The 230,686-nt window shown below is 63.4% G+C and carries 161 protein-coding genes and 19 tRNA genes (1 of these 180 cut by a window edge); 49 read left to right on the top strand and 131 right to left on the bottom strand.

The annotated features are described in order from the left end of the window. Both GJ700_RS09785 and GJ700_RS09780 read left to right on the top strand, forming a co-directional pair. Nucleotides 1–837: the end of a penicillin acylase family protein gene (locus GJ700_RS09785; protein WP_154373121.1), read on the top strand. It extends 1,617 nt beyond the left edge of the window; 837 of the gene's 2,454 nt are visible here — the last part of the coding sequence; its start codon lies beyond the left edge, outside the window; it ends in the stop codon at nucleotides 835–837. Nucleotides 838–841: 4 nt separating this feature from the next. Further along, nucleotides 842–2,521 carry a cyclic peptide export ABC transporter gene (locus GJ700_RS09780; RefSeq protein ID WP_154373119.1) on the top strand — a complete coding sequence of 560 codons (1,680 nt, stop codon included), beginning with the start codon at nucleotides 842–844 and terminating at the stop codon, nucleotides 2,519–2,521. A gap of 22 nt (nucleotides 2,522–2,543) precedes the next feature. On the opposite strand, the gene GJ700_RS09775 is transcribed toward GJ700_RS09780, so the two are convergent. Then, nucleotides 2,544–3,311, bottom strand: a complete 768-nt coding sequence (locus tag GJ700_RS09775; RefSeq protein WP_154373117.1) for a thioesterase II family protein — start codon at nucleotides 3,309–3,311, stop codon at nucleotides 2,544–2,546. Nucleotides 3,312–3,599: 288 nt separating this feature from the next. Here GJ700_RS09775 and GJ700_RS09770 point away from each other — a divergent pair, with 288 nt between their 5' ends. The 5 genes from GJ700_RS09770 to GJ700_RS09750 all read left to right on the top strand — a co-directional run bounded on the left by GJ700_RS09770 (nucleotide 3,600) and on the right by GJ700_RS09750 (nucleotide 27,009). Beyond that, nucleotides 3,600–3,782 (top strand): MbtH family protein, encoded by a 183-nt coding sequence (locus GJ700_RS09770; RefSeq protein WP_154373116.1) that lies wholly within the window; start codon nucleotides 3,600–3,602, stop codon nucleotides 3,780–3,782. A gap of 163 nt (nucleotides 3,783–3,945) precedes the next feature. Continuing rightward, entirely contained in the window at nucleotides 3,946–8,949 is a 5,004-nt protein-coding gene (locus GJ700_RS09765; protein WP_154373113.1) for a non-ribosomal peptide synthetase, read from the top strand. After that, nucleotides 8,946–18,494 (top strand): non-ribosomal peptide synthetase, encoded by a 9,549-nt coding sequence (locus tag GJ700_RS09760; protein WP_154373111.1) that lies wholly within the window; start codon nucleotides 8,946–8,948, stop codon nucleotides 18,492–18,494. The genes GJ700_RS09765 and GJ700_RS09760 overlap by 4 nt, the downstream gene beginning before the upstream one ends. A gap of 2 nt (nucleotides 18,495–18,496) precedes the next feature. Then, nucleotides 18,497–25,585: a MupA/Atu3671 family FMN-dependent luciferase-like monooxygenase gene (locus GJ700_RS09755; RefSeq protein WP_154373109.1), complete on the top strand. Its 7,089-nt coding sequence runs from the start codon at nucleotides 18,497–18,499 to the stop codon at nucleotides 25,583–25,585. Nucleotides 25,586–25,599: 14 nt separating this feature from the next. Further along, nucleotides 25,600–27,009: a hypothetical protein gene (locus GJ700_RS09750; protein ID WP_154373107.1), complete on the top strand. Its 1,410-nt coding sequence runs from the start codon at nucleotides 25,600–25,602 to the stop codon at nucleotides 27,007–27,009. Nucleotides 27,010–27,048: 39 nt separating this feature from the next. Here the strand turns inward: GJ700_RS09750 and GJ700_RS09745 are convergent, their stop codons facing one another. The 9 genes from GJ700_RS09745 to GJ700_RS09705 are packed head-to-tail and all read right to left on the bottom strand — an operon-like array spanning nucleotide 27,049 to nucleotide 61,987. Further along, a complete protein-coding gene (locus GJ700_RS09745) occupies nucleotides 27,049–27,981 on the bottom strand; it encodes a cupin-like domain-containing protein (protein ID WP_154373105.1) in 933 nt (310 codons plus the stop codon). A gap of 26 nt (nucleotides 27,982–28,007) precedes the next feature. Continuing rightward, nucleotides 28,008–28,760 (bottom strand): aspartyl/asparaginyl beta-hydroxylase domain-containing protein, encoded by a 753-nt coding sequence (locus tag GJ700_RS09740; RefSeq protein WP_195763844.1) that lies wholly within the window; start codon nucleotides 28,758–28,760, stop codon nucleotides 28,008–28,010. Nucleotides 28,761–28,789: 29 nt separating this feature from the next. Next, nucleotides 28,790–29,509, bottom strand: coding sequence for an aspartyl/asparaginyl beta-hydroxylase domain-containing protein (locus tag GJ700_RS09735; protein WP_154373101.1), 720 nt, complete (start codon nucleotides 29,507–29,509; stop codon nucleotides 28,790–28,792). Nucleotides 29,510–29,550: 41 nt separating this feature from the next. Further along, nucleotides 29,551–35,148 carry a type I polyketide synthase gene (locus GJ700_RS09730; protein WP_154373099.1) on the bottom strand — a complete coding sequence of 1,866 codons (5,598 nt, stop codon included), beginning with the start codon at nucleotides 35,146–35,148 and terminating at the stop codon, nucleotides 29,551–29,553. Then, nucleotides 35,141–39,838: an SDR family NAD(P)-dependent oxidoreductase gene (locus GJ700_RS09725; RefSeq protein WP_154373097.1), complete on the bottom strand. Its 4,698-nt coding sequence runs from the start codon at nucleotides 39,836–39,838 to the stop codon at nucleotides 35,141–35,143. Before GJ700_RS09725 ends, GJ700_RS09730 begins: the two co-directional genes overlap by 8 nt. Nucleotides 39,839–39,851: 13 nt before the next feature. Then, nucleotides 39,852–44,501: a non-ribosomal peptide synthetase gene (locus tag GJ700_RS09720; RefSeq protein ID WP_154373095.1), complete on the bottom strand. Its 4,650-nt coding sequence runs from the start codon at nucleotides 44,499–44,501 to the stop codon at nucleotides 39,852–39,854. Continuing rightward, nucleotides 44,492–52,366 (bottom strand): non-ribosomal peptide synthetase, encoded by a 7,875-nt coding sequence (locus GJ700_RS09715; protein WP_154373093.1) that lies wholly within the window; start codon nucleotides 52,364–52,366, stop codon nucleotides 44,492–44,494. The genes GJ700_RS09720 and GJ700_RS09715 overlap by 10 nt, the downstream gene beginning before the upstream one ends. 43 nt (nucleotides 52,367–52,409) lie before the next feature. Further along, the gene (locus GJ700_RS09710) at nucleotides 52,410–55,811 is read right to left on the bottom strand and encodes a non-ribosomal peptide synthetase (protein WP_154373090.1); all 3,402 of its coding nucleotides are present in this window, start codon (nucleotides 55,809–55,811) and stop codon (nucleotides 52,410–52,412) included. Between the two features lie 2 nt (nucleotides 55,812–55,813). After that, the gene (locus GJ700_RS09705; protein ID WP_154373088.1) at nucleotides 55,814–61,987 is read right to left on the bottom strand and encodes a non-ribosomal peptide synthetase; all 6,174 of its coding nucleotides are present in this window, start codon (nucleotides 61,985–61,987) and stop codon (nucleotides 55,814–55,816) included. 357 nt (nucleotides 61,988–62,344) lie between these two features. On the opposite strand from GJ700_RS09705, the gene GJ700_RS09700 reads away from it, so the two are divergent. After that, on the top strand, nucleotides 62,345–64,468 hold the full coding sequence (locus GJ700_RS09700) for a TonB-dependent receptor plug domain-containing protein (RefSeq protein ID WP_154373086.1): 2,124 nt from the start codon (nucleotides 62,345–62,347) through the stop codon (nucleotides 64,466–64,468). Between the two features lie 34 nt (nucleotides 64,469–64,502). Here the strand turns inward: GJ700_RS09700 and GJ700_RS09695 are convergent, their stop codons facing one another. From GJ700_RS09695 to leuC, 5 genes are all read right to left on the bottom strand, one after another. Beyond that, nucleotides 64,503–65,471, bottom strand: a complete 969-nt coding sequence (locus GJ700_RS09695; RefSeq protein ID WP_154373084.1) for an IS1595 family transposase — start codon at nucleotides 65,469–65,471, stop codon at nucleotides 64,503–64,505. A 363-nt stretch (nucleotides 65,472–65,834) separates the two neighbouring features. Next, entirely contained in the window at nucleotides 65,835–68,477 is a 2,643-nt protein-coding gene (locus tag GJ700_RS36255; RefSeq protein WP_154373082.1) for an ATP-binding protein, read from the bottom strand. A 1-nt stretch (nucleotide 68,478) separates the two neighbouring features. After that, on the bottom strand, nucleotides 68,479–70,071 hold the full coding sequence (locus tag GJ700_RS09685) for an ABC transporter substrate-binding protein (protein ID WP_229506902.1): 1,593 nt from the start codon (nucleotides 70,069–70,071) through the stop codon (nucleotides 68,479–68,481). A gap of 666 nt (nucleotides 70,072–70,737) precedes the next feature. Further along, nucleotides 70,738–71,406: a 3-isopropylmalate dehydratase small subunit gene (leuD, locus tag GJ700_RS09675; protein WP_154373080.1), complete on the bottom strand. Its 669-nt coding sequence runs from the start codon at nucleotides 71,404–71,406 to the stop codon at nucleotides 70,738–70,740. Further along, the gene (gene leuC / locus GJ700_RS09670) at nucleotides 71,399–72,814 is read right to left on the bottom strand and encodes a 3-isopropylmalate dehydratase large subunit (protein ID WP_154373078.1); all 1,416 of its coding nucleotides are present in this window, start codon (nucleotides 72,812–72,814) and stop codon (nucleotides 71,399–71,401) included. Before leuC ends, leuD begins: the two co-directional genes overlap by 8 nt. Nucleotides 72,815–72,932: 118 nt before the next feature. Between leuC and GJ700_RS09665 the strand changes: the two genes are divergently transcribed. After that, a complete protein-coding gene (locus GJ700_RS09665; protein ID WP_154373076.1) occupies nucleotides 72,933–73,838 on the top strand; it encodes a LysR family transcriptional regulator in 906 nt (301 codons plus the stop codon). Nucleotides 73,839–73,842: 4 nt separating this feature from the next. On the opposite strand, the gene GJ700_RS09660 is transcribed toward GJ700_RS09665, so the two are convergent. After that, on the bottom strand, nucleotides 73,843–74,805 hold the full coding sequence (locus tag GJ700_RS09660; protein ID WP_154373074.1) for a LysR family transcriptional regulator: 963 nt from the start codon (nucleotides 74,803–74,805) through the stop codon (nucleotides 73,843–73,845). 119 nt (nucleotides 74,806–74,924) lie between these two features. Here GJ700_RS09660 and GJ700_RS09655 point away from each other — a divergent pair, with 119 nt between their 5' ends. The 5 genes from GJ700_RS09655 to GJ700_RS09635 all read left to right on the top strand — a co-directional run bounded on the left by GJ700_RS09655 (nucleotide 74,925) and on the right by GJ700_RS09635 (nucleotide 81,545). Next, entirely contained in the window at nucleotides 74,925–76,091 is a 1,167-nt protein-coding gene (locus tag GJ700_RS09655; protein ID WP_371867896.1) for a mandelate racemase/muconate lactonizing enzyme family protein, read from the top strand. Between the two features lie 158 nt (nucleotides 76,092–76,249). Continuing rightward, nucleotides 76,250–77,602, top strand: coding sequence for a C4-dicarboxylate transporter DctA (gene dctA, locus GJ700_RS09650; protein ID WP_154373072.1), 1,353 nt, complete (start codon nucleotides 76,250–76,252; stop codon nucleotides 77,600–77,602). Nucleotides 77,603–77,788: 186 nt separating this feature from the next. Continuing rightward, nucleotides 77,789–80,092, top strand: a complete 2,304-nt coding sequence (locus GJ700_RS09645; protein ID WP_154373070.1) for an NADP-dependent malic enzyme — start codon at nucleotides 77,789–77,791, stop codon at nucleotides 80,090–80,092. A gap of 151 nt (nucleotides 80,093–80,243) precedes the next feature. Beyond that, on the top strand, nucleotides 80,244–80,432 hold the full coding sequence (locus GJ700_RS09640; protein WP_154373068.1) for a hypothetical protein: 189 nt from the start codon (nucleotides 80,244–80,246) through the stop codon (nucleotides 80,430–80,432). A 147-nt stretch (nucleotides 80,433–80,579) separates the two neighbouring features. Further along, on the top strand, nucleotides 80,580–81,545 hold the full coding sequence (locus tag GJ700_RS09635) for a 2-hydroxyacid dehydrogenase (RefSeq protein ID WP_154373065.1): 966 nt from the start codon (nucleotides 80,580–80,582) through the stop codon (nucleotides 81,543–81,545). Between the two features lie 474 nt (nucleotides 81,546–82,019). Here the strand turns inward: GJ700_RS09635 and GJ700_RS09630 are convergent. From GJ700_RS09630 to GJ700_RS09535, 20 genes are all read right to left on the bottom strand, one after another. Beyond that, nucleotides 82,020–82,120: transfer RNA gene (locus tag GJ700_RS09630), tRNA-Ser, on the bottom strand. Between the two features lie 237 nt (nucleotides 82,121–82,357). Then, nucleotides 82,358–84,025, bottom strand: a complete 1,668-nt coding sequence (locus GJ700_RS36055) for a methyl-accepting chemotaxis protein (RefSeq protein WP_308700663.1) — start codon at nucleotides 84,023–84,025, stop codon at nucleotides 82,358–82,360. An 80-nt stretch (nucleotides 84,026–84,105) separates the two neighbouring features. Further along, nucleotides 84,106–84,426: a hypothetical protein gene (locus GJ700_RS09620; protein ID WP_195763843.1), complete on the bottom strand. Its 321-nt coding sequence runs from the start codon at nucleotides 84,424–84,426 to the stop codon at nucleotides 84,106–84,108. After that, nucleotides 84,423–85,781, bottom strand: coding sequence for an NAD(P)/FAD-dependent oxidoreductase (locus tag GJ700_RS09615; RefSeq protein ID WP_195763842.1), 1,359 nt, complete (start codon nucleotides 85,779–85,781; stop codon nucleotides 84,423–84,425). The genes GJ700_RS09620 and GJ700_RS09615 overlap by 4 nt, the downstream gene beginning before the upstream one ends. A gap of 19 nt (nucleotides 85,782–85,800) precedes the next feature. After that, entirely contained in the window at nucleotides 85,801–87,042 is a 1,242-nt protein-coding gene (locus GJ700_RS09610; protein WP_154373061.1) for a thiolase family protein, read from the bottom strand. A 65-nt stretch (nucleotides 87,043–87,107) separates the two neighbouring features. Beyond that, nucleotides 87,108–88,661, bottom strand: a complete 1,554-nt coding sequence (locus GJ700_RS09605) for a class I adenylate-forming enzyme family protein (RefSeq protein WP_154373059.1) — start codon at nucleotides 88,659–88,661, stop codon at nucleotides 87,108–87,110. A gap of 11 nt (nucleotides 88,662–88,672) precedes the next feature. Next, a complete protein-coding gene (locus GJ700_RS09600; RefSeq protein WP_154373056.1) occupies nucleotides 88,673–89,803 on the bottom strand; it encodes a saccharopine dehydrogenase family protein in 1,131 nt (376 codons plus the stop codon). Between the two features lie 104 nt (nucleotides 89,804–89,907). Further along, on the bottom strand, nucleotides 89,908–90,582 hold the full coding sequence (locus GJ700_RS09595) for a c-type cytochrome (protein ID WP_154373055.1): 675 nt from the start codon (nucleotides 90,580–90,582) through the stop codon (nucleotides 89,908–89,910). Next, nucleotides 90,582–92,090, bottom strand: a complete 1,509-nt coding sequence (locus tag GJ700_RS09590; RefSeq protein ID WP_154373436.1) for a flavin monoamine oxidase family protein — start codon at nucleotides 92,088–92,090, stop codon at nucleotides 90,582–90,584. The genes GJ700_RS09595 and GJ700_RS09590 overlap by 1 nt, the downstream gene beginning before the upstream one ends. Before the next feature lie 44 nt (nucleotides 92,091–92,134). Further along, nucleotides 92,135–92,818, bottom strand: coding sequence for a c-type cytochrome (locus GJ700_RS09585; protein ID WP_154373053.1), 684 nt, complete (start codon nucleotides 92,816–92,818; stop codon nucleotides 92,135–92,137). After that, a complete protein-coding gene (locus tag GJ700_RS09580) occupies nucleotides 92,815–94,293 on the bottom strand; it encodes a flavin monoamine oxidase family protein (protein WP_229506901.1) in 1,479 nt (492 codons plus the stop codon). Before GJ700_RS09580 ends, GJ700_RS09585 begins: the two co-directional genes overlap by 4 nt. Before the next feature lie 10 nt (nucleotides 94,294–94,303). Further along, entirely contained in the window at nucleotides 94,304–95,317 is a 1,014-nt protein-coding gene (locus tag GJ700_RS09575) for a WD40/YVTN/BNR-like repeat-containing protein (protein ID WP_229506900.1), read from the bottom strand. Nucleotides 95,318–95,328: 11 nt separating this feature from the next. Continuing rightward, nucleotides 95,329–97,707, bottom strand: coding sequence for an efflux RND transporter permease subunit (locus GJ700_RS09570; protein WP_154373050.1), 2,379 nt, complete (start codon nucleotides 97,705–97,707; stop codon nucleotides 95,329–95,331). After that, nucleotides 97,707–99,614 (bottom strand): DUF1302 domain-containing protein, encoded by a 1,908-nt coding sequence (locus GJ700_RS09565; protein ID WP_229506899.1) that lies wholly within the window; start codon nucleotides 99,612–99,614, stop codon nucleotides 97,707–97,709. Before GJ700_RS09565 ends, GJ700_RS09570 begins: the two co-directional genes overlap by 1 nt. Before the next feature lie 28 nt (nucleotides 99,615–99,642). Beyond that, nucleotides 99,643–101,019, bottom strand: coding sequence for a DUF1329 domain-containing protein (locus GJ700_RS09560; RefSeq protein ID WP_371867895.1), 1,377 nt, complete (start codon nucleotides 101,017–101,019; stop codon nucleotides 99,643–99,645). An 88-nt stretch (nucleotides 101,020–101,107) separates the two neighbouring features. Continuing rightward, nucleotides 101,108–101,521, bottom strand: coding sequence for a RidA family protein (locus GJ700_RS09555; RefSeq protein ID WP_154373048.1), 414 nt, complete (start codon nucleotides 101,519–101,521; stop codon nucleotides 101,108–101,110). Between the two features lie 21 nt (nucleotides 101,522–101,542). Beyond that, on the bottom strand, nucleotides 101,543–102,211 hold the full coding sequence (locus GJ700_RS09550) for a hypothetical protein (RefSeq protein WP_154373046.1): 669 nt from the start codon (nucleotides 102,209–102,211) through the stop codon (nucleotides 101,543–101,545). A 60-nt stretch (nucleotides 102,212–102,271) separates the two neighbouring features. Next, entirely contained in the window at nucleotides 102,272–103,561 is a 1,290-nt protein-coding gene (locus GJ700_RS09545) for an acyl-CoA dehydrogenase family protein (RefSeq protein WP_371867894.1), read from the bottom strand. Between the two features lie 183 nt (nucleotides 103,562–103,744). Then, nucleotides 103,745–104,422, bottom strand: coding sequence for a TetR/AcrR family transcriptional regulator (locus GJ700_RS09540; protein WP_154373045.1), 678 nt, complete (start codon nucleotides 104,420–104,422; stop codon nucleotides 103,745–103,747). Between the two features lie 77 nt (nucleotides 104,423–104,499). Further along, the gene (locus GJ700_RS09535; RefSeq protein WP_154373043.1) at nucleotides 104,500–105,564 is read right to left on the bottom strand and encodes an AraC family transcriptional regulator; all 1,065 of its coding nucleotides are present in this window, start codon (nucleotides 105,562–105,564) and stop codon (nucleotides 104,500–104,502) included. A gap of 168 nt (nucleotides 105,565–105,732) precedes the next feature. On the opposite strand from GJ700_RS09535, the gene GJ700_RS09530 reads away from it, so the two are divergent. The 4 genes from GJ700_RS09530 (at nucleotide 105,733) to GJ700_RS09515 (ending at nucleotide 112,637) form a co-directional block, all read left to right on the top strand. Further along, nucleotides 105,733–106,899 carry an efflux RND transporter periplasmic adaptor subunit gene (locus GJ700_RS09530; RefSeq protein ID WP_154373041.1) on the top strand — a complete coding sequence of 389 codons (1,167 nt, stop codon included), beginning with the start codon at nucleotides 105,733–105,735 and terminating at the stop codon, nucleotides 106,897–106,899. Next, the gene (locus GJ700_RS09525; protein WP_154373039.1) at nucleotides 106,896–109,970 is read left to right on the top strand and encodes an efflux RND transporter permease subunit; all 3,075 of its coding nucleotides are present in this window, start codon (nucleotides 106,896–106,898) and stop codon (nucleotides 109,968–109,970) included. Before GJ700_RS09530 ends, GJ700_RS09525 begins: the two co-directional genes overlap by 4 nt. A gap of 2 nt (nucleotides 109,971–109,972) precedes the next feature. After that, complete coding sequence (locus tag GJ700_RS09520; RefSeq protein WP_154373037.1) at nucleotides 109,973–111,430, top strand: TolC family protein; 1,458 nt, start codon at nucleotides 109,973–109,975, stop codon at nucleotides 111,428–111,430. Nucleotides 111,431–111,521: 91 nt separating this feature from the next. Then, a complete protein-coding gene (locus tag GJ700_RS09515; protein ID WP_154373035.1) occupies nucleotides 111,522–112,637 on the top strand; it encodes a GGDEF domain-containing protein in 1,116 nt (371 codons plus the stop codon). Between the two features lie 334 nt (nucleotides 112,638–112,971). On the opposite strand, the gene GJ700_RS09510 is transcribed toward GJ700_RS09515, so the two are convergent. The 28 genes from GJ700_RS09510 to GJ700_RS09375 all read right to left on the bottom strand — a co-directional run bounded on the left by GJ700_RS09510 (nucleotide 112,972) and on the right by GJ700_RS09375 (nucleotide 133,326). After that, nucleotides 112,972–113,045, bottom strand: a tRNA-Cys gene (locus tag GJ700_RS09510). Between the two features lie 51 nt (nucleotides 113,046–113,096). Continuing rightward, a tRNA-Gly gene (locus GJ700_RS09505) sits at nucleotides 113,097–113,172 on the bottom strand. 26 nt (nucleotides 113,173–113,198) lie between these two features. Then, nucleotides 113,199–113,274: transfer RNA gene (locus GJ700_RS09500), tRNA-Gly, on the bottom strand. Nucleotides 113,275–113,312: 38 nt separating this feature from the next. Then, nucleotides 113,313–113,388, bottom strand: a tRNA-Gly gene (locus GJ700_RS09495). Between the two features lie 47 nt (nucleotides 113,389–113,435). After that, nucleotides 113,436–113,511, bottom strand: a tRNA-Gly gene (locus GJ700_RS09490). An 84-nt stretch (nucleotides 113,512–113,595) separates the two neighbouring features. Beyond that, a tRNA-Gly gene (locus tag GJ700_RS09485) sits at nucleotides 113,596–113,671 on the bottom strand. A gap of 95 nt (nucleotides 113,672–113,766) precedes the next feature. After that, nucleotides 113,767–114,348, bottom strand: coding sequence for a CDP-diacylglycerol--glycerol-3-phosphate 3-phosphatidyltransferase (gene pgsA / locus GJ700_RS09480; RefSeq protein WP_154373033.1), 582 nt, complete (start codon nucleotides 114,346–114,348; stop codon nucleotides 113,767–113,769). Between the two features lie 103 nt (nucleotides 114,349–114,451). Further along, nucleotides 114,452–116,326, bottom strand: a complete 1,875-nt coding sequence (uvrC, locus tag GJ700_RS09475; RefSeq protein ID WP_154373031.1) for an excinuclease ABC subunit UvrC — start codon at nucleotides 116,324–116,326, stop codon at nucleotides 114,452–114,454. A gap of 5 nt (nucleotides 116,327–116,331) precedes the next feature. Further along, nucleotides 116,332–116,727 (bottom strand): holo-ACP synthase, encoded by a 396-nt coding sequence (gene acpS, locus GJ700_RS09470; protein WP_154373029.1) that lies wholly within the window; start codon nucleotides 116,725–116,727, stop codon nucleotides 116,332–116,334. Further along, nucleotides 116,724–117,482 (bottom strand): pyridoxine 5'-phosphate synthase, encoded by a 759-nt coding sequence (gene pdxJ, locus GJ700_RS09465; RefSeq protein ID WP_154373026.1) that lies wholly within the window; start codon nucleotides 117,480–117,482, stop codon nucleotides 116,724–116,726. The genes acpS and pdxJ overlap by 4 nt, the downstream gene beginning before the upstream one ends. Nucleotides 117,483–117,486: 4 nt before the next feature. Next, entirely contained in the window at nucleotides 117,487–118,314 is an 828-nt protein-coding gene (gene recO / locus GJ700_RS09460; protein WP_371867893.1) for a DNA repair protein RecO, read from the bottom strand. A gap of 37 nt (nucleotides 118,315–118,351) precedes the next feature. After that, a complete protein-coding gene (era, locus tag GJ700_RS09455) occupies nucleotides 118,352–119,254 on the bottom strand; it encodes a GTPase Era (protein ID WP_154373022.1) in 903 nt (300 codons plus the stop codon). A gap of 12 nt (nucleotides 119,255–119,266) precedes the next feature. Further along, nucleotides 119,267–120,085, bottom strand: coding sequence for a ribonuclease III (gene rnc, locus GJ700_RS09450; protein WP_154373020.1), 819 nt, complete (start codon nucleotides 120,083–120,085; stop codon nucleotides 119,267–119,269). Between the two features lie 6 nt (nucleotides 120,086–120,091). Continuing rightward, the gene (locus GJ700_RS09445) at nucleotides 120,092–120,478 is read right to left on the bottom strand and encodes a DUF4845 domain-containing protein (RefSeq protein ID WP_154373018.1); all 387 of its coding nucleotides are present in this window, start codon (nucleotides 120,476–120,478) and stop codon (nucleotides 120,092–120,094) included. 12 nt (nucleotides 120,479–120,490) lie between these two features. Then, nucleotides 120,491–121,411, bottom strand: coding sequence for a signal peptidase I (gene lepB / locus GJ700_RS09440; RefSeq protein WP_154373016.1), 921 nt, complete (start codon nucleotides 121,409–121,411; stop codon nucleotides 120,491–120,493). Continuing rightward, a complete protein-coding gene (gene lepA / locus GJ700_RS09435; protein WP_154373014.1) occupies nucleotides 121,408–123,201 on the bottom strand; it encodes a translation elongation factor 4 in 1,794 nt (597 codons plus the stop codon). The genes lepB and lepA overlap by 4 nt, the downstream gene beginning before the upstream one ends. A gap of 226 nt (nucleotides 123,202–123,427) precedes the next feature. Beyond that, entirely contained in the window at nucleotides 123,428–123,676 is a 249-nt protein-coding gene (locus tag GJ700_RS09430; protein ID WP_154373012.1) for a glutaredoxin family protein, read from the bottom strand. A gap of 65 nt (nucleotides 123,677–123,741) precedes the next feature. After that, on the bottom strand, nucleotides 123,742–125,244 hold the full coding sequence (locus GJ700_RS09425; protein ID WP_154373010.1) for a DegQ family serine endoprotease: 1,503 nt from the start codon (nucleotides 125,242–125,244) through the stop codon (nucleotides 123,742–123,744). A 228-nt stretch (nucleotides 125,245–125,472) separates the two neighbouring features. Then, nucleotides 125,473–126,069, bottom strand: a complete 597-nt coding sequence (gene rpoE / locus GJ700_RS09420; RefSeq protein ID WP_371867892.1) for an RNA polymerase sigma factor RpoE — start codon at nucleotides 126,067–126,069, stop codon at nucleotides 125,473–125,475. Nucleotides 126,070–126,087: 18 nt separating this feature from the next. Beyond that, nucleotides 126,088–126,585 (bottom strand): protein YgfX, encoded by a 498-nt coding sequence (locus tag GJ700_RS09415; RefSeq protein WP_154373008.1) that lies wholly within the window; start codon nucleotides 126,583–126,585, stop codon nucleotides 126,088–126,090. Between the two features lie 61 nt (nucleotides 126,586–126,646). Beyond that, a complete protein-coding gene (gene fabF / locus GJ700_RS09410) occupies nucleotides 126,647–127,891 on the bottom strand; it encodes a beta-ketoacyl-ACP synthase II (protein WP_154373006.1) in 1,245 nt (414 codons plus the stop codon). Nucleotides 127,892–127,919: 28 nt separating this feature from the next. Beyond that, nucleotides 127,920–128,162 (bottom strand): acyl carrier protein, encoded by a 243-nt coding sequence (gene acpP, locus GJ700_RS09405; protein ID WP_154373004.1) that lies wholly within the window; start codon nucleotides 128,160–128,162, stop codon nucleotides 127,920–127,922. A 143-nt stretch (nucleotides 128,163–128,305) separates the two neighbouring features. Then, the gene (gene fabG / locus GJ700_RS09400) at nucleotides 128,306–129,052 is read right to left on the bottom strand and encodes a 3-oxoacyl-ACP reductase FabG (RefSeq protein ID WP_154373002.1); all 747 of its coding nucleotides are present in this window, start codon (nucleotides 129,050–129,052) and stop codon (nucleotides 128,306–128,308) included. 9 nt (nucleotides 129,053–129,061) lie between these two features. Next, nucleotides 129,062–129,994, bottom strand: a complete 933-nt coding sequence (gene fabD, locus GJ700_RS09395; protein ID WP_154373000.1) for an ACP S-malonyltransferase — start codon at nucleotides 129,992–129,994, stop codon at nucleotides 129,062–129,064. Nucleotides 129,995–130,121: 127 nt separating this feature from the next. Next, nucleotides 130,122–131,108, bottom strand: a complete 987-nt coding sequence (locus tag GJ700_RS09390; RefSeq protein WP_154372998.1) for a beta-ketoacyl-ACP synthase III — start codon at nucleotides 131,106–131,108, stop codon at nucleotides 130,122–130,124. A 138-nt stretch (nucleotides 131,109–131,246) separates the two neighbouring features. After that, on the bottom strand, nucleotides 131,247–132,299 hold the full coding sequence (gene plsX, locus GJ700_RS09385; RefSeq protein ID WP_154372996.1) for a phosphate acyltransferase PlsX: 1,053 nt from the start codon (nucleotides 132,297–132,299) through the stop codon (nucleotides 131,247–131,249). Between the two features lie 148 nt (nucleotides 132,300–132,447). Beyond that, nucleotides 132,448–132,630 (bottom strand): 50S ribosomal protein L32, encoded by a 183-nt coding sequence (rpmF, locus tag GJ700_RS09380; protein WP_028104096.1) that lies wholly within the window; start codon nucleotides 132,628–132,630, stop codon nucleotides 132,448–132,450. Nucleotides 132,631–132,831: 201 nt separating this feature from the next. Further along, nucleotides 132,832–133,326, bottom strand: a complete 495-nt coding sequence (locus tag GJ700_RS09375; protein WP_154372994.1) for a YceD family protein — start codon at nucleotides 133,324–133,326, stop codon at nucleotides 132,832–132,834. Between the two features lie 147 nt (nucleotides 133,327–133,473). Between GJ700_RS09375 and GJ700_RS09370 the strand changes: the two genes are divergently transcribed. Both GJ700_RS09370 and GJ700_RS09365 read left to right on the top strand, forming a co-directional pair. Then, nucleotides 133,474–134,109: a Maf-like protein gene (locus tag GJ700_RS09370; protein WP_154372992.1), complete on the top strand. Its 636-nt coding sequence runs from the start codon at nucleotides 133,474–133,476 to the stop codon at nucleotides 134,107–134,109. Nucleotides 134,110–134,113: 4 nt separating this feature from the next. Next, the gene (locus GJ700_RS09365) at nucleotides 134,114–134,851 is read left to right on the top strand and encodes an SAM-dependent methyltransferase (RefSeq protein ID WP_154372990.1); all 738 of its coding nucleotides are present in this window, start codon (nucleotides 134,114–134,116) and stop codon (nucleotides 134,849–134,851) included. A 43-nt stretch (nucleotides 134,852–134,894) separates the two neighbouring features. On the opposite strand, the gene GJ700_RS09360 is transcribed toward GJ700_RS09365, so the two are convergent. The 6 genes from GJ700_RS09360 to GJ700_RS09335 form a co-directional block, all read right to left on the bottom strand. Further along, nucleotides 134,895–135,299, bottom strand: a complete 405-nt coding sequence (locus GJ700_RS09360) for a hypothetical protein (RefSeq protein ID WP_154372988.1) — start codon at nucleotides 135,297–135,299, stop codon at nucleotides 134,895–134,897. A gap of 126 nt (nucleotides 135,300–135,425) precedes the next feature. Further along, a complete protein-coding gene (locus tag GJ700_RS09355; RefSeq protein ID WP_154372986.1) occupies nucleotides 135,426–136,691 on the bottom strand; it encodes an EAL and HDOD domain-containing protein in 1,266 nt (421 codons plus the stop codon). A gap of 148 nt (nucleotides 136,692–136,839) precedes the next feature. Further along, nucleotides 136,840–138,186, bottom strand: a complete 1,347-nt coding sequence (locus GJ700_RS09350; protein WP_154372983.1) for a 23S rRNA (adenine(2030)-N(6))-methyltransferase RlmJ — start codon at nucleotides 138,184–138,186, stop codon at nucleotides 136,840–136,842. Between the two features lie 150 nt (nucleotides 138,187–138,336). Further along, nucleotides 138,337–139,638: an isocitrate lyase gene (gene aceA, locus GJ700_RS09345; protein ID WP_154372981.1), complete on the bottom strand. Its 1,302-nt coding sequence runs from the start codon at nucleotides 139,636–139,638 to the stop codon at nucleotides 138,337–138,339. Nucleotides 139,639–140,185: 547 nt separating this feature from the next. Next, nucleotides 140,186–140,680 (bottom strand): ribonuclease E activity regulator RraA, encoded by a 495-nt coding sequence (rraA, locus tag GJ700_RS09340; protein ID WP_154372978.1) that lies wholly within the window; start codon nucleotides 140,678–140,680, stop codon nucleotides 140,186–140,188. Between the two features lie 66 nt (nucleotides 140,681–140,746). Continuing rightward, nucleotides 140,747–141,961 (bottom strand): MFS transporter, encoded by a 1,215-nt coding sequence (locus GJ700_RS09335; RefSeq protein WP_154372975.1) that lies wholly within the window; start codon nucleotides 141,959–141,961, stop codon nucleotides 140,747–140,749. 112 nt (nucleotides 141,962–142,073) lie between these two features. Here GJ700_RS09335 and GJ700_RS09330 point away from each other — a divergent pair, with 112 nt between their 5' ends. Next, nucleotides 142,074–142,868: an AraC family transcriptional regulator gene (locus GJ700_RS09330; protein ID WP_154372972.1), complete on the top strand. Its 795-nt coding sequence runs from the start codon at nucleotides 142,074–142,076 to the stop codon at nucleotides 142,866–142,868. A 9-nt stretch (nucleotides 142,869–142,877) separates the two neighbouring features. Here GJ700_RS09330 and GJ700_RS09325 read toward each other — a convergent pair whose 3' ends face one another. Further along, entirely contained in the window at nucleotides 142,878–145,712 is a 2,835-nt protein-coding gene (locus GJ700_RS09325; protein WP_154372970.1) for an ATP-binding protein, read from the bottom strand. Between the two features lie 115 nt (nucleotides 145,713–145,827). On the opposite strand from GJ700_RS09325, the gene GJ700_RS09320 reads away from it, so the two are divergent. Then, nucleotides 145,828–147,240, top strand: a complete 1,413-nt coding sequence (locus GJ700_RS09320) for an aldehyde dehydrogenase family protein (RefSeq protein ID WP_195763840.1) — start codon at nucleotides 145,828–145,830, stop codon at nucleotides 147,238–147,240. Nucleotides 147,241–147,269: 29 nt separating this feature from the next. Next, nucleotides 147,270–147,650 (top strand): hypothetical protein, encoded by a 381-nt coding sequence (locus GJ700_RS09315; RefSeq protein ID WP_154372966.1) that lies wholly within the window; start codon nucleotides 147,270–147,272, stop codon nucleotides 147,648–147,650. Between the two features lie 30 nt (nucleotides 147,651–147,680). On the opposite strand, the gene clpB is transcribed toward GJ700_RS09315, so the two are convergent. The 7 genes from clpB to GJ700_RS09280 form a co-directional block, all read right to left on the bottom strand. Continuing rightward, nucleotides 147,681–150,266: an ATP-dependent chaperone ClpB gene (clpB, locus tag GJ700_RS09310; protein ID WP_154372965.1), complete on the bottom strand. Its 2,586-nt coding sequence runs from the start codon at nucleotides 150,264–150,266 to the stop codon at nucleotides 147,681–147,683. 82 nt (nucleotides 150,267–150,348) lie between these two features. Next, complete coding sequence (gene moaE, locus GJ700_RS09305; RefSeq protein WP_154372963.1) at nucleotides 150,349–150,816, bottom strand: molybdopterin synthase catalytic subunit MoaE; 468 nt, start codon at nucleotides 150,814–150,816, stop codon at nucleotides 150,349–150,351. Next, on the bottom strand, nucleotides 150,813–153,458 hold the full coding sequence (locus tag GJ700_RS09300; protein ID WP_154372961.1) for a DUF349 domain-containing protein: 2,646 nt from the start codon (nucleotides 153,456–153,458) through the stop codon (nucleotides 150,813–150,815). Before GJ700_RS09300 ends, moaE begins: the two co-directional genes overlap by 4 nt. Nucleotides 153,459–153,566: 108 nt before the next feature. Further along, on the bottom strand, nucleotides 153,567–154,157 hold the full coding sequence (locus GJ700_RS09295) for a hemerythrin domain-containing protein (RefSeq protein ID WP_195763839.1): 591 nt from the start codon (nucleotides 154,155–154,157) through the stop codon (nucleotides 153,567–153,569). A gap of 208 nt (nucleotides 154,158–154,365) precedes the next feature. Continuing rightward, nucleotides 154,366–156,762, bottom strand: coding sequence for a bifunctional acetate--CoA ligase family protein/GNAT family N-acetyltransferase (locus GJ700_RS09290; protein WP_154372957.1), 2,397 nt, complete (start codon nucleotides 156,760–156,762; stop codon nucleotides 154,366–154,368). A gap of 12 nt (nucleotides 156,763–156,774) precedes the next feature. Beyond that, the gene (locus GJ700_RS09285; RefSeq protein WP_154372955.1) at nucleotides 156,775–157,764 is read right to left on the bottom strand and encodes a DUF2804 domain-containing protein; all 990 of its coding nucleotides are present in this window, start codon (nucleotides 157,762–157,764) and stop codon (nucleotides 156,775–156,777) included. Continuing rightward, the gene (locus tag GJ700_RS09280; protein ID WP_154372953.1) at nucleotides 157,761–158,999 is read right to left on the bottom strand and encodes a winged helix-turn-helix domain-containing protein; all 1,239 of its coding nucleotides are present in this window, start codon (nucleotides 158,997–158,999) and stop codon (nucleotides 157,761–157,763) included. The genes GJ700_RS09285 and GJ700_RS09280 overlap by 4 nt, the downstream gene beginning before the upstream one ends. A 241-nt stretch (nucleotides 159,000–159,240) precedes the next feature. On the opposite strand from GJ700_RS09280, the gene GJ700_RS09275 reads away from it, so the two are divergent. The 3 genes from GJ700_RS09275 (at nucleotide 159,241) to GJ700_RS09265 (ending at nucleotide 167,219) form a co-directional block, all read left to right on the top strand. Next, nucleotides 159,241–161,838: a sensor domain-containing diguanylate cyclase gene (locus GJ700_RS09275; protein WP_154372951.1), complete on the top strand. Its 2,598-nt coding sequence runs from the start codon at nucleotides 159,241–159,243 to the stop codon at nucleotides 161,836–161,838. 240 nt (nucleotides 161,839–162,078) lie between these two features. After that, nucleotides 162,079–163,317, top strand: coding sequence for an exonuclease SbcCD subunit D C-terminal domain-containing protein (locus GJ700_RS09270; RefSeq protein ID WP_154372949.1), 1,239 nt, complete (start codon nucleotides 162,079–162,081; stop codon nucleotides 163,315–163,317). Nucleotides 163,318–163,319: 2 nt separating this feature from the next. Next, nucleotides 163,320–167,219 carry an AAA family ATPase gene (locus GJ700_RS09265; RefSeq protein WP_154372947.1) on the top strand — a complete coding sequence of 1,300 codons (3,900 nt, stop codon included), beginning with the start codon at nucleotides 163,320–163,322 and terminating at the stop codon, nucleotides 167,217–167,219. 13 nt (nucleotides 167,220–167,232) lie between these two features. Here the strand turns inward: GJ700_RS09265 and GJ700_RS09260 are convergent, their stop codons facing one another. After that, on the bottom strand, nucleotides 167,233–167,415 hold the full coding sequence (locus GJ700_RS09260; RefSeq protein ID WP_154372945.1) for a hypothetical protein: 183 nt from the start codon (nucleotides 167,413–167,415) through the stop codon (nucleotides 167,233–167,235). 104 nt (nucleotides 167,416–167,519) lie between these two features. On the opposite strand from GJ700_RS09260, the gene GJ700_RS09255 reads away from it, so the two are divergent. From GJ700_RS09255 to GJ700_RS09225, 7 genes are all read left to right on the top strand, one after another. Continuing rightward, nucleotides 167,520–167,990, top strand: a complete 471-nt coding sequence (locus GJ700_RS09255) for a putative metalloprotease CJM1_0395 family protein (protein WP_154372943.1) — start codon at nucleotides 167,520–167,522, stop codon at nucleotides 167,988–167,990. 43 nt (nucleotides 167,991–168,033) lie between these two features. After that, a complete protein-coding gene (locus tag GJ700_RS09250; protein ID WP_154372941.1) occupies nucleotides 168,034–168,249 on the top strand; it encodes a hypothetical protein in 216 nt (71 codons plus the stop codon). Nucleotides 168,250–168,338: 89 nt separating this feature from the next. Next, nucleotides 168,339–169,277 (top strand): hypothetical protein, encoded by a 939-nt coding sequence (locus GJ700_RS09245; RefSeq protein ID WP_154372938.1) that lies wholly within the window; start codon nucleotides 168,339–168,341, stop codon nucleotides 169,275–169,277. A gap of 96 nt (nucleotides 169,278–169,373) precedes the next feature. Then, nucleotides 169,374–170,534 (top strand): methyltransferase, encoded by a 1,161-nt coding sequence (locus GJ700_RS09240; RefSeq protein ID WP_154372936.1) that lies wholly within the window; start codon nucleotides 169,374–169,376, stop codon nucleotides 170,532–170,534. 65 nt (nucleotides 170,535–170,599) lie between these two features. Then, nucleotides 170,600–170,676: transfer RNA gene (locus GJ700_RS09235), tRNA-Met, on the top strand. A 121-nt stretch (nucleotides 170,677–170,797) separates the two neighbouring features. Beyond that, nucleotides 170,798–170,874: transfer RNA gene (locus GJ700_RS09230), tRNA-Met, on the top strand. Between the two features lie 56 nt (nucleotides 170,875–170,930). Next, on the top strand, nucleotides 170,931–171,623 hold the full coding sequence (locus GJ700_RS09225; protein ID WP_154372935.1) for a hypothetical protein: 693 nt from the start codon (nucleotides 170,931–170,933) through the stop codon (nucleotides 171,621–171,623). Nucleotides 171,624–171,680: 57 nt separating this feature from the next. Here the strand turns inward: GJ700_RS09225 and GJ700_RS09220 are convergent, their stop codons facing one another. Beyond that, nucleotides 171,681–172,562: a cupin domain-containing protein gene (locus GJ700_RS09220; protein ID WP_154372933.1), complete on the bottom strand. Its 882-nt coding sequence runs from the start codon at nucleotides 172,560–172,562 to the stop codon at nucleotides 171,681–171,683. Then, nucleotides 172,555–174,321, bottom strand: coding sequence for a GMC oxidoreductase (locus GJ700_RS09215; RefSeq protein ID WP_229506898.1), 1,767 nt, complete (start codon nucleotides 174,319–174,321; stop codon nucleotides 172,555–172,557). The genes GJ700_RS09220 and GJ700_RS09215 overlap by 8 nt, the downstream gene beginning before the upstream one ends. 339 nt (nucleotides 174,322–174,660) lie before the next feature. Here GJ700_RS09215 and GJ700_RS09210 point away from each other — a divergent pair, with 339 nt between their 5' ends. From GJ700_RS09210 to GJ700_RS09185, 6 genes are all read left to right on the top strand, one after another. After that, nucleotides 174,661–176,292: an acid phosphatase gene (locus GJ700_RS09210; protein WP_371867890.1), complete on the top strand. Its 1,632-nt coding sequence runs from the start codon at nucleotides 174,661–174,663 to the stop codon at nucleotides 176,290–176,292. Nucleotides 176,293–176,377: 85 nt separating this feature from the next. Next, nucleotides 176,378–176,602 (top strand): hypothetical protein, encoded by a 225-nt coding sequence (locus tag GJ700_RS09205; protein WP_154372929.1) that lies wholly within the window; start codon nucleotides 176,378–176,380, stop codon nucleotides 176,600–176,602. Between the two features lie 132 nt (nucleotides 176,603–176,734). Then, the gene (dbpA, locus tag GJ700_RS09200; RefSeq protein ID WP_154372927.1) at nucleotides 176,735–178,144 is read left to right on the top strand and encodes an ATP-dependent RNA helicase DbpA; all 1,410 of its coding nucleotides are present in this window, start codon (nucleotides 176,735–176,737) and stop codon (nucleotides 178,142–178,144) included. Nucleotides 178,145–178,185: 41 nt separating this feature from the next. After that, complete coding sequence (locus GJ700_RS09195) at nucleotides 178,186–178,572, top strand: VOC family protein (RefSeq protein WP_154372925.1); 387 nt, start codon at nucleotides 178,186–178,188, stop codon at nucleotides 178,570–178,572. A gap of 321 nt (nucleotides 178,573–178,893) precedes the next feature. After that, complete coding sequence (locus GJ700_RS09190) at nucleotides 178,894–179,175, top strand: hypothetical protein (RefSeq protein ID WP_154372923.1); 282 nt, start codon at nucleotides 178,894–178,896, stop codon at nucleotides 179,173–179,175. Continuing rightward, nucleotides 179,159–180,154 (top strand): hypothetical protein, encoded by a 996-nt coding sequence (locus GJ700_RS09185; protein ID WP_154372921.1) that lies wholly within the window; start codon nucleotides 179,159–179,161, stop codon nucleotides 180,152–180,154. The genes GJ700_RS09190 and GJ700_RS09185 overlap by 17 nt, the downstream gene beginning before the upstream one ends. A 58-nt stretch (nucleotides 180,155–180,212) precedes the next feature. On the opposite strand, the gene GJ700_RS09180 is transcribed toward GJ700_RS09185, so the two are convergent. The 3 genes from GJ700_RS09180 to GJ700_RS09170 form a co-directional block, all read right to left on the bottom strand. Beyond that, nucleotides 180,213–180,611 carry a hypothetical protein gene (locus tag GJ700_RS09180; RefSeq protein ID WP_154372919.1) on the bottom strand — a complete coding sequence of 133 codons (399 nt, stop codon included), beginning with the start codon at nucleotides 180,609–180,611 and terminating at the stop codon, nucleotides 180,213–180,215. Nucleotides 180,612–180,629: 18 nt separating this feature from the next. Then, nucleotides 180,630–181,616 (bottom strand): threo-3-hydroxy-L-aspartate ammonia-lyase, encoded by a 987-nt coding sequence (locus tag GJ700_RS09175; protein WP_154372917.1) that lies wholly within the window; start codon nucleotides 181,614–181,616, stop codon nucleotides 180,630–180,632. Between the two features lie 69 nt (nucleotides 181,617–181,685). Further along, the gene (locus GJ700_RS09170) at nucleotides 181,686–183,344 is read right to left on the bottom strand and encodes an amidase (RefSeq protein WP_154372915.1); all 1,659 of its coding nucleotides are present in this window, start codon (nucleotides 183,342–183,344) and stop codon (nucleotides 181,686–181,688) included. A 178-nt stretch (nucleotides 183,345–183,522) separates the two neighbouring features. Between GJ700_RS09170 and GJ700_RS09165 the strand changes: the two genes are divergently transcribed. Next, nucleotides 183,523–185,367 (top strand): DUF4214 domain-containing protein, encoded by a 1,845-nt coding sequence (locus GJ700_RS09165; protein WP_154372913.1) that lies wholly within the window; start codon nucleotides 183,523–183,525, stop codon nucleotides 185,365–185,367. A gap of 69 nt (nucleotides 185,368–185,436) precedes the next feature. Here the strand turns inward: GJ700_RS09165 and GJ700_RS09160 are convergent, their stop codons facing one another. The 22 genes from GJ700_RS09160 to apbC all read right to left on the bottom strand — a co-directional run bounded on the left by GJ700_RS09160 (nucleotide 185,437) and on the right by apbC (nucleotide 197,853). Beyond that, nucleotides 185,437–186,012, bottom strand: a complete 576-nt coding sequence (locus GJ700_RS09160; RefSeq protein WP_154372911.1) for an elongation factor P — start codon at nucleotides 186,010–186,012, stop codon at nucleotides 185,437–185,439. Between the two features lie 132 nt (nucleotides 186,013–186,144). Then, the gene (gene earP, locus GJ700_RS09155) at nucleotides 186,145–187,299 is read right to left on the bottom strand and encodes an elongation factor P maturation arginine rhamnosyltransferase EarP (RefSeq protein WP_154372908.1); all 1,155 of its coding nucleotides are present in this window, start codon (nucleotides 187,297–187,299) and stop codon (nucleotides 186,145–186,147) included. A 65-nt stretch (nucleotides 187,300–187,364) separates the two neighbouring features. After that, nucleotides 187,365–187,440: transfer RNA gene (locus GJ700_RS09150), tRNA-Glu, on the bottom strand. Nucleotides 187,441–187,502: 62 nt separating this feature from the next. Then, a tRNA-Glu gene (locus tag GJ700_RS09145) sits at nucleotides 187,503–187,578 on the bottom strand. Nucleotides 187,579–187,636: 58 nt separating this feature from the next. Then, entirely contained in the window at nucleotides 187,637–187,978 is a 342-nt protein-coding gene (locus GJ700_RS09140; protein ID WP_154372905.1) for a cytochrome C oxidase subunit IV family protein, read from the bottom strand. A gap of 8 nt (nucleotides 187,979–187,986) precedes the next feature. Next, a complete protein-coding gene (locus tag GJ700_RS09135) occupies nucleotides 187,987–188,667 on the bottom strand; it encodes a heme-copper oxidase subunit III family protein (RefSeq protein WP_154372903.1) in 681 nt (226 codons plus the stop codon). Between the two features lie 11 nt (nucleotides 188,668–188,678). Next, entirely contained in the window at nucleotides 188,679–189,332 is a 654-nt protein-coding gene (locus tag GJ700_RS09130; protein ID WP_154372901.1) for a cytochrome c oxidase subunit 3, read from the bottom strand. Further along, nucleotides 189,329–191,116, bottom strand: a complete 1,788-nt coding sequence (locus GJ700_RS09125; protein ID WP_154372899.1) for a cytochrome c oxidase subunit I — start codon at nucleotides 191,114–191,116, stop codon at nucleotides 189,329–189,331. Before GJ700_RS09125 ends, GJ700_RS09130 begins: the two co-directional genes overlap by 4 nt. Before the next feature lie 11 nt (nucleotides 191,117–191,127). After that, on the bottom strand, nucleotides 191,128–192,285 hold the full coding sequence (locus GJ700_RS09120; RefSeq protein ID WP_195763851.1) for a cytochrome c oxidase subunit II: 1,158 nt from the start codon (nucleotides 192,283–192,285) through the stop codon (nucleotides 191,128–191,130). Nucleotides 192,286–192,406: 121 nt separating this feature from the next. Next, complete coding sequence (locus GJ700_RS09115) at nucleotides 192,407–192,898, bottom strand: hypothetical protein (protein WP_154372895.1); 492 nt, start codon at nucleotides 192,896–192,898, stop codon at nucleotides 192,407–192,409. 175 nt (nucleotides 192,899–193,073) lie between these two features. Then, a tRNA-Glu gene (locus GJ700_RS09110) sits at nucleotides 193,074–193,149 on the bottom strand. Between the two features lie 34 nt (nucleotides 193,150–193,183). Then, nucleotides 193,184–193,259: transfer RNA gene (locus GJ700_RS09105), tRNA-Ala, on the bottom strand. A 30-nt stretch (nucleotides 193,260–193,289) separates the two neighbouring features. Then, nucleotides 193,290–193,365: transfer RNA gene (locus tag GJ700_RS09100), tRNA-Glu, on the bottom strand. Between the two features lie 34 nt (nucleotides 193,366–193,399). Then, nucleotides 193,400–193,475 (bottom strand) — tRNA-Ala (locus tag GJ700_RS09095). Nucleotides 193,476–193,525: 50 nt separating this feature from the next. Further along, a tRNA-Glu gene (locus GJ700_RS09090) sits at nucleotides 193,526–193,601 on the bottom strand. A gap of 36 nt (nucleotides 193,602–193,637) precedes the next feature. Continuing rightward, nucleotides 193,638–193,713 (bottom strand) — tRNA-Ala (locus tag GJ700_RS09085). 103 nt (nucleotides 193,714–193,816) lie between these two features. After that, nucleotides 193,817–193,892, bottom strand: a tRNA-Glu gene (locus GJ700_RS09080). A gap of 47 nt (nucleotides 193,893–193,939) precedes the next feature. Further along, a tRNA-Ala gene (locus tag GJ700_RS09075) sits at nucleotides 193,940–194,015 on the bottom strand. Between the two features lie 73 nt (nucleotides 194,016–194,088). Beyond that, nucleotides 194,089–195,492 (bottom strand): glutamate--tRNA ligase, encoded by a 1,404-nt coding sequence (gltX, locus tag GJ700_RS09070; RefSeq protein ID WP_154372893.1) that lies wholly within the window; start codon nucleotides 195,490–195,492, stop codon nucleotides 194,089–194,091. Between the two features lie 97 nt (nucleotides 195,493–195,589). Beyond that, the gene (locus tag GJ700_RS09065) at nucleotides 195,590–196,213 is read right to left on the bottom strand and encodes a DUF2799 domain-containing protein (RefSeq protein ID WP_154372891.1); all 624 of its coding nucleotides are present in this window, start codon (nucleotides 196,211–196,213) and stop codon (nucleotides 195,590–195,592) included. Between the two features lie 108 nt (nucleotides 196,214–196,321). Further along, the gene (locus tag GJ700_RS09060; protein WP_154372888.1) at nucleotides 196,322–196,720 is read right to left on the bottom strand and encodes a DUF4399 domain-containing protein; all 399 of its coding nucleotides are present in this window, start codon (nucleotides 196,718–196,720) and stop codon (nucleotides 196,322–196,324) included. Nucleotides 196,721–196,764: 44 nt separating this feature from the next. Continuing rightward, a complete protein-coding gene (gene apbC, locus GJ700_RS09055; protein ID WP_154372885.1) occupies nucleotides 196,765–197,853 on the bottom strand; it encodes an iron-sulfur cluster carrier protein ApbC in 1,089 nt (362 codons plus the stop codon). A gap of 134 nt (nucleotides 197,854–197,987) precedes the next feature. Here apbC and metG point away from each other — a divergent pair, with 134 nt between their 5' ends. Together metG and GJ700_RS09045 are read left to right on the top strand one after the other, a co-directional pair. Continuing rightward, complete coding sequence (metG, locus tag GJ700_RS09050) at nucleotides 197,988–200,159, top strand: methionine--tRNA ligase (protein ID WP_154372883.1); 2,172 nt, start codon at nucleotides 197,988–197,990, stop codon at nucleotides 200,157–200,159. Continuing rightward, the gene (locus GJ700_RS09045; RefSeq protein ID WP_154372881.1) at nucleotides 200,159–200,638 is read left to right on the top strand and encodes a GNAT family N-acetyltransferase; all 480 of its coding nucleotides are present in this window, start codon (nucleotides 200,159–200,161) and stop codon (nucleotides 200,636–200,638) included. Before metG ends, GJ700_RS09045 begins: the two co-directional genes overlap by 1 nt. Before the next feature lie 288 nt (nucleotides 200,639–200,926). Here the strand turns inward: GJ700_RS09045 and GJ700_RS09040 are convergent, their stop codons facing one another. Further along, entirely contained in the window at nucleotides 200,927–201,829 is a 903-nt protein-coding gene (locus GJ700_RS09040; RefSeq protein WP_154372879.1) for a DMT family transporter, read from the bottom strand. Nucleotides 201,830–202,237: 408 nt separating this feature from the next. Between GJ700_RS09040 and GJ700_RS09035 the strand changes: the two genes are divergently transcribed. From GJ700_RS09035 to panC, 4 genes are all read left to right on the top strand, one after another. After that, a complete protein-coding gene (locus GJ700_RS09035; protein WP_154372877.1) occupies nucleotides 202,238–203,260 on the top strand; it encodes a porin in 1,023 nt (340 codons plus the stop codon). A 95-nt stretch (nucleotides 203,261–203,355) separates the two neighbouring features. Next, on the top strand, nucleotides 203,356–203,565 hold the full coding sequence (locus GJ700_RS09030) for a DUF3460 family protein (RefSeq protein WP_154372875.1): 210 nt from the start codon (nucleotides 203,356–203,358) through the stop codon (nucleotides 203,563–203,565). 15 nt (nucleotides 203,566–203,580) lie between these two features. Then, nucleotides 203,581–204,495 carry a segregation and condensation protein A gene (locus GJ700_RS09025; protein WP_154372873.1) on the top strand — a complete coding sequence of 305 codons (915 nt, stop codon included), beginning with the start codon at nucleotides 203,581–203,583 and terminating at the stop codon, nucleotides 204,493–204,495. A 15-nt stretch (nucleotides 204,496–204,510) separates the two neighbouring features. After that, on the top strand, nucleotides 204,511–205,350 hold the full coding sequence (gene panC, locus GJ700_RS09020) for a pantoate--beta-alanine ligase (RefSeq protein ID WP_154372871.1): 840 nt from the start codon (nucleotides 204,511–204,513) through the stop codon (nucleotides 205,348–205,350). A 150-nt stretch (nucleotides 205,351–205,500) separates the two neighbouring features. On the opposite strand, the gene GJ700_RS09015 is transcribed toward panC, so the two are convergent. The 15 genes from GJ700_RS09015 to flhD all read right to left on the bottom strand — a co-directional run bounded on the left by GJ700_RS09015 (nucleotide 205,501) and on the right by flhD (nucleotide 219,502). Then, a complete protein-coding gene (locus tag GJ700_RS09015; protein ID WP_154372868.1) occupies nucleotides 205,501–206,712 on the bottom strand; it encodes an EAL and HDOD domain-containing protein in 1,212 nt (403 codons plus the stop codon). A 193-nt stretch (nucleotides 206,713–206,905) separates the two neighbouring features. Then, entirely contained in the window at nucleotides 206,906–207,295 is a 390-nt protein-coding gene (gene cheY / locus GJ700_RS09010; protein WP_154372866.1) for a chemotaxis response regulator CheY, read from the bottom strand. A 162-nt stretch (nucleotides 207,296–207,457) separates the two neighbouring features. After that, nucleotides 207,458–208,528 (bottom strand): protein-glutamate methylesterase/protein-glutamine glutaminase, encoded by a 1,071-nt coding sequence (locus GJ700_RS09005; RefSeq protein WP_154372864.1) that lies wholly within the window; start codon nucleotides 208,526–208,528, stop codon nucleotides 207,458–207,460. A gap of 46 nt (nucleotides 208,529–208,574) precedes the next feature. Further along, nucleotides 208,575–209,171, bottom strand: coding sequence for a chemoreceptor glutamine deamidase CheD (gene cheD, locus GJ700_RS09000; protein WP_154372862.1), 597 nt, complete (start codon nucleotides 209,169–209,171; stop codon nucleotides 208,575–208,577). A gap of 17 nt (nucleotides 209,172–209,188) precedes the next feature. After that, complete coding sequence (locus GJ700_RS08995) at nucleotides 209,189–210,046, bottom strand: CheR family methyltransferase (protein ID WP_154372860.1); 858 nt, start codon at nucleotides 210,044–210,046, stop codon at nucleotides 209,189–209,191. Between the two features lie 100 nt (nucleotides 210,047–210,146). Next, the gene (locus GJ700_RS08990; RefSeq protein WP_154373419.1) at nucleotides 210,147–211,856 is read right to left on the bottom strand and encodes a methyl-accepting chemotaxis protein; all 1,710 of its coding nucleotides are present in this window, start codon (nucleotides 211,854–211,856) and stop codon (nucleotides 210,147–210,149) included. 135 nt (nucleotides 211,857–211,991) lie between these two features. Beyond that, nucleotides 211,992–212,483, bottom strand: a complete 492-nt coding sequence (locus GJ700_RS08985; protein WP_154372858.1) for a chemotaxis protein CheW — start codon at nucleotides 212,481–212,483, stop codon at nucleotides 211,992–211,994. 18 nt (nucleotides 212,484–212,501) lie between these two features. Continuing rightward, nucleotides 212,502–214,712, bottom strand: a complete 2,211-nt coding sequence (gene cheA, locus GJ700_RS08980; RefSeq protein ID WP_154372855.1) for a chemotaxis protein CheA — start codon at nucleotides 214,710–214,712, stop codon at nucleotides 212,502–212,504. Nucleotides 214,713–214,750: 38 nt separating this feature from the next. After that, complete coding sequence (locus GJ700_RS08975) at nucleotides 214,751–215,116, bottom strand: response regulator (protein ID WP_154372853.1); 366 nt, start codon at nucleotides 215,114–215,116, stop codon at nucleotides 214,751–214,753. A 69-nt stretch (nucleotides 215,117–215,185) separates the two neighbouring features. Continuing rightward, entirely contained in the window at nucleotides 215,186–215,734 is a 549-nt protein-coding gene (locus GJ700_RS08970; RefSeq protein WP_154372851.1) for a chemotaxis protein, read from the bottom strand. 75 nt (nucleotides 215,735–215,809) lie between these two features. Beyond that, nucleotides 215,810–216,754, bottom strand: coding sequence for a flagellar motor protein MotB (gene motB / locus GJ700_RS08965; RefSeq protein WP_154372849.1), 945 nt, complete (start codon nucleotides 216,752–216,754; stop codon nucleotides 215,810–215,812). Nucleotides 216,755–216,802: 48 nt separating this feature from the next. After that, nucleotides 216,803–217,663 (bottom strand): flagellar motor stator protein MotA, encoded by an 861-nt coding sequence (motA, locus tag GJ700_RS08960; protein ID WP_154372847.1) that lies wholly within the window; start codon nucleotides 217,661–217,663, stop codon nucleotides 216,803–216,805. Nucleotides 217,664–217,753: 90 nt separating this feature from the next. After that, nucleotides 217,754–218,518, bottom strand: coding sequence for an SAM-dependent methyltransferase (locus tag GJ700_RS08955; protein ID WP_154372845.1), 765 nt, complete (start codon nucleotides 218,516–218,518; stop codon nucleotides 217,754–217,756). A gap of 79 nt (nucleotides 218,519–218,597) precedes the next feature. Further along, nucleotides 218,598–219,143 carry a flagellar transcriptional regulator FlhC gene (flhC, locus tag GJ700_RS08950; protein WP_154372843.1) on the bottom strand — a complete coding sequence of 182 codons (546 nt, stop codon included), beginning with the start codon at nucleotides 219,141–219,143 and terminating at the stop codon, nucleotides 218,598–218,600. Between the two features lie 41 nt (nucleotides 219,144–219,184). Further along, nucleotides 219,185–219,502 carry a flagellar transcriptional regulator FlhD gene (flhD, locus tag GJ700_RS08945; protein ID WP_154372841.1) on the bottom strand — a complete coding sequence of 106 codons (318 nt, stop codon included), beginning with the start codon at nucleotides 219,500–219,502 and terminating at the stop codon, nucleotides 219,185–219,187. A 609-nt stretch (nucleotides 219,503–220,111) separates the two neighbouring features. Between flhD and kynU the strand changes: the two genes are divergently transcribed. Then, nucleotides 220,112–221,362, top strand: a complete 1,251-nt coding sequence (gene kynU, locus GJ700_RS08940) for a kynureninase (protein WP_154372839.1) — start codon at nucleotides 220,112–220,114, stop codon at nucleotides 221,360–221,362. Nucleotides 221,363–221,371: 9 nt separating this feature from the next. After that, nucleotides 221,372–222,265, top strand: a complete 894-nt coding sequence (gene kynA / locus GJ700_RS08935; protein WP_154372837.1) for a tryptophan 2,3-dioxygenase — start codon at nucleotides 221,372–221,374, stop codon at nucleotides 222,263–222,265. Nucleotides 222,266–222,313: 48 nt separating this feature from the next. Here the strand turns inward: kynA and GJ700_RS08930 are convergent, their stop codons facing one another. Next, complete coding sequence (locus GJ700_RS08930; RefSeq protein WP_195763838.1) at nucleotides 222,314–223,651, bottom strand: gluzincin family metallopeptidase; 1,338 nt, start codon at nucleotides 223,649–223,651, stop codon at nucleotides 222,314–222,316. A gap of 40 nt (nucleotides 223,652–223,691) precedes the next feature. Then, nucleotides 223,692–224,111, bottom strand: a complete 420-nt coding sequence (locus GJ700_RS08925) for an HAD family hydrolase (protein WP_154372835.1) — start codon at nucleotides 224,109–224,111, stop codon at nucleotides 223,692–223,694. A 236-nt stretch (nucleotides 224,112–224,347) separates the two neighbouring features. Here GJ700_RS08925 and GJ700_RS08920 point away from each other — a divergent pair, with 236 nt between their 5' ends. Next, on the top strand, nucleotides 224,348–224,965 hold the full coding sequence (locus tag GJ700_RS08920; protein WP_154372833.1) for a CHRD domain-containing protein: 618 nt from the start codon (nucleotides 224,348–224,350) through the stop codon (nucleotides 224,963–224,965). Between the two features lie 9 nt (nucleotides 224,966–224,974). Here the strand turns inward: GJ700_RS08920 and GJ700_RS08915 are convergent, their stop codons facing one another. The 7 genes from GJ700_RS08915 to GJ700_RS08885 form a co-directional block, all read right to left on the bottom strand. After that, nucleotides 224,975–227,080, bottom strand: coding sequence for a putative bifunctional diguanylate cyclase/phosphodiesterase (locus GJ700_RS08915; RefSeq protein ID WP_154372831.1), 2,106 nt, complete (start codon nucleotides 227,078–227,080; stop codon nucleotides 224,975–224,977). 115 nt (nucleotides 227,081–227,195) lie between these two features. Continuing rightward, nucleotides 227,196–227,726, bottom strand: coding sequence for a hypothetical protein (locus tag GJ700_RS08910; RefSeq protein ID WP_229506897.1), 531 nt, complete (start codon nucleotides 227,724–227,726; stop codon nucleotides 227,196–227,198). Further along, nucleotides 227,723–228,202 (bottom strand): VOC family protein, encoded by a 480-nt coding sequence (locus GJ700_RS08905; RefSeq protein ID WP_154372829.1) that lies wholly within the window; start codon nucleotides 228,200–228,202, stop codon nucleotides 227,723–227,725. Before GJ700_RS08905 ends, GJ700_RS08910 begins: the two co-directional genes overlap by 4 nt. 10 nt (nucleotides 228,203–228,212) lie before the next feature. Beyond that, a complete protein-coding gene (locus GJ700_RS08900; protein WP_229506896.1) occupies nucleotides 228,213–228,890 on the bottom strand; it encodes an SEL1-like repeat protein in 678 nt (225 codons plus the stop codon). Nucleotides 228,891–228,982: 92 nt separating this feature from the next. Continuing rightward, nucleotides 228,983–229,414 (bottom strand): DUF7878 domain-containing protein, encoded by a 432-nt coding sequence (locus tag GJ700_RS08895; RefSeq protein WP_154372827.1) that lies wholly within the window; start codon nucleotides 229,412–229,414, stop codon nucleotides 228,983–228,985. 142 nt (nucleotides 229,415–229,556) lie between these two features. Further along, the gene (locus tag GJ700_RS08890) at nucleotides 229,557–230,120 is read right to left on the bottom strand and encodes a DUF2199 domain-containing protein (RefSeq protein ID WP_260117361.1); all 564 of its coding nucleotides are present in this window, start codon (nucleotides 230,118–230,120) and stop codon (nucleotides 229,557–229,559) included. 15 nt (nucleotides 230,121–230,135) lie between these two features. After that, entirely contained in the window at nucleotides 230,136–230,549 is a 414-nt protein-coding gene (locus tag GJ700_RS08885) for a hypothetical protein (RefSeq protein ID WP_154372825.1), read from the bottom strand. Nucleotides 230,550–230,686 lie beyond the last annotated feature (137 nt).

The following is a 230,686-nucleotide window of genomic DNA, read 5'->3' as shown; positions in this document are numbered from 1 at the left end:
AAGCCGCTCACCCAACGTGACCTGGAATCGATGCAGATCGATACGGTCAGCTTCGACGCGGCGCGCCTGGTCGCCATTCTGCGCTCGACACCGATGGCAACCGAACGCCAACGGCAGGCGCAGGCGCATGTGGCGCGATGGGATGGCAACATGGCCGCCGGCAGCCCGGCCGCGTCGATCTTCATGACCTGGTCGCGCCGGCTGCGCACGGAGCTGTATGGTGAATTGTTCAAGGCGCCGCTGGGACGCGAACGCGAAACGGACTTGCTCAAAGGCGCCTACATGGGCATCAGCCATGGCCGGCTGGCCGATGCACTGGCACCCGGCAATGCCGTGTGGTGTACGCATGACCGTACCGGGCCGCGCTCCTGCGATGCCATCGTGCGCCGGGCGCTGGACACGGCGATCGCCGACCTGGACAAACTGGCCGGATCGGATATGGATGGCTGGGCATGGGGCAAGATCCACCACGCCGTCTATGCGCACCGGCCGTTCAGCGACGTCAAGTTCGCCAAATGGCTGTTCGAAAAACGCGTCGCACGAGGTGGCGGACCGGATACCGTGGACGTATCGAACACCGCCTTCAGGGAAGCCGAGGGCTACGAGCAGACGTTTGGCGCCAGTTTCCGGCAAATTATCGGATTCAGCGCGCGCGACGTGGTGCACCGTTACATCAATCCGACCGGCCAGTCCGGCAATGTATTCAGCACCCACTACGACGACATGGTGCAGTCATTCCATGCCGGCCAGTATCTGGATGAAACGCGCCGCGCCACGGTCGATGAACTGGTGCTGACGCCAGCGCGTCCGGGTTCCGCCCAATCACCGCGGGAGTAATGCCTTGAGTCTGTTCGAATTATTCAGCCGGCAAGCGCCGAACAAAGTGTTCCTGTCCATCCTGCTGGGCATCGTTTCCGGCATCGCCTATGCGTTGCTGATACCGCTGGTCACCAGTGCGATCGGCGGCCCGCCGGACATGCTCGAAGAATTGCATTCCAGCACGCGCACCCTGCTGGGGCTGGAGGTGCGCCAGTTTAAATTCGCGCAGCTGTTCCTGTTCCTGTGCCTATTCATCATGTGCACCAAAGGCTTGTCGCAGGTCATGCTGGCGCACGTCTCGCTCGACCTGACGACCAGCATCCGCAGCAGTTTTTACCAGCGCATCACCGACACCTCGGTCGATGCGCTGGAAAAGGTCGGCATGTCCCGCGTCAACACCGCGATCACCACGGACATTGCCCGCATCGTCGACGGGGTCAGGGTCATTCCCGAACTGCTGGTGGCCAGCGTGACGATCCTGGGCTTGCTGGGCTTTCTCGCCTACCTGAACGCCAGCTTCCTGAAATTCATCATCGAAGCCATGGTGTTCGGCGTGGTGGTATATCAATCGCTGATGCGTATCAGCCGCCGGCACTTCGAGCATTCGCGGAAAAAGATGGACGAATTGCAGGAATCGATCCGGGGCCTGATTTTCGGCGCCAAGGATTTGAAACTCAACGCACGGAAAAGCCGTGTGTTCCACGACGATCTCCTGCTGGTCAACGAAGATGCGGTGCGCCGCTCCGACAAGAAGGCGGCCAGCGTCATCCGCCTGGCCACCAGCTTTGGCGACATGATCAGCTTCCTCGTCATCGGCAGCGTCACCTTCGTGCTGGCCAATTACGTCAAGGCTACCAGGGAACAGCTGGTCGGCACGGTCATGGTGCTGCTCTACCTGGCAGGACCACTCGGCGTGGTGATGAATGCCATCTCAATGATCACGGTATCGCGCGTGTCGCTGCGTAAATTCAATGCCGTGTTCGATGCCCTGCCGCCGGAGGACATCAACCACGCCGTCACCGAACCAGCCCCCTGGAACGACATATCATTCAACCGGGTGGCATACCGGCACCAGGCGGCCGATGCAAGCGAAGGCTTCCAGATCGGCCCGGTCGATTTCACGATACCCAAAGCCAGCATCACCTTTATCGTGGGTGGCAACGGTTCCGGCAAATCCACGCTCGCCAAGCTGCTGACCCTGCATCAGTTGCCGGACACGGGCGATATCCGCTTCGGTGGCGTACGCATCGACAAATCGAACATCAAGAGCTACCGCCAGGCCATTTCCGCCATTTATTCGGACTATTTCCTGTTCGACCGCCTGCTGATCGAACAGCATGAAGAAAGGCGGCAAGAGATCGGGCGCTACCTCGATGAACTCAAGTTAGCCAGCAAGGTCAGCATCATGGATGGGCGCTTTTCCACCACCAAATTGTCGGACGGACAAAAGCGCCGCCTCGCCCTGCTGGTTGCCTTCCTCGACGACAAGGATATCTACCTGTTCGACGAATGGGCGGCCGACCAGGACCCCGCGTTCAAGGATGTGTTCTACCGCTCGGTGCTGCCGGACTTGAAAGCCAGGGGCAAGACCGTGATCGTGATCAGCCACGACGACCGGTATTTCAATGTCGCCGACCAGATCCTGGTCATGGAAAGCGGCACGCTAACCACCTGCGCCGTACCAGCACAACGCCGGGCCTGACGCTAACGCGGCCGTGCGCCGCTCAAACCGCCAGCGCGTGCGTTGCGCCAAGCACTTGAATCACGTCGGACTGGCGGCTGAACAAAAAGAAATGGTCGCCATCGAATCCATGGCTGGCATAGCCGGCCGTGGTCAGGTCTTGCCAGCGCGCGACATCCGCTTGCGGTGCACAGTGGTCCTGCTTGCCATACAACACCGTGAACGGCAAGGGCAACGGCGCCTCGCCCGCGAACGCGTAATCGTGGTTCATCTGCAAGTCGGCGCGCAGGATGGGCGCCACCAGCTGCTTGAGTTCCGGTGACGACAAGAGCGCGTCCGGCATGCCGCCCAGCGACCTGACCTCTTCCCAGAACTGCGCATCCGGCAAGTCGTGAATTGCGCTCAGGCGGCCCTGGGCATGGGGCGCGCCGCGCCCGGACAGGAAGACATGCCGCAGCGTGAAAGACGCCTGCGCGGCTTCGCAATAGCGCCGGGCGACTTCATACGCCATCAGCGCCCCCAGGCTGTGCCCGAACAGCAGCACCTCGCGATGGCCGGCAAGGCAACGATTGAGTTCGGCCAGGATCGTACCGGCACAGGCGCGCAGATCCGTCATCAGCGGAGCATTCATCCGGTTTTCCCGCCCCGGCAGTTGCACGATGAGCGGGCGCGCTGTGGTGATTTGTTGCGCAAAGCGGAAATACGAAGACGCTCCGGCCCCCGCATGGGGCAACAGCACGATGACAGGTTCATCGTCACGCAATTCGCTAAGCGAAATCAGCCATGGCGACAGCATTTTGGGAGAGGCCAAACGAAACTCCTTGCAATGGAATACCGCCGCGCGGTACGGCAGCCGGCCGAATTGTAGGCCTGTCTATGGCACTTGGCAATTCGACATACTTGCCAATTTTTAATGTCTCATCTTTTTGATAACTATACGCAACACTTACATTTTTTTTAAAAGAATTCCCTTATGGAACCTTGACGAATAGACATCAACTCGCTGAAGATAAGCCGCCACGCCGATTTGGAAAGATTTCAATTTTATAAAAAAAGCATATGCCGCGTGCGCCCGGAATATGCAACCTGGAGAATTGCGATGGATGGATTTATTCAGTTTCAAGTGGTGCACAACCACGAACTTCAATATTCAATCTGGCCCTGCGATCGCGAGGTGCCGCCTGGCTGGCTGGCCGAAGGCTACTCCGGCACCAAGGATGCCTGTTTGTCGCATATCGCCATGATCTGGAAAGACATTCGTCCCCAGTCCCTGATCGGCTGAGTCCAGCGCTCCGCCGCGAACGTCCCAGCCCAGCCGCAGTCCCTGGCCGTTGATGTCCTGCGCCACGGCGGTATGACCGCCGCCGCGGGTGGACCCGGCCGTCCGTACCCGGCAACGCTATTACGCCGCACTCCCCGCTCACCATCCAGACCGCGTGCACGCTATGCTCACATTTATCGACATTATCCAGCGCAACGCTGCCGTACAGCCCGAGAAGGCGGCGTACATCTTTCTCGCCGACGGCGAACGGGAAGAAGCCAGGCTGACTTTCAGACAACTGCAGCAACAGTGCGAGCAAATGGCCGGACAGTTACTGCGGCGCGTCGCCCCAGGCGCAAGAGTTTTACTGGTTATGCCACAAGGCAAAGACTATGTGCTCGCGTTTTATGCGTGCCTGCGCGCCGGACTGGTTGCCGTGCCGGCCTATCCGCCACGCGCCGGCCGCCATGCGCTGGAGCGGCTCGAGCGCATGGTCGCCGATTGCATGCCCGACCTGTTGCTGACTTCGCAGCAATTGCTCGACCGTCTCGGCGACAACCTGTTCGCGCCCCTCACCGAGCGCTTCGCCTGCCCGGTGCTGGCGTTGGAAGCGCTGGCCGGGGAAACGACCGGCGGCCCGCTGCCGGACAGGATCGACGGCAGGCAGATCGCGTTCCTGCAGTATACGTCCGGTTCCTCCGGCGACCCGAAAGGCGTCATGGTCAGCCACGCCAACCTGCTTGCCAACCAGCGCCTGATCCAGCGTGCGTTCGGCCACACCAGCGACAGTGTGGTGGTTGGCTGGTTGCCGCTATTCCATGACATGGGCCTGATCGGCAACCTGCTGCAACCGTTCTTTGTGGGCGGCACCAGCGTGCTGATGACGCCCGCCGCCTTCGTGCAGCAACCGGTCCGCTGGCTGCGCGCAATAGCGGCCTATCGCGCGCATTCAAGCGGCGGCCCCAATTTCGCCTACCGCTTGTGCGCCGAGAAGATCAGCGAAGAACAATTGCAAGGCCTGGACTTGTCCTCCTGGAAAGTGGCCTTCAATGGCGCCGAGAAGGTCCAGGCCGATACGCTGAAGGCATTCGCACGGCGCACCGCGCCCTGTGGATTCCGCTTCGACAGCTTCTTCCCCTGCTACGGCATGGCCGAAACAACGCTGTTCGTCAGCGGCGCGACCGGACAGGTGCGGTTATTCCCGGCCGATACCGAAGCGCTGGCCAACGACCGCTACGTGCCGCGAGCGGGCGCGCCTGAACTGGTCGGCGTCGGCGGTCCCGAAGACCCCGGCATGGTCGCTATCGTTGATGCGCATGGGCATCGTTTACCGCCGGACCATGTCGGCGAACTCTGGGTTCGCCACCCGTCCGTGGCCTTGGGGTACTGGGGCCGGGAGGACTTGAGCGCCACCACGTTCCATGCCAGCCTGGAAGCCGAGCACGGCCGCTGGCTGCGCACCGGGGACCGCGGCTTCCTGCACGACGGTGAACTGGTGATCACCGGCCGTATCAAGGAAATGATTATTTTGCGGGGCCGTAACTACTATCCGCAGGACATCGAAGAAACCGTGCGCCTCGCATCGCCTGAATTGCAGGCCGATTCCGGCGCCGTCTTTTCCATCGAACAGGATGGCGAAGAGCAGTTGGTCGTGGTGCAGGAAGTGCGCCGCGGCGCGGTGCGCGGCCTCGATGTGCCGGCACTGACCGCGCGCATCCGGCAACGTATCGCCCAGGCACATGAGCTTGCCGTGTTCGACGTTGTGCTGATCCAGCCGCTGTCGATGCTCAAGACCAGCAGCGGCAAGAACCAGCGCCTGGCGATGAAAGCCGCGTACCTGGCCAATCAGTTGAAAGTCGTCACCAGCGCGGCGCCCGGCCGTGTACCGCACCCGGCCGCGCAACCTGGCGGACTGGCGGCCCAACTGGCAGTGCTGCTTGAACAAATCGCCGGCCACGGCGCCGGACACGATGTGCAACAGTTTGCCCTCGATTCAATCCGGATGCTGGAATTGCAGCACCAGATAGAACGGCGGTTCGGCGCGCGCCTGGACCTGGTCGACATGCTGGCGGCCGACAGCGTACCGGCGCTGGCCGCATTGCTGGAGGCACGCCTGGCCAGCGCGCCGGCGCCAGGCGGGCATGGTCCGGCGGCCGCGGAGGAAGGCGCGCACGACGATGCGCCGCCGGTGCTGGCCGCCAACCAGCAGGGTATCTGGATCGACCAGCTGGCCCACCCCGGCAGCACCCGGCACCTGCTGGCCGCGGCTTTCCGTCTCGACCACGGTCCGGACGCGGCCGCCATCGCCGGCATCGTCGCGCAACAGTTGCAGCGGCATGCCCAACTGCGCGTGCGCTTTGCGCTGCAGGCAGGGGCGATTGTACCCACGTATGGCAGCGGGGCCGGGGCCTTTACATGCCATCCGGAGACCGCGCCGGAAGCAGTGGACGCGGCCTTGCACGCACTGCTGTCCCGCCCCATGGCGTCCAGCGACGAATCCCTGTACCAGGTCCACTGCTGGCCCAGCGCTCCGGCACAGGTGACCGTGCTGCTGCTGGTACACCATGCCCTCGCCGACGCCGCCAGCGTGCAACAACTTGCCCTGGAGCTGGCCGGTGCGCCGGTACGGAGCAGCGCCCCGTACCGGCAATTTGCGCTCGCTCATGTCGCCCGGCCGGAAGTCCGCACGGCCCAGGCGGAGCCTGAGCCGTTGAACCTGCCAAGGGAACTGGGGCTCGATGCGGCCTGCTCCGGGCATGCCGCCAGCCACGCCTTCCCGCTCGATGCCGCGGCCGGAAGCGCCGTCGCCATGCTGGCGGCGCGCTGCAAGACCACCGTCCACCATGTATTGCAGGCGGCGTTTGCCATCGTCCTGAGCCGCTACGCGCAACAGGACACGGTCCATGTGGGCATGCCGGTTTCGCTCAGGCGCAACGCGGACTTCGCGCAGACGGTCGGCTATTTCATTGCGCCACAGGGGCTGGACTACAACGTGGCGGGCGCGGACTCGTTCGCCGGACTGCTGGACGCATCGCGCCCGGCCTTCTATCGCAAGCTGGAGCAGGCCGTCCCCGCCGGCAAGCCATACCAGGCCATGTTCACGTACTTAAAGGCGGCGGCCGGTGTGGCGCCAGGCTGGCTGTGCGGCGCCGGCGGGGAAACCCTGGCGCTGCACGATGCGGTATTGACCAGTGTGCCGTTACCAGCCCCCGGCCTGCAAAGTGAGCTGGACCTCACGATCGCCGATGGCGCCGGCGTCATGGCAGGGCGCCTGGTTTACCCGGCCGATACTTGGCCGCCCGAGACCGCCGCCCAGTTCGCCGCCGACTGGGTGCGCTTGCTGGCGGTCCTGTGCGATGCGCCGGATGCCCCGCTGTGGCAATGCCGGACGTCCGCACCGCCGGCCTGCGCGGTGCGGCAAGCAGCGCCGGACGCCGCCCCCGGTCTGCTTGACGCCATTGCCGCCCATGCGCACTCGGACCTGGTTGCCGTACGTTGCCGCGCCCACCAGTTGAGCTACCGCCAGCTGTGGCGCCGCAGCGGCACCCTGGCCGCCGCGCTGCGACGCCACGGCGCCGGGCCGGAGGTCACCATCGCCATTGATATGCAGGCCTCGGTCTTCCGCCTGGTGGCGATCCTGGCCGTGCTGCGCGCGGGCGCGGCCTACGTGCCACTCGACTTGCGTTATCCCGCCGAGCGCAAGCGCTTCATCCTGCACGCATCGGGCGCGCGCCTGCTGCTGACCGACACCATGCAGCCGGAACTGGCTGGCGCCGCCGAACAATGGGACCAGGGCGCCATGGACGCCCTGCCCCCGGCCGATTTCCCCGCCATGCAGTATCCCGCGCAGCGGCTGGCGTATGTCATCTTCACGTCGGGCAGCACCGGCCAGCCCAAGGGTGTGGCCGTCACCTGGGCCAATATCGAGCAGCTCTATCGATGGACACGGCGCGTCTATGCGCCGGCCGATTTCGCGCACGTGCTGGCCGCCACGTCGCCATGTTTCGACATTTCCGTGTTTGAACTGCTGATGCCGCTGGCCGTGGGCGGCTGTGTTTCCGTCCTCGATTCCGTGCTCGACATCGGGGATTTACCGGAAGCTGCCACGATCAGCCTGCTGAACAGCGTGCCGTCGGCCGTCGAAGCGCTGCTGGACAATGACTTGCTGCCCCCCGCGCTGGCGGTCGCCAACCTGGCCGGCGAACCATTGTCGCGGCACCTGGTGGCGCGCCTGCGCGCGCGCGGCGTAGGCCGCATCCATAACCTGTACGGTCCTTCGGAAGATACCGTGTATTCGACCTGGGCGGAAGTTGGCGCGAGCGCCGGCAAACCGTTGATCGGTCAACCTATCGACGATACGCAGGCCTACCTCCTCGACCGCTGGCTCAATCCCGTCCCGCATGGGGCGATCGGCGAACTGTACCTGGGCGGTCCGGGCGTCAGCCGCGGCTACCTGACCAGCAGCAGCCAGAGCGCCGAACGCTTCCTGCCCGATCCGTTCACGGACAGTCCCGGCCAGCGCATGTACCGCACCGGCGACCTGGTGCGCCAGCAGCGCGATGGTGCGCTGGAATTCATCGGCCGCGCCGATACCCAAACCAAGCTGCGCGGACAACGTATCGAGCTGGAGGAAATCGAATCGCACCTCGCCGCGCTGCCGGACGTGGAACAGGCGGTGGTGGCAGTCCAGGGAGCACAGATAAGCGCCTGCGTGGTGGCGCGCGGGGGCCGGTTCGACCCGGCCGCCGCGCACGATGCGCTGGCCCGCCAGTTGCCGCCCTATATGCTGCCGGCCCGTTACACGGTCCTGGCTGAACTGCCGCGCCTGCTCAATGGCAAAGTAGACCGCAAAGCGTTACCCGTTTCGATCGATACCGGCGCATTTCAGGCGCCCCGGCCCGGCATCGAACAGCGCCTGGCGGACATCTGGCGCACGGTGCTGCAATGCGGCCCTGTCAGCCGCGATGCCGGCTTTTTCGAGCTGGGCGGGCACTCGCTGCTGATGCTGAAAGTCAAACACGCCGTTGAAACGGAATGGCAAGTGCAAATTACCGTGTCGGACCTGATGTCGATCCGTACTGTCGCCGACCTGGCGCAATTGATCGCCGACCAACAAGCCGCGGCGCGCACACTTGGCGCCCTTATCGATGACAACACTGCCACTGCGCAGGATGAGTTCGTACTATGACTGTCAATGAACTGCTCGCCAAATTGGCCGAAGCCCGTGTTACCTTGTCGCTGACCGACGGCGAGCTGCGCGTCAAGGCGCCGCCCGGAACCATGACGCCAGCGCTGCTGGCCGAACTGAAGGCCCACAAGCCGGCCCTGCTGAACTTGCTGGACCGCCAGGATGCCGCCGGCCTGGCGCTGGCCGACAAGCGTGCCGTCCCGGCCACCCGCACGCAGCTGGGGATATGGATGGCCGAACAGGCTGGCGCCGGCAGCGCGTACCTGATGCCGGCCGCGCTGCAACTCGATGGCGCACTCGACACCCGCGCTCTGCTGGCAGCGCTGACGGCACTGACACGGCGCCATCCTGTGCTGCTCAGCCACTTCGCTTGGCAGGATGAGCGCCTGATGCTGGTGCGCAGCAACAGCGCATGGCAATGCGCGCCGGTGCAAAGCGTCGCCGCGCAGGATGCCGACCATGCCATGGCCGCGTTTTACGCGCAGCCGTTCGACCTGGCGGCCGGACCGTTATTCCGCGCCGCGGTGCTCAACCTGGCGCCGGATCGCCACCTGTTGTTGTTGGCCCTGCACCATGCGGTAGCGGACGGCCATTCCGTGAATGTGCTCAAGCGTGAACTGGCGGCACTGTATTCCCGCTTGAGCGGGCAGGAAGCGATGCCGGCTCCGGAAGAGGACGCGATCGGTTTTGAAAATTTTGCCCATTGGGCCGGGCAGCAGGATACCGGGCCCAAGCTGCAATACTGGCTGAACCAGCTGGCCAGCATCCCGGCGCCGCTGCGCTTGCCGCTGGCCCATGCCGGGCACACGGCGAGCCCGGCCGCCAATCCGCGCCTGATCCTCGACGCCGCCGCCAGCGCGGCCGTGCGCCGGCTCGCCGCACGGCTCGACTGCACGCCGAACATGGTGATGCTGGCGGCGTTCCAGTTGCTGCTGGGGCGCCTGAGCGGCGCCGCCACGGTCGTCACCGGCATCCCGGGAGTGCAGCGGCCGTTTGCCGCGCTGGCCGACACGGTGGGCCTGTTCCTTGACGTGTTGCCGATCAAAACCACCTGGCAACCCGACATGACGGGCGATGCGCTGCTGGCCCAGGTGCGCGGCAGCATGATCCAGGCGCTGGCCAATGACGGCGTTGCATTCCACGACATCGTCGCCGGACTGGACCAGCCACGCACGGCGCGGCACCCGGTGTTCCAGACCTTCTTCAATTTCATGTCGCAGGGCGAGCAGGAGTGGCGGCTCACCGGTCTGCAATGCAGCGCACTGGCCCCGCCGGCGATCGCCAGCAAATTCGACTTGACCCTGTATGTACATGACCGGCCCTGCTTCGAACTGGAAGCGCACGCTGATACGCGGCGCTACAGCGGCGCCACGGTGGCGCTGTGGCTCGATCAATACCGGCACCTCCTGGCGCGCCTGTGCGCCGACAGCGGCCAATCCGTCGGCGCCGTGGCGCTGCCGGGACCGCGGCCGGGACTTGCCTGGCCGCCGCGGGTCGACGACTTGCCGCGCCCGGAAGCACAACTACGCCATTGGGCCGAACAAACCCCTGGCATGCCTGCCGTCAGCGCGGCAGGCCGCACCCGCACCTACGCGGAGCTGCAGCATGACGTCGCCGCCATGGCCCATGCCCTGGCGCCGCGCTTGACGGCTTGCGGGCGTCCGCTGGCATTGGTCTCGGACCGGCGCTACGAACTGGTAACGGCCATGTACGCCGCGCTGCACCTGGCCATTCCGTTCGTGGTCATCAACGCCGCTTATCCTGCGGCACGCATCAACGCCATTCTCTCCGCCTGCGACGCGCAATGCGTGCTGGACCTGACCGGCACGGCGTGGCCTGGCGCCACCCGTCTTGCGGACCTCGCATTGCCGGCCGCATTTTCCGGCCTGCCGCCCCCCGGCCGGCCGGACCAGCTGGCCTACCTCGCCGTCACATCGGGCAGCAGCGGGGAACCGAAGCTGGTCCAAGGCCAGGCGGCACCGTTAAGCCACTATGCGCGCTGGGCGCGCGACGAATTGGGTATGGGGACGCAAGTGCGGTGTGCGATGCTGTCCAATGTCGGCCACGATCCGCTGCTGCGCGACGTGTTCGGCTGCCTTGGCAACGGCGGCCACCTGCTGGTGCCCGACATGGAAATGACGGCGACGGCACTGGCTGGCTGGCTGGAGCGGGAACGGCCGGCCGTGGTGGGACTGTCACCGGCACTGGGCAGGATCTTGACGCTGCATCCGGACCTGGCCAGGTTGACCGCGTTGCGCAAACTGTGGTTCGTGGGAGAGCGGCTGCCGGCGTCCCTCGTGCGCCAGTTGCGGGCCGCGTTGCCCCATCTGCATCTATATAATTTCTACGGTGCGACCGAGACCCAGCAAATGCTGGCCGTGCACCGTGCCGACGATGACCTGCCTTATGACATCGTCCCTGTCGGCCAGGCGATGCCCGGCGGATACTGCCTGGTGTTGAATGCCGCCGGCGAGCAGGCTGGAACGGGGGAAATGGGCGAGGTGCTGTTCGTCAGCCCGTTACTTTCGCCGGGCTATGCGGGTGGCGGTGACTGTGGCGGATTCACACGCCACCAGGGTCTGCCCGCTTATCGCACCGGTGACCGCGGCTTTTATGATGAAGCGGGCCGGCTGCACATTGCCGGCCGCGCCGACCGCCAGGTGCAGATCCGCGGCTACCGCGTCGCGCCGGAAGAAGTGGAGCGGGTGTTGCTGGCATGGCCAGGCGTGGCGGAGGTTGCCGTGCACGTGCATGGCGACGCCGGCGAGCAGGTTGACGCGCAACTGATTGCCTACGTGGGCGCCGCGCCCGGCTGCACACTCGCGCCGGACCAGCTGGCCGAGTTCTGCCGGCAGCACCTGCCCGCGCCCATGCTGCCTTCAGCATTCGAAATCCTGCCGCAACTGCCGCGCAACGCACACGGCAAGATCAACTATGCGGCCTTGCCCCGTCCCCGCCCGGACGCCGACCACGACACGCCTCCGGCCAACCCACTGGAGGCGCAGCTGGCTGCCATCTGGCGCTCCGTGCTCGGCCGCGAGAGCATCTGCTGCCGGCGCAGCCTGTTTGCCCAGGGAGGACATTCGCTGGCCGCGGCGCACATCGTCCATGCCGTCGCGCGCGAACTGGGCAAGGAATTATCCCTGGCCCAGCTATTCGCCCATCCCACCATTGCAGCGCTGGCCGGGCTGCTGGCCACCGCACCGGACGCCATGCGGCGCGACGATGCGCTCCCGGCTGCCGACGTGGGCCAGCGCCATGCCCCTTATCCGATGTCCACGCTGCAACGCGCCCTGTATGCCGCCCGCCACGCCCACGACGGCGCCCGGGCGGTGGCCGATACCGGCTGCGTCGAACTGGACATCAGTGATTTCGACCTTCCGCGCCTGAGCACGGCGATACAGGCCGTCATTGCCCGCCACGACATCTTGCGCACGGTGATCGTACCGGGCATGGCGTTGCGGGTTGTGCCGGAAATCCCGCCTTATGTGCCACAGGTGCACGAGCTCGGCGCCTGCGGCGAGGCGGACGTGGAAGCGCAACTGGCCATCCTGCGCGCCCGAATGACAGCACTGTCTTTCAACCACGAAACCTGGCCCAATTTCGCCATCCACTATGTGCGACTGCCGCACGGCAGGCAGCGCATGCTGCTGGCGCTGGACATTCTATTCCTCGACTACCCCAGCAGCCAGATCCTGCTGCGCGACCTGATGCAAGCCTATGAACACGGCGCCGCCGCCCTGGGGACGCTGCCGCTGAGCTTGCGCGACCTGATGCTGCATGCGCAGTCGCCGGCCATGCAGCAGGCGCGTGCACGCGACCAGGCGTACTGGCTGGCGCGCGTGCCAGGCCTGCCGCCGGCGCCGCGCCTGCCATTGGCCGATGCGGCGGAAAACACTTATCGCCACGCCAACCACCACCATCGCCATTGGCTGTCCCCCGGGTTGTGGCGCGGCCTGCAGGCACAGGCCGGGCGCCTGGACTGCACGCCCACCGCATTGCTGCTGGCCTGCTTTGCCACCGTGCTGGAACGCTGGTCCGAAACATCGGATTTCACGGTCAGCCTGCTACTCAACGAGCGCCCCGCCTGGCATCCGGCCATCGCCGCCATGGCCGGAAATTTTTCTTCCACGCTGATCTATACCCACCGCCGCGCCCGGGAATCCACGCTGGCCGCCATGGCCACCCAGTGCCAGCACACCTTGCTCGAAGCCCTCTCCCATCGGCAATTCGACGGCGCGGAAGTCATGCAGGCGGCGACACGCCATCACGGCCGCGTGATCGACCAGCCGGTGATTTTCAACAGCCAACTGGTGCACGATGCCGCCAGTACGGACGCGGCCCTGCCTTGCCTCTACAAGCACATCGAAGGGCAGGCGCGGCTGTGGATCGAAGCCATCGTCTGCGAGACCGCCGGTGGCCTGGAGCTGCGCTGGCTGAGCAAAGATTCCCTGTTCCCGCCGGGAATGGTTGCCGCCATGTTCGAGTGTTTCTGCCAGCTGGCCGAATCCGCGGCAACGCCCGCCGCCATGGCGGGCGCGCTGCTGCCGCTGCCATTGCCGGCCGCGCAGGCGGCCCGCCGGCAGCGCCTGAACGCCACCGCCATGGCACTGCCGACGGGCCTGCTGCACCAGCCGGTGATCGAGCAAGCCTTGCGCCGGCCGCATGCGACAGCCGTGGTCCAGGGCGACACCCGCATCAGCTATGGGCAATTGCTGGCACTGGCCGACGAGCTGGCGGCGCGCCTGCGCGCGCACGGGGTGGCCAATAACGAGCTGGTGGCGGTGCACATGGAGAAGTCGTGGCGCCAGGTGGTCGCCGTGCTGGCGACCGGGCTTGCGGGCGCGGCGTATTTACCGGTCGATGCCGGCCTGCCGCTGGCGCGCCGCCGGCAATTGCTGGAACTCGGCCAGGTGCGGGTCGTGCTGGTGGAACAAGCCGACGCCGCGCTCGGCTCCCAGGCACAGTTGGCGGTGGCGCCATTGCCGGCCGCCACCGGCGCCGGCGCCAGCGCGCATCCTCCCCTGCAAAGCCCGGTGAGCCCGGACTGCCTGGCCTATGTGATCTTCACCTCCGGTTCCACGGGCGAACCGAAAGGCGTCATGATACGCCACAGCGCCGCGCGCAACACCGTGGAAGACATCAACCAGCGCTATGCGGTCGGTCCCGCGGACGCGGTGCTGGGCCTGTCGTCGCTCAGCTTCGATTTATCCGTGTACGACCTGTTCGGCGTGCTGGGCGCGGGCGGCAAGCTGGTGCTGGCGGAACCGCGCCACAGCCGCGACCCTGCCGTCTGGCGTCGCCTGGTCGAACGCGAAAACGTTACCCTATGGAACAGCGTTCCGGCGCTGATACAAATACTGAGCGATTATTGCGGCGATGACGGCATCCCGCGCACGTTGCGCTGCTGCCTGCTCAGCGGCGACTGGATACCGGTCAAACTGGCGGCCCGCCTGCGCCAGTCACGGCCGTCCATGCGGCTGATCAGCCTGGGCGGCGCAACGGAAGCGTCCATCTGGTCGATTTATTATCCGGTCACCGACGTACAGCCCGACTGGTCGAGCATCCCGTATGGCCGGCCGCTGGCCAACCAGGGCTACCTGGTGCTGGACGACACCCTCGCCGATTGCCCGGATGGCGTGACCGGCGACCTGTACATCACAGGCGTGGGCCTGGCCGACGGCTATTGGCGCGCGCCGGAAAAAACAGCGGCGAGTTTCCTGTACTGCCCGCGTCGCCGAACGGCCATCTACAAGACCGGCGACAAGGGGCGCTACCTGGCCGACGGCGATATCGAATTCCTGGGACGGGAAGACAGCCAGGTCAAACTGCGCGGCTACCGTATCGAACTGGGCGAAATCGAACATGTCCTGGGCCGGCATGAAGGCATCGCCCAGGCGGTGGTCCATCTGGTGCGCGGCACGGCGCTCGGCGATATGCTGGCGGCCTACCTGGTCGCGGCTACTGATGGGCTGGACACCGCCGCCTGCGTGCACGACCTGCGCGCCGATTGCGAAGCCAGCCTGCCATCGTACATGCGCCCCGCCAGCTATCAATGGCTGCCGGCCCTGCCGTTGAGCGCGAACGGCAAAGTCGACCGCGCCGCGCTGCCGGCGCCCCACATCGACCTGGCGCCCCCCGCGCCGTCGGATCAGGCGCGCGGACCCGGCGCCGTCCTCATGGAGCTGGCCGCCCGCCTGCTGGGAACGGCGGTGGACGAAGAGGCGAATTTCTTTGCCCTGGGCGGCGACTCGATCAGCGCCATGCGGCTGTCGGCCGAACTGCGGCAGCACGGGTTGCAACTGGACGTGAGCGCGATTTTCGGCGCGCCGACCATTGGCGCGCTGATCGGCCTGTGCCAACCCGCCATGCCAGCGCCGCAGGCCGGCTGCGCACCGGCCCCGGTCGATCTGCGGGATCTCGACGCACCGCACGATTACGTCGACGCCTTCCGCGTCACGCCCATGCAGCGCGCCATGCTGCTGATGTCGCAGGTCGATGCCGCAGCCTACGTGAACCAGGTGCGCATCGTGGTGCGCGCCGGCTTCGATGCGCAGCGCTTCGTCCACGCATGGCGCCGGCTGTGCGAGCGCCACGCCATCCTCGGCGCGCACTTCGCCAACCTGCCCGATTGCGGCTGGGTCCAACTGCAGCCCGCCAACCCCGGGGTGCCGCTCAGCGAACATCGCGGCGTCGACGACCTCGATGCGCTGGCGGAACGCCGCCGGCGCTTCGATGACGGCCTGGAGCGGCGGCCGCTGAGCCGCTTCGACGCGGTCCATGGCGCCGAAGGCCGGGTCTGCCTGTTATGGACATTCCATCACGCCCTGCTCGATGGCTGGTCGCTGCCCTTGCTGTTCGCGGAATTGAGCGCCGTGTTCGACGCGCCAGCCGCCATCGAACCGGCTTCGGCCCCACAATTCCGGCAATTCGCCGGCTGGCTGGAACAGCAGGACGGCGCCGCGGCGCAGCGCTACTGGCGTCAATACCTGGCCGGGATCGAGCATCCGACCCGCGTCATCCATGGCGCCGACGAGTCCGTCGCGGCCGGCGCCATCGTGGAACAGGTCCAGCATCTGAGTGCGGAACTGAGCGCCGCGCTGGCCACGGTGGCGCAGCGCGCACGCGTCACCCTGAGTACGCTGGTACGCCTGGCATGGGGCCGGACCTTGCAAATTCTCAGCGGCGACGCGCCGGTGCTGTTTGGCGCCGTCGATAACGGCCGGCCGCAAGCCGTACCGGACGCGGAGCGCATGCTGGGCCTGTTCCTGAATACACTGCCGGTACGCCTGGCCTGCGCGCCGGAGACCGCCGTCGATACCTGCCTGGCGCAGCTGTGGCAAGACCAGCAGCAGGCGCTTGCGCATGGCTGGATGCCGCTGGCCGACATCCAGCAGGAAAGCGGCGTGGCGCCCGGCACGGCGCTGTTTGAAAGCATAGTGATCGTCGAAAATTATCCGGCCGACGGCTTGTCCGCCGGCTTGCGCGGCCTCGAAATCGACAGCATCACCGTCGACAGCAAGACGCATTTCGACCTGGCGCTGGTGGTGTCGCCAGGCGAGCGCATCGCCGTCAACCTGCAATACCAGGGGCGGCTGGTCGGTCCCGCCTATGCCAAGCAGGTCCACCAGCTATGTCTGCGGGTATTGGAAGGCATCGCGGCCAGCCGGGCGGATACGCCGCTGGCGCTGCTGCACAGCGCCAGTCCCGCCGACCTGCTGGCCTGGGAGCGCTGGCGCGGCGGTTCCGGCCCGCATCCGGCGCTCGACATCCTGGAGCGCCTTGACCACCTTGGCCGCGCCACGCCAGAGGCGCCGGCCGTCGCCTGTGGCGCGGACAGCCTTACCTATGGCGCCCTGCACGGCGCGGTCGCGGCGCTGGCGCAGCGGCTGCAGGAGCGGCAGGTGACCGAAGGCGACGCGGTGCTGGTCTGCCTGCCGGCCGGCGCCAGCCTGGTGGTGGCCATGCTGGCCATCTGGCGCTGCGGGGCCGTGTATGTTCCGGTCGACATCACCCAGCCGGCCGCACGCATCGCCAATATCGCGCTACAGGCGCGCCCCCGGCTGGCGCTGGTGCATGGCGCCGGTCCCGCCGTGGCGCCGGCCGGCGTGACACAATTGGCGGTCGACGCCCCCGCGCCAGCGATGGCGGCGCCGCCCGGCGCGCCGTGGCGCTGCCGTGGCGCGGCCTACCTGCTGTTCACCTCGGGGACCACCGGCCAGCCCAAGGGCGTGCTCATCGAGCATGCCGCGCTGCAGGCATTCCTGGCCGCCGCCAGCGCGCGCCTGGATGCCGGCCGCCAATTGGCGGTCCTGTCGGTGACCTCGGCCACCTTCGATATCTCGCTGCTCGAATACCTGCTGCCGCTGGCCGTCGGCGGCCGCCTGCTGATCGCCGGCGAAACACAGCGCAAGGATGGCCATGCACTGGCTCGCATGCTGGAGCAGCACGCCATCAACTGCCTGCAAATGACGCCCACTGGCTGGAACATCCTGTTGGCCGGCGGCTGGCGCGGCACCCCGGGACTGACGGCCTTGTGCGGTGGCGAACCGCTGACCGCGCCGCTGGCGCGCCAGTTGCTAAGCCGCTGCGCCCGCCTGTTCAACTGCTATGGGCCGACCGAGGCAACCATCTGGAGCATGATCGGCGAGGTACGCGACAACGACCTGCGGGACGGCATCACGCTGAGCGGCCCGCTGGCGCAGAGCGGCCACCTGGTACTGGACACCCAGCGGCGCCCTGTTCCATTGGGCGCCTGCGGGGAGCTGTGGATTTGCGGCCCCTCGCTGGCGCTGGGCTACCTGGATAATCCAGAGCAGACCGCCGAGCGTTTCCAGATGCTGCCCGACGGAAAGGGCGGCGCGGTGCGCGCCTACCGCACCGGCGACCGTGTCCAGCTCAGGGATGGCGCCGGCCTGGTCTTCCTGGGCCGCACCGACCAGCAAATCAAGCTGCACGGCTACCGCATCGAACTGGCTGAAATCGAGCACGCCATTGCGGCCGTGCCCGGCGTTGCCGGCGTCGCCTGCAGCGTGTTACGGGTTACCGGCCAGCCCGACCGGCTGGTCGCCTACGTGGTCGTCGACGGGCCGGACAGTCTGGAACTGGCCCAGGTCGCGGTGCGCGACACCCTGCCGGCACACATGTATCCGCACCTCTGGCAACGTCTGGATGTCCTGCCGACCCATGTGAGCGGCAAAATCAACCGCTCGGCGCTGCCGGCGCCGCACTGCGAAGAAATGGAACCCGGCGTGCCAGCCACGGAGCTGCAGGCACGGCTGCAAGAGCTTTGGCAGCAGGTGTTCGGGCGCTCGCCGATCCCGCTGACAGCGGGCTTCTATGCGCTGGGCGGCAATTCGCTGCTGGCCACCCGACTGGCAGTGCATTTCAAGCAACAGATGCCTGGGCTCGAACTGGATATCCGGCTCCTGCTCGGGGGCGCCAGCATTGCGGCGATCGCACAGTCGCTGGAACAGGCATATTTGATCAATAAAAACATGTCCGCGCTGGCCGGCGACGACGCCATGGACGAAATGGAGTGGTAAGGATGACGCAAGTACCGATGCAAGCGGTGGTAACACAGTTGAACGAAGACGGTATCTACCTGTTCGTCAACGAGGGCAAGCTGAAAACCAAAGCGCTGCCGGGCGCCCTGACTGCCGCGCATGCGGAGCTGATCAGGCGGCACCGCGACGCGCTGGTCGCGTTCCTGTCGCCCCAGGAGCCGGAGCGCGTCCCGGAACTGGCCAGCATCGACAAGAGCGCTGGCTGTGCGCTGTCGTATTCCCAGCAGCGCTTGTGGTTCCTCGACCAGTTCGAACAGGGCAATAGCGCCTACAATATTCCGCTCGCGTTGCAATTGACGGGCGAGCTGGACCACGCCGCGGTGGCAACGGCATTGACCAGCATACTGGAACGCCACGAGAGTCTGCGCACCTGCTTCCGCCAGGTGGAGGGCCAGGTCCTCCAGTTCATCCTTCCGCCACAAGCGGTAACCGTCCCGATTACCGAGCTCGACCAACCCGATCCGGCGCTGCGCGACACCGCGTTGCGGCGCCTGATGGGCGAAGAAGCGCGCCGCCGCTTTGTTTTGAGCGAAGGGCCAATGTTGCGTGCCGGGCTGATACGCTGTTCGCCCCGGCATCACGTCTTGCTGTTGACAATGCATCACATCGCCAGCGACGGCTGGTCGCTGAACCTGGTCGTGCAAGAGTTCAGCCATTTCTACAACTGCGCCACACGCGGCCACGCGCCGGAGTTGCCACCGTTGCGCTACCAGTACGCCGACTACGCCCATTGGCAAAACGCCGCCCTGGCCGGCTCCCGCGTGGCCGAAGCCGTGGCAACGTACCGGCACCGGCTTGCCGCCGCGCCGGCCCTGCACAGCCTGCCAACCGACCAGGCGCGTCCCGGCGAGATGACCTACAACGGCGACTTTTACCGGCGCCGCCTGCCGCCGGACGCCAGCGCCACGCTGCGCAGCCTGGCCATCGCGCAAGGCGTGTCGCTGTTCGCGCTGCTCGAAGCGGCGTATGCCGTCTTGCTGGCCCGCTTCAGTGGCGCCGACGATATCGTGATCGGCACGCCCGCGGCCAACCGCACGCTGCGCGACGTCGAACCCATGATCGGATTCTTCGTCAACACGCTGGTGCTGCGCCATCGCATCACGCGCGGCATGGCGTTTACCGAAGTGCTGCAACAGGCTGCCGCCGGCATCGCGGACGCATACAGCCTGCAGGAAATTCCGTTTGAAATGATGCTCAATGAAGTCAATCCGGAACGCAGCACCAGCCATCATCCGCTGTTCCAGACCTTCATTGCTTTCGACAGCCGCGGCCGCAGCCGCCCCAGCCTGCATGGCCTGGAAGTCGAAGAACTGGAACACTATCACCAGTTTGCCAAGTTCGACCTCAGCCTCTATTTGCAGGACGACGACGACGGCTTGCGCCTGGGGTGGGAATACAACACCGACCTGTTCCGGCCAGCCACCATACACCGCCTGGCCGACAGCTTCGCCGTGCTGCTGGCTGCCATCGCCGCCGCGCCCGGCTGCGCGGTCGGCGCCCTGCCGTTGCTGAGCGAGGAGCAGGCCGCGCAACTGACCGATATTGCCGGGCAACAGGCGCTGACGCCGCTGCCTCCACACACCGTGGTGCGCCAGATATTCGACCAAGCCGGCGCCGGCGCCGGCAACGGCGCCCTGGTCCATGGCGCACGGGAATTGTGCTTTGCCGAGCTGGCGGCCAAGGTGCGCAGCCTGAGCGCCTGGCTGGGCCGCGAAGGCATCCAGCCGGGCGACCGCGTCGCCGTCCATATGACGCGCGGGATCGACATGGTGCTGGCCTTGCTGGCGGTGATGGCGCGCGGCGCGGCCTATGTGCCGCTCGATCCGGAGTATCCGCGCGAACGCCTGGCGTATATTGCCGACGATGCCGATGTCGCGGCCATCCTGGTCGACAGCGATGCGGCTGCCGGCCATTTCCCGGCGACGCGCCGCCGCCTGCTGGTTCAGCACGGCCTGAGCGCCGCCGATGCACCAGGAGAAGCCGATTTGTCGCGCCTCGAAGGCGCGGCCTACCTGATCTATACGTCCGGCTCGACCGGCGTACCGAAAGGCGTCGTGATCAGCCATGCCAATGTCGCCAACCTGTTGCTCGGCCTGGATCAGCGCCTGCAGGAACCGGCCGGCACGGCGCCGGTCACCATGCTGGCCGTGACCAGCATGTCGTTCGACATTTCGGTGCTGGAGCTGTTCTGGACCCTGTCGCGCGGGCACCGCGTGGTGCTGGCAGACGCCCAGGCCCAGCACCGCCCACCGGCGCCTGCGGACGAACTGCCGCGGCGCCAGAGCGGTAACGGGCTGGCCTTCAGCCTGTATTATTTCGCCTCCGATCCGGAACGCCAGGGCCATGGCAAATACGATCTCCTGATGGCCGGCGCGCAATTTGCGGACCAGAACGGCTTTGACGCGGTCTGGATGCCGGAGCGCCATTTCCATGCCTTCGGCGGCCAGTTCCCCAACCCCTGCATTACCGCCGCCGCCCTGTCGCAAGTCACCAAGCGACTGCAGTTGCGCGCCGGCAGCGTGGTGCTGCCGTTGCACAATCCGATCCAGGTGGCGGAAGACTGGTCCATGGTGGATAACCTGTCCGGCGGACGCGCCGGCGTCTCGGTAACCTGCGGCTGGCATTTCAACGATTTTGTATTCGCGCCGGAAAATTACAACAACCGCTACGAACATATGTTCGAGGGCATCGAGGTGCTGCGCAAGCTGTGGCGCGGCGAAGCGCATCAGGCCGTCGCCGGTAATGGCGATCAGGTGGAGGTCCGTATCCGCCCCCTGCCGCTGCAGGCCCAGATGCCGATATGGCTGACCACGGCCGGCAATCCGGAAACGTTCCGCCGCGCCGGCCGCCTGGGCCTGCACCTGCTGACCCATATCCTGGGACAGACTCCCGCCCAGCTGGCAGCCAACATCGCCATCTACCGCGAAGCGCGGGCGCAGGCCGGCTTCGCCCCGCAGACCGGCAAGGTCTCTGTCATGGTCCACACCTTCGTGTGTGGCGACATGGAGACGGCGCACCGGCTGGCCCAGGCGCCATTCAAGGAATACCTGCGCAGTTCGGCCGGCTTGCTGCGTCCCTTTGCGGAAGCGCAAGGCTGGGGTACCGATGTCGACCCCGAGGTGCTGCTGGAAGCGGGTTGCCAGCGTTATTTCCGCACCAACGCCCTGTTTGGCACGGTCGAGCATTGCGCCCGCATCGCCCACAGCCTGTACGATGCCGGCGTGGACGAAATCGCCAGCCTGATCGATTTCGGCGTCGACCAGGCGCAGGTGGTCGAACACCTGCGCTACCTGGGGCAGTTGCGGCAACTGATGCAGCATCGCACGGAACAACCCGCCACGCCTTCCACCCTGTCCGAGCTGATCGAGGCGCATGGCGTCAATATCATGCAAAGTACCCCCTCGCTGATGCACCTGATGCTCAACGAGCCGGGCGCGGCGCAGGCAATCGGCCGCCTGGACCGCCTGTTGCTGGGTGGGGAACACCTGTCGCCGGCAGTGCTGCAGGCGCTGCGGCCGCATTTCCGCGGCCGCCTGCACAATATGTACGGCCCGACGGAAACCACGGTCTGGTCCGGCACCGCGCGCCTGGATGGCCTCGACAGCTACCTTGGCCATCCGATCGCCAACACCCAGTTTTACGTGCTTGACGAAGCCGGCCAGCTGGTCCCGCCAGGCGTGATCGGTGAACTGTATATCGGTGGCCTCGGCGTGGCCATGGGCTACCATGGCCAACCGGCGCTGACCGCCGAACGATTCCTGCCCGACCCGTATTCGAGGCAGCCCGGACGGCGCATGTACCGCACCGGCGACCTGGTTCGCCTGCGCCATGACGGCTATTGGGATTTCCATGGACGGGGCGACTTCCAGGTCAAGCTGAACGGCTTCCGCATCGAACCCGGCGACATTGAAAAAGCGCTGCTGCACGAAGCGGACGTGACGCACGCCGTGGTCGCCGTGAAAAAAGACCAAGCCGGCAATGACCGGCTGGTGGCCTATGTGATGGCGCGCGCCGACGCGGCGCAATCGACGTCGATGGGAAACGAGCGGGTCAACAGTTGGCAGGCGCTGTATGACGAAACGTTTGCCGCCCCGGCGGCGTCAGCCGGAGCCGACCCCCGCTTCAATTTCGCCAGTTGGGTCAGCAGCTATGACCAGCGCGCTTACCCGCGCGAACTGATGCAGGAGTGGATCGACGACACGGTCGCCAGGATTCCGGCGCCGGCCCATGCCGACGTGCTGGAAATCGGCGTGGGCACCGGCCTGGTCTTGTTCCGCTTGGCGCCGCGCGTGGCCAGTTATACCGGCATCGACTTCGCCCAGAACGGTCTGGATTATATCGCCGCCCACCTCGGCTATCTGGGCGAGGCGGCACAGCAGGTGCGCCTGCGCCGCTGCGCCGCCCATGAATTCGCGGCCCAGGCCGGGGGCCGTTACGATACCGCCGTCCTCAATTCCGTGGTGCAGTACTTCCCCTCGGAAGCCTACCTGACCCAGGTGCTTGGCGATGTCCTGGCCAACCTGAAACCGGGCGGCAGCATTTTCGTCGGCGACGTGCGCCACCTGGCGCTGTTGGAAGCCTTCGCCACCTCGGTCGAGTATGCGCGGGCGCGGCCCGACGACAAGCTGATCCAGCTGCGTCACCGCATCAGCCAGCGCGTCGCGCATGAACGCGAATTGTTGCTGGCGCCGGCCTATTTCGCCAATCTGCCAACGCATTTCCCGCAAATCAAACGGGTGCAAATCCTGCCCAAGCCCAGCCATGGGCACACGGAAATGAGCAAGTACCGCTATGACGTGATTTTGCACACGGCGCCGGCGCTGCATGCCAGCAGGGAGCTGGTTTTGCAGTGGCAGCAAGACCTGTACAGCGGCGACCAGGTGCGCCAGTTGCTGCGCACCCAGGCGCCCGACCTGTGCATCATCGACGGCTTGCCCCACCCGCTGCTGGGTAACGACATGGACCTGGGCGCCTGCGTCGCCCGCCGCGATCCGCAGCAAACCGTTGGCCAGTTGGCCGCCACCCGGCCAACGCCGGTGGCCGACGCTTCGCTGGCGCTGTTGCGCGCCGTGGCGCACGACTGTGGCTATGAAACCAGCCTGTGCTGGCACGCCGGCGGCGCCGCCGCATCGGTCAGCCTGGTGCTGCGCAGCGCGGCCCAATTGGCCAGCGCGCGCGAAACGGCCGGCGCGGCCGACTCGTCTGCGCCGATGAGCAATAACCCGCTCAAGGAAGACCACAGCCATGCGCTGCTTCCCCGCCTGCAACGCAATCTGCGCCAGCGCCTGCCCGGTTTTATGCAGCCCGACACCTACATCCTTGTCGAGCAGTGGCCTTACACACCCAACGGCAAGATCGACCTGCAGGGCTTGCCGGTGCCGGAAGCCCAGGTGGCGAAGCCGCGCGATTACACGGCGCCGCAACATGAACTGGAAAGCGAACTGGCGCTGATGTGGGCGGAGGTGCTGAATGTGGAACGCGTCGGTATCCACGACAACTTCTTCGACCTGGGCGGCCGTTCATTGCTTGCAGCCCAGCTGCTCAACCGCATTGCGCGCCGCTGGGGACTGGAATTGCCGGTGCGCGTCCTGTTCGAGGGACCGACCATCGCCGAACTGGCACGCCACCTGGCGCAGGGCGGCCCGGCCCGTGCGGTTCCCCTGCTGCCACAGGGACGGCGCCGCGGCGTTCCCGCCACGCTGCTGCAGCAAAGCCTGTGGTTTTCCAGCCTGCATGGCCACAATGCCAGTCTCTACAATATGTCCACCAGCCTGGAAATCAACGGGCCGCTGGACCCGTCCCGCCTGTCGCAGGCACTGGCCGCCTTGCAGCAGCGCCATGACCTGCTCAATGCGCGCTTTTACGTCAGCGACGGCCACCTGTGCTATGACATCGAAGACCGGGCCCCGGTCGGGCTTGAAGTGCGGCATCTGGCGGGGGTTGGGCAGGTCCGGCATCCGAACGTGACCAGCCACTTGCGCGCTTTCGGCGACACGCCGTTCGACCTCGCAACGGGTCCGCTGTTCCGCCTCGGGCTGCTCGTGCTCGGTCCGGACCATGCCGTGCTGATGTTCGCGATCCACCATATCATCTCCGACGGCTGGTCGAACCGGCTATTGATCAGGGAATTGTTCGACCTGTATGAAGCGCTGGCCACGCCGCAGGCGCCGGCGCTGCCGCCGTTACCCATCCAGTACGCCGACTATGCGCTGTGGCTCGACCAGCAATATGGACAGGACGGCTTCAAGTCCGGCCTCGACTATTGGGCCGCGACGCTGGCCGGCATGCCGGACTTGTTGCAGTTACCCTGGGATAAGCCCCGGCCGGCCGTGCTGGGTGCGGAGGGAGGCGAACACCTGTTCCGGCTCGATGCCGACGTCTCGCACCTGGTGCGCCAGTTGTCCAGCCGGCTCGGCATCACGCCGTATATTTTCATGCTGACGGCATGGCAATTGTTCCTCAGCGACTGGTCCAGCCAGTACGACATCGCCGTCGGCACGTCCGTACAAAACCGCAGCCGGGTCGAACTGGAAGCAGTGGTCGGCTATTTCGTCAATACCGTGGTGGTGCGCCAGCAATTCGACTGGACGCATAGCCTGGAACAAGTCCTGGCCAAAGCCAGGGCCACCATCGTGGAAGCCTTCGACCACCAACACGTTCCCTTCAGCCTGGTGGTGCAGCGCCTTAATCCGCCACGCAGCAGCAGCTATGCCCCGGTCTACCAGGTGCGTTTCTCGTATGAGGTGCTGGGCAATGTGGAACTGGGGCGTGGCGGCATGGCCATCCAGCCGGTCCGCGCCGACGTCGCCGCCGCCAAATTCGACCTCGCGTTGCTGATGAATGAAACCGACTGCGGCTTCGAAGCGGCGCTCGGCTACAACCGCCAGCTGTTCGGCGACACCGCCATCGCCGCCGTGTGCGACCGTTTTGCCGCGCTGATCGGCGCGCTGGTCCGGCACGCGCCCGACGCGCCGCTGGCCTCCCTGCGCCACACGGGCGCCGCCGCAGACAACCGCCAGGAACGCCTGTCCCGCCTCGCGGCGCGCAAGCGCACCGGCGCAATAGAATGAAAGGAAGCATCACCATGCGCGAGTCCTCCTCCGTGGACGAAATCATCGCCACGTCGTACGCCCCGCTGGGCATCGTGCCGGAGCGGTTTGCCCGCTTTGCCCTCAACGAACCGGCGCTGCACCGCCCGGCCGACTATCTGCTGCAGGATGATTTGCCTGACCTGATGCGGCACTATCAGTTTCCCGTGCAGCGCTGGCCCTTCTTTGTCGACAGCGCCAACTTTCGCGCGGTCGAGGTGCCGGCCACGGTACTGCCCGCGCTGATCAACAAAATACCGCGGCTGTTTTTCGACAACGACGTGGACGCGATTTGTAATTACTTCGGCATCGAAAACAAACTGCTGTTCTCGATGTTGTTCACGCACAAATGGCATGGCCAGTCGGTGGTGGCGCGTGGTGACTTCATCAATACCAGCGACGGTCTGATGTGCCTGGAACAAAATATGGGTAGCCAGATCGGTGGCTGGCAAACTGAAGCCATCAGCGCCGCTTACCTGCGCTGTCCCGCCATGCAGCGCTTTATGCAGGAAACGCCATTCCGCTATACCCCGACCAATGTGTTGCTGGCCTGGTTCAATTATTCGATCGGCCTGGCGCGGCGCAATACCGGCCTGGCCGATGGCGGTGTGCATAACCTGTTCATCGCCGCACCCCATGAATACGCGACAGGCAGCACCAGCGCCTACTTCGCCGCGGTTTATCAGCAGGCCCTGGAGCAACACGGCTTGCACGGCACATTGTTCATGAATAATTTCGACGCGCTCAGCGCCGGCAGGGACGGCGTGCATGTCCAGGGTCAGCGCATCCATTCCCTGCTCAATCCATCGGGACTGACTTTGCCCCTGCCGGTGCTGCGTGCCTATATGGCGTGCACCGTGTATATCGTCGATGAAACCCTGCCGGTCGTGTACAGCGACAAGCGCATGCTGGCCCTGCTGTCCACCCATGCCGGCGACCCGCGCCGCTTTACGGAACAGGAACGCGGCGTGATCGAACGCCACGTGCCATGGACCCGTGCCTTCGACCAGGAACACGTCGATTACCGGGGCGGGCGCCACCAGCTGGCGACGCTGGCGGTCGAGCAGCAGCACGAATTCGTGATCAAGCATGCCAAGGGTTGCCAGGGCAACGACTTGTATATTGGCGGCAAGACCCCGGCCAGCGAGTGGCGCCAGGTGGTGGAACGGGCCGTGCGGGAAAAATGCTGGGTGATCCAGCAATATTATGCATCGCTGACCTACCTGGGCCAGCAGGGCGAACAGGGCATCGGCCGCTTTCACGGCATCTGGGGCACGTTCTGCTTCGGCGAGCGGCTGGGCCGGATCTGGCTGCGCATCCAGCCGGCCAGCGGCGGCAGCGGCATCATCAATTCCCACCAGGGGGCGGCTGAAACCATCGCCTATGTGGTGGATCCGCTGGAATGAAGGCAGGCGGCCCGGCGGCAGCCTGCCATCCGGGCCAGCCTACTGTATCCCGTCGTGCCGCCGCTGGCTGAGACGGAACCACAGGCGCGCAGCCAGTGCCGGCGCGCCGTGGCGCAGCACCAGGCGCGCCGACCGCCGGTGCCCCAGCAGCGCGCCGATCCAGGTGCGGCGCACGATCGGCACCTGGAACGCGGCCAGCTTATGCCGCGGCGAGCCCCAGCACTGCGCCAGCGTGATGCCGAAGCGCGTATCGGTCGGTTCCACGCCATGCCACCAGTACGGCGGAATGTACAGGCAATCCCCCTCTTCCACCACCACCTCGCAGGGCTGCACGTGTTCCCGGTACGCGTCGAAGCAGGCGCCGCTTTCCAGGTACCGATAGCGCATCAGGTCCGGTTCCAGGCGGTCGAACGCCGGGTTGAGCGGCGCCAGCAAGCCGACCCGCTTGCTGCCTTTAATCTGGCACATCAGCGTCTCGTCCGCCTCATGGTAGTGCCAGGCGGTACCCGCGCCGCTGTACAGGAAAACACGATGGCGCGGCGAAATCAGCGGATCGGGCAACTGGCGCAGAAAGGGAAATTCATCCAGGTCGTCAAGCAGCGGCGCGAACGGTCCCCCGGCCGTGAAAAAGATCGAGGGCACGCTGACCACGCCGTCGCGGTTGGCCTGCAATTGCAGCACGGCGTCGTCCAGCGCGACCTGCTGCTCGCTTTTTGCCATCAATTCCTGGTGCAGATAGTTCGAGTGGCGGTAGAGCGCCACGGCAGGCCGGCCTACCCGCGACGCCAGGTAGCCGGGCTCGTGCCAGAAGCGCGCCGCGCGCCAGGCGCGGACGGCGCCCTTGATCAGGCAAGGTTTGTTCAACAGCACGTGCCGCTGGTAAAACACGTCCTCGGGCAACGCCGCGGCGTCGTAGACCGCGGGCGCGGCAGCCGCGAGCCGGTTTGGTAGATTTCCTAGGATATTCATCATCAGTTTCCTGTGGCCGCCACAACCGCTCAATGCGCCGGCGCCGGCGCCGCCGCCCGCGCCGCGAGCGCCTTGCCGACAGCCTGGTCGTGCTGGCGCATGATCTGCGCGACCGGGGCTTTGCGCGTGGTGTAGCGGAAAACCGCACGCGAAATCCCGCGCAGCCAGAACGGCACCGGCCGGAACGTGTCGATCAATACCACCAGGCGCTCCTCTTTCGATTCCTTTTGCACCGAATGCAGCGCTGAAGCATCGAAAGCGAAGCACTTGCCCACTGTCCAGGGCTGGCGCCGGCCGGCAATGGTGATCGAACATTCGCCCTCGGGCACGATCAGCGGCAAATGGCAAATGATGGACTGGCAATGGCCGTCGCGGTGCGGCGTGATCTCCTTGCGGTCGCCGCCGAGCAGCGAGAAGCGTACGCTGAACAGTTCCGGAACGTGGGTTTCCAGTAGCGCCAGGGTGCGCGGAAAATGCGGCGCCAGCATGGCGTTCCCGGTGCCGTTAAGGCGCAGATACAAAAAACCCCAGGAGCCGCCGCCAAAGTCCGCAACATTGTTGGACGTGCGCAAGTCTTCCAGGTCTGGCAGACGGTCCAACCGGGCACGGAAGCGCTCGAACTCATCCAGCACCACGGGCCAGTTTTCCTCCAGTGCGCGCATCCATTGCATGCGGTCCGCATACCAGATCGGCCCGGGCCCCGCTTTGCCCAGGCGCCAGTTCAAAATTTCAGTCATCCGGTACAACGGGACGATGACCGCCGCATCAAATACTTTCCGCATTATGTTTTTCAAGATTGCCTCGGAAACGTTTATCGAACCTCGAGCACACGCTGGTAGCGCTTGCTCAACGCGGCCCCCTCGAAGGCGCCCCTGACTTTGACGAACATGTCGTAATTGAGCCATTCGAAGAAACGGCCGGCCGGGCGGGGGAAGTCCACCAGCAGCACGATGCGCTCTTCGGTTGACGGCTTGACGACGGCGTGGGCGCGGGTCTGGTCAATCACGAAAGCCTTGCCTTCCGCCCAGTTCAGCTTGATATCGTCGAAGACCAGAAAATCGTTGACCGGGTCCGGCACTTTCAAGCCCAGGTGCACGCGCAAGGTGCCCGTCTTGAAATCCTCGTGGCGCGGAATGTTGGTCACCCCGGGCATGCACGAAACCATGACGCTGCATGCGTTTGGCAATACGTCCTTGACCAGCGCCAGCGTCTTCGGGAAGTGCGCCGCGACCGGCTCTATCCTCTGGCAATACACCATGGAGTGAAAATATTCCCACTTGTCCAGGCCATGGTGGCGCGTCATGCCTGGATACAGATCCTCCTTATCCAGGTGACGCCCGATATGCCGCTTGAAAGCCATGGTTTCCTCCAGCACCACCTGGTAATTCTCTTCCAGTTCATGCAGCCAGGGCACTTCGTCGCCGCGCCAGCAGGTTTTGCCGGCCATCGTTGAGTTCCTCACCAACAGCGCGTGAGCCAGCTTGAAGTAATTCTGGTAACCCCAGTTGATCAGCTTTTCTTTCAGTCTCATTTTTTATGTCTTGTATGCAATGGAAATGCTGCCTTGTTGTTTCATCGACCGATGCATGCCAGCACGGTCGCCAGGTTGGTTTGCTCGCTCAATAGTTCTTCGTGTTTTCCTCCAAGTCGGTGGACCTCCAGGTTGATCAGGTAGCGTCCCCAATCCAGGTCCGGCACATCGTTGTTTGCGCAATGGAACTCCGGGTCATCGATCCGGCACAACACCGCCGGCAGCGTCAACTTGTGCACGGGACGGTAAGCCATGCGGGCGCGGTTCGACAACAGCACTTCCTCGATACTGCGCTGAAGCATGCGGATGCGCTCGGGCGCGCGCGTGTGCCCCATCCGTTCAACGAATGCATCGGCAATGGCCGCCGCATCCCACTGCGACATGCGCGCCAGTTCGTCCGGCGTCAGCGCCACCTCGGCACGGCGCGCCAGCTTGCCCAGGAAGCGCGGGAAATCGGCATTGCCGTCATCGATGGCCGGCGCGTGGCCGTCAACCAGCACCAGCTTGTCGAGGCGTTGCGGATCATGCTGCGCGAACAGGTGTGCCAGTTCAAAACCAACCAGGCAACCAAAACAGTACGCCACCAGCGTCACCCTGGCCCGCCCCAGCTGCGCACGCAACTGTCCGTAATAGGCTTGCGCCATCTGTTCGATGGCCGCATGCAACGGGACATCGGGCGCGGCGGCGAGATTGGACTGCAAACCCAGTACCCGCACATGCGGCCCGATCGCTTTGACCAGTTCGGCATAGGCGCCCAGGCTGCCCCCTCCCGGGTGGATGCAGAGCACCACGTGGTCCGTATCGCCGCCCGGCTGCAGTACCACCAGGTTGCGCACCGCCGCCGGCGCGGCGGCGCCGGCGATGGCGCTCTGCAACGCCCCCAAGGTAGGCTGCTGAACGAAATCAGCCAGGTTGAGCGTCACGTTCAAGCGCTTTTTAACCATCGCCAGCAATTGAATGGCGACCAGCGAATCGCCGCCACATTGGAAGAAGTGGCTGTCCGGCGTCAGGTTTTCGTCATTGCCCAGCAGGAATTGCCAAATCCCGCGCAGTGTGGCCAGCCGGTCCGTCCCGGCGCCCGGGGCCGCGCTGGCGCTGGCGACGCCGCGCCCCTCGACCCAGTCGGCCACGCGTTCGTCGAGCGCCTGGCGCGAGACGACCAGCTGGGTTCCGGCAAACTCATCCAACCCGCTGCGGAACACCCGCACCCCTTCGGCCGGGCTCAGCGCGTTGGCCGCCATCGATGCGCCGTCCGCATGGTTGGCGCCCCAGCCGTCCCAGTTCATGCTGACCCAATGCTGGCCGGGACGGCTTTGACGGCGGCAAAACGCGTCCTGGAATGCGTTGGCCGCCGCATAGGAACTGTGACCGATACCGCCCAGCACAGCGGACATGGACGACATCACCGCCACGAACGCGCTGCGTGTCCGGTTCGCCAGGCTGGCCAGCCGGTCCAGGCTATCGGCCTTGACGGAAAATTCCTGTCCGGCGGCGCCCTCGCTCAGCGCGGTATGCAAACCCAGCGCGCTGTTGAAGGAGGTCACCGAATAGACGATGCCGTCGTACTGGAGCGCCGCCGATGCGCAGTGCCGCTCCAGCAATGCCCAGTGTGCGGGATCGCCTACATCCATGACCACGTAGGACAGCGCCGCGCCGGCCGGCCCCTGGCCGGTGCGGCGCCGCAAATAAGCGCTCTGCGCCGTCGCCCGGGCATACAGGCCGTCGGGCACCCCTTGCGCAAACAGCAGCGGCGGGAACCCGGCGCCGGCCGCCGGCAAGCCCTGGAAACCGGCTTCCGCCAACGCCCCGCGCCAGCCTTCCGTCGGGCCGAAGATGGCCAATCCGCCATCGGGTCTGAGCAATGCCGCCAGCCGCACCAGCAAGGCGCCATGATCACCGCCCGGCGCATCCAGCCCGCACACCACGGCCAGGTCGAACTCCTGGTAAGCGAAGCCCTGTTCGAAGGGATCGCCGGCCGGGTCCAGGCGGCGCAATTCGACGCGCGCGGCGCCGAGCCGGTCACGGCACGCGGCTGGCTCGGCCTGCGTAAAGACCCAATGCACCCCGTCCGCCGCGACCTGGCCGCACATGTCCGCTATCGGATCGCCATCGCCGATGGCCAACACCCGCAACGGCGGCCCGCCGGCCGCGCGCCGGGCGCGCATCAACCGGGCCAGCCCGGCCACATCGCGCACCGCCACCGGCGCCATGTCCGGCCGTCCGGCCTCACCACCCAGGCGGTACAAGTCGGTCACGTGGCGCGGGTCGACGCCCGGCACGGGATTGCGGCTCACCACCGTCACTTCCGCCGCATACTCGTCGGCCAGCATGGCGCTGAGCCGGGCCCCGACCCGTCCCATGCCGCCAAACACCAGATAGCGTCCGTTCAGGCGCAGGCGCGGCCGGGCAGGCATCGCCAGTTCCCCCAGCGGCCGGTAAGCCAGCGTGCTCAGGCCGTCCGGCCCGGCGCGCAACACCCGGTGCCGGGCCGGGCCGCAAAGGTATGGCCAGCAGCGCCGCAGCTGGCCGGATTCCGGCAACAGCAGCAGGCGCGTGCTCAAATTGGGCACCTCCTGTGCATACACGTTCAGCGCCGCCGCCACCGCCTGCACCGCCGGCGCCGCCTGGCCATCGGCGTCCGGCGCGCAAACCAGCGTCAGCACAATGCGCTCGCAAGCGCTCCAATGACGCGTCAGGGCCATCACCAATTGCCTGATTTCACGCCACAGGGGAAACAACTGTTCGGCCTGGGCCGCGTCGACCAGCACGCATACGGACTGCATGGACGCCGCCGGCAACGGCGCGGCGGCGCTTGCGGCCAACTCGGACAAGGTGGCGCAGGCATCGAATTCCGCCGCCAGGCCGGCCGCCGGCGCCGCGCCGCACAGCACCAGCAGCTTGCCGTGCGCGGGCACGCCGCTGTCGGCCTCCGCCGGCAATGCTTCCCACACCGGCGCATGGCGCCAGGCGCGGTGCGGCTCGGCGGCCGGATCGGCGACCGGCGGGGCGGCGGCGCGGCCGCCGGCCTGCAATGGCGACGGCAGCAGATACTCGCTCTCATCGAACTGATAGCCGGGTAAATGGATGCACCGCCCGCCCTGCTCCGGCCAAGGCACGTCATAACCCGCCGTCCACAGCCCGGCCATGACGTGGCTGATGCCGGCGTCGGCACAACCATCGCCCTTTCCGCCCAGCGCCAGCGCGGCCGCCCCGTTCTGGCGCAGCAGGTTGAGCAGGACCGCCTGCGGGCCCAGGTCCAGCAGCACATCGCAGCCGGCGGCCATCGCCTGCACGCCATCGCCAAACCGCACCGGCGCCAGCATGTGGTCCAGCCAGTAGCACGGGTCAACCGCCTGTGCCGCCGTGATCGGGCGGCCGGTCAGGTTCGAAATAAATGACATTTGCGGCGCCTGCAGGCGCACGCCGGCCAATGCCGCCTCGAATGCCGGGCGCGCCGCCGCCATCAGCGGGCTGTGATAGGCGTGTGACGTGGCCAGCGCGCGCGCCGCAATGCCATGCTGTTCCAGCACGGCCAACTGCGCGCCAATGTCCGGCGCCGCTCCTGCCAGCGTGGTATTGGCGCCGCTGTTGATGGCGGCCACCGCCACGCCGGGCAGGCGCAGGGCCTCGACCGTTTCCAGTCCGGCATGCGCCACCAGCATGGCCCCACCGGGCGCGGCCTGCATGGCCAGGCCGCGCGCCATCACCAGCTCCAGCGCCGTCTCGAATGACATGACACCGGCCACGGCGGCCGCCACATATTCCCCCAGCGAATGGCCGATCATTTGCGCCGGACGCAATCCCAGGTCCAGCAACACCTGGGCAAGGGCGTACTGGGTAATGAACAGGGCCGGCTGGGTCAGTTTGGTTTCCGACAGCAGGGCCTCGGCCTGTGCCGCGGTGTATGCGCCCAGTTCAGGGTAAATCAAATGGCGGATATCCAGGCCCAGGCGCGGCGCGGCGCAGGCCGCGCCGCGGTCCACCAGGCGCCGGAACGGCGCGTGGTCCTGGTACAACCGGCGATACATGCCGACCCGCTGGCTGCCCTGGCCGGCGAAGGCCCAGCCCTGGCGGTTGCCAGCCGGCTTGCGCTGCGCGGATGAAGCGCCCACCTGCCGCAGTCCGTGCAACAGCGTGTCGCGGTCGTGACAGGCAAACGCCACCCGGCAATCGAAGTGATCGCGGCGGTGCTGCAGCGTGTAGCAGAAATCGGCAAGATCCAGTTGCGCCGCGTCCTGGACGTGCCGCGCCAGCGCCCGCGCCATGCGCACCAGCGCCGCCGGTGTCTTGGCCGACAGCGGCACGACATGGTCCAGCCTCCCGCTCCCGGCCGAGGCGGTGCGGCCGCCGGCGGGCGCCGGCGCCACCACCAGGTGCGCATTGGTGCCGCCTATGCCGAAACTGCTCACGCCGGCATAGCGCTCGCCATCCTGGCCGGGCCATGGCTGCCGCGCCTCGCTGATATAAAACGGCGAGCCCTCCAGCCTGATGAGCGGATTCAAGCGCTGGAAGTTGCCAGCAGCCGGCAACTCGCCACGGCCAACGGCCGCCAATGCCCGGATCAGCCCGGTGACCCCGGCGGCCGCGTTCAAATGGCCGACCGAGGCTTTGGCGCTGGCCAGCGCACAGCGCCCGCCGGGGCCGAACGCCTGGACCAGGGCCTTGATTTCGACTGGGTCGCCCATGCGCGTGCCGGTGCCGTGCGCCTCCACGTAACCGATGCAGGCGCTGTCCACGTCCGCCATGGCGTGGGCCGCCTGGATCACGCGCGCCTGGCCATCCACACCGGGGGCGGCAAAGCCCACCCGCGCGTTGCCGTCATTGTTGACGGCGCCGCCCAGTATCACGCCGTGCACAGGGTCGCCGTCGGCCAGCGCATCTTCCAGGCGTTTCAGCAGCAACACGGCCCCGCCGTTGCCCGGCACCGTGCCGTTGGCGTCCTGATCAAAGGGACGGCAATGGCCATCGGTCGATTCTATACTGCCGGGCGCACTCACGTAGCCGCTGTCCTGGTGGATGCCGACATTGGCGCCGCCGGCCAAGGCCAGGTCGCATTCGTAATTGAGCAGTGCGCTGCAAGCCTGGTGCACCGCCACCAGCGAACTCGAGCAGCCGGTGTTGATGTTGATGCCGGGACCGCCCAGGTTGAGGCGATATGCCACGTTTTGCGCCGCGAAGTCTTGCCCGTTGCCCAGCAGCAGTCCAAGAAAGTCGGGCGAACTGTGCGCCAGGCCGGCCTCGTAAATATGCTTGAACCAGTACTGGCTGGCGCTGGTGGACAGGAATGCGGCGCACCGCGCCAAGTCCCGCCGCAGGCCGTAGCCACCATTGCACAATGCCTGGTATGACCATTGCAACAGCAACCGTTGCTGCGGATCCATGGTGGCCGCCTCGCCGGCGCGGATACCGAAGAAGCCCGCGTCGAAGTGATACGGCTGGCCGATCGCGCCATACGCCGCCACCCAGCCATCGATCGCGCGGGCCGGGTCGCCGCCCTGCGCCTGCAACTGGGCGGCCGTGAAATGGCTGATCATGACTTCGCCGGCGAAACTTTTGTCGATAAATTCCTCCACGCTATCCGCCCCCGGAAAGCGTCCGGCCCAGCCGATCACGGCGATCTGGTTCGCTCGCTCAGTCATGCTGTCGATTCCTTTGCTGTCGTTGTTTCAATTGCGCGCGGCGCCGTTCAGCCTGCGCGTCGAGCGCCTGGCGCGCGGCGCCGGCCGGCGCCGACGCGGCCGTACCGGCGGCGCGCGTGGCGTCGATGAACGCCGCCAGGGTCTGGATCGTCGGGTATTGGAACAGGTCCGTCAGCTCCACGCCGAAGCCCGCGCCGGACGCCAGCCGTTCACGCAATTGCACCATGCGCATCGAATTGCCGCCAACCGCGAAATAGTTATCGTCCAGTCCGAAGTCGTCATGTTGCAGCGACGCCCGCCACGCTTCGGCCACCAGTTGCTCGGTCGCGGAAACCTGCGGCCCGGCGCGCCAGGATGCGCTCTGCCGGGGGCGCAGGAATTTGTACGGCAACCCGCTTTCGTCCGCCACCTCGCCGCCGTTCTCCGGGCCGGACTGGCGCACGGCATAGTGCGGCATGGCCTCCAGTCCGGCATCCGCGGCCAGTGCAGGATGCGCCAGGTTGACGCCGACCAGCCATTCGCCGGGTTGCTGCGACAGGCACCACAGCATGGAACGCAGCGCCATTTCCGGGTCCATGACATAAAAGCCGTTGGCCGCGCTGGCCGCCAGCGAACTGACGCGCAGGCTCATGCCGGTGTCGCGCCACGCACTGAACATCAGGCAATAGGATGGATGCCTGGCGCGCCGGTTCAGCTCGCGGCTCAGGCCCAGCTGGAAGCTGTTGGCCATCGCATACGCCGCGACGCCCGCGCCGCCGAAGTAGCCATTGACGGAAGCCAGGTGGATGATCGGCGCACCGTCCGGCAAATAAGGCTCGAGCGCGTCCAATACGGTAACGGTGCCGTCCACTTTGGCCGTCGTCAGCCGCCGCCAGTGGGCCTCGTCGATGTCGCCGGCGGCGCGCTCTTCGTAGACGCCGGCCGCATGGATCACGCCGTGCAGCGCATCGCGCCAGCTGTCCGGCAACGCCGCCATGGCGGCGCGCATGGCCGCCGCGTCGGCGATGTCCACTTGCACGTAATGCACCCGCTCCGGGTTGGACAGGTGCGCCAGTCCGGCCTGCACTTGCTCGGCGGGACGCCTGCCGCACAGGATCAGGCGAACGTGCAGATAGTGAAGCAGGAAGTCCAGCAGCGGACGCGCCAGTTCGCTCAATCCGCCACACACCAGATAGGTGGCATGGGCCCGGAATGGCAAGGCGCCTGGCGCGGCTTCCGCGGCGGGACGCGGCCGCGGTTGTCGCCGCTGGCCCTGCTCGTAATGCAAGTGCGGCAACCAGCGCGCGGCACCCGTTTCCGTCGTATAGATCGCCTGCCAGTCCGGCGCGGCATCGGCCACGCTGACCAAGCCGGTCTGCCAGGCCGGATATTCCTGGCTGATACTGCGCAGGAATCCCGGCAAGCCATGTGGCGCCGCCCCGCAAAATACCTGACAACGGACATGCAGCCCGGGATGGGCCTCGCTGGTGCGCCGCACCAGCTCCAGCAGCTGGCGGTAAGCCAGGCTGGCGCCGGCTTGTTGCGCCGGCCACCAGACAGCCAGCCGGGCCTGCCCGGCGGCGGCCAGCCTGTCAGCCAGCCGTTCCAGGTCGGCAGGTTGCCACCCGTGGGCCGGACCCGCGCCCGCCAGCGGCACCGGCGGCGTTCCCAGCAGCAGCGGCGGCGGCGCACCGCGCACCGCGCCAGGCGGCTCGCTTGGCAGATAGCGCACCTGGGCGATCCAGCGCGGCGGCTTGTCATCCTCGTCCTGCGCCGCGAAGCTGATGGTCGATGCCGCATACGCCTGTTCGGCAAAGCGCTGTTGCAAGGCGCTGCGCAGGATCTTGCCGATATTCGACTTGGGGACGTCTTCCGGCGCCAGGAAGACCACGAAATCCAGCGCCAGTTGGGTTTGCTCGAAAATCAGCTTGCGCAAGCGGCCGGCCAGCTGGCGCCGCCCGTCCGCGCCGTCCGGCGCCACCACGAACAGCGCCGACGCTTCCTGCCGGTTGCCCAAGGTCACCGGACAGGCCGCGCTGTAATTCACCTGCACCAGGCCGGAATGTTCGGCCGCCGCTTCGATTTCCTGGCAGGCGTAGTTGACGCCATTGATAATGATTAATTCCTTCTTGCGCCCCGTGATCACCAGGCCCTGCGGGCCGATTTTGCCCAGGTCGCCGGTATCGAACCAACCGTCCGCGGTAAACGACCGCTGGTTCTGCTCGTCATTGCGGTAATAGCCGGCCAGCACATTCGCGCCCCGGACTTGCAGGCAGCCGATTTCCCCTTGCCGCCTGAGCATGCCCTCGTCATCGACGATGCGCACCGAGACGCCCGGCACCGGGAATCCCACCGGCATGAAGGCCAGCGCCGCATCGGACGGCCGGGACTGATAATCGGCGTTGTACGTGACGCCGGAACAGGTTTCGGACATGCCCCAGCATGGCTTCATTGCGGTACGCGCCAGGCCATGCGGCGCCAGGTTATCCATGAAGCGCTGCACGGTCCGGGGCTGGATCGCTTCGCCGGCATTCAGTATGAAGCGCACGGCGCTCAAGTCCCAGCGCCGTCCCGGCGCGTTCATCAAGCGCTCGTTGAGCAGTTGGTAGGCAAAGTTGGGCGCCCAGGTGATCGTGACGCGATGACGCTCCATGGCGTCCAGCCAGTACAGGGGATCCTGCAGCACCAGCGACGTCTGGGCATGCAGCTGCGTAATCCCCAGGAAGGTGTCGCAAACATGGAACATCACGATGCCGCCCACATGATCCAGCGGCATCCAGTTAAAGCTGATATCGTCGCATCCGCCGCCATTGTTTTGCCATGCGGCGCGCGTACGCGCCAGGATGGCGGCGTGGGTCTGGGGCACCAGTTTGGCGTTACCGGTACTGCCCGAGGTCAGCAGCAACACCGCATTGTCTGCGGCGGCGAGCGCCGGCAGGACTGCCAGCGGCGCGTGTGCGGCCAGCCCGGCAAAGTCCAGTATGGCGCCCGCCGTCTGGCCGGCCACCTGCGCGGTGATGGCGGCGCTGCTGACGGTGCGGGCCGGCGCCAGCACTTGCTGGGCATGCAACAACTTGTTCAGTGCGCCGGCCTGCCGTTCGCGGCCATCCGGCCATTCGCAAAACACGGGTACCGCGCCGATCAGCTGGCATGCCCAAAACAACTGGCAAAACGACACGTTATCCTGCAGCAGGAAGATCACCGCATCGCCGCGGCCGATACCATGGGCCATCAGGCCGCTTGCCACGCGGGCGCTGGCCTGGTAAAACTCGCGGTAGCTGAACCGTTGCTCGCCGTCGGCGCCAAAGAAATGCAGGTAGCGCTGTTCGCGTTGTTCGGCCGCCTCCAGCAGGCAATCCCGCAGCAGCGCGATGTGCGGCTGCCGCGCCTGCAACGGCGCACCGCTCAGCATGGCGGGGCCGGCCTGCGCTTCACGCTCCGGTACAAAGGCGCTCAATGGCGGCAACGTCCAGCGCGCGTGCCGCACCGGCGCCGGGACGGTTTCCAGCCCGGACCAGCCCTGGCTGTGCCATAACCCCACTTGCCGCACCGACACCAGCGGCACGGCTTGCAGGGCTTTGCGGTCGGTGCGTCCCGCTTCATCGACGGGCAGCGCGGCCAGTTCGACCAGGTGATGCCCGCGCAAATGGGCCGGCAAACCAGCCAGTAGCGCGGCCTGCAGCCGCGGCTCCGGCGGCGCCACCAGGAACAGCACGGCGCACAGGCCCTGGCTGCCCGGACGGAAGCACAGCTCGGCCGCCTGCACCGGCAAATGCGCCTGCACAAAAGCGGCAATCACGCGCGCATCGGTCGCATGCCCCGCGATGTCGGCGACCATGCTGGCGCAGGTATCGATGCGCACCATACCGTCCAGGGTCAATTGCCCGGTCAGGCCGAGTTCCACGCTGTCGCCGCCCTGCCCGTCCAGCAGCGCAATCTGCGGCACACCCGGCGCGTGCAGCACCAGCCGGCCGATGGCGCCCGGTGGCAACGCGGCGCCTTGCGCATCGAGCGCGTGCAAGCGGTCGGCAGCGACCGCCTGCACGCGACCTTGCAGGGCCCAGACGCCGCAGGCGGGATGGTAGGAGTAGGTGGTGCCCGGCGTGAAGGCTGCCTCGCCCGCCGCCCCGGTAAAACGCCGGTCGAGCGCCCCGGCTTCGATGGTGGTGACGGTAGCGCCGGCCTCCAACGCGGCCAGCACCACGACCAGCGTGGAACCGAGCGCCAGCGCGGGATCGATGCCGACCCGCTGTGCGGGACCGATCGCAAACAAGGTACGGCATTGCTGCGTTTGCTGCGCCAGTCGGCGTTCGTCGAGTCCCCACCAGCGGTCGCCATGCGGCAGCCACAGCAACGCCGGATGCGGCTGCGCCGCGCGGCACGCCATTGGCGCGCGCATGAAATCGCGGTATGCCGGGCTCCAGCCAGGTTCCGCCACCTGCACGCTGCCGGTGCGCCACCATGCGCGCAGCGTCTCCAGGTAGGGTTGCAGGCAGGCGCCCAACTGCGGCGCAGTTGCCGCTTCGCCGTCCAGGCAGGCCAGCAGGTCCGCGTAGCTCAACGCGGCGCCATCACACAGCGCGGCCTGCCGCGGCTGGCGCGCAGCCTGTGCCCGCAGGCTGTCCTTGAAGGCCGGCAGGCGCCCCTGCCGGTTCAGCAGCAGTTGTTTGAGTTTGTCCTTCTGGGTTGGCTCGGAATCGAATTCTGACATGCTGGTCACCTCACTATGCTTCAAGCCGGGCCAGCAATTGGGCCGCCTGCTCTTCCGGTAATTGATCTATGTATTGCAGCAATTGCTGTTCCGGCAGGCGCAGCAGGCTCTGCCAGTCCGCCAGGACCGGCGGGCGCGCGGCGCTGAACAGTTCGGCCGCGCTCAAGTCGCTTTGTTGCGCCAGCCGCAGCAACGCATCGCGGTACAGCGCCAGCCATTGCTCCATGCGCTCGGCCGAGAACAGGTCGCTTTTGTATTCCAGATGCACGTGCAAGCCGTGCGCATCCGGATTAATCGATATGGTCAGGTCGAATTTCGCCTGGCCGTATTGCCAGGTCACCGGGCGCACGTCCAGCTCGCGGAATCCGGCGCCGCTACCCTTGCTTTGCTGCGCGTTTTGCAATACGAACATGACCTGGACCAGGGCCGGCGCGTCCACCGGACGTTCGCGGCACACCGCATCGACCACCTGGTCGAACGGCACGTCCTGGTTGTCGTAGGCCGCCAGCAGAGTTTGGCGGGTCTGCCGCAGCGTCTGGCAAAAAGGGACATGGGTCTGCACGGTATCGCGGATCACCAGCGTATTGGTGAAGAAACCCACGACCTCTTCCAGCTCCTGGCGCTGGCGGTTGGCCACCACGGTGCCCAGCACAATATCGGACGTGCCGCAAAAACGCGCCAGCAGCGACTGGAACGCACCCAGCAGCACCATGAACAGCGTCGCCTGGTTGGCAGCCGCCAGCGCTTCGAGTCCCGCCACGGCGGCGGCATCGATACTGACCACCTTGTTTTCGCCACGGAACTGGCCCGGCGCACGCGCAAAATCCAGCGGCAGCGGCAACACCGGGGCCGCGTCGCGCAATTGGCGGCGCCAGTAATCGAGCTGGGCGGCGTGGCCATGGTCCTGTTTCGGTTCGCGCTGCCAGACGGCATAGTCGAAATACTGTACCGGTAACGGCGGCAGGGTCAGCGCGCCGCCATGCGCATGGTGGTCGTACAGGCGGGACAGATCGCGCAGGATGATGCCATTCGACCAGCCGTCGGTGACGATATGGTGCAATACCAGCAGCAGCACATGCTGATCGGCGGCGCGGCGGAATACCGTGATCCGAACCAGCGCATCCGTCGCCAGCGAGAACGGCTCGCGGCAGCGTGCATCGATGGCCTGCTGCAGCGCGCTGTCACTCCAGCCATCGGCATCGATCCAGCACGGCGGATCAAGGGATTCCCGGATGAACTGGGTGAGCTCGCCGTCGGCCATGGCAAACCCGGCGCGCAAGCCTTCGTGCCGCTGCAGCAGCGCAGCGAGGGCCTGTTCCAGCGCCGGCCGCTGCAGCGCCCCCCGCACCGCCAGCGGCATGGCCAGGTTATACGATGCCCCGGCCCCGGGCAACTGGCACAGGAACCACAGGCGTTGCTGGGAAAACGACAGCGGACCGCGTTCGCGCCGCGCGGCGCGCGCAATGGCGCCCGGCAACTCCTGGCGCGACAGGCCGGCCACATGGCGCGCCAGCGCGCCCAGTTGGCGGTACTCGAAAATAGCCTGGACCGGAATGGCCACCTGGTGCCGCTTTTTATACGCATAAATCAATTGCGTGGCCAGCAGCGAATGGCCGCCAAGCTCGAAGAAATCGGCATCGGCGCGCGTCACCGGACACTTGAGCACCTCTTCCCAGACCGCCGCCAACGCCGCTTCCTCCGGGTCCAGGCCGGCGGCATCGGGCTGTGAGCCATGGGCCGTCCGGGCGTCCTGCTCCAGCAGGGCGCGCTTGTCGACCTTGCCATTGACGGTCATCGGCAGCGCCGGCAACACCATGATGCGGTTGGGCACCATGTAGTGCGGCAGCGTTTTCGCCAGCAGGGCCGTCAATTGTGCCGGCGTCCGTTGCAGCCCGTCCGCGACAAAGGCGACCAGGATGTCGTCGCCGCTGGCACTGGGGACCGCCGCCACCAGGCATTGCTCGATCCGGTCGAGCATGCTCAGCGCATGCTCGACCTCGCCCAATTCCACGCGGAAGCCGCGGATCTGTACCTGCTTGTCCATCCGCGCCACATACACCAGCAAGCCCTGCTCGAGATATGCCAGGTCGCCGGACCGATAATAGCGCCGGCCATCGCGCTCGACAAACCGCTCGGCCGTCAACTCGGCGCGGTTCCAGTAGCCGGGGCTGACGCCCGGTCCCGCCACCCAGATTTCGCCGACGCAGCCCGGCGGCACATCCAGTCCGCGTTTGCCCAGCAGGCGCATCTCCAGGTCGGCCAGCGGGCGTCCGATCACGCTGGCGCCGCTACCGATATCCTGCCACGTCAATTCGTGGTAGCTGCCATGCACGGTGATTTCCGTGATCCCGTACATGTTGACCAGCTTGACCCGTTCCAGCGGGTAGCGCGCCACCCAATCCTTCAGCAAGCCCGGGCTGAGCTTTTCCCCGGCAAAGACCACCGTGCGCAGGGCGCTCAGCGGTTCGCGGTGGGCCGCCGCCGCGGCAGCCAGCTGGTAGAAGGCCGACGGCGTCTGGTTCAGGACCGTGATGCCCTGTTCGCGCAACACCGCGTACAGGCGGTGGAAATCACGCGTGGCCGCCGCTTCCGGCAAATACAGCCGTGCCCCGTACAGCAATGCGCCCCAAATCTCCCACACCGACACGTCAAAGGCGAAGGAGTGCAGCATGATCCAACGGTCCGCGGCGCTGAAGCGATACGCAGACTGGGTGGTTTCGAACAGCCGCACCACATGCCGGTGTTCGATCATGACACCCTTGGGCTGGCCCGTGGTGCCGGAGGTGTAAATCAGGTAAGCCAGTGACGCCGCCAGGTCATGCCGGGGCAGTTGTATGGCACGACCGTGATCCGGCGCGTCCGGCGCGACCAGGCGCAACCCTTGCGCCAATTCAGCCGCCGACGGTTCAGCGACCAGGCATTGCACGGCGGCGTCGCGCAGGATAAAGCGGTTGCGGCTGTCGGGGTTGTTGATGTCCAGCGGCACGTAGCACGCCCCCGCTTTCAGTACGGCCAGCATGGCAATCACTTGCCGCTCATCCGGCGGCAACATGATGCCGACCCGGTCGCCCGGGCGGACCTGTTGCGCCAATAACTGTTCCGCCAGCAAGTCGGTGACGCGATCGAGCTGGCCATAACTAAGCTCGCGTGCCCCGCACACCAGCGCCGGCTGTTGCGCGGCGCCTTGCGCGGCGTGCGCGAAAGCGGCCACCAGGTCGCGCGCCGGCAGGCGCACCTGTGGATGAACGGCACTGATGGCCGGCGCATCGGTGCGGCGCAATTGCGCCAGTTCCTGCGCCGCCCCCCCTTCAAGCAGGCTGGTCAGCAGCCCCTGGAAATCCGCAAAAAAGCGCGTCAGGAACGCCACATCGAACAACGCCGGATGGGCGGCAATCCGCACCAGCGTACGTTCACCCGGCGCCACGATAAACGAGAACGGTACGCTGTTGGCTTCATGGGTTGCCAGTGGCCGGAACTGGAAGGCATCGCCCTGCACGCCCGGCGCGCCATCCAGCGCCACCGTGCGCGGATAATTTTCGTAGACGTACAGGCAATTGAACAGGTGACGCAGCCGTCCCGGAAGCTGGGCACCGATCTGTTGCAAGCTCAGGTACTCATGCGGCAGCCGGCGCGCCTGCCCGGCCATCACTTCGCTCAGCCAGGCGCCCACACGTAATCCGCCGGCGCAGCGCATCCGCACCGGTACCGTGTTCAGGCATGGTCCGACCAGCTTGTCGACATGGGCAAGGTCGGCATTGCGGCCCGACGTAATGCTGCCGAACACCACCTCGTCGCGGTCCAGGTAGTGGCTCAGGCACAGTCCGAACAAAGCCGACATCAGCACGTTCGGCGTGGCGCCCTGGCGCTGGCAAAAAGCCTCGATACGGGCCGTCAGCCCGGCATCGAGCACATGGTCCACCACGATCGGCAGCGCCGGCGCCAGGTCCGGATCGACGGTGCCGGCGCCTTGCAGCAAATGGCAGCCTTCTTCCAGGCCGTCCAGGTGCGTACGCCAGAACGACAGCGAGGCCTGCTCGTCCTGCCTGCCGATCCAGCGCATCATCGACTGAAAATCCGCCCTCGGCCCCAGCGCGGCGGGCGGCCCGCCGGCCGCGGCCAGGTAAAGGCGCATCACGTCATTGATCACGACCGGCAGCGACCAGCCATCGGAAATGGCATGGTGGTGGCACCAGACGAAACGGTAATGCGCCGGGCCCAGCGTCAACATCACCAGGCGCATCAGGGAGGGGCGCCCGAGATCGAAGTCGCGCCGGCGGTCGGCCGCCACCCACTGCGCATAGCCGGCTTCGGGATCGGCGCAGGCGCTCAAGTCGACCGCGACCCAAGGCAGCGGCACGCGTTTGCACACCACCTGCATGGGTTTATCCGTATCCAGCCGGGTGAACAAGGTACGCAATACCGGATGGCGTTCCATCGCCTGCTCCCAGGCCCGCTGGAAACATGCCGTGTCGAGCGGGCCGCGGATTTCAAAGCCGGCCTGGATCACGTACATGCCTTGCCCCGGCGATTGCAGGCTCTTGCTGATCATGGCCAGTTGCAGCGGCGACGCCGGATAGAACGTTTCGATATTGTTTTTTTCCAGCGTAAACGGCGGCAACGCGTAGGGCGCGCCGCCAGCGCCGGCGGCAGTATTCAATTGCATAGGTCATCCAGGAAGTCGTTGATCTGGTCCGCATCCATGCCGGCTTCCGGCACGTCCGACGGGGTGAAGCGGGGTCCGTCCAGCGCCCCGCACAAGTCCGCCAGCTGTTGCAGATGCTGCTCCACCGCGGCCAGCAGCCGCGCGATCTCGGCTTCGGAATGGATGGCGGGATCATGGCGGCAATTGAGCGCCAGGCGCTCGCCGCTGACCATGGCATTGATTTCAAGCAGGTACGGGCGGGCCAGTCCTGGCGCGATATCCGCCCCGGCCGATTCGTCCGCCCCGTGCAGGTAGCCGTCGCGCACCAGGGCGCCGTCCACCCGGCCCAGGTAGTTGAACAGCAGCGGCGGTGCCGGCTGCGCCGCCAGCGCCGCAACCACGGCAGGGTCCCGGCTCAGATAGCGCAGCAAGCCATAGGCGCGGCCATGGTCCGGCACCTGGCGCAGCGTTTCCTTGACGCGCACCAGCACATCCAGCACCGGCGCCGCGCCCAGATCCAGCTGCAGCGGATACAGTTGTGTGAACCAGCCGACCGTGCGGCTCAGGTCCAGCTCCGCGGACTGCCTGCCGTGATTTTCCAACATCAGGCTCAAGCGTCCCGGCGGCATGCCGCGCAAGGCGCAATCGCTGCATGCCAGGCCCAGCGCAGTCAGCAACAAATCTTGCGCATCGGTGCGGAAGGCATGGTTGGCCTCGCCCAGAAGGCGCTGCGTCAGCGCCGCATCGAGGCGGCGGGTTTGGTTCCGGCTGTCGCCATAACGGGATACGGCGGCCGCTGGCGCGGCCACCGACGCCTGTGCCAGCCAGTAATCGAACTGGGCGCGCACGGCCGGCTGATCGGCCTGGGCCGCCAAATGCGCCGCCCACTGGCCGAAGCCCACGGCGGGACGCTCCAGCCGCGGGTCACGGCCGGCTGCCAACGCGCCATACGCGTGGTTGAAATTGTCCAGCAGGATGCGCCAGGAAACCCCGTCGATCACCATGTGGTGGCAGACCACCAGCAAGCGCTGCTCCTGGCCCGCCGTGACCAGCGCGAAGCGGATCAGGGGCCCATGCCGCAAATGCAGGCCTGACTGCAAGCTGTGCGCCACCTCGCCGGTCAGCGCGGCCAGGGTCTGGCCCGGACCGGCGCTGTGCCGGCTCACAATCCGTTCCACCATGGCCGCCGACGGCGCCAGGGTCTGTCCTTGCAATGTGGCACTCAGCAAGGGATGGACTTGCAGCAATTGTGCGATGGCCGCGCACAATGTGTCCCATTGCAAAGCGCCGGCACGGAAGACGAACGCCTGGTTGAAATGGTGCGCCTGATCGCCAAACTGCGCCAGGAACCAGTGCTGTACCGGCAGCAACGCGCTGTTGCCCCCATCACCTCCGCCCTCCGCCGCCGTGTGCCGGCGCGCCACGGCGGCCAGTTCACGCACCGAGGGATGGACGAATACCGCCTGCACGTCAACCGCGATGCCGGCCCGCTTGGCCTGGGCAACCAGCTGGATGGCGCCGATCGAATCCATGCCCTGCATGAAAAAGTTGTCGTCGGTCGACAAGGCCGACCGGTTCAACAGGCGCAGCACGATTTCCAGCAATGCCTGTTCGGTTGCATTGGCGGGCGGGCGCAAGCCCGCGTCCGGCGCGTGCGCGCCGAAATCGGGTACCGGCAGCGCCTTGCGGTCGACCTTGCCATTCTCCGACAACGGCCAACTCTGCAACGCGCAGTAATGGTGCGGCACCATGTAGTGCGGCAAGCGTTCGGCCAATAGCGCCCGCCACTGTCCGGCCGCGGCGGGTGTGCCGGCCTCGACCTGCACATACGCCACCAGATGCGGCCGCTGCTGTCCGTCCTTGTGCAGGGCCGCCAGGCTGGCCTTGACACCGGGAATCTGGTTCAGCGCACTTTCGATCTCGCCCAGCTCGACGCGGAAACCATGGATCTTGACCTGGAAATCGGCCCGGCCGAGGAACTCGATATCGCCTTCCGGCAAGAATCGCCCCAGGTCGCCGGTCTTGTATAAGCGTTCGCCGCTGACCGGGTGCTCGAGGAAGCTGGCCGCGGTCCGCTCCGGATCGCGCCAATAGCCGTCCGCCAGCCCCAGTCCGCCGATATACAGCTGGCCCGGCGTGCCAATCGGGCAGGTGCGCATCGCCTCGTCCAGCACATGGAATGATTGCTGGTGCATGGCCTTGCCGTAGGGAATGCTGACCCAGTGCGGATCGATGCCGGTGACCGGATACGTGATCGACCAGATTGCCGCTTCGGTGGCCCCGCCCAAACTGTGGACCCGCGCCTGCGGCAACAGGCGGCTGGCCTGGGGCTGCAGGCCCAGGGGCAGCCAGTCACCGGACAACAGCACGTGGCGGATCGACGCCGCCAGCGGCGCTTCGCCGCCAACCTCGGCGACATCCATCCACAGCTGGAAGATGGCCGGCACGCTATTCCACAGGGTGATGCCATGCTCGCGCACCAGGCGCCCCCAGTGCGCGGGATCCTGGCGCTTGTCGCGGTCGGGCAAGACCACGGTGCCGCCCGACTGCAACAGCCCGAAGACGTCGAACACCGACAGGTCGAACGCGACTGAGGACAAGCCCAGTACGGCATCGTGCTCGTGCAGGCCATAGCGGATACGCATGTCGTTCAGCGTGTTTTGCACGGCGCTGTGGCGCAGCATCACGCCTTTCGGTTCGCCGGTGGAGCCGGACGTGAAGATCACGTAAGCCAGGTCGTCCGGATTCGCCCGCCCGGCAGGCGTGTCGGCCGGTTCAGCCCACAGGGCGCTGCCGGCGCCGATATCGAGCCGGCGCACGCCCTGCGGCAGCGTGGCGCCGCAGGGCGCCTCCAGCAGCAGGCGCACGTCGCCACGCGCCATGACCCTGGCCTTGCGCGCTTCCGGCCAGCCGGGGTCGAGCGGCAAATAGGCAACGCCAGCCACACTGCACGCCAGCATGGCGGTGACCTGGGCTATGCCGTCGGCGCAATCGATGGCGACCAGCTGGTTCGGTGCAATGCCCGCGGCCTGGATATGCCAGGCCAATTGCAGGGCGCGCGCTTTCAATTCCCCGTAGCCCATGCGCCGCCCTTCGAAGATGACGGCCGGCCTGGCGTCATGCCGGGGCGGCAGCGCCATGACCGCGGTGTGCAGGCAAGACAGGTGAGCATCATCGGCGGCCCGCACCGGCGCGGCGCGGGTCAGGCACAGTTCATCGGCGCCCGTCAAGCTCTGGCACCGGTAGGGATGCGCCGTTTGCTCCAGCATGGAGTCGAGCGCCTGCCGGTAATAGCCCGCGTAGCGCGCGACCTGCCCCGCCTGCAACTGTCCCAGGTCGAAGCTCAGGTTCCAGGTCAGCCGCACATTGAGCGGGTCATGGACACAGTTGACCAGCAGCGGATAGTTGATCACGCCCGACGTATGCGGCGCATGCTCGCGCCCGCCGTCCCCGCACAAGCCGTCGTAAGCGATGTAATTGAACACCACCTCGAATAATTCCTGGTGCTGGTTGTTCCTGATCAGCTCAGCAAGCGGGAAGCGCGCATACGGCAGCAGTTCGGCCTCCTGCCGCGCGATCCGGGCGATGCTGTCCGCCCAGCTGTGGCGCTCGTCATGGCACTGGCGCCAGACCATCGTGTTCAGGTACAGCCCGAGCACCGCAGTGGCGTCGCGGTGCTCGGGACGGCCGTTGCAGACCAGCCCGGTCACCGTTTCCCGCTCGCCCGTGATATGGCTGATCACGCGCAGGTGGGCCGCCAGCATCAGCGTTTTCATCCCGACCCCATGCGCCCTGGCCAGCGCCACCAGGCGTGCCGTGACGCCGCTGTCCACGTGTACCTGCAGCACCTGATGCCGCCCCGCGCAAAGCGGCCCCGGAAGGCGGGGCAAGCGGGTGAACCGGACCTGGTCCAGCGCGCTCCGCCAGAAGCGCTGCTGCTCCGGATCGGCCGCAACGGCCCTTTCCTCGGCCACATAATCGGCAAAACGGAACTCGAACCGGGCCCCGGCGGGTTCCTCGCCCGCCAACAGGCGGCGGTAATAGTCCACCAGGCGCTCGAGCATTTGCGCCAGGCTCCAGCCGTCCAGGATGGCGTGATGGCCGCTATAACCAAGCTGGAAATCCTGCCCGCTCAACTTGAACAGAACCAGCTTGAACAAGGGGTGCGACCGCAGATCCAGGTCGGCCGCGCTTTCCCCGCGCTGCCAGTCCGCCAGCGCGCGCCGCGGATCGGGCTCGCCGGACAAATCCCGCCACTCGACCTTGCCCCGCGCCTGGCGGTACACCAGTTGCAAGGGCTCGTCGCACAGGTCGAAATCGAACTGTGTGCGCAGCACATCGTGTTCCGCGATCACCTGGTCGACCGCCCGTTGCAGGCAGGCCAGATCCGGCCGGTATGGCATATGGATGCTGCAGACGTTGTGGTAGGTTTCCTTGTTGCGGCTGATCTGGTGGTGCAGCAGCATACCGAGCTGCAAGCGGGTGGCGGGGTAGGCATCGACCACATCCGCCGGCAAGCGCACGCGCACGGCCGGCGCCACCAGGGCAAACGGCGCGCAGCGGCGCCGGCTGGCGGCCTCGTCCTTCAGCAAGGGCGCCAGCGCACCGACTGTCTGCGCAACGAATAAATCCTGCACGCTGAAATGCAACCCGGCCTGGGCGGCCGCGGCGACCAATTGCAGCGAAACGATGGAATCTCCGCCCAGCGCAAAGAAATTGTCCGCCAGGCCCACCCGCTCCACGCCCAGGACGCGCTGCCACACCGCGCACAACGCGGTTTGGGCGGCCGTTACCGGAGCGGCGTAGGAAGCGCCACCCGTGCCGAATTCGACCGCCGGCAAGGCTTGCTGGTCCACCTTGCCGTTGAGGGTCAGCGGGATCGTCTCCAGGAAATGGAACGCGGCCGGCACCATATAGGCCGGCAGCCTGGCCGCCAGCGCCGCGCTCAATGCCGCCGCATCGCGCGGGTTGCCCGGCGCCGCCACCACATAAGCGACCAGGCTGGCGTGGCCATGCTTGTCGGCCGTGCGCACCAGCGCTTGCTGAACCTGCGGCATGTCCGTCAGCGCCGCCTCGATTTCGCCCAGTTCGATCCGGTAGCCGCGCACCTTGACCTGATGATCGTTACGGCCCAGGTATTCAAGCTCCGGCCCGCCATCCAGCGGCGAAGGCACCCAGCGCGCCAGGTCGCCGCTGCGGTACATCCGGCCATATCCGGCGGCCCGCTCGGCGGGCGTCGCGAACGGATTGTCGATAAAACGGTCTGCGGTCAGGTCCGGCCGGCGGTGATAACCGCGCGCCAGGCCGGCGCCGCCGACATACAGTTCACCCGCCGTCCCCGGCGGCACCGGTTCGAGCCGCTCATCCAACAGATAGACGCGCATATCGGCCAGCGGCCGGCCGATCGGCGACGTGGCGCCCGCCTCCTCTTGCCGCAGTGGCCGGCAGGTGGTGTGCACGGTGGTTTCCGTGATGCCGTACATGTTCACCAGGCGTGGATGGGTATCGCCGTACGCCTGCCACCAGGGCCGCAGTTGCGCCAGGTTGACCGCGTCGCCGCCAAAAATCACGTACCGCAGCGCCGGCAATGCGGCCCGCTGCGCCAGCGCCTGTTCGCTGAAGGCGTAAAAGGCGGCCGGGGTCTGGTTCAATACCGTCACCCCATGCTCGGCGCACCAGCGCACAAAGTGCGCAAAGTCGCGGATGCAGGCTTCGTCAGGCAGCATCAGGCGGCCGCCGTACAGCAGCGCCCCCCACATTTCCCATACGCTGAAATCGAACGAGACCGCGTGGTACAGCACCCAGACATCATCCTGGCCGAAACCGTAATCGGCCTCGGTGGCAAGGAACAGCCGGTCCACGCTGGCATGCGTCTGCAGCACGCCTTTGGGCTGGCCGGTGGTGCCTGAGGTATAAATCATGTACGCCAGGTGCTGCGGCCCGCTCCCCGCTTCGGGATTGCACGATGGCTGGCGCGCCAGCGCCGGCGTGTCATCCAGCGCCACCACCGGCACGCCGGCGCCCACCAGCGTGCGCAGGCCGGCGGCGGCGGCGCCGTCGCACAGCACCATCGCCATGCCACTGTCGGCGGCGATAAAGGCGGTCCGTTCCGCCGGGTTGCGGGTCGACATCGGGACATAGGCGGCGCCAGCCTTGAGGATGGCAAGCACGCCGGCCACTTGCGCCACGCCGCGCTCCACATGCAAGCCGATCAGCGTATCGGGCGCCAGCGCGCGGCCGTGGACGGCGGCATGCTGTTCGCGCAAGGCATGGGCCAGGCGGTTGGCCTGGGCATTGAGCTGCGCGTAGCTGGTCCGGCGCACGCCGTCGTCCAGCGCGATCCGTTCCGGATACAGTGCCGCCTGCCGCTCAAACAGCGCATGCAGCGTGCCGCGCGGCGGGAACGGCGCGTGGCACGGATTCCAATCGTACAGCATGGCCTGGCGCTGCGCGGCCGGAACCAGCGTCATGCCGGCCAGCGTCTGCGCCGGATCGTTCAGCAGGCTGCGCAGCATATCGAGGAACATGCCGGCGATGCGTTCAATGGTGTCGGGGCGGAACAGCTCCGTATCGAACTGCCATTCAAAGGCGAAATACTGCTTGACGTCGAATACAAACAGGCTCAGGTCGAACTGTGCGATCTTCGACGCGTACGGTTCGCGCGTGATCGTGATCCCGCCCAGTTGCTGCTCGATGAGTTCGCCACGCTGCAAAGCAAAGGCCAGCTGGAACACCGGCGTACGGGACAAATCACGCTGGTGGCCCAAGCGGTCGGCCAGGCGGCCGAATGGCATGGCTTGGTGAGCCTGGCAATCAAGCACGGTTTGGCGTTGAATCCGCAGCAATTCCGCAAAGGTGCGCTGGCGGTCTATGCGGTGGCGCAATACCATGACATTGGCCAGGAAGCCTTGCATCCGCGCCGATTCCGCCGTGGTGCGGCCGGACACCGGGCTGCCCAGGAGCACGTCGTCGGTACCCGCGTACAGGCTGATAAAGCAGGCCCAGGCCGATTGCAGCAGCATGAACGGTGTGCAACGGTGCTGCGCCGCCACCGCCGCAATCTGCTGCGCCAATGCGCTGTCCGTGGTACGGCGCAGCACGGCGCCATGGCCACGGCGCACCGCGGGTCGTGGAAAGTCGGTCGGAATGCTGTTGAGCGGCGCGACACCGTCCAGCAATTGCAGCCAGAAAGCATCGAGCCTGGCCAGGTTATCGCCCTGGTAGTGGGCGCGCTGCCAGGCCGCGTAATCGAGATAGTCGAGCGCCGGCGGCGGCGCCGTGACCGCCTCCCCGTTCACCAGGCGCAGGTACAGGCCGCTGAATTCCTCGATCAGCAAATCCAGCGACAGGCCGTCCGTAATGATGTGGTGGATGTTATACAGGGCCACGCTCGATTGCGGCCCCAGCCGGACCAGATGGATATGGAACAGCGGGCCCCGCTCCAGCGCAAACTCCCGCGCACGGCCGGCCTGCAACAGCGCCGCCAGGCTGGCTTCCTGTTCAGCCTCCGGCGCCCCGCTCAGATCCGTCACCGTCAACGGCAGCGCCAGCTCGGCGAGCACGCGCTGGCACGGCGCCCCGTCCCGCATGCCGATATGGACGCGCAAGATGCTGTGGCGCCGTACCAGCAGCCGCCAGGCTTGCTCGAAGGCGGCCTGGTCGAGCGGACCGCGCAAGCGCACGGCCGTGCCCAGGTTATATTCACGGCTGTCGGGGCTGAGCTGGGCCAGGAACCATAGTTGCTGCTGGGCGAAACTGAGCGGCGCCCAGTCCGCGTCGGCGCGCCGCGGGATTGCCGCGCCCGCCCCATCCAGGCGCACCCCCTGCTGTTGCATCAGCTTTTGCAACAGAGCCCGTTTTTGCTGGTTACTTTCGTGATTCGACATCAGATTTCCAATTCGGCTAGGAAGAGCGGCGCAGGAACACCGCTCACATCGCTTCCAGTGCGGCCAGTTCCTCCGGGCTCATGCTCTGCAGGAGCAGATACTGTTCGCACACGGCGTCAAACGCGGCGGCGCCGCCGATCTGCGTCCCCAGGTGCGTCACCAGTTCGCGGACGGTGGCATATTCAAATATGGCTTGCAGCGGCATATCGATGGCCAGGTGTTCATTGACGATGTTGACCAATTGGGTCGCCAGCAGCGAATGGCCGCCGACCATGAAAAAGTCATCGTCGAGGCCGACGTTGGCGTGCCCCAGCAAGCCGCGCCACAACTGCAACATGACGGTTTCAGCCGGCCCTGCCGCGACCTCGTCGCGCACCGCGGCGGCCGGCACTTCCATGGCCAGCAACCGTTCGCGGTCGACCTTGCCATTGGGGGTCAACGGCATGGCGCCGAGAATAAAGATATGGCCAGGCACCATGTATGGCGGCAGCGACGCCTGCAGCGCCTGCTTGAGTACCAGGCCGGTCAGGTGGGTTTCAGCGGTCACCACGTAGGCGCGCAATTCCCCGTCCCCGGCCGCCCCGGCGGCCAGGCAGACCATCGCCTGCTGCACACCGGCAACCGCCAGCAGTTGCTGCTCGATCTCCTCCGGTTCGATGCGGAAGCCGCGCAGCTTGATCAGGTGATCGTTGCGGCCCATATATTTGATCTCGCCGTTCGGCAACCGCCTGGCCAGGTCACCCGTCCGGTACAGGCGCTCGCCCGGCGTGGCGCTGAACGGGTGGGGAATGAATTTCGCGGCGGTCAGCGCCGGCGCGCCCAGGTAACCATGCGCCAGCGCCTGGCCGCCGATATACAGCTCGCCCACCACCCCATCCGGCACCGGCGCCAGGAACGGATCCAGTATCCAGCAGTTGGTTTGCCGGCCGGGATGGCCCAGGCTGGGTTCGGCGGACCATGCGCCGCGCCGCTCGTAGGACTTGCACGTGGCCACATGGGTTTCGGCCGGGCCATACATGTCATGCAGGCGGCAATGCGGCAAGGCATCCATCATCGTCACCAGCGGTTGCGTGAATTGCAGCGCCTGGGCCGTGGAAATGATGTGCCGCACGCCTTGCAGGAGATCATGGTATTTCGGATAGACCATGCCCCACTGCTCCAGCACGGGGGCCGGCAGCATGACCGTGTCGACCTGATGCCTTTTAATGTGGTGCAAAGTCTCCGCCACATTGCGGACCTGGTCGGCACTGATCATCTCCAGCCGCTTGCCCTGGTACCACGTCATGAACATTTCCTGGCAATGCACGTCAAAGCTGGACGACGAGAACTGCAGCATGCCGCGCTCGATCGGCACCGCCTCGCTGGCCCAGCGCACCAGGTTGACCAGACTGGCATGCGGCATGGCGATCGCCTTCGGCACGCCGGTCGAGCCGGAGGTGAAGACACAGTAGGCGGCGGTGCGCGGGTCCACCGGCACGCCCGGGTTGGGCGCGCCGGGGCGGCCGGCGGCAACAATCGCCGCCGCATCGAGTTGCACAATGCCGGCCGGGATCAGGTCTGGCGCCAGCGCCTGCTCGCCGTCACGAATCACGGCGGCGATCGCGCTGGTTTCCGCCATCTGGCGCAGGCGCGCGGCAGGATATTGCAAATCCAGCGGCACATAGGTGGCGCCGATTTTCAGCACGGCCAGGATTGCGGCCGGCAATTGCGGCGTGCGGAGCAGCGCAATGCCGATTCGGCTGTGCGGCCCCAAGTTGTGCTCCCGCAGCGCCGCCGCCAGTTGATTGGCGCGCTCATTGAGCTGGCCATAGCTGAGGCTGGCATGGCCCAGCGCCACTGCCGTCGCCTCAGGCGTGGCGGCAGCTTGCGCCTCGAACAGCCCGTGCAGCGTGGCGTCGCCCGCCTCGGCGCGGGTATCCAGGACGGCGGTGCCGCAGGCATGGCTGTACAGCGGCGCGTCCGGCCGCGCACAGGCCGATTCCAGCATGGCGCCTAAATCGTCCAGCATCGCTTGCGCGGACGGTTCCCGGTAAAGGCCGGTGTCGAATTCAAGTTCGCACAGCATGGTGCCGGCGGCCGTCCTGCGTATGGTCAGCGACAACTCGAATTTGGCCAGGCCGCCTTGCCGTTCGACCGGCTCGACGGTCAAACCGGGCAACACCAACTCCCCCTTCAGCGCATTCATGTAAGAGAAGTTAATCTGCGTCAGTGGCAAATGATGCAGGCTGCGCGGCAACTGCAAGTCTTCCACCATCTGTTCGAACGCCAGGTCCTGGTGGGCAAAGGCGCGCAAGGTACGGTCACGGGTCGTCACCAGTTGTTCGGCAAAGCTGGCGGCACGGTCGACCCTGCCGCGCAGCACCAGGTAATTGAGGAATAGGCCGATCAGGTTTTCCAGACGTGCGTCCGGCCGGTTGGCCACCGCCGTGCCGACCGCCACGTCATCCTGCCCGCTATAGCGCGCCAGCAACCAATGGAAGGCGGTCAACAGCACCATGTACGGCGTAGCCTGGTGCTGGCGCGCCAGCGCATCGATACGCCCGGACAATCCCGCGCTCCACTCCGCCCGGACCGTGCGTCCGTCACGGCCTCCGCCCTGGGCGCGCGGGAAATCGCGCGCCAGCGGCAGAACCGGCGCCAGGCCGTCCAGTTCCTGCCGCCAGAAGGCCAACTGGCCGGCACGGCTGCCGGTCCGGTCCGGGTGCCGGCTCCAGGCCACGTAATCGCGGTATTGCAACGGCAGCGGCGTCAGCGCCGGCGGGCGGCCGTGGCACAAGTCGCCGTAGCACTGCATGAACTCCCGGTTCAGCACCGACAGCGACCAGGCATCGGCGACAATATGGTGCAGCACCATGATCAGCACATGCCCGCCATCCCGCAACTTCAGCAATGTCACCGCCAGCAACGGCGGCGTCGCCAGGTCAAACTGGCGGCGCTGTGCCGCGCGCATGGCGGCAGCCACTTCCGCTTCCGGCTCGGCCAGCGCGCTCAGGTCCCGGCGTTCGATCACGCACGGCATGGCCGCATGCAGGCGCGCGGCAGGTTTGCCGTCGTCGTTATAAAAGCCGGTGCGCAGCGATTCATGGCGCGCGATGATATGGTCGAACGCCGCCGCCAGCGCTGTTTCATCGAGGGCGCCACGCAGGCGCAGCGCGCTGACGATGTGGTAAGCGCTCAAGTCTTCCTGCAGCTGCGCCATGAACCAGAAGCGCACCTGGGCCGGTGACAATGCGACCGGATGATCCGGGTTGGCGCACAGCCCCTGTTCCGCGCCCCCGAGCGCGAGCCATGCCAGCAGTGCATCCCTGTGGGCGCGGATGGCGTCCTGGCGTTCCGGCGTCAGCACGCCCTTCCCGGCTGACACGCTCAGCTTGCCGTTTTTATGTTCCAGCGTAACGCCCGCCTGCCGGAGTTCGTCGATCAAGGTTTGAACAGTATTGTGCATAGTCAGAATTCCATAACTTCCCGGTCAGCCGAACCGGTATCGGCGGGATTGCCTTGCCGGCACAGCACGGCGGTGAGCTCGCTGGCGATGGCGACGATGTTGGGACGCGCGAACAAATGCGCGATCGGCACCTCCACGCCAAACCGTTGCCGCATGCGCACAAGCATCTGGGTGATCATCAGGGAGTCGGCGCCCAGCTGGAACAGGTTATCCATGGCCCCGATCTGGCCGCGTCCCAGCAGTTCACAGCACAGGTCGTGCACTTCGCGCACATGAACGTCGTCCAGCGCCAGGTGCTCGGCCGGATCGGCGTCCAGCCGCAGGGCGGGCAGGCGCGCCACGTCCACCTTGCCGTTGGCGGTCAACGGAATCGCCTCGACGCGCTGGAAGCGGCTGGGCACCATGTATTCGGGCAAAGCCGCAGACAGGTACTCCCGCAACGCCGGTTCCGGCGCATCGTCGGCATCGGCCCCATTCGCCAGCCAGTAAGCCACCAGGTGGGGCTGTCCGCGCTCGTCATGCAGCACCGCCGCCTTGCACTGCGCCACGCGGTCATGCCGGCCGAGCTGGTACTCGATTTCCTCCAGCTCGATACGGTGGCCGCGTACCTTGACCTGGCTGTCGCGCCGTCCCATGAACTGGATATTTCCGTCGGGCAGGTAGCGTCCGATATCACCGGTCTTGTACAGCACCTGGCCGTGGCGCGGGCTGAAGATAAAGCTGGCCGCCGTCTTGACGGGGTCTTCCCAATAGCCTTGGGCCAGCCCTTGGCCGCCGATATACAAGTCGCCCGCCACCCAGTCCGGGCTATCGTCCAGCACCGCGTCCAGCACGTGCCATTGCTGGTTGCCTAACGGCCGGCCATACGGCACGCTGCCGAGGTGGGCCTGCTTTTCAAACTCGGCGATCGGATAATAGATGGACCAGATCGCCGCCTCGGTTGCGCCCCCCAGGCTGATTTGTTGCAGGTAAGGATAGTGCACGGCCAGTTGCCTGGTCATGGCCACGCTGATCCAGTCACCGCTCATCATGCACAGCCGCAGCGACGGGTCGATGCGGCGCCCGGTGCCTTCGCAATACGTCAACAGTATCTGCATCAGGGCCGGCACCGTGTTCCACAGGGTAATCTGTTCCTGCCCGATCAATTGCAGCCAGCGTGCGGGGTCCTTCAGGGCTGCCGGTTCCGGCAGCACCAGACGGCCGCCCTGCCCCAGCACGCCGAAGACGTCATACACCGACAGGTCGAAACTGAGTGATGACAGTCCCAGCACGGCGTCGCTTTCGCTGACGCTGAAACGCTGGTTGATGTCGTCCAGCGTATTGCAAACAGCGCCGTGCTGCATGACCACCCCCTTGGGCACGCCGGTCGAGCCGGACGTGAAGATCACGTAAGCAATGTTGTCCGGCGCAATCGCCGCACGGTACAGCGGTACCCAATCCGGATCGGCATCGAGCTGCAGTACATGCAAGTCGGAAAAGTCCGCGCCGGGCGGCTGGTCGCTCACCATCACGCGCACTTGCGCACTGTCGAGCAGCTGGCGCTTGCGCGCCATCGGCAATTGCCGGTCCAGCGGCAGGTAGGCGGCGCCGGCAATGGTAATGGCCAGCGCGGCCACCACCTGGCGCCACCCTTTGTCCATATGGATCGCGACCAGCCGGTTGCTGGCCACGCCGGCAGCCGCCAGCTTTACGCTGAGCGCGCACACATGACGGTGCAATTCCCGGTAAGTGAAGCGGCGCTCGCCACACACCAGGGCCACGCGCTCGCCATGCTTGTCCACCGACGCCAGGTAGCCGGAATAAATCAGCTGGTGCGTCCCCCCGGCCTGCGTGGCGTTGACGCTGGCGCGCACTGCCAGCTGGCCGGCAGGCAAGCCGCCCAGGCGTCGCGCCTGCCAACTGGCGGCATCTTCCTGCAATTGCCGCAGTTGCCGCACATGGCAGTCAAACATCTGGTCGGCCACGCCGTCCGCGAACAGGCCGTCGACATAGCTCCAGATCAGGTGCAGGTCGCCGTCCACCTCGGTCACCGAGTGGTCCAGCCATACCTGGGAAGTGCGGGTCAGCGTGTACTTTTCCTCCCCTCTGCTGCGCCCCCCTTCGATGCCCAGCGTGCTGGTGAAGACGACCGGCATCAGCGCTTCCTCGACATTGCCGCGCGCAACGACCAGCTCGCGGATCACTTCCACACCGTTGAAGTATTTGTGGTCCAGGTCTTGCCACAGCCGCGCCTGCAGGTTGCGGGCGCGTTCGGCAAAGCCCAGCGACAGGTCGGTTTCCACTTCCAGCAGGTTGACGGTGGTGAAATCGCCAACGACGTCATTGATCCCGGGATGCAGCGGCAAGCGGTTGAACAGCGTCAGGTTGATCATGAAGCGGTCGTCGCCGCTCCAGCGCGCCAGCACGTCCGTATAACTGCGCAGCAGCACGTTCGATGCCGACAATTGCAGCGAGGCGGCGATCTCCTTGATACGGTCCCATTGCGGGCGCGGCAGCACGACCTTGCGGGTCACGAATGACGGCTGCCCGATGGCGCCCGGATCGCGCGCGAGCGGCAGCGACGGACGGGATGGCAATGTGGCGATCCGTTCACGCCAATACCGGCGGCTCTCGTGGTACAGCGCACTTTGTTTTAAGCCTTGCAGCGCCAGCACGTAATCGCGGAAAGCCAGTCCCAATGCCGGCAGGCTGTCGCCGCGCCCGTGATAGCAGGCATCGAAGTCGCGCGTCAATATCATGACGCTCCAGGCATCGACCACCATCGAATGCCGCAGCAAATGGACCCGGACCTTGCCCTCCTCCAGCAGCGACAAGCGCACGTCGAACAAGGGCCAGCGGTACAGATCGATATCCGCGGCAATCATCTCGCCGCGGGTTGCCGCCAACTGCGCCTGCCGTTCGTCCGCGCCGCAATCGCGCAGGTCACGCACGCATACGGTAAACGGAGGGGTCTCCGGCAGCACGTGCTGGCCGCCATCGGCCAGCAGCACGACCCTCAACATGTCGTGGCGCGCGATGAGCGCATTGAACGCCTGCTCGAAGCGCGCCACGTCCAGCCCCGCCATGTCGATTTCGGTATAGCTGCCGGTGGCCACCTCGCCCAGCGACAAGGCCTTGCGGCTGCCGATCCAGTAAGCCTGCTGGATGTCAGTCAGGGGGAATGGCTGGTGGCGCTGTTCCGGTGCCGGCGTGAGCACGGGCAAGGCCGGCGGCGCGCCGGTCGCGGCGCCTTCGATCAGGCGCGCCAGCCCTGCCACCGTCGGATTGGCCAGCAAGTCCTGCAGCAGAATCCTGTGCCCGCAAGTGCGCTCGATCCGGTCGATCAGCATCGCGGCCAGGAAAGAATGGCCGCCCAGTTCAAAGAAATTCTCGTCGGCGCCAACTTGCTCGCGCCGCAGGATGTCACACCATAGCCGGGACAGTTGCGCAGTGACGGAGCCGTCGTCCGGCAGCGCCGTTTGCACCGGATGCAACAAGTCCTGCAATGCGCGCACATCGGTCTTGCCATTGGCCGTCACCGGCAGGAACGCGATTTCCCGAATCAGCTCCGGCACCATGTAGGCGGGCAGCCGGCCGGCCAGCCGCGCCCGCAGCTCCGAGGCGGCCGGCGCGCCGCCCTGCGCCACATAAAACAGCGCCAGCCCGGTCGCCGCTTCGCCACCGATTGGCAGCACCGCCGCCTGGGCCGCCCCCAGCGCCAGCGCCATGTGGCGCACGGCCGCCAGGTCGACGCGAAAGCCGCGGATCTTGAGCTGCTCATCCATCCGGCCGCAATACAGCAGCGCACCGTCGGCACGCCGAACGAACGCATCGGACGTGCGGTACCAGCGCCGCGAACCGGTGCCCGGCAAATCCCGTACCTCGAAACGTTCCGCAGTCAGTTCGGGCTGGCCAACATAGCCCGCCGCCAGCGCCGGCCCGCCGATCAGCAACTCTCCCACGCACCCGTCGCGCACCGGGCGCCCCTGCCGATCGACGATGGCCACGCTATAACCCGGCAGCGGACCACCCAGGCCGACCGCCCGGCCATCGGCTTCCGCCGCGATCTCCATCATCAAGGCGCCCACGGTGGCTTCGGTCGGGCCGTAATGGTTGTACACCGCCAATCCGGGAGCAAGGCGCCGTACCGTGGCCAGCAACGCCGGCGGCACCGCCTCACCGCCAAATACCAGGCATTGGCGCGGCAGGATACGCTCCGCCTCGCCCCCCGCGATCAGCAGGGCCAGGTGGGAGGGCACGATTTTCAGGCAATCGACCGGATATTGCGCCATGTGCGCCGCCAGCAATGCGGCATCGAGCTTGGCGGCTTCGGGGAACAGGCGCAGACATTGGCCGCTGGCCAGGCTGCCGTAAACCGCGGTATAGCCGAGGTCGGCCACCACGGTCGACAGGCTGGCATACGTGGCCGGCGCATGCGGCGCCAGCGCGCCGCTAACGGCGGCGCCGTAATGGCAAATGGCGCCATGGGATATCGCCACCCCTTTCGGTTCGCCGGTGGAGCCGGACGTGAAGATCACGTACGCCTCCGCCGACGACGCCGGGGCGGGAAGGCTGGCGTGCGTGGCGCCATGCCGGGCCGCCTGCTCCAGGTCCTGCCAGGTGCGCCGCGCCGGTGCACCGGCGGCGGCGCCATCGTCCGCGGCAATGGTCAGCACGGCTGCCGCGCAGCGGGCGATATCCTGTTTGCGTTGCGCCGGATAGGCCGGATCGAGCGGGACATACGCGGCGCCCGCCTTCATGACCGCCAACGCAGCCAGCAGTTGCGCGCAGCCGCCCTCCATTTCCAGCAGTACCCGGTCGCCGGCTTGGACGCCGTGCCGCTGCAACTGAAGCGCGACACGCTCGGTTAAATTGTCCAGTTCGGCATAGCTATACCGCGTCACCCCGTCCGCCAGGGCCTGCGCGCCGGGAGTATGCCGCGCCCAGTGACGCAGGCACGACACCACGTCGCCAAACGGGGCTGGCGCGGCTGGTCCGTGCAGAACAGGCGTGATCGATGCTCCCGCGCACGTGGCCAGCGGCACATCGGCGATACAGGAGGCAATCAGGGTTTGCAGCCGTTGCTGCAGCCATGCGGCCTCCGCGTCACCCTGGCTGCGCCCGGCGACCAGCAGGTGCAGGCGCAATCCGCCACCGGCCTCTTCCGCCATCAATTCCATCGAAAATCCGGTACCGCGCCAGTCCACCGCCAGCGCGCCCGCGGCCAGGCGTACGTCAGACGCCGGCAAATAGCGGAAACCGCATGTCATGTCCACGACATCGGCCCATGGCATGAACATCTGCCGCTCGTCCAGCGCCGGCTCGGGCGCGGCGGCTTGCAGCATCAGGTCGCGCCAGCTGGCGGCGTCCCCGGCCTGGAACAATTGCGGCACGTAGCCGTCCATCGCCCCCACCACGTCCGCCAGGTCCGCCGCGCCGCGGCCGGGCTGATGGCGATAGACCGTCATTGCGCCATCGGCCTGAAGCTGGCATTGCAGATAACCCCACAGCGCCAGCAGCAATTGCCGGCTGTCGCCCCCGAGCGCGGCGGCGGCAGCCCCGAACCGGGCGGCGCTGTCGGCGTCCAGTTCAAATGCACGGCGCGCCGCAACGGCGCCAGGCTGCCCGGCCTGGCCAAACAGCGCGGCCGCTGCCTGGAACCCACGCGTCTGGGCTGCCCAGAACGTCCGGTTGTCCGGCGGCGCGAATGCCTGCTCGCCATGCATCCATTCGATCACGTCCAGCAGTCCCAGCGCGGGGGCGTGCGCCGCGGCATCCTGCCAGCCGCTATCGAGCCATGTGCGGACCGTCGGCACATCCAGCAGCAAGGGGCTGGCGCTCACCGTCAAGCGCAGGGTCCGGGTATCCGGCGCGTACCAGTGCACCACCCGGATCGGCGCATGCGGGTGCGCGTCCCGTGCGGCCTCGGCAAGATTCAGGTACGCGGCCTCGTCGCCGGCCGCCAGCCATTCGACACAGGGCTCGCCGGTTTGCCGCATGGTTGCGCCGTCCAGCTCCAGCGCCAACGAAAAAGCGTCGTGACGGGCGGCGAACCGGCGCAGGCGCGCGAGAAAGGCGGCGCCATCGTCAACCGTCTCAATGGTGGCCGAGCAGGCCAGGCGGGCAGCGGTACCGCCAAGGGAAAACAGATGGCACCACCCTGCCTGGAGTGGCGATATAGGCAACGTATTGTTCATTCTTCACCATTCATCGAATCACCGGTCGGTCGATACGGCTGTGGTGAACGATGCCCTGGCTTGTGGCCTGGCGCCGCAGACCAAGTCTCCCCCTGGTGTTGCGTAATTGATAGTATTTTCGCGGCGATCTTACAGGAACTTAAGTTTTATGCAATTAGCAAATATGCCTTGTTGCAATATTGAAACACCTTGCATGTTCGCACCGGGCTGAGGAACAGGCATACGGGCCGCCAGCACAGGGATGTGCCGGCCACGCGCCTGTTTGAGGCGGCTGTATTTGTATAGGCATCCTGTTCAGCTTTTGAAATTATTTCTATTCTGCTAGAGTGGCACTTTTTACAACTTGGATGGACCATCTTGAAATCGAGTCAATTCGTGCTTGCAGCCTCCACTTTTGCCTGCGCTGCGGCATATGCCCATGGCGAAGGTGCGGAGCAAACCGCGCCGGCGATCGTGGAGATTACGGGCAGTGCGGCAAATCGTGACGCGCGCCGCGATGACACCGCCGGCAAGATCGTCATCAACCGCGAAGAAATCGTCCGCTATGGCGACACGAATGTACTCGACACCCTCAAGCGACTGCCCGGCGTCACCGTCAACGGCGGTGTGGCGCAGTTGCGCGGCCTGGGCGCGGGGTACACGCAGATCCTGCTCAACGGGGAACGCGCCCCGGCCGGTTTCAGCCTGGACAGCCTGTCGCCTGAATCCATCGAACGCATTGAAATCGCGCGCGCGGCAACCGCCGACAGCAGCACGAATGCCATTGCCGGCACCATCAACATCATCTTGAAGCGCGCAACGCCGCAGGGACAGCGCGAGTGGAAAGCTGGCCTGGGCCATTCAAGCGGCATGGCGGAAGGCAAAGCCAGCCTGAATATGTCTGACCGCGATGGCAAATTTTCCTATTCGCTGTCGGCCAATGCTTCGCGCAACACGTTCCGCCGCCCCGTCACCACCACCGAATCGGGGCGCGACCGCACCGGCGCCTCGCTGTTCATGCATGCGTTGCGCGGTGGCGACTTTGGCAGCTTCAATGCCTTCAATCTCGGCCCGCGCCTGAATTGGCAACTGGACAACGGGGACATGCTGAGCTGGCAATCGTTCATTTATGCCAATCGCCTGCACTATGGCTCTCCCTACGTGACCGACTATCTGTCCGGCGCGCATGTGATCGATCCGCTCAACGACAGCACCACCTATTCGACCCGCCTGAACGGGCGCACCGACTTGAACTGGATCCGCAAGCTGGGCAACAGCGCCAAGCTCGATGCCCGCATCGGCCTGGACGCCGCCAATTACGCCACGGAACTGGGGCAGCGTTCCACCAGCGCCGCCGGCGCCGCCAGCCAGGACCGCTTCGTCGACGGCCTGTCGCGCGACCGTGCCATACGCAGCACCGGCAAATACACCGGCCAGTCGGATGGTGGCCATGCATTCGGCCTCGGCTGGGAAGCAAGCGTTGGGCGCAATACCAGCGACCGCAACCAGTTCGACTTCAGCGCTCCCGCCACGCCGGAACGCTACCACGCCGACCTGTCCCGTCTCGCCCTGTATGCCCAGGATGAATGGGCGATCGACTCCCAGTGGTCGATTTACCTGGGTGGGCGCTGGGAGGGAATCCACACCACCATCGGCGGCTCCAGTCTCGCCGATATCGCCAACCGCAGCAGTGTTTTCAGTCCCATCATGCATGGCCTGTACAAGTTCCCGGGCAACAGCGGCAGCCAGCTGCGCCTGGCGCTGACGCGCACCTACAAGGCGCCGGATGCGACCCAGCTGGTGCCGCGGCGTGTAACGACCATCAATAACAGCGCCTCCAATCCCGACACGATCGGCAATCCCGGCTTGCGGCCGGAGCTGGCAACCGGCCTCGATGCCGCGTATGAATACTACTGGGCCAAGGGGGCCTTGCTGTCGATGTCGGTGGCGGTGCGGCATATCGACAACGTGACGGTGCAACAATTGAGCGAGTCGGCCGGACGCTGGCTGATCCGCCCGGAAAACGCCGGGCGCGCCGACGTGCGCAACATCGAGCTGGAATCGCGCTTTCCGCTGCAAACGGTATGGGCGCAAGGGCCCGCCATGGATGTACGGCTTTCGCTCAGCCGCAACTGGTCGACCGTGCGGGCCGTGCCGGGACCGGATAACCGCTTGGCCGAACAGATCCCGCTGTCCGGGACCGCCGGCGTCGATTACAAGTTCAGCACCTGGACCATGGGCGGCACCTACACCTTCAACAGCGCGCGCCGGGTACAGGTCAGCAGTACGCAGTCAAGCTATGCTTCGGTGCGGCGCGACATGGAACTGTATGGCTTATGGAAGGTCAACCAGACCAGCCAGTTGCGCCTGAGCGTGTGGAATTTCCTGCATCAGGACTGGGTAACGGACCGCACGTATACCAGTGCGCAGGGCACCCGCAACACCCATTCCGTGCAACCCGGCAAAGTTTGGGTGCGTGCCATGTGGGAGGCGCGCTTTTAAGCGCGGCCGTACGGACGACGTTCAATAATTTTGGCTATGTCCCCGCAAACCGTGGAAAGTGTCCAATTGCCGCTTTAAGCAGACATTCCGGCGTATCGATGCGATGTGCATCAAGGATGCAGCGCCAGCCCAGGTAGTTCGGCAGGTAGCGCGTGGCGACGCCGTGGAAACGGTGCAGCCACGCGCGGAAACGGCTGTGGTAGGCGTTGACGTTTTGCAAATGCAGCGCGCCGCGCGTGCGCGCACCGGCGCGCAGGTTGACCGCTTCATGGGTGATCCCGCTCTCGCGGGCAAAGGCGCGGTAGGCGGCGTTGGCATCGGTCACCAGCAGGATGTCGGGATCGAGCGCGGGCCGCAGGCACTGGTGCAAGGCGGTGCGGGTGAGCGCGCCGCACCCGGTGACGAAGTCGAGCGTGCGGCCATTGCGGTCGCGCGCCACCAGGATGCACACCTGCTCATGTGAAATGCCGCGCCGGCGTGCGTGCCCGCCCCGGCGGCGCGGCGGCCGGTCCAGGTGGCGCGATCCTTTCTGCGATTCCAGCAAGAACATTTCGTCGGCCTCGGCAATGCCATGCAGCAGCGGTGCGCGGTCGGTGCGGGGCAGCGCCAGGAAGCGGTGGCGCCAGCGGAACGTGGTATTGCGGTGCACGCCGAGGCGGCTGGCGGCATGGCGCAGCGAGTGCGACGCCAGCATGCCGTCGAGGTAGGCCAGCCAGCGTTCCTTATAGTGGAGCCGGGCCAGCGGCGTGCCGGTCAGCGTATTGAAGGTTTTACCACACGTGCGGCAGCGGTAGCGCTGCAGGCCGCTTTCGCGGCCATGCCGGTACCAGCGGGTGCCGGCGCAGCGCGGACAGCACAGTTTTTCCTGCGCCGCCTGGTCCAGCAGCCGGCCCACGTGCTGCCTGGCGTCGGCCTGCCCCAGCCGCACCTGCAGCTGGGTGCATTGCCGCGAAGTCAGTAACGCCAGTTGCGCCAGCAGCGATGCGAATGCCTGCGTTTCCATGATCTGTCTCCAGTCCCGGGATGATATTGCTTGGACCGGGAGCGGAAAGCAGAGTTCCACGAAGTTTGCAGACAGCGCCATAATTTTCGTACTAATTGAGGGAAGCGGGTCAATGCCAACGGCCAGGCCCGTCGCATGGCAGGCGCGCCTCCCAAAAGGTTCTGCAGGCTGCCCCAACCATTCGCATATGACTTGATCGGCATCAAATCGCTTCTGTAACCCAATGTATTCAGGTTTCCGATGGCATCGGAACCATCAAAATCGAAAACGCCATGCCATTATGGCTAACAAAATCACAACACAAAATACCATATGCTGCGCGCCGTGCGCCCTTGGGCCGCGTTGATGCCGCATCGCGCCATCTCACGACACGTCCTTGCGGTCGACGTAACGCTTGACGAAATTGAGGATGGCTTTCGATTGATATCCTTTTGCCAATACACGCACGTGCTCGGCAAACGGCCGATAGTGCTCGTCGAGATCGTCCAGTCGGTTGGCCCAGTTCAGAAGGTCCCCCATGTTGCCCAGCCGCGCCAGTCGATACAAGACCTCGATCTGTTCGGCCGGCGGCGGCACCAGATCGCCAGCTTCCAGCTTGTCCGGCGCCGCATTCGCGCGAATCGTTTCGTAGGTCAGGGTCAATTGCAACAGGGAAGCGATCTGCGCCACCAGGCGGTCGAATTCGATCGGCTTGGGTAGAAACGCATTCACGCCTGCGATCATGCTGCTGTCCTCGTCTTGGCGCATCGCACTGGCGGAAATCGCAATGATCGGCACCGTCCTGAAACCCGGCAGCTCGCGCAAGCGGCTGGTGACTTCCAGCCCCCCCATCACCGGCATGACGATGTCCATCAGGATCAGGTCCAGCCGCAGGGCCTTTGCCATTTCCAGACACTCCGCCCCGTTTGACGCCTCGATCGTCTCGAAGCCGAGCGAACTCAGCATCTCTCTGGCGACAGCCCGATTCTCCGCAACATCATCCACCACCAGGATTCTTCTGCGCGGCCCCTCATAACCCGACACGCGCGGGGCCTGTGACATGTCGGGTCGCGCGGCGGCCACCGGCAGCTCCAATTCGAACCAGAACGTGCTGCCCTGGCCTGGGCGGCTGTCAACGTGAATGTCGCCGCCCATCAAGCGCACTAACTGCTGGCTGATCGACAGTCCCAGGCCAGTCCCGCCAAGCCGCCGCAAGGATTCGCCGGCCTGTTCGAACGGCATGAAAATGGCCGCCATCTGATGCTCGGCAATGCCGATGCCTGTGTCCTGCACCTCGAAACGGAACTGGCCCGCGCTCGACATCTTCACGCTCAGCAACACCTTGCCCCGGTCGGTAAACTTGACCGCGTTGGAGAGGAGATTGAGCAGCACCTGGCGCAATCGCCTCTCGTCGGCCTGCACCCACACGGGCAGGTCCGGCGCGATCTGACAGCTGAACGCCAATCCCTTCTGCACTGCCCGGACGTCGATGATCTCGGCGATGACTTGCAGGAAGCGGATGAACTGCATGTCCATCATGTACAGTTCCAGCTTGCCAGCTTCGATCTTGGCGCAATCGAGAATATCGTTAATCAGCGTCAGCAGGTGTTCACCGCTTTGCTGGATCACGGTCAGTCCGGTCAATTCATGTTCACTCAAGGCCTTGTTTTGCAACAGGACCTGCGCGTAACCGAGAATGCCGTTCAAGGGTGTGCGCAACTCATGGCTCATGTTGGCGAGAAACTCGCTCTTGGCACGGTTGGCGGCCTCGGCGGCATCCCTGGCACGCTGCGCTTCCGCAAACACCGCTTCGAGATGCTCGATGGTTTCGACCAGGCGCTTGGTCATGATGTTGATGCTGATTCCGAGCACGCCGATCTCGTCGCGTGACTCGACCTCGGCGCGCGTGGAAAGATTGCCGGCTGCGACCTGCTGGGCCACCTCGGTCAGCCGGTGTACCGGATCGACAATGCTGTGCCGGAACAGATAGGCCAGCGCGACGCTGAAAACAACGGCAAGCATCCCGCCGGCCGCCGTTTGCAGGCGCGCATCCGATAGGCTGTTGCGCGCCCGTGCGAGATCGGTTTGCAATTGCACCTGTTGGCGCTGGGTGATCTTATTGAGCAGGCCGAGCAGAATTTCCGCCTGCGGCGTGACCTGGGTACGGAACAGATACAGATCCTCATAGGCATGCTCGCCGTGGAGTATGCCTATGATTTGCAAGGCCAGCTCCGTGACTTTCGCCCGATCGCGGGAAATTATGTCGAGCTTGCTCCGCTGTTCGTCCGACAGCAGCGCGCGCTTGCCGGACAGGGTATTCCAGAGCGCTGAATTGGTCCCCAATTGCGGTCCGTAGGCCAGCTCGAAATTGAGTTCTCCCGACGCGCCGTAGGCCATCAGGTTGGTCGCCATCGCATCGAACGAGGTCTGGAATCCCAGTAGGTCGGCCAGCAATTCCCGGCTCTCGGGCTGCATGCCGCGCGCTTTCTGGATGCTGATCATGGAATCGATCTCATCGAGAATCCGTATCCGTATTTCCTGGATGTCAACCCTGGCAATGCGCAAGGCCGGCCGGTTCTTGAGCGGATTGTCGTGCAATTCGAACAGATGGGGCGGCAGCTTGGCCCAGCGTGCATAGCTGGTAGTGAGTTCGACGACCCACTTCGCCTCTTCCTCGGGCCAGTTGCGGGACATCGCCTGCAAGGACGCCAGGCGCTCTTCGAAGGCATGCCGGGCCACTTGGAATTCCTCGATGTCGACCGGGTCGGACAACACCAGATAGCCGCGCAGATGCAGCTGCATTCTCAGCAGGCCAGCCTGTGCCTGCGCCGACGTCAGTGACGCCGGCGCGCGCACCGCTTCGACAAGATTGATGTCTTCGGTGGCGTTGCGCCCCGCAACGAAGACGAGTGTCGCAACCAGCAGCGTGACGATGGCCAGCGCACCGAATCCGAACGTCAGCTTGCGGCCGATACTGAACGACTTCAGATAGAGAATGAGCGGAGTGAAGAATTCCCCGGCTCGCACGCTACTGTCCCAGCGATGCACGATAGGATTGCCGCTGCCGCTCGCGTCCGCGGCGGATCGTGATCTCTTCGAAATCGACGGCGGTTGCCTTCAGTGCCGCCTCCGGACTTAATTGGCCGGCGACCGCTTCCGCCAGGTGCAGGTCGAGCGCCTGCCAGTAGCTGTAGGCGCCGGGAATGCGCAGATAGGGAAACTGAAGCTTGTTGGTGAACGTTGCGAAATACGCCTTCGAATAGTCGCGTACGTCGGCCTCGTCCCAGCCGGCTTTCAGATAGGTTTCCATCTGTCCGGTGCCCTCGGGCGGCAGGAAATGAAAAGTTCTCCCGGCATCAATACCGTCCCAGCCGCGCGCCGCATACACCTGCGATTTTTCCCGGGTCGCCATCAGGGCGAACAGGTAATAGGTCGCCGCCGGCACTTTCGATTGCTTCGAGATGACGCCAGCCCACGAGCCGCCGGTGGTATTGCCGATCAGGTTGGGCTGCGCCGTCTTGACCCACTTGTGCTGCGCGATGCTGTAGTACTCGCGCGTACCGGGCAGCACCGCGGAACCGATCTTGCCCTTGACCTTGCTGCCGCCTTCCTGCGCCAGCGCGCCAAGATCGCCCCAAGTGAAAGCAAGCGCCGCGCGGCCGGCCAGAAAGTGGTCCCAGCTCTTTCCCAGATCCCAGTTGAGCATCTCTTTGGGTCCGAACTGGACCAGATCGACCAGCGCCGTGAGAGCCCGCACATGGCCCGGACTCTCGATCAGCGGCTTCATCGTCTGTGGATCGAACCAGTACAGCCGAGGATTGTCCGGCCCGATCACGAAGGGCGCCGAGAACGACATGAAATGAAACATGCCCTGCGCTCCCACCTTCAGATGCATGCTCAGCCCATGATCCGGCACGCCGTCGCCATTGAGATCCTTGCCGTTGAAATACGCGGCCACATCCCGGAACTGCGCCCAGGTCTTCGGCACATCGAGCGCGTAGCCGTACTTTTGGCGGAACGCCGCCTGATGCTGTGCATCGGCCAGCAGATCGCGCCGGTAATACATGACCTGGCCGTCGTGATCGTTGGCCACCATGTATTTCTTGCCGCCATACGACAGCAGGCTGCGCGGCGCCGGCAATACGTCGTCGATGTTCCATTTCGGAAAGCGCGGATCGCCGTAGTACTTGTCGTAGGAAAGCAGAAAGCCCCCGTCCGCCAGCTCGCCCAGCCACCAGGCGGCGGCGTATGCCGCATCGTACTTGCCGCCGAGGTTGGTCAGATCGGAAATGAAATTCGGATACAGCTCTTCGTGCGCAAGTTGAACCAGGTTGAGCTTGGCGCCGGTGGCCGCCTCGAATTCCTCCTTCAACTCGTCGATCGCGCCGCCTTTCTGCCTCTTTCCCTGCAGCACCGTGACGGTCTGGCCGGCGAATGGACAGTGGCCGGGTTTGCATGGCTGCAAGACCCGGGGCGGAGCGATTTCCCCGGTCTTCACGGCCGTTGCTTCATACAGTTGCCGTTTCTGCTTCGCTTCCTCGGCCGCAAACGTCATCGAAACCGAGCATAGCGCAATCAGGATTGCCAGTCGCCTTAGCTTCCTATTCATGTTCCGGTCCATAGTTCATGTCCCAGCCGCGCGGACCACGCTCGCACTGCATTTTATTTTGGAAGGTGAAACGGGCCGCAGGTCTTTGCATCGATACAGGGAGCGGCTGGGCCATTCAGCGCTGCAAGGATCTCCCTGCGCCGTTAAGGATTTCTCTAAAAAAGCACTGCCTCGCCTGACGGTACATTCAAAATACCCGGATGGCAATACCTTGGTCGCTTGCGGATACTGTCTTCATACCCCACCGGCGTCGGAAGCAACAAACGACGTAATGACGGTTCAGGGTTTTACGGGGTGTTGACCTTGGCCTCAACGAATGATCTGCAGGAGATGACAAAATATCAATGCATTCTATTACGGAAATCGGTGACCCCGACGGGAATGTTTCAACCACGCCTTCGCATTATTCCACCATCCTGACCAGCAGCCTGCCATAAAGCCGGCAGTTGCCGTAACAGGTCTGGAAACGCCAACTGCACGGTATCCCATACAACGTCGAGGTTGATGCCAAAAAAGCCGTGGGCGATGCGGTCGCATCCCGCGCATGCCGCGCCACGGTACTTCCGGGTGCGCAAGTGTAAATTCTTTCGAAGGCAAATCTGCCGGCGTCAGCAGGTCAACGTGGATGCCAAGCAAGGATTCCAGTTCATCTTGCAATCCAGCAAGTGGAGGCATGACTCACATAAATGGGCTTCTCAGAAACCAGGGCCGTTTCAGCCGCGCTTTGGTCGCGTAGGCGACCTCTTTCAGCCACGGACGCTGTTCCCAGTGGCGCTGCCGGAATGCCGTGATCTGGCTGGCCATCGCCAAGGTGGCGCCAATCTGGTCCAGCTCTTCCATAAACATGTGGCGGTGACGTTCCGACATGGAAAACGGGGCCGACACGCTGTGGCTGGTCACAGTCATGGTTTGCACATCGATCGTGACCTTGCTGGTCTGCGGGTTGCCAACATCGGCCATGATTTGCTGTACCACCTCTTCCGGCAGCATCACCAGCAACAGGCGATTATTCATCGCGTTACTGTAGAAAATCTCGCCATAGCTCGACGCGATGACGGCGCGGATGCCATATTGCTGCAATCCCCACACCGCATGCTCGCGGCTGGAACCACAACCGAAATTGCTGCCGGCGACCAGGATCGCCGTGTCGTGATAAGCCGGCTGGTTCAGCACGAATTCGGGCCGCAGCTGGTGGCCGGCATCGTAGCGCAAGTCGTACAGCAAGCCTTTGTCGAGTCCTGCCTTGTCGATGCCGCGCAAGAATTGCTTCGGCATGATCTGGTCCGTGTCCAGGTTGGGCGTCAGCAACGGCGCCGCGATACCTTCGAAGTGAATCGTGTCAGTCATGGTTTGCTCCCAGTTTGCGTACGTCGGTGATGCGGCCGGTGATGGCGGCGGCGGCGGCCATAGCAGGACTCATCAAATGCGTGATGCCGGCGCGGCCCTGGCGGCCTTCGAAATTGCGGTTGGTGGTCGAGGCGCAGCGTTCGCCCGGCGCCAGGAAGTCGTCGTTCATGGCCAGGCACATCGAACACCCCGGTTGGCGCCATTCGAAGCCGCTCTCCATCAGGATTTGCGCGATGCCCTCCTGCTCGGCCTGCCTGCGCACGAGGCCCGATCCTGGCACCACCATGGCGCGCACGCCCTCGGCGATCTTGTGGCCCTTGGCGATGGCCGCGACGGCCCGCAAGTCTTCGATCCGGGCGTTGGTGCACGAACCAATAAAGACCCGCTGGATCGGGATGCCTTCCACCGGCATGCCCCCGGACAGGCCGGTGTAGTGCAGTGCGCGCTCGGCTGCCGCGCGCGCGGTCGCATCCGGATCATCGGCTGGTACCGGAATCGACGCATTGACCGGCACCGCCTGGTCGGGGCTGGTGCCCCAGGTGACAAATGGCGCCACATCGGCCGCATCGAACACGTATTCAGCGTCGAAGCGCGCGCCGGCATCGCTGCGCAATTGCGCCCAGTCGGCCAGCGCGGCGTCGTGCCACGCTGCGCCGATCTCCGGCGCATGGGACAGCACATAGGCGATCGCCTTGCTGTCCGGCGCGATCAGCGCGCCGCGCGCGCCCGCCTCCACCGCCATATTGCACAAGGTCATGCGCGCTTCCATACTCAGCGCATCGATGGCATCACCATGGAATTCCACCGCATAGCCACGCGCGCCCTGGGCGCCGATGCGGCTGATGATGGACATGATCAAATCCTTGGCAGTGGTCCCGGCAGGCAGGACGCCGTCGACGCGAATACGCATGCTCTGCGCCAGCCGGTAGACCAGCGTCTGCGTCGCCAGCACGTGTTCCACCTCGGATGTGCCGATGCCGAATCCCAAGGCGCCAAACGCGCCATAGGTCGTGGTATGGCTGTCGCCGCACAGCACCACCATGCCGGGACGGATCATGCCCAGTTCCGGGGCGATCACGTGCTCGATGCCTTGCAGCGCATCGTTGGTGTCGAACATCACGATGCCGTGCTCACGGCAATTCTTCGCCAGGTTGGTGGCCTGCAGCGCCGATGACGGATCCTGGATCACGCGGAAAGTGACCGGGTGCGTGGGAATGATGTGGTCGACCACCGACATCTGCTGGCCCGGTACGGCCACCGGGCGCCCCATGTCGCGCAAGCCGGCGAAGGCTTGCGGACTGGTGTATTCGTTCATGATATGCAGGTCGACGTACAGCAACACGTTCTGCGCGTCGAGTTGCGCCACCGTGTGCGACTCGACCAGTTTTTGATACAGCGTTTTTCCCATGATTCCTCCAATGACGGCCTAATGCGTTGGCGTGCATCGCCAATGGAGGAAAGTTTAATCATTACGTAGCAACATATAATGCATAATATCTTTTTCTGTTATTAAGTTTAAGTGAATAATGGACCGCATCGCCGACTTGGAATTTTTTATCCATCTGGTCAAGCAGGGCTCGCTGGCGGCGCTGGCCAGGGAAATGCACGTCACCCCGCCGGCCATCACGGCGCGCCTGGCGCAACTGGAAAAACGACTTGGCGTGCGCCTGCTGAACCGCACCACGCGGCGCATCAGCGTTACCCATGAAGGCGAAATTTACCTGGCCACTGGTGAGCGCCTTCTGGTGGAGCTGCAAGAGCTGGAGCAGACGGTCTCCAGCAGCCGCGCCGTGCCGAAGGGGCTGCTGCGCGTCAATGCCACGTTTGGTTTCGGGCGGCGCCATATCGCACCCGCCATTTGCGCCTTCGCGCGGCGCTATCCGCTGGTGGAAGTCCAACTGGAACTAACCGACCGCGCCATCAACCTGGCCGACAAGGCTTATGACATCGGCATCTGGTTCGGTTCCGTGCCGGACTCGCGGCTGGTGGCGCGCCGTATCGCAGGCAACCACCGGCTGCTGTGCGCAGCGCCCGCTTACCTGCGGCAGGCCGGCACGCCGCAATCGCCGCGCGACTTGTCGACGCACCAATGCATCGTGCTGCGGGAAAGCGATTCCGTGTTCGGCACCTGGCATTTCACGCGCGGCAGCAAGCAAGAGACTGTCAAAGTGCGCGGTGCGCTCAGCACCAACGATGGCGAGACCGGCGTGCAGTGGGCGCTGGAAGGATTTGGCATCCTGATGCGCTCTGAATGGGATGTGCGTGCGCACCTGGATGCCGGGCGCCTGGTGCCGGTATTGGACGACTGGGACTTACCGGGTGCGGACATCTTTGCCGTGTACCCGGAGCGCGCCAATTTGTCGGCCAAGGTGGGCGCGTTTATCGACTTTCTGACGCAGTGGTTCGCGCAGCAGGCAAGATGGGAAAACTGAATGGTCAATCCAGCGGCGCGCCAGCCCGGGCTTTGCGCTCGCGGCCCTTGGCGCGGCTCCCCTGCGCTCCTTGGGCGCCCTGGAACTGCTCCACCAGGAAATCAATGAATGCCCGCGCACGGATGGTCTGGTTGCGCCGGCTCGGATAGTAGACAAACAAATCCGCGCTGGGCAAGGTAAATTCGGGCAACACGATCTTCAGCCTGCCACTATCGAGGTATTTGGCCAAATCCCATTCAGACCGGATCAGGATGCCATGGCCATCGAGCGCCCAGCCGAGCACGATGTCGCCATCATTGCTGGACAACATGCCGTGCACCTTCACCACTTCGCTGTGATCAAGATGGTTGAAACGCCAGATGCCATACGCATCGTCGTTTTGCCGGTGGATGATGCAGCGGTGATGGGACAGGTCAGCCAGGCTTCGCGGCGTTCCGTGGCGTTCCAGGTACGCCGGCGATGCGCACAGGAATCGCCGGTTCGACATGATGCGGCGCGCGTTCAGGCGCTTGTCCGGCAGCGCGCCGAAGCGGATCGCAAGGTCAAAGCCGCTTTCCACCAGATCGATCGGCCGGTCGGTCACTTCCATCTGCACTTCGATGTCCGGATAGCGCAGCGAAAAGGCTGACACCAGCGGCGCAATCGTGGTACGGCCGAAACCCAGCGTGGTATTGACCCGCAACAGCCCGCGCGGCGTGGCGCGGCCCAGCGAAACGGCATCCTCCATCTCCTTGATCTCCGCCAGGATGCGCGTGGCGTGGCGCAAATAAGTTTCGCCCTCGCTGGTCAGACTGACGCTGCGCGTGGTCCGGTTCAGCAGCCGTACGCCCAGCCGCGCCTCCAGCCCCGCCAGGCGCTTGGTGGCGGCGGGCGGCGTCAGGTCCAGCGCGCGCGCCGCCGCGGCCAGGCTGCCATGGCGCGCCACCAGCACAAAGAACTGCATATCGGAGGTGGACTCATTCTTCATATTTGTTCATTTCTTAATTCACTTTGAGGAAATTATAGTCCGCATTTCCGGGATTAACCTACGGCTTTCTCACCACCCATTCGCATCCTGAGCATGCGATTTCCCTAAGGAGACTAATCGTGAAGATCGTAGAAATCCGTGAAAAAACCGTCCCCATCAGCTCGCCGATCCGCAATGCATACATTGACTTCAGCAAGATGACCCTGAGCCTGGTGGCCGTTGTGACCGATGTGATCCGCGACGGCAAACCCGTGATCGGTTACGGCTTTAATTCCAACGGCCGCTACGGCCAGGGCAAGCTGATGCGCGAGCGCTTCATTCCCCGCATCCTGGAAGCCGATCCCGCGTCGCTGGTCGACGATGCCGGCACCAACCTGGATCCGCACAAGATCTGGAACTGCATGTTCACCAATGAAAAACCTGGCGGCCATGGCGAGCGCTCGGTAGCAATCGGCACCATCGACATGGCGATTTGGGACGCCGTGGCGAAAATCGAAGGCAAGCCCCTGTTCCAGCTGCTGGCGGACCGCTATGGCAACGGCAAGCCGGACCGCAAGATCTTTGTCTATGCGGCAGGCGGCTACTACTATCCCGGCCAGGACCATGAAAAGCTGAAGGATGAGATGCGCAGCTACATCGACCGCGGCTACACGGTGGTGAAGAAGAAAATTGGCGGTGCGTCGCTGGACGAAGACTTGCGCCGCATCGACAGCATCCTGTCGGTCTTGCAGGATGGCCAGAAGCTGGCGGTCGACGCCAACGGCCGCTTCGACCTCGATACCGCCGTCCAATATGCGAAAGCGCTGTCGCAGTACGATTTGTTCTGGTACGAAGAACCAGGTGATCCTCTGGACTTCGAGTTGCAGGCCACCTTGCGCAACTACTACAAGAATCCGATGGCGACCGGTGAAGACTTGTTCTCGATGCAGGATGCCCGCAACCTGATCCGTTACGGCGGCATGCGCGCTGACCGCGATTATCTGCAATTCGACTGCGCGCTGTCGTACGGTCTGGTGGAGTACCTGCGCACGCTCGACATGCTGCGCGAACATGGCTGGTCGCCAAGCCGCTGCATCCCGCACGGCGGCCACCAGATGTCGCTGAACATCGCCGCAGGCCTGGGCCTGGGCGGCAACGAATCGTACCCAGACCTGTTCCAACCGTACGGCGGATTCCCCGATGGCGTCAAGGTCGACAACGGCTACATCACGATGCCGGACCTGCCTGGCATCGGCTTCGAAGGCAAGGCGGACTTGTACGCCGAAATGCAAAAACTGGCGGCCTGACAGCCGCGCTGACCGAACGCCATATTCCATCTTCAACAAGCGGCGCGGTCAGCGCAATCGCAGTCGGCAGCACTCGGCCATGGCTCCCGCTCCGGCGGATGAACCGTGGTCGAGGCTGCATTTCAATCGGCACGACAACTTCGCACCAGGAGACAACCATGCGATCCACCTTTCTCGGAAAAACCCTTTCCAAACTCTATGTCCAGGTCTTGATAGCCATTGTGCTAGGTATTGCACTGGGCCATTACATGCCCGAACTGGGCACCCAGCTCAAGCCCCTGGGCGACCTGTTCATCAAACTGATCAAAATGCTGCTGGCGCCGATCATCTTCGCCTCCATCGTGGTGGGCGTGGCGCGCATGAACAACGTTCATGAAGCCGGACGCGTCGGCCTGAAAGCCGTACTGTATTTTGAATTCGCGTCAACCCTGGCGCTGGCCATCGGCCTGATCGTGGTCAACCTGTTCAAGCCAGGCAGCGGCATGAACATCGATCCGGCACATATCGATGGTTCGTCCGTATCGACCTATGCGCAAAAGGCCACACAGCAAGGCGGCGTGTTCGACTTCATCATGAACATCGTGCCCAACAGCGTGGTGGGGGCGTTTGCCAATGGGGAAATGCTGCCGATCATCTTCTTCTCCGTGCTGCTGGCGATTGCCCTGGCCCGCGCCGGCAAAACCGTGGAACCGTTCGTCGACATGCTCGACATGTTCTTACAGGGCATGTTCGGTGTGGTCCGGATCGCCATGTACGTGGCTCCGTTGGGTGCGTTTGGGGGCATGGCTTTCACGGTCGGCAAATACGGCATCGGCACCCTGGCGTCGTATGGCCAGTTGATCCTGTGCTTGTACCTGACCTCGGCCGTCTTCATCGTGCTCGTGCTGGGTATTGCCATGAAGTTATGCGGACTGTCGCTATTCAAGTTCATGCGCTACATCAAGGATGAATTGCTGGTCACACTGGGCACCGCGTCTACCGAAGCCGTGTTGCCGCAAATGCTGGTCAAGTTGGAAAAAATGGGTATCCCGAAACCGGTGGTCGGCCTGGTTCTGCCCACCGGCTATGCCTTCAACGCAGACGGTACCGCGATTTACCTGACCATGGCTGCCATCTTCATTGCCCAGGCCATGAACATAGACCTGACCATGTGGGATCAATTGGTGTTGCTCGGCGTACTGCTGTTCACGTCGAAGGGATCCGCAGGTGTGGCCGGCGCCGGCTTCGTCGCGTTGGCTGCCACTCTGGCTTCCATGCACAAGATCCCGGTGGAAGGCCTGGTGCTGTTGCTGGGCGTGGACCGTTTCCTCAATGAAGCACGCGCCCTGACCAACCTGGTTGGTAACGGCGTCGCCACCGTGGTGGTGGCACGCTGGGAAAAATCGATCGACTTGGCGCAAGCCCGGGCCGTACTGGACCGCGGTGCCGCGCTGCCCGAACCATCTGATGTGGAAAGTGCTCCAACACACGTGACAGGCGCGCCACTGGCGGCAATGGCCAAACATCACTAGATCACGTCAACCGTATGGCGGATTGGCGAGACATGTGCCGCCAATCCGCCAGCAAGCCGCCGTCGCGTTGCGCGTTGCGCGGCGCAATCCGCCGACGCCAGCCGCACCGCCCCCGAATCACCGTTGCTTCCCGCCGCCCTACGCAGGGCTGGTTGAATGAATGAGCAACACACCAGGACAATTATCATGACGACCGATGCATCCCTGCTGCGCCAGGCAGCACTTGATTATCACGAATTCCCGAAGCCGGGCAAGCTTGCCACCATGCCGACCAAACAAATGGTCAACCAGCGCGACCTGGCGCTGGCGTACTCGCCCGGCGTAGCCTTTCCCTGCGATGAAATCGTGGCCGACCCGCTCAACGCGGCGCGTTATACCGGGCGCGGCAACTTGGTGGGCGTGATCACCAATGGCACTGCCGTCCTGGGGCTGGGCGACATTGGCGCCCTGGCTTCCAAGCCGGTGATGGAAGGCAAAGCCGTGCTGTTCAAGAAGTTTGCCGGGATCGATGTCTTCGACATCGAAATCAATGAAAAAGACCCGCACAAGCTGGTCGAGATCATTGCCGCGCTGGAGCCGACCTTTGGCGGCATCAACCTCGAAGACATCAAGGCGCCGGAATGCTTTACCGTCGAAAGCGCCTGCCGGGAACGCATGAAGATTCCAGTGTTCCACGATGACCAGCACGGAACGGCGATCGTGGTGGCGGCCGCCATCATGAACGGACTCGATGTCGTGGGCAAACCGATAGGCGAAGCCCGGCTGGTCACATCCGGCGCCGGCGCCGCCGCACTGGCTTGTCTGGATTTGCTGGTCGACCTCGGTGTCAGACTGGAGAACATCTTTGTCACCGACCTGGCCGGCGTGGTCTACCGCGGCCGGACCGAGCTGATGGACCCGAAGAAAGCGCGGTATGCACGCGACACACCTGCCCGCAGCCTGGGTGAAGTGATCGAAGGCGCCGATATTTTTCTTGGGCTGTCGGCGGGCAACGTCCTGAAGCCCGAGATGGTGGCACGCATGGCGCCACGCCCCCTGATCATGGCATTGGCCAACCCCACACCGGAAATTTTGCCGGAGGCGGCGCTGGCAGTGCGTCCCGACGCCATCCTGGCCACCGGGCGAGCTGATTATCCGAACCAGGTCAACAACGTGCTGTGCTTCCCGTACATCTTCCGCGGCGCACTGGATGCGGGCGCCACATCGATTACCCGCGAGATGGAAATCGCCGCAGTCCACGCGATAGCCAACCTTGCGCGCCAGGAACAGAGCGACATCGTGGCGACGGCTTACGGCACCGGCGACCTGGCATTTGGACCAAACTATTTGATTCCAACTCCATTCGACCCGCGCCTGATCGTCACGATCGCTCCCGCAGTGGCGCAAGCAGCCAAAGCGTCCGGCGTGGCGACGCGTCCGATTGACGACCTGGAAGCCTACGCCCATCACTTGCAGCAATTCGTGTATCACAGCAGCAGTATGATGCGCCCGCTATTCCAGGCAGCACGCGATGCCAGCCCGCAGCATAAGCGCGTCGTGTTTGCAGAAGGCGAGGAAGAGCGCGTCTTAAGGGCCGTGCAGATCGTGGCCGACGAACGGATTGCCCGCCCTATCCTGGTTGGTCGCCCAGCCGTGATTACGCAACGTATTGCCAAGCTCGGACTGCGGCTGGAACACGACCGAGACTATACAGTGATCGATACGGACCATGACTGGCGCTACCGCGAATATTGGAGCGCCTATCACGAATTGATGTCCAGGAACGGCGTCAGCGCACAAATGGCCAAGCTGGAAATGCGCCGCCGTACCACGTTAATCGGCGCCATGATGGTGCGCAAAGGTGAGGCCGATGGCATGGTCTGCGGTACGATCAGCAGCACGCACCGCCATCTGGAATTTATCGACCAGGTGATCGGCAAGAAAGAAGGCTGCAATGTCTACGCGGCCATGAACGCACTGATCCTGCCCGGGCGCCAACTGTTTATTGCGGATACCCATGTGAATGCCAATCCGGACGCGGCGGAACTGGCGGAAATCACCATGCTGGCAGCAGCGCAAGTGCGCAGCTTTGGCATCGTTCCCAAGGTGGCCTTGCTGTCGCACTCGAACTTTGGCAGCAGCGACGCGCCGTCGGCGCGCAAGATGCGCCAGGTGCTGGACATCTTGCGCCACCACGCACCGGACCTGGAAATCGATGGGGAAATGCATGGCGACGTGGCGCTGGACGCTGCATTGCGGCGCAAGATCCTGCCCGATTCGAACCTGGAGGGTGAGGCCAATCTGTTGATCATGCCGGACATCGATTCGGCCAACATTGCCTACAACCTGTTGAAGGTGGCGGCGGGCAACAACGTGGCGATCGGTCCCCTGCTGCTGGGCGCGGACAAGCCGGTGCACGTATTGACGCCCTCGGCCACCGTGCGGCGCATCGTCAACGTCACCGCCGTCCTGGTGGGTGCGACGATGAACGGCCAGCCACAGCAGGCCTGACTCCCGCATCGTCACCCAATCCATGAATTTCCCGGCAACAGCCTGACTGACCCGGCCCGCCGCCCGCCGCCCGCCGGGAGCGGAGGCATCCAGCTTCACTTTTCACTAACAACTATTGGGCGCAGCCCCGACACGGAGACAATAGGAATAAATGGTGGTTCCCCCTGCATTAGCGATGCTCCGCTTACCAGCCGCCTATGCGCAAAGTAGCGTGGTCATCTATGGCATTGCCGATGCCGGTCTTGCCTACCGGATCGACACCGGCGAAGTGGACGCGGCGGGTACGCTGTTCAACCTGCGGAATCCAGCCGGGAACAAAGTTTGGGCATCTCGCAGGTAAACCAGGCCATTGCACAACTCGACGACCTCACCCAACGCAATGCAGCACTGGTGGAGCAGGCAGCCAACGGTACGCAGTGCATGCGCGGAGACACTGCCAGCCTGGTCGACGCCGTATGTTTTTTAAGATTCAGACGAGGACTTGCGCATGATTGCACGTTTGTTGTGTGCCACCCCAATGTTGCCAACTATCGCTGACCGCGCGGTTGCTCAGTTCAATGCAGTGACGTCGCAGGCGCGCCAATTGACAACCGCCGAGACCATCGAAGCGCTACGCCGCATGCCTTCGGCGCTGGCGGTGCTAATCTCCAGCCGCATCCGCTTTGACTCCACGGCCATCGCCGCGCTGCCCCCGCAGGTCAAACTGATTGCTACCTGCAGCGTCGGATACGACCATATCGACGTCGCAGCGGCCAGCGCCTGTGGCATCCATGTCAGCAATACGCCGGACGTCGTGACCGAAGCCACGGCCGACCTCGCGCTATTCCTGATGCTGGGCGCCCTGCGGCGCGGACGCGAGTATGCATCGATCATGGAACGCGGGTGGCGCGAGCGGTTCGGACTGGGCGATATGCTCGGCCAGGATTTCCACGGCAAAACGTTGGGCATTATCGGCATGGGCCGTATCGGCCAGGCTGTGGCGAAGCGGGCACGCGGATTTGGTGTCGGGGTGGTGTACCACAACCGGCGGCGGCTGGCGCCGGCGTTTGAGCAAGGAGCCACCTACTTTAGTGATGTCCGCGCCATGCTGCCACATTGCCAGATCCTGTCGCTGCATGCGCCTGGCGGTGGCGGCGGCTGTATCGATGCAGCAATGCTGACACTGCTGCCGCGCGGTGCAGTGCTGGTCAACACCGCCCGGGGGACATTGGTCAACGAAGACGACCTGCTTGCAGCGCTGGACAGTGGCCAACTGGGTGCGGCGGGCCTGGACGTATTCAAGTCAGAGCCGGAATATGATTTACGGTTCAGGGATTTGCCCAACGTCTTCATGACACCGCATATGGGAACCGCAACGATTGAGACCCGGGAGGCCATGGGGTTCCGGGCGCTGGACAATGTCGGTGATATCGTCATGAACAGATATCCACGTGACGCGGTCCGATGTGCATGACTATGGCCACGTGGCGATCCTTCACGCAGGAAAAGAAAATTCGATGGACGACCGTCTCCACACATTGAGACGCGGCTGGTTCAAGCTGCGGCAAACGACAATTGCCGCTTCGCCGCCTCCTTACCGGCTGCTGGCCTGATGCGCTTGCAACGGCCTGCCGGCGGCAATTTGGCCGTCGCACGAGCGGTTAACAGTGTTTTGGGGCGGCTAACATGCTGAAAACGGCTATATCGCGCTGCATCACAACCTCCTCCTACTTGACTGATTGAACGGTCAATCCAACTTGTTCACCGCAAAAGCATACCGGCATTTCACATCGCGAAGAACGCGGACGATGATGGTTTATCAGCAGCGCGCAAGCGCCATAAGGAGATAGATCGCGACAGAAAGAAATATAGACAAAAAAATCGCCGACTAAGCGGCGATCTTTCCTCACCAGATTTGCCTTCGCATGGCAGCAAACCCTTGATATTCTGGAGGCGAGGACGGGAGTCGAACCCGTCTAGACGGCTTTGCAGGCCGCTTACACCCATTATAAATCAATGACTTACGAATTAACCGCCCAATTCACCGCCTGAACCGGATTCACAGCTTCTTTCAAGCATTATTCCACCGCCCTGACCAGCAGCCTGCCATAAAACCGACAGTTGCCTTAACAGGTCTGGAAACGCCAGCTGCACGGTATCCCATCCAACGTCGAGGTTGATGTCAAAAAAGATTCAGTTCATTTTGCAATCCGCCCAGATCAAACAAGGTCGCACCAGGCAAAGCGTCTACCAGCAAAGCCAGCGTCGCCCCCTGATGGCCCTCCCCTACCGCAAACAGCCTTCCGTGGAGGACAACGACAGCGGCGGTGTTCCGACCTGCATGTCCGGCGCCTCCACCATCACCAAGCTGCCGGAAGCGGGTGCCGCCTGCAGCTTGAAAATGCCCACAGCGTGCGCCAGCGCCGCCGCCTCGTCGCGCATGCGTTCGGCCGCGGCGGCGGCCTGCTCCACCAGCGCGGCATTTTGCGCCGTCGCGTGGTCGATGTGCACGAATGCCTGGCTCACTTGCGCGATGCCGTCGCTTTGCACGCTGCTGGCAGCGGAAATGTCCGCCACCAGCGCCGTCACGCGGCCCACACTGGCCACCACGTCCGCCATGGTGCGGCCCGCAGCATCCGCCAGCTTGTTGCCCGCTTTGACCCGCTCGACCGAATCGCCAATCAGCGCCTTGATTTCCTTCGCCGCGCCGGCGCTGCGCTGCGCCAGATTGCGCACTTCCGCCGCCACCACGGCAAAACCCCGGCCCTGTTCACCGGCACGTGCCGCCTCGACCGCCGCGTTCAGCGCCAGGATATTCGTCTGGAATGCGATGCCATCGATCACGGCAATGATGTCGACGATCTTGCGCGCGGATTCATCGATGGCTTGCATCGTTGCCACCACCTGCTCCACCACGGCACCGCCCTGCTGCGCCACGGCCGACGCACCGACCGCCAGCTCGCTGGCTTGCTGCGCGTTGTCAGCGTTATGGCGGACAGTGACGCTTAACCCGTCCATCGCTGCCGTGACGCGTTCGACCGACGCGGCCTGCTGCTCTGTGCGCGCCGCAAGGTCCATATTGCCCTGGGCGATTTCCCTGGACGCAATGCCGATGGTTTCCGTGCCGCGCCGCACTTCCGTGACGATCTCCGCCAGTCCTGCATTCATGACTTGCAACGATTGCATCAATACACCCGTCTCGTCGCTGCCGGCATCCTGTGTTGCAACAGTTGCTGTCAAGTCGCCCTGTGCCACGCGCGACGCCAGCACCACCGCCTGTCCCATGGGACGGACGATACTGCGCGTGACCAGCACGCCAATCACCACCGCCAGCGCGCAGGCTCCGGCAGCCAACGCCACCATCACGGCCACCGCGCGCACGGCATCGGCGATGGCGGCCTGGCTGCTGGCCGCCATGGCGTCGCCGTGGAACCCGATCACATTGTTCAACGCCTGAAATAACGCCAGTTGCGCCGTTTGCACACGCGTGTACAGGGCATCGCGTGCCATGTCGCGCTCACCGGCCAGCGCCAATTTCTTGAAAGCGTCCAGTTCCGCCTTAAAATCATCATAAGCGGCAGCCACACTTTTCCTCAGTTCTTCATCCCTGGACGACAACAGGGGCTTTTGACTCATCTCGGCCAGGCTCTTGCCGGCATACTCCATCCCCTGGTCGATATCTTCAGCCCGGCTCCTGGCTTCTTCCGCGTCGGCGACCAGCAACATATCGCGCATGCCTTGCACCGTGTCGGATAAATCGGACTTCACACTGTTGGCCAGCGCCGTTTGCGGATAACGCTCATTGGCCAGCACGTCGATACGCTGCTTGACGCTGCCCAGGCAAATGGCGCCGTACAGGATCACCATGGCCATCACGACTATCGACAGGCCAAAGCCAAGGGTAAGCCGGATACCGATCTTGAATTGATTGAACTTCATGTTGGCGAATCTCATCACACGCTCCCTGAAAAAAAACCCGGCAGCCCCGTGGCCGCCGGGCAAAATCCATCCGGATCGGATGGAGGAGACAACGGTTAATCGCGTGCCGCGGCGGTTTTCAAGTCTTGCCGCGACGGGCGGGGTGCCGCCGGCATGCCCGCTGATCCCGCAGGCCGTGCCTGCCTCGCCAGCGGCATGACGTGCAATAGTCCGAACAGCACGGTCAGCAACAGGCTGACAAACAGCGGTCCCTGGTACAGCCGCACATAGCGGAGCGCCAGCACCGCTTCCGCCGCGTGGGCAGCCAGCACCAATGCGGCAGCCACGGCGGCGGCGCCATGCGGCCACACGCCCAGCCAGTCGGCCAATCCCAGCACGTACAACAGCAGGCACAGCACCTTCAATGCAAACATCATGGCGCCACTCCCTGCGTGGCAGCCCCGCGCGCCCTGTGGTTGGTGATGGCGTCCAGCAGGCCCGTGATACGCAGTGCCGACTTGACGGCACACCATTGCAGCGGCTCTGGCAAGACCGACGGCGTCTTGTGGCGCAGCGCTGCCAGCAGCGGGTGTTCATTACCCATCACCCGTTCCGCCAGCAGCAGGCCCATCAGCGACTGGGTGGCCACGCCATGGCCGGAACAGCCTGCCGAATACAGCACATTACCGTGCGTGCCCGTCTCGCCCACGACGGGCAAGGCGTCGTACGCAAGGCTGACGTAGCCGCTCCAGCAAGCGCGGATGCCCAGGTCTTGCAGCATCGGGAAACGGTCGCGCAAGCCCGATGCCAGTGCCGCATAAGCGTCATTGTCCGGCACATTCGGCGTGCCCCCGCCATAGACGTAGTTGAGCTGCTTGGTGGTGGCAACGATGGTATTGCGCGCCGTCAGGCGGAAGCTTTCCATGGTCCAGTGCGGGGTCATGATGCCTTCCCGTCCGTGCCAGCCCAGCGCCGCCAGTTGTTTGGCCCGCAGTGGTTCCGTTTCAATTGCCGACACCCGCAGCGGCGTCACCTTATTGCCAAGCAAGCCCAGTTGCGGCGTATAGGCGTTCGTGGCCAACACCATGTAGGGCGCGGTCGCCTTGCCACCCGCCGTATGCGCGGTGATCACCTTGCCTTCGTGGTACGCCTGCAAGCCCGAGTTTTCGAATATCCTGACACCGGCCTGGAGCGCCGCGCGCCGCAAGCCCAGCACATATTTACCGGGATCCAGGGTGCCGCCGCCAGCAGCGTAGACGCCGCACAGAAATGCCGCCGGAATGCCCCTTGCCCGCATGGCTGCATGGTCGAGAAATTGCAGCGGCGCGCCCAGCGACATGCCGGTCGCCATATCCTTGCGCAATTTGCCTTCTTGCGATGCGTGTACGGCGGCGCGGACGATGCCTGACTGGATGTAGTCGCAGGCTATGCCGCTGGCGGCCAGACGCGCCTCCACGTACGGCACGCCGGCTTCATAAAAGCCGACGATTTTCGTAGCCTGTTCGTGGCCGACGCGCTTGGCGAACATGTCGTATTCCAGCCCCAGTCCACCGCCGAGGTAGCCCGCATTGCGGCCGCTGGCGCCGAATCCCGCGAAATCCCGCTCCAGCAGCACCACGCTGGCGCCGCGCGCCCTCAATTCCAGCGCGGTATTCAAGCCCGCAAAACCGCCGCCAACGATGATGGCATCGGCGTTGACGTTGCCCGTCAATTGCGGCTGCGGGTCGGCTGGACGCTCCAGCCAGCCACCGATCGTGCGGAATGCTTCAGTGGTCAAGTTATTCGTGGCCATGTTCGCCTCCATTCATTCGTTAAGGTTTGCTGAGGATGTGGATCGCCAGCGCACCCTCTTCCACGCCCAGCAAGCCACCGCCGTTTTCCTGGATGGCATGGCGCGCGTTTTCCACCTGGCGCGGTCCCGCTTCGCCGCGCAATTGCGTCACCAGTTCATACAGCTGGCCTATGCCCGTGGCGCCCAGCGGATGGCCTTTCGATTCCAGCCCGCCGGATGGATTGATGGGAATGCGCCCGCCGATCGTGAAGTCGCCACGTTCGGCGGCCACGCCGCCGTCGCCGAGTCCCACGAAGCCGAGGTTTTCCGCCTGGATGATTTCACCCATGGCCGACGCGTCATGCACTTCCGCCACGTCCATGTCGACCGGCGACAGGCCGGCCTGGTCGTAGGCTTCGATGGCGGCCAAGCGGCCGATGTTTTTCAGCGGTTCATCGATGCGGCGGTGCGTGAAGCTGCGGATCACGCTGGCGGCCACCTTGACGCAGCGTTTGCGGTCCGCGCCGATGCGGCGCAAGCCTTCTTCCGTGCACAGGATGGCGGCAGCGGCGCCGTCCGAGATCGGAGCGCACATCGGCAGTGTGATCGGGTAGGTGATGGGCGGCGCCGCCAGCACTTCCTGGATCGTGAACGGCTGGCGGAATTGCGAATACGGGTTGTGCACGGAATGCTGGTGGTTCTTGGCCGACACGGCCGCGATCTGGCGCTGCGTGGTGCCATACTGGCTCATATGGTGGCGGCACAGCCCCGCATAAATTTTCATGAAACGGCTGAACGGCTTGTCCGACTCCGAGCCGGGCGGCGGTGTAATGCCTTCGCCCATGCGCGCCAGGATCTTGAAGTTCTCCTCGACGCGCGACACGTCCCAGCCAGCTTCGAACAGCGCGAACGATTTTGCCTTGTCGGCCACCACCATTTTCTCGGCGCCCAATGCCAGCGCCACGTCGCAACTGCCCGCCTTCAGGCTTTGCACGGCCAGGTGCACAGCCGTGCTGCCGGAGGCGCACGCGTTTTCCACATTGAAAATGGGGATGCCCTGGACGCCGATCTTGCTCAGCACCACCTGGCCCGGGATCGACAATTGGCCCTGCAGCGCGCCATTGGTGATGCCGGAGTAATAGGCGACGCCAAGGTCGCCGGCCGTGCAGCCGGCGTCATTCAGCGCACCGCGCAGGGCTTCGCCCGCCAGGTCGTCAACGCTGCGTCCGGGATGGCGGCCAAACACCGTCATGGCGATGCCGGCGATGTAGATATTGCTCATGATATGCATTCCATAATGAAGTCCATCCATGGCCGGCGCCCGGCCGGCCATGTTTCAGGGGTTGCTTAAATCCTGCGTTGCACGCCCTTCCAGTACTGCTCGCGCAAGTCTTTCTTCAACACTTTGCCAACCGGGCTGCGCGGCAGCGCGGGCACGAAGTCCACACTTTTCGGCGCCTTGACCGAGCCCAACTTTTCCTTGCACAGCGCGATGACGTCTTCCGCGCTGACGCTTTGTCCCGCATTGAGCTCCACCACGGCCTTCACGGCCTCGCCCCACTTGTCGTCGGGCACGCCGATCACGGCGCAATCCTGCACGGCTGGATGGGACCAGATCACCTGTTCGACTTCGCTGGGATAGACATTGAAGCCGCCGCTGATGATCATGTCTTTCTTGCGGTCCGTGATGTGCAGGAAGCCTTCCGCATCGAGATGGCCAACGTCGCCGGTATGCAGCCAGCCATCGATGATGGTTTCCGCGGTCTTGTCGGGCGCCTTGTAATAGCCTTTCATCACGAGGTCGCCGCGCACGCAGATTTCGCCCGTCGCCCCCTGCGGCAGCACTTGGTTGCGGTCGTCCATGATCTCGACACGGATCAGCGGATTCGGACGGCCCACCGACGACAGGCGCTCGTCGGACGCCAGTTTTCCATCAATGAAATGGTCGGCTGGCGGCAGGTACGAAATCGATGCCGGCGCCTCGGTCTGGCCATAACCGCCAGCCATCACCGGGCCGAATACTTCGATGGCGCGCTTGAGCTTTTCCACCGACATCGGCGCCGCGCCATACAGGAAGTACTTGAGCGACGACAGGTTCAGCTTTTCAACGCCGGGAATGTCGAGCAGGCGGTAGATCACGGTCGGTGGCAGGAACAGTTCGGTCACCTTGTACTTCATGATGGCGCCAAACACGGTGGCGGGTTCCGGCCTGGTGACCACCACCACGGTGCCGCCCAGCGACGTGCACGGCAGCGACATCAGCCCCGCGGTGTGCGTCATTGGCGCCGCCGCCAGGTTCACGGGACGCGCGCCCTGGTACGGGTGCGCCATCATGAATTGCGCCAGGTACGTCTGGATCGAGCGGTGCGTATTCATGACACCCTTCGGCAGGCCCGTGGTGCCACCCGTCGCGGACAAGGTCACCACGTCATCCATGCCATACTCGACCTGCGGCGCGTCGGCTGATTGGTTGCCGCACCAGCGCTGCAGCGAGATTGCCCAGGGCAATTCACCATCGGTGCACACCCACAGCCGGACTTTCGGCAATTGCGGGCGCAGCGCTTCCAGCGTTTCCGCAAAACGCTGCTGGAAGAACAGCACTTCGCAATCGAAGAAGTCCAGCGCGTACTGGTTTTCCGACGGCGCGTTGCGGCCATTGACGGGGATGCCGGTCATGCCGGCGCGCCACAGGCCCAGCAAGCACGTCCACCCGGTGACGTCGTTATCCGACCACACGGCGCCAATCGCCTGGCGGCCAAAGCCGCTTTCGGCCAGCGCGTTGGCAACGCGGCATGACAGTTCGCGCACTTCGCGGAACGTGTATTCGCGCTCGTCCTGGATGTATGCGATGCCATCCGGGTTGCCGCGCCAGCCACGGTCGAAGAAATCGATGATAGCCATGATGATCCCCGTTACAGCTGCGTCACGGTGGCGCGCGCCAGGCCGCGTTGTTCCAGGAAGCCCAGCAGGTAGCGGTGCCCGAATGCTTTCGAGCCGGATGCGAAGCCGACTTTGGCCGTGTCGTTGTCGAGCAGCTTCATGACGCCGGCCGCATGAATGGCGCCGGTGGAAATGTATGGGGTCGTGCCATGCACGGTGGCGCGCACGGACGCCAGCTGGCCACGGCCGATCGCGAAGTCCACCGTGCGCTGCACCGTGGTGCGCTCGCGTGGCGGCATGGATGGCGTCGTGGAATCCACGATATTTTTCAGCACGGCGTCCTGCTGTTCCGGCGACAGGTGCTTGTACTCGGCTTCCCATTTCTGGCCCAGCGAGTGCACCATGCGCATCGCATTATTGTCATAGAACCCGACGCTGGACACGCAACTGCGCACGCGCGGGTCGCGTTCGAAATACACGGGCAGCGACGTGCCGCCCCAAGGCAACGTGAAGACAGGCTGCATGAAGGCCGGGTCGACGATGCTGAAGCTGGCGTCGGCTGCGTGCGGCACCAGCTTCTTTTCCCACAGGTAGCAGGATTCGTGGCGGTAGCCTTCGAAAATCGTGGCCGTCGAACCAACGCTGATGCCTGCGCCGCCGCGCGGCCCGCGGCACAAGGTCGCGGTTTCCAGCACGTCCACGCCCGGGGTTTCCAGCGCCAGTTCGGCGGCGATTTCCGCAAAGGTGTACATGTAGGCGTTCGATGGCGACAACAGCAGCCCCGCCTGGCGGTATTGTTCGTCGAACAGGTCGCGCGCCTGGCGGATGAATGCCTGTTCACCGGTCGTGTCGAGGTAATGGCAGCCGGCTTTCACGGCGGCTTCCACCGTCACCAGGCCGGAATGGACGAACGGGCCGACGGTGGCGCACACCACTTTCGCGCCCTTGAAGGCTTTGACCAGCGAATCGACATTGTGGTCCGCTTCGACGATTTCATATTCCGCCGATTCCAGGCGCACGACGCGCTGCGCCATCATTTCCCTGATACGGCCCGCATTGCGGCCGACTGCGGTGAATGGGATGCCCTGGTCGATCAGCCAGTCCATGATCAGCATGCCGGTATAACCGCTTGCGCCATACACTACGACAGGATGCTTAGCCATGATTGTTCTCCTTGAAAATAGAAGCGTTGCTTGTAAAAGTTATGGAGGGTGGACTTTCTTCTGACAGATGCGGCGTCCACCCGTGCCGTATTGCGAGCCCGGCCTTAGCGGCCGGCCAGGTATTGCGCCAGATCGTCGATCTGCTGTTCCGCCAGCGGCGCCACAATGGCTGCCATCACGGGATCCTTGCGTTTGCCACCCTTGAAGGCCGCCAGCTGGTCGCGCAGGTAGCCCGCGTTCTGGCCCGTCAGGCGGGGGAATTCACCCTTGCCTTCGAATTGCTGGCCATGGCACGACGCGCAGTTGGCCGACTTCGCCAGCGCTTCGCCGCGGGTGGCCGCCGCCGGATCGGCTTTGAACGTATCGTTGGCGACCGGCTGCATCTTCGCGAAGTGCGCCGCCATCGCGTTCAGTTCCGCGTCATCCATGCTGAGCGCCATCGGCGTCATGGTCGGGTCGGTACGCGCGCCGCTGGCGAAGTCGCGCAACTGCTTGGCGATATAGGCTTGCTGCTGTCCGGCCAGGCGCGGATAGTTCGATGCGCGCGCATTGCCTTCGAATCCGTGGCACGCCTGGCACGTGTCGGTGGCGCGGGGCCAGGGTCCGCCATTGCGCGCATCTTCCTGCGCGATCCGCTCCACGTCCTGCCCCGCCTCCACCAGGCCGAGCACATTCGGCCCGAACACGATGCCGGCCACCAGCACCGCGACCAGCGCCAGCCAGCCCACGGTGATCAACGCCCAGCCGGCGGCGCTGCGCGGTTTCTTTACGGTTTCCATCACGCTTTCCTTCCATTGACGGATTGCAGCGCCGTCAGCGCCGCCTTGTGGCCCGAGCGCACCGCGCCATCCATGTAACCGGCCCAGATGTCCGCGGTTTCCGTGCCGGACCAGATCAGGCGCCCGGCGGGGGGATGCAGCGCTTCGCCATACCTGGTCAGGAAGCCGCGCGGCATCGGCGACACGCACGTCAGCGTCCAGCGGTCGGCCTTGCCCCAGTCATGGTCGTGATACGCAACGGGATGCAGCGCTTCATCGCCAAAGGCTTGCGCATAGATGCGCGACAGTTCCTGCTCGGCCGCCTTGGGGTCGGCCGGCAGCATGCTGTTGTTGACGAAAGCGTTGATGACGCCAAACGACGCGTCTTGCGGCGAGTTGTCATAAGCCCACAGCACCGGGCCCTTGGGCTGGAAGATCCAGCCATTCAAGCCCTTGTCGCGCCAGAACGCCTTCTTGTATACGTGCGCCGTCTTGCGGGCCGGTGCAAAGGCGGGCCAGCGGCGCTGCATTTCCGCGCGGGCCGCCGGCAGCGGCGGATCGAACGCGATCTGGTTGCACAGTGGCGGCGACAGCGCGACGATCACGCTGCGGGCGCGCAGCACGCCGTTTGGCGTATGGATGACAACCGGCCCACGCATTTCTCCGTTCTGCCAGTTTTCGATCCGTAGCACGGGCGACGACAGCCTGACCTTGTCTTTCAATTCTTCCGCCATCTTGATCGACAGGATTTGCGAGCCGCCTGAAATGCGGGTCTCCTGTGCGCCATCCTTGACGGCTTCCAGCCGGTCATAAATGCAGTCCGCTGAATTGACCATCGACAGCCAGTGCAGCAGCGACACGCGTGCCGGCGCCGCGCCGCCGGACAGCGTGATGCCCGTGGACCAGCCGATCTGGTCGCCCGGCGCGATATTCTTCTTCGCCAGCCATTCGCCGATCGTGATCGCATCGAATTCCGCCGCCCGCGGCGATTTCCACGGCGCGCCGGACGGCACCAGCTTCGCCATTTCTTCCAGTTCGCGCGTCAGCTTGCGGTCCGTCTCGAAGCCGCCGCCCAGTTCCACCGCCGCATGCGCCTTGCCCGTCACCATCGTGGCTTTCCCTTGCCACAAGCTGGGAAACGTGCCAACGCCCAGTTCGCGGCACAGGTCCGCAATGGCGGTCTGGCCGGGACCGATCCACTGGCCGCCCGCCTCCGTGAAATAGCCTTTGCCCAGGTCGTGGTTCAACGTGCGGCCGCCCACGCGGTCGCGCGCTTCCAGCAAGACAAAGGCCTCGCAGCCTGCCCGCTTCAAATCACGCGCCGCCGTCAGTCCGGCCAGGCCGCCGCCGATAATCACCACATCCAACACGCCGCTTGCCGCTGGTGTGACTGGGGCCTGTGCCGCATGTACCGCCGTTACCGTGGCAGTCATGCCCGCTGCGGCGGCAGCCGCCATCCCGAGGAAACCACGCCGTGTCAAGGCTGACGCTTCCGGTGCGGTATCGGTTTTTTCTGCAGGGTCTTCCATTGCATTGCTTTCGTTAAGGTGGGTCATGAGAAATCTCCGGATGGTCAGCGGCTGGCCAGGTAGTGCGCCAGGTCGTCGATGTCTTGCGGCGCCAGCGCATTGGCAACGGCGCGCATGACGGCGTCATGCCGCGTGCCATCCTTGAAATGCGCCAGCTGGTCGCGCAGGTAATCGGCGCCCTGTCCGGCCAGGCGGGGAAATTCGCCCTGCCCCTGCAACTGCGCGCCATGGCACGATGCACAGTTGTGCGTGGCGGCCAGCGCGGCGCCACGGCCCACTGCCGCAGGGTCGCCCTTGAACGTGGCATTGGCCACCGGTTGCATGCGGGCGAAATGGGCGGCATACGCGGCCAGTTCCTTTTCCGGCATCGACAGCGCCAGCGGCGTCATGATGGGATCGCCGCGCTCGCTGCTGGCAAAAGCCAGCAATTGCTTTTTCAAATAAGCCTCCGGCTGGCCCGCCAGGCGCGGATACGTTTGCGCCCGGGCATTGCCGTCGAAACCGTGGCAGGCCACGCACGCGTCGGCGGCGCGCGGCCATGGGCCGGCTTTGCCCGCATCTTCCAGCGCGATCGCGTCGATCTGCTTGCCCAGTTCGACCAGGCCATAGAGTTCGGGACCGTATGTGATCCCCGCCACGGCGCCGCCGGCCAGCGACAGCCAGCACGCGATGGCCAGCACGCGCCGGGCCAGGCCCGGGCGGCTGCGCGTTTGGATCGTCCGGTTCATTTCATCCTCCCTGCCGCCGGGGCCAGCGCCTGCAACGCTTGCAGCGCGGCCTTGTGGCCGGAACGCACTGCGCCATCCATGGCCGTGGCCCAGATATCGGCTGTTTCCGTGCCGGACCAGATCAGGCGGCCCACCGGCGGATGCAGCGCGTCGCCGTAATGCGTGAGGAAGCCCGGCGGAATTGGCGACGTGCAGGTCAGCGACCATTTGTCGGCCTTGCCCCAGTCGTGGTCGTGGTAGGCAATCGGATGCAGCGCTTCTTCGCCAAACGCTTGCGTATAGATGCGCGACAGTTCCTGTTCCGCCGCCTTGGGATCGGACGGCAGCACGCCACTGTTGACGAAGGCATTGATGACGCCAAACGACACATCTTCCGGCGAGTTGTCGTATGCCCAGATGACAGGGCCCTTGGCTTGCACGATCCAGCCGTTGTAGCCCTTGTCGCGCCAGAAGGCCTTCTTGTACACGTGCGCCGTCTTGCGCATCGGGGCAAACGCGGGCCAGCGGCGCTGCATTTCGCGGCGCTTTTCCGGCAACGGCGGGTCAAATGCGATGCGGTGGCACAGCGCCGGCGACAGCGCGACAATGACGCTGCGGGCACGGATCACGCCGTGCGGCGTATGGATGGCGGCGGGACCGTTTTGCCAGTTTTCAATGCGCTGCACCGGCGACGACAGCCTGATCTTGCCTTTGAGATCCTCGGCCATCTTGACCGACAGCGCCTGTGCGCCGCCGGCAATACGGGTTTCTTGCGCCCCGCCTTTGATCGCTTCCAAACGTTCATAGCTGCAGCCGGCGGAATTGATCAAGCCCAGGTAATGCAGCAGCGACAGTTTTTGCGGCGGCGCCCCGGCCGTCAACGTCGCGCCGATCACCCAGCTCATCTGATCGGCCGGCGACAGGTTCTTGGTAGCCAGCCAGTCGGCCAGCGACAGCGCATCCCACTCTGCCGCACGCGGCGACGTCCAGGGCGCCCCGCATGGCACCAGCCTGGCCATCTGTTCCAGTTCATGGCGCAATGCCGGGTCGGTGCCGAACCCGCCATCGCTTTCCTGCGTCGCGCGGGCGCTGCCGGCCAGCATCGTGGTCTTGCCTTGCCAATATGTCGGGAACGTGCCCACGCCCAGTTCGCGGCACAGGTCGACAATGGCGGTCTGGCCGGGGCCGATCCACTGGCCACCCGCTTCGGAAAAATAGCCATTGCCCAGGTCATGGTTCAACGTGCGGCCACCGACGCGGTCGCGCGCTTCCAGCACGGCGAAGGATTCGCAGCCGGCGCGCCGCAGGTCGCGCCCGGCCGTAAGGCCGGCCAGGCCGGCGCCGATGATGACGACGTCGAGCACGTCATGGGCCGGCGTCCTGGCGGCAGCTTGCACGGTTGCCGGCATGGCGCCGGCGGCCGCCGCGGCCGATGCCGCTGCCGCCATGCCGAGGAAGCCCCGGCGGCCGTTCGTTGTTACAGTTCGCTTGTTCATTTCCAACTCCTCACCGCCCATCGGCCAGCGGTCCATCCATCGACATCAACAGCGCCCGCTTGCCATCGGCCACCACCGCTGTCAGCGGTTCACGCCCCGCCCGCTCGGCCAGCGCAAAACTCTTGCCGCCATCCGCGCTGCGCAGCACGGTGCCAGCCATCCCCACCACGGCCACGCTGCCATCGGCCAGTTCCGCGATGCCCGTCAGCGATTGCGTGGTGTTCGACGCCACCGCCTGCCACGTCAAGCCATCGTCGTGGCTGCGGTACAGGTGGCCGCGCATGCCGCACACCAGCAGCGTGCCGTCGGCCAGTGCGCGGCCATGCCACAGCGACCCCTTGTTGCCGGTGGAGAGCGCGTGCCACGACTTGCCGCCATCGGCCGAGCGGAACAGCGTGCCCGCCTCGCCGGCGATGAACAGCGTGCCGCGCGGCGACGCAAAGACGTGCAGTAAATGGCGGTCGGCTTCTTCGCCGGATGCCACGGTCAGCGGCGCCCAGGTGCGGCCGCCATCGCGCGTTTCGATGGCCCATCCATACAGGCCGACGGCGATGCCGTGTTCCGGCGTCGTGAAGTACAGCGCGAGAATCGGCTGTTCCTCGCCGGGCGTGGCGCGCAGCATGGTCCACGTATCGCCGCCATCCTGCGTCCCCAGCACGACACCGTCATGGCCCGCCGCATAGCCGCGCTTCGCATCGACCAGTTGCACGGACGTCAGCATCGCGCGCACCGGGACAGAGCGGGCCTGGCGGAACGCGCCGCCGTTATCGGATAACAGCACGGCGCCATGGTCACCCACGGCCACCACCCGCTGGCCTGCCTGTGCCGCGGCCAGCAGCGGCACGCCGGCAAAGCCGTTGGCGGCGGCAATGCGCTGCGCCTGCGCCAGGGCGGGCCAGCGCGCAGCCGCCGCGTTCTGCGCCTGCCCCGCGCCGGCCGGCTGGCCGGGATGTTCGGCTGCCGTCGCCCCGCAGGCGACATGCAGGACGATCGATGTCATTGAAAAGAAGTGGCTCGGTTTCATGGGAATGCCTTTCAATGCTGCAAAATTGCCGGCATGTGCACGGGACCACGGCGCGGCACGCACCACTCCAGCACCGCGGCAAAGGCCGGTAGCAAAGTAATGGCCATGACCATGTTCACGAGGAACATAAAGGTCAGCAGCGCGCCCATATCGGCCTGGAATTTCAGGCTGGAGAAGGTCCACGTGGCCACGCCGACGGACAAGGTGATGGCCGTGAACACGGTGGCCAACCCGGTCTCGGACAGTGCGCGTTCCAGCGCGCGGGTGAATTCCAGTCCGCCCGCCAGGTTCACTTGCAGGCGGTTGTAGATGTAGAAGGCGTAGTCGACGCCGATGCCCACAGCCAGCACCATCACAGGCAAGGTCGCCACCGTCAGGCCGATTTCCAGTTCTTTCATGAACCAGTAACCGATCCACGTGGCCACCGTCAGCGGCAGGCAGCACGCGATCATGGCCCGCCAGTCGCGGTAGACCAGGAACACCAGCACCAGGATGGCCGCATACACGTATAGCATCATCGGCGTTTCCGACGCTTCCAGCACTTCATTGGTGGCGGCCTGCACGCCGGCGTTGCCGCTGGCCAGCCGCAATGCGACGCCGTCCAGGTGGTTGTCGTCGCGGTATGCCTTGACGGCCGACACCACGCTCTTGATGGTGGTGGCGCGGTGGTCCGGCAAGTACAGGTTGACGCCCTGCACCCGGCAATCGTTGGACGACAGGCCGGCAATGCGGTTGTTGACGCCCTGGAATTGCCCGCCCAGGCCACGCGCATCGCGCGTCACTGTGGCCAGCTTCGGGTTGCCCTCGTTCATGCCGGCGTTGTACAGCTTCAGCTGCCCGGCCAGCGAATCGGCCGACACCACGCCCGGCACGCCCTTCATATGCCACGCAAATTCATCGGTGAACAGCATCTGGTCCACACGCGAACAGACGTCTCCATCACGCTTCGGCGTTGCTTCGAATACCACCGTCAACCAGTCCAGGCCCACGTCGAAGCGCTCGACAATGCCGGCCGCGTCACGGTTGTAGCGCGACTCGGCGCGCAGTTCCGGCGCCCCCGCCTGCAGGCTGCCGACGTGGCGGCCCTGGCTCTGCCAGTACGCCACGCCGAACACGGCCGCGCCAATCACCGTAACCACCAGGGCGTTGCGCGGCCGCGCTATCCGCGCCAGTACGCCGAGCCACGCGCCATGCTTTTCGCGGCGCGCCAGCGCCTCGCGGGCAAATTCCGGCGTAAAGCGGAAGTAGGAAGCGGCCACCGGCAGCATCATCAGGTTCGTCAGGATCTTGTAGCCGACACCGATGGCTGCCGTGATGGCCAGTTCGCGGATCATCGGGATCGGAATCAGGATCAAGGTGATGAAACTCACCAGCGCCGTGATCAACGCCAGCGAACCGGGAATCAGCAGGCCCGTGAAGCTGCGCCGCGCCGCGACGCCCGAATCGGCGCCATTGGCGACTTCGCGCACGATGTAATTGATTTGCTGGATGCCGTGCGACACGCCGATGGCAAACACAAGGAATGGCACCAGGATGGCCAGCGGATCCAGGCCGAATCCCAGCAGGCGCAAGGTCCCGAACTGCCACACCAGCGACGTCAGCGAACAGGCCAGCGGCAGCACCGTCAGACGCACGGAGCGGCAATACCAGTACACGGCGGCGGCCGTCAGCAGGAAGGCCACCACGAAGAAGCGCGCCACTTCATCCGAACGGTCGGCAATGTCGCCGATCTGCTTGGCGAAGCCAATGATTTGCACTTCGACCTTGTCGTTTTCAAATGCGCGCCGGACTTTTTCTTCCAGCTGGCGGTTGAGGCGGATGTAGTCGAGCTTTTCGCCGGTGCGGGGATCGACGTCCGTCAAGCCGGCCGTGATCAGCGCGCTGGTATGGTCGCGCGCCACCAGGGTGCCGACGTGGCCGCCCGCCATGGTGCGCTGGCGCATTTTCGCGATGACGTCCGGCGTCAGTTTTTCGGGCACGATATCGCCGCCCGCCACCGGTTCGGCGCGGAAGCCGTCTTCCGTGATCTCCGTAAAGAACACGTTCGGCGTCCACAGCGACGTGACGCTGGTGCGGTCCACGCCCGGCAGGTACGTCACGGCCTCCGTCACTTTCAGCACCTGGCCCAGCGCCTGCGCGTCCCAGATTTCACCCTGGCGGGCATGCACGGCAATGGTCAGCCGGTTGGCGCCGAACAGCTGGTCACGGTACTGTTCAAACGTCTTGATGTATTCATGCCCTTGCGGCATTTGCTTCTCGAAGCCGGCTTCCAGGTGCAGCTTGGACGCCATCACGCCCATCACGGCGGTGAAGGCGGCCAGCGCCATCAGGAATTCCCGGCGGCGCCCGAATACGAGCGCTTCGAGGCGGGTTATCAGGTGCGAGATCATTAGAACGACGAAGCCAGGCTGACGGAGAAGAAATCGCGGTCGCGCATCAAGTTGCTTGCGCCGCCGCCCCAGTTTTTCGTGAAATCGAAGCGCAGCTTGGTTTCAGGCTTGGATTTAAAGTCGATCGTGGCGCCTAGCACGGCAGCACCGGCCCCTTTGACAAAGCCCGGCAGCGCCGTGGCGGAATAGCCGGACACGCCTTGCGAAATGGCCAGGTCCGGCGACAGCGACGCGCGGGTGCCGAAGATATTCGGATAGGTGACCGAAGCGGCCACCACCACGCCCCACGATGCCCTGGTCGGTTGCCGGTAATCGGCCGTTACCGCATACGGCGCCCCGGTGTTGAAGCGCAGTTTCGGGTAATACGCCACCGCGCTTTCCGCCGTGATCGTGCCTTCGCTGGCGCCCAGTGCGCGCAGCAGGCCGCCCAGCGCACCTGATTGCGACAGGATATGGATACCCGTTACGTGCCACTGATAGTGCTGCGTGTCGACCCAGCCCTGGCAATGCGTACCCACCGGCGCCACCGTGAAGTCCGACAGCGCGTTGCAGTAATAGCGGTTGGCCGGATCGATGACAGCGGAACGGTCGATCGCCACGCCATCCTTGGGGCGGAACGACAGTTCCGTGCCGATCGCCCATTCGCCGGCCTGGAAGTTGTACGACACGCCGAACAGGTCGCGGTGGCGTGCGTACTCGGCCACGGCTTGCCAGCCAAACGGATTGGTGACAGTGCCGGTCACTTGATAACTCACGAACGGCACCTTGTCGCTGTAGCGGAAATAGTACAGGCCCAGTTCATTGCCGGATTCCGGGAACTGGTAGCGCAGCGCCACGCCGCCCTGGCCGTCGTCCGGCTTGATGTCGCGGCCGCGGGGAATCACGGTACCGGCGCCAATCAGCGGTCCGGCCGGATTGGCCATCGGATCAGCCAGTTCGTTAAAGCCCAGGCGGCGGTTGTATGGCAGGCCGGTGGCGGGATTCGGGCCCGCAATGACTGTCGCCGTATTGCCGATGGTGCCGCTGGCAAACGGCGGCATGCCATACGGTGCCACGGCGGCATTCAGCAGGGTGGTCGGCAAATAAATGCCACGCCCGCCCTTGCCGAGGAAATTGGTGGTGGAAAAGAACGTGCCCGGCGCATCGAACGCAAAGCTGTTCCACTTCCACTGGTAATACGCTTCAATGCCCAGACCAGGCGCCAGCGACGTGCTGGCGGAAATCATCGGCGACGGGATGAACAAGGTTTTCAGCGGCGTGCCCGGCTGGTGCGCGGCCGGCGCATACAGGGGGTTGATGGAATTGATGCCGCCCGTGATGAACAGGTTTTCGCCCCAGCTCAATACCTGGTTGCCGACGCGCACGCGGCCATGCTGTCCGCCCGCTTCGAATTCCTTGGTCACGTAGGCATCGAGCCAGCGCGGATTGCTGACCGCGAAGTCCTTGGCCTCCGGATCCAGTGCCCCGCGCTTCGTGTGCGCCACCGCGAAGTCGTGGTTGGCCACGCCGCGCAGCAAGCCGCTCCAGCCATCGGTGGCCTTGACGTACAGATCCGCCGTGTATTGCAGGTTGCTGGAAACGACCTGGCCGCGCTGATAGTGCACGTCGCCCAGGTCCTGGTTCAGCCGCAGCGTGTCGATATTCATGGAAAACGCGGCCGGATTCATTTGCTGCAGCGGCGTGACGGCATCGCCCACGCAGCCGCCATTGTCGTTGCCCAGGTAGCGGCATTGGGCTTTCGATGCGCGCACCGCCACGCCCAGCGATACGGTGGAATCCAGGTTCACGGTCCAGCCATTATCGAGGCCCCACTGCGCGGCGCGAGCCGAGCCAACGTCCATGGCGGCCAACGCCACCAGCACTGCCGCGCCCATCCTGGTGCGGGCAAAACGCATTTGCTTGTTCATCCCCATCTCTCCCTGTGTTGTCGTGTGCTTATCGTGTGGTGGCGCGGCGCAAGCCATCCGGTTCGAAAACGGCTTCCTTCAGGCGGCCTTCGCGGGCGGCCAGCCAGTCCGGTTCCTTGCGGCCGGCCAGCACGCGGTCCAGCACCATGCGGCGCGTCACGTGGTCGTAGCTGGCGTTGGCGGCCCACACGCATGCCGGCACTTCCCACGCCATGTACGGGCCCATCTCGGCAGTGCGCCACACCTTGCCCTGCGCGTCATACATGTCGGCGACCAGGATCATCCACGTGTCTTCATCGATGTAGAGCGTGCGTTTCGGGAACATATGGCGCATGCCTTCCTTCAGCGTCGCCTCCACCACCCACACGCGGTGCAGTTCATAGCGGGAATGGTCGCGGCTGAAGAATTTGGCTTTGACCACGTCGTCCACCTTGTTGGCAGGGGAGTTCAGGCGGTACGTGTTGTAGGGCACGTACATTTCCTTCTTGCCGGCCAGCTTCCAGTCATAGCGGTCCAGCGGACCATTGAATTGCATGTACTGGTCCACCACCAGCAGGTTTTCCGTGTTCAACTGCGGCGAGTCATACTGGTACGTCGGCGCGCGGCGCACGCGGCGCTGGCTGGAGAAATACAGCCACACATCATTTGGCTTGCCCACGTTGTATTGCGCCAACGTCGCGTCGCCGGCGATCGATGGCGGGCCCGTGAAGACGTTGAGCAATTGGTATTCGATCCCCTTGGCGTCCGCGACGCCCTTGTTCGATGGCGACCACATCGGCGACATTTCCGATTCTTCCTGCACGATGGCTTCGCCGATACTGTCGCTGCCCTTCGGTGGTATGAACCCGGCGTGGGTGATGGTGAAGCCTTCGCCGCGCCAGTGCAGCTTGTGGTTCCATACGGCTTCCGCGCCGTTGTGCGGCACCGGGAATGGCACGGCGGCGCCCAGCGCTTCGGCAATGTCGTTGCCGTTGGCGCCCAGCCTGGCGCTGGCCGCATTCTTTTTCGTGCGCTCGTAGAAGAAGTCGGGGTAGCCGCACGAGCGGCGCGACTGGAACACATCCATGCGATAGCCGGGAATGGACTTGATCATTTCCAGCTGGCCCGGAGCCAGCTTGTCCTTGTAGCGGTCGACATTGGAAGCGTCGATGGCGAACAGGCGCTTGTCGTTCGCATACGGGTCGGGACGCGGCGCGCCCGTCTTCCAGCCGGCCGGCGCTTTCATGTCGCCGCCGGTCCATGCCGGAATCGTGCCGTCCTTGTTGCCGGCCCGTTCCGCTCCCACCGGGGTCAAGTCCTTGCCCAGCCGGGCCGCATCCTGCTCGGACGCGGCCAGCGCGGCAGTCACTGCGGCCGCGCCGCCCAGCGCCAGCGATACGCTGAAAAACATCGTCTTGAGGTTCACCTTGGTCTCCTTATCGATTCACTATCAATATTTAGGTCAAACAGCCAAACTTAGGACAAACGTACAAACTTTAGTTTAAAAAAATGGCTTAGAGCGCCCCGCTGCCTCTCACTGCCACGGCGCGGATTTCAACGCAAAGTCCAGGCAAGGCCAGTTCGCTCAAGCCCACGGCAGTCCACGATGGGTAGCGGTCCGGGAAGAATTCATCCTTGACCTTGGAAAAGGTCTGGATGTCCTGCTGCAGCGCCGTATGGAACGTCGTCAGTTCCACCACATCGGCCAGCGTGGCGCCGGCCGCCGCCAGGAGGCCTTGCACGGCGGAGAACGCAATGCGTGCCTGCGCTTCGATGCCGTCGGCGGGACGCATGTCGGCGTCCAGGCCGACCTGGCCGGACACCCAGATCAAATTGCCCACCCGGGTGGCGGGAGCGAAGTGGTAGGTGTCGTACATCGCCTGGGTGGCTGGCGGGATAATCGCTACGCGTTTGTCGGTCATGGTCATCTCTCTTGTTTGGATTAGGGGTCAGGCAAATTGCTGGCGTTCATAATCAGCCAGGGTTGGCTGTTCCGCCCGCTCCAGTGCGCAATAAGCGTAATAGGTCTGGGCGCACAGGTAAGCCCACGTCAGTTCGGCCAGCGTATAGAACATCATGTGTTCGTGGTCACCAGGGATCGGGAAGAAGTCGTAAATCACGGCAATGGCCTGCGCGGCCACCAGCGCGACCACGATGCCCAGCGCCTGACCGCCCTGCCCGGCGCTCAGCAATCTTTTGGCAAAGTAGCCGAAGTAAATGGAAAACGCGCTCCACGTGGCCACGTAGAAGTACGGTTTGACAGGCGCCACGGCATCGCACGCCACCAGCACGACGCCGCCCGCGGCGGCCAGCGCAAAAATCGCCAAGTCGGCCAGCACGGTCGGACGGAACGCATGCGTCACGGCCATCAATCCCGCCACTGCCACCAGTGGAATACCGAAGCCGCGCGAAAATGCGTCGCAGAAGTACGAAATACTGTACGCGCCCTTGATATCCAGCAGGAAGAACACTAGCGCATTCGTTGCCGAGAAGGTTACGATCAGCCACTCGAAGCCGAGCAGGTAATTGCGCTTCTTCAGGAACTTCACACCATAGGTGGCGGAAATCGCCACCAGGATGGTCGTTGCCAGACAAAGCATGTAGTACTGCAGTTCCATCACTATTCCCCACAGGTTAAGGTCAAATTGGACAGCCAGCGCGCGCATGGGCCTGGCCTGTTACTCGCGCGTCCAGCCGTTCTGATACAGCTGCGATGCAAGCACGCCGAGGCGCGCCGTGAGCACGTAGTTCTCGCCATCCTCGATCAGCGCGGAACGCACATCGCGGAACAGCTTTTCAATTGGGTATTCCAGGGTGGTGGCATTGGCACCCATCAGCTGGAAAGCTTCGTGGGTGATTTTCATGGCTTCTTCCGTCGTGCTGACCTTGGCCTGCGCCGTCGCGTATGGGTGGCTTTGCGGCGACATGCGGGCAAACGCCAGGCTGCGGCGGGCAATGGCGCGCGCCATTTCCAGGCGGCGCAGCATGTCGCCGATGCGCCAGTGCGTCATCTGGTGGTCGATCAGCAGTGCGCCGCCCTGTTTGCGCTCATGCGTGTATTCCAGCGCCAGCTCGAACGCGGCGCGCGCCGTGCCCACGAACACCTGGCACATGTGCGTCCCCGCGTAGGACCACATCGACGCCAGGTTGCCCAGGTAGTCATCCTTTTGCGCAATCGCGAAGCGCTTCGGCACCTTGACGTTGTCAAAGTAAATTTCGCCTTGCGGCAACGCGCGCTGGCCGATCTTGTCCAATGGCTTGCCGCGCGAAATGCCGGGCAAGTCGAGCGGGATAATCAGCGCAATGCCGTTGGTGAATTGGCTGCGCTCTCCGTCGCCATAAAAACCGTCGCCATAATCGGCCGCCATATAGGCCAGCGCCACCTGTGCCACGGAACCGTTCGACACCCACGCGGAACTCTGGCCATTGATGATGATTTCATCGGCGCCGACTTTCGCCGTGATGTTGCCGACCGGCTGCTTGCCGCCGGTCGCCAATTCCTGGCGGTACAAGATGGCGGCATCGGAACCGCGGTCCGGCTGCGTATTCATCCAGCAGCCGATCTTGCCGGTGCACAAGTCAATCAATTCCTGGTTGCCTGTCGCGTGCGCCATCATCAGCGGCGCGGTGGCGGCGCCCAGCGAAACGCCCAGGCCGGAATCGCCCCAACCGAACTCTTCGCCGATGATCGATTCGATGCGCACCGCCATTTCCGGCGGGAATTGCGCGATCAGTTGCGGATCCAGGCCCAGCTTGGCGCTTTCCATCATCGCGTACCAGTACGGCGAACCAGCGGCAATCACGTCTTCCGCCTTCATGCGGTCCAGCTCGCGGCCAACCGGGCGCAGCACGTCGCGGGCAAAGCGATGCACCGTGTGCTGGATCGCATTTTCTTCTTCGCTGAGCGGCGTTTCAAAGCCCGTCAGGCCTGCCAGCGGCAGCGCAGTGGATTTATACAGTCGTATCACTTTGGGTCTCCTATCAAAGTTGGCAACCGGATAGTGCGTCCCGGTTAAGCTGCGTCATTGTTAGGTCATAATACAAAACTTAGGTCACTAGTACAAACACTTTTTAGGACAAACGTACAAACATATGAGAAAAAAAACGACAGGCCGCGGCCTGTCGTTGTTGGGATGGAACGGTTGCCCGGTCTACGCTGCTTTGGGAGCGTCCAGCCGCAGCAGGCAATCGACCATCGTGAGGAATTTGGTTTCCAGGCCCCGCGTATATTCGCGCTTGCGGCGCCCTGCCCCCAGTTGCAGGCTCAGGCCATCGACCATGGCGATCATCAACGTGGCGCGGTGCAGGCTGTCGGCCTGTGTAATGTTCGGGTTCTGCGCCCGCACCAGCTTGGCCACGCCGCGCGTCAGCGCCTCGTACCAGTCATCCAGCAGCCGCGAACACTCGTCATCGATGGCGGCCAGCGAAATGAAATGCCACAGCAGTGCGGCGGTTTCCGTGCTGCGGGAATCCCGCAAGCCCCGCTCCAGCAGCGCGATGACGGTGTCGCGGGGCGCCGTGTCGCCTGCCAGCGCGCGCTCCAGGTCGCGCAGATACACTTCGATCACAGGTTCGATCACGGCCCGCAGCACGGCCAGGCGCGACGGGAAGTAATACTGCAGGTTGCTGATGCTGATGCCGGCGCGGGTGGCCACTTCGCGCAGCGAAAACTCCAGGCTGCCCCCTTCCAGCAACAGTTTGCGGGCGGCACGGATAATCGCCGTGCGGGTGCGCTGGCCCTGGGCGCGCGTGCTGCGCTCGGCGGCAGGCGCCATCGCTTCGCTTTTCGGGCGGCGTTTGCGGACAGGGGTTACGGTAACGTCGGTCATGGTGCTCCCGGTAAGTTGGGCGTGAATCAATGTTTGGTATGTATACCAAAAACTGGAGCGACCCGCAATGACCGCGCCTAGTGCTCAGCCTCAGGCAGCCTGTCACGGTAGTCGCTGGGCAGTACGCCCGACCAGCGCTTGAACGCGCGCCGGAACGAGCGCGCGTCCGCATATCCCATACGTTCGGCGATGGCCGCCACCGACAGTTGCGAATGGGCGAGCAGATCGCGCGCCGCTTCGAACCGCGTGGCGTCGCGCAAGGCCCGGTAACTGGCGCCCTGGCTGCTCAACTGCCGCCGCAGCGAGCGCGCGCTGACATTGACGGCTTGCGCGATGTGCACCTGGCTGGGCGCCTGTCCGGTGCGGAAGCGCATCTGGTTGGCAACCGATTCCTGCAAGTCGTCACGTCCTGGCGGCACGTGCAGCAGTGAATTCAACTGTTCCCGCACCATGCTGCACGTGATGCGGTCATACCCCGGCAAACGCACGTCCAGCCAGTGCGATTCCAGCACCATGCGGTTGACGTCCGCATTGAACCGGAGCGGGCAGCGGAAATACCGCCGGTACATTTCGTCATGGGCCGGCGCCGACCGAGTGAAGTCGATCCGCAACGGCCTCAGTTCCGCGCCCAGCAGGTAGCGGGAAATTGCCAGCGCCCCCGCCAGCGACTCGTCGGCCAGGAACCCTTCGATCTGCAAATCAAAGCGGCGCGGCCGGACTTCCAGCATCAGTTCATTGCCGCGCACTTCCACGAAGTTTTCCACCAGCGCGCCCGCTGCTTCCTGCTGCGCCACCACATATTGCGTCGCTTCGCCAAATGTTTCGCACGTCAGCATCGCCAGCCCGGCCACGCCCCATGACACGGGGGTTTGCCGCGCGCCGACGGCAACGCCAAAGGCCGGGTCTTGCAACAGCCGCTGCGCCCGCAAGATCAGTTCGCGTGTTTGCTGGTACGACAGCAGCACCTGGTGCCGCAGTAAATCCTGGTACGTAAAACCCATGCCGCGGCATAGCCGGGCCGGCGACAAGCCCCGGTCTTCGATCAAGCCCAGCAGCGCGCGCGCCATATTGGGGATGATATTGGCCACGGCGGCCGGCTTGTCCGCCACGTCGTCCTGCCGTCGGCGCTGGTTGGGAGACATGCAACACCTCGGAAAAAGTTGATAAGGACCGTCCCCGACACTGTACCGCAGGCGCATCCGTACCGGTCATTCCAGCCCCCCTTGGATAGCGCATTTGTCCTATTTTGTCCCCGTGCTTACCGCTATTGCCCTCCCCGTCCGACAGCCCCGCGCCTTACAGTGGCGGCCATGCTGACCGGCAATTCCGCGCCAGCCGCACTATCGACCACCACCCAGAAAGAATTCATCGTGCAAAAATGTCCCTCCCCGCGGCATCCGCTGCGTATCCTGATCCGCGCCGCCCTGGTGCCCGCCTTGCTTCCCCTGTTCAGCCTGACCGGCTGTTCCGAACCTGCGGCCACCGGCGTCCACGCCGAGCCGCCCCGCCCCGCCTACGTGGTGACCGTCACCCCGAAAGCCGGCGCCGAACTGGAGTTCGTCGGCGAAGTGCGCGCCGTACAGCGGGCCGAATTGTCTTTTGCCGTGGCCGGCCAGGTCGCCACGGTATTGGTGGAACCCGGCGACCATGTCCGCCCGGGCCAGGTGCTGGCGACACTGCATCCGCAGCAAGTGGCGGCGCAAACGGCCACGGCGCGCAGCGACCTGGCCCGCGCCGAAGCGCAACTGGCCGAAGTGCGCCAACGCCACGACCGTATCGTGGCGGCGCGCGCATCCGGCGCCGCCAGCGCCGCCGAGCTGCACGCGGTCCAGGCCGAACTGGGCAGTGCCGAAGCCACGCTGCGCAGCGCACACGCCCAGCGCGATGCGGCCGACTGGTCACTGGAACAGGCCAGGCTGCGTGCCCCCATGGATGGCACGGTCAGTGCGCGCCACGTCGAGCCGGGACAAGGCACGGGCCCGGGCGCGCCTGCCTTCACGCTGGATGGCGCCGGACGCGAATTGTCGGTGCTGGTGCCGGGCGACCAGCCAGCCAAGGCGGGACAGCCCGCGCTGCTGCGCAGCGGCGATGTCCGGCTCGATGGCAAGGTGCTGCGTGTCGCATCCAGGCTGGAAGCGGGCGGATTGCGGCGCGTGTTCCTGTCAGTGCCAGAGCGCGCCGACGTGGGCTCGGCCTGGCGTGTCAGCCTGACGGCCAACCTGCCCAGTGCCGCCTTGCAGATTCCACTGCGCGCCGTGCAGCAATCGCAACAGGACCGTGGCCACGTGCTGCGCGTGGGCGCCGACGGCCACACGGTGGAACAGGTGACGGTCCGACTGGGCGCCCTGCATGGCGACTCGGTGGAAATCGAGGACGGCCTGCGCCAGGGTGACCGCGTGATCGTGGCGGGCGCCCTGTCGATCCAGCCGGGCAGCAAGGTCGCGCCATTTGCCCTGCCGCGCGGAGGCCAGCAATGAACCTGGCCGCCGCAGCGCTGGCAAGGCCGCGCTTTACCTTCCTCGCCGTGCTTGCCCTGGTGCTGGCCGGCCTGTGGCTGGCGCTGGACTTCCCCTCCACGGAAGAACCATCGATCACCATCCGCACCGCGACCGTGCTGAACCTGGTACCCGGCGCCAGCGCCGACCGGGTCGAACAACTGGTGGCGCGCCCCGTCGAAGAAAGCATCCTCGGCCTGCCCGAAGTCAAACGCGTAAAAACCACGGTACGGCCAGGCTTTGCCTTCAGCTACGTGGAATTGCACCCGTCCGTACCGGCCGACAAGCTTGGCAACGTCTGGCAGCGCCTGCGCAACCGCATGAATGACGTGCGCCCCAATTTGCCGGAAGGGACCGTCGGTCCGCTGGTCGACGATGAATTCGGCCGCGTGGCCGTGATGACGGTCGGCCTGACCGGCAAAGGCTACAGCGCGGGCGAGTTGCGCGAACAGGCGCGCCGCATGCGCGACGCGCTGCTGCAAGTGGCCGGCGTCGAAAAAGTATCGCTGCACGGGGTGCGCGATGAGCAGGTGCAGATCATCCTCGATGTGCCGGCGCTGGCCGCCAAGGGCGTGAGTCCCGCCACCGTGATGGAAGCGGTCGCCAAGCGCAATGTGATCACGCCGGCCGGCTTTGTCGAAGTCGGTGGCGCGGAACTGGCACTCAATGTCAGCGGCAACGTCGCCAGCCCGGACCAACTGCGCTCCACGCCGGTCGCGCTGCCAAAAGGCGGCACCGTGCTGCTGGGCCACTTGGCGCGCATTGAGCGCCTGGCGCAAGACCCGCCGATGAGCGGCGCGTTCGTCAACGGCACGCCTGCCGTCGTGATTGCCGTCTCGATGGATCCGGGCCAGAACGTGGTCAGCTTTGCCGCGCAGCTGCGCGGCAAAATGCAAGAGCTGCAGGCATCGCTGCCGGCCGGCATGCAAGTGTTGCCGATCACGGACCAGGCCCATATTGTCACGAAACAGCTGAAACAGGTGGGGCAAGTGTTCCTGGAAACCACCACGATCGTGATGAGCGTCGTGGTGCTGTTCCTGGGCCTGCGGACGGGGTTGATCGTCGGCGCGATTGTCCCGGCCACCGTGCTGGGGACGCTGGCCATCATGAAATTGCTGGGTATCGAGCTACACATCATTTCCATCGGCGCCATCATCATTGCGCTGGGCTTATTTGTCGACAACGCCATCGTCGTGGCGGAAGACATGGAACGACGCCTGGCGCTGGGCGAAGACCGCGCGCAGGCAGCCGCCGAAGCCGGCCGCACCATGTTCGTGCCGCTGCTGGTGTCGTCACTGGCCATCATCCTCACGTTCATGCCGCTGGTGCTGTCCACCACGGAAACCGGCGAATACCTGCGCAGCATGGGGATCGTGATGGCGATTGCGCTGCTGCTGTCGCTGCTGCTGGCTGTGACTTTCACGCCGCTGCTGTGCCAGCGCTTCATGCGCCAACACCACCGCCATTACATGGATCACACGGAATCGGGCCGCGTGGCGCGCGCAGTGGAGTCGCTGACGGCATGGTACCGGGGCGCGGTGCGCCGGATACTACGGCACAGGGCCGCGTATATCGGCGCCATGCTGGTCTTGCTGGCCGGTGCAAGTGCACTGTTTACCACCGTGCCGTCCGAGCTGATGCCCGCCTCCGAACGGCGCCAGCTGCAAATGGTGATCGAACTGGCGCCCGATGCCAGCACCGGCCGCACGCTGTCCCAATCCGGCGACATCAGCGCCGCGCTGGCCGACCATCAAGCCTTCCCCGAACTGGCCAGCCATGCGATTTACCTGGTCGACGGCGGTCCCCGCTTTATCCTGGGCCTGACACCGCCAACACCGGCGGCCCATATCGCCTACGCCGTGCTGGAGCTGGCGCCAGGGGTCACGCATGAAAAGGCGATCATGGCATTGCGCGGCAAGCTGGCCGCACGGTTCCCCGACATCCGCTTCGAGCCCAAGCGCTTTTCCATGGGGTCGTCGGATGCGGGCCAGGCCATCTTCCGCCTGTCCGGCAGCGATGGCGCCAGCCTTGCCGCTGCGGCGGACAGCCTGCAAGCGGCGCTGCAGGCGGTGCCGGGCATGCAAAACATCAGCAGCGATGGCGAACGCCTGATCCCGCAGCTGAACGTGGAAGTCGACCAGGTCAAGGCCCATGCGGCCGGCGTCAGCACCAGCGATATCGCGAAGAACCTCGACATGATGCTGGCCGGTGCCATGATCAGCCAGTACCGCGAGGGCGATACCATCCTGCCCGTGATGCTGCGCGGCGCTCCGTCGCTGCGCGCCGGCATCGAACAATTGCGCACGCTGCCGATCCAGCGCGCCGACAACAGCGGCAGCGTGCCGCTGGGCCAGGTGGCCACCATCGCCATGGCGGCGCAGCCGTCCGTAATCAAGCGCCACAACCAGGAACGCACGGTCAGCGTGATGGCCAAGCACCCGGACATGACGGCGCTGGCGATTGCCGAAGCGGTGCGGCCTGCGCTGGATGCGCTCCGTGCCGGCGGTAAAGTGGACGTCAGCCTGGGCGGCGAAATGGAAGAAAACGCCAGCGCCAATGACGCTGTCGTGAAATTACTGCCGGGCTGCGTGCTGGCCATGTTCCTGCTTTTCGTGTGGCAGTTCGAGAGCGTGCGCAAAAGCCTGATCATTTTGGCCAGCATTCCGTTCGTCGCCATCGGCGCGGCCCTGGCGCTGAAACTGTCCGGCACGACGTTGACGTTCATTGGCACGCTGGGCCTGCTGGCACTGGCCGGCATCATCGTCAACAACGCCGTGCTGATGCTGGACGCGATCGAAGAAGGCCGCCGCGCGGGCTTGCCGCCGTTCCAGGCCGTGGAAGATGCGGCGGCCAAGCGCCTGCGCCCGATTGCCATGACCAACATGGTGTGCATCGTCGGCCTGGTGCCGCTCTGCCTGTTTGGCGGCGCGGTCTGGAACAGCCTGTCCGTGGTCATGATCGGCGGCCTGGTGCTGGGCCCCCTGATCACGCTGGGCTTGATCCCCGCGCTGTACGCAAGCTTTTACAACTTTGGCAAACCGGAAGGGAATTAACCATGCAACGCTCTCCTCTCTCGCCGCTGGCCCGCGCCGCGCTGGCCACCATGCTGGTCTTGGCCGCCGGCTGCGCGTCGGTGGTCGCGCCATCCAGTAACGTGCCGGACGCCATGTACCGCTACCCGGCCACGGCCGCCGCCAGCCACGCGGCGCGCGATGCCGGCGTGACGGCCGGCGCGCCCATGGTGAACTGGTGGCAATCGCTGCACGATCCCATGCTCGATGAGCTGGTGACGCAAGCCATGCGGCACAATCACGGCTTGCAGGCCGCGCTGGCCGCCGTACGCGCCGCGCGCGGCATGGCCGATGCCGCCGCCCGTGACGGAATGCCGCGCGGCGCGCTGACGGCCGAAGCCCAGCGCAGCCGCGCTGCGCTGGCGGAAACCGATCCCTACCGCCAGGGCGCGCCGCGCCCGCCGGCCGGCAATGCCGCCACGCTGGGCCAGACCCTGACGTGGGAAGCCGATCTGTTTGGCCGGATCGGCACGGCGGCCGCCGTGGCCGGCCGGCACGCCGATATGGCGGCGGCCGATGCACACGGTGCGGCCGTGCTGCTGCAGGGCGAAGTGGTGCGCGTCTATACGCTATGGCGCCACGCGCAGCAGGATTTGCAGCTGCTGGAACAGGCCAGCGCGCTGCACGCACGCCGCGCCGCCATGCTGCAGGTGCGCGCCGACAGCGGCCTGGCTGACCGGCGCGCAGCGCTGGCCGCGCGCCACGAGACGACTGTCGCCGAGGCCGGACTGGTGCAATTGCGGGCCCAGGTCGCGCTGCATGAAGGGGCGCTGAGTGTGCTGGCCGGCCAGGTCCCTGCCATGGCGCCAGTGGGCGATCCCGCGCCAGCCGGCGCCCTGCCGGCGGTACCCGACGATGCGGCGCTGCGCTACCCCGACGACTTGCTGGCGCGGCGGCCCGACGTCGCCAAAGCCGACGCCCGGTTGCGGGCCGCCATGGGTTCCTCTGTACTGGCCGAGCGTGCGCACCTGCCACGCCTGAGCCTGAACCTGTCGGCCGCCCTGCTGGCGCCGTTCGGGCAGCTGGGCAGCGCCGGGGCGGTACGCTATGGCGTGGGTCCCGCCCTGAGCTGGGAATGGCTGGATGCGGGCCGCAACGCTGCGCTGGCGGCAGCGGCTGGCCACGAACAGCGAGCCGCGTGGCATCAGTTTGAACAGACGGTGCTTTCCGCCATCGACGAAGGCGAAGCATCGCTGCGGCTATGGTCGGCCAGCCGGCAGGCGTTGTCCAAGGCGCAGGCGGGCGAGGACGCCGCGCAGCAGTTGATGCGCCACAGCCAGCAACGGGCCGATGCGGGCCTGGAACCCTTTTCGCAGGCACTCGAACATACCATCGCATGGCACAACGCGCGGCGCGCCACGCTGGCGGCCCGCGCCGAGGCGCTGCACGCGTTTGCGCGCGTGCAGCTGGCACTGGGCGCGTGGCAGCCAGGTAACGGTTAAACCGCCAGCGGCCGTGCGGGCGCGCCCGCTGGCGGCAGATATCTGGCGGAAATGCGGTAAGCTCCCATTGAATGGTCAATTGGGAGGTCCGATGATGGCTGCCGGTGACATCCTCACGCTGAATCTGGACGGCGCGTACCTGCAGCGCAAATTCCAGGCGTACCGCCACCAGACGTCGTTGGTACTGATCCTGGCTGCCATGATGGGCGCCGCCCAATGGTTCATCGACCGCGAACTGGATCCGGCGGCGGCGCGCGGACTGCTCTGGGCCCGCCTGGCGTACCTGTGGATGCTGTTGCCGGCATGGGCGATATTGCGCGTCGGCTCCCATGTGACCGGGGCACTGCTGGCGCTGGCATCATTGACGCTGGCGCAATTGCACGATATCGCCATCCTGCGCCAGCTGGAGGGCGGTATCGCCACCACCGTCATGAGCTTTGTCTTTTACCCAATGTTGCTCGTGCTGCTGTGCCTCGGCTACTCGCTGTTCGTCAATTGGGCCGGGCTGGCCCTGCTGTCGGCCAATCCGCTGATGCTGGCATCGGCCGGCTGGCTTGCCCCATTCCCTTACCAGCTGTATAGCATGGCCATCTGGCCCACGGCGATCTTCATGCTGTTGATCTGTGCCGCCTTTTCGCTGGGCTACCACCAGCGCTACATGCTGGAAATGGCGCTGGAACAGGCGTCGAATATGGACCCGCTGACGGGCGTGGCCAACCGCCGCCATTTCCAGCAGCGGCTGCAGCAGGAAGCGTCGCGGTTCGTGCGCCTGTCGCAAACGTGTGCGCTGTTGATGATCGATATCGATCATTTCAAGCGCATCAACGATACCCATGGTCATCCGACTGGCGACCGGACCATCCAGGCGCTGGCCGGTATCTGCGCCAGCAGTTCGCGCGACGTCGACCTGGTGGCGCGCCTGGGCGGCGAGGAATTTGCCGTGCTGGTCCCGGGGACGGACCTGGACGGCGCCCGTGCGCTGGCGGAACGCATCCGCAGCCAGGTGCAAGAGCTGACCCTGCACAGCGACGCCGGCCTGGCGTTCCAGTGGACCGTCAGCATCGGCATCGCCAGCCTGGCGCGGCAGCCCGCCGGCAACCTGGATGCCGCCGCGCTGGGCGAACAATTGATGGCGCATGCAGACCAGGCGCTCTATGCGGCCAAAAACGCGGGCCGCAACCGCGTGCTCGAGTTCATCCAGCGTTAGCGCCGATCTGGACGCTGTCCGCTTTATTCGTGAGGCTTCTACACAAACTCGGCGATGCCAGGACTACTCATCCGCAGCGGCAGCGATGCAAACGGCCAGTCGTGCTTCTACTGAGCGCACTGGAAATCACTATCCTGGTATTTGACGCACCAGGCATCTGAGACGGCCTGATTAGCCGTCTGCATTATCGACAAAGGCAGAAGTTATCGCATTGAAGCGGCAGATGAAAGGAAATAGTGGAGAAAGTGCGGTTGCGAGCCATACAAGCCAAATCGCCGGAAAAGAAAAAAGCCCGCATCACGGCGGGCTAACTTCTTGATTCTCTTAGAGATTCTGGAGGCGAGGACGGGAGTCGAACCCGTCTAGACGGCTTTGCAGGCCGCTGCATAACCGCTTTGCTACCTCGCCAGGGAGACTTGACTGAAACGGCAGCCGGTTATTGTCTGCCGTTCGGAATTCTGGAGCGGGAGAAGAGTCTCGAACTCTCGACCTCAACCTTGGCAAGGTTGCGCTCTACCAACTGAGCTACTCCCGCATGGAGTGTGATGTGCTGTAAAAACCTGGAGCGGGAGAAGAGTCTCGAACTCTCGACCTCAACCTTGGCAAGGTTGCGCTCTACCAACTGAGCTACTCCCGCATGGAGTTTGTTGCACCATCATGTACTGCAGTAAAACCTGGAGCGGGAGAAGAGTCTCGAACTCTCGACCTCAACCTTGGCAAGGTTGCGCTCTACCAACTGAGCTACTCCCGCATGGAGTCTTACGTTTACATCTACCGCTTGCTGCTGCTCCAGTGAACTGGAGCGGGAGAAGAGTCTCGAACTCTCGACCTCAACCTTGGCAAGGTTGCGCTCTACCAACTGAGCTACTCCCGCATCGGAGCCCTGCATTATCGCAGAAACATTCTTGTTTGACCAGAGCTTGTTTCTACAACATTATTTCCAACTTCACGCTGCTTTTGGAGCGGGAGAAGAGTCTCGAACTCTCGACCTCAACCTTGGCAAGGTTGCGCTCTACCAACTGAGCTACTCCCGCTTCGTTCTTGCTGCGCGTTGTCATCAACAACAGGCAGGCATTATAGAGGCTGGAAAAAACCTGTCAAGGTCGGGTAAACGATTTATTTCAATTTCTCAAAGATTGCCACTTTTCTCTTTGATCAGCGGCCACGCTTTTTGCAGGTAGTAGAACATCGACCATACCGTCAGCACGCTGGCGATCCACAGCAGTTTGTCGCCCCAGAACTGGGTGTCGACGGCGCCGAACAGGATGTCGTGGTACAGCAACAGCGGGATGGCCGTCATTTGCGCGGCGGTCTTGATCTTGCCGATCGAGTTCACCGCCACGGATTTCGAGGCGCCGATTTGCGCCATCCATTCGCGCAGGGCGGAGATCGTGATTTCACGGCCAATGATGATGAAGGCCAGGATCGCGTTACAGCGGTCCAGCTGCGTCAGCACCAGTAAGGCGCCCGCGACCATCAATTTGTCGGCCACCGGGTCGAGGAAGGCGCCGAAGGCCGAGGTCTGGTTCCAGCGGCGGGCCAGGAAGCCGTCGAACCAGTCGGTGACGGCGGCCACGATGAACACCAGGGTCGCCGCCAGGTTGCGGTCCGCCAGCGGCAGCCATGACTGCGGCAGGAAATAGACGCCGACTACCAGGGGAATCAACGCAACGCGCAACCAGGTCAACAGGATCGGGATATTGAAAGGCATAAGACTGCGGTAGAAACTTAATAATTGTTATAGACGCGCCGCTAGTCTACCTTGCAACATGATTTAGCACCAGAAACAAACGTGCGCAGCATGGCAGACCCGGTCAATGCAATTGCCGGTAAATCTCCTCGGCCAGCGCATGTGAAATCCCTTCCACGGATTTCAAATCCTCCACGCTGGCATTCATCACGCCGCGCAAGCCGCCAAAGCGCGACAGCAGCTTCTGGCGCCGCTTGGCGCCGATGCCTTCGATCTCTTCCAGGCGCGACGTCTGGCGCGTCTTGGCGCGCTTGGCGCGCATGCCGGTGATGGCAAAGCGGTGCGCCTCGTCGCGGATCTGCGCCACCAGCATCAGCGCGGCCGATTCCTTGCCCAGTTCCTGCGGCGCGCGGCCATCGGCAAAGATCAGGGTCTCCAGGCCCACGCGCCGGCCCTCCCCTTTGGCCACGCCGACAATCAGGCCGATGTCCAGGCCCAGCTCGGAAAACACTTGTCTCGCCATTTCCACCTGGCCCTTGCCGCCGTCCACCAGCACCACGTCCGGCATCACGCCGTCCGCCGCCGCCACCTTTTCATAACGGCGCGTCAGCACCTGGCGCATGGCGGCGTAATCGTCGCCCGGCGTGATGTCGTTGATGTTGTAGCGGCGGTATTCGCCGTTCTGCATCTGGTGGTGATGGAACACGACGCACGACGCCTGCGTCGCTTCGCCCTGGGTATGGGAAATGTCGAAGCATTCGATGCGCAGGGTTTCCAGGTCTTCCGCTTCCAGGTGCAACACTTCGGCCAGTGCGCGCGTGCGCGATTGCTGCGAGCCCTGTTCCGACAGCAGGCGCGCCAGCGCGATTTCGCCGCCCTTTTGCGCCAGCTCCAGCCACTGGCGACGCTGGCCCTGCGGCTGGAAGATCAGGTTGATCCGGTGGCCGCACTGTTCCTGCAACGCCAGCATCAATTCCGGCTGGTCGTATTCGATGTTCAGGATCAGCGTGCTGGGGATGAATTTTTCCGTGTAATGCTGGACCAGGAAGGCGGACAGCACTTCCACTTCCGGCGCCGCTTCCGCCACGGCGGCGGCATCGCCCAGGTGCGTGGGGAAGTACGCCCGGTCGCCCAGGTGGCGTCCGCCCCGCACCATGGCCAGGTTCACGCAGGCGCGGCCGCCCTGCACGATGACGGCAATGATGTCGATGTCGGCATCGCCCGTGGTTTCCATGCTTTGCTGGTGCAGCACTTTCGACAGCGACTGGATCTGGTTACGCACCGAGGCCGCCTGCTCGAACTTCAGTTCGGACGCAAAGCCCAGCATTTTCTTTTCCAGGTCTTCCATCACCTCGGTCTGGCGGCCGCGCAGGAAACGCGCCGCATTGTCGACGTCGGCCCTGTAATCTTCCTTCGTGATGGCGTCCACGCAGGGCGCGCTGCAACGGCCGATCTGATGCAGCAGGCAGGGACGCGTGCGGTTCGCATACACGCTGTCTTCGCAGGTGCGGATCTGGAACACCTTTTGCAGGATCTGCATGGATTCCTTGACCGCCCACGCGCTGGGGAACGGTCCAAAATACTGGTTCTTCTTGTCGACGGCGCCCCGGTAATACACCATGCGCGGCGCATCGCCGCCGGTGATTTTCAGGTACGGATACGATTTGTCGTCGCGGAACAGGATGTTGAAGCGCGGCTGCAGCGCCTTGATCAAATTGTTCTCGAGGATCAGCGCTTCCGCTTCGCTGCGCGTGACGGTGGTTTCCAGGCGCGCGATGCGCTCCACCATCATGGCGATGCGGGGACTCGACAGCGTCTTCTGGAAGTAGCTCGACACGCGCTTTTTCAGGTCGCGCGCCTTGCCGACGTACAGCACGTTGTCGGCCGCATCGAAATAGCGGTACACGCCCGGCAGGTTGGGCAGCTTGGCGACCGTGGCCAGCACCACGTCGCGCGCGTCCTGCTCCGGCAGTTCTGATTTTTGAACTTCGTCGTTCATACTGTTTATACGGTTTGTTGCTCGACGATGACGAAGGCCACCGCGTATTCCGCTTCATCGCTGACCGTCACCTGCGCCGACAGGCGATGCTGCCGCATGTGCTCCGCCAGCGCGCCGCTGCAAACGAATGCCGGCTTGCCGGCCGCGTTATTCAGTACCTGCGCGGTGGCCAAGGTCATCGGCGGCACCACGCCGGTACCGAGCGCCTTGCCCAGCGCTTCCTTGGCCGCCCAGCGCGTGGCCAGGTAGCGCGTGGCGCGCTCGGGACTGCGCTCGCCGCGCAGCCGGTATTGTTCCAGCTCGTCCGGCCCCAGCACCTTTTCCACGAAGCGCTTGCTGCGCCCGGCCGAATCGGCGATGCGCGCGATCCGGCAGATATCGGTGCCGATGCCGACGATCATTTTGCGCCCAGGCGGGTGGCCGTCATGATGGCCTTCATTTCACGCACGGCGTTTTCCCAGCCGACGAACACCGCATGCGCAACGATGGCGTGGCCGATGTTCAGTTCCACGATGCCGGGGATGGCGGCGATCGCCTGCACGTTGGTGTAATGCAGGCCATGCCCGGCGTTGACTTTCAACCCTTTTTGCAGGCCCCACGCCACGCCGGCCTTGACGCGTTCCAGTTCGGCCAGTTGCGCGGCGCCTTCCGCGTCCGCATAGGCCCCGGTGTGCAATTCGATCACCGGTGCGCCCGCTTCCGCCGCGGCGGCAATCTGCTGCTCGTCCGCATCGATGAACAGGCTGACGCGGATGCCTTCGGCCTGCAGCTGCTTGACGGCGGCCTGCACGTCGGCGAAATGGCCCACCACATCGAGGCCGCCTTCGGTCGTGACTTCGGTGCGTTTTTCCGGCACCAGGCACACGTCGGCCGGCTTGATCTTGCACGCGAAGTCCAGCATTTCAGCGGTGACGGCCGCTTCCAGGTTCATGCGCGTGACCAGTTGCGGCGCCAGCGCGATCACGTCGGCATCCTTGATGTGGCGGCGGTCTTCGCGCAGGTGCAGCGTGATGCAGTCGGCGCCGGCCTGCTCGGCCAGCAGCGCCGCGCGGATCGGGTCGGGATAGACGGTGCCGCGCGCGTTGCGCAGGGTGGCCACGTGGTCGATATTGACGCCCAGGTCGATCACCGGGCCGGATGGGTAGAGGAAGCTCATGGTTTTACAATTGTGAGAGGTCGATGAGGATCTGGCGCGTGTTCAGGGGCGCGCCGCCCAGGTGATGCGCCAGCAGGAAACGCATCAATTGTTTGCTTTGCGCCTGCGTCGCGGTGTCTTGGTAATCTTCGCGCTCCATGTCGAGCAGGGTCTTGCCATTCACGCGCGGCCACGTATCGGCGGCCTGCTCGGGGCGGGGACCGCGCTCCGGGTCCACCACGTACACCTGCCCCGCCTTCACCTTCTGGCGCGTGCCGGTGCAGTGCGTCAGGTCGGCGGCCACGCCGGTTTCCTTCAGCAGCGCGCGCTCGAACTTGCGCAGCACGATGGGAGCGGGTTCCTGGTGCGCCAGCTGGTTCAGGGTCGACACGTAGTGGTTGAACAGGGCCGGGTGCGCATCGTCGCGCGCCAGCAGTTTGACCAGCAATTCGTTCAGGTAAAAGCCGCACAGCAGCGCTGTCTTTTCCAGCGGCAGCATGCCGCCCACCCATTCCGCATCGGTCAGGGTGCGCAACTCGTTCTTGCCGGTCCAGCTGGCCGATAACGGTTGAAACGTTTGCAGCACGCCCCGCAATTGCGAATGGGGGCGCTTGGCGCCTTTCGCGATCAGCGCCACGCGGCCATAGTCGCGCGTCAGCATGTCGACGATCAGGCTGGTTTCCTTGTACGGATAGCTGTGCAGCACGAACGCGGGCTGGCCCGTGACGCGGGTGCCGATGGTGCGTTCGCGCGACGGCGTACGGGCGCGCTTTTGCGCGGGTGCGGCAACGGCGGGCGCAGAAACAGGCGAGCCTGCAATATCCTCCCGGGGTTCTGGCCCCAGGGTGGACACGGCAGGCTCGACAGTGACAGGCATCGTGGTGATGGGATTACTCGTAGCCGTATGCGCGCAGGCCCGCTTCGTTGTCGGCCCAGCCGGATTTCACTTTGACCCAGATTTCCAGGTAGACGGGACCGCCGAACAGTTTTTCCATGTCCTGGCGGGCCTGGGTCGACACGTCTTTCAGGCGTGCGCCCTTGTTGCCGATCACCATGGATTTATGCGTATCGCGTTCCACCAGGATGGCGGCAAAGATGCGGCGCAAATTGCCTTCCTGTTCGAACTTCTCGATGATGACCGTGCTCTTGTACGGCAGTTCGTCGCCCACGAAGCGGAACAGTTTTTCACGCACGATTTCCGACGCGAGGAATTTTTCGCTGCGGTCGGTGATATCGTCCGCATCGAAGATCGGCGCGTTTTCCGGCAGCAGGCGCTTGATCTCGTCCTGCAGCCCGTCGAGCTGGAAGCGCAGCTTGGCCGAAACCGGCACCACGGCGGCGAAATCATGCTTGGCCGCCACTTCCTGCGCGAATGGCAGCAGCACGGCCTTGTCCTTGGTGCGGTCGGATTTATTAATCACGAGGATCACCGGCACCTGTTTCGGCAGCAGATCCAGTACTTGCTGGTCGGCCGGACCGAAGTTGCCCGCTTCGATCACGTACAGGATCACGTCCGATGAATCGAGCGTATTGGTGACCGTCTTGTTCAGCGTCTTGTTCAGCGCATTCGCATGACGGGTCTGGAAACCCGGCGTGTCGACGTAAATGAATTGCGCATCGTCGACCGTCTGGATGCCCGTGATGCGGTGGCGCGTGGTTTGCGCCTTGCGCGACGTGATGCTGACCTTGGCGCCGATCAGCATGTTCATCAGCGTGGACTTGCCCACGTTGGGACGGCCGACAATGGCGATATAGCCGCAACGGAAGCCGGCGGGAGTGGTTGGGGTGTTCATGTTGACCTTCTTTTACTGTTTGACTGCCTTGCCGTCTTTCGCCACTGAGGAGGCCGGTTCGTCGGCTTGCTCCGATTGCGCCTGAATCGTGGCGATGCCCGCCAGTTTCAATTGGGCGCCACGCTGGCGCGGCTTGCGTGCGGCGGCGGGCGTCTTCTGCATTGCCTGTTCTGCGACTTCCAGCGCCAGTTTGGCGGCAGCCTGTTCGCCGGCGCGGCGGCTGCCGCCCCGGCCATAGACCTGGATGCCCAATTTCGGCACCAGGCACTCGATTTCAAATTCCTGGCTGTGCGCCGCGCCATGGGTCGCTACCACATTGTACTGCGGGAGTGAAATTTTCTTCGCCTGCAGGAATTCCTGCAGTAAGGTCTTGGCATCCTTGCCCAGCGTGCGGGGATCGACGCTGTCGAGGATGGGGATATAAAACGCACGGATCACCTTGGCCGCGCTGTCGAAACCCGTATCCAGGAAGATTGCGCCAAGGATGGCCTCCAGGGTATCGGCCAGGATCGACGGGCGGCGGAAACCGCCCGATTTCAGTTCGCCCTCGCCCAGGCGCAGGAATTGCGACAATTCCAGCTTTTGCGCGATTTCGTACAACGATTGCTGCTTGACCAGGTTGGCGCGCAAGCGGGACAGGTCGCCTTCGTCGACGGCCAGGTAGCGCTCGTACAAAATCGACGCCACCACGCAGTTGAGGATGGAGTCGCCCAGGAATTCCAGGCGTTCGTTATGCAAACTGCTGTGGCTACGGTGCGTCAACGCCTGCAGCAACAGGGCGTCGTTTTGAAAGGTGTAGCTGAGACGGGTTTGCAATAACTGTAAATTCATGGGGTTTTATTCTGTTTTGGGCTTGGCGGCGGCTTGCCCCGATTTCGATGTGGTGCCGGCATATTCCAGCAACAGGCTGGCCGGCCCGGCCAGCGGAATCTTCTTGTCGTAAGCGAAGCTCACTTCCAGGCCGCCCTCTTCGCGCTCGATCAGCAAGTCCGAGCCGCGAATCGACGAGATGTAATTCACTTCGGCGCTTTTATCGAACGCCTTGATGATTTCCGCCGGCGTCGTGCCTTCCGATTTGGCTTTCACGATGGCGCTCTGGATCGAACGGTACTCCGAATACGTGGGCAAGACTTTCGCGGCCAGCAAACCAACCATGCTGAGCACGGCAATGGCCAGAATCAGGCCGACCAGGGAAATACCTTGTTGCTTGTGCTTGCCGCGCATCTTGCGCCCTCCTTATTGGATGCTGCCAATCCGTTTCAATGGGTTGCCGAGGTTCATCCAGACAAAGAATGCTTTACCAACAATATTCTTGTCCGGAACAAAGCCCCAGTAACGACTGTCCGCGCTATTGTCGCGATTATCGCCCATCATAAAGTAATTGCCGGCAGGCACAACACACGTGAAGCCTTCGTAGCGATAAGTGCACGCTTCGCTGTGCGGGAAATCTTTCACATCCGACAAGTTCACGGTGGGCGCCGCTTCCGTGACGATCACGCGGTGTTCGGTGCCGGTCAGGTTTTCCTTGAACTGTTTCGAATACGTGAGGCTTTCCTCGTTCAGGTAATCTTCCAGCGCCGTGTATTCCACCGGCTTGCCATTGACGGTCAGGCGTTTGTTTTCATACGTGATCTTATCGCCCGGCACGCCGATGACGCGTTTGATGTAATCCTGGCTCATATCGCGCGGATACTTGAACACCATGACGTCGCCACGCTTCGGATCGTTCAGTTCAACAATTTTCTTGTTGATGATCGGCAAGCGGATACCGTAGGTGAACTTGTTCACGAGAATCAGGTCGCCCACTTGCAAGGTCGGCACCATCGACATCGACGGGATCTTGAACGGTTCGTACAGGAACGAGCGCAGGAAAAACACCAGTGCGATCACCGGGAAGAAACTGCCGGAATATTCCACCCACGTTGGCTGGCGCAGGTTGGCCGCTTCGATTTCCGCACGGCTGGTGGTGTTATCGAGCTTGATGCCGTCGGCCGTCAGCTTGGCCGAACGCGCATCATATTCCGCCAGTGCACGGTCCGCCGCGGCGCGGCGCTGCTTGGCAAGATAAAACACATCCAGGCACCAGATCACGCCCGTGATCACCATCAACACGAACAGGATCAGGGCGAAGTTGGTCAGTAGAGCTTGCAAGGTCATTTCTCATCCACTTGTAAGATGGCCAGGAACGCTTCTTGTGGAATTTCCACCGAGCCCACCTGTTTCATGCGTTTTTTACCGGCTTTCTGTTTCTCCAGCAGTTTCTTCTTACGGCTGACGTCGCCGCCGTAGCACTTGGCCAGCACGTTCTTGCGCAGCGCCTTGACGTTTTCACGGGAAATCACGTTGACACCGATGGCTGCCTGGATCGCCACGTCGAACATCTGGCGCGGGATCAGTTCGCGCATCTTGGCGGCGACCTGGCGACCACGGTAGGCACTGTTGGAGCGGTGCACGATGATGGCCAGCGCGTCGACTTTTTCGCCGTTGATCAGCATGTCGACTTTCACCACGTCCGATGGACGGTATTCCTTGAATTCGTAATCCATCGACGCATAGCCGCGCGACGTGGACTTCAGCTTGTCGAAGAAGTCCAGCACGATTTCACCCATCGGCATTTCATAGACCAGTTTCACCTGGCGGCCGTGGTAGCTCATGTCCATCTGGACGCCGCGCTTGCCGATACACAGCGTGATCACGGAACCGACATACTCTTGCGGCATGTACAGGTTGACCGTGACGATCGGTTCGCGGATTTCCGTGATCTTGGTGGTTTCCGGCATGCGCGACGGGTTGTCCACCTTGACCACGCTGCCATCGCGCATGACCACTTCATACACGACGGTCGGCGCCGTGGTGATCAAGTCCTGGTCGAATTCGCGCTCCAGGCGCTCCTGCACGATTTCCATGTGCAGCAAGCCCAGGAAGCCGCAGCGGAAGCCGAAGCCCAGCGCCTGCGACACTTCCGGCTCGTACATCAGCGCGGCATCGTTGAGCTTGAGTTTTTCCAGCGCGTCGCGCAGCGAATCGTACTGGTTGGCTTCGACCGGGAACAGGCCGGCGAACACCTGCGGCTGGACTTCCTTGAAGCCCGGCAGCGGTTCCGGCGCCGGCTTGGTCGCCAGGGTAATGGTATCGCCCACTTTGGCGGCGGCCAGTTCCTTGATGCCGGCAATGATGAAGCCCACCTGCCCGGCCGACAGTTGCGGCAGCGAGACCGAACGCGGCGCGAATACGCCCACGTCGTCCACCAGCTGCACCGAGTCGGTCGCCATCAGCTTGATCTTGTCTTTCGGACGCAGCGTGCCGTTGACCACGCGCACCAGCATCACCACGCCCACGTAGGCGTCGTACCACGAGTCGACGATCAGCGCCTGCAGCGGCGCTTCCGGATCGCCCTTCGGCGGCGGCACTTTGGCAATGATGGCTTCCAGCACGTCGTCCACGCCCATGCCGGTCTTGGCCGAGCAATGCACGGCGTCGCCCGCCTCGATACCGATCACGTCTTCGATTTCCGCGATCGCGGTCGGTGGATCGGCGTTCGGCAAGTCGATCTTGTTCAGCACAGGCACCACTTCCACGCCCAGGTCCAGCGCCGTGTAGCAGTTCGCCACGGTCTGCGCTTCCACGCCCTGCGACGCGTCGACCACCAGCAGCGCGCCTTCGCAGGCCGACAGCGAGCGCGACACTTCGTACGAAAAGTCCACGTGGCCCGGGGTGTCGATCAGGTTCAGGTTGTACACCTGGCCGTCGCGCGCCTTGTAGCTCAGCGCAGCGGTCTGCGCCTTGATGGTGATGCCGCGCTCGCGCTCCAGATCCATCGAATCGAGCACCTGCGCTTCCATTTCGCGCTCGGACAAGCCGCCGCACAGCTGAATGATGCGGTCGGCCAAGGTCGATTTACCGTGGTCGATGTGGGCGATAATGGAAAAATTGCGTATGTTGTTCATTAAACAAATCTAAAAAAGGACGGCCGCCATCACGGCGGTGACAGGCTAACTCCGGATAAAAGCGGTTGCCAGCAATACAAAAAGCGCTCTGAACGGGGCATACCTGCCCCTGGCGAGCGCTTTTGGGTATCACAAGGCAGCTTTCCAACCCTCGCATTTTACCGGATTTCAGAGGGGAAAGCCGGGATTTCGACGGGTGCATCGCTGCAAAATGTTATTTCAACGGCTATTTATTGCCCTCCAACACCCTTTTGACGGCATCTTCGTTCAAAAAATAGTGGCACAGCTCAGGTTCGTCGAGATTGGCGAATAACACCGGCACCAGCTCGTCGAAACGCGCCACCAGGGCGTCGTCCGCGTCGACGTCGATCACGTCGACGGTAAACGGGCGCTGCGGGGTTTGCAGGGCGTTGAGGGCGTCCAGCATGTCCTGGCACAGGTGGCAATAGGAGCGGGAATACAGGGTGAAGTGCATAAAGCCTGAAGGGGAAGGCGGTCCGGCCAGGCCGGACCGCCGGGTACGATGGTTGATATTGCCGTTTATTTCGACGAAGGGGTTGGACGCAGCGAAATGAATTGCGCCACTTCACCGCGGCGCACCAGCACCACGTGCGACTTCTTCGGATCGAGCTTGGCCACGGCCGCGTTGAATTGCTTGGCGTCGCGGATCTCGATGTTATTCAATTGCAGCAGCACGTCGCCGGCCTGCAAGCCGGCGCGGGCGGCCGCCCCTTCGGCCGCCACCACCACCACGCCCGCATCCAGGCTCAATTCCTTCTTCTGCGCGGCGCTCAGGTCGCTGACCTTGAAGCCCAGCGCATTGGCCACTTCCGGCTGCGGCTTCTCGGCGGCGCCAGCTTTCGCGGTTTTCTCGCCATCCAGTTCCAGTACGGTGACCGGCAAGTCCAGTTGCTGGCCCTTGCGCCACACGGTGACGGTCGCCTTCGAGTCGAGCGGCGCGCTGCCGATCATGCGCGGCAAATCGCTGGAGCGGTTCACGGCGGCGCCGTTGAACTTGATGATGATGTCGCCGGCCTTGATGCCCGCCTTGTCGGCCGGGCCGCCCGGCTCCACCAGGGTCACTTCGGCGCCCTGCGTGTTTTTCAGGCCCAGCGCTTCCGCCACTTCCTTGCCCAGCTCGCCGATGCGCACGCCGATGCGGCCGCGCGCCACCTTGCCGGATTTTTTCAACTGTTCGGCCACGCGCATCGCTTCATCGATTGGAATCGAGAACGAAATGCCGTTATAGCCGCCGGACAAGGTCGCGATCTGCGAATTGATGCCGATCACTTCACCCCGCATGTTGATCAACGGGCCGCCCGAGTTGCCGGGATTGACCGCCACGTCGGACTGGATCAGCGGCAGGTAGTCGCCGGTATCGCGCGATTTTGCGGAAATGATGCCGGCCGTGACCGTGTTTTCCAGGTTGAACGGCGAACCGATCGCCACCACCCACTCGCCCACGCGGATCTTGCTGGAATCGCCGATGGTCAGGCTGGGCAGCTTGCTGCCTTCGATTTTCAGCAGCGCCACGTCGGTGCGGGTATCGGCGCCCAGCACCTTGGCCTTGAATTCGCGCTTGTCGGTCAGGGTCACGTACACTTCATCGGCGCCGTCGACCACGTGCGCATTGGTCAGCACATAGCCGTCCGCCGACGTGATGAAACCGGAACCGATGCCGCGCTGAATTTCGTCGCCCTGCTGCGGCGCATTGCGGCGGCCACGGGGGCTCTGGCCTTGCGGGCCGCGCGGCGTGGGAATCTGGCCACCAAAGAAGCGGCGCAGGAATTCCTGCATTTCCTCCGCGTCGACTTGGCCCGGCGCATTGTTTTGCAACTTCAGGCGCTCCGTGGTGCGGATATTCACCACCGCCGGCCCGACCTTTTCAACCATGTCGGCAAAGTCGGGCAAGCCCGCGACGGAAGAGGAAGCCGCTTGCGCCGCGGGAGCCAGGCCGGCCATGGCGGGAGCGAACAAAATACCTGCGCTGATCATCAGCGCGGACAAAGTGGTGCGAGTACCAGTCGGGAAAGTCGTTTTCATTGGCAGGAAAGTTCTAGTTTTGGATTCGGTTCAATGCGGATCACAATGCGCCCGGTCGGGACATGGTAAGCGAAATCCCGGCGTGCAGCGCACACAAGATGTAGCAATGTGCAAGTTTTTTCAAGGGGTCGGTTGACGCAACGCGCTGCGTGTTTGCATGGCAGCAGCGGCTGCTGCTTGCCGGGCAACCGCTGCTGCCAGCCGCGCAGTGCGCACCCGGCCGATACGCTACCAGCGCCCTTCCGTCATCTTGTCGATCACCGGCTCCAGCCGCTCCGCAATGACTTCGCGCGCCCGGAAAATCCGGCTGCGCACGGTGCCGAGCGGACAATCCATGATCAGCGCGATTTCCTCGTAACTGAGCCCTTCCAGTTCGCGCAGCATGATGGTGACCCGCAGCTCCGCAGGCAACGCTTCCATGGCGGCGCTGACGGTCAGCGCGATCTGCTTGCTGGCCAGCACCGATTCGGGCGTATCGTTGTCCCGCAACTGCTCTTCCAGCGCGTGGACTTGTTCGCGCGACTGGGCTGCCGTGGCATTCACCCGGTGCGTTGCGCTGGCCAGGTAATGGCGTGCGGTATTGACGGCGATGCGGTACAGCCACGTGTAAAACGCGGCATCGCCACGGAAGAAACGCAGTGCGCGGTAAGCCTTGATAAAGGTTTCCTGCACCACGTCTTCCGCTTCGGCCGGGTCGCGCACCATGCGCTTCAGCAGGCGCGTCAACCGGCGGTGGTATTTCACCACCAGCACGTCGAAAGCGCCGCGATCGCCGGCCTGCGCCCGCTCGACCAGCAACTGGTCGCTTTCGCGTTCTGTCGTCACCGCGTCCCCGTAAAGGTTTCACAGGTCCCTGGCGGCGCAAGCCCGGCATGCCACCGATAATGAACGGAAAGCGCCTGGCGCCACGCTGTCCGGCAATACCAGCAGGCGCACGGTACGGCCATCAGCCAGGCGCAGCGGCAATACCAGCAATTGCGGCCACAGCACGGCGCCCGGCAGCAATACTGCCGGCATGGCGACGGGAACACTGTGGTTCAGGTATACCGCCACGCGCAGCATGCCGTTATCCGAAATATCAATCCGGCAGCCCTTGTCATTTGCGCACGCCAGAGGCGGGTGGCACAACGCTAGCAAGCCCGTCAGCACAGCCAGCCAGGCCAGCGGTGCTTCAGGCGGCCAGAGCAGCAGCGGCACGGTGCAGACGGACGCGCCGAACCCTGCCTGCAGCCAGCGCAGGCAACGGGACGGACGCACGACCAGCGACACGGCAATGCCCATGGCGATGCCCGATGACGTGAGTGGAAAGGTGGGGACGTAAACGACAATGGCGCCGGACAAGCCGGCGCCATTTTGCGTCCGCCCCGTCGATCAGACCGGAGCGGCGCAGATTAGTTCAAACTCAGATCTTGCCGAATACCAGGCTGCCGTTCGTTCCGCCGAAGCCGAACGAGTTTTTCACGGCGTACTGGATCTTCGCGTCCCGCGCCACATTGGCGCAGAAGTCCAGATCGCAGGCAGGGTCCTGGTTGAAGATGTTGATGGTCGGCGGGATCACTTGATTGTGAATCGCCAGGACCGTAAACACGGCTTCCAGGCCGCCGGCGCCGCCCAGCAGGTGGCCGGTCATCGACTTGGTCGAGCTGACTACAAGTTGCTTGGCGTGGTCGCCGAAGGTGCGCTTGATGCCAACGACTTCGGCCTGGTCGCCCAATGGGGTCGACGTGCCGTGGGCGTTCACATATTGCACCTGGTCCGGATTGAGTCCGGAGTTTTTCAGCGCTGCAATCACAGCCTTGCTGCCGCCGCTGCCGTCTTCCAGCGGCGACGTCATATGGTAGGCGTCCGCGGTCATGCCGAAGCCATGGACTTCCGCATAAATCTTGGCGCCACGGGCTTTGGCATGCTCGTACTCTTCCAGCACCATCACGCCGGCGCCTTCGCCCAGCACGAAGCCGTCGCGGTCCTTGTCCCATGGACGGGACGCGGTTGCCGGGTCGTCATTGCGGGACGACAGGGCGCGGGCCGAAGCGAAACCGCCCATGCCCAGCGGCGACACGGTCGATTCCGCACCGCCGGCGACCATCACGTCGGCATCGCCGTACTCGATGAGCCGCGCTGCCGCGCCAATGCTGTGCAGGCCGGTGGTGCACGCTGTCACGATGGACAGGTTGGGACCACGCATGCCGTACTTGATGGACAGATTGCCCGAGATCATGTTGATGATCGAAGCAGGAACGAAGAACGGCGAAATGCGGCGCGGGCCGCGCTTGTCGTAATCCGCTTTTTGCTCTTCGATCATCGGCAGGCCGCCGATACCGGAACCAATGATCACGCCAATGCGGTCAGCGTTTTCCTCGGTGACGACCAGGCCTGAATCCTGGACCGCCTGAATGCCGGCCGCCATGCCAAAGTGGATAAAGGTATCCATATGGCGCGCCTCCTTACCGGGGATGTAATCCTCGATATTGAAGCCCTTTACTTCACCTGCAAAGTGAGTCGAAAAAGGCTGCGCATCAAACTTGGTGATGTTGGCGATCCCCGACTTACCCTCAACGACAGCGCTCCACGCTTCGGCAATCGTATTGCCGACGGGAGACACACAGCCGAGGCCGGTGACCACTACACGACGGTTTTTAGAACTCAAGCGATTCTCCTGGAGTGGATCGGGACGCTTAGGCGGCCTTAACGTGCGCGGTAGCGTAGTCGATAGCTTGCTGCACGGTGGTGATCTTTTCTGCTTGTTCGTCAGGGATTTCCATTTCGAACTCGTCTTCCAGTGCCATCACCAGTTCAACGGTGTCCAGCGAGTCAGCACCCAGGTCGTCAACGAAGGACGATTCGTTTTTGATGTCTGCTTCGGCGACGCCCAGTTGCTCAGCGACGATCTTTTTTACGCGTTGTTCGATATCCGACATGTTATGGCTCCATTTTGTTTGTTACGGAAAGCGCGCATTTTATCAGGTTTGCGCGCTGAAAAACTAATTTCAGCATGTGGTGCTATTTAGACTGAAATCATTACTAAATGACGACAATGCACGAATAACTCCGTGCATCTCCATCAATTCATGTACATGCCGCCGTTCACGTGCAAGGTCGTGCCCGTGATGTAAGCGGCCTGTGGCGAGGCCAGGAATGCCACCGCCGCGGCGATGTCTTCCGGCTTGCCCAAGCGGCCCAGCGGAATCTGCGTCAGCAGCGCCGTGTGCTGGTCGTCGCCCAGCGCCTTGGTCATATCGGTATCGATAAAGCCGGGCGCCACGCTGTTGACAGTGATGTTGCGGCTGCCGATTTCACGGGCCAGCGCGCGCGTCATGCCTTCCACGCCGGCCTTGGCGGCCGCGTAGTTGATCTGGCCTGGATTGCCGGCCGACGCCACCACGGACGTGACGTTGATGATGCGGCCGGTCTTGGCCTTCATCATGCCGCGCAACACGGCGCGGGCCAGGCGGCCCACCGACGTCAGGTTGGTCGCGATGACGTTATCCCACTCTTCATCTTTCATGCGCATGGCCAGCTGGTCTTGCGTGATGCCCGCATTGTTGACCAAGATGCCGACGGCGCCATAGGCCTTGGTGATGTCGTCGATGATGGCGGCGCAGGCCGGCGCATCGGTCACGTTCAGCACCATGCCTTTGCCGGCCTCGGCGCCGATCTCGGCCAGGTAGGCGGAAATCGCTTCCGCGCCCGCTTCCGTGGTGGCGGTGCCGATCACGCGGGCGCCTTGGCGGGCCAGTTCCTGCGCGATGGCCTTGCCGATGCCGCGCGATGCGCCCGTTACCAGGGCGACTTGATTCGACAGAGTCATGTAATTCCTTTATTTATATGCCGCGATGATGCTGTCCAGCGTCGCCTGATCGTAGATCGCACTGCCCACCAGGTTGCCGTCGATGCGCTTGGCCAGGCCCATCAGGACCTTGCCCGGACCGCATTCGATCACTTGCGTGATGCCGTCGGCCGCGACCTTCTGCATCGATTCCACCCAGCGTACCGGGCTGGCCGCCTGGCGCACCAGCGCATCCTTGATGGCGGCCGGGTCGTTGACGATGGCGACGTCGACGTTGTTAATCAGCGGGATTTGCGGCGCGTTGAACGTGATGCCGGCCATGTAGTCGCGCAGGCGGTCCGACGCCGGCTTCAGCAGCGACGAGTGGAACGGCGCGGACACCGGCAGTTTCAGCGCGCGCTTGGCGCCCTTGGCCTTGGCCAGTTCGCAGGCGCGCTCCACCGCGGCAACGTGGCCGGCGATCACGACTTGTGCCGGCGCATTGAAGTTGACGGGCTCGACCACTTCACCGCCTGCCGCTTCCGCGCACGCGGCGCGCACGTCGTCATCGGACAGGCCAAGGATGGCGGCCATCGTGCCCTGCCCCACCGGCACGGCTTCCTGCATCGCCTGGGCGCGGAAACGCACCAGCGGCACCGCATCCTTGAAGGCGATCACGCCGGCTGCCACCAGCGCGGAATATTCACCCAGGCTGTGGCCGGCCACCACGGTCGGTACGGGGCCGCCGGCGGCGATCCACGCGCGGTACGCCGCCACGGCGGCGGTCAACATGACCGGTTGCGTGTTGGTGGTCAGGTCCAGTTCTTCCTTCGGGCCTTCGGCCATCAGCTTGCCGATGTCGAAACCCAGTGCATCGGACGCTTCGGCGATGGTCTGCGCCACCACCGGATTACCGGCAAAGCCATCCATCATGCCGATGGCTTGCGAACCCTGGCCTGGGAATACAAATGCAAATTTACTCATATCTGTCTCGTTCTTGTCTGATTGTCAGGACTACGGCGTGCCATGGTAGGGCAACTGCCTTAGCCATCCCAACCTTTAGAACTCTAATTCTAAAGAGATCGGTATTTTACCGCGCCGGTGGCGGAAATCACATCTTTGCCAGGACCGCGCCCCACGTGAAGCCGCCGCCAACACCTTCCATCAGCACGTTATGGCCCTTCTTGATGCGGCCATCGCGCACGGCGATATCGAGCGCCAGCGGGATCGACGCGGCCGACGTATTGCCGTGCTGATCCACCGTGACGACCATTTTTTCTTCCGGCATGCGCAGCTTTTTCGCCGTGCCCTTCATGATGCGGATGTTGGCCTGGTGCGGGATCAGCCAGTCCAGCTGCTCCGCCGTCATGCCGGCGTGATCGAGCGCTTCGTTGGCGACCTGCTCCAGCACGGTCACGGCCAGCTTGAAGACCGCCTGACCATCCATGTACAGGTACGAACTGCCGGCCACGGCGCCACCGGCCAGGTTGCCCGGGATGCTGAGGATGTCCGCATGGCGGCCGTCCGCATGCAGCTTGGTGGCCAGGATGCCCGGCTCTTCCGATGCGCTGAGGACGATCGCGCCCGCGCCATCACCGAATAGCACGCAGGTGGTGCGGTCTTCGAAATTCAGGATGCGGGAAAATACTTCGGCGCCGATCACCAGCACATTCTTGTGCACGCCGGCGCGGATGAACGCATCGGCCGTCGACACGGCATAGACGAAGCCGCTGCACACGGCTTGCACGTCGACTGCCGCGCTGTGATTGGTCATGCCCAGCTTGCGCTGCACGATGCAGGCGGTGCTGGGGAAGCTGCCGAAGAAGTCGGGCGTGGAACTGGCGACGATGATCAGGTCGATCTCGTCGGCTTTCAGGCCGGCCATTTCCAGCGCATTGCGGGCCGCATGGGCGGCCAGGTCGGATGAATTCTGCTCGGGTTCGGCATAGTGGCGCGCCGAAATGCCGCTGCGGCTGACGATCCAGTCGTCCGAGGTCTCGATGCCCTTGGCCGCCAGTTGCTCGGCCAGGTCCTGGTTGGTCACGCGTTTTTCAGGCAGATAGCTGCCGGTGCCTATAATTTTGCTGTACAAAGTCATGCCGTTTCATCCAATGATATGTGGATACCGGCCTGAAGGCCCGGCACCCAGGTTATCCAGATATTCGGGCCGGCGTATTGCAAGGCGTTCCCGGCCGGTTGTCACACCGGCCGCTCCCTGGAACGGCACTTCCCTGCGTTACGCCTGCTCTTGCGTTGGTTCCGCACCGCGCGGCATCAGCTCGGCGATCATGGTCGCCAACTGGGCCTGCACGTCATTTTTTGCTGCCTCATACGCCCGGCGCAGCGCCCATTCGAACGCGTACGCATCGGCCCCGCCATGGCTCTTGAATACCAGGCCGCGCAAGCCCAGCAGACCAGCGCCGTTATAACGGGACGGGTTAAACTTGTTTTTCATGGCCTTCAGCGCGCCGCCGGCAATCACGGCGCCCAGCATGGTCAGGAAGTTGCGCTTGAATTCCGTGGTGATCACGGTTTTCATGAAGTGGCCCAGCCCCTCCATCGCTTTCAGCGTCACGTTGCCGACAAAGCCGTCGCACACCACGACATCGACGGTTCCCCGGAAGATATCGGTGCCTTCCACGTTGCCGTGGTAATTCAGCGCGCCGCGCTCATGGTCGGCCTGCAGCAGCTTGGCGGTGGCTTTGACCAGTTCATTGCCCTTGATATCTTCGGTGCCGACATTGAGCAAGCCGATGGTGGGTTTTTCAATCCCCTCCATTGCGTGCACCAGCACGTACCCCATGATGGCGAACTGGTGCAAATGGTGCGGTTCGCAATCGACATTCGCGCCCAGGTCGAGCATGTAGGTGGGGCCGCCCTTTTCGTTGGGCAAGATACTGCAAATGGCGGGACGGTCGACACCCGCCATGGTTTTCAGCACATAGCGCGACACGGCCATCAGCGCGCCGGTATTGCCGGCCGAAACAGCCGCTTGCGCCTTGCCGTCTTTGACTTGCTCGATGGCGACGCGCATCGACGAATCTTTCTTGCGGCGCAGGGCGACTTCCAGCGGGTCGTCCATGGTGACTTGCTCGGAAGCGTGCTGGATCGTGATGCGCGACTGCGACTCGGCGCCGTGTTTTTTCAATTCCGCGCGGATAACGTCTTCCAGGCCTACGAGGATCAACTCGACATCAGGCATTTGCCTGGAAAAGGAAATGGCAGCCGGAATCGTGACCGACGGGCCATGATCGCCGCCCATGCAGTCGATGGATATTTTTATTGTCATGTGGGACAGATGCGGGGCCGGAACGGGTTGCGTTCAGTCCTGCTGGATACAGATGACGGGCTGGAAACCAGCCGAAAGAAAAGAAAAAAGCGGCGTAACGTCAGTCAAGCTCACGTCGCACCGCCTTTATTCTGGGTAAAAACGCCGATTACTCGTCGTTTTTGGTCTTCAGCACTTTACGGCCACGGTAGAAACCGTTAGGGCTGATGTGGTGACGCAGGTGCGTTTCACCGGTGGTTGGCTCGACTGCCAGGTTTGGTGCAACCAGGAAATCGTGCGAACGGTGCATGCCGCGCTTGGATGGGGACTTCTTGTTCTGTTGAACTGCCATGATGACTCCTAATACAAAGTTCTAAGATTCTAACACATTCGACCAGCAAATACATGCGAATCGAGTATCCATGCGGCAAATGGTTAGTAAAACAATTAGTAACTTAGCCACTTGCCAACGCCTACTTTTACTACTTACTACAACGATGCCAATACTCGATACTTGCACGCGTCTGACACGTCTTTTACAACTTCAATTCAATTATTTTTTCAGGTTCTTCAAACCTGCAAACGGCGACTGCGCATCGGACTTCAACGAGTCGAGCAGCGACGTATCGGGACATACTTCGTGGCGGGGCGTGTGCGGCAATGCCAGCAAGGCCTCATCTTCCACCAGGTACATCAAATCCATATCGCGGGCGCCGACGATCACGTCGACCGACTCATCGTCGATAATCTCTTCGATTTCATCCGCATTTGCATCGTCCTTGCCCAGCATCAGCAGGGTCGACGAATGTAATTCATGAGCAAACGGCTGCATGCAGCGCTGGCACACCAGTTGCACCGTACCACTGGTCGACAGACGCAACTGCGGGAAGCCATGCTTGCTGGTGCCGCCTTCGGCTTTCCAGGCGATCTCGCCGGTGGCGTCCGCGGTTTCCTTGGCCAACCGGGGCATCTCGGCGACCGGCGTCACGCCGTCGCGGTTTCCATTGGTCCGACAAAATTCAAACGCGTCGATCACAAAGGCAGTCATTAGCAGCATTCCCCGGAAAACCTGCGATAATAGCAGGATTTTCAGCGATGTGCCCGTTTACCGGCACATTTTTATTTGCCGCCGCGTTTGTGCCGAATCACAGCGCACAGAGCATATAACAAAACATTGCGTGGGGCCAGTAAACCAATGCCGATTATTCAAAATTCCCCTCCCGACAATTCCCCCCGACTTTTTCCGGGACTCGTGCTGGCGTCCAGTTCCGTCTACCGCCGCGAACTGTTGAGCCGCTTGCAACTGCCCTTCACCGTGGACGTGCCCGACATCGATGAAAGCCCCCTGCCGGGCGAGACGCCCAGCGCCACCGCGCTGCGGCTGGCCCGCGACAAGGCCGCGGCCGTGGCGACGCGTCATCCGGGTGCGCTGGTGATCGGCTCCGACCAGGTCGCCACGCTGGACGATGAACAGATCGGCAAACCCGGCACCCATGCGGCCGCGCTGACGCAATTGCAGAAAATGCGGGGCCGCGACGTGATTTTTCATACGGCGCTGTGCCTGTGGGATGGACGCAACAATTCCGCGCAGGTGGAAGACATCCGGACCACCGTCACGTTCCGCGATTTGCCCGACGCGGAACTCGATGCCTACCTGCGCATCGAACAACCATATGACTGCGCGGGCAGCGCAAAAAACGAAGGATTGGGCATCGCCATCCTCGAACGCATTGCCACCGACGACCCGACCGCGCTGACCGGCTTGCCGCTGATCGCGCTGACCGGCATGCTGCGCGCCGCCGGCGTATCCTTCTTCAACCTTGCACACTGACCCCATGACCGGCACCCTGTTCCTGATTCCGAATACCCTGGGCGACACTGAATCGCTGTCGCACGTCATCCCCGAACACGTGCAGGCCACCACGGCCGGCCTCGTCAACTTCGTGGCGGAAAACGCCAAGACCGCGCGCGCGTTCCTGAAGCTGGTCGGCGCGAATTACCCGCTGGCCAGGCCCATGCAGGAAATCCGCATCAGCGAGCTGAACGTCAATACGCCGCCCGCCGCGCTGAAAGGGTTATTGGAACCATTGCTGGCCGGTGAAGATGCGGGGCTGCTGTCGGAAGCCGGCGTGCCGGCCGTGGCGGACCCGGGCGCGGACCTGGTGCGCCTCGCACACCAGCACAATATTCCCGTGCGCCCGCTGGTGGGGCCCTCGTCGCTGCTGCTGGCGGTCATGGCCAGCGGCCTGAACGGCCAGAGCTTCGCCTTCAACGGTTACCTGCCCACCGATGCGGCGCTGCGCACCAAGCGTTTAAAGGAACTGGAAATCCGCTCGCGCCACGAAAAACAGACGCAACTGTTTATTGAAACGCCGTACCGCAACGGCGCCATGCTGGAAGCCATCACGGCCAGCTGCCACGGCACCACACTGGTCTGCGTGGCCACCGACATCAGCTTGCCGGGCGAAGCCATCCACACCATGACGGTGGCGCAATGGAAGAGCCAACTTGGCGCCGGCAAGACGCCGGATTTCCATAAAAAACCGACGGTATTCCTGATACTCGGTCAATAAGGCAGGGACGGCGCCGCCAAGCCCCGGGGCGGTAATGCGGCGCTTACGGCTTGCGCTGCGCCCGCTCCTTCAGCAGCGCGTCGCGGTCCTTGATCCGATACAGCTTGCCTGCGCAGCGCTTGTTGACCGCGAACAAGCGCGCATTCAATTCAACTGAATCCTTGTTGAATTGCTCGCCCCTGGTGTTGATTTCCGCGACGCGTGCGTTGAGCGTCGCCATCTCCGCATTGAATGCGGCGACCGCCTGTTCATCGCCACGGTCGACCTCGGGCTGCCGGGCCACCAATGCCTGCATCTCATCGTGGAAGCCCTTCAACTCCGCCTCATGACCGCGTATCCACGCATCACGGGCCGCCAGCAAAGGTTTGAGCGCTTCCCCATCATCCATGCAGGCGCGCAATTCTTCTTTGGCGGAATACAGCGTGGCGGGCGCAGCCGCCAGTGCCAAAACAGGCGCCAGGCAAACGGCAGCCGCAAAAATACGAACGAATGAGGGCATGATGCATACAATAATTTCAACGGGGCATCATGCTATCAGATTTACAACGCCTGCAACACATGTGGCATTCATGCGTCAGTGCAAACCCGTCCGGTACTCATTGACCCAGTCATATGCCGCGACCTGTACCTCGAACAAATCGGCAGGCTCCATTTCCAGGTTCGCCAGCAGGTCGGCCATCTCTCCGCTGTCGCCGGCCCGCTCCACGTGCTCGATCAGTGACAGCATGTCGCCATATTCGCCGCGCCGGTACAGCAGCGCGGCGCGCACGTCGTCGATCACGTTGACGCTGTCCAGGATCTCTTCCATCGGCACGGAAAACAGCGTGTTCATCAGCGACATGATGCCGACCGTGAAGCCGATGTCCGCGCCTGTCCGCTGGCCGGGATGCAGGCGTTCCATCATGAGTTCCATCATTTTGCCGCGGGTGGTGGCCATCAGCAGAAGCGGCGAATCGAATTCCTGCCTAGGCCCCGTCTTTACATAGAGCAGTATCTGCAGCCACCGCTGCAATTGCCGCCGCCCCAGGACAATCAGCGCATGGCTGACGGAATTGATGCGAAAGCGCGCCCCGACCGCCGGTGTATTGACCAGGCGCAGCAAATTCAATGTGATCAGGGCATCGTGTTTGACGCTGCGTTCGATTTCCTGCTGGTCGGCATCGGTATTGAGCAAATTCAGCAAGTGCAGGATTGCCAGTTGCGATGGCTCGATCTTCTTGCCGCTGAGGATGACGGGGCGGGCAAAGTAATAGCCCTGGAAGTATTCAAAGCCGAGGTCCATGCAGTGCTGGTATTCCTCGATGGTTTCCACCTTTTCCGCCAACAGTTTTTGCGGCGAACTTTTCAGGCTCAGCGCCAGCGCATCGAGGTCGGCGCGGGACATGTCGTGAATATCGACCTTGATCACGTCCGCCATCGGCTGGAATTTCTGCACATCTTCGCTGTGGTGGATCACATCGTCCAGCGCGAAGCGGAAGCCCTGCTCTTTCAATTCCTGCACGCGCGCCAGAACGTCCGGCGTGGCATGCACGGTTTCCAGGATTTCCAGGATGACCTTGTCCGTGGGCAGGAAATGGATGAAGTCACTCATCAGCCCCACTTCGTCGACATTGACGAACGCCATCTGGTCGCCCACGACCTGCTCCATGCCCAGTTCGCTGGCATGGGCAATCACGGACGCCGTGGCAGTGGCGTCATCCGTAACGTGGGCCGATTCCGCATCGGCGTGGCGGAACAGCAATTCATAGGCAACCAGGCGCTGGCTGCGATTGAGGATGGGTTGTCGCGCCAGGTAAAACTGGTTCGCGATGGCAGGAGAAAAGTCTGCAGGCGTGGTCATGATCGGCCCCAATCCGCTCGTTGATCGTTCCGCAGCGGCGCTGCGCCGCGGCGTGGAAGGCGGACCGGGCACAGGCTTTGTCGTGCCCGGTTAGTACTAGCCTATACCTAAAAATGCAGTCATGACAACACTTTTCGTTACAATTTTTTTAACCCTTGCGCGGGCCGTTGCGCGGCCCCGACGTGCGGCCCGTGCCGGCAAACGGTTTGCCGGCCGGACGGCCACCCCGCCTGCCCGCGCCGTCGGCCGCGCCGGAACCACCCATGCCGGAAGGACGGGCGTCGCCACGCGGGGCACGGCTTTCATTGCCGCCTGCCCGCTCAACCGGCGGACGCGCGTCGCGCATGCGTTCGCTGCCCGGACGGCCGCGGTTGGCGCCATCGGCGCCCGCACCGGCGCTGGCGGCGCGATCCCCCCCCGGGCGTTCGCTGCGGGCCCGATCGGAACCGGGACGTCCGCTGGCGCCACGCGCCTTGCCGCCGCCATAGACGCTGCCGGCATCCCCCTGCGGCCGGCCGGAACCGGCGCGCTGGCCGCTGCTGCGCGGCGACGCGGCCGCGCGCGGGCCATCCGCGTGGGGCGACGCCGTCAGGCGCGGCGTGGTGGCGGCCAGGCCGGATTCCAGCACGAACGATGCGCCCGCATCGACGCCCAGCACGTCGACCAGGTAAGGCATCACCTGCTTCAGCGTGGCTTCCAGCGTGTACGGCGGATTAATGATGAACATGCCGCTGCTGTGCAAGCCGCCAAAGCCGTCCGGCCCCGGGGTGCGGATCGTCAGCGACACGTTCAGCCATTCCGTGCCCGGCATGTGCTTCAGGCGTTCCGCGAAATTGCGCGCTTCGATACGCTGCAGGATCGGATACCAGACGGCGTACATGCCGCCCGGGAAGCGCTTCAGCGCTTCGTGCAGCATGTCGGACACTTTGCGGTAATCCTGCTTGTCTTCATAGGGCGGATCGCACAGCACCACGGCGCGGCGCGACGGCGGTGGCAACAGCGCTTTCAGCGACTGGAAGCCGTCGGCGCGCGTCACCAGCGCGCGCTGCCCGCGCACGGACGGGCGCTGGCCCTGCGCCGCCGCGTGTTCGGCCAATTTACGGAAATTATCGGTCAACAGCTTGAAGTCGGCCGGGTGCATTTCATACATGCGCAAGCGGTCCTGCTCACGCGCCACCTGCTCCGCGCAATAGGGCGAGCCCGGATAAAAGCGCAGCTTGCCGCTGGGGTTCATCTTCTTGATCAAGTCGACGTACTCGGCCAGCGCTTCCGGCAAGTCGTCGCGCTCCCACAGCGGGGCGATACCGGTGGCCGATTCGCCGCTCTTCGCCGCATATTCCCCGTCCAGCTGATACACGCCCGCGCCCGCGTGGGTATCGATATAGGTGTAGGCAGTGTCTTTCCGGTTCATGTATTGCAATAACTGGATCAAGACAAAGTGCTTCAGCACGTCGGCGTGGTTGCCGGCGTGGAAAGCGTGGCGGTAACTGAACATGGGATTTTTCCTCTTGGTGGGTGATGCTTCAAGGGGGCCATTATACAGGGGCGATCCCCGGCGCCTTCATGCAGAAAAGGCCGCGGACCAGCGAGGGGACTGGTCCGGCGGCCTGTGAATTGGCTGGCGGGGCCCAGCCGGCGCGTGTCGTCAGGCGACTTTCCTGGATCCGTCAAAGAATTGTTCATCCTCCGTCGAACCATGCAGCGCCGTGGTGGAGCTCTGTCCCTGCTGGATGGTTTGCGTGACCGCATCGAAGTAACCGGTACCCACTTCGCGCTGGTGCTTGACGGCCGTGAACCCCTTCTCCGCCGCGGCGAATTCCGATTCCTGCAACTCCACGAAGGCCGACATCTGGCGCCGCGCATAGCCATGCGCCAGGTTGAACATCGAATAATTCAGCGAATGGAAGCCGGCCAGCGTGATGAACTGGAATTTGTAGCCCATGGCGCCCAGTTCGCGCTGGAATTTCGCGATGGTGGCGTCGTCGAGGTTTTTCTTCCAGTTGAACGATGGCGAGCAGTTATAGGCCAGCATCTTGCCGGGGAATTGCGCGTGCACGGCTTCGGCGAATTGCTTGGCAAAGACCAGGTCCGGCTTGCCCGTTTCGCACCACACCAGGTCGGCATACGGCGCATAGGCCAGCGCGCGGGAAATCGCCTGTTCCATGCCGGGACGCACCTTGTAAAAGCCTTCCACCGTGCGCTCGCCGGTGCAGAACGGCTTGTCATTGTCATCCACGTCGGACGTCAGCAAATCCGCCGCTTCCGCATCGGTGCGGGCGATCACCAGGGTCGGCGTGCCCATCACGTCGGCCGCCAGGCGCGCCGCCGTCAGCTTTTCCACCGCTTCACGGGTCGGCACCAGCACCTTGCCGCCCATGTGGCCGCACTTCTTGACGGATGCCAGTTGGTCTTCGAAGTGCACACCGGCCGCACCCGCTTCGATCATGGATTTCATCAATTCATAGGCGTTCAGCACGCCGCCAAAGCCCGCTTCCGCATCGGCCACGATGGGCGCGAAATAATCGATGTCGTCCTTGCCTTCCGACCACTGGATCTGGTCGGCGCGCTGGAACGTGTTGTTAATGCGGCGCACCACCATGGGCACGGAATTGGCCGGATACAACGACTGGTCCGGGTACATTTCCCCGGCCAGGTTGGCGTCGCCCGCCACTTGCCAGCCTGATAAATAAATCGCCTTCAATCCCGCTTTGACTTGCTGCATGGCCTGGTTGCCCGTCAGTGCGCCCAGTGCATTGACAAAGGGTTCGGTGGTGACCAGCTTCCACAGCTTGTCCGCGCCCTGCCGCGCCAGCGTATGTTCTATTTTCAGCGAGCCGCGCAGGCGCACCACGTCCGCAGCCGTATAGCTGCGGGTGACGCCTTTCCAGCGTGGATTCGTGTCCCAGTCTTGCTGCAGTTCGGCGATTTGCTGTTCACGGGTGGCCATGGTGTTCTCCTGTCGATGTCGGATACAAAGTGAAGTCTGTTATAGACATGGTAGGCGCTGTTGTTCACCGCAGCAATACTCTTATATAAGACATATAAGCAAATTTGTTTCATTTAAAAACAATGATTTATCACGAACTTTTCATGATTCGGAATGACATTTCTTGCTTTGGAAGGAAGGTCATGCGGCATGGCCGCATAGGTTTCCACGATATGAAACCGGCATTCCGTGAAGTGAAAACGCGGTGAAGCAGAGGCGCGCTTTCCTATTTGAAACTATAATTTCTAAATAGGAACTAAAATTAGCGTAGGAAAATACAATGAGACATTAGGACAGGCTCTGCTATCCTGAACTCACCAAGAACAACACACCCAGAGCAGCCGGCGGCACGATGTGAAGACTGAATGATGTCGACGCCAGCGGACATTCCGCTACGGATATTCGGCCATCACCACGTCCCCGGCCCGCTCCACCGCCCGTCCGGAAGGGAAGTGTGAGCGCATCGCCGCACCATGGATACCCATTGGTGCGGTTTTTGTTTGTGCGCTTATTTCAGCTTGCCGCGCGCCACCAGCACGCCATCCGCATCGGCATAAATCCAGTCGCCGGGGCGCACCGTCACGCCCGCGATCTGTACCTGCGGATTGACGTCGCCAACGCCCTTCTTCGCACTTTTTTGCGGATGGGCGCCGAGGGCGCGCACGCCGGTGGCGCAGGCGTTGATTTCATCGGTGTCGCGGATGCAGCCATAGACCACGATGCCGGCCCAGCCATTGTTTTGCGCCAGCAAGCCCAGTTGGCCGCCCACCAGCGCGCGGCGCATGCTGCCGCCGCCGTCGATCACCAGCACCTGACCGTTGCCCGGCTGTTCCAGCGCGGAGCGCACCAGCGCATTGTCTTCAAAGACTTTCAGCGTGGCGGCCGGCCCGCAAAAGCGCATATGCTGTCCATAATTGTGGAAGACCGGCGGCAACACGGCCAGCTCGCCGTTCTCCAGCAATTCAGCGTTGTCGTCGCACAGGTCGGTCGTGGCAAAACTCATGGCAATACCCCAAAGTTGGTAAAAACTTCAGGGTACGCCGAACCGCCGATGCGCGGCAATCTTTCGTCAGGCTTTTTGCAGGCGCAGGGCGCGGGTGTTGCCGCCCACCCCCACCGCCGTGGCGATCGCCATGGCCTGGAAGATGCCGATGCCGACAAACAGCCAGCCCGGACGCCCCGCATCCATCAGCGCGCCAAACAGCAGCGGCGCCACCGACAAGCCGCTGTCCAGCCCCGAATACACGACGCCGAACACGCGGCCGGTGGCGTTCGGCGGCGCGGCCGCCTTGATCATCAGGTCGCGCGACGGGCCCGCAAGGCCGGCGGCAAAGCCGATCGCCCCCATCAGCACGAACGCCAGCCAGGCCGGCACGGTGGCCGACGCCAGCACCACGGCCAGCAGCGCCGCCAGCGTGAAGGCGAACGCGATGGTCTTATCGTGGTCCTTGCGGCCCGCCGCCAGGAAGCCGCCCAGCACCATGCCGACCGCCGACGCCCCCATGTACGCCGTATAGCTGGACGTGGCCATGGCCAGCGACATGCCATACAGCGACACCAGCGCCGGCGACGCGAAGCTCTGGATGCCGCCCAGCGCCAGCGCCGTCACGAAGAAGAAGGCAAAGCACATCCACACGGATTTCAGGCGCAGGAAGTCCAGCGAGCCGCCGCCCTTGGCATGCGCGTGGCGGACGATCGGATTGGGACGCAGCGCCTGGCGGTTCAGCACCAGGATCGCCAGCACCGCGAACGGCAGCGCGGCGGCGCACAGCAGCGCCGTGCGCCAGTCCGACAGCGTGGTAATGGCCGTCATGAACAGCGGCGACAGGGCCCAGCCGATATTGCCGCTGATGCCATGCACGGAAAACGCGTGCGCCATGCGCGCCGCCGACACGCGCTGGTTCAGCAGCGTGTAGTCGGCCGGATGGAACACGCTGTTGCCCAGGCCGGCCAGCATGGCGCCGGCGATCAGCACCGGGTATTGCTGCGCACCGGCCAGCACCAGCGCCGAGACGCCCAGCAAGCCGACGCCGGAAAACAGCACGGCGCGCGCGCCGAAGCGGTCGACGACAAAGCCGGCCAGTGTCTGGCCGATGCCGGAGACGACGAAGAACACCGTCATCAGCAAGCCCACTTCCACGTGGGACAGGTTGAACTGGGGAATCAGCCACGGAAACAGCGCGGCCAGGATCACGTGGTAAAAGTGGGAAATGCCGTGCGCCAGGCCCACCAGGCTGATCACACGCACGTCGGAGCGCCATGTGGCGCTATCAGGGGAAGACATCGGGTTGCTCCTGTTGCTATTGAATTTTATTGGATGACTGCAACCAGTGTAAGCAAAATTGCCGCGTCTGAATTAAGATGGAAAGACATCCTTTGTCGCAAAACCGCCAACCATGCCCGTCCCCATCGTTACCCATACGGATCCCAACCTGCCCGGCCCCTACCCGAGCGAAGCCCGGCCCGTGACCTTGCGCGCCCGCGACCTGGGCGTCGCATATCAGATGGAGCCGCACCGCCACCTGTGGGGCCAGGTGACGTTCACGCTGGAAGGCGTGGTGCGCGTCACCGCCAACAACAGCAGCTGGATCGTGCCGCCGCAGCGGGCGATCTGGATTCCGCCCGATATCGAGCATGCGATCGAAGTGCTGGAAACGGCGCGCCTGCGTCCCTTGTTCGTGCTGGCCTCGCGCTCGCCCTTCCCCGGCCAGGAATGCAAGGTGCTGGCCGTCTCGGGGCTGATGCGGGAAATGCTGGTCGCGCTGGAACAGCTGGACCCGGCCGACCAGGGCACGCGGGCCACCCTGCTCTGCGAATTGATCATCGATGAAGTGGCGCGCCTGGCCACGCGCGCGATCCGCGTGCCGCTGCCGGAAGACAAGCGCCTGGCCAGCCTGTGCGCCGCGCTGATCGCCGATCCCGGCATGGCGCACACGCTGGGCGGCTGGGCCGGACAGGTGGGCGCTTCCGAGCGCACGCTGGCGCGCTTGTTTGAAAAGGAACTGGGCATGACGTTCGGCCAGTGGCGCCAGCAAGTGCGGCTGGCGCATGCGGCGCCGCTGATTGCGCGCGGCGTGCCGCTGGCGCAGGTGGCCGAACAACTGGGCTATGCCAGCCAGTCGGCGTTTTCCGCCATGTTCAGGAAAACTTTCGGCACCACGCCGTCCGCGTTCTTTGCCGACGCGGCGTAGCGCGGCCCGCTATGACAGCTCGTCCAGCAAGGCGCGGGCCTGCAGCAAGTCACGCGTGGCGTGCCCTTCGCTGAAGCGTTCATAGGCCGCCTGCAATGGCGCCAGCGCTTCCCCGGTCCGGCCCTGCGACTGGCGCAACCGCGCCAGGCTGATGGCGGCGCGTAATTCCCAGGCGCCGGCGCCCTGTTCCCGCGCGACGTCCAGCGCGCGCTGGAACAACTGGCCCGCCTGTTCCGGCGAACCGCCGCGCCGCAACGATTCGCCCCAGCTGCGCAGCACTTCCGCGCAACTCCAGCCGGCCTGCCCTGCGTCGGCCCGTGCAATGGCGCGCGCGCTCAATAGGCGCGGGTGCAGCGTCGCCATCACGTCCACCTGCATGTCGCCGCAATAAGGGCTCTGGTGCAGCGCCGACACGGCGGGCCCGGTGACAACCTCCGCCGCGGCATCGCCGTCATGCAGCAAGCGCTGCGCAACGGCGAACCCTTCACCCCAGAAATGCCAGTGCGGCAGCGCGCAGCGCTGCGAATGTTCCAGGATCAGGTCGGTATAGCGGCCCGCTTCCTGCGCGTCGCCGGACCAGGTGGACACCGTGCAGCCCAGCAACAGCGCGAAGCACAGTGAAATGCCGTGGCCGACCCGCAATGCATCGTCCACGCACTGCCGCGCCACGTGCGCCGCCTGTTCCGGATAGCCTTGCAGCCACAGTACACGCCCCTGTATCGCCAGCGTGGAAATGTGCTGGTCGAACTGGAACCCCCGGTGCAACGCGTGGCGGCGGTGGCTGAGCGGATGGCGCGCCACGTAATCCACGTGGGCGCGGGCGCGCTGCTGGTGCCCCAGGTAATGCATGCTGCGCGCCAGCATGCGCGCATGGCCGACTTGCGCCAATTCGCCGCCGTGGGCCGCCGCCGCGCCATAGCGTTCCGCATAGGCCAGCGCCGCGTGGTAATCGCCGCCGAAAATCGCATCGGTGTAGCAGCCCCACAGTGCGGCCATGCGCGCTGCGCCATCGCCGAGCCGATCCGCCAGCGCCAGTGCGCGCGCAAAGGCATCGGCACGGCGTGCGCTGTCGACCTGTTCGCCCACGTGCACCAGGGCGTGGCCCATGGCCAGCTGCAAGCGCATTTCCGTGCCCGCATCGATCCGCAGCGCGCCGCCCCGCACGCGCTGCATGGCATGTTCGAGCCGGCGCCGGTATTCATCCATCAGCGACAGCTGGTACCACAAGGTGGCGGATGCGGCGCACAGGCGCAGTCCCAGCGCAAAGCGGGCGTCATCGTCCTCGTTATCCTCATCGCCAGCGGCGCCCAATGTCCAGTCCAGCGCGGCCCGCACGTGGCCGATGCTGCCGCCAAAACGCGCCAGCCACTGCACCAGCGGCAACTCGTCGAACAGGCCTTGCGCCTGTTCCATCAATGCACAGCAGCGCTGCGCATAACGCCGCGACACCCGGTCCAGTTCACCACTGGCGCGCAATTTATCGAGTGCGTAAGCGCGCGTGGTGCCCAGCAGGCGGTACAGCGTTTCGCTGCCGCTGCTGTCCACGCTGAGCAGCGACTTGGCGGCCAGGTTGGCAATGCTGTCGATGACGAAGTCGCGGTCCGCCTGTTCGCAGCACACCACGTCGATGGCGCAATCGAGCCCGAACGGCGCGCGGAACACGGCGAGACGCCGCAGGATCGCCTGCTCCAGCGGCGGCAGCATGTCGTAGCTCCAGTCGAGCGTTGCGCGCAACGTCTGGTGGCGCGGCAGCGCCGTGCGGCGGCCCCGCGTCAGCACGGCAAAACAATCTTCCAGCCGCGCCGCCAGGCCGTGCACGCCAAAGAATTCCGCCCGTCCCGCCGCCAGTTCGATGGCCAGCGGGATGCCGTCGAGGCGGCGGCAAATGTCGGCCACGCAGGCGGCATTGTCCGGCGTGAGGCGAAAGCCATCCATGCCATTGGCTGCGCGCTCGGCAAACAATTGCACGGCGGGACTGGCGGCCAGCGCGTCGGCATGCGCCGCATGCGTGGCGTCCGGCAGCGCCAGCGGCGGCAGGCGGTGCACGCATTCGGCTTCCGCGCGCAGGGGTTCACGGCTGGTGGCCAGGATGCGGATACCGCTGGTATCGCGCAGCAGGCGCTCCGCCAGCGCGGCCGCCGCATCGATCACGTGTTCGCAATTGTCGAACACCAGCAAGGCCTGCACACCGCGCAAATGCGCGACCAGTCCCGGCACGGGATCCTGCGCCAGCGCCGGCACGCCCAGCGTCAGCGCCAGCGCGCCCCCCAGTTGCGCGGCATCGGCCAGCGGCGCCATATCCAGCAAATGGACGCGCCCGCCCCGGGCCGCGCAGCGTGCGGCGATGGCCAGCGCCACCGATGTCTTGCCCATGCCGCCCGGCCCCGCCACCGTCACGAGCCGCCCCTGCGCCAGCAAGTCTTCCAGCCGCAGCAAGGTGTCGTGACGGCCGAACAGGCGCGGCTGCCGGGGCAGCGGCATGGCGGGGGCCGGCGCGGCAATTGCCGCATCAGCGGAGGAAGACACGCGCCGCACCGGCGCCACGAAGCTGTAGCCCCGCCCCACCACGTTGTCGACATACGGCTGGCCGCTGTCGTCATGCAGCGCCTTGCGCAGCGCGGCAATATGCACGCGCAAGTTTCCCTCTTCCACGAAGGTTTGCGGCCAGACGCGGGCCAGCAACTCATCCTTGGCGATCACTTCACCCGCCCGTTCCACCAGTGCCAGCAGCAAGTCAAAGGCGCGGCCGTGCAGGCGCACGGCGCCGCCGCTGCCATACAGCGCGCGCTCGGCCGGCACCAGCCGGAACGAGCCAAACAGGAACACGGTGTCGGGAGGAAGCATGTCGTTAAAACATGTAGGAATGCAAATTATTTGCTTAACACCAATTTACAAGAATTTATGCGCGGGTGCAGCAATTAGTTTTTAAAATGGCATGGTTCCCACCCGGAGGCTGCCTGTGATCCAGTCCGTGCCATCCACCGTTCATCCTGAAGCCTGGACCCGGCTCGATGCGGTGGTGCGCCGCGCCGACCGCGCCGCCTGCGCCTTTGGACAGAGCAATGCCGCCACGCGTTGCCGCCTGCTGCAGGCGATCGCCGCCGAACTCGATGCGCAGGCCGACGCCATGCAGGATGCCGCGCGGCGCGAACTGGGCGCCGATGCGGGCGCCGTCATGCTGGAGCGGGCCGCGATCCGCCAGCAAATCGATGCGCTGTGCACGGTGTTGCAGCGCCACCACTGGCAACATGCCGCCATCGAGACTGCGCCGCTGCGCCTGTGCGCCCAGCACGTGCCGCTGGGACCGGCCGCAGTCCTGGGCGGCGGCGCCACGCCGCTCCATGGCGCCATCGGTCCCGACGCGCTGGCCGCGTTGGCGGCGGGCTGCCCCGTCATCGTGCACGCGCGCGCCACGCACCCGCTATGCCATGCGCTGGCGGGCCAGGCCGTGCTGCGCGCCGTGCGCGCCGCCGGCCTGCCCGATGGCGTGTATGCGCTGACGCCCGAACTGCCGGGCAGCGTCGATGCGCTGGTGGCGCATCCGGACGTGCGGGCCGCTGCGGCCAGCGACCGTGCGGACGCGCTGCGGCTGATGCGGCGCAGCCTGGAGCGGGCGGAACCGATACCCGTGCTGGCCGAACCGGGCGCCTGCAATCCCGTCTTTATTTTGCCGGGCGCCTTGAATGCGCAAGCCGAACACCTGGGCCAGCAACTGGTGCGCCAGTTTGCCGCCGCGCCGGCCGCGCACCGCCCGGCACTGGTGTTTGCGCTGGACGCCGACGGCTACGTGGATTTGCGCGAAACCATCATCGATGAAGTCGGCGCGCTGCCCGCCATCGCGTTGCCGGACGGGGCGCGCGGCCATGGCCAGCGGGTGGACTGGCTGCTGTCGGCGCAGCGCGTCGCGTTGTTGGCCGAGGGCGCACCGGGCGCGGGCCGGGGACTGGCGCGCCCCATGTTTGCCGAAACCGACGATGCGAATTTGCCAGACCCGCCGCTGCTCGACGATGCGTGTCGCAGCCCGGCCGGATTGCTGGTGCGCTGCCGCGACGAGCACGCGATGCTGGCGGCGGCCGCGCGCCTGGGCCGCCAGCATGCCGCGGTAATTCACATGGCCACGGGCGATGGCGCGGACGACATGGCGCTGGCGGTGAAGCTGTTGCCCCGGCTGCAGCGCATCGCCGGCCAGATCGGCATCAACAGTACGGTGGCGCCACCCGCCTGGCATGTGGCGGCCGCCAGCCAGGCTATCGAACGTTTCCTGCGTCCCGTGGTGTACCAGGACGCCCCACCCATCCTGCTGCCCGCCGCGCTGCAGGACGATAACCCGCTGCACCTGTGGCGCGCGGTTGACGGGGAAATGCGGCACTAGTGCCAACTTTAGCTATGCGGGAGAGGTATATGCGCATCAAGCACATGGAAGAGAAAGTCGGTGTGGCCAAGATCCGTATCCGCCAGCAGCGCAGCTGCACGATGGCGGTGCTGGGTTCGTTCGTGGCAGCGGACAAGCTGCTGAAAAACTGGGCGGCCGCCATGCAGCCGAGCGCCGAATGCGATTTTGAAATCGAATACCTGGACGGCTATACGGTGACGGGCAGCTACCCGATGCGGCAAAAGTGCACCACGCGGCAATCGCTGGGCGCCTATGTCAAGCGGGTGATCGAAGGGGTGTCGGCCAGCGGCCAGCCGGTGGCGATCGCAGGCATGGAAGCGGCAGGCTTCCTGGCGCGCTATGAAGTGGAAGACTTTGCGGAGCGGGACGGACGCCGGAAGGCGGCCTGATATCGTCAGGCCGCCTTCCCTGCGCCACGCTTACTTGGCGAACGTCAGTTCGCCATTGCTGACGTCGACCTTGATCGTATCTTTCGGACCGAAGCGGCCCTCCAGGATCAGTTTCGACAGCGGGTTTTCGATGCCCTGCTGGACGGCGCGCTTCAGCGGCCGCGCGCCGTACACCGGGTCGTAGCCCGCTTCCGCGATCTTTTGCAGCGCCGCGTCGGACACGTTGAAGCCCATGTCCATGCGGTTCAAGCGCTGTTCCAGGATCTTCAGCTGGATCTTCGCAATTGCGCCGATGTTCTTGTCGTCCAGGCCATGGAACACGACGATTTCATCGATGCGGTTGATGAATTCCGGACGGAAGTGGGAACGCACTTCCGCCATCACGGACAGCTTGACCAGCGCCGGGTCGGAATCTTCCATCGACTGGATTTTTTGCGAACCCAGGTTCGACGTCATGATGATCACGGTATTCTTGAAGTCCACCGTGCGGCCCTGGCCGTCGGTCATGCGGCCATCGTCCAGCACTTGCAACAGCACGTTGAAGACATCGTGGTGCGCCTTTTCCACTTCATCGAGCAGGATCACGCTGTACGGCTTGCGGCGCACGGCCTCCGTCAGGTAGCCGCCTTCGTCGTAGCCCACATAGCCGGGCGGCGCGCCGATCAGGCGTGCCACCGAATGTTTTTCCATGAATTCGCTCATGTCGAGGCGGATCAGCGAATCTTCCGAGTCGAACAGGAACGATGCCAGCGCCTTGGTCAGCTCGGTCTTGCCGACGCCGGTCGGGCCGAGGAACATGAACGAACCATACGGACGGTTCGGGTCCGCCAGGCCCGCGCGGGAACGGCGGATGGCATCAGCCACCGCATTGATGGCTTCATCCTGCCCCACCACGCGCTCGTGCAGTTTTTCCTCGATGTGCAGCAGCTTGTCGCGCTCGCCCTGCATCATGCGCGACACGGGAATGCCGGTGGCGCGCGACACCACTTCAGCGATTTCTTCCGCCCCCACTTGCGTGCGCAACAGCTTCGGCTTGTCGGCCGCCTGCGCACCGCCGGCCGCCGATTCGGCCTGCTTCAACTGTGCCTCCAGCTGCGGCAACTGGCCGTATTGCAATTCCGACACGCGCTGCCAGTTCGACGCGCGCGTGGCTTCCTCCATCTGCTGGCGGATGCGTTCGATTTCTTCCTTGATGTGGGTGGTGCCCTGCACGTTGGCTTTTTCCGCCTTCAGCACTTCTTCGAAGTCGTTGTACTCGCGCTGCAGTTTCGCGATTTCCTCGTCGATCAAGTCCAGGCGGCGGCGCGACGCGTCGTCCTTTTCCTTCTTGACGGCTTCCTTCTCGATCTTCAGCTGGATCAGGCGGCGTTCCAGCTTGTCCATCACTTCCGGCTTGGAATCGATCTCGATCTTGATCTTCGATGCGGCTTCGTCGATCAGGTCGATCGCCTTGTCCGGCAGGAAGCGGTCAGTGATATAGCGGTGCGACAGTTCGGCGGCGGCAATGATGGCGGGATCGGTGATGGCCACCTTGTGGTGCAGCTCATACTTGTCCTGCAAGCCGCGCAGGATCGCGATGGTCGCTTCCACCGTCGGTTCGTCAACCAGGATTTTCTGGAAGCGGCGCTCCAGCGCGGCATCTTTCTCGATGTATTTGCGGTATTCGTCCAGGGTGGTGGCGCCCACACAGTGCAGCTCGCCGCGTGCCAGCGCGGGTTTCAGCATATTGCCCGCATCCATCGCGCCTTCGGCCTTGCCCGCGCCCACCATGGTGTGCAATTCGTCGATGAACACGATGGTCTGGCCTTCATCCATCGCCAGTTCCTTCAGCACGGCCTTCAGGCGCTCTTCGAATTCGCCGCGGTACTTGGCGCCCGCCAGCAGGGCCGCCATGTCCAGCGACAATACGCGCTTGCCGCGCAGCGAGTCCGGCACTTCGTTGTTGACGATGCGCTGCGCCAGGCCTTCGACGATGGCGGTCTTGCCGACGCCGGGTTCGCCGATCAGCACGGGATTGTTCTTGGTACGGCGCTGCAAGACCTGGATCGCGCGGCGGATTTCATCGTCGCGGCCGATCACGGGGTCCAGCTTGCCCTGGCGCGCCCGTTCCGTCAGGTCCAGCGTGTATTTCTTCAGCGCTTCGCGCTGGCCTTCCGCTTCCTGCGAATCCACCTTGGCGCCACCGCGCACGGTATCGATGGCCGCTTCCAGCGACTTGCGGGTCAGGCCGTTTTCACGGGCCAGGCGGCCCGCGTCGGACTTGTCGTCCGTCAGCGCCAGCAACACCATTTCGCTCGACACGAACTGGTCGGCGCGCTTTTGCGCTTCCTTGTCCGCCAGGTTCAGCACGCCGATGAATTCGCGGCTGGCTTGCACGTCGCCGCTGTTGCCGGACACTTTGGGCAAGCGCTCCAGGCCGCTCTTGATGGCATTGGTCAGGCCGCCCAGGTTGACGCCGGCGCGCTGCAACAGCGAACGGGCGCCGCCGTCGTCCTGGTTGATCAGGGCCGACAGCAGGTGCAGCGGTTCAATATAGGGATTGTCATTGCCGACGGCCAGGCTTTGCGCGTCGGCCAGGGCTTCTTGTAACTTTGTTGTGAGTTTGTCTTGCCGCATGGTGTGCCGCTCCAGGTCAGTGATGTGTGATCTCTTGCGGACAAGGTAAGGCTGTATGACGGCATTTCAAGTCACTTCAACATTACTCCTGCCATTTCTTCAGCGCAGCATCGTCGCTGACCCGCGCATCGACCCAGCGGGCGCCTTCCGGGGTCTGTTCTTTCTTCCAGAACGGCGCCTCGGTTTTCAGATAATCAATGATGAATTCGCAAGCAGCAAACGCTTCGCCCCGGTGCGCGGACGTGACCGCCACCAGCACGATCTGGTCCAGCGGCTTCAAGGGGCCGATGCGGTGGATCACCAGCGCGCCGTAAATCGGCCAGCGCTGCTGCGCCTGGCCGATAATGGCGGCGATCGACTGTTCCGTCATGCCGGGATAATGCTCGAGTTCCATTTCCGCCACGTGCGCGCCTTCGTTCAAGTCGCGTACGGTCCCGACAAAACTCACGATGCCGCCCACCTTGGCATTACCGGCGCGCAATTGCGCCAGCTCGTACGCCACATCGAAATCTTCGGCCTGGACCCGGACCTGGTTAAAGAACGCCGTCATTTCGCATCCGCGCCGATCCGGCGGAACAATTGCTCGATACGGGACGCCGTGCGGGCATCAGCCAGCGCCGGCATGGCGCACAGTTGCAGGAATTGCGCGGCCTGCGTCAGGGGTTTCTGGCCGGACTTCAACGACGATTGCAACACTTCGACCTGCATTTTCAGGCGGTCGCGGGCAAACTCGGCGCCACTGTCCACGCCGGCAACGATTTCCAGGCGCAACACTTCACTCAGCAACGTGGCGCGCGCCTGTTCCAGGCGGGCCGCATACGCGCTGCGCTTGGCCGCATCGGCGGCGGCCGCGATGCCTGCCGCAAAGCGGCCGTGCAACGCGCGTTCATATTCGGCCGGCAAGGCCGGCAACGCTTTCCAGCGGCCTTCCCAGTCGTCGCCATCGATGGCTTCATCCGCCGTGATGGCCGTTTCCAGCGCCTGCGTCAGGCGCAGCTTGTCGCGCAACGCGTTAGCCTGGGCCGCGCCGGCGCGCTTGCGGATCGCATCGGCCTGGGCCTGGACTGCCGCAATGGCGGCTTTATAGCGGCCATCGATTTTCGCTTCGCTGGCGCGCGGCACGTGGCCGGACGCATGCCAGGCTTGCGCGGCATCGCGCAGCGCCTTGGTGATGGCCGCCATTTGCGCCTTGTCGTCGCCGGTGAACACGGCGTTTTCCAGCTGTGCGCAAATATCTTCCCGCACGTGCAGGTGGGCCTTGCGTTCGTGGTCGGCAGCATGGGCCGATTCCTTGCGCGCGGCAAAGATCGCATCGCAGGCGCCACGGAAACGCTGCCACAGCGCCTGTTCCTGCTTGCGATCCAGCGGCAGCGCACGGGCGAATTCCTGCCACTGTTCCTGCAGGTGGCGCACGGTGTCCAGCGTATGGCGGTCGGTCGGGTTCAGCTTTTCCGTCTCGGCAATCAATTGCTCGCGGCGGGCCACTTCGATGCGGCGCTGTTCTTCCAGCGGGCCCATCATCATGGCCATGGCCTTGTCGAACGCAGTATCGAGCTTTTTCTTTTCCTTGCGGTCAATCGCGCCCAGGCGCCCCCACGCCTGGCGCAAACGCTGCGCGGCCGCGGCCAGTCCCTTGAAATTCGGTTCTTCACCGGCCAGCTCCGCCGCCATTTTTTCCACTTCGGAAATCATGACTTCGGCCCGGGCGGCATTGGTGTGGCGCTCGTCCGCCAAATGCTTGAAGTGCGCGGCGGCGGGCGCATAGGCCGTGGTGCACGCCGTATCGAAGCGTTCCCACAGCGATTTCGGCGCGGCGCCGGACACGCTGTCCAGCGCTTTCCACCGTTCGCGCATGCTGCCGACTTTCTTGGCCAGTTCCGGCATCGACAGCTTTTGCGCCGGCAATTCCTCGACGGCTTTCACGAGCTCTTCGCGCGACACATTGCCGCCCCAGCGGGCCCAGTCGCCCAGGCGCTTCAATTCCGCCCGGATGTGGGCCAGGCGGTCCGCCTGCGCCGTCGACAACCGTCCGGTCTTGGTTTCTTTCAACACCTTGTCGTGGTCGGCTGCGATATGCAGCTGTCCTTGCGACAGCGCCTCTTCCATCTGGTCGACAATCGACATGAAATGGCGGTTGGCTTCGCGGTTGGCTTCCTGCGCCGCCGGCGATTCCTTGCGCGCATCCGCCTTCGCGGCGTGCGGCTGATCCTTATGCTCCTTGGGTTCCTTGTGCTCTTTCTGCGCTTTTTGCGGGTGCGCTTCTTCCTTCACGCGCACCGGCGCCGGCACGCTGGCCAGCAGCGCATCGAATTCCTGCTGCAGCGCGGCCGCCACGGCCGCATCGGCGACTTTCGGCAGCGCTTGCCAGCCGCGCTTCATTTCGTCCGCGTTCAACGCCGCAACGTCCTGCGCTTGCCATCCGGCCAGCGCCGCGCGGCGCGCGCTGACGGCTTCCTGGCCCGCGCGGGCGGCGGCCAGCGCCGTGTCGAAGTCGGTCAGCAAGTGGCGCGGCAGCGATTCCTTTTCCGGCGACGCCACGCGGATTGCATGGTCGGCCGCCAGCGCATCGAGCAGCGCGGGCACGGCGTCGGCCGTGGCGCCGTCCGGCAACTGGCCGGCCGCGATGCGGCGCACCGCCGCCAGCGCGTCCAGCGCGGCGCGCTGCAACGCCATTTGCTCTTCCAGGCGCTTGCCCAGCGCGGCGCGCACGGTGCCGAATTCCTCGGCCAACGCGGGACCGGCCGCGATGACTTTCCATAAGCGGTCCAGCTCGGCTACTTGGTTGGGATTGAGTTTTTCATCTTGCAGCAGCTTGCGGGCCGACGCGATGGTTGCTTCCGCCTGGCGCTGTTCCGCCTGCTGGTGGCGCAAAGCGTCGAGACGGCCTTGCACGAGTTTGGCGACGCGGCGGTCCGTGTTGCGCATCGCTTGCTGGACTTTTTCCAGCTGGGCCTGGTTGTGGACGTGCTCGGCCGCAGCCAGGCGCACGTCGGCAAATTCGCTTTGCAGGATCAGGTCGACGGCGCCCGCTTCATCGTCCCCCAACGCCTTCGCCCGCTCCAGCTGGGCGGCACGGCGGGCAGCAGTCTGCTCAGCTTGCGCAGCGGCCGCAGCGCTGGCTGCGGCCTGCTCCGGATTGGCTTGCTGATCGGACGGCTTGTCGCCGGGACGTTTGAAGAGGAATTCGAACATAATGGGCTACCGGAGGATCTAAAACCACCATGATAGCAAAGTAACGCGTTTTGCTTTGGCGGCCACCCGGATTCGCCCCATGGAGGTCATTCCAGCGGGCGACGCCCGCTATTCCATCATGGCCCGGCGTGCGGATGCGCGCCGTTGGTATTGCAGTTCAGAAACTGGAATGCTGGTTTCCAGCTCATCGTCCGGCATGGCGACCGGCAGCGCCGCCAGCACCGGCACCAGGTCGATGACATTGTCATCGGGCTCGGCCAGCAGCAATTGCTCGGCGGGTGCCGGCAACGCACCGCGGCAGCGGCGGGCTTCCGCCACGTGCGCATCGTGCAGCAGGAACTGGTTGGCGATGGCAAACCAGGCTTCGCCGCCGATGGTCGAGCGGGCGAGGTTGAACAATTCCTTTTCTTCCTTGTCCAGCCGGTTCAGCATGGAGTCGCAGAAGTCATCGATGCGTTCAGCGATTTCTTCGCCACACGCTTCATTGTCCCGCTGCGATTTCGCGACTTGTTCCTGCAACGAGCGGATCACGTTGAGCGCCGTGTCGTTCAGGCGTCCCAGTTCTTCCAGCAATTGATCGGCCTGCTGCGTGGCCTGGCGGATGGCGGGGATCAGGTACATCTCGATCTTGCGCCAGTGGCATGCCTGATACAGGCGGTTCAGCGATTCGTAAGCGAACTCGAGCTGATTAAGCGACATGCCATGTTGCCGCAGCAACGTGGCTTGCACATATTTTTGAAACGATTGCAGGCTGACGCGGATATTAGCTTGCTCTACCGAGAGAGCTACCAAAGTATAAGTGGCCGTTAACATCTTTACTCCAAGCAAGAATCACTCAACACAGCGAGAGGCGGAAGTAAAAGTGTAAAGACTTGCGACTGCTACTTCTTTGACATTGAACAAACCATCAAGAGACTTGCAACCTGATCCGAAGATCGGCCATGCCCGGTTCCAGCGAAGGACTGACGGTACCGCCGAAGCGGCGCACCAGCTGCTGAATACCGCTATTCTCAGACAATGCTTCGCCGACTAGTTCCGCAGTGCCCCGGCCGCGGAAGTAGTCGACCAGCTTTTGAAACAGGATAGCGCCTAGACCCATTCCCTTCAAGTCAGATCGTACCAAAATGGCAAATTCCGCCTTTCTGTTGTCCGGATCTGCAACAGCGCGCACCACACCCAGGGTTTCGGGGGCGCCCGCCGCCGTGGTGCGCGACGCGATGAACGCCATGGCGCGGTCGTAATCGATTTGCGTCAGGCGCGCCAGCTGGTTCGGGTGCAGCTCGCGCAGCGGCGAAAAGAAGCGCAGGCGCACGTCTTCGGGATGCAGGCGGCTGAAAAATTCACGGTGCTGCGGCGTGTCTTCCGGGCGGATCGGGCGCAGCACCAGCGGCGCGCCCTGCCAGTCCACCACCTGTTCCAGTTCCTGCGGATAGGGGCGGATCGCCTGCGCATGGCTGGCGCGCGGCGGCCCCAGTTCCAGCACGGCGTCCAGCGCCAGCACGCCCTGCGCATCGGCCAGCAGCGGATCGAGCGTCAGCGACACCAGTTCGGCGGTATCGGCCACCAGGTCCGACACCTGGATCAGTGCATGGCACAGGGCGTCGATATCGGCCGCGGGCCGCAGCCGGGTCCCGCGCCGCACACCGGCCAGCGCCCGCGCCACGCGGGTGCGCTCCACCAGGTCCCGCGCCAGCACCATGTTCAGCGGCGGCAAGCCGACCGCGTGCTCGTCGGCCAGCCCGGAAACCAGCTCGGCAGCACCGCCGCCCCGGCCGAACCGGATCACGGGGCCGAACATGGCGTCGGTTTCCACGGTAATGGCCAGTTCATGCGCCAGCGCCCGCCCCAGCCGCGCGCCCGGCGCGGCGCCGGGTTCGGCCACCGTGATGCCATAGGCGCCCAGCACGGCGCAGGCATCCGCGCCGTCGACGCGGGTACGGCCCTGTTTCAGGGCGCGGGCAATCAACTCGTGCGCGGCGTCCCGCTCCGGACGGCTGGCGCGCGGCAAGGCGCCCGGCACCTGGTTCAGCTGGTCCTGGTTGCGCCGGTATTGCACCAGTTGCATGAAGCCGTGCACCGCCTGCTCCGGCGTGTCATACGTGGGCAGGCCGGCCTGCGCAAAGACCTGCCGCGCGGGCGCCATCGTGGCGCCGCCCAGCCAGCACGACAGGACGTTCTTTCCCGATGCCTGCACCGGCGCCACCAGCGCCCCGGCCACGGCGGCCGCATCGACCGCGTACGACGGTGCGAACAGCAGCAGCACCGCATCCGGCACCGGTGCGCCAGCGGCTGGCGCCAGGAGCGCCTGCAAGGCCGTCACAAACGCGTCCGCCGGCGCATCGATCGGCAGGATCACGGGGTCACCCGCCAGCTTGCCATCCGCCTGTTCCAGCGTATCGGCGGCGATGCGGGCCAGCGCGCCGCCATTGCAGACGATCGCCAGCGTTTCGCCCCGCAGCGGCCTGGCGCGGGACAGGGTTTCGGCCGCATCGAACAAATCCTCCGTCGCATGCACGCGCAGCATGCCGGCGCGGCGGAAGGCCGCGTCATACACGTCGTCGCCGGGGCCGCCCGGTTTCAGCACGATGACCGGCTTGGCGCGCGACGCGATGCGCCCCGCCGTCATGAATTTGCGGGCGCACACCACCGATTCCACGTACATCAGGATCGCGCCCGTATCGTCGTCATCGGCCAGATAATCGAGCAAATCGCCCAGGTCGATGTCGCCGCGCCCGCCCAGCGATACGCACTTGGCGTAGCCGACGTCGTGCAGGTGCGCCCAATCCAGCGCGGCCGTCATGACGGCGTCCGATTCGGACAGGAAGGCGATGCGCCCGGCCGGCAGGCGCGACGGCGCCAGGCTCGCATTCAGGCCGCTGGCCGGCGCCAGCAAGCCCACGCCACCGGGGCCCAGGATGCGCAGCAAATACGGCTTGGCCGCATCGAGCATGGCTTGCTGCAAGGTCGTGCCATCCCAGCGGGTTTCCCGCTCCAGCCCCGGCGTCAGCACCACGGCCGCGCGCGTGCCCAATTTGCCCAGCTGGGTAATCAAGTCCGGCACGGTGGCGGGCGGCGTGCAAATCACGGCCAGGTCCGGCGCGCCCGGCAGCCGCTCCACGCCCGCGTAGCAGGGAATGCCCAGCAGCGTGTCGTATTTCGGGTTGACGGGCCACAGCGCGCCGGCATAGCCGCCTTCGGCCATATGGTTCAGCACGACCGTGCCGAGACGTCCCGCTTGCTGCGACGCGCCAATCACGGCCACCGACCCTGGATCGAACAATTTCGGGAAATTCCTGATGCTCATGGCACGGCCTCCTCACCACTTCGATGTATGGTCTTCCGTCACTCCCGCCAGATTGCTGACGACGCGCTTGGGCGCATCCGCGCTGGCACGCACCCAGCCGGTAAACGTGCCGATCGGTTGCAAATACTTGCTGGCGGCGATCACCAGGTTCTTGTCCTGCCGCCGCGCCCCTTCCGGCGTGAAAAACAGTTCCAGCAAATCGTCTTCCGTAAAGATATGCCACGTCGACAGCGGATCGTGGCGGTCATAGACAAAATGCGCGGCCGCCAGCGGATACACCTGGCCATCGAGCCACAGCGCATTTTCATTGGCACCGAAATACCCGGCCTGCAAATTGAACCCCAGTTCCAGGCTGTGGCCGGACGCCCAGCGCCACGCGGTATTCCTGGCCAGCAAGCCGTTCGAATAGTCAAAGCTGGCCACGCCGCCATCGAGCTGATACTCGCCCCGCCACAAGCGCACTTCGCCCGTGAGCGGCATGCCGGACGACTTTTGCGTGGCATGCACGGAACCGCCGTCGATCGGCCCCGTGGCCAGCAGCAGCGGCGCCGTGGGCGGCCCGAATTGCGCGTCGATTTCCAGGTACGGCGACACCAGTTCCAGGCTGTAGCGCCCGTCGCCCGCGTGATCGATGGCGATGCGCGTGCCTTTTGCCTTGAAGGTGCTGCGCCCGCCCGCATGGTCCGCCACCCTGGCCGCGATGCCGGGCAAGCCTTCCTGCGAAAAATTGGCCAGCATGTCTTCATCCTTGCGATCGAACGCATAGGCGAAACAGGAACTGATCCAGCCCAGGTCGACAATCGCCACGGCGCAAAACACGTCGTCCGTGGCCAGCGCCACATAATGCCATTTCTTGTGGTGGAAGCGCCGCCACAGCGCGCCCCGCGCATGGCTGCCGGCCAGACGCTGCCAGTCGAATTGCGCTGCCTGGCCGGCAAAACGGCCCAGCAGCGGCATGCCGTCGGCGCCCACGATGGCCGGGGGGGCGGAAGGCAGCATCATGGCGCCTCCTGCGCGGCAGTGCTCAGCGCCGCTTGCAGCACGGCGGCAAATGCCGCCGGCTCGCTGGCCGCCACCCGCACCTGCGGGCAGCCGTGCCAGTTGGCGCAGCGCTGCAAGGCGCCCGCCACGTCGCGCACGAAACGGTCGCTGACTTTCACGCCCGGTTCCAGCGCCACCGACTTCAGTTCGAATACCTGTTCGCGCCGGTGGGCCTTGGCGTCGACCCGGCCCACCAGCGCGCCACGGCGCAGGATCGGCAACGTGAAATAACCATAGCGGCGTTTTTCCGCCGGCGTATAGCATTCGAGACGGTAATCGAAATCGAATAAATCCAGCGCGCGGCGGCGGTCCCATACCACCGGATCGAACGGCGACAATATCGTCGTCGCGGTGGCCGCCAGGCCGCCCTGCGCGGCGCCCGCCGCCAGGTCGGCCAGGTCCGGATGGATATACACCGGGTCATCCCAGCCCTGCACGCGGGCCCGCAACAGCGCGCCTTCGGCCACCAGCGCTTCCGGGTCCAGCCGTGGCGGCTTGGTCCTGAAATAATCGGCAATCCACGACGCCCGCGCCAGGCCCAGCGATTTCACGGTTTTCAGCACGAACGTGCGGCGCACGTCGTCCATGGCCGGCATGTGCCGTTTATCGTCCCAGTCCGGCAACACCCGCTCGGCCAAGTCATACACGCGCTGGAAATTGTGGCGCCGCGCAATCATCAATTGTCCCGCCGTGAACAGCACTTCCAGCGAACGCTTTTCCGGCTTCCACTGCCACCAGCCGCCGCCCTGCCCATCCTGGCGTTCGAAGTCCGACGATTTCACGGGGCCGTGCCTGCGGATATGGTCCAGCACCGCGTCGACGTCGGCGCGCCGTTCCCGCATCCATGTTTCCGAATATTTCCAGCCCATGGCGGCCGGGTCCAGCATGCGGTGCCGGTACAGGCCGTAATCCTCGATCGGCACGAAACACGCCTCGTGCGCCCAGTATTCGAACAGTGCGCCCTCTTCCAGCAATTGCTCCAGCCATGCCGGCGGGTAGTCGCCCAGGCGGCTCCACAGCACCAGGTAAGGGCTGCGCGCGACGACATGGATAGTGTCGATCTGCAACATCGCCATTTGCCGGATGGTGTCCAGCACATCGGCTTTTTGCGCCTTTTTGCGGCGCGGCTGCAACAATCCCTGCGCCGCCAGGTGCAGGGCGCGGGCGGCAGCCACGGTCAGGGTCAATTCAGTCAAGCGCGCTTCCTTTTCACGAAGGGGTCAGCGGGCTATTCTAATGAAGAAACATGGAATGTTTCCCCTAACATTTAGCTCTTTTGGTACACGGAAACGAAAAATCTGCTTTGGCCAGCCTCAATCCATGCGTTTGCGTGCAGAATACCTATATGAGTGAGCGGCCGGCTGGCTGCCGTTGACAAGGGGCCATGTGATCCAGACCGACACCCCAATCCGACACACCCTGCGCAAACTGTATCGGATGATACTGTTGCCCGCGTTCGCGCTCGTGCTCCTGGTGTCGATGTGGACCGCCGTGGTGTACCAGGTCAACCAGGAATACCAGGGCGCCCGCCATGAAGCGGTGGTGCACGCCCAAACGCTGTCGCGCACGCTGGCAGAAAATGCCAGCCACCTGCTGCGCCAGAGCGACCATGCGACCCAGTTGTTCAAGCTGAAATACGAGGAAACCGGCGGTACCTTGCGCCTGGCGGAATTCACCCGCAAAGGTGGCCTGCTCGATTCGCTGATGCCATCCAAGATGCAATTGCCGATTGCCCTGTATGGCGCGGACGGCAAACTGGTCGACAGCCTGCATGGCATCTTCCAGGACGATATCCGCGTGGAGCCGGTATTCCAGGCGCTGTCGCAATCGGCCGAAGACAGTCCGCACGCGTCGAACGTCATGGTCAATTCGCAAACGTCGAAATGGCTGATCCAGATTGCCCGCCGCGTCAACGACCGCCAGGGGCAATTCGGCGGCATCATCATGCTGATGATCGACCCCGCGTATTTCATCGAGGATTACGACCGCCTGCACGTGGAGGAAAACGGCCTGGTGATGCTGGTCAGCCGCGATTCCGGGCTGGCCATCGCCCGCGTCGACGAACAGTTGTATATCACCGACACCATCGACTTCGTCACCAAGGTGGATGCCTTCGGCTCCGCCGACGAACTGGTGCTGCGCCATCCATTCGACGGCGTCGACCGCATCTACAGTTTCCGCGACATGCCGCGCTACCAGTTGACGGCCGTGGTGGGCAATACCGTCACGCATGCGATGGCCCGCTTCGAACGCCAGCGCCGCCTGTATTTCAGCGTGGCGGCCGCCGCCTCGATCCTGGTGTTTATCTTTGCGCTGCTGCTGATGCAGCAAAGCCTGCGCCTGCGCGACAGCATGGAAGAAGCCAACGCGGCCCAGCAAAAATTGCGCGCGGCCGCGGACGCCAGCCTCGACGCCGTGTTCCTGCTCAAGGCTTGCCGCAACCGCGATGGCGCGGTGGTCGACTTCACGCTGGCCGACGTCAACGAACGGGGCGCCGCCATGCTGGGCCACCACCACGATGACGCGGTCGGCCACCGCATCGGCGAACTGGCGCCGACGTGGCGCAGCGAAGGCTTTATCGACAAGTACCGGCAAGTGCTGGAGACCGGCATGCCGCTGGAAGAGGAAGTCGAAACGCACAACCTGCCCGGCCAGGAAAGCGAATCGCGCTGGCTGCGCCACCAGATCGTCGCCATCGACGACGGCGTGGCTGTCACCACCCGCAATATCACGTCGCGCAAGCGGGATGAACTGGCCGCCCGCAAACAGCAGGCGGAACTGCAGGCCGTCAACGATGCGTCGCCACTGGGCTTGCTGCGCGCCGATGCCCAGGGCCATTGCACGTACGTCAACCGCACGTTTGAATCCATCACGGGCCTGACGCGCGAGCAGGCGCTGGGCGATCAGTGGATGGCCGCCGTGCATCCGAACGACCGCGTGGTGTTGAAGGAAGCGCTGGCGCACTTGCGCGACACATTGGAACCGTTCCAGGACACGTTGCGCTGCGTGCATCCAGACGGCCGCATCGTGTGGACGTCGATGAAAGTGGCGCCCATTATCGTCGACGGCCGGATCGAAGGCTTCGTCAGCACCCTCGACGACATCACGCTGATGCGCAAATCCGTGATGGCGCTGCGCGAAAGCGAAGCGCGCCTGCGCACCATTGCCGACACCCTGCCGGCCATGATCGCCTACATCGATTACGACGAAGTGTACCGCTTCAACAATATCGCCTATGAACGGGAGTTTTCGCGCAGCGGCATGGACGTGATGGGCAAGACCGTGCGCGACACCGTGGGCGAACCGCGCTATGCCTTCCTCGAACCCTATATCCGCCGCGTGCTGTCCGGCGAACCGCTGGCATTCGAGGAAGACGACGACAGCACGGGTATCGTGCGCACCTTCGAAGTCAATTACATTCCACAATTCGACGAGGAAGGCGCCGCCGTGGTGGGCTTCCATGTGATGCGGCAAGACATCACGGCGCAAAAGCGCGAACAGCAACGCTTGCTGAAACTGTCGCAAGTCGATGCGCTGACGGGGCTGACCAACCGCGCCGGCTTCCAGCAAAAGCTGTCCGACACCATGCAGTATTGCCGCGACAACAGCGCCCTGATGGCTGTCATGTACATGGACATCGACCGCTTCAAGCCCGTCAACGACACCTATGGCCACAGCGTGGGCGACGCGCTGCTGAAAGCGTTCTCGGGCCGCCTGGCGCACGCGATGCGCGCCACCGACACCATTGCCCGCCTCGGTGGCGACGAATTCACCATCATCATGGAACGCATCAGCAAGCCGGAAGACGCCGAGGCGGCGGCGTTCAAGATTGTCGTCGCCATGCAGGCGCCGTTCGTGCTGGATAACATCACCGTGCACGTGTCGACCAGCATCGGCCTGACCTGGTACCGGGGCGAAGACGTCACCCCGGCCGAGCTGCTGAACCGCGCCGACATGCTGCTGTACCAGGCCAAGCAGGCGGGCCGCAACACGTTCCGCTCCGGCGCGCTGATCCCCGACCTCGACGCGGCCTGACCTCCCACCTGAATGCGGCATCCGTAGGGCGGTTTCCGCGCCAGCGGAAGCCGCCGTGCATACGCCGCCGCTGGCTTTGGCAGCATGGGTCTGCACGCATGGCGGCTTCCGCATTGCGGAAACCGCCCTACGAGATTGCCGTCAACGCGTTCCCACGCAGGTAATATCGACTACCTCATGCCGGCCGCGCGCAGTTTGCAGTATATTGTGCGCTTTTCCGCAAGTTTGACCGGCTTCTCCATGCGCCTGCTGCACACTTCCGACTGGCATCTGGGCCAGTCGCTGCACAATTACGACCGCCACTACGAACACCAGTGCTTCCTCGACTGGCTGCTGGACACCATCGTGTCCGAACAGGCCGACGCGCTGCTGGTGTGCGGCGACGTGTTCGACAATGCCAACCCGTCCGCCGCGTCGCAGCGCCAGCTGTACCGCTTCCTGCGCCAGGCTAAACAGCGCGCGCCGCAGCTGGACGTGATCGTGGTGGCAGGCAACCACGATTCGCCGGGCCGCCTCGATGCGCCCGGTCCGTTGCTGGAAGAGCATGGCACGCGCGTGGTGGGCAATGTGCCGCGCCATGATGACGGATCCATTGACGTGGAAAAACTGGTACTGCCGCTGACGGGCAAGGATGGGCAGGTCGCCGCCTGGTGCATCGCCATGCCATTCCTGCGCCCGGCCGACGTGCCGCGCATCGCCAGCGAAGATGGCGAGCCGGCGGGTGACCCTTACCTGGGTGGCATCGCCCTGCTGTACCAGCAGACGCTGGCCGTGGCGCAGGCGCGCCGCCAGCCGGGACAAAGCATCGTCGCCATGGGCCATTGCCACATGGTGGGTGGCGAAATGTCGAACGAATCGGAACGCCGCATCGTCATCGGCGGCACGGAAATGCTGCCGTCCGGCATCTTCGGGCCGGAGATCGCCTATGCGGCGCTGGGCCATTTGCACCTGGCGCAAGCGGTCGGCAAACAGCCACACATCCGCTACAGCGGCAGTCCCCTGCCCCTGTCGTTCTCGGAAGTGCATTACCAGCACCAGGTATTGCGCATCGATTTGCACGACGGCCAGCCGGCCGCCGTGACGCCGCTGCCGGTGCCGCGCGCGGTCGACATGCTGCGCCTGCCGGAAAAGCCGGCACCACTGGAACAGGTGCTGGAACACCTGGCGGCGCTGGCGCCGCCGGACGTGCCGTTCGAAGCGCGTCCCTACGTGGAAGTACGGGTATTGCTGGACCAGCCGCAGCCGGGCATGCGGGCGAAAATCGAAGCGGCGCTGGACAACAAGGCGGTGCGGCTGGCCCGCATCGACACCTCGTCCGTGCGCCGCGCACCATCGCTCGATGAAGTCACGCAAACGCTGGAACAGCTGGACAAGCTGCAACCGGACGATATCTTCCGGCGCCTGTACCGGCAGCGCTACGATACCGATGCGCCGGCCGACCAGCTGGCCGCGTTTGCCGAATTGATGGCGGGGGTGTAAGCATGCGTATCCTGCGTATCGGCGGTAAAAACCTGGCGTCGCTGGCCAATGAATTTTCCGTGGACTTCGAACAGGAACCGCTGGCCTCCAGCGGCCTGTTCGCCATCAGCGGCCCCACCGGCGCCGGCAAATCCACGTTGCTCGACACCCTGTGCCTGGCCCTGTACGACGCCACGCCGCGCCTGCTGAAAGCCATGCGCGGCAGCATGGTGCCGGACGTGGGCGCCGACACCGTGTCCACCCAGGACACGCGCACCTTGCTGCGCCGCGGCGCGAGCGAAGCCTATGCGGAAGTCGACTTCGTCGGCAGCGACCAGGCCCGCTACCGCGCCCGCTGGTCGGTGCGCCGCTCGCGCAACCGCGCCGAAGGCGCGCTGCAGCCGACCGCGATGGTGCTGCACACGCTGCCGGAACTGGTGCCGGTCGGCAGTACCAAGACTGAAGTGAAGGCCGAGATTGAAAAGCGCATCGGCCTGTCGTTCGAGCAATTCACGCGCGCCGTGCTGCTGGCGCAAAACGAATTCGCCACGTTCCTGAAGGCGGACGACAACGACCGGGGCGAATTGCTGGAAACGCTGACCGGCAGCGCGGTCTACAGCGACATTTCCATGCGCGCTTTCGAACGCGCCAAGCAGGAAACCGCCGCGCTGCAAAAACTCACGGCGCGCCTGGCCGATCAAAAGCCGTTGTCCGGCGAAGAACGCACGGCATTGCTGGCGCAGCGCGAACAGGCCGAACAGGCGCTCGCCGGGCTCGATGCGCGCAAGGAAGGGCTGGAGCAGCGCCAGCGCTGGTTCGAGCAGGCCGCCCGCCTGCAGGCGTCCGAACAGCAGGCGGAAACCCTGCTGCAACAGCGCCGTGACGACAGCGCCCGGGCGCAGCCGCGCCGCGATGCGCTGGCGCGGCTGGACGCGGTGCAGGCGGCCCGTCCGCTGGCGGCCGACGTGGCCCGCATCGAAGCCGACATCGCTTCCGCGCAGGCTGCGCAATCGGCCGGCGCGCAAACCATGGAACAGGCGCTGGCGGGCCACCGCCAAGCCATCGCCGCGCAGCAGCAGGCGGAAGCGGCGCTGGCCCAGGCGGAAAGCGCGCAGCGCAACGCCGGCCCGCAACTGGACCAGGCGCGCGCGCTCGATGCCCGCATCGAAGCGCTGCTGCCCGCGCACAAGCAGGCATCGGCCGTGCTGGAAGCGGCCAACCAGGCCGACGCGCAAGCGAAAACCGCGCTGCAAAACAAGCAAAGCGAACGGCGCCAGATGCAAGCCGCGCAGCAGCATGGCCTGGACTGGCTGGCGCAGCACGCGCCGTGGCAACCGCTGGCGGAACGGTGGGAAAAATGGGACTTGCTGTTCGCGCAGGCGGGCCACGCGCAAACCCAGGCCGACAAGCATGCCAACGCACTGACCACGATCCAGCAAAATGGCGCGCGCTGCCGCGAAGAAGACAGCCGCGCGAAATCCGCGCTGGCGGCCGCCATTGAAAAACTGGATACGACACAGGAACAGCGCCGCCAGGCCGACGCCGCGCTGGCGGCGTTCGATGCGGACAGCCTGCAAACCCATCGCCGCACGCTGGAGGCGCGGCGCGACCAGCTGGCCGGCGCCGATAAATTGTGGAGCGACTTGCAGGGCAAGGCCGAGCGCAACGCGCAACTGGAAAGCCAGGCCGCCACCCTGCGCGCCAGCCGCGCCACGGCGGAAACCGCGCTGGCCGGCGCCCAGCACGAGTACGCCGTCATCATGGCCGAATTCGGCGCGGCCGAAAAAGCGCTGAAACTCGCGCAAGCCGCGTGCGGCGAAAGCGTGGAAAAACTGCGCGCGACGCTGGAAGACGACACGCCCTGCCCGGTCTGCGGCGCGCACGAACACCCGTACCGCCACGACGATGGCGCGCTGGCGTCGATGCTGCACACCTTGCAGGCCGACGTGCTGCACTGCCGGGAAAAGCTGCAAAAGAACGTCGAACAGCAAGCCGCCCAGCGCGCCGCCGTCCAGTCGTGCATCGAGCGCGTGACGACGATCGGCGTGGAACAGCAATCGTTGCAAGGCGTGCTCGCGCAACTGGCGGCAGGCTGGCAAGCCCACCCGCTGGCGCAGGAAGCGGTGCACAGCGCGCCGGACGCGCTGGACCCGTGGCTGGCCGGCGGCGCCGTGGCTGTCGATATCGACCTGGTGGGCGCGCGCGCCACGTGGCTGGCACAAGAATTGTCCGCCGTGCGCCACGGCGTGCAGCAGCTGGAACAACAGGAGCAGGCATGGCGCCGGGCGCAGGCGGCGCGTGACGCGGCGCAAAAAGGCGTCGATTTGGCCACGGCGGAACACCAGCGTGCACTGGCGGCCGCCACGCAGGCGGCCACCGCGCTGGCGCAGGCGATTGCCGATTACCGCGCGCTCGATGAAAAACGCATCGAGACGGCGCAGCAACTGGCCGCCCTTCTCGATGAACTGGACAGCGCGTTCAGCGGCGGCGACACCGCCAACGACGAATGGAAAGATGCGTGGCGCGCGGCGCCGGAAGCGTTCCACGATGCGCGCCGCGCGGAAGCGAAGCAATGGCAGACCCAGCGCACGCAGGCCGACGAACGCGCCATCGCCATCGCGCAGCTCGATATCGAACTGCAGGCGCTGGCCGACGTGCAGGCCCGCACCGGCGCCGACGCCACAGCCGCGCGCGCCGCCTACGCTGCCGCCGACACGGGCGTGCTGACGCTGCAGGAACAGCGCATGGCGCTGTGGGGCGGCAAGGAAGTGCGCGACGTCGAAGTGCAATTGCAAGCCGCCATCGATGCCGCCCGCGCGCGCATGGCGGCGCAGCAGCAAGCCAGCCAGGCCGCGCTGCAACAGCACGCGCGCGCCGAGGAAGCGTGCGCGCAGGCGGCGTCCCGCGTGGCGGCGCTGCGCGACAGCGCACGCAATGCCGAACAGCGGCTTGCGTTGTGGCTGCGCGAATTCAACCGCGAACGCCTGGGCGACGACGTGCTGGAAGCGGCGGCGCCCGCCGTGGCCGACATGTTTGGCGAAGACCAGGGCGAGGCCGCGGTGGCGACCCATCCCGACCTGCTGACCATGGATGGCTTGCACGCGTTGCTGGCGCAGACTGACGCCGATGTGCGGGCGGAACGGGATGCGTTGCAGGCGCTGGAACAGGCTTGCGCCAGCGCGGACACGGTGTTGCAGGAGCGCCGCCTGCAGCGCGAACAGCATGCCGCCACCGGCGACACCGACTACACGGCGGAAACCCTGGCGCATGCCATGCAGGAACTGGCCATGGCGCACCGCCAGGCCGCCGACACGCTGGCGGCGCACCGCCTGTCCATCGCGCAGGATGACGACAAGCGCCAGCGCGCCGCCGCCATGATGGACGAGATCGAAGCGCAGGAAGCCGTGGAACAGCGCTGGGCGCGCCTGGCGGACCTGATCGGTTCCGCGGATGGCAAGAAATTCCGCAACTATGCGCAGCAATTCACGCTGGACGTGCTGCTGGGTTACGCCAACGCGCACCTGTCGCACCTGGCGCGGCGTTATCAACTGGAACGTATTCCCCACCCGAGCAATCCGTCATTGGGATTGCTGGTGCGCGACCAGGACATGGGCGGCGAAACGCGCTCGGTGCACTCGCTGTCGGGCGGCGAATCGTTCCTGGTCTCGCTGGCGCTGGCGCTGGGCCTGGCCTCGCTGTCGTCGAACCGCGTGCGCGTGGAATCGTTGTTCATCGACGAGGGTTTCGGCAGCCTCGATGCGGAAACCCTGCGGGTGGCGATGGATGCGCTGGACGGCTTGCAAGCCATGGGCCGCAAAGTGGGCGTGATTTCACACGTCCAGGAAATGACGGAACGGATTTCCACCCGCATCCTGGTGCAGCCGTCCGCCGGCGGCCGCAGTACGGTTTCAGTTCAGGCGTAACGGCTGTCAGCCATCAGCGCCGCTTGGCGTCCGGGTCCGCTTTCACCAAATCCCAACCCAGCTCGCGGCGAATTTGCTGCGGGTCGGGCGGCGGACGCCGCTCTGCCAGCTTTTTCTGCAACCACTGGCGTACAGCTTCCTTGCTTGGTTGTTTCGAGTGTTCCACAGCGATCCCTCTTGGCTTGAATCCGGTCATCCGGTACCTGTTCAACGTGGGGGCGGCCAGGCAGTTGACGTGCGGGGACCAAATACAACACCTTGTTACAATGTCGTGGTTCCCGGACCGGATTCGTTGCCGCCATGGCGATCAATGCCATTTCATCCAGCGCTTATATACCTGCCGCCGCACCACCGGCAGGCGCGGCGGCGCGCACCGATAAAACCGAACTGACGCCGGAACAGCAGGCGCAAATCGACAAGCTGAAGGCCACCGACACCAAGGTGCGCCAGCATGAGCAGGCGCACCTGGCCGCCGCCGGCGGATTGGCCACCTCGGGCCCCACTTATACGTACCAGCGCGGACCCAACGGCGTCGCTTACGCGGTGGGCGGTGAAGTCAACATCAATACGTCGCCGGGCGCCACGCCGCAGGAAACCATTGCGCGGGCCCAGCGCATCGTGGCGGCCGCGCTGGCCCCTGCCGATCCGTCCGGCCAGGACCGCGGCGTGGCGGCCCGCGCCGCGCAAATGGAACGGGATGCGCGTGTTGAACTGGAGCAAGCTTATTCAACGGATGCGAAGGCCAGGCCTTCCATCGATGTCGAGGCTTGACGTGGAATGCTAAAATCCGCGTTTTACCTGAATTCTTTTCACCATGTCCAAACCAGCGCGTACCCTGACCTTCAAATGTGTCAAATGCAACAAACCAGTGACCTTGTACCTGCAAAAAGTATCGGCCTGCTCGCACATCCAGCCTTACCAGGGCCTGTGCGCCTGCGGTGAATTGCGTTTGCACGCCACCGGAAATGCGGATGCGGTAAAGTCGTTCCTGGAGACGGGTGAAGTGCACCACCATCACCACCACCACTGATTTATTCGCGTCCCGGCGCCCTCAAGTAAACGGGATTTCTGCCGATGTAATAAAGGAAACCAGACAATTGCCCTGCACCGGGTGCTGCGATGACCAACTTAAGCCCACTGAATTCCCGTTCGTTCCTTCCCACCGCCCTGCCTGCCCAGGCGGATAAAGATGCGCGTCCTGCAAGCGTGGACAAGACATCGCTGGTGGAGAAGGCCAAGAATGATTTGGTGTCGCTGTCGAAAAACGGCATCGACTTGCAGCAGCGCGTGGAATCACTGGGCAATTCCACGGTCGACCTGGCGCAAAACCTGATCGGTAGTTTCGCGCAGCAATTGTTTGGCGACGCCGCCAAGGACGCCACGATTTCCTTCGATTCCATCAGCCTGGATACGTCCGCGTCGTACGCGGCGGGTATCCAGCATAGCGAAGGCGCCGGCGGCGTGACCGATGCGGCCGCCCTCAGCCTGTCGGAAAGCTCGCATTTCATCGGCAAGGGCACGATCACGACGGCCGATGGCCGCAAATTCGATTTCGAAGTGGAAGTGCAATACGATTACTCGCTGGAAGCGGCGGCCAGCAAGACCACGTCTGCCGGCGCTGCGCCAGGCAAGAGCGGCGAAGCGCCCCGCTCCGCCGCCGATCCGTTGCCGGAGGTTAAGTTCCCGGACATCCACTTCCCGGGCAGCCTGCAAGACTTGTTCCGCCTGTTCGACAAGCCGCTGAAAACCGATGTGGTAGAGCAAGGCCAGGGCGACGAGCATGGCCAGAAACTGGGTACGCTGTCGATGCGCCTGCTGAACCTGGTCGACAACAAAGGCCCGCAAGATATTTACCATCCGTCGGACCGCTCGAAAGCCGTGGCCAACGCCTATGGCAAGGAAGCGCTGCCGGCCACGCCGGGCGCACTGGCGGAAGCCCAGGCGGATGCGGTAGCCGGCGATGCCGCGGCCCCGGCAACGGACGCTGCTGCCCCGGCTGCGGCGCCAGCCGCCGAACCGGCGCCAGCTGCGGCAGAGTCGCCCGAAAAAACCGCCTGACACCGCGGTCCCTTCACGGTCCCTTATAATAGGGTCCCCCGAACCGCCGCCGCAGCGCGGCGGTTTTGCCGTTTACACCCCTAAAATAAGAATCCCATGGAATCCACCGCGCCCCAACTCATCCACTGGACCGAAAACGGCGAACCCCGCTCGGCCCGCTGGCGTTCCGAAAGCGGCATGCCGCCGCCCAAGCGCGTCGTGATCGCGGACGACACGACCAATGCGGACACCGCCTACCGCCTGGCTTGCGAAGGCACGGCGCTGTTGTGGCGCGGCGATTACCAGAACGCGAAACAATTGCTGCAGGCACTGGCGCGCCGCGCCGACCACAAGGGCGGCGGCAAGCAGCGCAAAGCCAAGGCCGCGAAAACGCCGGCCACGCCCACCGAAGCGTTCCACCTGCACCGCCAGGCGCAGTCGCAGCGGGGCCGCACGCTGGCCATGCTGCTGATCCTGTTCGATGCGGATTACACGATCCCGCTGCGCCGCGCGCCGGACGTGAAAGTCGCGTGCAATGAAGCGTATGGCAAGGGCGAACAACCGTTCATTGCATCGCTGCGCGAATTGCTGGGCCTGATCGGTGCGCACGAATGGCGCCGCAACGGCGTCATGATTCCCGCGCTGGGCGAGCGCATCCATCCGCACTATGGCGTGTTTTCGCCGGTGCGGGGTGAATACGTGGCGCTGGTCAATGACACGCCGCTGCCGCCGAAGACGCAACTGGCGTTCGATATCGGCGTCGGCACGGGCGTGCTGTCGGCCGTGCTGGCCAAGCGGGGCGTGCCGCGCGTGGTGGCCACCGACCAGGACCCGCGCGCACTGTCGTGCGCCAAGGAAAACCTGGCGCTGCTGGGCGTCAATCACCAAGTGGAACTGGTGAAAGCCGACCTGTTCCCCGAAGGCCGCGCCGCGCTCGTGGTCTGCAATCCACCGTGGGTGCCGGCCCGCCCCAGCTCGCCCATCGAATATGCCGTGTACGACCCGGACAGCGCCATGCTGCGCGGTTTCCTCGCCGGCCTGAAAGACCACTTGCTGCCGGGCGGCGAAGGCTGGCTGATCCTGTCCGACCTGGCTGAACACCTGGGCTTGCGCCCCCGCGCGCAACTGCTGGAATGGATCGCCAACAACGGCTTGCGCGTCATCGACCGCCACGACGTGCGCCCGGTGCACGGCAAGGCGACGGACGCCACCGATCCGCTGCATGCGGCGCGCGCGGCCGAAGTGACATCGCTGTGGCGGCTGGCGATTTCCGCATAAGACTGCACTTTGTTATTCTTTTCCTTGCATAAAGACCCGTGACCCGCTATAGTCACGGCCTCAGACGCGGGGTGGAGCAGTCTGGCAGCTCGTCGGGCTCATAACCCGAAGGTCACAGGTTCAAATCCTGTCCCCGCAACCAGATACGGAAAAGCCGTTGATTCTTCGAGGATCAACGGCTTTTTGCTTTCCAGGCCAAATCGGCCGATCGCCGACCGTCCCTTGCGCACCTTGCCCCCAGCATATATAATTGCGGCCTCAGACGCGGGGTGGAGCAGTCTGGCAGCTCGTCGGGCTCATAACCCGAAGGTCACAGGTTCAAATCCTGTCCCCGCAACCAGATACTGAAAAGCCGTTGCCAAGCAACGGCTTTTTTCATTGGTGAACACGAAACCGATGGCACAACGACTTCTTTCCCGCTGGGTGACAGCGGTACTGCTTGCCGCCTCCTGCATCGCCGGCACGGCGCACGCGGACCAGCCCTGGCCCGACACCTATGTGCGCCGCGTGCAGGCGCAAGCCCTGCTGCAAACGCTGAACGCCAACATTCTCGCCAGCACCAGCGCCACACTCACGCTGGAAAAATGGTGCGCCGACCACGGCATGGCCGACCAGCCCAAAGTCGTGGCGCGGTTGCAGCGCGGCGCCGACCTGCCTGCCTCACAGGAGCAGCGCGCCCGGCTGGCCGTGTCGCCAGAAACGCCACTCAAATACCGCCGCGTACAACTGTATTGCGGCGAGCACTTGCTGTCGGAAGCGGATAACTGGTACGTGCCCGGCCGGCTGACGGCCGCCATGAACCAGTTGCTGGAACAGACCGATACGCCATTCGGCAAAGTCGTCCTGCCGCTGGCGCCCTACCGCCGCACGTTCGCCGCAACCACCCTGTGGTCGCCGCTGCCGGACCGCTGGGAAAACCTGCCTGCCACCGGCACGAACGGCGCAACGCCGGCCGCCATGGCCATCCCCGCCGCCCTGTTCGAACACCGTGCCGTGCTGTACACGCGCGGGCACGAACCGATCGCGGAAGTGCGGGAAACCTACCAGCGCGGCCTGCTGGATTTTTCACCGCCCGCCACGCCACAGTAAACACGCCCACCACAGAGGAAAGACCGCCGGATCCCGAAGGAACCGGCGGCCCCGGCTTTACAGCCCCCGCTTAGTCAGGCGGTCAATCACATCCGCCTGCCCCGGGAAGCTTTCCTTCAATTGCGCCAACTGCTGCGCCGTCGGCCGCGCCGGATCGGCCGGCTGCCATCCCGGCGCCAGGCTGCAGCCGAACAAGCCATAGCCTCCTTCCAGGATTTCACCGCCAAACCAGCTGCCGTGTGGCGCCACGGCCTGCAGCGCTTGCCCGCGCGACGGATCGGCGCCAACGTCCGTGACCAGGTAGCGCCCGTCGGGTGTGAAGCAGTGCAGGCGGATCGGATTGCCCGCGTGGTAAAACCACTGTTCGTCCTGGTTCAGACTGTGCAGCTGCAATACTTGCGGGTCCTTGAGCAGGTAGTAATTGGTCGAGTAAAGGCGCCGGTCGCCATTGAACCGGTCCGGCAGCGCAAATTTCAGCGTGCCCTCGTCCGCCCGGGCAACCGGCGCAAAATACCCGCCCAGGTCGATCTGCTTCAGGTTCAGCTTTGCGATCCAGTCATCAGCACTGTCCTGCAAGGCAAAGCAGACCGTGATGCCGATGATCTCGCCCGTGCCGGGCTGGCGCAGCAAGCCTTTTTGCGTGACGATCTGCACTTCCCGCATGCCGCCATTGCCATCCGGGACGGTGATACTTTCATGCAGGTTCAGCACGGGCTTCCCGCTGGCCATCACTTGCTGGTCATATTTGACGTGCTCGGCGCGCTGGTCGACCTTGCCGATGATGTCGTCCTTGGTTTGCCCCGTGAGCCGGGCAAAGTTTTCGTTGCACCACAAGAAGGTGGAATTCTTATCCTTGACGCACAGATAAATGCCATCGCATTTATCCATGACATCTTCCACGCTCATCGGTGGCACCGTTTTCAGGATGCTCTCAAGCATGGCCGCCCCCTTTGCGCACCAGCTTGTCCGCCAGATCCTGCGCCAGCGCCACCATGGTCATCGTGGGATTCCACGACCCGCCCTGCGGCCACAGGCCGCCGCCAGTCACATAGACGTTGGCGCTGCCGCGCAGCTTGTAGTCGAGGTCAACCGGCGCATGCTTGTCTTCGCCGATGTACAGCGACGACCCTTCATGCACCAGCCCGGACACACGGCGCTCCGCCACGGCGGGCCGGGCGGAAGCCCACTCGCCGGCGTCCGGGTCGGACGGCGTCGGCTTGCTGGCCCAATACTCCGTCTTGCCCGCCCCCTTGCCCAGCACGCGCTCGAGGATGTCGAAGGTCGCGTTATCCATCGCATCCCAGGTCTGCAGGTCGGCCTGGGTTTCCTGGATTTGCAGCAGCGAGTTCGTGACGGGATTGCCGTCCTGCGGGTTGGCGCGGAACCAGCTCTCGCTGTTGCGGTAATCCAGTTCACCCAGCACCGCGCAGACGAACACCACGTGGTCCGGCGACGTCTTCAACTGCGTCTGCGTGGCGGTGGCCACCACGTCCGGCATGTAGCGCAGCGCCGTGCCGGCGTTTTGCTGCGGGTTCTTGTCCGACAGCGCCGACAACTGGATGTGGAATTGCTGCTTGTAGTCGTCGTTGGCAACGCCGGCCACGTAGCAGGCGCCCAGTTCCAGGTCGCCGAATTCACCGTTCGGGTCCAGCAGCGCTTTCGGTACGCGCGCCACGATGGCGGTAATGAAGTGCGCGGTGAAGCGCTCGCCGACGTTGGGCGCCTGCGGGAAGGAATTGCGCACCAGGGTGGCGGGCGGCAATGTCCCCATGGCCAGGATCAGGTTGGCGCTGCCCAATGGCAGGATGCCGCGCGACGTTTGCAGCGCGGTGGCCACGCCATCCTGTTGCAGGATTTTTTCCACTTCGCAGTGCGTGGCGATATCGATGCAGCCGCCGGCGCTGCCGGCCGCGCCCTGGCGCACGCCGGCCAGCGCCAGCAATTCGCCCGGCGTGGAGAATTTTTGGAAATCAATGCCATCGAGGCTTTCCGCATCGCACGCCAGTGGCGCCGCTTCCGTGCGGTAAACGCCGGGGATCGTCGTGCGCTTTTCTTCCAGCAAGCTCTGCACGGCTTTCTGCAACGCGCCATATACGGGGCGGGTTTTGGCCACGGCTTGCGTCTCGGCGGCGCTGCGATGCTTGTCGACCTCGTCGACTTTCCGCACGCGCAGCAGCTTTTCCGCGCTGGTGAAGTTTTCCCGCGCGGCGCTGATGGTCGCGGCCGGCCAGCCATCCATTTCGTCGCGGTTCGGGCGTGGGCACCAGGCCGACCACAACGTCGAACGGCCGCCGAAGAACGGCACCATGCCGTGCTGCCAGTGGATGTAGCGCTGCTGGTCCGCCGTGCCGGCCACGGTCTTGGTGGACAGGGTCCACGGGAAGGTTTCCGACAGGCCGCCAATGGTATTCTTGAACGGCAGCGGCAAATTCTGGAAGTGTTCGGGCAGGAAGAACGATCCGCGCTCGACGATGAGGATTTTCGCGTCCGGATGCTTTTCGCGGGTGCGCTGCGCGAACGCCAGTGCGCAAAAGCCGGAGCCGACGATCACGTGGTCATAGGGCACGGTTTCGCGCGCCTGCTTCCATCCCGCGTTGGAAAGGAAGAACAAATGATCCATGACTTCCTGGCTGGTGGGCGATTGCGGGCCCGGGGTGGGGAAACCATGTTGCAGTTTGTCCGATGCGGCAGCGCTCATCTTCGTCTCCTGTTGAATTGTCCATTTGGAAGGCCGGCCAAAAGTCCGGTCGAAACAGCGTATTACGCGGCAATTTTTCCAGGCAAACACTTTTTAATCGGCAAAAACCACCTTGCACCGTGGAAGTTTCGATGACAATGCCATACGCCTTGCCGTTAAAACAGCTTGCATGCGGCAATCATTTCAGCACCCAATATTAATTTTTTGAAATTTGTATCCGAATGGCAACGCTATCAATCCAGCATGTAACGTTTTGTAGGGTTTGCATCTCCGCAACAAAATTCCCTTACGCAAGTGTTAAACTTTGCCACTTGTAAAAATTCCTGACAGGAGCTGCGTGTGACCGACAACAACGCACCGGAACGCCCTTCCCGCCGCCGTATTTTCCAGGCCGCCGCCGCCACCGGCATTGCCGCCGCCCTGCCGGCCGCCACGGTCGACGCCAAGCCGGCCGCCAGGCCCGCGTCACTCGACGCCAAGCTGAAGGAACACGTGAAAAACGTGGTGGTGATTTATCTGGAAAACCGCAGCTTCAATAACCTGTTTGCCGATTTCCCCGGCCTCGCGTCGCCGCTGTCCGCACTGAAACCCGAGCAATACCAGCAAAAGGACTATGACGGTTCCGTGCTGCCGGCGCTGCCGAAAGTCTGGGGTGGCATGGTGCCGGACGCACAAACCATCGGCGGCATCAAGTACGAGATCAAGGAAGACGACATCAAGGGCTTGCCGAACGCGCCCTTCAAGTTAAGCACGCCAGACGGCAAACCGCTGCCGGAAGCCGTCATCACGCGCGACCTGTGGCACCTGTTCTACCAGAACCAGATGCAAATCAATGGCGGCAAGAATGACGGCTTCGTCGCGTGGGGCAACACGGGCGGGATGGTGATGGGCCACTATGGCGAGACCCAGAAAAACCTGGGCCTGTACCAGTTGGCGCGCGAGTACACGCTGTGCGACAACTTCTTCATGGCCGCGTTTGGCGGCTCGTACCTGAATCACCAGTTCCTGATCAGCGCCCGCCCCGCCGAATTCCGCAACGCCGCACAAACTGCCGCGAAAAAGAAAATCTGCGTGCTGGCCGACGGTCCGACCGGCACCCGCCTGGCGATCGCGCCGGACAGCCCGACATCCGCGCTGGACGGCAAGCCTGTCTACGTCAACGATGGCTCGATTTCGCCGGATGGCTACGTCATCAACACCATGGCGCCACCGTACCAGCCCAGCTGGATCAAGCCGGCGCCCGGCGGCGATCCGAACCTGGCCAGCTCCGACGAAGCGTATTACCAGCCGCCGCAAAGCTATGACACGATCGGCGACTTGCTGTCCGCCAAAGGCGTCAGCTGGGCCTGGTATGGCGCCGGCATGCAGGCGGCGCTGGACGCCAGGGGCGGCGGTCCGAAACCGAATTTCCAGTACCACCATCAGCCGTTCAATTACTTCACGCAATTCGCGCCGGGCACCCGCGCCCGCGCCCAGCACTTGCGCGATGGCGGCCTCGGCGACAGTCCAATGTCGAATCACTTCCTGGCCGACGTGGTGGCGGGCAAGCTGCCGGCCGTGACGTTCTACAAGCCGCAGGGCAACCTGAACTTGCACGCCGGCTATTCGGACATCGAATCCGGCGACCAGCACGTGACCAACGTCATCGCCCACCTGCAAAAGTCGCCGCAATGGAAAGACATGGTGGTGGTCATCACCTTCGATGAAAACGGCGGCTGGTGGGACCACGTGGCGCCGCCGAAAGGCGACCGCTGGGGGCCGGGCTCGCGCGTTCCCGCCATCATTGTGTCGCCGCACGCGAAAAAAGGCGTGGTCGACCACAGTTTTTACGACACCACGTCGATCCTGCGCTTCATCTCGCGCCTGCATGGCTTGCCGCTGCTCGAGGGCATCAAGGTGCGCAATGAAGCGTTCGCGGCGCGCGGTGCGTTGCCGCCTGGCGACCTGACCGGCGCGCTGAGCTTTCGCTGAGCTATGACGTTATAGCCGCATGTGATACACTCCAAGCCGCTTTAAATTGCCAAGCCCGACTCTCGCAGCCGGGCTTTTGTTTTGAATGAGAGATAAAAAAGACAACGCGACGATAGACTTGCCGGGCTTCGCCCCGGCCGCGCCGATGGAGCCGGAGCCGAAACGCCCGCCGCCACCGCGTGTGCGCCGCGCTGCCATGAAACAGGTGCAGCTCGAACTGCTGGAAGAGACCGACACCACTGGTTTGCCAGTGTGGAAGCGCGGCGACGACCTGGATTTGACCGGATTGCCGGTCTGGAAAAAAGACTGAGCCTGCGCACCGGCCACCGTCGCCGATCAGCAACCTCATGTTCCCGCTACGGGAATTCACCTTGCCGTCCACGCCGCAAACGCGGCACACTGAACGGCGCCGCCCACTACAACCGCCGCCTCTGACCATACTATGTCCACCGCCTTCCATACCCTGCCCCTGTCTTCCGCGTTTATCGCCAACCTCGATGTGCTGGGCTACAAGCACATGACGCCGATCCAGGCGGAAACGCTGCCGGCCGTGCTGGAAGGCCGTGACTTGCTGGCGCAGGCCGCCACCGGCAGCGGCAAGACCGCCGCGTTCGGTATCGGCATGCTGACCAAGCTGAACCCCGCCTGGTTCGCCACACAAGGCCTGGTGCTGTGCCCCACGCGCGAACTGGCCGACCAGGTGGCCAATGAACTGCGTCGCCTGGCGCGCGGCGTGGGCAACGTCAAGGTGCTGGTGCTGACGGGCGGTATGCCGATGCGTCCGCAAATCGCCTCGCTGGAACACGGCGCGCACATCGTGGTGGGGACGCCGGGCCGCATCCGCGACCACATCAGCCGCCAGACCATCGACCTGTCGACGGTCGGCACGCTGGTGCTGGACGAGGCGGACCGCATGACGGACATGGGCTTCTACGATGAAATCGCCGGCATCGTGTCGGCCTGCCCGAAACGCCGCCAGACCCTGCTGTTCTCCGCCACCTACCCCGACGATATCCGCGCCGCCACCGAACCGTTCCTGGCCGATCCGGTCGAAGTCATCATCGAAGCGCAGCACGACAACAGCAAGATCGAACAGCGCTTCTATGAAGTGGATTACGACGACCGCGACAAGGCCGTCGGCCGCCTGCTCAAGCATTTCAATCCCGCGTCCGCGATCGCCTTCTGCAATACCAAGGTGCATTGCCGCGAACTGGTGGAATCGCTGCGTAACGATGGCTTTACGGCGCTGGCGCTGTACGGCGAACTGGAGCAGCGTGAACGCGATGAAATCCTCGTGCTGTTCTCCAACCGCAGCGCCACCGTGCTGGTGGCCACCGACGTGGCCGCGCGCGGCCTCGACATTGCCAACCTGGAAGCCGTGATCAACGTCGACGTGTCGAAAGACACGGAAGTGCACATCCACCGCATCGGCCGCACGGGACGCGGCGACGAACAGGGGCTGGCGCTTTCGCTGTGCGCGCCGAATGAAAAGAAATGGGTCAAGCTGATCGAGGAATACCAGGGCGCGCCCGTGGAATGGCACGACCTCGGCGCCTTGCCGGACAATGAAGATTCGGTGGCCGATCCGGCGCCGATGATGACCCTGTGCATCCTGGCCGGCAAAAAAGACAAGCTGCGTCCGGGCGACGTGCTGGGCGCGCTGACGGGCGATGGCGGCTTGAGCAAGGAACAGGTCGGCAAGATCAGCGTGCAGGAATTCATGACCTACGTGGCGCTGGACCGCCGCGTGGCGTGGGACGCGTTTGGCCGCCTGACGCAGGGCAGCCGCGAAGGCGCCGACTTCGGCAGTTTCAAAGGCCGCAACTTCAAGATGCGCTTCATCGAAGTCTAAATCTGCTACAGTGGCCGCATCACATCTGACTGGAGAGCGGCATGCGTATCGGTCTGGCGGGCATCATGGTGGACAACCAGGACAAGGCGCTGGCCTTTTATACTGGCGTGCTGGGCTTCACGGTCAAGAACGATATCCCGATGGGCCAGTTCCGCTGGTTGACGGTGACGTCGCCGGAAGGCGCGGAAGGCGTGGAACTGGTGCTGGAACCGATCGGTTTTCCACCCGCCCACGCTTACCAGACAGCCTTGTTCGCGGCCGGCATTCCCGCCACGGCCTTCCTCACCCATGACATCCACGGCGAATACCGGCGCCTGAAAGAACTGGGTGTCGTATTCCGGGGCGAGCCCAGCAACTTGGGGCCGATTATCGGCGTGATGTTCGAAGATACCTGCGGCAACCTGATCAATCTGGTACAGCCTAGCTGAGCCACTCCCCATCCTCGTCTTCCGCCGCCAGGAAAACACCACCGGTCTGGACAGATCCCAGACAGCGCAATAACCGCCGTTACCCCCTGCCTTTTTGCATTGATCGGCGTGCGCCGTCGCCTATACCCTTCCCGGCATCGGCAATATTCCGCCGAAAATAAATCCCTCCATTTTGCAAGCCATCCATGGTTCACTATTAATATTCACATCTCCCGCATTGATACTCATCAATTCATTCAACTCATCAAAAAACAACAAACCGGTTGACATATTAAATTGAGTTGACGCAGACTTATCAATACCACAACCCTGGAGATAATAATGAAGAATCGCATTAAAGAACTGGATGACTTGATATTTTATTCAATCGATAAAGCCTCGCCTTATGCACTGGCACAGAATCCGATGGACAATACGCTGGACAAAATAAGCGATCTAACGCTTGCTCAGCTCAGCATATTACCGCAAGGGGCGGCGATTATGTGGCTTTGGATTAATGCGCATTCGGGAAAATATCACGCCAAGCCGGTGCCCGCCACTATTGCCGGCAAAGTCGAAACTGTTAAACAAGTCATCGAGGCAGTGTATGCGACAATTCCCTGACCGCTCTCCAAACGCCTGCAGTAAATACCTGCTGGGAATCGCGCTAGCGGCGGGAAGCATTGCCTTGACGGCGCCAGCCCACGCCCAATTGACCCTGAGCGCCGACAGCGAGCCCACGGACAAGCCGTGGAAAATGCCGGCAACAATCGCCTATACGCGTAACGGCGACGGCTCATCCTTTACAACCATCGACGCCTACCTGAAATACAATGGCATACTCAAGACCAAAGGCGATGATAATTTTGCAAGCAGCGGCTCGTGGTCGGTCGCCGGTTTTATCCATAAGGATAATACCGCCGACGCACCGCGAAATGACCGCGGCGTGGTCTTGGGATACAGCCGCCTTCTTGTTTTTGATTATCCCAATAATTTCCCGGTAATGAGTACGACCTGGAATGCAAAAGTCTCAGTGGGGAAAAGCCTGCAGCAGGTAACAGATACGCCTGTTCCCATATTTACGGACCGCAATAAGGATCGTGAACAACTCTATGTAACGGGTTTTTTGCAGCCCGCCAAGCAGGATTCGCCCCATCACACCGCTTCCTCCACGACAAAGTCAGCTCCCAGGCAAATGGATATGTACTTTCTATGGGAAACAGGCCTGTATTCGGATCACGCGTCCGGGGGGAATGGCAAAGGAACCGGCCGCCTGAATGGGGCACGGGGAAAACTTGAATGGAATGTCTTCCCGCTTGGGATCATTGCTGCCGACAACAAGGTGGGGGCATATGGCGTCGCGCCTGTTATTACGTTGAGCGCCCAGGTGCAGCACGATCTTTCTGCCAGCGGCACGCGCAAGAAAGATACCTATCGCCTGTATGCGGCCTCGCTGACACTGGAATTCGAAACGATCGTCGCTGACGGCAGTGTGGGCAGAGTCACCCCTTCCCTCAACTTCACACGCAGTGTGGGCGCGGATTTGTTGACGGGACGTGCGTACGAAGGCAAGACGGAAATCGCGCTGGGCTTTACTTTCTAGCCCTGGTGCCCCGGCGCAGGCAGGCGTTACAGCGAGCGCGCCGGGGCAGCACCCGCCATCACCCAAACAGTCCGCGCGAGTTCAGCAGCGTATAAATGATTTCCGGCTTGCGCTTCATGCAGCGCCGGATCGCGGCGGGAATCGCTTCCCGCGTCTTGCGGCACAAGCCCTTTTGCTCGGCCAGCTCGATGGTCAGGCCCATCACCGTGCGCACTTCATTGTCGCCAGGCTCGATGGTCAGCACGATCCCCAGTTGCTGCTGCAGGCGGGCAGAGATGCGCAGCAATTCCTCGTACGTTTCCACGGCTTCGATCCGCTCGCACAGGCGCTTTTCCTCTTCCTTCGTCAGGCGCAGGATGGTGCAATCGGCGCCCGGCGTTTCCAGCAAGTCGTCGCGCTGGCACACGCACGCGCCGGGCGGGCATTCTTTGCGGATGGGGAAAGGCAAGTCCGGCATGGCCCACCTCGTCGTGCATTACGCGCTGAGCAGCGCGCAAAACCGTTCCATGTCGACGTTGCCGCCGCTGATAACGATGCCGACTTTTTTGCCCCGCAATTCGTCGCGCCGGGCACGGGCGGCGGCAAACGCGAGGCAGCCGGTCGGCTCCGCGACGATTTTCATGCGCGCGGCAAAGAAGCGCATGGCGTCGACCAGTTCCGCATCGGACGCGGTCACGATGTCATCCACGTCGCGCCGGATGATGTCGAACGTGATATTGCCCAGGTGCTGGGTTTGCGCACCATCGGCAATCGTGCCAGGCGTATCGATGTGTACGATACTGCCGCTCCTGAACGAGCGCTGGCCATCGTTGCCCGCTTCCGGCTCCACGCCGATGATGCGGCAACCCGGCGACAGCTTGCGCGCGGCCAGCGCTGAGCCTGACAGCAGGCCGCCACCGCCCAGCGGCACGAACAGGTAATCCAAGGCTCCCGCTTCGTCGATCAATTCCTTGACGGCCGTGCCCTGCCCCGCAATCACGTCCGGATGGTCGTACGGCGGAATCAAGGTCATGCCCTGTTGTTCCGCCAGCCCGCGGCCGATCGCTTCGCGGTCTTCCGTGTAGCGGTTGTACAGCACGACCTTGCCGCCGTAGCCCCTGGTGGCCGCGACCTTGGCGGCCGGTGCATCTTCCGGCATGACGATGGTGGCGGGAATGCCCAGCAGGCGCGCCGACAAAGCAATCGCCTGCGCATGGTTGCCGGACGAGAAAGCCACGACGCCGGCCCGGCGCTGCGGTTCCGTAAAGCGCGCCAGCGCGTTATAGGCGCCGCGGAACTTAAAGGCGCCCATGCGCTGCAGGTTTTCACATTTGAAGAACAGTTGCGCGCCGACGTCGTCGTCGGCCATACGGGATGTCAGCACCGGGGTGCGGTGGGCATGGCCTTCGATCCGTTGTGCGGCGGCCGCCACATCGTCATAGTCAGGCAGTGAATCAGGCAGTGAATCAGGCAGTGTCGGCATGGCATCCTTTACAAGAACTGTGCCAATGCAGCATAAGCCAAGGCTGCCGCCTTCGTCAAACCTGCGAGGTCACGCCATCCCCGGTGAAATGGTGGCGGGAAATTGCGGCGCCTTGCGGTGGTGCGTTGCCTGCTCAAACGCATACGCCATGCCGATCAGGCTGGCGTCGCTATAGGGCGCGCCCACCAGCGACAACCCCACCGGCAAGCCATGCACATAACCGGCCGGAACCGTGATGTGCGGATAGCCGGCCACAGCGGCGGGCGACGAAAAACTCATGCCGGAATTGTCGCCGGAGATAAAATCCGTCAGCCATGCAATGCTGCCGGTCGGCGCCACCAGCCCGTCCAGCTGGTGTTCGGCCAGCACCTGGTCAATGCCTTCATCGCGCGCATAGCGGTGGTTGTGCGCCAGCGCATCACGGTAGGCCTGTTCGTCCAATCCCCCTTTCGCCTGCGCCCGTTCCAGGTAATCCTGGCCGAAGTACGGCATTTCCTGCGCGCTGTTGCGGCGGTTGAATTCAATCACGGCCGCCATGTCCTGCACGGCGGCGTCCGGCGCATATTGTTTCAGGTACGACGCCAGCCCCGCCTTGAACTCATACAGCAGCACGTCCACTTCGGTTTCGTCGTAACGGCTGGTGTTGGGCACCTGCACGTCGATCAGGATGGCGCCCTGCGCCTGCAACACTTGCAGCGCGCTGTTGATTTGCGCATCGATGTCGGCCCGGTGGCCAAAGAAATTGCGCGCCACGCCGAGCCGCTTGCCCCGCAGCGCCCCCGTATCGAGCGCCTGCGCATAATCGCAGGTGCGGCCCCGGCAACTTTCCGTGACCGGGTCGTCCGGATCGCAGCCAACCATGGCGGTCAGCATCAGCGCCGCATCGGCCACGCTGCGCGCCATCGGACCGGCCGTATCCTGCGCCTGCGCGATAGGGATGATGCCGCTGCGGCTGACCAGCCCCAGCGTGGGCTTGATGCCCACCAGCCCGCAAATGGACGCGGGCGACACGATGGAACCATCGGTCTCCGTGCCCACGGCAATGGTGGCCAGCGCGGCCGCCACGGCGGCGGCGGAGCCGGAACTGGACCCGCTGCAATTGCGGTCCAGCGCATACGGGTTGCGCGTCAGGCCGCCCCGGGCGCTCCAGCCGCTGACCGATTGCGACGAGCGCATGTTGGCCCATTCCGACAAATTGGTCTTACCCAGGATAACGGCGCCGGCCGCCCGCAGGCGCGCCACCAGGCACGCGTCGCGCGCCGCCTTCACGCCGGCCAGCGCCAGCGACCCTGCCGTGGTGCACATGCGGTCGCCGGTGGCGATATTGTCCTTGATGAGCACGGGAATGCCGTGCAGCGGTCCCCGCACTTTGCGATGCAATCGCTCACGGTCCATGTCCAGCGCGATTTTCAGTGCTTCGGGATTGAGTTCGATCACGGCATTGAGGCGGGGACCGGATTTGTCCACGCTTTTAATGCGCGCCAGGTATTGCGACGTCAGCGCATGCGACGTCAGCTTGTGCGCGGCCATCAATTCCTGCTGCGCCATGATGCCGGCATCGAGGATGCCGGGTTTGTACATCGACGCCGGCGTCGCTGCCACGGCAGCGGGCGCGGGCGATGCCGCCGGGTGTGACGGCTGCGGGGGTAATTGCGCCGCGTCGGTGCGCGGCAGACCGGCGGCGGCGCCAGCCGCCAACCCCATCCGGACAAAGTCCCTACGATCCATGCCAGCTCCAGGCCTGGTGCATCACGGGGCCATTGCCCCGTCGCATCCGCAGCCCGTTTATCACTCTGTCAAAGACACCAGAGGTTGCTCAGCAGTACCGTGCGGCGGTTTTTATGTTAGTTGATGCACAATTTATCGGCTCAATTTCGACAACCTTTAAGACACTTTTCTTACGATAATGCAAGCTAACACATCAACTATCATCCAAAGCAGCGTTACCGCCTCCGATATCGGCCCCCGCCAATCCGGCAACGGCCGCTATGCCGCCTTCACGACCAATCAGAACCTGCTGGGTTCCGACAGTAACCTGGCCACCGACGTCTATGTCCGCGACTTACAGTCCGGCACGATTTCGCTGGCATCTTCCGCCACCGGCAGCACCGCGCCCCTGACCGGCGCCTCATCCGGCGCCGCCCTCAGCGCCGATGGCCAGACCATTGCCTTCCAATATGCGAATGGCAGTGCGCTGGTCGACATCATGGTCAAGAACATGACGACCGGGACGCTGACCAATGCCTCGACCAACAGCAGCGGCGCGGACGCCAATGGCCACAGCTACAACGCCGAGATTTCCGCCAACGGCCGCTATGTCGCCTACCTCAGCAAGGCAACCAACCTGGTGGCCACGGATACCAATGGCCACGATGACGTATTCGTCAAAGATTTGCAAACGGGTTCCGTGCGGAACATCTCCACCACGGCGGCCGGCGTGCAGGCCGATGCCGACAGCAAGGAAATCGCCATTTCATCCGACGGGCGGCTGGTGGCGTTCACCAGCTATGCCGGCAACCTGGTCGCCAACGACAGCAGCAATGCGGATATTTTCGTCAAGGATACGGTGACCGGCGGCCTGCAACGGGTCAGCACGGATTCTTCCGGCAACGCTTCCAACGGCAACAGCGACCACGCGGCGTTTTCCGCCAACGGCCGCTACGTGGTCTTCGCCAGCCAGGGCAGCAACCTGGTGCAGAGCGACACCAACGGCACGCGCGACATCTTCCGCAAGGATTTGCTGACCGGCGAAACCGTGCGCGCTTCCGTCACGGCCGATGGAGCGCAAGTCGTCGGCGATGCCAGCGATGCGTCGATTTCCGCCGATGGCCGTTACATCGTATTTTCCAGCACGGGCCGCTTCACGGCGGGCGACGCGGATGGCAAAACCGATATCTTTATCAAGGATATGCAAACAGGCGCCGTGTCGCGCCTGTCGCAAAGCGGCGCCGCCGATGACTACAATTACCTGGAAGGCGGCGCGCTGGCCAACGACAACCTCAGCGTGCTGTACACCAATTACAAATACGCGCCCGGCAATGCCGCCGACGTACGCAACCTCGTGAAAGTCCAGGTCGGCAGCGGCTTTGGCGATACGACAGGCCAGACCATCAATGGCACTGCCGGCGCCGACACCGTCAATGCCAACCAGGGCGCCGACCGCATCACAGGCCTGGGCGGCAATGACGTCATCGATGGCGGCGGTGGCGTCGATACCGCTGTCTACCAGGGCGCGCGCGCCAATTACACGGTCGCCTCCGGCGCCGGCGGCCTGACCATCACGGACAACACGGGCGCCGATGGCGTGGACGTGCTGGCCAACGTGGAGCGCCTGCACTTCGCCAATGCCGATGTGGCGTACGACGTCTATGGCAATGCCGGCGTCGCCTACCGTCTGTACCAGGCAGCCTTCGACCGCACGCCGGACGCGGCCGGGCTCGGTTACTGGATCAAGCAAATGGATAACGGCACCGACCGCTTCGATGTGGCGCGCTGGTTCCTGGCCGGTGCGGAAGCGCAATCCGTCTATGGCGCCAACCCCACCAACGCCACCGCGCTGAACCTGTTCTACAACCACGTGCTGCACCGTAGCGCGGATGCGGCCGGGTTCAATTACTGGCTCAATATCCTGGACACAGGCGTGGCATCGCAATCGGCCGTGCTGGCCAGCTTCGCGGAAAGTGCGGAAAACCAGGCGGCGCTGATCGGGGTCATGCAGAACGGCATGGCGTTCACGGCGTGGGCAGGTTGAGGCCTTGATACCGTAGGGACAAAAAAAACGCTGCAAAATTTGCAGCGTTTTTTTCCAGGTCAGCGTAAATTAGTTACGCACGACTTTCTTGTACTCGTTGGTACGGGTGTCGATCTCGATCACGTCGTCCTGGCTTACGAACAGCGGAACCTGGATGGTGAAGGCTTTGGCTTCGATCGCGTTTTCGATCTTGGCTTCTTTCAGCACGTTGCCCGAGGTGTTGCCTTTGACAGCTGGCTCGGAGTAAACGATCTTACGGGCGATGGTGGTTGGCAGTTCCACGGAGATTGCTTTGCCATCGTAGAACACGGCTTCGCATTCCATACCGTCTTTCAGGTAGTTGATGGCTTCGCCCATGTTTTCTTCTTCGATTTCGTACTGGTTGTACTCTTCATCCATGAAGACGTACAGTGGGTCGGCGAAGTACGAGTAGGTCACTGGCTTCTTGTCCAGGACCACAACGTCGAACTTGTCGTCACCGCGGAAGACGTTCTCCATCGGAGCGTTCGTCAGCAGGTTTTTCATCTTCCATTTGTAGGTGAAGCCCGTGCGGCTCGAACCGTTGACGTCGGAACGCAGAACGATGAAGGGCTTGGCGTCAACCATGATGATGTTGCCAACACGAATTTCTTTTGCGGGTTTCATAGCGAATTTACTTAAAAAGTAGGTTGCGTAAAAATCATCTGCGCCTGTTGGCTCACGCCGTCAGCCCAGGTTTGATCGGAAAAAATACGTTGCAGAGTAACCGCGCATTATGCCGGTTTTTTCAGTGAGCGTCTACCGCAGCGACGCGGCGAACCGCAGCAGGTTGGCAGCCAGGTCGCCGTGCGCCAGCATTTGCTGCTCCCATGCGGCAGCGCTCGCCGCCAGCGTTGGCAAGGCGGCATGCAAGCGCTGCCACAAGTCCGGCCAGCCGCCCTGCTGTTCCGGCGCCGCAGCACCATTCCAGCACAGCGAGAAATCGCCCAGCGCAGCATCGACGGCGGCGGCCGCATAGCGTTGCAGGAATGCCCGCAATTTCTTGTGGTGCAAGTTTTCATCTTGCGCATAGATATGCCAGACGAAGGGCTTGCCCGCCCACTGCGCCCGTACCCACGAGTCTTCGCCACGGACGAAGTTCAGGTCGCAGGCCCACAACAGGCGGTCGTAATCGGGCTGCGGAATAAACGGCAGCACCCGCACGGTCAGCGCGCCGCGCGTGGCCACATCGCCTGCCCTGGCCGGGTGGCCGAAGAACGCTTGCACGGCGTCCGCGGCAACGCCTTCCGGCACCAGGCAGGCCACTGGCTGTGCGCCGTGCTGCCAAGCCTGCATCAACGCCGCCGCCGGCGCATACGGATAGCAAAACAGCGACACCAGCATGGCTTGCTGTTCCTGCTGCGTCACGCCCAGCCGCGACAGGAATGCGCCACGGGCCGCGCCGTCATGCTGAAATGCGTGGCGCTCGATGGCCAGTCCGGTTTCGCGCAACAAGCCACCGGTCTTGCCGGTAAAGCCGGGGAAATAAAAATGTTTGGTTAACGGCAAGCGCGGATGCGACGACGGCAAGGTATGACATCCCTCGACCCACTCTTCCGCCGTCAAGCCTTCCAGGTTCAGCCACACAGGGCGGGGTTCGCACGCCGCCATGGCTTCGATATACGCGGGCGGGATGTCGCAGCCAAAAAATTCAATGACGATATCGGCAATGTCGGCCGGCGCGTACGCCGCATCCTGCGTCTGCCAGTGGCGCACCGTGACGCCGTCGACGGTTTGCACACCGGCCGCCACGTCGACCGGAGGGCAAATGCGGCGGAAGCTGGCCAGGTCATCCACCCACAGCGTGACGGCCACGCCGTGCTCCGCCGTCAGTTGCCGCGCCAGGCGCCAGCATATGCCGATGTCGCCATAGTTATCGATGACTTTGCAAAAGATGGCGAGCGTGGTGGACATGGCAATACCTCAAAAGAAAAAAGCCGCACTGGGCGGCTTTTACTCTCAGCCCATGCGGGCTTGTCTGGCGTCCCCACGGGGATTCGAACCCCGGTACTCACCGTGAAAGGGTGATGTCCTAGGCCTCTAGACGATGGGGACAGAAAATCTGTCGTGGCCTTGAATCACTTACTGCACACTGCGCTCAGCTTGATCAGCTGGTTTGGCGTCCCCACGGGGATTCGAACCCCGGTACTCACCGTGAAAGGGTGATGTCCTAGGCCTCTAGACGATGGGGACGTCGTGAAGCGTGCGCGCATTTTAGCACGCACCGTTGACGAATATCAAGGTTGGAGCCTCAACTGAAAAACGCCATGCGGGTCAGGAACGTGTGATCGCCCTCGATCAGCATCAGCGCCACCAGCACCAGCAAGGCCAGCGGCGGCACGATGATGGTATAGATCAGCGTCAGCCGCTCCCATTTCAAATGCATGAAGAAAGCCACGATCAAGCCGGCCTTCAACATCATCAGCACGAGGATCAGGGTCCAGCGCAAATAGCTTTGCACGTGGAAGTAATCGACCAGGTAAGACAAGGTGCTGAGCACAAACAGCCAGCCCCAGATCTTGAAGTAAATGCCGATCGGGTGCTGTGTGTGTCCCGCCTCATGCCCCGATGCGGCGGCGGTCCCGTTGGACATGGCGCCTCCTACCACAGATAAAACAATGCAAAGATGAACACCCAGACCAGGTCGACGAAGTGCCAGTACAAACCGGCAATTTCGACGATGTCGTATTTGCCGCCGCTGCTACCATGGGCGCCATTCGCGCCGTGGTCATAGCGTCCCGCCGCCAGGCGGCGCGCCACGATCAGCAGGTAAATCACGCCGGCCGACACGTGCATGCCGTGGAATCCCGTGATCATGAAAAAGCAGGAACCGAATTGCGCCGCCCCCATGGGATTGGCCCACGGCCGCACGCCTTCGTGGATCAGCTTGCTCCACTCAAACGCTTGCATGCATACAAACATTGCACCAAACAGCGCCGTCACCATCATCAGCCGTGCCGCCACCTGACGGTTGCCCCGGTACGCGAAATTCACCGCCATCGCCATCGTGCCGCTGCTGGTGATCAGCACGAAGGTCATGATGGCGATCAGGATCAGCGGCAACGTATGGCCCGCGATCGTCAATGCGAACACTTCGCTGGGATTCGGCCACGCCTGCGTCGCCCCCAGCCGCACCGTCATGTAGCCCGTCAGGAAACTGCCGAATATAAAAGTGTCGCTGAGCAGGAATATCCACATCATCAGCTTGCCCCACGGGACGTGGTACGCCTCGCGGTCCGCCGACAAATCGTTGACGATCCCACCCCAGCCTTGCGTTTCCATGGCGGCCTCCGTTACCTCGGCTGCGGCGGCCGGAGGCCGACGCCTTCACACACGACTTGCACGAATTCCGGCGTCACCCAGAACAGCAGCGCAAACAACACCAGCCACAAGCCCAGCAGGTAATGCCAGTACTGCGCACACAGCGCAATGCTGCCCGCCAGCCGGTAGCGCGCCAGCCCGCCCATGGCTTCCCCGCCCCGCAACAGCGCCCTGCCCGCCAGCACGGCGGCCAGCAAGCCGCCGATGACGTGCAAACCGTGCAGCCCCGTCAACATGAAAAAGAAACTGTCGGCGGGATTGCCGTCGACCCGGTATTGCATGGCGATCATCGCTTGCCACGCCCACCACTGCACACCCAGGAAGGCCACCGACAATACGCATCCCGCCACGCCGGCGCGCCGCCCGTCCGCCTGGTGCGCGCGGCGCCGCGCCACTTCCCACGCGACACACGCCGACACCAGCAATGCCGTACTGAGCCATAGCTGCCACGGGACGTAGCGCAGCGGCTGCCAGTCCGCCATCGCCATCCGCATCACGTACGCGGCGCCAAACAGCATGAACAGCGACGTGATCACGCCGAGGAAGACCCACAAGCCCGCGCGCCGCGCCGTATACGTGGCGCCGGGCAGCGCGGCCGTGCCGGCCGGATGGACGAAGGTGTTCATGCGGGCTTCCCTTCATTGAGTCCGGGCGCCAACCCCGGATGCGCGGCGTGATCGCCGCCGCCATCGTCCGGCCCCGTGGTTTGCGGCAGGTAATCCGTGTCGGCGCCCGGATGGCCGTAGTCATAGGCGCCCCGGTACACGACCGGCAGTTCCGGCCCCCAGTTGCCGTGCACGGGCGGCGTCTGCGGCGTCCACCATTCCAGGCTGGCCGCGCGCCAAGGGTTACCGCCCGCCGGTTGGCCGCGGAACGTGCTGTAGATGAAGTTGAATACAAACACCAGTTGCACCACGCCCACGATGAGCGCGGCGATGGTAATGAATTCATTCATCACTTGCGCCGACGGCGGAATGAAACTGTAATTCTCGTAGGCGTAATAACGGCGCGGCATGCCGAGGATGCCCAGGTAATGCATGGGGAAGAAAATCGCATAGGCGCCGATGAACGTGACCCAGAAATGCAGCTTGCCCAGTGCTTCGTTATACATGCGCCCGCTCATTTTCGGGAACCAGTGGTACAGGCCGCCAAACACCGCCAGCACCGGCGACACGCCCATCACCATATGGAAGTGCGCCACCACGAAATACGTGTTCGATAGCGGAATATCGACGCTGACATTGCCGAGGAACAGGCCCGTGACGCCGCCCAGCACGAAGGTGCTGATGAAGCCCAGCGCGAACAGCATGGGCACCGTCAGGTGGATATCGCCGCGCCACAAGGTCAGGGTCCAGTTATAGACTTTCAGCGCCGTCGGCACGGCGATGATCAGGGTGGTGGTGGCGAAGAAGAAGCCGAACCATGGGTGCATGCCGCTGACGTACATGTGGTGGGCCCAGACCACAAAGCTCAGCCCGCCAATCATGACGATGGCCCACACCATCATGCGGTAGCCAAAGATGCACTTGCGCGCATGCACGCTGACGAGATCGGAAATGATGCCGAACGCGGGCAAGGCCACGATATACACTTCCGGGTGGCCGAAGAACCAGAACAGGTGCTGGAACAGCAGCGGACTGCCGCCTTTGTGGTCCAGGTGCTGCCCCATCGACACCACGGCCGGCATGAAGAAGCTGGAACCGAGCGCCTTATCGAACAGCATCATGACGCCGCTGACGAACAGCGCGGGGAAGGCCAGCAGCGCGAGGATGGTGGCGATGAAGATGCCCCACACCGTCAGCGGCATGCGCATCAACGTCATGCCGCGTGTGCGCGCCTGCAATACCGTCGTCACGTAATTGAGGCCGCCCATGGTGGCCGCCGCGATGAACACGACCAGCGACACCAGCATGACGACGATGCCCCAGTCGACCCCGGGCGTGCCGGGCAAGATCGCTTGCGGCGGATACAGGGTCCAGCCCGCGCCGGTCGGCCCGCCCGGCACAAAGAAACTGCCCATCAGGATCAGCACGGACGCCAGGTAAAACCAGTAACTGAGCATGTTCAGGAACGGGAACACCATATCGCGCGCGCCCACCATCAGCGGAATCAAATAATTGCCGAAACCGCCGAGGAATAACGCTGTCAGCAGGTACACCACCATGATCATGCCGTGCATGGTGATGAACTGGTAATAGCGCTGCGCGTCGATGAAGGCGAATTTGCCCGGGTAGCCCAGTTGCAGGCGCATCAGGTCGGACAGCACCAGCGCCACCAGGCCGACAAAGATGGCCGTGATCGTGTATTGCACGGCAATGACCTTGTGGTCCTGGCTCCACACATATTTCGTGACCCAGCTTTGCGGCCCATGATCGAGTCCATGAGCGTGTTCGTGTCCGTCGTCCGCCATCGCCGCCTCCCCTACTTCAAGGTCTTGATGTAGCCCACCAGCGCCGCCAGCTCCGTCTCCGACAACGGTTGCTGCGGCATCACGGGCGGATAGCCCTTGACGATGCTGGCCTTGGGATCGGCAATCGCCTGCTTCAGGTAAGCGTCGTCCGCCACCACGCTGCTGCCGTTGTCCAGTGCTTCATTCTTGCCGTACAACCCTTTCCACGTCGGCCCCACGCCGGGCGCGCCATCGGCGGAGTGGCAAGCCACGCAGCCGCGCGCCTGCGCCAGCAATTTGCCTTGTGTAGCGATATCGGCACCGGCGGTCGCACCCGCGTCCCCGCCCGCGCCCACCGCGCCGGCCCCGGCGCCGGCCGCACCGGCCGCCGCGGACACGCCGGCTTTTTTCGCGGCAAACGTCGGTTGCCCCGCCAGCCACGCGGCATAAGCCGGCGGCTCATCGACGATGACCCAGCTGCGCATGTTCGCGTGCCCAACGCCGCACAGTTGCGCGCACAGCACTTCGAATTTGCCGGTCCTGGTGGGCGTGAACCAGAACGACGTCACCATGCCCGGCACCATGTTCATGCGGGTGCGGAATTGCGGCACATAAAAGTCATGCAGCACGTCCTGCGAACGCAGCATGACCTTCACGGCGCGGCCAACGGGGATATGGATTTCCTGGCTTTCCACCAGCACGTCGTCCTGCCCGTTCGGGTCCTGGTCGCTGAGGCCGAACGGGTTGTCCGGCGAGATGTGGCTGACATCGGTTTTGCCCAGCTTGCCGTCGCGGCCCGGCAAGCGGTAATGCCACTGCCATTGCTGCCCCATGACTTCGAATTGCATGGCGTCCGTCGGCGCGTTGATGAGCTTTGCGTACACATCGAGCCCCGGCGCCAGCATGACGGCGATGCCCAGGCTGGTGACGCCGATCAGCCACCATTCGAGTTTTTTATTGTGGCTCTCGCGCGACGCGCGCAAACCGTCGCGGTGGCGGAATTTGATGACGGCGTAGGCGACGAACAGGTTGATGATGATGAAGATGGCGGCCGTGATGTAGAGCGTCAGCATCAGCGCGTCATCCATTTGCTGCCAGTTGGATGCAAGCGGCGTCAGCCACCAGGGACTGGCAAAGTGGAACGCCACCGTGCCGATGACAATCAGGATCAATGCAAGCGCCATACGCAGCCCCCGCCAGTCAGATGCTTCGCTCTGAAAGGAGTGCCGCCTGGGCGCGAACGTAACGCTGCGCTTGATCCGGCAACTCCCCCGGCCCTACTTGAAAGCCCAACGAACCACTACTGCGGTGCTACGGATTTTCCATCCTGCGATAGATATAGGCGCATGACATGCCGAAGATCACATGCCCGATGGCGGTCTGCCAGCCGCGCAATTCGGCAAACCACGAGAAGGCGCCAACCATGCCGTAGAAGTTCAGCACGTACAGCACCAGCCCGAACACGGCGCCCGTGAACAGCACCATCGGCGTCGACGAATCGAGCTGGAATGGCGCGATGATGGCGGCCAGCATGATGCCGAAGGCGATGCCGAGGATGTAGTGCACGGCCAGCGCGGCCACCACGACGCCGAGGCTGTAGCCGGTCGATTGCAGCACGTCCCAGCCCATGACCATGGCCGCGATCATGCGGGTGGCGAGCCACGGGTCGCCCTTGGCGATGAATGCGGTCCATGCCAGCTCCAGGACCATGAGGATACCGCCGGCGCCAAAGCCGGCGACCGCTGCCGCCGCCCAATCCGGCTGGCGTGCAACCCAGCGATGCGAGTGCATGTGCAGTTCCATGACCGTCTCCCGGTATGTCCGGCAACTTCGAATGGTTACCATGGACGTCGTTCAGTTTAGGTCAGATTCGTCAACATGCAATCGCAACAAGATTGACTGGTGCAACGGGCCAACGGGGAACTTTTTGAGAAATCACAGGCGAAAAAAAACCGCCTCGGTGGCGGTAGCTTTTCTGTGGCGTCCCCACGGGGATTCGAACCCCGGTACTCACCGTGAAAGGGTGATGTCCTAGGCCTCTAGACGATGGGGACCGCGGACTTTCCGATACAACGTATTCTGCGCTGTTGGTGGAGGTAAGCGGGATCGAACCGCTGACCTCTTGCATGCCATGCAAGCGCTCTCCCAGCTGAGCTATACCCCCCGGGCGCAGAACTGACTACTACGGTAAAACTGGCGTCCCCACGGGGATTCGAACCCCGGTACTCACCGTGAAAGGGTGATGTCCTAGGCCTCTAGACGATGGGGACCTTGAACTTTCCGATACAACATATCCTGCGCTGTTGGTGGAGGTAAGCGGGATCGAACCGCTGACCTCTTGCATGCCATGCAAGCGCTCTCCCAGCTGAGCTATACCCCCTCTGGCGCAGAACTTTTACTACGACTACATTTACTGCCACTACAAAATCTTGGCGTCCCCACGGGGATTCGAACCCCGGTACTCACCGTGAAAGGGTGATGTCCTAGGCCTCTAGACGATGGGGACCCGGACGGTACTGCGTTACTGCCTTGTCTGCGCTGTTGGTGGAGGTAAGCGGGATCGAACCGCTGACCTCTTGCATGCCATGCAAGCGCTCTCCCAGCTGAGCTATACCCCCGCTGGCGCAGACAAAATAAAAGCCGCCCAGGGCGACTTCGTTACCACTGATGCATTTTCCCGGTAAAACCGGAAGCAAAACAACCAGTACAACAATGCCACTTTGGCGTCCCCACGGGGATTCGAACCCCGGTACTCACCGTGAAAGGGTGATGTCCTAGGCCTCTAGACGATGGGGACCCTGGAACAACTTATTTGCTACATTTACTGCTATTTTCTTCTCAAACTGGTGGAGGTAAGCGGGATCGAACCGCTGACCTCTTGCATGCCATGCAAGCGCTCTCCCAGCTGAGCTATACCCCCGTTTGCGAAGAAGACAGGAGTATAGCAGACGATCCCGAGAATGCAAATACCTGTATGCAATCTTGGAAAAAAGTTACAGGAATTTTGCTACGCGGGCCGCCACAGTGTCGCGTCCAAACAATTGCAGCACGGCATCGATGGCCGGCGTCTGCAATTGACCGGCCACGGCCAGGCGCAGCGGCATCGCCAGTTGCGGCATTTTCAGGCCGTGCGCCGCCAGCACTTCCTTGATCATGGCGGCAATTGCTTCCTTGGTCCATTCCACGGTGGCAATGCGCTCCGCGAACGCGGCCAGCGCCGGCTTGACGGCATCCGTCACATGCTGAGCCACCAGCGCCGCGTCCGGCTGCGGTGCGCGATAGAACAGCATGGCGGCGTCCGCCAGTTCGTTGGTCGTGTTGGTGCGGTCTTTCAGCAGCGCCAGCACCACCGGCAAGTCCGGCGCGCCATCGAACACGGCGCCCGCCTCGGCCATGCGCGGCTTCACCAGTTCCGCCAGGCGGGCGTTGTCGGCCTGCTTGATCCAGTGGTTGTTCAGCCAGGCCAGCTTTTCATTGTTGAACTGGGCCGGCGACGCCGTCAGGCTTTCCAGGTTGAACCACTCGGCGAACTGCTCCATCGAGAAGATTTCATCGTCGCCGTGGCTCCAGCCCAGGCGCGCCAGGTAATTCAGCATGGCTTCCGGCAGGAAGCCTTGCGCCGGATATTCCATCACGCTGACGGCGCCATGGCGCTTCGACAGTTTCTGGCCATCCGGCCCCAGGATCATCGGCAGGTGGCCGTATTCCGGCAGCTTGGCGCCGATCGCGCGCAGGATGTTGATCTGGCGTGGCGTGTTGTTGACGTGGTCGTCGCCGCGCAGCACGTGCGTGATCCGCATATCCCAGTCGTCGACCGCCACGCAGAAGTTATACGTCGGCGTGCCGTCCGGACGGGCAATCACCAGGTCGTCCAGTTCCTTGTTGGCGATGGTGATGGTGCCTTTCACCACGTCGTTCCACGTGACTTCGCCATCGAGCGGATTCTTGAAACGCACCACCGGCTTGCGGTCGGCCGGTACGGGCGGCAGCACTTTGCCCTCTTCCGGACGCCAGGTGCCGTCGTAGCGGGGCTTTTCACCGGCCGCCGTGGCGCGGTCGCGCATGGCCTGCACTTCTTCCGGCGACGAATAGCAGTGGTACGCGGTGCCGTCATTCAGCATCTGCGCCACGACTTCGCGGTAGCGGTCCATGCGCTGCATCTGGTAGAACGGGCCTTCGTCATGCTCCAGGCCCAGCCATTTCATGCCGTCCAGGATGGCTTGCACGGCTTCCGGCGTCGAACGTTCCAGGTCCGTGTCTTCGATGCGCAGCACGAAGGTGCCGCCGAAATGGCGTGCATACGCCCACGAATACAGGGCGGTACGGGCGCCGCCGAGGTGAAGAAAGCCGGTCGGGCTGGGAGCGAAGCGGGTGCGAACGGGAGTTGCGGTGGTCATGAATGGGGTCAGTGCGAAAGGATAAAGGTGCTATTTTAGGCGATGTCACCGCGCGCGTGGGAGTGCGCGGGCGCATGTAGCCATGCGCCCGGCGGCATCAATACAGGTGGTCCAGCGTGTATTCGGCCGAGCGCAAGTCGTCGCGCGCGCGGCCCGTGTTGCGGTCCAGCTCATGCAATTCCTGCCGCAACTGGCGGCGGCGGTCTTCGAATTCCTTGCGGATACGCTTGCGGTCGTCGTCCTTGTCCGCGGCTTTCAATTGCTTGTCTTCGTCGTGGTCGGCATCGCGCAGGCGGCGCTGCAGGCGCTCGCTGCGCCCGCCCAGTTCGCTGACCCGGCCGCGCAAATCGTAGACGGCGCGGGCCGCCTGGTGCCGCCGGCGGAATTCGATGTCCACCATCGGCGGACAGACCCCTGCATAGCTGGCGCCGCTCAAGCCCAGTGGCACGGCATTGTCGAGCCGACAGAAATTCTGCAAGCCCTGCTCCCTGCCGGCCATGTATTGCACGGTATCGACCCGCGCACCGGCCTTGGCGCAATCGCCGGACCGCTCGCTCAGCAGCGACACGGGCTCGCCCTTCAAGCCGTCGCGCAAGCCGATATCGCGCCAGTTCGCCACCTTGCACTCATCGGGCGACATGGTTTCGCAGCCGCTCAGGGCCGCCAAGGCGGCAGCGGCCAGCAGCAAGACGGTCCACCTTCCACAACGGCGCTGGGTCATACGGCCTCGCTGGTAAATTGAACAACCCTCAGCTTGCCACCGAGCACCGAGACCGGCAATGCATGCCGCCTCCCGGCTGACGCTAAAACAACAGCGCCGTCGCGAAGTTTATTTAACCGTGACGTTGATGGTCTTGCTGAGCGGTGCGCCGTACGACTGGTGCGCGCCGTTGGCGAACTGCATGGTCAGCTTGTACTGGCCCGGTGGCAGCTTCAACTCAGCTTCGGTCTGGCCCTTGCCGAAGTGCATGTGCTTTTCATCGAAGGGAATCGATTCGCCCGCTTTCAGGCTGTCGCCATTGATGATCAGGTGATGGTGGCCCGTGTTGGCGGCCATGTCGCCGGCAGGCTTCACGTCCATGCCGGTCACGTTGAACTTGACCTTGAACGGGCTGGTGACGGTGGCGCCGTCCGCCGGTTCGGCGAACGACACGGATTGGGCGGACGCGCCGGCAGCGGCCAGCGTCATCAGGGAAGCCAGCGCTGCGGTCATCAAAGTGCGTTTCATGCTGTTTTCTCCTAAGGATTAACAAAACAGCATTATGCACCTGATCAATCGTTTTTGATCACAATGGACGGGAACTTGCTGGTCATGTCTTTCGCTTTTTCCGCCACCTTGATCGCGACCTTGCGGGCGATCTCTTTATAGATGCCGGCCGTCGCGCCATCCGGATCGGCCACCACGGTCGGCTTGCCGGAATCGGTCTGCTCGCGGATCGCCAGTTGCAGCGGCAGCGCGCCCAGGTAATCGACGCCGAAGTCGCCACACATTTTCGCGCCGCCGCCCTGGCCGAAGATATGTTCCTGGTGGCCGCAATTGCTGCAAATATGCAGGCTCATGTTTTCCACCACGCCGAGGATGGGAATCCCGACTTTTTCAAACATTTTCAAGCCTTTGCGGGCGTCCAGCAGCGCGATGTCCTGTGGCGTGGTGACGATCACGGCGCCCGTGACCGGCACTTTCTGCGACAAGGTCAGCTGGATATCGCCGGTGCCCGGCGGCATGTCGACCACCAGGTAATCCAGGTCGCGCCAGTTGGTTTGTTCCAGCAATTGCTGCAGCGCCTGCGTCACCATCGGGCCGCGCCACACCATCGGCTCGTCCGGATCGATCAGGAAACCGATCGACGACACTTGCACGCCGTGGTTTTCCAACGGTTCCATGGTCTTGCCATCTTTGGTTTCCGGACGGCCGGACACGCCCAGCATCATCGGCTGCGACGGGCCGTAGATGTCGGCGTCGAGAATGCCGACAGAGACGCCCTCGGCCGCCAGCGCCAGCGCCAGGTTCACGGCCGTGGTGGATTTGCCCACGCCGCCCTTGCCGGACGCCACGGCAATGATGTTTTTCACGTTCGGCATCAGCTTCAGGCCGCGCTGCACCGTGTGCGAAATGATCTTGCTGTATACATTAGCGGACACCCGCCCCGCGCCCGGCAGCGCCTGCACGGCGCCGGTGACCAGTGCGCGGATCGTATCGAACTGGCTCTTTGCCGGATAGCCCAGCTCGATATCGAACGAAACGTCTCCGCCGTCGACTTTCAGGTTGCGCACGGTCTTCGAGGCGCAGAAATCCTTGCCGGTATTCGGGTCCACGACTCGGGACAGGGCTGCTTTGACGTCTTCAGTGGTAATGCTCATTAAGTTCTCCGTAAGTCGATGCGGAAGTCTAGCGCAAAATAGCGCCTGTATGTCCCCACGAATAGCCGCCATGGTGCGCACCGACGCCCAGCACTGGTAAAATGGCCGTTTTTCCACCAACAAAGCGCATTACTATGACCCGCAAGCTGTTCGTCACTACTGCCCTGCCTTACGCAAACGCTGCCTTCCACATCGGCCACATGATGGAATACATCCAGGCCGACATCTGGGTCCGTTTCCAGCGAATGCAGCGCGAAGGCAATGGCTTGCGCGAAGTGCATTTTGTCGGCGCGGACGATACGCACGGCACGCCAATCATGATTGCCGCCGAGAAAGAAGGCATCACGCCGCAGGAATTCGTGGCGAAAATCGCCGCCGGCCGCGCGCAATACCTGGACGGCTTCCATATCGCCTTCGATAACTGGTATTCGACGGATTCGCCGGAAAACGTGGAGTTGTCGCAAGGCATCTACCGCAAGCTGCGCGATGCCGGCCTGATCCAGACGAAAACCGTCGACCGCTTCTACGATCCTGTCAAAGGCATGTTCCTGGCCGACCGCAACATCAAGGGTGAATGCCCGAAATGCGGCGCCAAGGACCAGTATGGCGACAATTGCGAAGTGTGCGGCGCCGCCTACCAGCCGACCGAACTGGTGAACCCGTTCTCCGTATTCACCAACGCCACGCCGGTGCTGAAACCGTCCGAACAGTATTTCTTCAAGCTGTCCGATCCGCGCTGCTACACCTTCCTGCGCGACTGGCTGAACACGCCGGGCCGTTTGCAGCCTGAAATGGTCAACAAGGTGTCGGAATGGCTGGGCGAAGCCGGTGAAAAGCTGGCGGACTGGGATATTTCCCGCGACGCGCCCTACTTCGGCATCCCGATTCCCGATGCGCCGGGCAAGTATTTCTACGTGTGGCTGGACGCGCCGGTCGGCTACCTGGCCAGCCTGAAGAATTACTGCGGCAAACAAGGCATCGATTACGATGCGCTGCTGGCCGATCCGGGCACGGAACAGATCCACTTCATCGGCAAGGACATCGTGTCGTTCCACCTGCTGTTCTGGCCGGCCATGCTGCAATTCGCCGGCCACCCGACCATCGAGCGCATGAAAGTCGCCGTGCACGGCCACCTGACCGTGAACAATGAAAAGATGTCGAAATCGCGCGGCACCGGCATTTCGCCGCTGCGCTACCTGAACCTGGGCATGAACCCGGAATGGCTGCGCTACTACATCGCCTTCAAGCTGAATTCCCGCGTCGAAGACCTGGACTTCACGGGCGAAGACTTCGTGGCCCGCGTGAACTCGGACTTGATTGGCAAATACGTCAACATTGCCAGCCGCTGCGCCGGTTTCATTGCAAAGAAATTCGACGGCAAACTGGCGGCCAGTCTGTCCGACAGCGCCATGGCGTGGATCAAGCGCGCGCTGACCACGGAAAACGGCGCGGAGCGCCAGGCCAATATCGGCGCCAACTTCGACCAGCGCGAATTCGGCAAGGCCCTGCGTGAAATCATGGAAGTGGCCGACATCATCAACCAGTACGTCGATGAAAACAAACCATGGGTGCTGGCCAAGGACGACAGCAAGACGGCGGAACTGCACGAAGTGTGCACCACCGCGCTGATCCTGTTCCGCCAATTGACGGTGCTGCTGTCGCCGGTACTGCCGGGTGTCGCCGCCAACGTGGCGAAATTCCTCAACGACGAGCGCTACACGTGGGCCGATACGGAACTGTCGACCGGCGCCGTGTATCAATCGATGCTGGGCCGCACGATCGGCGCCTATACGCATTTGATGACGCGTGTGGATGCCAAGATGATTGAAGATTTGTTCGACGCGCAAAACCAGATTGCCGCCGCCGGCACCGCGCCTGCCGTCAAAGCTGAAAAGCCGGCCAAAGCGGAAAAACCTGCGCCATTGGCCCCATTGGCGCCGAATGACGGTATCGAGCCATTGGACGCGGAAATCAAGATTGACGATTTCATGAAAGTCGATTTGCGCATCGCAAAAATCGTCAATTGCGAACACGTGGAAGGCTCCGATAAATTGTTGCGCCTGACATTGGATGCCGGCGAAAACCGTCACCGCAATGTTTTCTCCGGCATTAAATCCATGTACCAGCCGGAAGATTTGATTGGAAAATTAACGGTGCTGGTAGCCAACCTGGCGCCACGTAAAATGAAATTCGGTATTTCCGAAGGCATGGTGATGGCCGCATCGGCCGCCGATGAAGGCAAGAACCCGGGTATTTATATCCTGAATCCATGGCCGGGTGCTGAACCAGGTATGCGTATCCGTTAATGAATATCGTCGTTCGGCAAGCCACGGATGACGATGCCAGATTAATTGCCGAGCTCACGCGTGCAGCGTGGGCCGGTAAAGTCAGCGTCACATCCAGTGGTCACCGGGAAACCGCCGTTCGCGTCTCGCAGCATTTGCGGGACGGCGGCGGTTTTATTTTATTGGTCGACGATATGCCCGCCGGCTCGATCCGCTGGCTGCCATTGGACGGCGAAACGGATGTATGGGAAATCCTGCGCATGGGTGTCTTACCCGCCTACCGTGGGATGAATATCTCGCAGCATTTGATTGAAGCGGTGATCCACCACGGACTGGAAACCAGCGTCAGTGAATTGCGGCTGGCCGTGCGCAGTGATCAGCCCAAGCTGATCGACTTTTATATGGCCTTTGAATTCGAATTGGCGGAAGCGCTGGAATATACGCACGCCAATCCCCTGGAACCGGCGCCGTTTGTCATGCGGCGGCTGCTCCGCTCATAATCGCCCAGCCCTTTAAAACGTCAGGATTACTTCAACTTTGGGTTTTAAAGGGTCGATCGGCTTATCCTGGCATCCCGCCGCCAATACCGCCACGGCGGCCAGCGCTATCCATAATCGGCGCATGGCATTCTCCTTCACGGCTACCCCAGCATAACAAACCCCGCATCGACGCAGCGCACGCCTGCGCCATGGTTTTCGCCGCTTTTATGCCACATTCTGGCTTAATCACGCCAATTTCTGGCATAAAAAGGCCGAAACGCCGCCGTTTCCACGACCATCCAGGGAAAATCAGCCGCGACGCGACGACACGACGATACCGCCGACTATCAGCAAAAAGGCGGCGCCATGGTAAAGGTGAGGTAAATCGCCGAGAAACGCCGACGATAACAGGGCGGCAAACAATGGCGTCAGATTACTGAAAAATGCCGCCACGCTGGGACCGGCCCGTTCCACCCCCGCGCCCCAGCAACGGAATGCAATCACGGCCGGGCCGATGGCCACATAAATTAAGGCGGCGATTAATGGCCAGCCCCAGCTGATATGCTGTGGCGCCACCAGCCATTCCCCGCCGGCAAACAAACCGGACCATGCGGCGCCAAATGCCACTTGCGCCAATAAGAAACTCGCCCAGTTTTTTCGCAGCGATGCAGGCTCGGAAGAGCGCGTCAACAGCCAGCTATATAACGACCACGCTATCGTGGCCAATATCATGAACATATCGCCGGCCACCAGCCGCAATTCCAGCAAGTGATTTAATTCGCCGCGCGCCAGCACCAGTAAAACACCGCTGATGGAAAATACCGCGCCCAATACCTGGCGGCGCGAAATCGTTGCACCGAAAAACATCCAGCCTGTTAACATCATCCAGACCGGCATACCGGCGGCCACCAGCGTGACATTAATTGGCGTGGAACTTTGCAAGGCCAGGTATTGCAACGCGTTATACATGCCAATACCTAATAAACCCAGCATGGCAAAACGGCGCCAGTGCTGCCATAAACCACTGTCGCGTCGAAATACCGGCCCGGCCAACGGCAGCAGGATAACCAGGGCAATCGCCCAGCGCAGGAAATTCAGCGTAATCGGCGGCACCAGGTCGTGCACCATGCGCCCGACAATGGCATTACCGGCCCACAGCAATGGCGCCAGGGTCAGGAACAGTATCGTGGTGGGATTCAGGGAAGGATTCATGCGCAATGATTCTACGCATTTCAATCAATCCCTGCTGACGGGCAAAAAAATGGCGCCCCCGAAGGAGCGCCCAAGAAAGACAGGCTGAAGATTCCCGTCCTTGGAGAAAGTCAGTGTGTATCAATGAAAGGGCCATCCGCATGCCGCACCACCAGCAATGCTTCGGCGTTCTTTCCGATACCCGCGACCGAAACGAAGAATAAAGGACGGCGCACGTTGAATGATCAGCCTGCGCGTATAGCTGTGCTAGCCCCTGCCATAGCTCAGCGCCGGATGTGGATTGGCGACAACGGCGATCGGCCACAGAGAATCCTCAAACTTGCATTCAAGAATGTCGGGCGTACAATGGACCGCGACCTTGCCGTGTATACAACTTCCAGATTTTAAGATTTCACATAGGGGAAACACATGCAGCGCATTTCTCGCACCGTTGTGCTGGCCGCCATCCTGTCGCCGCTCAGTTCCGCCGCCCTGGCGCAAGCGACCAATGTGCAGGTGTATGGCCTGGTCGACATGTACGTGGGCCGTTCGCAAATGAGCGGCACGCCTTCGACCACCGTGGCCAACAGCGGCGGCATGACGACGTCGTACTGGGGCATCGGCGGCACGGAAAACTTGGGCGGCGGCACCTCCGCCGTGTTTGCCATTGAAGGCTTCATGCGCGCCGACACCGGCGAAGCGGGCCGTACACCCGGCGAAGCCATGCTGACGCGGGCCGCCTATGCGGGCCTGAACGGCGATATGGGCCAGGTCAAGATCGGCCGCCTGCCCTCCCCGCTGTTCCAGTTGACGGGCAATTTGAACCCGTTCGGGTTTTCCACCCGGTTTTCGCCGCTGATGACGCAAATGTGGATTGCCGGCTATGGCGTGGCCATCATGGGCGATTCCGGCTGGAACAATGCGCTGCATTACACGTCGCCCACCTTTGGCGGCGGTTTCAGCGTGGTGGGCCAGGTCAACCTGGGCGAACGCACCGGCACGTCGGCCGGGAACAATTCCATCGCCGTGCTGCGCTATAACACGGAAGCGCTGATGCTGGCGGCGGCGGTGCAGGAAGTCAAAAACGGCTTGAACCAGTCCGCCGCCGCGCCGAGCCAGCGCACCGTGTTTGCAGGCGGCTCCTACGATTTCAAGGTGGCCAAGGTATTTGCCAGCTATGACCGCAACAAGACCGAACTGACGGGCCGCCGCACGCGCATGCTGCATGCGGGCGTTGCAGTGCCGCAGGGCGCGGGCAAGTGGATGGTGGGCTGGGCGCGCGCCAACGAGCGCACCAATGTCAAGGCGCCCTATCACCGCGACACCATCAGCGCCGGCTATGACTACAACCTGTCGGTGCGCACCGACCTGTATGCCATGGGCGTCTACGACAAGATCAGCACGTCCACCAGCGGCACGACCCTGGCCACCGGCATCCGCCACAAGTTTTAAATGCGCACAGTGCAGCTTTTAGATTGCACTCCCCATACCCTTGGTTGCTGCGGCGCGGTAAAATACCTGTTGTACATTTCTTAGCCTCTCACGATATGAAATTCTCCAAACAGTTCAGCATGTACGAGTCGGACCACACCCAGTTCATCAAATCGCTGCGTGCGCAGACGCCAGGCATGGAAGACCGCCAGCGCCAGGGCCGCGCCCTGCTGTGGGACAAGGAACCGACCCCGCTGTCCGAACAGGACCGCATCAAGGCGTCGACTGTTAAACAACAAGCTTACGTTTACCAGAACAAGCTGTAAGCCGGACAGTCAGGCATGTCGCAGCACGGCCAGGCGGACCTCAGCGCCGCCGTCGCCGAAGACGCTCCGGCGCCTGACGCGCCGGGACAGGATGCGGACAATACGGCGGCCGCAGCGGTTGAGGGCGCGGACAGCGCCGGGACTGCCGCGGTTGCTGGTCTAGCGCGCCTGTACGGCGAACCGCTGCTGAAGCTGCCCACGGATTTATATATCCCGCCCGATGCGCTGGAAATCTTCCTGGAAGCATTCGAAGGCCCGCTGGACTTGCTGCTGTACCTGATCCGCAAGCAAAACTTCAACATCCTCGACATCCCGATGGCGCAAGTCACGCTGCAATATTTGCAGTACGTGGACCAGATCCGCCTGTCGAACCTGGAACTGGCGGCGGAATACCTGCTGATGGCGGCCATGCTGATTGAAATTAAGTCGCGCATGCTGTTGCCGCAACGGGCCCCGGAACTGGAAGCGGAACTGGACGATCCCCGCGCGGAACTGGTGCGGTGCCTGCTGGAATACGAGCAAATCAAGCTGGCCGCGTGGGACTTGAACGCGCTGCCGCAAGTGGGCCGCGATTTTGTCCGCACGCAGATTTATGTCGAACAAAGCTTGCAGCCGGTCTTCCCGGACGTGTCGCCGGAAGATTTGCAGGCAGCCTGGGCCGGGTTGATGCGCAAGGCGCGGCTGGTGCAGCACCACAAGATCAGCCGCGAGGAATTGTCGGTGCGGGAGCACATGACGATCATCCTGCGCAAGCTGCAGTCGGCCCGCTTCGTGGAATTCGCCGATTTGTTCGACGTCACGGGAGGGCCTCCCGTCGTCGTGGTGAACTTTGTCGCCATGCTGGAACTGGCAAAAGAAACGCTGATTGAAATTACCCAGGCAGAGCCGTTTGCGCCTATTTATGTACGGCTGGCATATTCGCCCGCCTGATCACGAGAGCTCATTATGAAAATCATTTCCTCCATCGATGAATTGCGCGACCAGCTCAGTGGCCAGTTGCGCACGGCCTTCGTGCCGACCATGGGTAACCTGCACGAGGGCCACCTGTCGCTGATGCGCCTGGCGCGCAAGCATGGCGACCCGGTGGTGGCGTCGATCTTTGTGAACCGCCTGCAATTCGGCCCGAACGAAGATTTCGACAAATATCCGCGCACATTCCAGGCCGACGTGGAAAAGCTGGAAAAGGAAGGCGTCTACGTGCTGTTCGCGCCGACCGAGAAAGACATGTACCCGGAACCGCAGGAATACCGCGTGACGCCGCCGGACGGCCTGGGTAACGCGCTGGAAGGCGAATTCCGCCCCGGCTTCTTCACGGGCGTGTGCACGGTGGTGGCCAAGCTGTTCAACTGCGTGCAGCCGAAAGTCGCCGTGTTCGGTAAAAAGGATTACCAGCAGCTGATGATCGTCCGCAACATGGCGCGCCAGATGGGCATGCCGACCAATATCGTCGCGGCGGAAACCTACCGCGCGGACGATGGCCTGGCGCTGTCGTCGCGCAACATGTATTTGTCGGAGACGGAACGCGCGGAAGCGCCGGCACTGTACCAGACGCTGAACTTCGTGGCGGAGGAAATGCGCGCCGGCCACCTGGATATCTTCCAGCTGGAACACAAGGCGATGGACGACCTGGCCAAGCGCGGCTGGAAGCCGGACTACATTTCCATTCGCAAGCGCATGGATTTGCAGGTGCCGTCGGCGGGCGATCTGGCGCAAGGTGCGGAGTTGGTGGTGCTGGCTGCGGCCAAGCTGGGGACCACGCGTTTGATCGATAACCTGGAAATCTAAACGCGTAGGGCGGCTTTTACGGGGACGCCGAGTCAAAGCCGCCATGCTGGCCCTGCCGCAAATTATGCGGCCGCCGCGACGCCAACACGGCGGCTTCCGCGTTGCGGAAACCGCCCTACGGAGACACGGCGGCGGCTTGGTTCACCGCTGCTACGACGCTGTCACCGACTGCGTCCACGCCAGCGCCTCCAGATGCGCCTTGTTGACATCGGCCGGACTCAGGTTCAGCGACGATGCCAGCGACGCCACCAGGTTGCTGTTCAGCTCGCACGCTTCGGCCAGCGCCAGGTAGGGCCCGTATTTGCCGGAGCGCGTCATCAGCGCGGCCACCACGTCGTCCGACAGCTGGATCCCCGCCAGCACTTCTTCCATCGGCATGCCCAGCAAACGGTCCAGCAGCGAGAACATGCCGGCCACGAAGATGTTTTCCGCGTCGGCCTTGCCCAGCGCCTTCAAGCCCAGCAATTCAGCCAGGCGGCCCCGCACCACGGCCGTTTCCAGCAGCACGGGCGAATAGCCATTGGTGCTGGCCGTGGCCAGCAATAAAGTCAGCCAGCGGTACAGCGGTTCATAGCCCAGCATGGTGATGGCCTGGCGCAGCGACGTGATTTCCCGCCCCGCGCCGAACCCTGCCGAATTGATGTAGCGCATCAACTGGTACGACAGTGCGGCATCGCGCCGCAGCACATCTTCCAGGTTCTTGACGTCGGCATTGGCGCTGACCATCTGCATCAATTGCATGATCAGCGCTTGCGCGGGATTCATGCCTTGTACCGCCGAGCCCGGCCGTGGCGTCAGGTGCAGCTTGCCGACAAAGGCATCCAGGCCCAGCGCGGCGCACGCATCGAAATCGTTCCACGTCGCCACCGGACGGCCCACCATGCGCAAGTTTGCCGCTTTCAGCGCCGCATAATGGCGCGCCTGCGACGCCACGTCGGCGCCGGTGAATTTGACTTCAACGAAGGAAGCAATGGTGCCGAGCCGGCTGCCGACCCGCGCCAGGTCCGCGTCGCGCAGCAAGATGCCGACCCCGCCCGCGCGCAAACCCTGCACGGCCGCCAGCGTATCGGCATTGGCCAGCATCGGCGCCCGGATCGACAGCACCGTGTGCTCGGGCGGCATGTTGTACAGCGCGTCGGTCGACAGCATTTCCGGCACGGCTTGCAGGAACAGGATTTTATCCCGCAACAGCCAGCCCTGCCCGTCGTCATTGACCTGGCCGGCCACGAAACCCACCAGGTCTTCCAGCTGGGCCCGCGTCGGCGCCGAGCTGTCCTGCTGTTGCCAGGTCAATTCGTAGCCGACCACTTTCTGCTTCGGGTCCAGCAAGGGCTCACGAACGAGAAAATTGGTTTGATGCATAGTGTGGTCGCTTTGATGAAAAAGCAAAAAGCCGGCGCAAGGCCGGCCCGGGTATTACTGAGGCGCAGGCCCGGCGCGCGACCGCGCCTGACTGGCCATGATTGCCGCACTGGCCGCAGCCGTGGCACTGAGGTGATACGCCTGTGGCGCCGCGTGTCCGCCCAGGCGCACAGCGCCACACCCGCGGCGCGGATCAGGCGCCCAGCTTTTCGAAAATCTTGTTCAGCTTTTCATCCAGGGTGGCCGCGGTGAACGGCTTCACCACATAGCCATTGGCGCCAGCCTGGGCCGCCGCGATGATGTTTTCTTTTTTGGCTTCTGCCGTCACCATCAGCACAGGCAGCTTGGCCAGTGCGGGATCGGCACGAATATTCTGCAGCATGGTCAGGCCGTCCATGTTCGGCATGTTCCAGTCCGACACGACGAAATCGAAGGGTTCCGCGCGCAGTTTGGCCAGCGCCATGACACCGTCTTCGGCCTCGTCCACATTGGCATAACCCAGTTCTTTCAACAGATTCCGGACGATGCGGCGCATCGTCGAAAAATCGTCAACAACTAAAAATTTCATCTTTGGATCAGCCATGAATTACTCCGTTGATTCTCTTACGCGGTTGTTAATAGTGTTTATAAGCACCACCTCTTTGTAGGATAGCATTTTCATTGCGTTAAGGCGAACAAAGTGGTGGTAAAACGTCACTGCAACGGTAGCCTTGTACAAAAAGCAGCATACCGCATACTGCATTTCTTAAACGCGCAATGCGCGCGAACCGTGTTTGGCCAAGTGGCCCAGCACCATGCCCGGCAAATCCTGCAACGCGCCCACTTCATGCGTGCCACCCACTGCGATGGCTTCGCGCGGCATGCCGAACACGACGCAACTGGCTTCATCCTGCGCAAAATTATAGGCGCCCGCATTTTTCATTTCCAGCATGCCGGCCGCGCCATCCTTGCCCATGCCGGTCAGGATCACGCCCACCGCATTCTTGCCGGCGAATTGCGCGGCGGAGCGGAACAGCACATCCACCGACGGGCGGTGGCGGTTGACGGGCTCGCCCTGGTCGATCTTGGTCATGTAGTTGGCGCCGGAACGGGTCAGGGTCAGGTGCGAATGGCCCGGGGCGATATACGCGTGGCCGGGCAGCACGCGTTCATTGCCCTGCGACTCGATGACGGCGATCTTGCACAGCGAATCGAGACGCTTGGCGAACGAACGCGTAAAGCCTTCCGGCATGTGCTGCGTGATGAGAATGCCCGGGCAATCGGACGGCATTTGCATCAGGAATTCGCGGATCGCTTCGGTGCCGCCGGTGGAAGCGCCGATGATGATGAGTTTTTCGGAAGACATCAGCGGATTGCGCAATTGCGGCAATGGCGCCTGGCCTTCGGCGCCCGCTTGCGGCAACGTGCGCGCACGCACCCGGGCACGCGACGCGGCGCGGATTTTATCGGTAATCAGTTCGGCATATTCGCGCATGCCGGCCTGGATGGAGATTTTCGGCTTGGTGACGAAATCCACGGCGCCCAGTTCCAGCGCGCGCATGGTGATTTCCGACCCGCGTTCCGTCAACGACGACACCATCACGACCGGCATCGGCCGCAGGCGCATCAGCTTTTCCAGGAAGTCGAGGCCGTCCATTTTCGGCATCTCGACGTCCAGGGTCAGCACGTCCGGGTTGGTTTGCTTGATCAACTCGCGCGCCACCAGCGGGTCGGGCGCCACGCCCACCACTTCCATGTCGGCTTGGCTGTTAATGATTTCCGTCATGACGCTGCGGATCAGCGCGGAGTCGTCGACGATCAGGACTTTGATCTTCATGATGTTATGTCTCTTCTAGTGCACCAGTACGGCCGGGTCGGACCAATTAAAACAATTCGACTTCGCCCGCCACTGGCTGTTTCTTGAGCCGGCTCGCATATTCGCTTTCGCGTTTGGCCAGCGTATCGTTATGGGTTTGCATCAGTTTTTTCACCAGCACTTTCCCGGTGCGGGGGAAGAAATACACTTTGCGGGGATAGATATCGTTCAAGTCTTCCGCGACGATGCGGATGCGTTCATTCTTTAAAAACGTCTGGACAAAGGCGGCGTTGCGCTCGCCCACGTTAATCGCGGTGAATCCTTTCAGCACGGCGCCGCCGCCGAACACCTTGGCTTCCATATTGTCCCGCTTGGCGCCGGCCTTCAGCAAGTCATTGATGAGAATTTCCATCGCATAGCTGCCGTAGCGGGCCGAGGCCGACACGGGACTGCCATCGCCGCCGCCATCCGGCAGCATGAAGTGGTTCATGCCGCCCAGGCCCGTCACGCGGTCGCGGATGCAGGCCGATACGCAGGAACCCAGCACCGTGACAATCAGCATGTCCTTGTTGGTGAAATAGTATTCACCCGGCAGGATCTTCGCTGCTTGGCAGTCGAACGTCCGGTCGTAGTAGACATTCGTGGCAAATTGTTCCAAGTCCATAGTGTTCCCGCCTTCCTTTATGACGACACTTTAGGGCTTGCGCCACGGCGATCGTCCAGCTCGTATACGGTTTTACCGCGCAATTTCAATTGATCGGACACATACAGGAAATTCTCCGAATGGCCGGCAAACAGCAATGCGTCGGGCTTCATCAACGGGACAAAGCGCGACAGTATTTTACGCTGAGTCGCCTTATCGAAATAAATCATCACATTGCGGCAGAAAATCACGTCGAACGGGCCCGTCACGGGCCACTGGTCGCCCAGCAGATTCAATTGCTTGAACGTGATCAGGTTGCGCAATTCCGGACGCACGCGCACGTAGCCTTCCTTGTCGCCCTTCCCTTTCAGGAAAAAGCGGCGCTGGCGTTCCGGCGACATCTTGTCGAGGCGGTCCAGCGTATAAACGCCGTTGGCGCCGTGCGCCAGCACATTGGTGTCGATGTCGGTGGCAATAATGGTGGCGGGCGGGTTCAACGTATTGAACGCTTCGCACAGGGTCATCGCGATCGAATACGGTTCTTCGCCGGTGGACGCGGCGGAACACCAGACGGTGATGTCGCGCTTGTTCTTGACGTGTTCGGCCAGCAGCGGGAAGTGATGCGCTTCGCGGAAGAACGACGTCAGGTTGGTGGTCAGCGCATTGGTAAACGATTCCCACTCGTCGCCCAAACGCCCCGCCTCCAGGTCATCGAGGTACTTAACGAACGAATTGATGCCGTTGGCGCGCAGGCGGCGCGCCAGGCGGCTGTACACCATCTCCTGCTTGCTGTCGGCCAGCGAAATGCCGGCCTTCTTGTAAATCAGCGCCCGCACGCGCTCGAAGTCGCGGGCATTGAAATCAAACTCTTTGACGGTGTCTTTGGATTGCGGCATGTATCAACCTTCATAAAACGTGTCACCAGTGCGTCCCGCGCGCAGAGTCACTGCCGCGCGGAACGCTTGCGCCGCCTGGTCCTTGACCGTGGTCAGCGCATCAGAACTCTTCCCACTCGCCGTCCGGCGTATTGGTGGTAGCCAGCTTTTTCGGCGGCGCCTTGGGCGCTGCCTTGGCGGCCGGGGCGCGCGCCGTCAAGGCGGTGCGCGGCGCCGGCTTCGCCACGGCCTTCGGCGCGGCGGCGCGCTGGGCGGAATACGCATCGCCAGCCAGTTTGAAGATGGCGACCGCGGCCGCCAGCTTTTGCGCCTGGTCCTGCATGCTTTCCGCAGCGGCGGCGGCTTCTTCCACCAGCGCGGCATTTTGCTGCGTCATTTCATCCATCTGCGTGATGGCCTGGTTGACTTCCTCGATGCCGTTGCTTTGCTCCTGCGTGGCCGCCGTGATTTCACCCATGATGTCGGCCACCTGCTTGATCGACGTCACGATCAGGCCCATGGTCTGGCCCGCTTCATCGACCAGGCGGCTGCCCGCATCGACCTTGTCGACCGAGTCGCCAATCAATTCCTTGATTTCCTTGGCCGCCGCCGCCGAGCGCTGCGCCAGCGAACGCACTTCCGACGCCACCACGGCGAAGCCGCGGCCCTGTTCGCCGGCACGGGCCGCTTCCACCGCCGCGTTCAGCGCCAGGATGTTGGTCTGGAACGCGATGCCGTCGATCACGCCGATGATATCGACCACCTTGGACGACGATTCCTTGATCGAGCCCATGGTTTCCACCACTTGCGACACCACGGTGCCGCCTTTTTCCGCCACCGACGATGCCGACACGGCCAGCTGGTTGGCCTGGCGCGCATTGTCCGCGTTTTGCTTGACGGTGGACGTCAGCTCTTCCATCGAGCTGGCGGTTTCTTCCAGCGAGCTGGCCTGCGATTCCGTGCGCGACGACAGGTCGGCATTGCCGGACGCGATTTCCTGCGACGCCACCGTGATGGTTTCCGTCGACGAACGCACTTCGCTGACCGTGCGCACCAGGCTGTCGTTCATTTCACGCAGCGCCTGCAGCAGTTCGCTGGTTTCATCCTGGCCTTCCACCGTCACTTGCGACGTCAGTTCACCGCCCGCCACGCGCTTGGCCACTTCCACCGCACCCGACAGCGGCCCCGTGATCGAACGGGTAATGATCAGCGCCGCCACCACGCCCAATGCGATCGCGATGGCGCCGAGGCCGAACAGGATCATCATCAGGCGGCTGTCGGCCGTAATCGACCCTTCCAGCACCGCGTTGGCCGCTTTCTGCTGCATGTCGACCAGCGTGTTCAGCGCCGCCAGCGTTTGCTGGTTCAGCGGGTCGATGCGGCTGGCGATGACCTTGGCCGCGCCCTCCGAGTTAAACGCCAGCACCTGCCCGATGGCTTCCTTGAACGCGGCGTCGACATCCTTGTCCAGCGCCGCGATATCGCTCAGCACTTTCTTTTCCGCATCGTTCAGGCCCAGGCTCTGCAACTTGTCGCGCGCCGCTTCATAGCGCTTGCGCTGTTCCTTGACCTTGCCCTCTTCCTTCTGCATCAGGCTGACGTCCGATTGCAGGCCGATATTGCGCATGGCAATCCCGGTTTCCAGCATCGCGCTTTTCATCGCGGACGCTTGCAGGTTTTTCGCCGTGGACGTTTCCAGCCCGCCACGCAATTCCGCCTTGTTACGGTAGTTCAGCACGTTGGTCAGTAATACCATCGCAGCGAGAATCAGCAAGATGCTGCCAAACCCGATGCTCAACCTGGTGCCGATCTTAAAGTCGCGTAAATTCATCATCGTCTCCCTTCTCTGCTGTCTTTCCGGCTGCGGCATCCCTGTGGGAGCAGACCCGGCGCCGTCCGGTAACCTGCGCGCATTATATTTTTCTTCAGCCCACCGTCTTTGCGATGGGCTGTCATTGCTTGCTGCTTATGCCGCCAACTGGTCGTTCAACCCCATATCCGGGCTCGACATCAGGCGATCGATGTCCACCAGGATCAGCATACGCTCATCGATGGTGCCCAGGCCAATGATGTATTCAGTCGAGAACGCGGTCCCCATTTCCGGCGACGGTTTCACCTGTTCCGGGGTCAGCGTGGTGACATCCGACACCGAATCGACCACCATCCCCACGATGCGGCCATTGATGTTCAGGATGATGACGACCGTGAACTGGTCGTACACGACTTCACCGAGCTGGAACTTGATGCGCATGTCCACCACGGGAATGATGATGCCGCGCAAGTTGATCACGCCCTTGATGAATTCCGGGGCGCTGGCAATGCGGGTCACGGCTTCATAGCCGCGGATTTCCTGCACTTTCAGGATATCGATCCCGTATTCTTCCTTGCCCAGCTTGAACGCAAGGAATTCGCGACCGGCGATGTCCTCTGCGTTATTTGCCTGGATTACGTCTGCCATATGGTTACCCTCTAGCGTTTATTGTGAAAAAATGGTTTCGTCCGCCAGTTGGCGCGACGAGCGGATCAATGCGGCGACATCGAGAATCAGCGACACGCCGCCATCGCCCAGGATGGTGGCGCCGGAAATGCCCGCCACCTTGCGGTAATTCGATTCGAGGTTCTTCACCACCACTTGCTGCTGTCCCACCAGGTCGTCGATGAACAGCGCCGCCTTGCGGCCATCGGTTTCCAGGATCACGATGATGCCTTCGCACGGATCCGTGAAGCGCGGCGTAATGTCGAACATCTGGTACAGCGGGATCAACGGCAGGTATTCGCCGCGCACCTTGATGACCTTGCCCTTGCCCGTGATTTCCTTGACGTCTTCCGGCACCGGTTGCAGCGATTCGATCACGAAGCCCAGCGGCAGGATATAGATTTCCTCGCCCACGCGGATCGTCATGCCATCCAGGATGGCCAGGGTCAGCGGCAGCGAAATCGAAATCGTCGTGCCAAAGCCCTTGGCGGAACGGATATCGACCGAGCCGCCCATGGCGGTAATGTTCCGCTTCACCACGTCCATGCCGACACCGCGGCCCGACACGTCGGTCACGGTTTCCGCCGTCGAGAAGCCCGGCGCGAAAATCAGTTGCCAGACATCGGCGTCGGCCATGTTGTCCGACACCGGCAAGCCGCTTTGGCGCGCCTTGGCGAGGATTTTTTCGCGGTTCAAGCCGCCGCCGTCATCCGCCACTTCGATGATGATATTGCCGCCCTGGTGGCTGGCCGACAGCAGCAAGCGGCCCGCGTCGCTCTTGCCGGCCGCGCGCCTGATATCCGGCATTTCAATGCCGTGGTCGATACTGTTGCGCACCAGGTGCGTCAGCGGATCGACGATGCGTTCGATCAGGCCCTTGTCCAGTTCGGTCGCGGCGCCGTTGGTAATGAAATCGACTTTCTTGCCCAGCTTGGCCGCCAGGTCGCGCACCATGCGCGGGAAGCGGGAAAACACGAAGTCCATCGGCATCATGCGGATCGACATCACGGCTTCCTGCAAGTCGCGGGTATTGCGCGTGAGCTGGCTGACCGACGACAGCAGGCGTTCGTGCACCATCGGGTCCAGCGTATCGACGCGCTGTTCGATCATCGCTTGCGTGATGACCAGTTCGCCCACCAGGTTAATCAGTTGATCGACCTTTTCAATCGACACGCGGATCGACGACGATTCGCCGCCGCCGCCAGCCGCCACCGGCTTGTCGTCTTTCTTGACGACGGCTTTCTGCGGCTCCGGCGTGGGCGCGGCGGTCGGCTCGTCCTTGATGCCGGCGCGGGCACGGATGGTTTCCACCGGCTCGAAGAAGCCGTAACCCTTGTTGTCGTCCGCGGCCAAGGCCGCCTCGGCGCGGATTTGCTCCAGCGGCTGGAAGAAGCCATAGCCGGGGTCGCCGCCCTGCACAGGCTGGGCGGGCGCGGCAGAGGGTTCGATCGGGTCGAAGAAGCCGTACCCCTGCGCCGCTTCGATGCGGTTGCGTTCGGCGCTTTCGCGCGCCTGCTGGGTCGGCGTCAGCGCCGGCAATTCCGTGATCTTTAAATCGTCCGGGTTCAGGATGAACGAGCAAATCGACACGATGTCGTCCAGGCTTTCGTGGGTGGTCACCAGCAGCGCGGTGCGGCCGCCATCGAGCGGCGTGGTCGACACCAGCCCCAGCAATCCCACTTCGGCCGCCAGCGCCGCCACTTCGCGCTGGTTCATTTGCGGCAGTTCCAGGCGATAACGGCGGCCATCGGTATGGTCGACCTTGTTGTCGTCGGCCGCGCTGTTGAAGGATGGCGCGATGTGCTGCAAATCCGACACCACCACGTCTTGCGCCAGCGATTGCAGCATCATGCGCACGTTGCCCACGGCGTCCTGGTCGACCGTGGCGCCGGAACGGTGGCCGTCCAGCTGCATTTTCAAGATATCCTTGGCGGCCAGGAATGCATCCACGTGCTCGGCCGTCAGGGCCATCTCGCCTTTGCGGATGCGGTCCAGCAGGGTTTCCAGCACGTGCGTAATTTCCGTCATGTCGTTCAGGCCGAACGTACCCGCGCCCCCTTTGACGGAGTGGGCGGTGCGGAAAATCGCATTCAAGTCTTCTTCCGTGGGCGCGGCGATGTCGACGCCCAGCAGCAAGCGCTCCATTTCAGCCAGCAGTTCCTCAGCCTCATCGAAGAAGACCTGGTAGAACTGGCTAATATCGATGGTCATGGCGCGACTCCATCAAGTACTGGATACATGGGAAGTCCTCAGCCGATGACTTTCTTGACTACCTCGATAAGACGCTGCGGATCGAATGGCTTGACCAGCCAGCCGTTGGCGCCGGCCGCGCGGCCCTTGGCCTTCATCTCGTCGGACGATTCCGTGGTCAGCATCAAAATAGGCACTTTCTGATAGCTCTGCAGTTCACGCAGGTGCTTGATCAGTTGCAGCCCGTCCATGCGCGGCATGTTCTGGTCGGTCAGCACCAGGTCCACGGTCTGGCCCTTGGCTTTTTCCAGACCATCCTGGCCGTCAACCGCTTCCACCACCTGGTAGCCGGCGGCCTTCAGGCTGAAGGCCACCATCTGTCGCAGCGAGCTGGAATCGTCGACTGCAAGTATCGTTTTCGCCATTTTGTTTTATCTCACTCTATCAAAGCGGGGGCGGCTGGCCCCCGGGTTACTTCGTTATCGGGTACGCGGTCAAAACAACTCGATGTCGCCGCTTTCCAGGTGCTTCTGGCTGACCGCCTTGCGCAGCACGCTGCGCAGTTCCAGGCTCTGGATCGCCAGCGCCATGCTGACCTTGCCCAGCAATTCGACGATTTCGTCGTTATCGCTTTCCGGCACCATTTCCGCGCCATGAGCGCCCAGGGTGCCCAGGAATTCGCGCAGGCCGGTCACGCGTTTCAGCGTGCGGTCGATCAGCTGGCTCGTCATGTCCTGGAATTGCATGCTGGTGACAGCCGCATTCACATAGCCGCCGACCTGCGCGGACAAGGCGGACAGTTGTTCTTTCTGTTCGGCGCTGGGCGTGGCGCCGGCCAGCAAGGCATCGATGGCTGCTTGCTGCGCACTGACCGTCTCGTGGATGGCCATGAAGTTGCGCGACAGTTTTTCAATCGCTTCTTCCAGCAGGAGGTTGGTCTGGATTAAATCCGTCTCCACTTCCGTCAAATGCCGGCGCCCATGGTCGGAGACGCCGGACAGCAAGCGCTTCACATGGGAGCCAAGGATTTTTTTTCTCGTCATATCAGTCTCGTTTCAAAGCCCTGCAACCGCGCGCGGCCACGCGTCGGCCCTACTTTGCTTTTCCCTACGTGTTCCCTACTTCTTCGGCGCCGCCGCCCCGGCTTCGGCGGCTGCCCTGGTCGCCTCGGTCTCGACGCCCACATCCAGTTTCTGCGAACCTTCCTTCAGCAGTCCTTCTTCCGTCTTCTTGTTCATGACGATGATGCTGATGCGGCGATTGATCGGGTTGAACGGGTCCTTGCGGTCCAGGTGCACCGCCGAGCCCAGGCCCACCACGCGCATGATCTTGTTTTCCTGCATGCCGCCGGCAATCAGTGCGCGGCGCGACGCATTGGCGCGGTCGGCGGACAATTCCCAGTTGCTGTAACCCGCATCGGTAAAGTACGGGGTGGAATCCGTGTGGCCGGACAAGCCGATGCGGTTCGGCACTTCGTTCAGCACCACGCCGATTTCGCGCAGGATGTCCCTGGTATAGGGTTGCAAAGACGACGACGCCAGCGCAAACATCGGCCGGTTCTGCTCATCGACGATCTGGATGCGCAAGCCTTCCGACGTAAAGTCCAATAACAGCTGGTCCTTGTACTTCTTCAGCAGCGGATTGCTTTCAATCTTTTCTTCGATCTTCTCTTTCAACTGCTGCAGCCGCATGGTTTCCTGGCGTTCCATTTCCGCCTTGGCGGCTGTCAGGTTATACGACTTCTTGACCGTGCTCGGATCGTCGGCCATCTTGACCTGGCCTTCCTTGCGCGTCAGGTCCTTGCCGCCGCCGGGAATCACGGACGAGCTGTCGCCCGAACCGGAACCGCCCTGCATGGCGACTTTCAGCGGGGTCTTGAAGTATTCGGAAATACCGTTCAAGTCGCCCTTGGTGGTGGAGCCAAGCAACCACATCAGCAGGAAGAACGCCATCATGGCAGTGACGAAGTCGGCGTACGCAATTTTCCAGGCGCCGCCGTGATGCCCGTGGCCGCCCTTTTTTATGCGTTTGACGATGATAGGCCGCATCCCTTCGTCAGCCATACCGTTTCCTTAAAATTGCCATAGTGTAATAATACGCGAAGCGCCGGCTTACTTGGTCTTCGATTTCTTGATATGTTCTTCTAGTTCGGAGAAGGACGGGCGCTCCGTTGAATACAGGACTTTACGGCCGAATTCCACGGCCAGCGCCGGCGCATAGCCATTCAGGCTGGCCAGCAGGGTGACTTTCACGCACTGGAACATCTTGGTGGATTCTTCCAGCTTCTGTTCGTGCAGGGTGGCCAGCGGGCCAACGAAACCGTACGCCAGCAAAATACCGAGGAAGGTACCCACCAGCGCTTTCGCAATCAGCAAGCCCAGCTCGGACGGCGGGATGCCCACCGATTCCATCGTGTGCACCACGCCCATCACGCAAGCGACAATGCCGAACGCCGGCATGCCGTCGCCCAGCTTGGCCAGCGCGCCGGCCGGCACCATGCCTTCGTGGTGGTGGGTTTCAATTTCATTGTCCATCAGGTTTTCGATCTGGAACGCATCCATGTTCCCGGAAACCATCAGGCGCAGGTAATCGCTCATGAACTCGACGATGTGGTGGTCTTCCAGCACCATCGGGTATTTGGAAAACAGCGGGCTTTCGTTGGGCGAATCGATGTCGCCCTCGATCGACATCAACCCTTCTTTCCTGACCTTGGACAGGACATCGAACAGCAGCGACATCAGTTCCATGTACAGTTCCTTAGTATAGCGGGAGCCGGCAAACAGTTTCGGCACTGCCGCTATCGTGGCCTTGATCGCCTTGGTGTTGTTACCGACGAAGAAGGCGCCGAAGGCGGCGCCGCCAATCTGTACTAATTCGACGGGTTGGAACAATGATGCCAAATGGCCGCCGGCAAATGCGAAGCCGCCGAACACGCACGCCAGGACGATGAAATAGCCAAGTAAAACGAACAAGAGAACGCGCTCCGTAGAGTGAAATATGGGTAAATTTACACGTGGAACTACAATAGCGTGAGACAGGGGGTACGGGCAAGCAAAAGCGGCTCAAAAGCGCCAAACATGGAGTGCGGGACCGTGCTCTGTGGTAACTATGGTCTTGACGGGTGGGCAAGCGTCAATTTCGAACTCGTAACTGATGAGCAGGCTTCCGGGCCGCATTTCACGCGATGCCTTGGCCCACAAACCCGGCATCGCGGCCGGCGACAGGTAAGCGAACACCATGTCGTAGACGCCGAAGTCCAGGGTTTCATAATCGCCCCGGATGAAGTTCGCGTGGCTGCCGGCCAGTTTGGCGCGCAGCCGCGACAGCAGCCACGGCAACGGCGCCAGTTCAATGCCCGTCACACGCGCATCGGGCCGGACCCGCGCCAGGTGCAGTGCCATGCCGCCCACGCCGCTGCCGATATCGATCAGGTTCAGGCCGGGACGCCGCGGCAATTCCCGTTCGACCGCCTGCCACACGGCGACGCCCGAGTTATACAGCGGCACCTGCGTACGGTAAGTCGACCAGTACACGCCCAGCAGCAACAGGAACACCAATAAATAGAACAGCGGCGGCAATGCCAGCGCCAGCGCGGCCAGCACGGCAACCGGGAACAGCAACTGGATCACACGCCACCACGGCGCCATCCCCAGCTTCCACGTAAACACCAGCGCCACCACGCCCTGCAGCACGGCAAAGACGGCAAACGTCAGCGGCACATGGACAATGGCCAGCGCATAGAGGAGGAAGTAAGTCGTCGGCACAGCCGCCGCCTGCACCAGCGCCGCCTGCACCGCTGGAATGGAAAAGAAGCGCCCCCAGCTCATGCAAAGCCCCGGGTCATAAAACACAAACACCGGCGCAGCCGAGGAGCCAACGCCGGTGTTATTAAAGTGCGCAGATCATTCACGCCGCCTGCGACTCCATTTCCTTGGCCTTCTTGGTCTTGCCCGCCCGCGACGGCATGTGGCACAGCCCGCACACGTACCCGCCATTCAAATCCATCGCATCGACCACGAACTTGCCCTGGCACTTGTTGCACGGCTCCAGCTTCAGCATCTCGCTGTTAAAGAAGCGCACCAGGGTCCAGGCCCGGGTCAGCGACAGCACCGGCTCTTCGCCCGGCGCCGGCGGCATTTGCTCCAGGTACAGCTGGTAAGCCTTCATGACCGCCTGGATGCCGGTGGCGCCGGCATGAGTCACGAGGAAGGTATGGATATTGACGAACAGCGACGAGTGGATATTCGGCTGCCAGGTCAGGAACCAGTCGGTCGAGAACGGCAACATGCCCTTCGGCGGCGACACACCCTTCAATTCCTTGTACAGCTTGAGCAGGCGCTCACGCGACAGCGACACTTCCGACTCCAGCAACTGCAGGCGGGCGCCCAGGTTGATCAGCTCGATGGCCAGCTGGATTTCCTGCGCTTCGGTGACGACGCTTTTCTTGCTCATGGTGTTCTCCGGGAACGGGACTGGTGTCGCGGCTATTTTAATCAGGCAATCTCTTCAACCGGCTGGCCAGCCATCAGGATGGCAGCGTGCGATTGGGCCAGGGTGCGGTCTTTATTGTAATTGGTCAGCATGCCCAGGATGGCGCCGTCGTCGAAGCGGAAGCGGGCCAGCATCATGTTGCCGCCTGCCAGCTTCAGGATCTGCGCATTGCTCATGCTCTCGATCAGGTCGGCGATATCGGCGGAAATGCCCAGGCGGAAAATGGCGGTTACTTTGTCCGCGCGGATCATTTGCTGCGCCAGCATCAGGTAGCTCAGGTTTGCGTCGCGGATCTCAGCCATCATGTCGTTTGCAGTCATTTCCATCTCCTCGGTTGGTTTCAACGCAATTGCGTTTCCGTTGAGATACATTCTGCTGGAGCAAACCAAGGCGGAGAAGTGGACGACTTCTGTATTTTGAGTCCGGCAATGACGGACACGCCCTGTCAGCCTTTGTCTGACAAAGGCAGGGCGATTAGTGTGCAACGCCAGTATTGGCGCGGGTTTGCGGGGTGTCGGCCCTCAATCGAAATCCTGTTTTTAAAGCTGTAAACAGCGATGGAAACTGACTCTTTTTCACGACATCTAACCCGGTAACGGCAGGGTTTTCAGGAACTTTAGGGTTTTCGACAAAAAATTTTAAAATTTTTCGACTTTTTTAACCGGGGCTCCGAACGCGGTTTTCTGCGTATCTAAAACAGGTAACGGCACGGGTTGCGGGAACTTGAGGGGATTTTTAAGAAAATTTCGAAGAACATTCAAAATTCTGCATTTTCAACTAAAGTCAAAATTTTTGAATAGTTTCAGCATTAAATCTAGCGACATCCATCGACGAAACTTTAAAAATACCGTCATCTACTGATGCCCTTCCCCGCTAAAAATTGCTAAACTTCAGCTTCCAATTAGATTAAACCTAAACTATCTCCCGTCATGACTACCCGTAACGACTGCCTTACCCGCGACGCGCACGATCCGCTCGCGGCCCTGCGCGACCAGTTCGACTTGCCGGCCGGCGTCATTTATTTGGATGGCAACTCCCTGGGCGCCCGTCCGAAAGCATCGCTGGCCCGCGCCCAGCACGTGATCGGCCATGAATGGGGCAAGGATTTGATCCGCAGCTGGAATACCGCCGGCTGGTTCGACATGCCGAAACGCCTGGGCAACCGCCTGGCGCCCCTGATCGGCGCGCGCGACGGTGAAGTCGTTGTCACGGATACCACGTCGCTGAACCTGTTCAAGGCGCTGGCAGCCGCCATCCACATGCAGGCACAGCACCCTGAACGGAGCAACCGCCGCGTCATCATCACGGAACGCACGAACTTCCCGACCGATATCTATATGGCGCAAGGCTTGTCCAGCTGGCTGGACCGGGGCTATATCGTCAAACTGGTCGACAGCGTGGACGAGATTCCCGCCGCGCTCGATGACGATGCCGCCGTCCTGATGCTGACGCACGTGAATTACCGCACCGGCTACCAGCACGACATGGCCGCCCTCACCCGCCTGGCCCATGAAGCGGGCGCGCTGGTGGTGTGGGACTTGGCGCATTCGGCCGGCGCGGTACCGGTCGACCTGAACAGCGCAGGCGCCGACTTTGCCGTCGGCTGCACCTATAAATACCTGAACGGCGGCCCCGGTTCGCCCGCCTTTATCTGGGTGCCGCGGCACCACCAGGCCGCCTTCACGCAACCGCTGTCCGGCTGGTGGGGCCATGCGGCGCCGTTCGCCATGGCGCCGGATTTCGCGCCGACGGCCGGCATTGGCCGCGCATTGTGCGGCACGCAGCCGGTCACGTCCCTGGCGCTGGTCGAATGCGGGCTCGAAGTGTTCGAGCAAACCACGATGGACGCGATCCGCACCAAATCGCTGGCGCTGACGGACTTGTTCATCGAACTGGTGGAATCGCGCTGCGCGGGCCACCCGCTGGAATTGGTGACACCGCGCGACCATGCGCGCCGCGGCAGCCAGGTCAGCTTTACCCACCCGCATGGCTTTGCCGTGATGGCGGCGCTGATCGCGCGTGGCGTGATCGGCGATTACCGTGAGCCGCAGATCATGCGCTTCGGCTTCACGCCGCTGTACACCAGCTACGCCGATGTCTGGGACGCAGTCGACATCCTGAAACAGATCCTCGACAACGGGGAATACGATATTGCCGCCGAGCGCGGCGCAGTCACCTGAGGAACCGCCATGACCGACAATACCAACAACAGCGGCGGTTGCCCGTTCCACAGCCCGGCCCCCGCCTCCGGGGCAGACAAGGACGCGCAATGGCACGGTGCGCAGATGGATTTCAGCAAGTCCATGAGCTATGGCGATTACCTGGGCCTGGAACGCATCCTGACGGCCCAGCACCCGCTGTCGCCCGAGCACAATGAAATGCTGTTCATCGTGCAGCACCAGACCAGCGAACTGTGGATGAAGCTGATGCTGCATGAAATGCATGCGGTGGTCGCCAACATTCAGTCCGATAACCTGCCCCCTGCCTTCAAGATGCTGGCGCGCGTGGCCCGCATCATGGACCAGCTGGTACACGCCTGGGACGTGCTGGCCACGATGACGCCGCCGGAATATACGGCAATCCGCCCGTACCTGGGCGCGTCGTCCGGCTTCCAGTCGTTCCAGTACCGCGAAATCGAGTTCATCCTCGGCAACAAGAACCCGAACATGCTGGCCGTGCACGAAACCACGACGGACAACCACGCGCGCCTGCAACAGGCGCTGCACGCGCCGTCGATCTACGACGAAGCCATCCGCCTGCTGGCCCGCAACGGTTTCCACATCGCGCCGGAACGCCTGGACCGCGACTGGTCGCAACCGACCGTGGCCGACGAATCCGTCAAGGAAGCGTGGCTGGAGGTGTACCGCGACCCGCAAAAGCACTGGGCACTGTACGAACTGGCGGAAAAGCTGGTGGACATGGAAACCGCGTTCCGCTTCTGGCGCTTCCGCCACGTCACGACAGTCGAGCGCATCATCGGCTTCAAGACGGGCACCGGCGGCACGGCTGGCGTGTCGTACCTGCGCAAGATGCTGGACGTGGTGCTGTTCCCGGAACTGTTTGCGCTGCGTACAGCGCTGTAACTCGGCACGCAAGCAAGCCAGGCTGCCACGCCTGGCTTGGCATGCCGCTTACATGGCAGAGGAATCCCTCAAAGGCCGGTGCGCCAGGCTGCAGTGCTCGACAGCCTCCGGCATGAATGGATTCGCGTAGGGCCGGCGCGGGGTGATCATGCCGGTCTCCGACAACCGCCGCATCAAGTGCACGGGGTGTGCCAGGCTGATTTCACGCCACGCGAAATTGGCGCGGATGTTATCCCGGTTGGCGCCGCCGGTCAGCCGGCGGTCCGCTTTCAGCAAAGCCAGCCCCACCTTGTAGTAGCTGAGGTAATTCGCTGACAAGCCATCCCATGCTGTCGCCAGCAAGCGTCCCAGGTAATCGCGCGCCGACAGCAAGGCTTCCTTGAACCCCTCCTCGTGCCCCTTATAGGCTTGATCAAACTCTGCCTGGATTTGCGGCAGCGCGCTATTGGGCGCCTGGCCATGGGTGGAGCGCAACGCGAGGTCAAGGGTGATCAGCCCGCGCGCCACCAGTTCAGCCTGGTAGCGGCCGACGAAGATGTCGAAAATCGCGCCCGTCAACGGCAGCGACAAATCATGCGGTTCGGCGCTGACGGTACTCATGCGCTCATAGTTGAAAGCAACGCGGATTTCACGGCCGTCCGGCAATTCGCCAAGCCGGTCCAGCTCATTCACCGTAAACAAGTTGCCCGAACTGTGTTTGAGGATGTGGTTGACGACGCTATCGAAATGCAGGCTGGCCACAATGGCGACCAGGTCGCCGCACGATTCATGGAAACCGCCATACTCGTCGGTGGCGGAGGCCTCCGTATCTGGCGTGCCCACTTCGGAGAAAATAATGCTGTGGCCCAGTTCATGGGCCAGCACGTCGAAGTTCTGGCAATACGGGCTTTGATGGTCGATGCCGCCGTTGGGCAGGCGGCCGAAGCCGAACTCCAGGAAGCCAAAACCGGATTGGGCGTTATCCCATTCGATTGACGGGATCAATTCCAGCCGCTCAAAGTACATCTGGAACGCCCACTCGATGGGACGCTTGAAATAGTCTTCCCAAATGTCGAGTACGCGCCGCACCGTCGCATACATGGTGGTACAGGAAAATTCGCGGCTGTTGATATCGACATAGTCGAAATGTCCGTTTGCGTCCGGTTCGACCGGTGGGTGGCGTCGGCCATCCCATTGCGGCTGCGGACCGAAGCGGTCATAGGGCTTCTTGCCGATGGCGTCGATGACGAACATGCGCTCGTCTTCCGGTCCTGCTTTGACGGCGCCCGGCGGCAGCGATACGTACACGATCTCTGGCTCTGAAAACGACTTCAAATAACGGCTTTGGGCAAACAGGCGGAAGCGGGTTCCTTCCACTTTCAATTTCGCATCGAGTTGCATGGACATGATGTCGGCTCCTTCAGGGTACGTAGCTGGCACCCGGCATTCACACGCCGGGCGGGACAGGTTTGAGCAACGCCTGCATTCCGGCGCTCAACGCGCCGAGTACTTCCACAATGTTTTCTCCCACATACAAACATTGCTCCACAGGCACCGCAACCTGTTCCGCCGCGAAGCGGTAAATACGCGGATCCGGCTTGGCAATGCCCCCGTTATCGCGCTCGGAAACAAAACCATTCGGATCGATATGCTGCAACAAGCCTGCGCTATGCAACAGCGCCTTGCCTGCGGCGTTGTTCATGTTCCCCAGTGTCGTGATGACGCCGACACGCATGCCCAGCTGGGTACGGGCAGCCGCCAGCATTGCCGCGCTGCCGGCAAAGGCTTTGAAGGTGCCCGTGACCGGGTCATAACGGCCCAGCGTGTCCCCAATATCGAAGAAAACGGCCTTGACAGTATTCGCCATGATTGCGTCCCTGTAGGTTGCGGTGCAATCGAGTATAGGAATGGGCCGGCGAAAGAAAATCGCACATTCTCACCTCATCCACGTATTTATTTAGATCGGGACGCGGTTATCCATCATGTTTTTTTACTACGACTTTGATAGCAATCATTCATTCTTTTGAAATATTGCAATATTTGCATTTCAATTGAGCGGGCCTATAGTGAATGAGCAGAGTCCCTCCCTCCAAAAGGCCCGATATGAAAACACTGAACACGCCCCTGGCATTCGCTGCGGCATCACTGAGCGCCCTGCTGGCGACAGGCAGCGCCGTGGCTGCGCCCGCCACCTACTACGCCACGCTGACCGGCGCGGCCGAAGCGTCCCCCAACAGCTCTGCCGGCATCGGCGGCACCGTCGTCACCTTCGACATGACGGCGCACCTGCTGACCATCGATTTATCGTTCGTCGGCCTGGAGGGTACGAGTACCGCCTCGCACATCCACTGCTGCACGGCAGCACCGGGAATCGATACCGCCGGGGTGGCGACGGAAACACCCACGTTCAGCACCTTCCCGACCGGCGTCTCCGGCGGCCTGTTCTCGATGATGTATGACACGACCTTGCCTGCCAGCTGGAACCCGGCCTTCATCACGGCCAACGGCGGCACCACGGCCGGTGCGGAAGCCGCCTTTAGCGCCGGGCTGGCATCGGGATCCGCTTACCTGAACATCCACTCGACTCTTTATCCTGGCGGCGAAATCCGCGGCTTCCTGGCAGCGGTGCCGGAACCGGGGCAATGGGGGATGTTGTTGATGGGGTTGCCGGCGGTGCTGGCACTGGCGCGCAGAAGGAGGGATCAGGACGGACAATTTTGACCGCAACGCTTACCTGAGCTTCATCGCGGGCGCCGCCGGCGCGGCCTGGCCCAGCAGCGCCTCGAATTGCGTAATCGGTAACGGCCGGGAACACAAATACCCCTGAATGAAGTCGCAACCTGCCGACTTGAGCATGGCATGTTGCGCCTTGCTCTCCACGCCTTCGGCAATCACCTTCAGGCCGAGCTTATGCGCCATCATGATCATGGCCTCGCACAAGACCAGGTCGTCGGATGAGTATTCAAGGTTGCGCACGAAGACACGATCGATCTTGAGATAGTCTATGTCGAATTTTTTCAGGTAAGCCAGCGACGAATAGCCGGTGCCAAAGTCATCGAGCGCCAACTGCACGCCCGCCCGTCCCAGGGTGAATAACTTGCTGCGCACCTCGGCAGTAACATCAAGCAACAAGCCTTCCGTTATTTCAATAACGAGACCGTCTGGCGGCAAGTCCAGTTGTTCAAGATGCCCGAGCCATGTGGTACTGAGGGTTTCATCGTTTTTGAACTGGACGGGGGAAACATTGATGCTGATCTGGAATTTGGAATCGCCTAGCGCACGCCGATGCCGCAAGTAGGACGAAGCTTGCCGGAACACCCACTCGCCTATCTCAATGATCAGTCCGCTTGATTCAGCCAGGCCGATGAATTCAGCCGGACTAACCAGGCCACGGCTTGGATGATTCCACCGCAGCAAAGCTTCAGCCTTTTGGATAGCGCCGGTCTCCACGTCCGCAATCGGTTGCAGGAAAATTTCAAGCTGGCCGGCGGCCAGCGCGCCACGCAATTCGTTGGTCAGACTCATGCGCCGCTGCGCTGCTTCCTGCAATGCGGACGTAAAGTGGAAATAACGGTTACGACCGGCGTTCTTTGCCGCATACATGGCCTGGTCCGCATGGCGCAGCAAGGATTCGATGGTTTGCGCATCGTGCGGATATTTCGCTATGCCGATGCTGGCGGAAATGAACAGCATCTCCGGGCCAACCTTGAAGGGCGTCGTCAATGCGGCAATGATTTGCCGGGCAATGGCATCGAGCTGTTGCAAGGCATCGGCATCGTCCAGGATGATGGCGAATTCGTCGCCACCGAGACGCGCCAGTGTCGTCTCCGGCCGCAAGCAATCCCTGATGCGGCGCGCCACGTCGATCAACAGCAAATCGCCGGTGTCATGGCCGAGGGTGTCATTGATTTCCTTGAACTGGTCCAGGTCGATCAGCAACAGGGCAAGCTCCGCGCCAGCCCGCTGCGCTTTCTTGAGGTATTGGTCAAGGCATTCCCGGAACCTGTGCCGGTTTGGCAATTTCGTCAGCCCGTCGATATTGGCCTGGTCCCAGATCATGCGTTCCGCACGCTGTTTGTCGGTAATATCAGAAAACAAGGCGACACGCCGGTCGACGTTGCCATGTTCGTCGTAGACGGTATTGATGCTCAGCCGGACTGCGACCAGGCTTCCATCTTTGCGGCGATCGGTCAATTCACCATGCCAGCGCCCGTGTTGCTCGAGCGCTTGCCACATGGCCCGGTAGAAATCCGTATCCTGCAAGCCCGAACCGAATAGACGGGGATTTTTGCCCGCCACGTCGGCCATGCTATAGCCGGCCATCTGCGTAAACGCATCGTTAATGGCCAAAATCCGGTTGTCGGCATCGGTCACCATCATGGCTTCCGAACTGTGCGTGTAGACCAGGGCCGCAACGCGCAACGCTTCGTCGGCGCGTTTGCGTTCGGTCACTTCAACCAGCGAAAATACCAGGTATTCGATCTCGCCTTTGGCATCCAACACCGGCACCAGGGTCCAGTCCCAGTAAGTGACGCCACGCTCAGGCTGCTCGGCGAATTCAAATGCGCGGGTAAAGGTGACAAAGGGACGCTTGGTGCGCACCACTTCGTCAAAAATCGCCTTGGTGTCGGACGGATAAAGGTCAAAATGATTATGCCCAACAAAATCATTGATATCCCGGCGGCAAGCCCGGGCATAGGCGGCATTGACGCGGACGAAGTTGTAATGGCGGTCGAGAATGACGAGACAACTGACGCTGTGGTTGAAAAAGGTCTCCGCCAACGCCAGTTGCTGCCTGGCATGCGGGTCTGGCGAGCTTGCCTGGGATTGCAGCATGTACGCGATCTCCTTCAGCCAGGTTGATTTGATGCCTGGAGATAATTATATCTTCATGGATTACCTGATTTACATTTTTCTGCCCGTGTGGTATCGCCGCAAATCCAGATTCCAACTAATCGTGATTGCGGTGCTGCCACGCCCACCAGACCGCATAGACCGCAAGAGCCAGCCCAAGGATTTTCATGCCATTGCCTATGCGAATATCGTGGGCCAGCACGCCCCAGCGGCTAAAAATTTCCGTCCAGTCGTGGTCGCCGCCACCGACCAATGGGAGTTCCCCGGCGCGGGCATCCTTCATATAGCGGCCGACATTCATCAGGTTGTCGGCCAGCCAGAGCAGCGACGCGGCCCAGCCGGATGACTGTCGTTCACGCAAAAAGTAGTGCGCGAAAACCATGGGGAAAAGCAACTGGAAAATCGTCCCGCCATAGACCATCAGGCGGCTCGACAGCAAACCCACGATGGGGTGTCCGGCTTCATGCAGGGCCAGGTTGGCGTTGTCGACGATGAAGACCCAGGCGTCGGCGGTCAGGAAATGCTGCCAGGCGATCCATGCGGCGAACAGCGTTAGCGCGATTGCCACGCCCGTGGAGATGGGTGGCCAATCATTGTCGTCTGTTTCTTGATGGATGGGCTGATTCACAGCGCATTGACCTTGTCGACAATGAGCTTGTGTTCGCCATCGAATACCCAGGCATCTTCAAAATTGACTTCAAACAGGTGCCCGTCAGGATCCTTGAAATAGCCGGCCACACCCCATGCGGTCCTGGTCGCAGGCTTCACTAACACACCACCGGACTCGACTGCCCTAGCCAGGATGCGCGGCACTTCATCCGCCGCTTTGGCCAGATAAACCAGGCCGACACCGGAAAAGCCGGTTCCTTTTGATGTGGGCGACAAGGCATCTTTGGCGAAAGACTCTCTCGACAGCAAGCACAGCGCATAGCCGCCCAAGTCAAATTTGGCGAAGCCGTCATTTCCGGTGGGCGACTTTTTCCAGCCCAGCGATTCATAAAATTTGATGGATGCGGTGACGCTTTCCACGCCCAGCAGGATCAAGTGCAGCCGCTGGCTTGGGGGGAGAGATGGAAGTGTTTCCGGGGCAATATTGTTGGTCATGGCGAGCTTATCACTTGCGCGATGTGTCGTTCGGACTTCCTTGCTCAAGTGCCCGCTTCAGTTTCATTCCGCCAATGCAAGCCGGGTCTTCGGCTCCGTATTTACACGATTTTTCGAGCACCTTGAGCGCAAGCCCAGGGTTCTGCGGCACACCCAGCCCGCGGCTAAGGTGAAGCGCATACATACTACAAGCCCATGGATCATCAAAGTCACAAACCTTGGCGAATGTCTGAGCCGCACATTGCTGCACTGTTCGATTGTCTGGGTCATCAGAGAGCATGCCTGCTGCGCGATTTGTGCAGCCGGACATGATGCCCAGCTTGCACGACCTTTGGAAAAGCGCTTCACTACTAATCGTCTCGCTATGCGCTTGTTGCATCGCATATGCGAGCCAGTAGCATGAGCCTCCATCACCGGCAGTGCATTTCGCAAGGCAAGATGCCAACTGCGGCTGCGCCGTGCAATTGTTGACTGCAAGATAGCTCCGCGACTCCTTCTGAGGCAAAACATCGGCCGGGCACGTCTTTGCCTCACTGATCCAGTCAGCCCTCGAACGAACAGCCGCTGAAAGTTTCCTAACGACATCAGTCATCTCAGCAGCCGGGCTGGCATTGAGCGAGAGTAACAGCGGGATTCCAATAGATAAACTATAAAACAAACGCATTTTCTGGGGAGGTAAGGTAAACACGCAGCGCGCAAGCCGTCCAGCTGATTGGGAATTTTGGCATTTTCCAGGGGCTCAATGTTTGAGCTAAGGGCAGTCGCCCCTGCAGCGAATGGTTATGCACAAACACTACTAAACTCCCGCGCAACCAGCGCACTCATAAAACTTCTAGACTCAATAAGTACACGCTTAATATACTGTCGCGCAGCGTTCTGAATTTCTTGGAACGAGCTCGGATTTGCATTTTCCAGTTCCTGCCAAGCGCTTCCGACCAACCATTGCCCGTTTGAATGCGGACGAAACCATAATAGACCTTCTTGTTCATCGTCCATGGATGTGTAGTAGAACTCTGGACCATCCTCAGACGCAATTTGGAGCCATGCCGCGAGGTGTTCGGCAAGTTCAACGATGCACCAGTGTGGCTCTGATAGGAGTATGCCCTCCGTCACTTCCACAACGAAATCTGCCTCCACCCAAAGCAAGGCCTGCCACCGCTCCTGAGCGATACCTTGCGCACTTGAAACGTTCTGAAATTTAAGGGTGAGCACGAATCTTTCCTTTGTGCACTACGTTCAAACTAACCGCGCTGCGCGGTCTTATCGCACAGCGTCAACGTGATTGCTCAGCGGTGTGCGGAAGCGGCGAAGCCCGCTGTAGCGCGTCCGCTGGAGCTGAGGGTTAGGCATATAGCTACGCAAATAGAGCAGTGTACTCGGACGCTCGATGCTCATCTATCCCCCGTGCCTGCTCCGCATAAAGTGGGTGAGTACTCGACTTCAGAAAAACATCCGGCCGAGTCGTCGGCCCTGTCAGTCGTAATTCCGCTTCTAGACCAAGAGAGCCATTAGAAGTAGGAATTTCGTTGGCAAGTCGCGCCTCGAATGGCGGCTCGTTAAGTTGTTCATCCGAGTCCCAAAGATCGTAGATGCGTTCGAACGAAGACTGCGGAACTTCAACCCATAGCCCTATGCAGTATGGATGCTCGCGCGACTCCACCGAGAGCGGCAGCAGTCCACGAATGAAAAATCGTTTCCCTTCAATGACGCATAGATCGTTGTTCTCTTGAAGTAGACGTGACCGTTCTTCAGGCGACAGCTTCGCTGCATCGTCGGGGCGACGAAACGTCAACTCCATTTCTTCCAGCAAATGTTCCTCACCGCATTTTGAGCAAATCAAAGAATTACCTTTCTGTCTAACGTTTAAAGCAACTGGCTGCCGGAACGCGTAGCGTGGAGGCAGTCCAGTTGACTGCATTATTGAGCAGTTCCGTCATTTCTTCGCGGCCAACGCGGTATCTACGAATTTATTTATGATTGGCGTGACCATAGCAAGATACTCATTCGATTGATCCATGTTCATGTTTGAACGAATGAAGATTTCGCTAGTGCGCGAGAGGAATTCTTCGTCAACAAAATACTTCTCCGGGGTAAAACGGACGCCTGCGCCATCTCGATCAGAAACATGACGCGCAGCTAAGTCGAGATAGATGCAGTAGAAACGAAACTTATTTAGGTCCTTATAGCAGTCTTCACTGATTTGAACTAGTGAAGCGATGCCGCCATTCTTGTACTTCGCCACCGTTGTCGCGGCCGCCTTTTGCATGTTATTCACCACCTCGTCAGGTGTGACCGCGTGCGCATGGTTCACGCAAAGAACTGTAAGGATTAAATAGAGTTTCTTCATTCGTTATGTGCCCAACGAATGAAAGGGACTTCCCCCGTCCCACATGCGCAGCTTGGAACTTGCTGCAAGCACCTACGGTCTAAGGATGAGGAAGTTGTCTTCATCAATGGCCCAAATGGGGGAAGTCATGAACAAGG

This window comes from Pseudoduganella rivuli (assembly GCF_009674485.1).
Taxonomy (GTDB): Bacteria; Pseudomonadota; Gammaproteobacteria; order Burkholderiales; family Burkholderiaceae_D; genus Rugamonas; species Rugamonas rivuli_B.
This window is presented reverse-complemented; position numbering and strand designations above follow the sequence as displayed.

What these genes read in the sequence shown, in the direction of transcription:
- GJ700_RS09590 (WP_154373436.1), bottom strand. Translation starts at nt 92,090, where the DNA reads ATGGAAGACCCTGCAGAAAAAACCGATACCGCACCGGAAGCGTCAGCC.
- GJ700_RS09535 (WP_154373043.1), bottom strand. Translation starts at nt 105,564, where the DNA reads ATGTCTCCCAACCAGCGCCGACGGCAGGACGACGTGGCGGACAAGCCG.
- GJ700_RS09390 (WP_154372998.1), bottom strand. Translation starts at nt 131,108, where the DNA reads ATGACTTTGTACAGCAAAATTATAGGCACCGGCAGCTATCTGCCTGAA.
- GJ700_RS09525 (WP_154373039.1), top strand. Translation starts at nt 106,896, where the DNA reads ATGAACCTGGCCGCCGCAGCGCTGGCAAGGCCGCGCTTTACCTTCCTC.
- motB (WP_154372849.1), bottom strand. Translation starts at nt 216,754, where the DNA reads ATGGCTGACGAAGGGATGCGGCCTATCATCGTCAAACGCATAAAAAAG.
- dbpA (WP_154372927.1), top strand. Translation starts at nt 176,735, where the DNA reads ATGTCCACCGCCTTCCATACCCTGCCCCTGTCTTCCGCGTTTATCGCC.
- GJ700_RS09035 (WP_154372877.1), top strand. Translation starts at nt 202,238, where the DNA reads ATGCAGCGCATTTCTCGCACCGTTGTGCTGGCCGCCATCCTGTCGCCG.
- pgsA (WP_154373033.1), bottom strand. Translation starts at nt 114,348, where the DNA reads ATGCCTTTCAATATCCCGATCCTGTTGACCTGGTTGCGCGTTGCGTTG.
- GJ700_RS09735 (WP_154373101.1), bottom strand. Translation starts at nt 29,509, where the DNA reads ATGAGACTGAAAGAAAAGCTGATCAACTGGGGTTACCAGAATTACTTC.
- GJ700_RS08970 (WP_154372851.1), bottom strand. Translation starts at nt 215,734, where the DNA reads ATGACGAGAAAAAAAATCCTTGGCTCCCATGTGAAGCGCTTGCTGTCC.
- plsX (WP_154372996.1), bottom strand. Translation starts at nt 132,299, where the DNA reads ATGACAATAAAAATATCCATCGACTGCATGGGCGGCGATCATGGCCCG.
- GJ700_RS09770 (WP_154373116.1), top strand. Translation starts at nt 3,600, where the DNA reads ATGGATGGATTTATTCAGTTTCAAGTGGTGCACAACCACGAACTTCAA.
- fabG (WP_154373002.1), bottom strand. Translation starts at nt 129,052, where the DNA reads ATGACTCTGTCGAATCAAGTCGCCCTGGTAACGGGCGCATCGCGCGGC.
- GJ700_RS09720 (WP_154373095.1), bottom strand. Translation starts at nt 44,501, where the DNA reads ATGCAATTGAATACTGCCGCCGGCGCTGGCGGCGCGCCCTACGCGTTG.
- GJ700_RS36055 (WP_308700663.1), bottom strand. Translation starts at nt 84,025, where the DNA reads ATGAGATTCGCCAACATGAAGTTCAATCAATTCAAGATCGGTATCCGG.
- metG (WP_154372883.1), top strand. Translation starts at nt 197,988, where the DNA reads ATGACCCGCAAGCTGTTCGTCACTACTGCCCTGCCTTACGCAAACGCT.
- GJ700_RS09595 (WP_154373055.1), bottom strand. Translation starts at nt 90,582, where the DNA reads ATGGAAACCGTAAAGAAACCGCGCAGCGCCGCCGGCTGGGCGTTGATC.
- GJ700_RS09365 (WP_154372990.1), top strand. Translation starts at nt 134,114, where the DNA reads ATGACCGGCACCCTGTTCCTGATTCCGAATACCCTGGGCGACACTGAA.
- earP (WP_154372908.1), bottom strand. Translation starts at nt 187,299, where the DNA reads ATGTCCACCACGCTCGCCATCTTTTGCAAAGTCATCGATAACTATGGC.
- GJ700_RS09705 (WP_154373088.1), bottom strand. Translation starts at nt 61,987, where the DNA reads ATGAACAATACGTTGCCTATATCGCCACTCCAGGCAGGGTGGTGCCAT.
- GJ700_RS09725 (WP_154373097.1), bottom strand. Translation starts at nt 39,838, where the DNA reads ATGTCAGAATTCGATTCCGAGCCAACCCAGAAGGACAAACTCAAACAA.
- GJ700_RS09255 (WP_154372943.1), top strand. Translation starts at nt 167,520, where the DNA reads ATGGCGATCAATGCCATTTCATCCAGCGCTTATATACCTGCCGCCGCA.
- GJ700_RS09195 (WP_154372925.1), top strand. Translation starts at nt 178,186, where the DNA reads ATGCGTATCGGTCTGGCGGGCATCATGGTGGACAACCAGGACAAGGCG.
- GJ700_RS09350 (WP_154372983.1), bottom strand. Translation starts at nt 138,186, where the DNA reads ATGTTCAGTTACCGCCACGCTTTCCACGCCGGCAACCACGCCGACGTG.
- flhD (WP_154372841.1), bottom strand. Translation starts at nt 219,502, where the DNA reads ATGACTGCAAACGACATGATGGCTGAGATCCGCGACGCAAACCTGAGC.
- GJ700_RS09335 (WP_154372975.1), bottom strand. Translation starts at nt 141,961, where the DNA reads ATGTCTTCCCCTGATAGCGCCACATGGCGCTCCGACGTGCGTGTGATC.
- GJ700_RS09760 (WP_154373111.1), top strand. Translation starts at nt 8,946, where the DNA reads ATGACTGTCAATGAACTGCTCGCCAAATTGGCCGAAGCCCGTGTTACC.
- GJ700_RS09065 (WP_154372891.1), bottom strand. Translation starts at nt 196,213, where the DNA reads ATGACCCAGCGCCGTTGTGGAAGGTGGACCGTCTTGCTGCTGGCCGCT.
- leuD (WP_154373080.1), bottom strand. Translation starts at nt 71,406, where the DNA reads ATGACTGACACGATTCACTTCGAAGGTATCGCGGCGCCGTTGCTGACG.
- GJ700_RS09540 (WP_154373045.1), bottom strand. Translation starts at nt 104,422, where the DNA reads ATGACCGACGTTACCGTAACCCCTGTCCGCAAACGCCGCCCGAAAAGC.
- GJ700_RS09615 (WP_195763842.1), bottom strand. Translation starts at nt 85,781, where the DNA reads ATGGCCACGAATAACTTGACCACTGAAGCATTCCGCACGATCGGTGGC.
- GJ700_RS09215 (WP_229506898.1), bottom strand. Translation starts at nt 174,321, where the DNA reads ATGAGCGCTGCCGCATCGGACAAACTGCAACATGGTTTCCCCACCCCG.
- GJ700_RS09245 (WP_154372938.1), top strand. Translation starts at nt 168,339, where the DNA reads ATGACCAACTTAAGCCCACTGAATTCCCGTTCGTTCCTTCCCACCGCC.
- lepA (WP_154373014.1), bottom strand. Translation starts at nt 123,201, where the DNA reads ATGAACAACATACGCAATTTTTCCATTATCGCCCACATCGACCACGGT.
- GJ700_RS08955 (WP_154372845.1), bottom strand. Translation starts at nt 218,518, where the DNA reads ATGAGCTGGGGGCGCTTCTTTTCCATTCCAGCGGTGCAGGCGGCGCTG.
- GJ700_RS09635 (WP_154373065.1), top strand. Translation starts at nt 80,580, where the DNA reads ATGATTGCACGTTTGTTGTGTGCCACCCCAATGTTGCCAACTATCGCT.
- GJ700_RS08915 (WP_154372831.1), bottom strand. Translation starts at nt 227,080, where the DNA reads ATGCTGCAATCCCAGGCAAGCTCGCCAGACCCGCATGCCAGGCAGCAA.
- apbC (WP_154372885.1), bottom strand. Translation starts at nt 197,853, where the DNA reads ATGAGCATTACCACTGAAGACGTCAAAGCAGCCCTGTCCCGAGTCGTG.
- acpP (WP_154373004.1), bottom strand. Translation starts at nt 128,162, where the DNA reads ATGTCGGATATCGAACAACGCGTAAAAAAGATCGTCGCTGAGCAACTG.
- GJ700_RS09030 (WP_154372875.1), top strand. Translation starts at nt 203,356, where the DNA reads ATGAAATTCTCCAAACAGTTCAGCATGTACGAGTCGGACCACACCCAG.
- GJ700_RS09750 (WP_154373107.1), top strand. Translation starts at nt 25,600, where the DNA reads ATGCGCGAGTCCTCCTCCGTGGACGAAATCATCGCCACGTCGTACGCC.
- GJ700_RS09175 (WP_154372917.1), bottom strand. Translation starts at nt 181,616, where the DNA reads ATGCCGACACTGCCTGATTCACTGCCTGATTCACTGCCTGACTATGAC.
- GJ700_RS09600 (WP_154373056.1), bottom strand. Translation starts at nt 89,803, where the DNA reads ATGGCTAAGCATCCTGTCGTAGTGTATGGCGCAAGCGGTTATACCGGC.
- kynA (WP_154372837.1), top strand. Translation starts at nt 221,372, where the DNA reads ATGACCGACAATACCAACAACAGCGGCGGTTGCCCGTTCCACAGCCCG.
- GJ700_RS09660 (WP_154373074.1), bottom strand. Translation starts at nt 74,805, where the DNA reads ATGAAGAATGAGTCCACCTCCGATATGCAGTTCTTTGTGCTGGTGGCG.
- GJ700_RS09250 (WP_154372941.1), top strand. Translation starts at nt 168,034, where the DNA reads ATGTCCAAACCAGCGCGTACCCTGACCTTCAAATGTGTCAAATGCAAC.
- rnc (WP_154373020.1), bottom strand. Translation starts at nt 120,085, where the DNA reads ATGAATTTACAGTTATTGCAAACCCGTCTCAGCTACACCTTTCAAAAC.
- panC (WP_154372871.1), top strand. Translation starts at nt 204,511, where the DNA reads ATGAAAATCATTTCCTCCATCGATGAATTGCGCGACCAGCTCAGTGGC.
- GJ700_RS09370 (WP_154372992.1), top strand. Translation starts at nt 133,474, where the DNA reads ATGCCGATTATTCAAAATTCCCCTCCCGACAATTCCCCCCGACTTTTT.
- GJ700_RS09610 (WP_154373061.1), bottom strand. Translation starts at nt 87,042, where the DNA reads ATGAGCAATATCTACATCGCCGGCATCGCCATGACGGTGTTTGGCCGC.
- GJ700_RS09165 (WP_154372913.1), top strand. Translation starts at nt 183,523, where the DNA reads ATGCAAGCTAACACATCAACTATCATCCAAAGCAGCGTTACCGCCTCC.
- GJ700_RS09555 (WP_154373048.1), bottom strand. Translation starts at nt 101,521, where the DNA reads ATGACCATGACCGACAAACGCGTAGCGATTATCCCGCCAGCCACCCAG.
- cheY (WP_154372866.1), bottom strand. Translation starts at nt 207,295, where the DNA reads ATGGCTGATCCAAAGATGAAATTTTTAGTTGTTGACGATTTTTCGACG.
- GJ700_RS09645 (WP_154373070.1), top strand. Translation starts at nt 77,789, where the DNA reads ATGACGACCGATGCATCCCTGCTGCGCCAGGCAGCACTTGATTATCAC.
- GJ700_RS09225 (WP_154372935.1), top strand. Translation starts at nt 170,931, where the DNA reads ATGGCACAACGACTTCTTTCCCGCTGGGTGACAGCGGTACTGCTTGCC.
- GJ700_RS09315 (WP_154372966.1), top strand. Translation starts at nt 147,270, where the DNA reads ATGCGCATCAAGCACATGGAAGAGAAAGTCGGTGTGGCCAAGATCCGT.
- dctA (WP_154373072.1), top strand. Translation starts at nt 76,250, where the DNA reads ATGCGATCCACCTTTCTCGGAAAAACCCTTTCCAAACTCTATGTCCAG.
- GJ700_RS08925 (WP_154372835.1), bottom strand. Translation starts at nt 224,111, where the DNA reads ATGGCGAATACTGTCAAGGCCGTTTTCTTCGATATTGGGGACACGCTG.
- GJ700_RS09260 (WP_154372945.1), bottom strand. Translation starts at nt 167,415, where the DNA reads ATGACCGGATTCAAGCCAAGAGGGATCGCTGTGGAACACTCGAAACAA.
- GJ700_RS09685 (WP_229506902.1), bottom strand. Translation starts at nt 70,071, where the DNA reads ATGGACCGGAACATGAATAGGAAGCTAAGGCGACTGGCAATCCTGATT.
- GJ700_RS09300 (WP_154372961.1), bottom strand. Translation starts at nt 153,458, where the DNA reads ATGTTCGAATTCCTCTTCAAACGTCCCGGCGACAAGCCGTCCGATCAG.
- GJ700_RS09755 (WP_154373109.1), top strand. Translation starts at nt 18,497, where the DNA reads ATGACGCAAGTACCGATGCAAGCGGTGGTAACACAGTTGAACGAAGAC.
- GJ700_RS09640 (WP_154373068.1), top strand. Translation starts at nt 80,244, where the DNA reads ATGGTGGTTCCCCCTGCATTAGCGATGCTCCGCTTACCAGCCGCCTAT.
- GJ700_RS08905 (WP_154372829.1), bottom strand. Translation starts at nt 228,202, where the DNA reads ATGACCAACAATATTGCCCCGGAAACACTTCCATCTCTCCCCCCAAGC.
- GJ700_RS09550 (WP_154373046.1), bottom strand. Translation starts at nt 102,211, where the DNA reads ATGGAACTGCAGTACTACATGCTTTGTCTGGCAACGACCATCCTGGTG.
- GJ700_RS08920 (WP_154372833.1), top strand. Translation starts at nt 224,348, where the DNA reads ATGAAAACACTGAACACGCCCCTGGCATTCGCTGCGGCATCACTGAGC.
- GJ700_RS09445 (WP_154373018.1), bottom strand. Translation starts at nt 120,478, where the DNA reads ATGCGCGGCAAGCACAAGCAACAAGGTATTTCCCTGGTCGGCCTGATT.
- GJ700_RS09530 (WP_154373041.1), top strand. Translation starts at nt 105,733, where the DNA reads ATGCTGACCGGCAATTCCGCGCCAGCCGCACTATCGACCACCACCCAG.
- GJ700_RS08890 (WP_260117361.1), bottom strand. Translation starts at nt 230,120, where the DNA reads ATGCAGTCAACTGGACTGCCTCCACGCTACGCGTTCCGGCAGCCAGTT.
- GJ700_RS09325 (WP_154372970.1), bottom strand. Translation starts at nt 145,712, where the DNA reads ATGCTTCCTCCCGACACCGTGTTCCTGTTTGGCTCGTTCCGGCTGGTG.
- pdxJ (WP_154373026.1), bottom strand. Translation starts at nt 117,482, where the DNA reads ATGAGCTTCCTCTACCCATCCGGCCCGGTGATCGACCTGGGCGTCAAT.
- GJ700_RS09730 (WP_154373099.1), bottom strand. Translation starts at nt 35,148, where the DNA reads ATGACTGAGCGAGCGAACCAGATCGCCGTGATCGGCTGGGCCGGACGC.
- cheA (WP_154372855.1), bottom strand. Translation starts at nt 214,712, where the DNA reads ATGACCATCGATATTAGCCAGTTCTACCAGGTCTTCTTCGATGAGGCT.
- GJ700_RS09180 (WP_154372919.1), bottom strand. Translation starts at nt 180,611, where the DNA reads ATGCCGGACTTGCCTTTCCCCATCCGCAAAGAATGCCCGCCCGGCGCG.
- GJ700_RS09715 (WP_154373093.1), bottom strand. Translation starts at nt 52,366, where the DNA reads ATGTCGAATCACGAAAGTAACCAGCAAAAACGGGCTCTGTTGCAAAAG.
- GJ700_RS09115 (WP_154372895.1), bottom strand. Translation starts at nt 192,898, where the DNA reads ATGGAACTGCACATGCACTCGCATCGCTGGGTTGCACGCCAGCCGGAT.
- leuC (WP_154373078.1), bottom strand. Translation starts at nt 72,814, where the DNA reads ATGGGAAAAACGCTGTATCAAAAACTGGTCGAGTCGCACACGGTGGCG.
- GJ700_RS09375 (WP_154372994.1), bottom strand. Translation starts at nt 133,326, where the DNA reads ATGACTGCCTTTGTGATCGACGCGTTTGAATTTTGTCGGACCAATGGA.
- GJ700_RS09170 (WP_154372915.1), bottom strand. Translation starts at nt 183,344, where the DNA reads ATGGATCGTAGGGACTTTGTCCGGATGGGGTTGGCGGCTGGCGCCGCC.
- GJ700_RS09430 (WP_154373012.1), bottom strand. Translation starts at nt 123,676, where the DNA reads ATGCACTTCACCCTGTATTCCCGCTCCTATTGCCACCTGTGCCAGGAC.
- GJ700_RS09185 (WP_154372921.1), top strand. Translation starts at nt 179,159, where the DNA reads ATGCGACAATTCCCTGACCGCTCTCCAAACGCCTGCAGTAAATACCTG.
- GJ700_RS09270 (WP_154372949.1), top strand. Translation starts at nt 162,079, where the DNA reads ATGCGCCTGCTGCACACTTCCGACTGGCATCTGGGCCAGTCGCTGCAC.
- GJ700_RS08990 (WP_154373419.1), bottom strand. Translation starts at nt 211,856, where the DNA reads ATGAATTTACGCGACTTTAAGATCGGCACCAGGTTGAGCATCGGGTTT.
- rpmF (WP_028104096.1), bottom strand. Translation starts at nt 132,630, where the DNA reads ATGGCAGTTCAACAGAACAAGAAGTCCCCATCCAAGCGCGGCATGCAC.
- GJ700_RS09285 (WP_154372955.1), bottom strand. Translation starts at nt 157,764, where the DNA reads ATGATGCTGCCTTCCGCCCCCCCGGCCATCGTGGGCGCCGACGGCATG.
- GJ700_RS08930 (WP_195763838.1), bottom strand. Translation starts at nt 223,651, where the DNA reads ATGTCCATGCAACTCGATGCGAAATTGAAAGTGGAAGGAACCCGCTTC.
- cheD (WP_154372862.1), bottom strand. Translation starts at nt 209,171, where the DNA reads ATGGACTTGGAACAATTTGCCACGAATGTCTACTACGACCGGACGTTC.
- GJ700_RS08975 (WP_154372853.1), bottom strand. Translation starts at nt 215,116, where the DNA reads ATGGCGAAAACGATACTTGCAGTCGACGATTCCAGCTCGCTGCGACAG.
- GJ700_RS09205 (WP_154372929.1), top strand. Translation starts at nt 176,378, where the DNA reads ATGAGAGATAAAAAAGACAACGCGACGATAGACTTGCCGGGCTTCGCC.
- GJ700_RS09570 (WP_154373050.1), bottom strand. Translation starts at nt 97,707, where the DNA reads ATGATCTCGCACCTGATAACCCGCCTCGAAGCGCTCGTATTCGGGCGC.
- GJ700_RS09015 (WP_154372868.1), bottom strand. Translation starts at nt 206,712, where the DNA reads ATGCATCAAACCAATTTTCTCGTTCGTGAGCCCTTGCTGGACCCGAAG.
- GJ700_RS09515 (WP_154373035.1), top strand. Translation starts at nt 111,522, where the DNA reads ATGATGGCTGCCGGTGACATCCTCACGCTGAATCTGGACGGCGCGTAC.
- GJ700_RS09695 (WP_154373084.1), bottom strand. Translation starts at nt 65,471, where the DNA reads ATGGAAACGCAGGCATTCGCATCGCTGCTGGCGCAACTGGCGTTACTG.
- GJ700_RS09295 (WP_195763839.1), bottom strand. Translation starts at nt 154,157, where the DNA reads ATGTCGCTTAATCAGCTCGAGTTCGCTTACGAATCGCTGAACCGCCTG.
- GJ700_RS09355 (WP_154372986.1), bottom strand. Translation starts at nt 136,691, where the DNA reads ATGACCACGCCTGCAGACTTTTCTCCTGCCATCGCGAACCAGTTTTAC.
- era (WP_154373022.1), bottom strand. Translation starts at nt 119,254, where the DNA reads ATGAACACCCCAACCACTCCCGCCGGCTTCCGTTGCGGCTATATCGCC.
- flhC (WP_154372843.1), bottom strand. Translation starts at nt 219,143, where the DNA reads ATGAGCAAGAAAAGCGTCGTCACCGAAGCGCAGGAAATCCAGCTGGCC.
- GJ700_RS09025 (WP_154372873.1), top strand. Translation starts at nt 203,581, where the DNA reads ATGTCGCAGCACGGCCAGGCGGACCTCAGCGCCGCCGTCGCCGAAGAC.
- uvrC (WP_154373031.1), bottom strand. Translation starts at nt 116,326, where the DNA reads ATGAACGACGAAGTTCAAAAATCAGAACTGCCGGAGCAGGACGCGCGC.
- GJ700_RS08985 (WP_154372858.1), bottom strand. Translation starts at nt 212,483, where the DNA reads ATGGCAGACGTAATCCAGGCAAATAACGCAGAGGACATCGCCGGTCGC.
- GJ700_RS09565 (WP_229506899.1), bottom strand. Translation starts at nt 99,614, where the DNA reads ATGAACAAGCAAATGCGTTTTGCCCGCACCAGGATGGGCGCGGCAGTG.
- rraA (WP_154372978.1), bottom strand. Translation starts at nt 140,680, where the DNA reads ATGAGTTTTGCCACGACCGACCTGTGCGACGACAACGCTGAATTGCTG.
- GJ700_RS09665 (WP_154373076.1), top strand. Translation starts at nt 72,933, where the DNA reads ATGGACCGCATCGCCGACTTGGAATTTTTTATCCATCTGGTCAAGCAG.
- fabD (WP_154373000.1), bottom strand. Translation starts at nt 129,994, where the DNA reads ATGAGTAAATTTGCATTTGTATTCCCAGGCCAGGGTTCGCAAGCCATC.
- moaE (WP_154372963.1), bottom strand. Translation starts at nt 150,816, where the DNA reads ATGACGGCGTTCTTTAACCAGGTCCGGGTCCAGGCCGAAGATTTCGAT.
- lepB (WP_154373016.1), bottom strand. Translation starts at nt 121,411, where the DNA reads ATGACCTTGCAAGCTCTACTGACCAACTTCGCCCTGATCCTGTTCGTG.
- acpS (WP_154373029.1), bottom strand. Translation starts at nt 116,727, where the DNA reads ATGATCGTCGGCATCGGCACCGATATCTGCCGGATCGCGCGCATCGCC.
- GJ700_RS09710 (WP_154373090.1), bottom strand. Translation starts at nt 55,811, where the DNA reads ATGCACAATACTGTTCAAACCTTGATCGACGAACTCCGGCAGGCGGGC.
- GJ700_RS09135 (WP_154372903.1), bottom strand. Translation starts at nt 188,667, where the DNA reads ATGGAAACGCAAGGCTGGGGTGGGATCGTCAACGATTTGTCGGCGGAC.
- GJ700_RS09040 (WP_154372879.1), bottom strand. Translation starts at nt 201,829, where the DNA reads ATGAATCCTTCCCTGAATCCCACCACGATACTGTTCCTGACCCTGGCG.
- aceA (WP_154372981.1), bottom strand. Translation starts at nt 139,638, where the DNA reads ATGGCCACCCGTGAACAGCAAATCGCCGAACTGCAGCAAGACTGGGAC.
- GJ700_RS09265 (WP_154372947.1), top strand. Translation starts at nt 163,320, where the DNA reads ATGCGTATCCTGCGTATCGGCGGTAAAAACCTGGCGTCGCTGGCCAAT.
- GJ700_RS09620 (WP_195763843.1), bottom strand. Translation starts at nt 84,426, where the DNA reads ATGATGTTTGCATTGAAGGTGCTGTGCCTGCTGTTGTACGTGCTGGGA.
- GJ700_RS09220 (WP_154372933.1), bottom strand. Translation starts at nt 172,562, where the DNA reads ATGCTTGAGAGCATCCTGAAAACGGTGCCACCGATGAGCGTGGAAGAT.
- clpB (WP_154372965.1), bottom strand. Translation starts at nt 150,266, where the DNA reads ATGCGGCAAGACAAACTCACAACAAAGTTACAAGAAGCCCTGGCCGAC.
- kynU (WP_154372839.1), top strand. Translation starts at nt 220,112, where the DNA reads ATGACTACCCGTAACGACTGCCTTACCCGCGACGCGCACGATCCGCTC.
- gltX (WP_154372893.1), bottom strand. Translation starts at nt 195,492, where the DNA reads ATGACCACCGCAACTCCCGTTCGCACCCGCTTCGCTCCCAGCCCGACC.
- GJ700_RS09125 (WP_154372899.1), bottom strand. Translation starts at nt 191,116, where the DNA reads ATGGCGGACGACGGACACGAACACGCTCATGGACTCGATCATGGGCCG.
- GJ700_RS09240 (WP_154372936.1), top strand. Translation starts at nt 169,374, where the DNA reads ATGGAATCCACCGCGCCCCAACTCATCCACTGGACCGAAAACGGCGAA.
- GJ700_RS09290 (WP_154372957.1), bottom strand. Translation starts at nt 156,762, where the DNA reads ATGAGCATCAGGAATTTCCCGAAATTGTTCGATCCAGGGTCGGTGGCC.
- GJ700_RS08995 (WP_154372860.1), bottom strand. Translation starts at nt 210,046, where the DNA reads ATGCCGCAATCCAAAGACACCGTCAAAGAGTTTGATTTCAATGCCCGC.
- GJ700_RS09740 (WP_195763844.1), bottom strand. Translation starts at nt 28,760, where the DNA reads ATGCGGAAAGTATTTGATGCGGCGGTCATCGTCCCGTTGTACCGGATG.
- GJ700_RS09190 (WP_154372923.1), top strand. Translation starts at nt 178,894, where the DNA reads ATGAAGAATCGCATTAAAGAACTGGATGACTTGATATTTTATTCAATC.
- GJ700_RS09605 (WP_154373059.1), bottom strand. Translation starts at nt 88,661, where the DNA reads ATGGCTATCATCGATTTCTTCGACCGTGGCTGGCGCGGCAACCCGGAT.
- GJ700_RS09765 (WP_154373113.1), top strand. Translation starts at nt 3,946, where the DNA reads ATGCTCACATTTATCGACATTATCCAGCGCAACGCTGCCGTACAGCCC.
- GJ700_RS09580 (WP_229506901.1), bottom strand. Translation starts at nt 94,293, where the DNA reads ATGAACAAGCGAACTGTAACAACGAACGGCCGCCGGGGCTTCCTCGGC.
- GJ700_RS09130 (WP_154372901.1), bottom strand. Translation starts at nt 189,332, where the DNA reads ATGAACACCTTCGTCCATCCGGCCGGCACGGCCGCGCTGCCCGGCGCC.
- GJ700_RS09275 (WP_154372951.1), top strand. Translation starts at nt 159,241, where the DNA reads ATGATACTGTTGCCCGCGTTCGCGCTCGTGCTCCTGGTGTCGATGTGG.
- GJ700_RS09520 (WP_154373037.1), top strand. Translation starts at nt 109,973, where the DNA reads ATGCAACGCTCTCCTCTCTCGCCGCTGGCCCGCGCCGCGCTGGCCACC.
- GJ700_RS09060 (WP_154372888.1), bottom strand. Translation starts at nt 196,720, where the DNA reads ATGAAACGCACTTTGATGACCGCAGCGCTGGCTTCCCTGATGACGCTG.
- GJ700_RS09045 (WP_154372881.1), top strand. Translation starts at nt 200,159, where the DNA reads ATGAATATCGTCGTTCGGCAAGCCACGGATGACGATGCCAGATTAATT.
- GJ700_RS09425 (WP_154373010.1), bottom strand. Translation starts at nt 125,244, where the DNA reads ATGAAAACGACTTTCCCGACTGGTACTCGCACCACTTTGTCCGCGCTG.
- GJ700_RS08885 (WP_154372825.1), bottom strand. Translation starts at nt 230,549, where the DNA reads ATGAAGAAACTCTATTTAATCCTTACAGTTCTTTGCGTGAACCATGCG.
- GJ700_RS09160 (WP_154372911.1), bottom strand. Translation starts at nt 186,012, where the DNA reads ATGAAACCCGCAAAAGAAATTCGTGTTGGCAACATCATCATGGTTGAC.
- GJ700_RS09330 (WP_154372972.1), top strand. Translation starts at nt 142,074, where the DNA reads ATGCCCGTCCCCATCGTTACCCATACGGATCCCAACCTGCCCGGCCCC.
- GJ700_RS09005 (WP_154372864.1), bottom strand. Translation starts at nt 208,528, where the DNA reads ATGAAGATCAAAGTCCTGATCGTCGACGACTCCGCGCTGATCCGCAGC.
- GJ700_RS09745 (WP_154373105.1), bottom strand. Translation starts at nt 27,981, where the DNA reads ATGATGAATATCCTAGGAAATCTACCAAACCGGCTCGCGGCTGCCGCG.
- GJ700_RS09585 (WP_154373053.1), bottom strand. Translation starts at nt 92,818, where the DNA reads ATGAACCGGACGATCCAAACGCGCAGCCGCCCGGGCCTGGCCCGGCGC.
- GJ700_RS09575 (WP_229506900.1), bottom strand. Translation starts at nt 95,317, where the DNA reads ATGAAACCGAGCCACTTCTTTTCAATGACATCGATCGTCCTGCATGTC.
- GJ700_RS09140 (WP_154372905.1), bottom strand. Translation starts at nt 187,978, where the DNA reads ATGTCCAACGGGACCGCCGCCGCATCGGGGCATGAGGCGGGACACACA.